The organism is Bacillus safensis, from assembly GCF_039619585.1.
Classification (GTDB): Bacteria; Bacillota; Bacilli; order Bacillales; family Bacillaceae; genus Bacillus; species Bacillus safensis.
Window position 1 is genome coordinate 1,492,405 of record NZ_CP154909.1, and the last position, 230,686, is coordinate 1,723,090.

Consider the following 230,686-nt stretch of genomic DNA (forward strand, 5'->3'; position numbering starts at 1 on the left):
GATGCAAAAGAAGTGATTGAACCGACGGATGAACCAGTGCGTGCAGTTAGACGTAAAAAGGATTCATCTATGGTGAAAATGGCGCAGGAAGTATCCGAGGGACGAGCAGATGCCTGCATCTCAGCAGGAAATACTGGCGCCCTCATGACAGCTGGACTGTTTATCGTAGGCAGAATTGACGGTATTGACAGACCGGCACTTGCCCCAACTTTGCCAACACTGGATGGCAGCGGCTTCTTGTTACTAGATGTTGGTGCCAACGTTGATGCTAAACCAGAACATCTCGTGCAATATGCCATGATGGGATCAATCTACGCAGAGCGTGTCTTCCCAAAGAGCAATCCGCGTGTTGGACTGTTAAATGTAGGAACAGAAGATAAAAAAGGCAACGATTTAACGAAAAAAACCTTTGAATTATTAAAAGCTTCCGACTTGAATTTTGTAGGAAATGTAGAGTCTCGTGACTTATTAGAAGGTGTTGCTGACGTTGTTGTCACAGATGGTTTCACTGGAAATATTGCGCTTAAAACGATTGAGGGCACAGCCCTTTCTGTCTTTAAAATGCTGAAAGAAACATTAACATCCAGTTTTACAGCAAAAATAGCAGCAGGCATGATGAAGCCGAAATTAATGCAGATGAAATCTAAAATGGATTACTCCGAATATGGCGGTGCCGCTTTATTTGGTTTAAAGGCACCTGTCATTAAAGCGCACGGCTCCTCTGACGAAAATGCCATTTTCCATGCAATTCGTCAGGCACGTGATATCGTAGAAAAAGACGTTTCAGCCATCATTCATCAAGAAGTCCAAAAAGAAACAACGAATGAGTCTTAATGGAGGTAAGCAGCATGACTAAAATTGCATTTTTATTCCCTGGCCAAGGCTCTCAAAAAATTGGCATGGGAAAAGATTTATTTGACCAAGAAGCAGTATCTAAAGCTGTTTTTGAAGAAGCAGACAAGACCCTCGGGTTTGACTTATCTTCTATGATTTTTGAAGGGGATGCAGAAGAACTGACGCTCACCTTTAACGCGCAGCCAGCTCTTTTAACGACAAGTATCGCCATCTTAAAGAAATTTGAAGAGAGCGGAATCAAAGCAGATTATACAGCAGGACACAGTCTTGGCGAATACACGGCCCTCGTTGCAGCAGGTGCACTTTCGTTTAAAGATGCTGTTTATGCAGTCAGAAAGCGCGGAGAATTAATGAATGAAGCTGTTCCAGCAGGAGAAGGCGCTATGGCAGCAATTCTTGGCTTAGACAAAGCGGCACTTGAAGAAGTGACAAAAGAAGTGACAGAGAGTGGTCACCTTGTAGAGCTCGCTAACTTAAACTGTCCTGGTCAAATCGTGATCTCTGGTACAGCAAAAGGAGTAGAACTTGCTTCAGAGAAAGCGAAAGAAAAAGGCGCAAAACGTGCAATTGCCCTTGAAGTAAGCGGACCTTTCCATTCTGCATTAATGAAACCAGCCGCTGAAAAATTTACAGATGTTTTGTCAAAGCTGGATATTGCGGATGCGAAAACACCGGTCATCTCAAATGTAACAGCAGACATCGTGACTTCCCGAGATGAAATTGAGACAAAACTGATTGAACAACTGTATTCTCCTGTTCGTTTTGAAGAAAGTGTGGAACGCCTTATTGATTTAGGCGTCACAACATTTATTGAAATTGGTCCTGGCAAAGTGCTTTCAGGTCTTGTGAAAAAAGTGAATCGCCGCCTGACGACGATTTCCGTTTCAGATCAAGAAACAATTGAAGCAGCCATTCAAACATTGAAGGGGGATTCTTGATGCTTACAAATAAAACAGCCGTTGTAACAGGAGCATCACGCGGGATTGGCCGATCCATCGCGATTGATTTAGCGAAAAGTGGTGCAAATGTTGTCGTGAACTATTCTGGAAACGAAGCAAAAGCAAATGAAGTCGTAGATGAAATCAAAGCACTCGGCCAGCAGGCATTTGCTGTGAAAGCTGATGTCTCAAATGCTGAAGAAGTACAATCCATGATGAAACAAGCAATTGATACCTTTGGTTCAATTGACATTCTTGTGAATAATGCAGGGATCACAAAGGACAACCTGCTCATGAGAATGAAAGAGAATGAATGGGATGATGTCATTAACATAAACTTAAAAGGTGTCTTTAACTGTACAAAAGCCGTGACACGTCAAATGATGAAGCAAAGAAGCGGAAGAATTATCAATTTGGCTTCAGTCGTTGGTGTGTGTGGTAACCCTGGACAAGCAAACTATGTTGCAGCAAAAGCTGGTGTCATCGGATTAACGAAAACAACAGCAAAAGAGCTGGCAACCCGTCATATTACTGTTAATGCAGTAGCACCAGGCTTTATTTCAACAGATATGACAGACAAGCTTGATGAAAATGTACAGACGGAAATGCTCAAGCAAATTCCGCTCGCACGCTTTGGTGCACCTGAAGATATTAGCAACGTCGTTGTCTTTTTAGCTTCAGAAGGAGCAGGTTATATTACAGGCCAAACCATCCAAGTAGATGGCGGAATGGTCATGTCCTAAGAAATATCAAAATTTCATTAGGTTTTCTCTAGTTTTTTAAAAACAATTCAACTATAATACTTTGAGGGGAGGTGAAAGGCAATGGCAGACGTATTAGAGCGTGTATCAAAAATTATTGTAGACCGCCTTGGCGTTGATGAGGCTGACGTGAAAATGGAAGCTTCATTTAAAGAAGATTTAGGCGCTGATTCCCTTGATGTAGTTGAGCTAGTTATGGAACTTGAAGATGAGTTCGATATGGAAATTTCTGACGAAGATGCTGAAAAAATTGCAACAGTCGGTGACGCTGTGAACTACATAAATAACCAGCAATAAGTGTAACAAAGTCCCGTCTACTTTTGACGGGACTTTGAAAATTTATGTTAGTTTCAACACATTCAGCTGATCAATTGTCAGCCTTTTTCAGATGCTGGGAGCAATGTTTCCCTGCATGTAGAAAGAGAGACTCCATATAATCAGTATCCTTAAAGGCGATTACGCCTACCTGGAGGTTGCTATGCCAAAACAATATAAAGACAAACAGAAACAGAGCAAAAAACTAGAGCAATTTAGAGAATTCCAGCAGCGCATTTCTGTACAATTTAAAAATGAAAAGCTTCTATATCAAGCCTTTACCCATTCCTCTTATGTGAATGAACACCGGAAAAAGCCATACGAGGATAATGAAAGACTTGAATTTTTAGGAGATGCTGTTTTAGAATTGACCATCTCTCAATTTTTATTTGCAAAATATCCAGCGATGAGCGAGGGAGATTTAACGAAACTAAGAGCGGCGATCGTATGTGAACCGTCACTTGTATCACTAGCACATGAGCTGTCCTTCGGAGACCTTGTTCTTTTAGGAAAAGGCGAAGAAATGACAGGCGGCAGAAAACGCCCAGCACTCTTAGCGGACGTATTCGAGGCGTTTATCGGTGCACTTTATTTAGATCAGGGGCTTGAGCCGGTTGAACGTTTCCTAGAAGCGTACGTCTATCCGAAAATTAACGATGGAGCATTCTCGCACGTCATGGACTTTAAAAGCCAGCTGCAAGAATTTGTGCAGCGCGATGGAAAAGGTGTGCTCGAATACCGTATCCTGCATGAAAAAGGGCCTGCACATAACCGGGAATTTGAAGCAAATGTATCCCTTCGAGGTGAAGTGCTCGGAATTGGAAATGGACGCTCTAAAAAAGAAGCAGAACAGCACGCTGCACAGGAAGCACTTGCTAAATTGCAGAAACATCATATGAACCAATAAAATCCCCCTCGTTATTCAGGGGGATTTCACTCTGTTTTCCATCATCTTTTTTCACTTCATATGGTAAGATGATAGTACTTTAAATACATAAGGAGGATCACTCTCATGTTCCTCAAACGTTTAGACGTGATAGGATTCAAATCATTTGCACAGCGAGTGACCGTAGACTTTGTTAAAGGGGTCACAGCTGTGGTTGGACCAAACGGGAGCGGCAAAAGTAATATTACCGATGCTATCCGCTGGGTACTTGGAGAACAATCAGCGAAAAGCCTCCGCGGAGGAAAAATGGAAGATATCATTTTTGCAGGAAGTGACTCAAGAAAAAGAGTCAATCTAGCAGAGGTGACTTTAACATTAGATAACGAAGATCACTTTTTACCGATCGATTTTCACGAAGTCAGTGTGACAAGAAGGGTCTATCGCTCAGGAGAAAGTGAATTTCTCATAAACAATCAATCTGTCCGCTTAAAGGATATTATTGATCTTTTCATGGATTCAGGTCTTGGAAAGGAAGCTTTTTCCATCATCAGCCAAGGAAAGGTAGAGGAAATTCTATCAAGTAAGGCAGAAGAGAGAAGAAGCATCTTTGAAGAAGCGGCTGGCGTTTTGAAATATAAAACAAGAAAGAAAAAAGCCGAGAATAAACTGTTTGAAACGCAGGACAACTTAAACCGAGTAGAAGATATTCTGCATGAACTAGAAGATCAAGTAGAACCATTAAGAATGCAAGCATCCATTGCAAAGGACTATTTGCAAAAAAAAGAAGAGCTTGAAAATGTCGAAATCGCCCTAACTGTCCATGACATCGAAGCACTTCATGAAAAATGGACAACACTTGGTGAAGCAGTCGAGCGCTTCAAACAAGATGAAATGAAGCAGTCTACAGATATCCAAGCAAAAGAAGCCAAAATTGAAGAGTCAAGAGACCGCATTCAAGCGCTTGACGAATCAATTAATGACCTGCAAGAAGTTCTTCTTTTCACAAGTGAGGAATTAGAAAAGCTTGAAGGAAAAAAAGAAGTGCTAAAAGAGCGGAAAAAAAATGCGGCCGCAAACCAAGGACAGCTTGAAGAAACGCTCGTTCGTTTAACTGAAAAGCAGTCGCTGTTAACCGAAAAGATTGAGCAGCAGAAAATCACGCGGGACAGCCTGCAAAAAGAAGTGCAGCAGCTAAAAGATGAAGTGAACACAAAGCAGCATCAACTGTCGCTTCATAGTGAAGATGTGGAAGGTCAAATTGAACAGCTGAAAAGCGATTATTTTGATCTGCTCAATGAACAGGCTTCCATCCGTAATGAACGTAAATTACTAGAAGAACAGCAGCGCCAAGCTGCCATGCAGCTAGAGCGGCTGACGCAAAATAACCAAAAACATATCGAAGAACGAGTGTCTGTTAAAGAAAAGAAAACAGAAGCTGAGCAGCAGCTTGCAGCACTGGAAGAAGACATTCTGGCTCAAGTAAAACGCTTTAGAGAAGCAGAACAAAAGCTTGAGCAAATGAAACGTCAATACGAGAAAAAAGAAACGGCTCTTTACCAAGCCTATCAATACGTACAGCAGGCAAAATCCAAAAAAGAAATGCTTGAATCCATGCAGGAAGACTTCTCAGGCTTTTTCCAAGGGGTGAAAGAGGTCTTAAAGGCAAAAGAACGGTTAGGCGGTATTCATGGTGCCATTGCAGAGCTGATTCAAACGGATCAGCAGTATGAGACAGCGATTGAAATTGCGCTGGGGGCAGCCACGCAGCACGTCGTTACAGAAAATGAAGCAGCTGCGAGACAAGCGATTGGATACTTGAAGCAGCATTCCTTTGGACGTGCAACCTTCCTGCCAATGAACGTGATCAAAGAAAGAACCATTCAGCTCAGAGATGTTCAAACAGCAGAGCAGCATGCTGCATTTATCGGCGTAGCGAGTCACCTTGTTTTCTTTGACGAAAAGTATCAAAAGGTGATTCAGAATTTGCTTGGAACTGTGCTGATCGTTAGAGACTTAAAAGGCGCCAATGAACTGGCGAAAATGCTTGGACATCGTTACCGTATCGTGACTCTTGATGGAGATGTCGTAAACCCCGGCGGTTCAATGACCGGTGGCGGCGTAAAGAAAAAGAACAACTCTCTTCTTTCAAGAAACCGGGAGATCGAAACGTTAACAAAGCAGCTCGTTGAAATGGAAGAGAAAACAACGATCCTTGAAAAAGAAACAAAAGAAACGAAGCAATTGATCGGAGCAAACGAAAGCCAATTAAACGAACTGCGTCAGCGCGGCGAAACGCTTCGTGAAAAGCAGCAAGATCTCAAAGGGAAGCTATACGAACTGCAAGTTGCAGAAAAAAATATCAATGCTCATCTTGAACTTTATGATCAAGAAAAAGAAGAATTGCAGCAGCGTTCTACTGAACTCGCGGAGAAGGACAAAAAGCAGGTCGCTCTTGAAGCCTCTATAGGTGAGAAACTGACGGCTCTTGATCAAGAAATCAATACATTAACAAAGCGTAAGCAGACGCAAAGCTCAACGAAAGAAACCATTTCTGCTGAATTAACAGAGCTGAAAATCTCGCTTGCCAAAAAAGAGCAGTCCTTAGCGAATGAACAAGAAAAGCTTTCGAGCTTAATGGCTGAATTAGAAGAAGCTGAACAGACGCTAATGGAAACAAAAGAAGATTTGTCACTCTTAACAAGTGAAATGTCATCTAGTTCAAGCGGAGCCGAACAACTGGAAGAAGCGGCGAAAGAGAAGCTGGAAAACAAAAACAAAACAACCGCACTCATTTCAGAGCGCCGTAAGCAGCGTCTCGCTCTTTCTGAAACATTAGAATTCGCTGAACGTGAGCTTAAAGAACAAAAACGTTTGTATAAGCAGCTCACCACAAGCTTAAAAGATGAAGAGATTAAGCTTGGCCGTATGGAAGTCGAGCTCGATAACCTGATCGCTTATTTGAACGATGAATATGCTCTTTCATTTGAAGGAGCAAAAGAGATGTATCAGTTGACGTTATCGCCAGATGAAGCAAGAAAACGAGTGAAGCTGATCAAACTAGCCATTGAAGAGCTTGGAACAGTAAACTTAGGCAGCATTGACGAGTATGAACGTGTGAATGAACGCTATCTCTTCTTAACAGAACAGCGAAATGATCTGACAGAAGCGAAAAATACATTATTCCAAGTCATCGAAGAAATGGATCAAGAGATGACAAAGCGTTTCTCTGAGACATTCTCTCAAATCCGCGGTCACTTTGAATCTGTTTTCCAAGCATTATTTGGCGGCGGAAGAGCAGATCTTAAGCTGACAGATCCAACTGATTTACTCAACTCTGGCGTTGATATTGTCGCGCAGCCGCCAGGGAAAAAACTGCAAAACTTAAGCCTTCTTTCAGGCGGAGAGAGAGCCTTAACAGCGATCGCTTTACTATTCTCTATCTTAAAAGTGAGACCTGTTCCATTCTGCGTGTTAGATGAGGTAGAAGCGGCGCTTGATGAAGCAAATGTTTTCCGTTTTGCGCAATATTTAAAGAAATACAGCCAGGAAACACAGTTCATTGTCATTACGCACCGCAAGGGAACAATGGAAGAAGCCGATGTGCTTTACGGCGTGACGATGCAGGAATCAGGTGTTTCTAAGCTTGTATCTGTCAAACTAGAAGAAACGAAAGAGCTTGTCCAGTAATTAAAGGAGGTTTTTGAACCAATGAGCTTTTTTAAGAAATTAAAAGAAAAATTTACGCAGCAAACCGATTCAGTATCAGAAAAGTTTAAAGATGGACTCGAAAAAACGAGAAACTCCTTCCAAGGAAAAGTAAATGAACTGATTTCCCGCTACCGCAAAGTCGACGAAGACTTTTTTGAAGAGCTGGAAGAGGTTCTGATCGGCGCTGATGTCGGTTTCACAACTGTGATGGAACTGATTGATGAGCTGAAAAAAGAAGTGAAATTAAGAAACATTCAAGATCCAAGTGAAGTACAAGCGGTCATTTCTGAAAAACTGGTTGACATCTACAATAGCGGAGAGGAACAAATCTCTGCGCTGAACATTGAAGACGGGCGTTTGAATATCATTTTATTTGTAGGCGTCAACGGTGTTGGGAAAACAACGACTATCGGCAAGCTTGCAAATAAGCTGAAAAATGAAGGGAAATCCGTCATTTTAGCAGCAGGTGATACGTTCCGTGCCGGTGCCATCGAGCAGCTTGAAGTGTGGGGAGAACGTTCAGGTGTTCCTGTCGTCAAACAAACGGCAGGCTCTGATCCAGCAGCGGTGATCTATGATGCCGTTCAATCAGCAAAAGCGAAAAATGCGGATGTCCTCATCTGCGATACAGCAGGAAGACTTCAAAACAAAGTCAACTTGATGAAAGAGCTGGAGAAGGTCAAGAGAGTCATTGAACGCGAGGTTCCAGATGCACCTCATGAAGTATTGCTCGCTCTTGATGCGACAACGGGTCAAAACGCAATGGCACAAGCTAAGGAATTTTCTAAAGCGACAAATGTGACAGGGATTGCTTTAACAAAGCTTGACGGTACTGCAAAAGGCGGAATTGTTCTTGCGATTCGAAATGAGCTGAACATTCCCGTGAAGCTTGTCGGTTTAGGTGAAAAGGTGGACGATCTGCAAGAGTTTGATGCAGAATCGTATGTGTATGGATTATTCTCAGACGTAATTGATCAACAAGACTAACAAAAAAATGCCGGCAAATCTGCTGGCATTTTTATTTATGCGTAGCTTCATGAAGTGACAAGATAAAAACTTGACACACAGAAGAGAACCGTGTAAACTTAGTTGATGTAAAGGGAATGAACTTAACAAAGGGGAGAGAGCCCATGACGCTTGAAAAAACAACGAGAATGAATTACTTGTTTGACTTCTATCAATCGTTGTTGACCGCAAAGCAAAAGAGCTACATGTCGCTTTACTACCTAGACGATTTTTCCCTCGGTGAAATTGCGGATGAATATGAAGTATCAAGGCAGGCTGTTTATGATAATATTAAACGGACTGAAGCGATGCTTGAACAATATGAAGAAAAGCTGCTCTTGTTTAAGAAATTTAAAGAGCGTAAAGAACTTCTCAAAAAAATGAGAGAGCTTGTAGCTGATTCTGCGCAAACAGAAGAAGCAGAAGCTTTAATTGAATCGCTTGAGAAATTAGATTAGGAGGCGGCACAGTATGGCATTTGAAGGATTAGCCGACCGACTGCAGCAGACGATTTCAAAAATCCGCGGCAAAGGAAAAGTGTCAGAACAAGATGTAAAAGAAATGATGCGCGAGGTACGCCTTGCCCTTCTTGAAGCTGACGTCAATTTTAAAGTAGTCAAAGACTTTGTGAAAAAAGTAAGTGAGCGGGCAGTTGGACAAGAGGTCATGAAAAGCCTTACCCCTGGACAGCAGGTCATTAAAGTTGTAAAAGAAGAACTCACTGAATTAATGGGCGGAGAAGAGAGTAAGATCGCTGTAGCGAAAAAATCTCCAACAGTCATTATGATGGTTGGTCTTCAAGGGGCAGGTAAAACAACCACAACAGGGAAGCTTGCCAATTTACTTCGCAAAAAACATAATCGCAAGCCGATGATGGTAGCTGCTGATATTTACCGACCAGCAGCGATCCAGCAGCTTCAAACGCTTGGGAAACAGCTTGATATGCCGGTGTTTTCATTAGGTGATCAAGTCAGCCCTGTCGAAATTGCCAAACAGGCAATTGAAAAAGCGAAAGAAGAACACCATGATTATGTCATTTTAGATACAGCAGGACGTCTTCATATCGATGAAGAATTAATGGATGAACTTCAGCAAGTAAAAGAAGTAGCAAATCCAGAAGAAATTTTCCTAGTTGTTGACTCTATGACAGGTCAAGATGCGGTCAATGTCGCGAAAAGCTTTAATGAACAGCTTGGTTTAACAGGTGTCGTTCTAACAAAACTAGACGGTGATACAAGAGGCGGTGCAGCACTTTCTATTCGAGCTGTCACCAACACGCCAATTAAATTCGCTGCGCTAGGAGAAAAGCTTGATGCGATTGAACCATTCCATCCGGAGCGGATGGCATCAAGAATTCTTGGCATGGGAGATGTGCTCACGCTGATTGAAAAAGCACAGGCAAACGTCGACCAAGATAAAGCGAAAGAGCTTGAGCAAAAAATGCGGACAATGAGCTTCACGCTCGATGATTTCCTCGAGCAGCTTGGCCAAGTTCGAAATATGGGTCCACTTGATGAACTGATCCAAATGATGCCGGGAGCCGGTAAAATGAAAGGGCTCAAAAACGTCCAAGTAGACGAAAAGCAGCTCAATCACATCGAAGCGATCATTAAATCAATGACGACCGAGGAAAAAGAACAGCCAGAGGTCATCAATGCAAGCCGGAGAAAACGGATTGCAAAAGGAAGCGGAACATCTGTACAGGAAGTCAATCGCCTTTTAAAGCAATTTGATGAAATGAAAAAGATGATGAAGCAAATGACCAACATGTCCAAAGGAAAGAAAAAGGGCTTTAAATTACCATTTATGTAATTGGTTATACATGATAAAACCGTTGTTAAGAAAAAACACTTTACAAACCCTTTTATCATTGTTAATATACTATCTTGTTGAAATATTTTCGGAGGTGCTAGTAAAATGGCAGTAAAAATTCGTTTAAAACGTATGGGAGCAAAAAAATCTCCTTTCTATCGTATTGTTGTAGCAGATTCTCGTTCACCACGTGACGGTCGTTTCATCGAAACAGTTGGAACTTACAACCCAGTGGTATCACCAGCTGAGGTGAAAATCAACGAAGAATTAGCGCTTAAATGGCTTCAAAATGGTGCGAAACCATCTGATACAGTTCGCAATCTTTTCTCAAGCCAAGGAATTCTTGAAAAATTTCATAATGCGAAAAACAGCAAATAATGAATGAGCTGTCCTTGGAAGAATTGATTGTGTCCATCGTCGAGCCACTTGTTGATTTCCCTGAAGATATTCACGTATCTTCATTAGAAAAAGATGAGCAGGTGATTTACACACTGTCTGTCAATGCTGAAGATACCGGAAAAGTGATCGGAAAGCAGGGACGTACAGCAAAAGCGATACGAACAGTCATTTTTGCAGCAAGTGCAGAGTCTTCTAAGAAAGTTCAACTTGAGATTGCTGACTAAAAAGGGAGAGGGCTTAGGACCTCCCCTTTTTTTACACGTTTAAATCTATTTTTCGTTATACTGTAGAGGACAAATGCCTTCGGATAGGGGGACAAAAAGGAAGATGCAGATCATTCAACATGTCACCGTGATGCAAGTATTAACTGAAAGCAGTAAGGACAAACTGTTAACGACTTTTTTGGAGAAAAAAGAAAGACTAGAACGTGAATGCAATCAACTATATTTTCAACTAAAAAAACATGAAAAAGAACCACATCAGCAAGAAGCCATCCCTCAATTTCAAAAAGCGATCGATAAAAGGCAAGAGAAGATCCGGCAAATTGATTTTCAAGTAGAGCAGCTGCATATTTTGCCGCTTGGAAGTGAAATGAAAGAAACAGAAGTGGATGCACTGGTTGAAGTAAAAATAGGTGATAAATGGGATGACAAGATGCAAGATAATGTCATCGTCGTGAAAGACGGCACCATTGTGGAAATACGTCAGGGGTGATTGAGAACATGGAGCTAGAATGGTTGAATGTTGGAAAGATCGTCAATACACACGGAGTGCGCGGAGAAGTACGCGTCGTGTCAAAGACGGATTTCCCAGAAGAGCGCTACAAAAAGGGAAGCGTCCTCTATATTTTTAAGCAAGGTCAAAGCGAGCCGCTGAAAGTAACTGTCGCATCGCATCGCCAGCACAAACAGTTTGATTTGCTCACATTTGAAGAAATCAACTCATTAAATGAAGCAGAGCATTTGAAAGAATCAATCTTAAAGGTAGAAAAAGAACATCTTGGGTCATTAGACGAAGGAGAATTTTATTTCCACCAAATCATTGGCTGTGAAGTATACGATGAAGAGGACAAGCTGATCGGCCAAATCAAAGAAATCCTTACGCCAGGGGCAAATGATGTGTGGGTGGTTGGAAGAAAAGGCAAAAAAGATGCCCTCATTCCATATATACCATCTATCGTCAAAAAGATCGATATCTCATCCAAAACCGTACACATTGAAGTGATGGAAGGACTTATTGACGAATGAAAATCGATTTCTTAACCCTTTTTCCTGAAATGTTCGAAGGTGTACTTCACTCATCGATCTTAAAAAAAGCACAGGAGAAAGAAGCTGTTTCATTTCAAGTCGTCAATTTTAGAGAGTATTCGGATCATAAGCATAAAACAGTGGATGACTATCCGTATGGCGGCGGTGCTGGTATGGTACTGAAAGCGCAGCCCGTATTTGATGCGGTAGAAGATTTAACGAAGAAAGCAAGCACGAAACCCCGAATCATTCTTGTCTGTCCTCAAGGGGAAAGATATACACAAAAGAAAGCAGAAGAACTTGCAAAAGAAGAGCATCTTATGTTCATTTGCGGCCACTATGAAGGCTACGATGAGCGCATCAGGGAGCATCTTGTCACAGATGAGATCTCAATCGGAGATTTCGTCCTCACAGGCGGAGAGCTGCCAGCGATGATGATTGCAGACAGTGTGGTCAGGCTTTTGCCTCATGTGCTTGGAAAAGAAGCGTCTCACATCGAAGATTCATTCAGTACAGGTCTGCTTGAGCACCCGCACTATACAAGGCCGGCGGATTATAAAGGACTAAAAGTGCCGGATGTGCTCCTCTCTGGAAACCATGCCAAAATTGAAGAGTGGCGGCGCAAAGAATCCTTGAAGCGAACCTATACAAGACGGCCAGATTTGATCGATTCTTGCAAAACATTAACGGATGAAGAAAAAAGATGGCTTTGGCAGCTTCATAATGACTAGATTGTATTGCACACGGCATAGAGGTATGATATGATACTACTTGTGACTTGGACGGCTTGCTGATCCAAGTTTGAAAACGATGTTCCGCTGCAATGAAGAAAGAGGACATGAGCATCTGTTGGAAGGAGTTGAAAACGATGCAACATTTGATTGAAGAAATCACAAAAGAACAATTACGCACTGATCTTCCTGCGTTCCGTCCTGGTGACACTTTACGTGTACATGTTAAAGTTGTCGAGGGTACTCGTGAGCGTATCCAGATCTTTGAAGGTGTTGTAATTAAGCGTCGTGGTGGTGGAATCAGCGAAACTTTCACAGTTCGTAAGATCTCTTACGGTGTAGGCGTTGAGCGTACATTCCCTGTACACACACCAAAAATCGCTAAGATCGAAGTTGTACGTCACGGTAAGGTACGTCGTGCGAAACTTTACTACCTACGTGAACTTCGCGGTAAAGCGGCTCGTATCAAAGAAATCAGACGATAATGATATCAAAGGAAAGAGCTTGTTACCTGTAACAGGCTCTTTTTTTGTACAATGTATAGAGATAACAGGTAGAAGAAAGAAGGTGCACATATGACGATTCAATGGTTTCCAGGCCATATGGCAAAAGCAAGACGTGAAGTCACAGAAAAATTAAAGCTCATCGACATCGTATTTGAATTAACCGATGCAAGAATTCCGATGTCCTCTAGAAACCCAATGATCGAAGAAATCCTTCAAAACAAACCCAAAATCATGCTCTTAAACAAAGCAGATAAAGCAGATCCTCGTATGACAAAGGAGTGGCAGGCGCATTTTGAGCAGCAAGGCGTTCGATCACTTGCTATTAACTCTGTCGATGGACAAGGGTTAAATCAGATCATCACGACTTCAAAAGAAATTTTAAAAGAAAAATTCGACCGCATGAAAGCAAAAGGCGTCAAACCACGTGCCATTCGAGCACTAATTATCGGGATTCCCAACGTCGGAAAATCGACCTTAATCAATCGTTTAGCAAAAAAGAACATTGCCAAAACAGGAGACCGGCCTGGTATTACGACATCACAGCAATGGGTGAAGGTAGGGAAAGAACTAGAACTGCTCGATACCCCTGGAATCCTCTGGCCGAAGTTTGAAGATGAGCAGGTAGGACTCAGGCTTGCGGTGACTGGAGCGATCAAAGATTCGATCATCAACTTACAGGATGTCGCTGTGTATGCACTTCGTTTTCTAGAAGAGAATTACCCAGAGCGATTAAAAAAACGCTATGATCTAGCGGAGATACCTGAAGATACGGTTGAGCTGTTTGATGCAATTGGCACTAAGCGCGGCTGTCTAATGAGCGGGGGATTCATAAACTATGACAAAACCACCGAAATCATTATTCGGGATATTCGAACAGAAAAATTTGGTCCCCTCACTTTTGAGAAGCCTGAAAGCTAAAAGACACGCAGCTCATGCGGGTCTTTATTTTTTGCGAAAAACTGCCGATATAAAGAAGGAGGCTGCGAAAAAGCCTATGTACACGGTGAAACAAATAAAAGAACTAATAGAAAAGCATGCAGGCGACGAGTCATACATTCGCGAGCTTGTGAAAGATGATACGAGAAAAAGTGTCCAAAAACTGATAGAAAAGTGGCACAAAGAGAGAGAAAAGCAGCAAGCACTTCACGCAGCATGGCATGACATGCTGCAATTTGAAAACAAAGCAAAGGCGCAGGGATACACATGTATTGCTGGAATAGATGAAGCAGGAAGAGGACCGCTTGCCGGCCCAGTTGTAGCAGCAGCCGTTATATTAAAGGAAGAGACAGTCCTGCTCGGTTTAAACGACTCAAAGCAATTATCTGAGAAAAAAAGATTGGCTTATTATGATTTAATTCAAAAAGAAGCACTTGATATCGGAATCGGCATTGTTGATGCGGCTACGATCGATGAAATCAATATTTATGAAGCATCAAGACTGGCGATGGTAAGAGCTGTAGAGCAGTTAACTCATACACCTGATTATCTACTCATAGATGCCATGACACTCCCGCTTTCTACCCACCAAGAGAATATCATCAAAGGAGATGCAAAAAGTGCATCCATTGCAGCAGGTGCATGTATTGCGAAGGTGACAAGGGATCAGATGATGGAAGAGTACGGGCGTAAATATCCTGAGTATCAATTTGAAAAACATAAAGGGTACGGAACGAAAGAGCACCTGGCTGCGATTCAAACACATGGTGCTACCCCAATCCACCGATTATCGTTTGCGCCGGTGAAATCTGTTATATCATAAATTTTAATCTAAGGAGGCTGCCTGTGATGACAAGAGTTGAGGACATACATACAGCACTGAATAGCCGGCTGAATACGGCCGAATCGGTTCCATTAAACACCGAAGGGAAGGATAATGTTCATCGGCTGATTCTCGGCAAGGTACTAAAAATGCTTGGAGATGATACAGCCCTTGTTCAAATAGGCTCAACGAAAATAAAAGCACAGCTGGCGGCTCAGCTTAAAGCAGACGCGTTTTATTGGTTCCAATTTGAACAAGAGGGTGGAGGCAGCCTCAATAAACTAAGACCCGTTCAGCAATTTGATCAAGATCCTAAGACATTAAAAGATGCAGCAGCCAAACTATTAGAAGGTCTCTCACTGAAAAATGGGATTGAAAACATGCTGACGGCTACAGCTTTTTTAAAGGAAAAGCCGGTCATCAACGAAGGAGAGTTAAAAACGGCAGTGAAGTGGATCGAACAGCTTCAAGGAGCTGATGTGAAGAAAGGGCTCCAGGCACTTCTCTTTGCTTTAAAGAAAGATTTACCGATCCAGCAAGGGGTGCTTCAATCTATTTTAGCCGTAAAATCATCCTCTGCCCTTCACCAGGATATAACAGCTCTATTAAATCAATTAACACAGCTTCCGAAGCACACAGATGCCACACAGACCCTTATACAAGCCGTTCGGTCAGTTGTAGATGCAGAGACAGCCGTCCATGCAGAAAAGCTCTTATCGATCCTTCTAGCAGCGAGAGAAGGCGTGGCGAAGCAAGACGGCAATTCACCAATAACGACTCCGCTCAATCCGTCTCAGCAAAAAGAAAATAGTCTTGCCTCAATTGTTCAAGAGCGTCAGCCGTCCCAAGTTCTTCAGACAAACGTGCAGCAGCAGTCAACAAGTCCAACAGCGCTGCAAATTCCGCTTCAGCAAATTGAGCGGATACTGACAAGCTTGATGAAACAAGGTGCAGACGGGCAGCAAGAGCCTAACTTAAAACAGCTCACAGCATTGCTTCAAGGACTCCAGCAGGCAGGATCTCAGCCTGACGCAAAAGGAGCTGTGCTTCAAAAAGAGTTTCCCTTCCTGTCAAAAAGAGAGGCAAAAGCTTTGGCCCAGGTGGTGCAGCAGACTGAACCAACATTAAGCAATAAAACTGATGTGCTCGATTTACTTATGACGATGAAAAAGGCAATTGGTGTACGTGATGAAATCGGTATGCTGAAACTGCTCGAAAAAGGCAGCCAGGATGTCAAAACTCAGGAGCTGCACCAATTAAAGCTTGTGCTGAATGATGTAAAGCAGGCGGATTTACCAGAGCCCATTAAAAAAGAAGTGGATCAATTATTTCATAGATTGAATGGGCAGTTATTTGTGCAGCAGGAGAACCAAACCGTCAGTCAAATGATGGTTTCCTATCCTCTTTTCTCAAAACATAGTGTTCAAGATTTAACCTTTATACTAAAGGGACATAAGAAAAAAGATGGCTCTATTGATATTTCTCAGTGCCGCCTGATGTTTTATCTAAACATGGAAAACCTTGAAGAAACCTTAATAGACTGTACGATTCAGCAAAAGGTCATGTCCATTACTGTCGAGACAGCCCATGAACTGCAAGGAACCATTAATCCGATGATTCCGGCTGTTCGGGAGAATTTAAATGCTCTAGGATACAGTTTAACGGGAATTACAGCGAAAAAGAGACAAGAGCCAGTAGATCCGTCTCAATTTCTAGATGAACACTTTCATAAAATCAGCGAGAAAGGGCTGGACTTACGAGTATGAAGGATTCAAAACCGCTTAGAAGAGCGGTCGCTCTGCATTATGATGAAGAAAAACAAAAGGCGCCAAAAGTCGTTGCAACAGGCAGCGGCTATGTGGCAGATCATATTATTGAAGAAGCAAAAAAGTCGGGAGTCCCAATCCAGGAAGACCGTAATTTAGTCGAACTCATGCGCCACTTAACATTAGATGAGGAGATCCCCGAAGCGTTATACGATACTGTAGCAGAAATTTTTTCGTTTATCTACAGATTAGATCAAAAAATGAAAAAATAAGGTAAAAAAAGTGATTTGGCTGAAAAATTTATATTTTTAATAAAATAAAAGTTTGAATGTTTAGAAGGATTTTACGATTTTACATAGAACCCTAGACATTCTCTTTTTTATTCTTTAAAATGAAAGCGCAGTCTATTTTATAATTTTTGTTTCTACATATGTTGGGAGGATGGGAAATGAATATCCATGAGTACCAAGGAAAAGAAATCCTAAGAAAATATGGGGTTTCAGTTCCAAATGGTAAAGTAGCATTTACACCTGATGAAGCAGTGAAAGCATCAGAAGAGCTAGGGAGCTCTGTATATGTCGTAAAAGCACAGATTCATGCAGGCGGCCGTGGTAAAGCAGGCGGGGTAAAAATTGCAAAAACGAAAGATGAAGTGAAAGGGTTTGCAGAGGAATTGCTCGGCAAGACACTTGTCACACATCAAACAGGGCCTGAAGGGCGCGAAATAAAACGCTTACTTATTGAAGAAGGCTGCGATATTCAAAAGGAATACTATGTTGGACTAGTTTTGGACAGAGCGACATCAAGAATTGTATTGATGGCATCTGAAGAAGGCGGTACTGAAATTGAAGAAGTAGCAGAAAAAACGCCAGAAAAAATCGTCAAAGTGGTCATCGACCCAGCGATTGGCCTGCAAGGCTATCAGGCGAGAGAAGTAGCATTTAAAATTAATATTCCAACAAAATTAGTTGGCCAAGCTGTTAAGTTTATGACAAGCCTTTACAATGCGTTTATTGAAAAAGATTGTTCAATTGCTGAGATTAATCCACTTGTTGTAACAGGCGATGGAAAAGTCATGGCACTTGATGCAAAATTAAACTTTGATAGCAATGCCTTATATAGACAAAAAGATATATTAGAATACCGTGACCTTGATGAAGAGGATCCAAAAGAAATTGAAGCATCTAAATATGACTTAAGCTACATTTCTTTAGATGGAAATATTGGCTGTATGGTTAATGGAGCAGGACTTGCGATGTCTACAATGGATATCATCAAGCATTACGGCGGGGACCCTGCAAACTTCCTAGATGTTGGCGGCGGTGCAACAGCTGAAAAAGTAACGGAAGCATTTAAAATCATCTTATCTGATCAAAATGTCAAAGGGATTTTCGTGAACATTTTTGGCGGCATCATGAAATGTGATGTGATTGCAGAAGGTGTTGTTGAAGCGACGAAACAGGTCGGCTTAACATTACCACTTGTTGTACGTCTTGAAGGAACAAACGTTGAATTAGGGAAGAAAATCCTGAGTGATTCAGGCTTAAATATCACTTCTGCTGAGTCTATGGCTGACGGGGCAGAAAAGATTGTATCTTTAGTCAAGTAGAGCAGAAAGGCAGGGAACCTAAATGAGTGTATTTATTAATAAAAATACGAGAGTAATTGTTCAGGGGATTACCGGTTCAACCGCATTGTTCCATACAAAACAAATGATTGAGTACGGAACAAATATCGTTGGCGGTGTCACACCTGGAAAAGGTGGAACTGAAGTAGAAGGAGTTCCTGTATTTAATACTGTATCTGAAGCAGTGCAGACAACTGGAGCGAACGCTTCTGTTATCTATGTACCAGCACCATTTGCGGCAGATGCCATTTTAGAGGCTGTTGACGCAGAAGTCGATCTCGTCATTTGTATCACTGAACATATTCCAGTGCTTGACATGGTCAAAGTGAAACGGTATATGGAAGGGAAAAAGACAAGACTAGTTGGGCCAAACTGCCCAGGTGTCATCACACCTGAAGAATGTAAAATTGGTATCATGCCTGGCTACATTCATAAAAAAGGTCATGTGGGTGTTGTTTCTCGTTCTGGAACGCTTACATATGAAGCGGTACATCAGCTTTCAGAAGCTGGTGTTGGACAATCGACAGCTGTAGGAATCGGGGGAGACCCGGTAAATGGGACAAACTTTATTGATGTTTTAAAAGCATTCAATGAAGATCCTGAAACGCATGCTGTGATTATGATCGGTGAAATCGGCGGTACGGCTGAAGAAGAAGCAGCTGAATGGGTAAAAGCAAATATGACTAAGCCAGTCGTTGGCTTTATTGGCGGTAAAACGGCGCCTCCAGGAAAACGTATGGGACATGCTGGTGCCATTATTTCTGGTGGTAAAGGAACAGCTGATGAAAAGGTAAAAACAATGCGTGAATGTGGAATTGAAGTGGCAGAAACACCATCTGTCATGGGAGAAACGTTGATTAAAGTATTAAAAGAGAAGAATCTCTTCGAAGCTTGTAAAACGCATTAATGACACAAGAAGACTTGTTCTTTGGCAAGTCTTCTTCTTTCTATTTTAAACTGGAGGAATGGTATGTACAACGTGTCCGAAAGAATGATTTTTCACCGCTTAAAAGGCCTCATCTCACCCTCATTATTAACAAAATGGTGGAAAGTCGATCCTGAGCTATATATAAATGAAGAAACACATCATTTTAAACAGGATCGAGCATTACAAACGATCGACCTTACCCGCTTAAAACAAGCTGAAGAAAATGAATTCCCCATTTTTCAACACATCGTTCAAGCCTATTTAAAGCAAAACATTCACATGATTCCCATCACATCACCCTTATATCCCAGCACACTAAAAAATATTTATGATCCTCCCCCTGTGTTATTCCTAAAAGGAAACGTATCATATTTAAATGAAGAAAAAAGTTTAGGTGTAGTCGGCACGCGAGTTCCATCGTCTTATGGAGAAGCATGTGTGAAGAAAATTGTTGGTGAGCTTGTAAAGGAAGATTGGATGATTGTCAGTGGTTTAGCTAAAGGAATTGATGGACTTGCACATAAAGAGTGCATCAGGAAAAAAGGAAAAACGATCGGCATTATAGCAGGCGGTTTTCAGCATTTATACCCAAAAGAGCATGAGCAAATGGCTCAATACATGGGCGAGCATCATTTGCTTTTGTCAGAGCACCCTCCTTATGTCAAACCAGAAAAGTGGCATTTTCCAATGAGAAATCGTTTAATTAGTGCACTGACGAAAGGAACCATCGTGATACAGTGCAAAGAAAAGAGCGGTTCTCTTATTACAGCCTATCAAGCACTTGAGCAAGGAAAAGAGGTATTTGCGGTTGCTGGATCCATCTTTGATCCTAATTCCACAGGTCCGGCAAGACTCATTCAGCAGGGAGCAAAGCTTGTTCATTCAACAAAAGATATTTTAGAGGAATTCTCCTTCCGCAGCGTTCAATATACTGAACCAACATAAAAATATCGTTTGACAAAAGACATCGGAATATTTAATAATAGTGAGGATTTAAGTTTACACTTTGTTTTTCGTGTTTATAATGATGTTCATCATAAAGAATTTTTAATGATTGCCTGTTAGATAGGTGCAATTAACATAAATATGAATTGTGAAATGTATAAAGAGAGAACACCTCTTAAGGGGGATTTTGAGTATGGCTGATTATTTAGTCATCGTTGAGTCGCCAGCAAAGGCGAAAACGATTGAGCGTTATTTAGGAAAAAAGTATAAAGTAAAAGCTTCAATGGGGCACGTAAGGGATTTACCGAAAAGTCAGCTCGGTGTTGATACTGAGCATGACTTCGAACCGAGATATATTACGATTCGCGGGAAAGGCCCGGTTTTAAAAGAATTAAAAACAGCGGCGAAAAAAGCAAAAAAAGTCTATCTCGCAGCTGACCCCGATAGAGAGGGAGAAGCGATTGCTTGGCATTTAGCACACAGCCTTGACCTTGACCTCTCTTCTGACTGCCGCGTTGTTTTTAACGAGATTACAAAAGATGCGATTAAGGATTCCTTTAAGCATCCACGTATGATCAATATGGACTTAGTTGATGCGCAGCAGGCAAGACGGATTTTAGATCGTCTCGTTGGGTATAAAATCAGTCCGATTTTATGGAAGAAAGTGAAAAAGGGCTTAAGTGCCGGACGTGTTCAATCAGTTGCACTCCGCCTGATTATTGATCGCGAGAATGAAATTAATGAATTTAAACCAGAAGAATACTGGACAATTGACGGTACATTCCTTAAAGGAAAAGAAAGCTTCGAAGCGAGTTTCTTTGGCCTCAATGGCAAAAAACATCCATTGAAAACAAAAGAAGATGTAAAAGAAATCCTTTCGAAATTAAAAGGAAGCAAATTCTCTGTAGAGAAAGTAACGAAAAAAGAGCGGAAACGTAATCCAGCCGTTCCGTTTACGACTTCTACTTTACAGCAGGAAGCTGCAAGAAAATTAAACTTCCGTGCGAAAAAAACAATGATGATTGCACAGCAATTATATGAAGGAATTGATCTTGGTAAAGAAGGTACAGTCGGTCTCATTACATATATGAGAACGGACTCAACACGTATTTCCAATACGGCGATTGAAGAAGTATCTGCTTTCATTGATCAGACGTACGGCAAGAATTTCTTAAACACAACAAAACGACCGGCCAAAAAGAATGAAAATGCACAAGATGCTCACGAAGCCATCCGCCCGACTTCTACGTTAAGAAAACCGGCAGATGTCAAGCATGTGCTAAGCCGCGATCAGCTTCGTCTGTATAAATTGATTTGGGAACGATTCGTGGCAAGCCAAATGGCGCCGGCTGTTCTTGATACAATGAGTGTGGATCTTGATCATAACGGTCTTACTTTCCGTGCGAATGGCAGTAAAGTGAAATTTCCTGGGTTTATGAAGGTTTATGTGGAAGGAAAGGACGACCAGCTAGAGGAAAAGGACAAAATGCTTCCTGATCTCAAAGAAGGGGATACAGTTCTTTCAAAAGATATCGAACCTGAACAGCACTTCACACAGCCGCCTCCGCGTTACACTGAGGCAAGATTGGTCAAAACACTTGAAGAGCTCGGTATAGGCCGTCCATCTACGTATGCACCAACATTAGATACGATTCAAAAGCGCGGCTATGTCGCACTTGATAATAAACGATTTACTCCGACAGAGCTTGGAGAGATTGTACTCAACTTAATCATTGAATTCTTCCCTGAAATCATTAACGTTGAATTTACAGCGAAAATGGAAAAGGAACTTGATAGTGTTGAAGAAGGTACGATCGAATGGGTTCGTATTATCGACAGCTTCTATCAAGACTTTGCAAAACGGGTAGAAAAAGCTGAAGCAGAGATGCAAGAAGTTGAGATTGAGCCGGAATACGCCGGAGTTGATTGTGAAGAGTGCGGACATCCGATGGTGTACAAAATGGGTCGATACGGTAAGTTCATGGCTTGCTCTAACTTTCCTGACTGCCGTAACACAAAACCAATTGTCAAAGATATCGGTGTCAAATGCCCGTCATGTCATGAAGGAAACATTGTTGAACGAAAATCGAAGAAACGCCGCATTTTTTACGGCTGTGATCGTTTTCCAGAGTGTGAATTCGTCTCTTGGGACAAACCAATTGAAAGAAAGTGTCCAAAATGCGAAAATATGCTTGTAGAGAAAAAGCTGAAAAAAGGCGTTCAAGTTCAATGTGTGAACTGTGATTATAAAGAGGAACAACAAAAATAGCGGTGAGCAGCCTTGTTCACCTGCTTTTTTATGTCATCAAACAGACCTTACGAAATAGGAGAGTTGTACAATGAGTCAATTTGTAAATGTGATCGGAGCCGGTTTAGCTGGAAGTGAAGCAGCATGGCAAATCGCTAAACGAGGCATTAAAGTCAATTTATATGAAATGAGACCTGTGAAACAAACGCCGGCTCACCACACAGATAAATTTGCGGAGCTTGTATGCAGCAACTCACTGCGTGCGAATGCTTTGACGAATGCAGTAGGTGTATTAAAGGAAGAAATGCGTCATTTAGATTCAGCTATTATCGCAGCAGCAGATGAAAGCTCAGTTCCTGCTGGCGGCGCGCTTGCAGTAGACCGTCATGAATTTGCAGCAAACGTGACAGACCGCGTGAAAAATCATCCGAATGTTACTGTCTTTCAAGAAGAGGTGCAGAGCATTCCAGAAGGTCCGACAATTATCGCGACTGGCCCGCTGACATCTGAAGCACTTTCCAAAGAATTAAAATCGTTAACAGGAGAAGAATATCTCTATTTCTACGATGCAGCAGCACCTATTCTAGAGAAAGACAGCATTGATATGGATAAGGTGTACTTGAAATCTCGCTATGACAAAGGAGAAGCTGCTTATTTAAACTGTCCAATGACAGAAGAAGAATTCGATCGTTTTTATGAGGCGCTCATTTCTGCTGAAACTGTACCATTAAAAGAATTTGAAAAAGAAATCTTCTTTGAAGGCTGTATGCCAATTGAAGTCATGGCGAAAAGAGGAAAGAAAACGATGCTGTTTGGTCCGATGAAGCCAGTAGGACTTGAAGATCCGAAAACAGGCAAAAGACCTTACGCTGTTGTTCAATTAAGACAGGATGATGCAGCAGGTACTTTATATAACATCGTTGGCTTCCAGACACATCTGAAGTGGGGCGATCAAAAGGAAGTATTCCGTTTGATTCCAGGTCTTGAAGAAGCAGAGATTGTCCGTTACGGCGTGATGCACCGTAATACATTTATTAACTCGCCAAGCCTTTTAAGACCGACTTATCAGTTTAAAAATAGAGATGATCTATTCTTTGCCGGACAAATGACAGGCGTTGAAGGGTATGTCGAGTCCGCAGCGTCGGGACTAGTGGCTGGTATTAACGCCGCTCGTTTTGTCAAAGGAGAAGAGCTTGTGACACTTCCTGAGGAAACGGCGATTGGCAGTATGGCTCACTACATCACATCGACAAACAAGAAAAGCTTCCAGCCGATGAATGCGAATTTTGGTTTGCTGAAAGATCTAGGAGTTCGAATTAAAAACAAACAAGAACGTTATGCAGAGTACGCTAAGCGTGCAATCGAAACTATTCAAACTATTTCGAAATCTCTGTAGTAAAACATTGCACGGAAAGCAAGATATGTGATACCATTTAAAAGCCTTAAAGAGGTGTAAAAATGACGAATAAACAGCGTCTTGTCCACTTATTCATTGAATATCTGCAAATTGAAAAAAACTATTCAGCTTTAACGATCTCAGGATATACAGAAGCCATTGAAGAGTTTGTCAGATTTATGAACATTCAAGGAATAGACGGTTTTGAAGAGGTATCCTATCAAGATACGAGAATTTATTTAACAGAAGCTTATGAAAAAGGCCTGACAAGAAGAACGATTAGTAAGAAAGTCTCTGCGCTTCGCAGCTTTTATAAATTTTTATTAAGAGAACAGCTTGTGAAAGAAAATCCTTTTTTACTCGTTAGCTTACCAAAGCAGGATAAGCGGATTCCTTCATTTTTGTATGAAGAGGAACTAAAAGAGCTTTTTACAGTTTCTGATGTCAGCACACCACTTGGGCAAAGAAATCAAGCCATTTTAGAACTTCTTTATGCAACAGGTATGAGGGTCAGTGAGTTATGTTCATTAAAAGAATCTGATCTTGATTTATCGATGGATACAGTGCTTGTTCATGGGAAAGGCAGCAAACAGCGGTATGTTCCTTTCGGGTCATATGCTCATGAAGCGCTCATTACTTATTTAGAGGATGGAAGGCAGAAGCTGAAAGCTAAGGGGAAAGACCGCGCTGATACTCATGTGTTTTTGAATCAGCGCGGGACGCCTCTTACAGACAGAGGTGTTCGATTCATTCTCACTGAATTAATGAAAAAGGCGTCAGGTACATTACATATCCATCCTCACATGTTGAGGCACACCTTTGCCACGCATCTCTTAAACGAGGGAGCAGATTTGAGAAGTGTTCAAGAACTTCTCGGTCATTCAAATTTATCATCTACACAGGTGTACACGCATGTATCAAAAGATTCTTTAAGAAACACGTACATGTCTCATCACCCAAGGGCTTTTAAACGATCCTAAAAGGAGGTTTTTTCATGTCATCATTTCATGCAACAACCATCTTTGCCGTTCAACATAAAGGAAAAAGTGCAATGGCTGGCGACGGTCAAGTTACTTTCGGGCAGGCTGTCGTGATGAAACACACAGCAAAAAAAGTGCGCCGTCTTTTCGGAGGCAAGGTGCTTGCAGGTTTTGCAGGTTCAGTAGCAGATGCTTTTACACTCTTTGAAAAGTTTGAAACAAAGCTTGAAGAATATGGTGGTAACTTAAAGCGGGCAGCCGTAGAACTAGCGAAGGAATGGCGAAGTGACAAGATGCTAAGGCAGCTTGAGGCTATGCTCATCGTCATGAATAAAGAAAGTATTTTGCTCGTCTCTGGAACTGGAGAGGTCATTGAACCAGATGATGGGATTTTGGCAATTGGCTCAGGCGGCAACTATGCGCTTAGCGCCGGGAGAGCACTCAAAACCCATGCAGGTGATCATCTCACAGCGAGAGAAATTGCAAAGGCCGCTCTTGAAACGGCCGGAGAAATCTGTGTCTACACGAACGATCAAATCACTTTAGAAGAGCTTGAATAGAAAGGACATGAGACGTATGGAGAAAAAGCCGTTTACCCCAAGAGAGATAGTTGAAAAGCTTGATCAATACATCATTGGTCAGCTTGATGCGAAAAAAGCAGTGGCGGTGGCTTTAAGAAACCGTTACAGAAGAAGTCTTTTACATGATAAGCTAAAGGATGAAGTCGTTCCTAAAAACATTTTAATGATCGGCCCAACAGGTGTGGGGAAAACAGAAATTGCCCGCAGAATTGCTCGAATTTCTGGTGCGCCTTTTATTAAAGTGGAAGCGACGAAGTTTACTGAAGTGGGTTATGTCGGCCGTGACGTAGAGTCCATGGTGAGAGATTTAGTTGAAACAGCGATTAGACTTGTCAAAGAAGAAAAGATGAAAGATGTTCAAGAAGAAGCAGAAAAACAAGCAAATAAACGTCTTGTTCATTTACTTGTTCCTGGTAAGAAAAAGAGCCAGTCTGTGAAAAATCCTTTTGAGATGCTGTTTGGCGGTTCTGATGAAGATGACCGTGATCGAGATCATTCAAATGAAGAAGTGGAACTCGAATCGACAAGAAAGCGAATCGATCATCAGCTGGCTATGGGAGAACTTGAAGATCATTACGTCACGATTGAAGTAGAAGAACAGCAACCTTCCATGTTTGATATGCTTCAAGGCTCGGGTATGGAGCAAATGGGTATGAACATGCAGGATGCGCTCGGCAATCTCATGCCTAAAAAGAAAAAACGCAGAAAGCTGACTGTCAGAGAAGCAAGAAAGGCGTTAACGGCTGAGGAAGCTTCAAAACTGATTGATATGGATGAAGTCAGTCAGGAAGCGGTCTACAAAGCAGAGCAGCAAGGAATTATTTTTATCGATGAAATCGACAAAATTGCCAAAAGCGGTGGTGCATCATCTGCAGATGTTTCTCGTGAAGGGGTTCAGCGTGATATTTTACCGATTGTAGAAGGTTCAACTGTGATGACGAAATATGGTGCCGTTAAAACTGATCATGTGCTGTTTGTTGCAGCAGGTGCATTTCATATGGCAAAGCCATCAGATTTGATTCCGGAGCTTCAGGGACGTTTCCCAATCCGTGTAGAATTAGATAAATTAAGTATAGAAGACTTTGTGAAAATCTTAACGGAACCAGATAATGCATTATTAAAGCAATATAAAGCTTTACTTGAAACAGAAGGTATATCTCTTGAATTTTCTGACGATGCTATTCATAAGATTGCCGAAGTGGCTTATCATGTCAATCAGGAGACAGATAACATCGGTGCAAGAAGGCTTCATACCATACTTGAGAAGCTGCTTGAAGAGCTTTCATTTGAGGCGCCTGATATTGCGATGGAGACAGTGACCATTACCCCTCAGTATGTCGAAGAGAAGCTAGGAAAGATTGCAAATAACAAAGATTTAAGTCAATTTATACTTTAACAAATGAATAAAGTAATCTAGGAGGATCATTATTATGGCGTTACTACAAAAAACAAGGATTATTAACTCAATGCTGCAAGATGCAGCGGGGAAACCAGTTAATTTTAAAGAAATGGCAGAAACACTGAGAGATGTCATTGATTCAAACATTTTCGTATTAAGCAGAAGGGGAAAGCTTCTTGGCTACTCCATTAATCAGCAGATCGAAAATGCACGTATGAAAAAAATGCTTGAAGATCGTCAGTTCCCTGAGGAATATACAAAGAGTCTATTCAATGTCCCTGAAACGTCTTCAAACCTTGATATTAACAGTGAATATACAGCTTTCCCGATTGAGAACCGTGACTTATTCCAATCAGGCTTAACAACAATTGTCCCAATTATCGGCGGAGGAGATCGTTTAGGTACGTTAATCCTGTCCCGCTTACAAGATACATTCACAGATGATGATTTAATTCTTGCTGAATACGGGGCAACAGTTGTTGGAATGGAGATTCTTCGCGAGAAAGCAGAAGAAATCGAAGAAGAAGCAAGAAGCAAAGCGGTTGTCCAAATGGCGATCAGCTCTCTTTCATATAGTGAGCTTGAAGCGATTGAGCACATTTTTGAAGAGCTGGATGGAAACGAAGGTCTTCTTGTCGCAAGTAAAATTGCAGATCGTGTAGGGATTACGCGTTCAGTGATCGTAAACGCCTTACGTAAGTTAGAAAGTGCAGGCGTAATCGAATCTCGTTCTCTTGGAATGAAGGGAACGTACATCAAAGTGTTAAACAACAAATTTTTAATTGAACTCGAAAATTTAAAATCTCATTAATCAAAAACCCTTTTTGGCCGAAATAAATGCTGAAAAGGGTTTTTTTATGTGAAAAAATGAGGATTTGTCCGAAAAATGTCACTCTTTTTTCCAAGAAACCCCTTACAAATCTGTAGTGCTTTGAATCTAGGCCTTTATACCTATTCGTAAAATAGATATATATTACGAGTTTTTTTTACATATACATCATAGACTTTAATCCTATTATTTCTTACAATGAACATATGGTTTTACAAATCTCGACATGATTAAATGGAATGAAATACATATGATTGGAGGTATATGGTTTTGGATATATTTTCTGGAACGATAAGCAACCTTGAGAATGCCTTGGGCAGAGCGAATGTTAAGCAAAAAGTCATAAGCAATAATATCGCGAATATAGATACACCGAACTACAAGTCGAAAAACGTCGCATTCCATGACATGCTAAATGATGCGTCAATCAAATTAGATGCTAAAAAAACGTACCAAGGTCACATTGATTTTTCAAAAACAGGGTCTAATTATTCAGTTGTTTCGAGCAACCGTACTTCTTATCAAGAAAACGGAAATAATGTCGATATTGATCAAGAGATGAGTGAACTCGCTAAAAACCAAATTCAGTATAATGCGCTGGTGGAAAGAATGAGCGGGAAATTCAATTCTCTTAAAACAGTTTTGACAGGAGGTAAGTGATGTCGATCTTTTCAGGAGTGAACGCTTCGGCCTCAGCATTAACGGCACAGAGGCTCAGAATGGACGTTGTATCCTCAAACCTTGCAAATATGGATACGACAAGAGCTAAACAGGTTGATGGCAACTGGGAGCCTTATAGACGTAAGCTTGTCACATTACAGCCGTCAGGTGAATCGTTTTCATCTATATTGAACTCAAGTATGAATTCGAGCGGCAAATTAGGAAACGGCGTCAAAGTAACAAAGATTACTGAAGACGAAACTCCATTCAACCTTCAATATGATCCTACAAATCCCGATGCCAATGAAAATGGATATGTTCAAACACCAAATGTCGATCCATTAAAAGAAATGGTCGACCTCATCAGCAGCTCAAGATCATATGAAGCAAACGTGACTGCTCTAAATGCGAATAAAAGCATGCTGATGAAAGCTTTAGAAATAGGAAAGTAAGGTGAAAACAATTGGTTAATGCAATATCTCCTTTCCAGCTTCAAACTGCTCAGCAAGCAAGTGAATTGACGAATGCAACGCCCATTCAGGCGGCTGCACCTAAAAGTCAAACGAATTTCTCTGATGTGCTGAAGAATTCCATTGAGGCATTAAATCAATCACAGCTGAAATCAGACCAGTATACAAATGCGCTTGCACAAGGAAAAGATGTCAATCTCGATGAAGTCATGATTGCTTCACAAAAAGCGAGTGTCACACTCACAGCTGCAACAGAGTTTCGAAATAAAGCAGTCGAAGCGTACCAAGAGATTATGAGAATGCAGATGTAGGAGGTGCTGGTGGACAAAAAAAGACTGAATGGAATGACCGGGGGTTAAGATGAATCGTACTTTAATGCAATTAAGAACAAAAACAGTTGAGTTTTGGCGAAATCGATCAAAATTACAAAAAATACTCATGATTGGCGGCGTTGCTGCCCTAGCAATCATTATTACGGTTGTTAGCATCTTTGCTTCTTCTGAAAAAATGGTTCCGCTCTTTAGAGACTTGTCTGAGGCAGAAGCTGGACAAATCAAACAGGAACTAGATGGCAAAAACGTTAAATCGGAACTTGCAAACAATGGAACAACGATTCTCGTTCCAGAAAAGCAAGCAGATTCTTTAAAAGTAACACTCGCATCCGAAGGGCTCCCTAAGACAGGCAACATTGATTATTCCTTCTTTGCAAACAATTCAGGCTTCGGTTTAACAGATAATGAATTTGATGTTCTGAAAGTAGACGCAACTCAGACAGAACTATCCAATCTGATCAACACAATTGATGGGATTAAAGATTCAAAAGTGATGATTAACCTGCCAAAAGATTCCGTTTTTGTTGGAGAAGAGCAAAGTAATGCATCAGCATCCATAGTGCTGCAAGTTGAGCCGGGCTACACGCTCACACCGCAGCAAGTAAAAGGCCTTTATCATCTTATTTCAAAAAGTGTGCCGAATTTAAAAACAGAAAACATTGTCATTATGGACCAAGATTCCAACTACTACGACTTAAACACCAGCTCCGATTCCTATGCAAGTGGAATGGATGCACAGCAGCAGAAAAAAGAGGAAATCGAAAAGAATCTTCAAAGAAAAATTCAGCAGCTGCTCGGAACAATGATGGGTCAAGATAAAGTGGCTGTATCGGTCACAACAGACATTGATTTTACTGAAGAAAAAAGAAAAGAAGACCTAGTAGAACCTGTTGATAAAGAAAACATGCAGGGGATTGCTGTCAGCGCTGAAAAGATTGCTGAAACTTATTCAGGTAACGGCGCAGCAGCTGGAGGCACCGCTGGAACAGGTGACGATGATGTCACAAATTATCAAGGTGCCGATGGAGCGAATGGAAGCGGAGATTACGAAAAGAGCGAAGATCGCATCAATTATGAAGTCAACCGCATTCATAAAGATATCAAAGAAAGCCCTTATAAAATTAGAGATGTTGGCATTCAAGCATTGGTCGAACCACCAACTGCAAACGATGTAAACTCTTTAACGGCTGAAAGACAAGATGATATCAAAAAGATTCTTTCAACGATCATTAGCACATCGATTGATAAAGAATACACAAATGGTCAAGCGCTCACTCAAGCCGACTTAGATAACAAAATCGTTTTATCTGTATCAAAATTAGACGGTAAACAGCAAACTGCGGCAGATAACCCTTCAAACAATATTCCAATTTGGGTTTATATTGTAGGCGGTGTGCTTCTACTTGCAATTATCGCTCTTATCATTCTTCTTGTACGCAAGCGTAGAAGAGATGAGGAAGAAGAGTTTGAGTTTGATGAACGTACACCAATCGATGTTCCTGATATCGACACTGAACCAGAAACAGAAGAAATGGTGAGAAAAAATCAGCTTGAAAAAATGGCAAAAGAAAAACCAGAAGACTTTGCTAAATTGCTACGCAGCTGGCTGTCCGAGGATTAGGAGGAATACACATGTCGAGAAAAGATCCAAATCGACTAACAGGCAGACAAAAAGCAGCAATCCTAATGATTTCCTTAGGGCTAGACGTGTCAGCATCTGTATACAAACATCTGTCTGAAGACGAAATAGAAAAATTAACATTAGAAATTTCCAATGTACGAAGTGTAGATACTGCTAAAAAAGATGAAGTCATCGAAGAGTTTCACAGCATTGCGATCGCGCAGGACTACATATCGCAGGGCGGTCTTATGTACGCAAGACAAGTGCTTGAAAAAGCGCTTGGTGAGGATAAAGCGGACAGCATCTTAAACAGGCTGACATCCTCTCTTCAAGTGAAACCATTTGATTTTGCTCGAAAGGCTGACCCAGAACAAATTTTAAACTTTATCCAGCATGAGCATCCACAAACGATAGCACTTATCCTTTCCTACCTGGATCCAGTGCAGGCTGGGCAAATTTTATCTGAGTTAGGCGAGGAAGTACAAACTGAGGTTGCGAGACGTATTGCCTTAATGGACCGTACATCTCCAGAGATCATCAATGAGGTGGAGCGTATTCTTGAACAAAAGCTCTCTTCAACCTTTACGCAGGACTATACGCAAACGGGCGGAGTCGAAGCGGTTGTAGAAGTGCTAAATGGTGTAGACCGTGCTACTGAGAAAACCATTTTAGACACACTTGAAATTCAAGATCCAGAGCTTGCTGATGAAATTAAGAAACGTATGTTTGTCTTTGAAGATATTGTCACTCTTGACAGCAGAGCGATTCAGCGTGTCATCAGAGATGTTGAAAATGATGACTTATTGCTCGCACTCAAAGTGGCAAGCGAAGAAGTCAAAGAAATTGTCTTCCGCAACATGTCACAGCGGATGGTCGAAACATTCAAAGAAGAAATGGAGTTTATGGGGCCTGTCCGGCTTAGAGATGTCGAGGAAGCACAAACCCGTATTGTCAGCATCGTAAGACGACTTGAGGAAGCTGGAGAAATCGTCATAGCTCGAGGCGGGGGAGACGATATCATTGTCTAGGATTATCAAACATGAAACATCTGTTACTCCTGAACAAGGGCGGCAAACGATTCCTTTACAGCAAGTAAACTTTAAAAGAGAACATCACGAAGTAGAGCTTGTCAATGAAACCGAAGCATCGCAGCTAGTACTCAGTGATGCAGAAGATCAAGCGAGCCGCATATTAGAACAAGCAAACAGTGAGCTGGAAAAAACAATGGCTGAAATCAATCAGCGCCGGACTGATTTTGAAGAGGAAAGAATGCAGCTCATTGAAGAAGCGAAACAAGCAGGTTATCAAGAAGGCTTCCAAAAGGGCGAAGCAGATGCGAATATGCAGTACCAAGCTATTCTTGATCAAGCAAATGACATCGTCAGTCTTGCAAGGCAGGATTACGAAGAAAAAATTGAAAGCTCTGCTGAGCAAATTGTAGAACTCGCTTTTGAACTCGCCAAACGCGTTTGGAATGCAGCTGAGGACACGAAAGATCCATTTTTGGCTCTTGTGAAGCAGGTCATTTCAGAAGTGAAAGAATATGATGATATTTCCATCTATGTTGACCCTGAACATTACGAGCATGTGATGGAATATAAAGACGAATTGATTAGAATCCTTCAAAAGGATACACACCTTGCCATTTACTCGGATGAAAAAGCGCCAAAAGGAACTTGTTACGTAGAAACAAGTTTTGGAAAAGTGGAAGCGAGTGTTGATACCCAAATGAATCAGTTGAAAGAAAAATTATTAGAAGTCATTGATTCAGGTGATCACAAATGAAAATGGATGTACTAAAAGAAACGATTGAAACTGCCGATCCTTATAAACGATTTGGTAAAGTCAATCGAGTGGTTGGGCTCATGATTGAATCTAAGGGGCCGGAGAGTTCGATCGGTGATGTATGTCTCATTCATAAAAAAGGGAGCAAGCACCATCCGATAAAAGCAGAGGTCGTAGGGTTTAGAGATGAAAACATTCTGCTCATGCCTTATGTAGAAGCATCCAATATTTCACCAGGAAGTCTTGTTGAAGCGACGGGTGAGTCGCTGAAGGTCAAAGTAGGGACTGGATTAATTGGTGAAGTCGTTGATGCCTTCGGTGATCCGCTTGATGGCAGTATGCTTCCAAAGGGACTTGCACCTGTTTCGACAGATCAGTCACCCCCAAATCCAATGGACAGGCCGCCTATTCGAGAAAAGATGGGTGTCGGTGTTAGAGTCATTGATAGTCTGCTCACAGTTGGCACTGGTCAAAGGATCGGGATTTTTGCCGGAAGTGGTGTTGGAAAAAGTACCTTAATGGGGATGATTGCAAAGCAGACAGAAGCAGACCTGAATGTCATTGCCCTTGTTGGAGAGCGTGGCCGTGAAGTTCGTGAGTTTATTGAAAAGGATTTAGGTTCTGAAGGACTGAAGCGATCAATTGTTGTCGTTGCTACTTCTGACCAGCCTGCACTGACGAGACTGAAAGCTGCGTATACAGCAACAGCTATTGCGGAGTATTTCAGGGACAGAGGCAAAAATGTCATGTTCATGATGGATTCTGTTACGAGGGTCGCCATGGCGCAAAGGGAAATAGGACTCGCAACTGGCGAGCCGCCAACAACAAAAGGATATACACCTTCAGTGTTCGCTATACTGCCAAAATTGCTCGAACGAACTGGGACAAATCAGCTTGGTTCCATCACAGCGTTTTACACAGTGCTTGTTGATGGAGACGATATGAACGAGCCGATCGCTGATACAGTGAGGGGGATCCTTGACGGGCACATTGTACTTGATCGTGCTTTAGCCAACAAAGGACAATTTCCCGCTGTTAACATTTTGAAAAGTATCAGCCGTGTCATGAGTAATATCGCAAGTCATGATCACAAGGAAGCGGCTAACCGGTTCCGCCAGCTTTTGTCCACTTATCAAAACGCTGAAGACCTCATTAATATTGGAGCATATAAAAAAGGCTCCTCCAAAGATATTGATGAGGCCATGCAGGCTTATCCTCATCTGATTTCATTTTTGAAGCAGGATGTAGAAGAGGCTGTATCTATTGAAGACAGTGTGAGTTTATTGCTCAGTTTGATGAATAGAGAGGATTGACAAAAACAGTGAGATATCAATACAAATTTCAAAAGCTCTTAGAACTGAAAGAAAGTGAAAAAGACAAGTCACTCGCAGCGTACCAACAATCCGTTTCGGCATTTGAGCAAGTCGCTGAAAAACTCTATGAAAATATGAGTAAAAAAGAGCTAATGGAAAAAAGCAAAGAAGAAAAGCTGAGAAGTGGAATGAGTGTTCAAGAAATGCGTCATTACCAGCAATTTGTGACCAACTTAGATAACACCATTCAGCATTATCAGCAGCTTGTGATCATGAAACGTCACCAAATGAATGAAAAACAATCTGATTTAACTGAAAAAAACATTGAGTTTAAAAAGTTTGAAAAAATGAAAGAAAAGCAATTTGAAAAGTTCTCCCTTGAACATAAGGCAATTGAAATGAAAGAAATGGATGATATCTCTATCAGCCAATTCATGTTTCAAGGACATTAGGAGTCGAGATGAATGCCTAAGAAGGAAAAAACGAAGGAATCAGGCGGCGGAAAATTTCAATGGATCTTGTTTATTGTCATCATCCCATTGATTGTGCTTGTGATTGTCACTGGCACGATCCTTTATATGGCAGGTTTTGATCTAAAAAAACCGCTCCAAAACATTCCTGGGATCAGCAGTTTGGTTGGTTCAGATGACACCTCAAAAACGTCATCTTCACCTAATGATCAAAGCGATGCAGAGTTGAAAGAACTGAAAAAGACCATTAAAGAGCAAAAAAATGAGCTCGAAATTGCACAAAAAGATTTGAAAACAAGTGATGAAGAGATTAAAAGATTGAATCAAAAAATCAACTCACTTGAAAAAACATCTGAAAATGATGCAAAGAATACGTCAGCCAATGACAGTTCATCGAATAACGGCTCATCGAATAACAGCTCATCAAATAACACGTCAGGTAATAACTCAGCAGGGGCGTCCTCTGATACAGCGGCTTCCTCTAATCAGCAGACAAAAGGAAAGGTCGCCAGCATTTATGAAAGCATGGACCCAGGGAAATCCGCCAAAATTTTATCAGAATTAAGTGATAAAGAGGCGTTAAAAATCCTTGAAGAGCTGAGCAAAAATAAACTGACAGACATATTAGCAAAACTGACACCTCAGAAGGCAGCAACGTTTACAAAAGAGCTTGCCAAAAAAGAAGAAAGTGAAAATGGGGGTGGACAATAAGTGAAGCTATTGGATATTGGAGCCTTACAGCAATCTTCTCAAGGTCTCTCAGGGCTAAAAGGAGACGGCGCTGCATCTGCACGCGGTTTGTTTAAACAATTGCTTAGCGGAGCAGGCGCTCAAAGCGGTCCTGTTCATGCTGAAACAGCCGCTCTTGCCTCTCTTTCTATCAATGATGCGATGCAAATTGTTGAAAAATGGATGCAATCACCTGAAGAAGGAATGAGCGCAGACTTACTCAGTGCGCTTCAAACACTACAAGGTCAAACGCTTGAATTATCTGATCTCAAGTCACTTGAAGAACTATTTCAAAAAATGGAATCTTCCATTTACGGTGATCAAGCTGAAAAGCCAGGTTCTGAGCATAGTGAACAGCTCATACAAGTCCACTTTTTCATCTATCAGTTGCTCAATCAACAGCCGCTCAGCTTTGATGCGAAACTTGTGCAGGATATTGAAGGGAAAGGTCAAGACTTTATCCACTTTCTTTCTAAAAACGGGGTAGATGAAAAACTCATTCAGCAAGTAAAAGAGCAGTTCTTCTCGCAGGGTTCAGCGCCAAAGCTGAATTCGATGACTCAAAGTGAGCTAAAGCACTTTAATCAGCTAATCGACCATATGATGGCGAATGCGAAAGGGTCTGACAAAGAGTGGAAAATTTCACTAGGAGAGTTGAAGGAACTAATCTCTCCAAAACAAGAATCTACACTCGCTTCTCCGGCAAAAGGGAATGCATCTCTTGAGTGGCTCATCAAAAAAGAAGTCGTTAAAGGACAAAGCGCTGCTGCACCAGCTTCTGAAAAAATAATGACCCACTCGCTTCTGCCAGGTCATAAGCAGTTTTTCCAACTGCAGTCAGCGGCTCCTGTTCAGCAGACACAAACGACTGATGAAAAGCCAGGAACGGTTGATCAGCAAATTCTAAACACGTGGAAGCAAATGAAATTCACGCCGTTTGGTAATTCAAGCGGACGCTTTACCGTTCGATTAAATCCTGAAAATCTTGGATTCATTACCATTCAGCTAACGAAGCAAAACGGTATGTATGCGAGTAAAATTACAGCCTCGACGCAAGCAGCGAAAGAGCTGTTAGAGCATCATCTGCCGCAGCTCAAGCAGGCGCTTCCAAATATGTCGGTTCAAGTGGACCGTTTCCATATACCGCTACAATCAAATGAGCAGCCGTTATTTGGACAGTTTAGTGAAGAAAACAAGCAGCAGCAGCCAAAAGGACAGAATTTCCAGCAGACTGATGAACAGGAAGCAGAATTCCAAGATGTACTGGATGCTCTTGTTGGGTCAGATGAGGAAGAGGAGGAGATTTAATGGCAACAGTTGATGCTACGAATAGAACAGCCACACAAGCAGACACTTCTTCAAAAGCAGAAAAGAAAACAGATACGCTTGGCAAAGATCAATTCTTGAAAATTTTGCTCACACAGCTTCAAAACCAAGATCCGACAAACCCGCTTGATGACCGTGAGTTTGTCACGCAGCTGGCGACATTTTCATCTTTAGAACAGCAAACCAATATGAACGATTCGATCACTAAACTAAATCAGCTCATGTCTACATTTGTTGCACACCAAGATCCGTTTACGACGTATGTAGGCTGGATTGGTAAAGAAGTATCGGGCAAATTGGATGATAAAGAGATATCGGGCACTGTGAAGTCTGTTAAAAACATAGACAATGAATACTTACTTGTTTTAGAAGATGGAACGAAAATCAGCCCTTGGGATGTTACAGCAGTTGGAGAAAAAACGAAGTAATTCGAGGAGGAAAATAAATGTTACGCTCACTTTACTCAGGAATTAGCGGAATGAAAAACTTCCAATCAAAATTAGATGTGGTAGCCAACAACGTAGCCAACGTCAATACACACGGATACAAAAAAAGCCGTATCACGTTTAAAGATATGGTCAGCCAAACCATTTCAAGCTCAGGTGGACCAACGAACAACTCTGGTTCAATCAACTCAAAACAAATTGGTTTAGGATCATCTTTATCTTCTATTGATAAAATCATGAAATCAGGTTCTTCTCAAAATACAGACGAACCATTTGATTTCTATATTAATGGAGATGGATTTTTCCGTATTCAAAAGCAAGGTGAAATCCTATTTACAAGAACAGGGAACTTCAAACCTGATTCAAATGGGGATTTGGCAACACCTGATGGAAACTATCTACTTGGCATGGATGGGCAAAGAATCAACATTCCAAGCGACAATGTGTCAAGTGTCAGTGTTGGGCCAGATGGGACCGTTTCTGTTGTTGAGAACAACGTTTCTCGTACTGTTGGGCAAGTATCACTTGTGTCATTCAGTAATGCAGGAGGATTAGACAAAGTTGGGGATAACCTATACCGCCAAACGCTCAGTTCCGGTGCGCCAAGTAATGCCATCGCTCCTGGAAGTCAAGGAACAGGTGAACTTCAAACAGGGAAACTTGAAATGTCAAACGTTGATTTAACAGACGAGTTTACCGAAATGATTATCGCGCAGCGTGGATTCCAATCGAATGCAAAGACGATTACAACATCTGATGAAATTCTGCAAGAGCTTGTGAATCTGAAACGATAGGAGGTAGGGGGAGCGGATGCTCGCTTCTCTGCTTAATATGATTGAAGTGACAAGATTAAATGGCAAAGGATTTATGCTGAACGCTCTCCATATCGAGCAAATCGAAAGTTTTCCAGACACGACCATTACTTTGGCCAATGGAAAGAAATTCGTTGTGAAAGAAGATGAGGAGCAGCTTCAAGAGAAAATCATTTCTTTCTACAGAAAAATCCAAGTCATTTCATTGAATCAAGGAATAGAGGAGTTTGAATGAAGAAGAAATTAGTCGTAGTAATGCTAATCATGATTATTGCCATCGTCGGAATTGGAGCAGGCATCTTTTTTCTGCTGAATGGGTCAGACGAAGCAAAAGCTGAAAAAGAGCCAACAGCAGATGAAGTCGTAAAAGCTTCTGTTGAAATTCCTGAGATTATCACCAATTTAAAATCTGAAGGAAATGCTGTCAAACTTGTCCTGAATATTGAAACGGACTCTGAAAAAGCAAAATCAGAGCTTGAAAAAAGAAGTTTCCAAGTAAAAGATGCTGTAATCGACATTTTATCAGACACGAATGCAGATGAACTTGATGGCAAAAAAGGCAGAGAACATTTTAAAACACAAGTCAAAAACAAAGTGAATAACTATTTGCAAGATGGCAAGGTGAAAGAAGTATATATAACCTCCTTTAATCTGCAATAGAGGCGATTAATTAACGCGATGGAGGTGAAGAAATGTCAGGAGAAGTGCTTTCCCAGAATGAGATCGACGCATTATTATCCGCCATCTCAACAGGCGAAATGGATGCAGAAGAGCTGAAAAAAGAGGAAACGACGAAAAAAGTGAAGGTGTATGACTTTAAACGTGCACTGCGCTTTTCAAAAGACCAGATTCGAAGTTTAACAAGGATTCATGATAACTTCGCTAGACTGCTCACCACGCATTTTTCAGCGCAGCTAAGATCATATATTCAAATTACTGTCAGCTCGGTTGACCAAGTACCATACGAAGAATTTATTCGTTCGATTCCTAATATGACATTATTAAACTTATTTTATGTCAGCCCGCTTGAAGGAAGAATCATGCTTGAAGTAAACCCAACAATCGGCTATGCGATGATGGACAGGCTGATGGGCGGGATTGGCATTAGTCATAATAAGACAGAATCACTTACAGAAATTGAAACAAAGATTATCTCAAACATGTTTGAGGGAGCTTTGGAAAATTACAGAGAAGCGTGGCAGTCCATAACCGACATCGAGCCTGAAATGGCAGATTTCGAGGTAAATCCCCAGTTTGTTCAAATGGTGTCACCAAACGAAACAGTTGTCGTCATTTCTCTTAATACACAGATTGGCGAGGTAAGCGGGGTTATTAACCTATGTATTCCTCACGTTGTATTAGAGCCTATTATTCCGAAGCTGTCTGTACACTACTGGATGCAGTCTGAACGAAATGAACCAAAACAGCAAGAAACAAAGGCCATTGAAAAACGGATTATGAAGGCAAAAATACCGGTAGTCGCAGAGCTGGGTCAATCGGAAATGACGGTGGAAGAGTTTTTGAATTTGGAAATTGGTGATTGTATTGCCTTGGACAAACCAGTAAATGCGCCTCTTACTGTTATGGTCGGAAATAAACCGAAATTCTTGGGACAGGCCGGCCGCGTGAATCGGAAACAGGCGATTCAAATTCTAGATCACGACATAAGAGGTGAAGAAGATGGAGAATAACGGAAGTAAATTATCACAAGACGAAATCGATGCGCTCCTTAAAGGAGGCAGCAATGACGATATAGAGCCTGATACAGTCCTTTCTGCAATGGAGCAAGATGCTATTGGAGAAATCGGAAATATTTCATTCGGCAGCTCTGCAACAGCACTTTCAACCCTATTAAATCAAAAAGTGGAGATTACAACTCCAACTGTTACAGTGATTCAAAAAAGTATGCTGAATGAGGAATTTCCTCATCCGTATGTTGCTATTGAAGTGAATTATACGGAAGGCTTCAGCGCAAGTAACCTGCTTGTCGTCCAGCAAACAGATGCAGCAGTTATTGCGGACTTAATGATGGGTGGAGACGGGACAAATGCTGACCCTTCTTTAAGCGAAATTCACTTAAGTGCAGTACAAGAAGCAATGAACCAAATGATGGGTTCTGCTGCGACATCCATGTCGACTGTCTTTAATAAAAAGATTGATATTTCTCCGCCGCGCGTCGAATTACTTGATGTGAAAGAAGGAGAAGGGACAGACCGCATTCCAGCTGAAGAAATGCTTGTCAAAGTATCCTTCAGATTAAAAATAGGTGAACTCATCGATTCAAATATTATGCAGCTTTATCCTATTACATTTGCGAAGGATTTAATCGCAGAATTAACAGATCCTGCGCAAGAAGAAGAGCCGGTTCAAGAAGAAGTGAGTGCACCTGAACCTCAGCCGGCAGCTCCGCAAACGCAGTCTGCCCCAGCGCAGCAAGCAGCACCGCCGAAAAGACAGGCGAAGCCAAAGCCGGCAGCACCTGTAAATGTGACGCCAGTTGAATTTGAATCGTTCAGTGAGCCTCAGCATACAACAAACCAGCTTGGAAACCTTGACATGCTGATGGACATTCCGCTTTCCATTACGGTGGAACTTGGAAGAACTCAGCGCAGTGTAAAAGAAGTTCTTGAGCTTTCAGCAGGAAGTATCATTGAACTGGACAAACTTGCTGGTGAGCCAGTAGACATCCTAGTTAACAAACGAATCGTCGCCAAAGGGGAAGTCGTTGTCATTGATGAGAACTTTGGTGTTCGTGTGACTGACATTTTAAGCCAGTCAGAAAGACTTTCTAATTTAAAATAAACAAACATACAGGGAGAGAATAAGTAAATGGCTACTAAGGTATTAATCGTAGATGATGCAGCATTCATGAGAATGATGATCAAGGATATTCTTGTAAAAAACGGATTTGATGTAGTAGGAGAAGCAGAAAACGGTGCACAAGCAGTTGAAAAATATAAAGAAACATCTCCTGATCTTGTCACAATGGATATCACAATGCCAGAAATGGACGGAATCACTGCACTAAAAGAAATTAAACAAATCGATGCTTCTGCAAAAATCATCATGTGTTCTGCAATGGGGCAGCAGTCAATGGTTATTGACGCGATCCAAGCAGGTGCAAAAGACTTTATCGTGAAGCCATTCCAGGCAGACCGCGTACTTGAAGCAATTAATAAAACGTTAGGCTAAAAAAGGGTGTAAGATTTGTTGAAAAAACGTTTGATATGTATAGCAATGATCAGTTTTATGCTTTTCTTGACGATGCAGCCTGCCTCACTGTTTGCCGAAACGAAAGATCCTGAGAATGGCACAGTGAATGACTGGCTCAAAGGTGAGAAAGAAAGCAAAAAGGATACAGAGAAGAAAACCACTGACAATCAAACGAATCCGGCAGAAGAAGTTCCCTCTTCTTCTGTCTCCATTATGGATTTTGTCAAAATGATTGGTGCCTTACTTTTTGTCATCCTGCTTATTTATGGTTTAGTGAGATTTGTTGGTAAGCAAAACCGCTTACTCAAACCATTTCGCTATGTTGAAAATATCGGCGGAACGACAGTCGGACAAAACCGTTCAGTCCAGCTGATCAAAGTGGGAAAACGAGTATTAGTTGTCGGCGTAGCAGACTCAATCCAGCTGCTAAAAGAAATTGATGATGAACAAGAATGTGAAGCGATCGTGAAACAATATGAAGAAGCGATGGAAAGCAAAACCGATTTACCAAAAATGGTTCAAAAATTCACATCGCAGATAAAGAAACATGATCAGCCGGCCACTTCTTCTTTTTCAGCCAATTTAAAGGCGCAGCTAGCCGAATTGAAAAAGACCCAATCAGAAGTCAGAAAGAAAGGCCCGAAATAAAATGAATGAGTTTATTGATTTATTTAATTCCAGCGGTGCAGGAAATATCAGCACATCTGTCCGTCTTCTTTTACTTTTAACAGTATTTTCGGTTGCACCGGGCATTCTCATTTTAATGACGTGTTTTACACGGATTGTGATTGTTCTTTCATTCGTCAGAACATCACTTGCAACCAACTCAATGCCGCCAAACCAAGTGCTTGTTGGACTTGCATTGTTTCTCACATTTTTTATCATGGCACCCACGTTCTCACAGATTAATAAAGAGGCGCTGACGCCGCTTTTAAATGATGACATCACGTTAAATCAGGCGTATGAAAAAGCCGAAGTGCCTATTAAAGAGTTTATGAGTAAACACACAAGACAAAAAGATTTGGCTTTATTTCTTAGCTACGCAAAAATGGATACACCTGAATCGATTAAAGATATTCCTTTAACGGCGATGGTTCCCGCTTTTGCCATTTCAGAATTAAAGACGGCATTTCAAATTGGTTTTATGATCTTTATTCCATTTTTAATTATTGACATGGTGGTCGCAAGTGTTCTGATGTCAATGGGGATGATGATGCTTCCGCCGGTTATGATATCGCTCCCTTTCAAAATATTGTTATTTGTTTTAGTCGATGGATGGTATTTGATCGTTAAATCTTTGCTGCAAAGCTTTTAGAGTAGGTGCTTAAAACATGAGTTCAGAATTTGTCATTACGATGGCTGAAAGATCAGTGTATGTGGTATTGCTTGTGAGTGGGCCGCTTCTAGCGCTCGCACTCATTGTGGGACTGATTGTCAGTGTGTTTCAGGCGACAACCCAAATTCAAGAACAGACGCTTGCGTTTATTCCTAAGATTGTTGCAGTACTCATTGGACTTGTTGTGTTTGGTCCATGGATGCTTTCAACAATCGTGTCCTTTACGACAGAGCTGTTCTCGAATTTAGATCGATTTGCAGGTTAATAAGCGATGTCAATTATAGAATTATTCCCTGCTTTTCTTTTAGTTTTTATTCGGATCACCGCTTTTTTTGTGACAGTACCGCTTTTAGCGCATAGAACGATCCCGGCTGTACACAGAGTTGGATTCTCACTGTTTTTAGCTGTCATTAGTTTTAGCACCATAAAAGAACCGCCAGCACTCGACATAGACGGTCTTTATATGATGCTTGCGGTGAAAGAAGCAATGGTCGGACTTCTGCTTGGGCTGATTGCATACATCATGGTGTCCGCTGTTCAAATTGCCGGCTCATTCATTGATTTTCAAATGGGTTTTGCGATTGCCAATATTATTGATCCGCAAACAGGGGCGCAGACGCCGCTGATGGGACAGTTTTTTTATACGGTCACATTGCTGTTGATGCTGGCAACAAACGCACATCACCTGCTGCTTGATGGAATCTATTACAGCTTTCAATACATTGCAGTTGATCAATACGCATTGAATTTCGGCAGTGAATCCTTTGCTTACTTTATCGCAAAGAGCTTCAACCAAATGTTTATCATCGCCTTTCAAATCTCGGCACCTGTCGTGGCAAGTCTGTTTTTAGTCGACTTGGCGCTAGGGATTGTGGCACGTACAGTTCCGCAAATGAACGTATTTGTGGTTGGACTTCCTATTAAAATGGGTGTGAGTTTTATTATGATCATCATCTGTATGGGCGTCATCTTCGGTGTTGTCCAAAATACATTTGAAACGATTGTACTCACCATGAGGAATTTCTTAGCATTGGTCGGTGGTTCGTCATGATGACAAGGCTTAGACTAGACTTGCAATTTTTCGCAGGTGAAAAAACAGAAAAAGCAACGCCGAAAAAAAGGCGGGATTCACGTAAAAAAGGACAGGTTGCCAAAAGCACCGACGTCAATACAGCCATCTCATTTCTATTAATCTTTTTATCATTCTTTTTTATTGGGCCTTTTATGAAAGAGCGGATTATCGCGCTCATAGAACGTTTTTATTCAACAACCATGCTAATGAAGGTTAGCACATCTAATATTCATCAATTATTCTTGGAATTGCTTCAGGAAACAGGGCTCCTCCTCATGCCAATCCTTGGTGTTGGTATGCTGGCGGGCATTATCAGTAACTATTTACAAGTCGGATTTCTCTTTTCACCAGAAGTGATCAAACCGAAATTAGAAAAGCTTGACCCAATCAAAGGGTTTAAACGGATATACAGTATTCGAGCCCTCGTAGAGCTATTAAAATCCATTTTGAAAATTGGCTTTGTAGGCTTTGCGACATTTATTGCTCTTTGGATGCACTTTGACGAAATTCTGCGGCTTCCTTTATTAACAGCAGAGGAAACCCTTCATTTCGTTGCAAATATGACCTTAATTATGGGGCTGTATGCTGCTGGTGCTCTTCTGATCTTAGCAGGGCTTGATTATATGTATCAGAAATTTGATTATGAAAAAAACTTGCGGATGTCCAAACAAGACATCAAAGATGAGTATAAAAAATCAGAGGGTGACCCGCTCATCAAATCAAAGATTAAACAGCGTCAGCGGGAAATGGCCATGAGACGGATGATGCAGGAAGTCCCAAAAGCGGACGTCATCATTACAAACCCAACCCACTATGCCATTGCTTTAAAGTATGACGAAGAAAAAATGGACGCGCCCTTTGTTGTGGCAAAGGGAACGGATATTTTGGCTTTGAAAATTAGAACGATTGCGAAAGAGCACGATATCATGACCGTAGAAAACCGGCCGCTCGCCCGCGCGCTCTATGATCAGGTCGACATCGACCAAGCGGTGCCGGAAGAATACTTTAAGGCCATCGCAGAAATTTTAGCTTACGTCTATAAAACGAAACAAAAGATTTTATGAATTTTTGGTTTTAAAAGGAGAGAACAGGCATGTCAGCAAGAGATTTATCTGTTTTATTCAGTGTTATTTTAATTGTGGCGATGCTGGTCATACCGTTTCCGCCAATGCTATTAAGTATTTTAATCATTATTAATATTTCTCTTGCGCTTATCGTGCTTCTCACCACAATGAACATGCAAGAACCACTGCAATTTTCAATTTTTCCATCATTGCTTTTGCTCTTAACGCTGTTTCGTTTAGGGCTTAACATCTCTACAACACGTTCTATTCTTTCAACAGGAGATGCTGGAAAGGTTGTAGAAACGTTCGGTTCATTTGTTGTTGGAGGAAATATCCTCGTGGGTCTCGTTGTTTTCCTTATCCTGATTATCATTCAGTTTATTGTTATCACAAAAGGGGCAGAGCGTGTATCAGAGGTTGCGGCAAGATTTACTCTCGATGCGATGCCAGGTAAACAAATGAGTATTGACGCAGATTTAAATGCAGGTATGCTGACAGAAAGTGAAGCAAGAAACCGCCGTGAAAAAGTAGCGAGAGAAGCAGACTTTTATGGAGCGATGGATGGTGCAAGTAAGTTCGTTAAAGGGGATGCCATCGCAGGTATTATCATCGTCATTATTAATATTATTTTTGGAATCATTATTGGGATGCTTCAGCAAGGAATGTCGATTCAAGAATCAGCTTCCCACTTTACGCTATTAACGGTAGGAGACGGGATTGTTTCACAAATTCCTGCACTTCTCATTTCAACAGCAACAGGGATTGTCGTCACAAGGGCTGCTTCTAATGGGAACCTTGGTTCAGATATCACTGAACAACTGTTTGCATTCCCTGCTATGCTTTACGTCACAGCAGGCACGATCTTCCTTCTTGGGCTGTTTACGCCAATCGGCGTACTTTTGACAGGACCGATCGCAGGTTTACTTGCCCTCGGCGCATACTTGATGTCGAAAAACAAACAAGACCAAGAAGAAATTGAAGAGGTACTGGAGGAACAGGCAGAGGTAGAAGAGATGAAAAGTCCAGAAAGTGTCATTCATCTCCTGCAAATGGATGCCATTGAATTTGAATTTGGCTACGGCCTCATCCCGCTCGCTGATGCAAACCAGGGCGGTGACCTGTTAGACCGGATTGTGATGATCCGAAGGCAGCTTGCCCTTGAACTTGGTCTCGTCATTCCAGTCGTCCGAATCCGGGACAATATTGCACTGAACCCAAATGAATACCGGTTGAAAATTAAAGGGAACGAAGTAGCAAAAGGAGAGCTGCTGCTTGATCATTACTTAGCGATGTCCCCAACGCCTGATGATGATCCGATTGAAGGAATTGAAACAATCGAACCATCCTTTGGCCTGCCGGCTAAATGGATATCAGAAGCAGAAAAAGATCAGGCTGAGATGCTAGGCTATACGGTTGTGGATCCAGCGTCTGTTGTGTCTACTCACATCACAGAGAAGATTAGACAAAACACACACGAGCTGCTCGGACGCCAAGAAACGAAACAATTAATCGATCATCTGAAAGAAAGTTATCCTGTCTTAGTGGATGAGGTAACGCCAAATCCGCTGGCAGTCGGTGATATTCAAAAAGTACTGGCGAAGCTGCTGAAAGAAAAGGTCTCTATCCGAAACCTTGTCACCATTTTTGAGACACTTGCAGACTACGGAAAATTAACGACTGATACAGATTTATTAACAGAGTATGTGAGACAGGCGCTGGCAAGACAGATTACCGCACAGTATGCAAGAGAAAATGAATCACTCAAAGTCGTGACATGCTCAGGCCGAGTAGAAAAGGTGATTGCAGACAGCGTTCAGCAGACAGAGCATGGCAACTACTTATCGTTAGATCCAGAATCCTCTGAAAGTGTGATTCAATCAGTGGCGAGAGAAATTGAACAGCTTTCGCTTCGTCAGGAAACGCCGGTTTTATTATGCTCACCTCCTATAAGAATGTACGTTAAGCAGTTGTTAGAAAGATATTTCCCAGATTTACCGGTACTATCTTATAACGAACTAGAAGCGAATGTGGAAGTACAGAGCATCGGAGTGGTGGATATCTAATGAAAATGAAAAAAATCACAGCAAATTCTATGCAGGAGGCAACGATTCAAATCAGGCAGCAGCTTGGGAAAGATGCCGTTATTTTAAATTCTAAAACCGTTGTCAAACGCAAACTGTTCGGTTTGAAGAAACAGCAAATGGTCGAAGTGATTGCAGTGCTGGATCAAGATTTCGAGGAAAGAGCTGGTAAAGGGTTAAACCCTGCGCCGCCTCTTCCAGTGTTGCCAAAAAAGGAAAAGCTGCCCGAAGAGCCTTCATTTGTTCCCAAGGCGGCGAAACCAGCGCCTTCTCATACTCAGCCTTTAGAATATGTGAGGAATGAACGGCATGCGGGTATTCTGCCTGATCCTCTTATAGCAATCGATCAAAAGCTAAAGGATCAAGGGCTTGATGATGCCATTCGAGACGAATGCCTGAAGGGTCTTTTAACAAAGGGTGCGGTTAAAGAAAATCACATAAAAAAAGAACTTGAACAACTGCTGACAGATATGCTGCCAGCTAAAACCTCTGATGAGCCGATGATTTCTTCAAAATACATTGTACTGTTCGGTTCAACCGGAGCTGGTAAAACGACAACGATTGCAAAGCTGGCTGCTAAAACGGCCATTCAGCAGCAAAAGAAAATCGCTTTTATTACAACCGATACGTACCGGATTGCAGCGATCGAACAGCTGAAAACATATGCTGAACTTCTGAATGCACCGCTTGAGGTTTGTTATTCGAGAGAGGATTTTGTAAAAGCCCAAGAGACCTTTAAAGAATATGATCATATTTTCATCGATACAGCAGGCCGTAACTTTAAAGAAGAAGCGTATATCAAAGAGCTGACCGACATTATTCCATTTGATGAGAGCATTCAAAGTTTTCTCGTGATGAGTGCCACATCGAAGTATCAAGACATGAAAGCCATGGTCAAACGCTTTGAGCACGTTCCAATCAATCAATTCATTTTTACAAAAGTAGATGAAACGGACACGATGGGAACCATTTTTCAAATCATTGCTGACTCTCAAATCAAACTTGGTTTTTTAACAAATGGTCAAAATGTGCCTGAGGATATTCTTGAAGGTTCTCCTCTTGAACTTACAAGGATGGTTTTACAATCATGAAGCCTGACCAAGCAGAAGGGTTAAGAAAACTAGTTCAGCAGAGTCAAATCATCACACCTTCTCCTCTTAACGCCAGCGGACAGGCAAAGACCATTGCCGTCATGAGCGGTAAAGGCGGGGTAGGTAAATCGAATTTGACCCTGAATATGGCACTGTCTATCGCAAGTACAGAGAGAAGAGTGTTAGTGATTGATCTTGATTTTGGGATGGGGAATATTGATATTTTACTAGGGAAAACATCGACTAGTTCTATATTAGATGTTCTCGTTAGAAAAAAATCCTTCCAAGCAGCCATGACAAAAGGAACGGACAACCTATATTACATTTCTGGCGGAAGCGGGCTTGAACAGCTGTTTTCTTTAGATAAAGATCAATGGTCGTTCTTTTTGGAAGAGATGGAAAGAATCATGCAGGACTTCGATTGTATCTTTTTCGATATGGGTGCCGGCTTGTCAAAAGATCAGCTGCCTTTTGTCTTATCGGCAGGAGAAGTGGTCGTTGTGACTACGCCAGAGCCAACATCCATCATGGATGCCTACAGCGCGATTAAACACTTAGCCATTCATCAGTTTGAACGGTCTGTGCAAATCATTGTCAATCGGTGCAAAACCCCGTCAGAAGGGTCTGAAACCTACCGGAAATTAGCAGGAGTGGTCACATCTTTTCTTCACAGAAAACTTGTATTTGCTGGCGCTGTGCCTGATGATCCTGCGGTTCCTAAAGCAGTATCAGAACAAATTCCATTTTATATGAAGCAGCCTCATTCAAGGCTGAGTAAAACCATTAAGATGCTGGCAGAAACACTATATCATCAGCAGATAAGAGAGGCACGGAGAGAACAGCATACGTTTATAGATAAGTTGTCCTCTTTTTTTAAAAGGAGGAAGGTGGACTCATGATTAGAGTGCTAGTAGTAGATGACTCGGCCTTTATGAGAAAGCTCATTAGTGATTTTCTAAGTGCCGAGCAAGAAATAGAAGTCGTCGGAACGGCGCGAAATGGGGAAGATGCCTTAAAACGGATCAAGGAACTGAATCCAGATGTTGTCACGTTAGATGTGGAAATGCCTGTTTTAAATGGAACAGAAGCATTAAAACAAATTCTGGCTGAACACGACCTTGCCGTGATTATGGTGTCAAGCCAGACAAAGCAAGGAAAAGATTTAACCATCCATTGCTTAGAACTCGGTGCTTTTGACTTTGTGACAAAGCCTTCGGGAAGTATTTCTCTCGATTTGCACAAAGTGAGGGGGCAAATTGTAGAGCGGGTACTTGCAGCAGGACTGTCAAGGAAACGCACTGAAGAGAAGGTGTCTCCTAAGCCGGTGATAAAGCCGCCAAGTCCAGTGGCTGCACCCCGGCTGCCATCTGTAAAAGGCAGCTCACTCCGAAAGATTATTACTATCGGAACATCTACAGGGGGACCAAGGGCACTTCAACGAGTCGTAACGAAGCTGCCTAAGGACATCGAGGCCCCTATATTGATTGTGCAGCATATGCCAGCAGGATTCACGGCATCACTTGCTACTAGGTTAGATCATTTATCACAAATTACGATTAAAGAAGCGCAAGATGGAGACATCGCGAAAAATGGAGTGGCTTACATAGCTCCTGGTGGAATGAATATGTCACTTCATGACCAAGGGGGGTCACTTGTCATCAGGCTGTCCCCTGAAGACACGGAAAGCCGGCACAAACCATCTGTTAACTATTTATTTGAATCCATCAGCAGCATAAAGGGTTACGAGAAAATCGCTGTCATTATGACAGGTATGGGCAGTGATGGTACTGAAGGTGTCAAAAAAATGGTCGCAAGCGGTCATACGAAAGTCATTGCAGAAAAAGAAGAATCATGTGTTGTTTTCGGAATGCCTAAATCAGTCATTAAAGCAGGCCTTGCACATGAAACAAGGCATGTGGATGACATCGCACATGCAATTATTAGCTCCATGAAAAAAGAGAGGGCGTGAACACGTTGGATGTAAACCAATACTTAGATATCTTTTTAGATGAAAGCAGAGAACACTTACAAACTTGTAATGAAAAACTTCTTGATTTAGAAAAGAACCCAACCGACTTGCAGCTAGTGAATGATATATTCAGAGCGGCTCATACATTGAAAGGAATGAGTGCAACGATGGGCTTTGATGATATGGCTCATTTAACGCATCATTTAGAAAACATGTTTGATGCTATCCGTAATGAACAAATGATTGTCACTCCTGAGTCAATGGATACGATGTTCGAAGCACTCGATCATCTTGAAGCAATGGTTCAATCGATTGCAGAAGGAGGAGACGGGAAACGTGATGTCACAGAGATTAGTAAAAAGCTAGATGTGACAGGAAGCCATGCTGAAGCAGCTTCTAGCGTTGAAACAGCAGATGCATCAGCTGCTGCTAATGACTTAGATTATAACGAATTTGAACGTACGGTTCTTGATGAAGCGAGAGAGCAAGGCTTCAAATGCTATGAACTTAACGTGACATTAAGCGAAGCGTGCTTACTAAAAGCTGTTCGTGTCTATATGATTTTTGAAAGACTAAATGAAGCAGGCGAGGTTGTCAAAACCGTTCCAAATGCAGAACTGTTAGAATCAGAAGATTTTGAATCTGAATTCAGCATTTCTTATCTTTCTAAACAGCCGATGGACGAAGTGCAGAAAATCGTCACGGCGATCTCAGAGGTTGAGAAGGTTGAGATCTCTGAAGTCTCCGCATTTGAAGAAGCAGCTCCGGCTGAAAAGCAAGAGGTGCAGCCTGAACAGAAAAAAGAAGAAACATCCGTTCCTGCTGTAAAAGCGCCAGCAAATGATGCGCCAAAAGCAAATGGCAATAACGGTGCAGCTGCCGGCGGAACGAAAACAATTCGTGTCAACATCGACCGTCTTGATTCTCTTATGAATCTATTTGAAGAACTTGTGATTGATAGAGGCCGATTGGAACAGATTGCTAAAGAACTAGAAAATAACGAACTCACAGACACAGTCGAAAGAATGACTCGTATTTCTGGAGACCTGCAATCAATCATCCTGAACATGAGAATGGTACCTGTGGAAACTGTCTTTAACAGATTCCCGCGTATGATTCGTCAATTGACGAAAGAGCTTAATAAGAAAATTGAACTGATTATTGAGGGTGCTGAGACGGAGCTTGATCGAACAGTGATCGACGAGATTGGAGATCCGCTGTTGCACTTACTTAGAAACAGTCTAGATCACGGGATTGAATCACCAGAAGAACGTGTGAAAAAAGGCAAGCCGGAAAAAGGTACGGTTCTATTAAAAGCGTATCATAGCGGAAACCATGTCTTCATTGAAGTAGAAGATGATGGAGGCGGGATTAACCGTAAAAAGGTGCTTGAAAAAGCGTTAGAGCGCGGGGTTATTACAGAAAGAGAAGCAGAAACGCTTGAAGATCATCAAATTGATTCATTGATCTTTGCAGCAGGATTCTCTACAGCTGATACGATTTCTGACATCTCAGGCCGCGGTGTAGGTCTTGACGTTGTGAAAAACAAGCTGGAATCACTTGGCGGATCTGTGAGCATTAACTCAACAGAAGGACAGGGTTCACTATTTTCGATCCAGCTTCCGCTTACATTATCGATTATTTCCGTTCTTCTTGTAAAACTAGAAGAGGAAACATTTGCGATTCCGATTTCTTCTATTATTGAAACGGCGGTCATTAAGAAAAGTGACATCCTGCAAACGCATGATCGTGAAGTGATTGATTTCCGCGGATTTATCGTACCGGTCGTGTACTTGAAGAAACAATTCCACGTACCAAATGCGAATGAATTAGAGGAAGAACTGCACATCATTGTTGTTCGTAAAGGAGACAAGCTGACAGCATTTGTGGTCGATTCATTTATTGGTCAGCAAGAGGTTGTATTGAAATCACTAGGAGATTATCTGCCAAACGTATTTGCGATATCCGGCGCAACGATCCTAGGTGACGGTCAAGTTGCACTCATCGTTGACTGTAATGCACTGATCAAGTAAAAAACAATAGAGGAGCGGTCTGAAATGAGTACAGATATCAAAACTGGCGAAAAGATGATTGTGTTTATCGTAAACAAAAAAGAATACGCCATTTCAGTATCAGAAGTAAAGTCCATTGAAAAATGGCAGCAGCCGACAAGAGTTCCTGGCGTTGCCCCTTATATATGCGGTGTTATTAATTTACGCGGTGTCGTGACGCCTGTCATTGACCTGAGAGTCAGACTTGGTTCTACTGACAACGAGATTACAGATGAAACAAGAATGATCATTGTACAAGTTGGTGACATTGAAGTCGGCTGGATTGTTGACGAAGCAAATGATGTTATTACCGTCCATCAGGAAGAAGTAGAATCTTCTCCTGAATCAGCTGAAAAAGAAGGACAGTCATGGGTGACAGGTATTATTAAGCATGATCAGCGTCTTTTCAATATTATTCATGCCGGTGCTGTCCTCGACAAGAGCGTTCAAGGTGCACCTGTTCATTAAGGGGGATGTGAAATGAGCATTTTCAACGAAATTAAAGATGAACAGCTAGATATTTTAGGAGAGGTTGGGAATATCGGGGCAGGCCACGCAGCGTCTGCTCTTGCCAACCTATTGGATCGCAAAATAGATATGGCTGTTCCTTTTGTCAAGGTTCTCTCGTTTGAAGATTTAATGGATTTCTTTGGCGGTGCAGACCTTCCTGTTGCAAGCATTTTCCTGCGAATGGAAGGGGATTTAACCGGCTCAATCTTTTTCATTATGCCGTTTGAGCAAGCGGAGCAATTTGTAAGAGAGCTTGTCCAGGACCCTGCATTTGATATTGATACGATTCATGAACATGAGATGGGGACGTCAGCACTTCATGAACTGGGAAATATTTTAGCGGGCTCTTATTTATCAGCCCTTGCCGATTTAACAAAATTGCAGCTTTACCCAAGTGTTCCAGATGTGACGCTCGATATGTTCGGGGCTGTCATTAGTGAAGGGTTGATGCAATTCAGTCCTCTTGGCGATCAGGCGATTGTGATTGATACATCTATTTTTGATGATCAAAATAAGCAAGAGCTGAAAGGAAATATGTTTCTATTACCAGACTTTGAATCGTTTGAAAAACTATTCAAAGCATTAGGTAACCTATAATGAACGTGCAAATTCCGGCAGTTGTAAAGGTTGGTATTGCGGATGTTCAGCTTGTTAAATCACCGGACCGCATTCGGACATCCGGTCTTGGTTCCTGCGTAGGGCTTGTCTTGTTTGATCAAGACAAAAGGCTGGCAGGCCTTGTCCATGTTATGCTTCCAGACTCCTCTCTTTCAAAAGGGGCGGTGGAGAACTTGGCTAAATATGCAGATACAGGTGTCAAGCATACAATTGATCTGCTCCTAAAAGCAGGCGCACGCAAACATGCGCTAAAGGCAAAACTTGCTGGCGGGGCGGAAATGTTTAAGTTTAAGTCAACCAATGATCTAATGAGAATTGGACCTAGAAACGTTTCAGCTGTAAAAGAACATCTGTCTCTTCATCATATCCCGATTATTAGTGAGGATACAGGCGGAAACAGTGGCCGTACGATTGAATTCGATCCGCTTACGGCAGAGCTTGAGATCCGTACTGTGAAGCAAGGCATTATGAAGATATAACTAAGGAAGTATAGGGGGATAAAGATGCAATCCTTAAATTACGAAGATCAGGCGCTATGGGCTAGATGGAAAGAGTGGAAAGACCCAGCTGCTGGAGATGATCTTATGCGCCGCTATATGCCGCTCGTCACATATCATGTTGGAAGAATTTCCATCGGTCTCCCGAAGTCAGTGCATAAAGAAGACTTGATCAGTCTAGGGATGCTCGGTTTATATGATGCCCTTGAAAAATTTGATCCCGGAAGAGATCTGAAGTTTGATACATATGCATCCTTCAGAATCCGCGGGGCCATTATCGACGGTCTTCGTAAAGAGGACTGGCTGCCTCGTACATCAAGAGAAAAAACAAAAAAAGTAGAAGCGGCTATTGAAAAGCTTGAACAGCGGTATTTGCGTAATGTGACGCCGACAGAGGTGGCTGAGGAACTCGGCATGAGTGAACAGGATGTCGTCACAACGATGAATGAAGGATTCTTTGCAAATCTGCTCTCAATTGATGAGAAGCTGCATGATCAAGAAGACGGAGAGAACGTCCAAGTCATGATTCGCGACGAGAAGTCTGTGACTCCAGAAGAGAAAATGCTGAAAGATGAATTAATTGAACAGCTTTCTGAAAAAATCACAGAGCTTTCAGAAAAAGAAAAGCTTGTGATCAGTCTTTTCTATAAAGAAGAACTGACATTAACGGAAATCGGTCAAGTGCTCAATTTATCTACCTCGCGCATTTCGCAAATTCATTCAAAGGCCTTGTTCAAGCTTAAGCATCTGCTTGATAAAGCCATTCAATCTTAAAGAGTTAGTGAGTGAAAAAATATGTTATGGCTGATTAGCTTCATGCTTCATGCTGCACTTATTTATTTTGTGATTATTTTATATACGAGAATGAATTCGCTGAAGGCAACAGAACAAAAGCAGCGAGAACTTCTAGAAGAAACGGAAAATACCCTGGCTGCATTTTTGATGGAGGTCAAAGAAGAGAATGACAAACTATCAAAAGTGGCAGCCGCTTCCCCTGATTTTTCTGCTGAAGAGCTGAAATCGGATCTTCAGACACCAAAGCAGCCACAACCACCAATTGAATCCCAGCAATCGGTCGAAAGTGAAGATCCCGTACCGGAGCACCTGTCGGCTCTCCTTAGCGAAGTTGAGGTGCAGGAAGAGAAGGTAAACGAACCCGTTCCACAACTCGAAACAGAGGCTTCTATGCCTTCTAAAAGTGAAATAGAAGAAACATTCGAGGACCAAGTGAAGACCCTATATGATGAAGGGCGGTCACTAGAAGAAATAGCGAAAGAAATGAAAACTGGCAAGACAGAAATCGAGCTTTTATTAAAATTTAGCGGAAAGCTGTAAAGGATTCTTGATTGTCAGTCCATCATGTGTTATATTATTTCTTGGTGTTAAATACACACGCTTAATGATTCGTATGAAGGTGCTGCCGTGGCGCAGTTTTATGTGAACATGACTTAAGCGGAGGAAAAAAAACCATTATATTAGGAGGCAACAAAATGTCAGTTATTTCTATGAAACAATTGCTAGAAGCTGGTGTTCACTTCGGTCACCAAACTCGCCGTTGGAACCCAAAAATGAAGCGTTACATCTTTACAGAGCGTAACGGTATCTACATCATCGACCTTCAAAAAACGGTGAAAAAAGTAGAAGAAGCTTACAACTTCACGAAAAACCTTGCTGCTGACGGAGGAAAAATCCTTTTCGTTGGTACGAAAAAGCAAGCACAAGATTCAGTGAAAGAAGAAGCAATCCGTTCTGGTATGTTCTATGTGAACCAACGCTGGCTTGGTGGAACTTTAACAAACTTTGAAACAATCCAAAAACGTATTAAACGTTTAAAAGATATTGAAAAAATGCAAGAAAACGGTACGTTCGAAGTTCTTCCTAAGAAAGAAGTCGTTCAACTGAAAAAAGAATTAGAGCGTCTTGAAAAATTCCTAGGCGGAATCAAAGACATGAAGAGTCTTCCGGATGCACTTTTCATTATCGACCCTCGTAAAGAGCGTATTGCAGTTGCAGAAGCTCGTAAATTGAATATCCCAATCATCGGTATCGTTGACACAAACTGTGATCCAGACGAAATTGATGTTGTGATCCCTGCAAACGATGATGCAATCCGTGCTGTAAAACTTCTAACTGCTAAAATGGCAGATGCGATTCTTGAGTCTAAACAAGGCGAAGAAGAAGCTGTTGTAGAAGAAACGACAGAAACTGAAACAACAACTGCGTAACCTATTCAAAAGGTGATAAGAGGGAAATGCCTTTTATCACCTTTTTTTCACCTAGTAATCCGTGTTTTAACATAGAAGGAGGAAATGTAAAATGGCAATTACTGCTCAATTAGTTAAAGAACTGCGTCAAAAAACTGGTGCAGGTATGATGGACTGTAAAAAAGCGTTAACAGAAACTGATGGTGACATCGAGAAAGCAATCGACCTTCTAAGAGAAAAAGGAATCGCAAAAGCTGCGAAAAAAGCAGACCGTATTGCGGCAGAAGGATTAACTCTTATCAAAACTGACGGCAACACAGGCGTGATCCTAGAAGTGAACTCTGAGACTGATTTCGTTGCGAAAAACGAAGGATTCCAAGCACTTCTTAACGAACTTGCTGATCATTTGCTTGCTGCTAAACCTGCAACAATTGAAGAAGCTCATGCTTCTAAAATGGAAAACGGTTCTACAGTTGAAGAGCATATCACATCTGCAATTGCTAAAATCGGAGAGAAAATCACTCTACGCCGTTTCTCTGTCATCACGAAAGAAGATAATGCTGCATTCGGTTCTTACCTGCACATGGGCGGACGTATCGGTGTGTTAGCTGTTCTTAATGGAACAACTGACGAAGAGCTTGCAAGAGACATCGCAATGCACGTTGCAGCTGTAAACCCTAAATACATTTCTCGTGACCAAGTGTCAGAAGAAGAAGCAAACCGTGAGCGTGAAGTATTAACACAGCAAGCACTTCAAGAAGGAAAGCCTGAAAACATCGTAGCTAAAATGGTAGAAGGCCGTCTAAACAAATTCTTCGAAGAAATTTGCTTACTTGACCAAGCGTTCGTTAAAAACCCAGATGAAAAAGTGAAACAAGTTGTAGCAGCGAAAAACGCAACTGTTCAAACTTATGTTCGCTATGAAGTGGGCGAAGGTATCGAAAAACGTCAAGACAACTTTGCTGAAGAAGTTATGAGCCAAGTGAAAAAATAATGTTTGAAAAGCTCTCTGGGGCTTTTTTAGGGAGCACAAGCACTGTGTTCCCTATTTTTTAGAGGATATTGATTTACAAAAGACAGTTTCTTACGCATAATAAGAGACGGTATAGTTTACACTTGGAGGTTATCATGAGCAAACCGAAATATAATCGCATTGTACTGAAGCTAAGTGGCGAAGCACTAGCGGGTGATGCTGGAAATGGAATTAACCCAACTGTCATTCAATCAATTGCAAAGCAAGTAAAAGAAATTGCAGAGCTCGATGTTGAAGTTGCAGTCGTTGTAGGCGGAGGAAACCTTTGGCGCGGAAAGACAGGCAGTGATCTAGGAATGGACCGTGCAACAGCAGACTACATGGGGATGCTGGCAACAGTGATGAACTCACTGGCGTTACAGGACAGCCTAGAAACGCTTGGCATTCAGTCTAGAGTGCAAACCTCTATCGAAATGAGACAGGTTGCAGAACCATACATAAGAAGAAAAGCGATCCGTCATCTTGAAAAGAAACGTGTCGTCATTTTTGCTGCAGGAACAGGAAACCCTTATTTCTCTACAGATACTACGGCAGCACTTCGTGCAGCAGAAATTGAAGCAGATGTCATTTTAATGGCGAAAAATAATGTAGATGGTGTCTACAGTGCTGATCCTCGTACAGATGCGGATGCAGTAAAATATGATAAGCTTTCATATCTTGATGTACTTAAAGAAGGGCTTGCTGTAATGGATTCTACTGCGTCCTCATTATGTATGGACAATGACATTCCATTAATCGTCTTCTCCATTATGGAAGAAGGAAATATTAAACGTGCCGTAAACGGCGAATCAATCGGAACGATCGTGAGGGGGAAATAACGTGTCAAAAGAAGTGTTGAACCAAACGAAAGAAAAAATGGAAAAAGCCGTACAAGCCTACGGACGTGAGCTTGCAACTGTTCGTGCTGGCCGTGCAAATGCTTCACTGCTTGATAAAGTGACAGTGGATTATTACGGTGCACAAACACCGCTTAACCAAATTGCGTCGATCACAGTGCCAGAAGCACGTATGCTGATTATCACACCTTACGATAAAACAGCAATCGGTGATATCGAAAAAGCGATCCAAAAGTCTGACCTTGGCATCACGCCAACAAGTGACGGAAATGTGATCCGCATTGCGATTCCTGCGCTGACAGAAGAAAGACGTAAAGAGCTTGTGAAAGTCGTGAAAAAATACTCAGAAGAAGCAAAAGTAGCTGTTCGTAACGTGCGTCGTGATGCAAACGATGATTTGAAAAAGCTTGAGAAAAATGGGGAGATCACTGAAGATGAATTAAGATCATCGACAGAGGATGTTCAAAAATTGACAGATGAATATGTCGCTAAAATTGATGACGTGACGAAAGATAAAGAAAAAGAAATCATGGAAGTTTAAGAAAAAACTATGTACAATAGATAATAGTGAAAAGACCCTCTTCATGTTTACAGGGGGTTTTTTTGTTAATACTGTTGATGACTATATTATTTAGCGGGAACGCAACCTTTTTGGGTGATGGAGGAATCTCATGCTCAATATACTCAAAAATTGGAAGAATCAGCAAACAGCAGCTTCCAACTTAGAAAGCCTGACAAAAGAAGACATATTAAATGGAGAAATTCCTGAACATATCGCCATTATCATGGATGGGAACGGAAGATGGGCGAAAAAACGTGCTCTTCCACGGGTAGCAGGTCATCATGAAGGAATGAAAGTCGTCAAGCGCATGACAAAGCTTGCAAATGAGCTGAATGTCAAAGTGCTGACTTTGTATGCTTTCTCTACGGAAAATTGGAAACGTCCAAAATTAGAAGTAGACTTTTTAATGAAACTTCCTGAAGAATTTTTAAACATCTACCTGCCTGAACTCATCGAAGAAAATGTCCGTGTGCGTTTAACAGGTGATCCAGACGGCCTCCCGCAGCATACGAAAAAAGCGGTAGAGAACGCAGTAAAGAGTACGGCGAACAACGACGGACTCATTTTGAACTTTGCGCTCAACTATGGTGGGCGCACAGAAATCGTCTCCGCATGCAGACAAATTTCTGAAAAGGTCAAAGAAGGTAAGCTTCGAGCAGAAGACATCACAGAAGAGATGTTTTCAGCTTATTTAATGACAGAATCTCTTCAAGATCCGGATTTGCTCATTCGCACGAGTGGAGAAATTAGATTAAGCAACTTTATGCTTTGGCAAATTGCGTACAGCGAGTTTGTCTTTACGGATGTGCTTTGGCCTGACTTTTCTGATGAGCACCTTATAGGCGCTATCGGGGAGTACCAGCGCCGCGGCCGGAGGTTCGGTGGAATTTAGAGGGTGGTGCAGATGAAACAAAGAATTTTGACGGGTGTTTTGGCAGCTGCAGTCTTTTTGCTTGCAGTTATATATGGACAGATGCCATTTACCCTGCTGATTTATTTAATGGGAAGTGTCGCTCTCTTTGAGCTTTTAAGAATGAAAAAGATCTCGATTTTCAGCTTTCCTGGTATTGTCAGCTTAATATTGCTTTGGCTTTTAATGGGCGGAGACAACAGCTTCTTCCCAAACGTGGACGCATCAAAAATGCAGATTGCTTTATTTGCAGTCTTAATACTTTTAACTTATACAGTTTTGAGCAAAAACTCTTTCACATTCGATGAGGTTGCTTTTGTTGTATTAGCCACATTATATATTGGCGTTAGTTTCTATTATTTTATCCAAATTAGAGGCTTATATGGCATGAGTGCGATCTTCTTCGCAGCAGTGATTATTTGGTCTACTGACTCAGGAGCCTATTTTATTGGGAAATCTATGGGGAAACGAAAGCTTTGGCCAGAAATCAGCCCAAACAAAACAGTAGAAGGATTTATCGGCGGAATCGTCACAGCGGTCGTGTTGTCACTTGTGTTTCAGGCGGTTACAGGATTTTTGCCATCATATCTGCTTGTGATGTTTATTACTCTTTTACTCAGTATCTTTGGACAGCTAGGCGACCTTGTGGAATCTGCTTTAAAGCGTCATTATCACGTGAAGGATTCAGGGACAATTCTCCCTGGCCATGGCGGGATTTTGGACAGGTTTGACAGCTTTTTATTCGTTCTGCCGTTTTTATACTTACTGCTCGCAACGTTTGCCAGCTAACCTCATAGAAACTTATTGAACGAGAGAAGGAGTGGCAATTTGAAATATATTTCGCTATTAGGCGCAACAGGATCAATTGGAGAACAAACGTTAGATGTGATCAGTCAGCACCCGGACAAGTTTAAGCTGAAAGCCATGACATTTGGCAGAAATATAGCAAAGGCGATTCCGATCATTGAGCGCTTTCAGCCTGAATTCGTCGGCTGTGTAGACGAAGAAACCTATCACACGCTAAAAAATCATTCATTTGCATACGATGTGAAGCTGGCTGCTGATGATGAAGCCAACATCGAGGCAGCGACCTATGATGCAGTGGACGTAGTGGTCAATGCACTTGTAGGGAGTGTTGGACTTGTTCCAACATTAAAGGCCATTGAACAAAAAAAGACGATTGCTCTCGCAAATAAGGAAACACTTGTGACAGCTGGTCATATAGTAAAAGAGTACGCTAAAACATATGATGTACCTTTACTTCCTGTCGATAGTGAGCATTCCGCTATTTTTCAATGCCTGCAAGGTGAACAAGCTAAAAATATTGAACGCTTAATCGTGACAGCTTCAGGTGGTAGTTTCCGAGATAAAAAACGAACTGAACTTGAAGGTGTTACGGTTGAAGAAGCGCTGAACCACCCGAACTGGTCGATGGGAGCGAAAATCACCATTGATTCAGCGACGATGATGAATAAAGGGCTCGAGGTGATCGAGGCACATTGGTTGTTTGATATCCCTTATGAACAAATTGATGTGCTGCTACATAAAGAGAGCATTATCCATTCGATGGTGGAATTTCACGACAAAAGCGTCATGGCTCAGTTAGGGACACCTGACATGAGAGTGCCTATTCAATATGCACTCACATACCCTGACCGGGCGCCGTTACAAGAAGCGAAATCATTGAACCTTTGGGAGATTGGACAATTGAATTTCCAGAAAGCGGATTTTGACAGGTATCGCTGCTTACATTTTGCTTATGAATCAGGTAAAATAGGAGGGACAATGCCTGCTGTACTTAATGCAGCAAATGAAATGGCAGTCGATGCATTTCTGAAAGGCAAAGTAACGTTCCTGCAAATTGAAGAATTGATTGAAAAGGCACTAATCAGACATCATGTGATTTCAACGCCTAGTTTGCAAGATATCCATGAAGTGGACAAAGATACACGAGACTTTGTTCAATCAATCCTCACATAAGGTGGTATGTTCGTGAATACAGTGATTGCGTTTATTATTATTTTTGGAACGCTCGTTTTTTTCCACGAGCTTGGCCATTTAATTATGGCGCAGCGCGCGGGGATTTTATGCCGCGAGTTCGCAATTGGTTTTGGGCCGAAGATTTTCTCCTTTAAACGAAAAGAAACCGTTTATACCATTAGACTTCTCCCTATTGGCGGATTTGTTAAAATGGCTGGAGAGGACCCTGAAGTTATCGAAATTAAACCAGGTCATACAGTGGGGCTCTTATTCAATGAGCAAAATGAAGTAGAAAAGATCATTTTAAATGATAAAGAAAAATATCCTGATGCACTTGTCATCGAAGTTGAGCAGATTGATTTAGATCATGCTATGAGAATCTCGGGATATGAAGCTGGAAATGAAGATATTCTGACTGGCTACAATGTCAGTCAAACAAGCTTCTATATTGCAGATGGTGAAGAAATTCAAATCGCACCATACAATCGTCAATTCGGTTCAAAAACGGTTTGGCAGCGAATTAAAGCTATCGCAGCTGGACCGATTATGAACTTTATTCTAGCGTATGTGATTTTGGTTGCTTTAGGTTTTATTCAAGGGGTAACCGTTGATGATCCTGTACTCGGTAAGCTGACGAAAGACGGCCGGGCGGCTGAGGCTGGACTCATGCAGGGAGATCACATCGTGTCCATTAACGGCGAGAAAATGAATTCTTGGACAGACGTCGTTCAAACAGTTCAAAAGAACCCTGAGAAAAAAATGAATGTCGTCATTGACCGAGACGGCAAGGAAAGCACTGTGCAGGTTGTACCAGAAGCTGTGAAAGCAGATGGGAAAAGCATTGGCCGTTTCGGATCATATCCGCCAACGGAAAATGGATTTTTGAAAGTTATTTCATCCTCTGGAACAACTGTCGTTTCAACGGCAGGTCTGATCTTAACGAACTTGCAAAAAATTGTCACAGGACAATTTTCACTAGACATGTTAGCAGGTCCTGTTGGAATTTATGACATGACAGGAGAAGTAGCCAAACAAGGTGTGTTAACATTAATGCAGTTTGCGGCGTTCCTCAGTATCAACCTAGGCATCGTGAATTTGTTACCGATTCCTGCATTAGACGGAGGACGTTTACTATTCTTATTTGTTGAAGCCATTCGCGGTAAACCAATTAATCGTGAGAAGGAAGCACTTGTTGTCTTTATCGGTGTTGCTTTCCTCATGCTGTTAATGTTAGTGGTAACGTGGAATGACATTCAGCGGTTATTTTTATAAAAACCATTCTCTCTTGTTTCTCATTCCGGGAAACAAGAGTTTTTGTGAGAAGTCCTATTTCATAAATGAGGTGTAACGACATGAGACAATCCCTGACTTTTATTCCAACTCTTCGAGAGGTGCCGGCAGATGCTGAGGCAAAAAGTCATCAACTCTTAGTAAGAGCTGGGTTTATTAGACAAAATACAAGTGGAATCTATCATTATCTGCCGCTTGCGCATAAAGTCATTCAGCATATTCAATCGATCGTCCGCAAGGAAATGGAAAAGGCAGGCGCGGCTGAGCTGCTAATGCCAGTGCTGCAGCAGGCAGAAATGTGGCAAGAGTCAGGAAGATGGTATACATACGGTCCAGAACTGATGCGTATGAAGGATCGCCACGGACGCGAATTTGCGCTTGGCCCAACCCACGAAGAAGTGATCACATCATTAGTACGCAGCGAAGTGAAATCGTATAAGAAGCTACCTTTAACACTATATCAAATTCAATCAAAATTCCGTGATGAACAGAGACCACGCTTTGGACTGCTGCGCGGACGTGAATTTATCATGAAGGATGCATACTCATTCCATTCTTCACCAGAAAGCCTTGATGAGACATACAACAAAATGTTTACGGCTTACTCTAATGTGTTCTCAAAAGTGGGTCTCAATTTTAGACCAGTCATTGCAGATTCAGGGGCAATGGGTGGAAAAGATACGCATGAGTTCATGGCGCTCTCAGAAGTCGGAGAGGATACCATCGCTTATTCTGATACGTCCTCATATGCCGCTAATATCGAAATGGCTGAGGCTGTATATCACGGAAAAGAAGCAAATCCTGCGGACTTCAAAGAGCTTGAAAAAGTCCATACGCCGCAAATGAAAACCATTCAAGATGTGGCTGGCTTTTTAGAAGTTGAACCTTCTGCTTGCATTAAATCTGTTTTGTTTAAAGCAGATGATGCGTATGTTCTGATCCTAACTAGAGGCGATCATGAAGTAAATGATGTGAAAGTGAAAAACTTGGTAGGAGCACAGCTTGTCGAGCTTGCTTCACGCGAAGAAGTGCTGAAAGTTATTGGAACTGAGCCTGGATTTGTTGGACCTGTTAAACTGGAAGCAGAAGTCGATATTTATGCTGACCTTGCTGTGAAGGGAATGACAAATGCTGTCGCTGGTGCAAACGAAGCGGATTATCATTATGTCAATGTCAATCCTGCACGTGACGTGTCAGTAAAAGAATTCACAGATCTTCGCTTGATTCAAGAAGGAGATGTTTCTCCAGATGGGGAAGGCACAATCCAATTTGCAAAAGGGATTGAAGTAGGACAAGTCTTTAAACTGGGCACTCGTTATTCTGAGTCGATGGATGCAACGTACCTCGATGAGAATGGTCGTGCGCAGCCAATGATTATGGGCTGCTATGGCATCGGCATCTCTAGAACGCTGTCAGCGATTGTTGAACAGCATCACGATGAGAAAGGAATCATTTGGCCGGAAACAGTGGCACCATATGACCTTCACCTCCTTGCATTAAATATGAAAAACGATGCGCAGAAAGAACTGGCTGAAACGTTGTACGAGCGCTTAGAAGATGAAGGCTTTGACGTACTTTTCGATGACCGCCAGGAGCGTGCAGGAGTAAAATTTGCAGACAGTGATTTAATTGGACTGCCAATTCGTATTAGCTGCGGAAAACGTTCAGAAGAAGGTATAGTAGAAGTGAAGTTTAGAAAATCAGGTGAATCACATGAAGTATCTGTTGATGATCTGATTTCATTTATACGCCAAGCATAAAGCGAACAAAAAAATGAAGGTACCTCCTGTAGAAAAGAGGTACCTTTCTGATTGACAAAAGGAGGGTCCTGTCTTGGATGAACAATTACCGATCACACGGCGGCAATTTCATATATTACTCAATCAGATTCAAATGACAGATGATGACCTCAGTCGTTACTTTGAAGAAGGAGAAATCGTCAAATTGACGGTGCATAAGGCGACGAAAACATGGCATTTCCTTTTTAAATTTAAAGCGCTTTTGCCTTACAAAGTATACGCCATGTTTCTCAGCAGGCTGACAAATGCATTTTCACATATTGCACAAATCACTTGTACGATTGAAGTGAGTGATCCGCACATATCTGAAGAACTCGTGCAATCGTACTGGTCACATTGTGTGGAAGAACTTCAAGGAATTTCTCCCCCAATCATCAGCTTGCTTCAGCAGCAAAAACCATCGCTGTCTGGACATAAAATCATCATTAAAACAAAAAGCGAAACAGAGGCACTCGCTATTAAGAAGAAGTACAGCCCGATGCTTCAGGCCGCATTTAAACAAGTGGGCTTTCCAGAGCTGCAATTCGATACAGAAATTTTTGTATCAGATCAAGAGATTCAGAAGTTCAGAGAACAAAAGCTTGCTGAAGATCAAGAAAGAGCCATGCAAGCCCTCACTGAGATGGAGAAGAAAGAAAGTGAGGAGCAGAATGAAGCTCCGTCAGGCCCTCTGATGATTGGCTATCAAATCAAAGACAATGAAGAAATTCGTACGCTTGATAGTATCATGGACGAGGAAAGAAGAATTACCGTTCAAGGCTACGTATTCGATGCAGAAACGCGTGAGCTGAAAAGCGGGAGAACGCTTTGTATCTTTAAGATCACAGATTATACAAACAGTATTTTGATCAAAATGTTTGCAAGAGAAAAAGAAGATGCTCAGCTGATGAAATCATTGAAAAAAGGCATGTGGGTGAAAGCAAGAGGAAGCATTCAAAATGATACGTTTGTCAGAGATCTTGTCATGATCGCCAATGATGTCAATGAAATGAAACCGCAGCTGAAAGAAGATACAGCACCTGAGGGTGAAAAGCGTGTGGAGCTTCATTTACATTCTCCTATGAGCCAAATGGATGCTGTCACTGGCATTGGCAGACTTGTTGAACAAGCAAAAAAATGGGGACATGAAGCAATTGCCCTGACAGATCATGCCGTTGTACAATCCTTCCCAGATGCGTATGCAGCAAGTAAAAAGCATGGCATCAAAATGATGTACGGTGTGGAAATCAACTTAGTAGACGACGGGGTACCGATTGCATATAACCCAGAGCACCGCTTGTTAGAGGATGCGACGTATGTCGTATTCGACGTAGAGACAACTGGACTTTCAGCCGTTTATGACACGATCATTGAGCTGGCAGCAGTGAAAATAAAAGGCGGGGAAATCATTGACCGCTTTGAGGCATTTGCTAATCCCCATCACCCGTTATCAGCGACCACCATCGAATTAACAGGTATCACCGATGATATGGTGAGAGATGCACCAGATGTCGTCGACGTCGTGCGGGATTTCAAAGAATGGATTGGACAAGATATCCTTGTTGCGCACAATGCGAGCTTTGATATGGGCTTTTTAAATGCAGCGTATAAACGCCTGCTAAAAACAGATAAAGCGTCAAACCCTGTCATTGATACACTTGAACTTGGCCGGTTCCTTTACCCAGAATTTAAAAATCACCGGCTGAACACTCTTTGTAAAAAGTTCGATATTGAACTGACGCAGCATCACCGGGCGATTTATGATGCAGAGGCGACAGGCTATCTCATGCTGAAGATGCTAAAAGATGCGGCTGAAAAAGAGATTGTCTATCACGATCAATTGAATGAAAACATGGGGCAGTCGAATGCTTACCAGCGCTCACGTCCTTACCACGCGACTTTGATCGCTCAAAATGAGACTGGCCTTAAGAATTTATTTAAGCTTGTTTCACTTTCTCATATTCATTATTTCTACCGGGTCCCGCGTATTCCGCGCTCTCAGCTTGAGAAATATCGAGAAGGTTTAATTGTTGGGTCTGCTTGTGATAAGGGTGAGGTATTTGAAGGAATGATGCAAAAGTCACCTGATGAGGTGGAAGACATTGCAGCATTTTATGACTATTTAGAAGTACATCCGCCAGAAGTGTATCAGCACCTGCTGCAGCTTGAGCTAGTTCGAGATGAGCGTGCGTTAAAAGAAATCATCACAAACATTGTCAAGCTTGGCGAAAAGCTGAATAAACCAGTTGTGGCGACTGGAAATGTACATTACCTGCATCCAGAGGACAAAATTTATCGTAAAATCTTAATTTCATCACAGGGTGGAGCGAATCCGCTGAACCGCCATGAACTGCCAAAAGTTCATTTTAGAACGACAGATGAAATGCTCGAAGCCTTCTCCTTCCTAGGAGACGAAAAAGCGAAAGAGATCGTCGTAACAAATACGCAAAAGGTATCTGAGATGGTCGAAAGCATTAAACCTATCAAAGATGATCTTTACACACCAAAAATTGAAGGTGCAGATGAAGAAATACGGGAAATGAGCTATCAAATGGCGCGCAGCATCTACGGAGATGATTTGCCGAAAATCGTAGAAGACCGCATTGAGAAAGAATTAAAAAGTATTATCGGTCATGGTTTCGCCGTTATTTACTTAATCTCTCATAAGCTCGTAAAAAAATCACTTGATGATGGATATCTTGTTGGTTCAAGGGGATCTGTCGGCTCATCTCTTGTTGCGACATTAACAGAGATTACTGAAGTAAATCCACTTGCACCTCATTATGTATGCCCAAGCTGTAAGCACTCTGAGTTCTTTAATGACGGATCTGTTGGTTCAGGCTTTGACCTTCCTGATAAGGACTGTCCAGAATGTGGAACGCCGTATAAAAAAGATGGACATGATATTCCGTTTGAAACGTTCTTAGGTTTTAAAGGAGACAAAGTACCTGATATTGACTTAAACTTCTCAGGCGAATATCAGCCGATCGCACATAACTATACGAAAGAGCTGTTCGGTGAAGATTATGTATACAGAGCAGGTACGATTGGTACCGTTGCAGAAAAAACAGCATATGGTTACGTAAAAGGCTATGCAGGAGATCATAACCTTCATATGAGAGGCGCTGAAATCGACCGGCTTGTACAAGGCTGTACAGGGGTAAAACGAACAACAGGCCAGCATCCAGGCGGGATTATCGTTGTGCCTGATTATATGGACATTTACGATTTCTCACCTATTCAATACCCAGCAGATGCGACAGGTTCCGATTGGAAGACGACACATTTTGATTTCCATTCGATCCACGATAACTTGCTCAAGCTGGATATTCTTGGGCACGATGATCCAACGGTCATTCGTATGCTTCAAGATTTAAGCGGAATCGATCCAAAAACGATTCCAACAGATGACCCTGAAGTCATGAAGATTTTCCAAGGGACAGAGCCACTAGGTGTAACAGAAGAGCAAATTGGCTGTAAAACAGGTACACTCGGTATCCCAGAATTTGGGACAAGATTTGTTCGGCAAATGCTAGAGGATACAAAACCAACGACCTTCTCAGAGCTTGTTCAGATTTCTGGACTATCACACGGTACGGATGTTTGGCTCGGAAATGCGCAAGAGCTCATTCACAATAAAACGTGTGAACTAAGTGAAGTAATTGGGTGCCGTGATGATATTATGGTCTATCTCATCTATCAAGGCTTAGAGCCGTCACTTGCCTTTAAAATCATGGAATCTGTTCGTAAAGGAAAAGGACTTCCTCCTGAATGGGAAGAAGAAATGAAGAATAATAATGTACCAAACTGGTATATTGATTCTTGTAAAAAAATCAAATACATGTTCCCTAAAGCCCACGCGGCTGCTTATGTGTTAATGGCTGTTCGGATTGCTTATTTCAAGGTGCATCATGCACTCCTGTACTATGCAGCTTACTTTACCGTTCGTGCGGATGACTTTGATATTGAAACGATGACAAAAGGATCGAATGCGATACGAGCTGTTATGGATGACATTAATTCTAAAGGTCTAGATGCATCACCGAAAGAAAAGAACCTATTAACTGTACTAGAGCTTGCACTTGAAATGTGTGAAAGAGGCTACCACTTCAAAAAAGTTGACCTCTACCGCTCAAGTGCAACGGAGTTTATCATTGATGGAGACGGTTTAATACCGCCATTCAACTCAATCCCTGGACTTGGTACAAACGTTGCGTTAAATATTGTCCGCGCGCGGCAAGATGGGGAATTCCTCTCAAAAGAAGATTTACAAAAACGCGGAAAAGTGTCGAAGACCATCCTTGAATATTTAGATCGTCAAGGCTGTTTAGAAGCACTTCCTGATCAAAACCAGCTTTCTTTATTTTAATGTATAAATAAGAGCGCCCTAAAAGGGCGTTCTTTTCTCTATATACAATAATTTTATTATGTTAACTAATAAAGATTTCTCATCAATTGGAATTATTTTCTTATTCATTCATATATCTTGATTTAGCGTGATGTTTTAAGAGAAGAGATTGTATGTCATTCTTTCTACCCAAATAGAGCTCAAAAGAGAATTTCGCCGTCTGAAATGTTCTCAAGCGACATATGATCATTCTGGGTACAGTCAGAAGGAGAATCAAGAGAAAACCTTCGATGAGCGTAAAGCTGATTGCTGTTTACTATGCTTATTTTTGAAACATATTTGATTCTTTTCAAAACTGTACAGATCACGAAATGAAGGATAGAAAGGAGGCGGTCGCGTCTATTGATCAATGTTTCACTAAAAAGAAGGGGTGAGCAATAGAGAAATGGCATCTTACAACTATGTAGAGGTTCTCCAAAAATCCATGCTGTTTTATGAAGCGCAGCGGTCAGGCCGGCTTCCGGAAAGTAATCGTCTTAACTGGCGGGGAGATTCTGGACTAGAGGACGGGAAGGATGTTGGGCATGACTTAACTGGCGGCTGGTATGATGCAGGAGATCATGTGAAATTTGGACTTCCGATGGCTTATTCAGCAGCCGTGCTTGCATGGACAGTATATGAATACCGGGAAGCTTATGAAGAAGCAGAATTGCTTGATGAGATCTTAGATCAAATCAAGTGGGCAACGGATTATTTTTTGAAAGCACATACAGGACCGAATGAATTTTGGGCGCAAGTAGGTGATGGAAACGCCGATCATGCTTGGTGGGGTCCAGCAGAAGTGATGCCGATGAACCGGCCAGCTTTTAAAATTGATGAACATTGTCCTGGCACAGAAGTAGCTGCACAAACTGCGGCGGCTTTAGCAGCAGGTTCTATCATTTTTAAAGAAACAGATGCGTCCTATGCAGCAAAGCTTTTAACACATGCCAAACAGCTATATGCATTTGCTGACAGGTATCGCGGCAAATATACAGATTGTGTCACCAATGCGCAGCCATTTTACAACTCCTGGAGCGGCTATGTTGACGAACTTATTTGGGGCGGGATCTGGCTGTACTTGGCGACAAATGAAGAAACCTATTTAAACAAAGCATTAAAAGCGGTAGAGGAATGGCCGAAGGATTGGGATTATACGTTTACCATGTCATGGGACAATACTTTTTTTGCCTCACAAATCTTACTAGCAAGAATCACGAAAGAAAACAGATTTATAGAATCGACAGAGCGCAATCTTGATTACTGGACTACAGGTCTTGTTCAAAATGGAAAAGTAGAAAGAATCACTTATACGCCTGGCGGTTTGGCATGGCTTGATCAATGGGGTTCACTTCGTTATGCCGCCAATGCAGCATTTTTAGCCTTTGTCTATGCTGATTGGGTATCTGATCAAGAAAAGAAAAATCGATACCAATCGTTTGCGATCAAGCAAACTCACTATATGCTGGGTGATAATCCGCTGAATAGAAGCTATGTCGTTGGTTTTGGCCAGAATCCGCCGAAGCACCCGCACCACCGTACTGCACATGGCTCATGGTCGAACCAGCTGACAAATCCTCCAGTTCATCGGCACACACTTTATGGAGCACTTGTTGGGGGTCCTAATGCACAGGATCAATATGACGATGATATCTCGGATTATGTGTCAAACGAAGTGGCGACTGATTATAATGCCGCCTTTACTGGAAATATCGCCAAAATGGTGCAGCTGTTTGGTCAAGGGCAATCAAAGCTGCCAAATTTCCCGCCTAAAGAACAGGTGGAGGATGAGTTTTTTGTAGAGGCAGCTGTGATGCATAACGATACAACATCTACTCAAGTGAAAGCAGTGCTATACAACCGGTCAGGCTGGCCGGCAAGAAGCAGTCAAACACTGTCCTTTAGATATTACGTCAATCTGAGTGAGGTCTTTTCAAAGGGATTCACTGAAAAGGATATTCAAGTGACAGCAGCCTACAATGAAGGCGCTTCCTTATCACCTTTAAAAGTATATGACGCATCAAGCCGCGTCTATTTTGCAGAAATCGATTTTACGGGCGTAGCTATTTCTCCTAGGGGAGAATCTGAGCATAAGAAGGAAATACAATTTCGATTATCTGCTCCAAATGGATTGAATATATGGGATGCCTCAAATGATTATTCCTATCAAGGATTAACATCCAATATGCAAAAAACAACGAAGCTTCCTGTCTTTGACGATGGTGTTTTAGTATTTGGCACACTTCCAGACAAATAAAAAAACAATGATTTTATTGAAAGGGTGAAGGACTTGTCAAACAAAGAACGGTTTTTAACGCTTTATCATCAAATCAAAAGCGATGCGAATGGATATTTTTCACCAGAAGGAATTCCGTATCATTCAATCGAGACGCTCATTTGTGAAGCACCTGATTACGGACATATGACAACTTCAGAAGCGTATAGCTATTGGCTGTGGCTTGAGGTGCTGTACGGACATTACACAGGGGACTGGAGCAAATTAGAGGCAGCTTGGGACAATATGGAGAAGTACATCATCCCAGTCAATGAAGATGGACATGATGAGCAGCCGCATATGAACGCTTATAATCCGTCCAGCCCAGCCACATACGCAGCAGAGAAACCATTTCCGGATCAATACCCAAGCCAGCTGACCGGTGCTCGTCCTGCTGGTCAAGATCCAATTGATAGTGAATTGAAATCAACCTATGGGACGAATGAAACGTATTTAATGCACTGGCTCCTTGACGTAGATAACTGGTATGGCTATGGCAACTTGCTCAACCCATCACATACAGCCGCCTATGTGAACACATTCCAGCGTGGTCCGCAAGAATCTGTATGGGAGTCCATCCCTCATCCATCACAGGACGATAAATCTTTTGGTAAGCCGAATGAAGGCTTTATGAGCTTGTTCACAAAAGAAAATCAAGCTCCAGCTGCCCAGTGGCGCTATACGAATGCAACGGATGCTGATGCGCGTGCGATACAAGCGATGTATTGGGCAAAGGAGCTCGGCTATAATCAGTCAACTTATCTTGATAAAGCGAAAAAAATGGGGGATTTCCTCCGTTACGGCATGTACGATAAATATTTTCAAACGATTGGAAGCGGGAAGCAGGGGAATCCGTATCCTGGAAACGGAAAGGGCGCCTGTCATTACTTAATGGCGTGGTATACCTCTTGGGGCGGAGGACTTGGGGAGTATGCAAACTGGTCATGGCGTATCGGAGCGAGCCATTGTCATCAGGGATATCAAAATCCTGTCGCTGCTTATGCTTTATCCTCAGATAAAGGAGGCTTAAAGCCATCTTCAGCAACAGGGGCAAGCGATTGGGAAAAAACCTTAAAGAGACAGCTTGAATTTTACGTATGGCTTCAATCGAAAGAAGGAGCCATAGCAGGAGGCGCAACCAATAGCTGGAATGGGGACTATAGCGCTTATCCAGCAGGAAGAAGTACTTTTTATGATATGGCATATGAAGATGCACCTGTTTACCTTGACCCGCCTTCAAATAACTGGTTTGGAATGCAGGCGTGGCCAATGGAGCGCGTAGCAGAGCTTTATTATATTTTTGTAAAAGATGGCGACAAAACATCTGAAAATGTCCAAATGGCCAAATCTGTCATAACAAAATGGGTCAGCTATGCCTTAGATTACATTTTTATCGGCAGCCGTCCTGTGTCGGATGAAGAGGGTTATTTCTTAGATGAGCAAGGACAGAGAATTCTAGGGGGAACGAAAGTTTCGGTTGCTACAACAAGTGCGCCTGGAGAGTTTTGGCTTCCTGGAAATATTGCTTGGAGCGGACAGCCTGATACTTGGAATGGGTTCCAGTCTGCAACAGGAAATCCAAATTTAACAGCTGTAACTAAAGATCCGACTCAGGATACGGGCGTATTAGGAAGTCTAGCCAAAGCTTTGATATTCTTTGCTGCAGCCACAAAGCAGGAAACAGGTGATTATACAGCGCTTGGTGCAAGAGCGAAAGATGCAGCCGCGCAGCTCCTAGAGGTTGCATGGAATTACAATGATGGCGTCGGCATAGTGACAGAGGAAGATAGAGAAGACTATGACCGTTTCTTTAGAAAAGAAGTGTATTTCCCAAATGGATGGAATGGGACATTTGGTCAAGGAAATCAGATTCCTGGAGCCAGCACCATTCCTTCTGACCCGCAGCGAGGAGGGAATGGGGTCTATACGAGTTTTGCTGATCTTCGTCCGAAGATTAAACAAGATCCAGCATGGTCTTCACTCGAAAGTAAATATCAGTCTTCATTTAATGAAGCTACAGGCAAATGGGAGAATGGCGCACCAGTTTTCACTTATCACCGCTTCTGGTCTCAAGTGGATATGGCCACTGCCTATGCTGAATACCATCGTCTGATCAACTAAGAGGTTAAAATCAAGCTGCCGGCTTCTAGCCGGCAGTTTGATTAGTAATATCAATCCAATGAAGATAAGGGTGATTTCACATGGTCAAAGAAAGAAGCTTTCTTCATCATTCATTCAATAGAGGCGAAAATGGGCAGGAAAATCTGATGTGGAAAAAAGAGGCGGATGATCGAATCTCAGAGCATAGACAAAGAGATCTTGTGATCAACGTGACAAACGGCGAAAAAAAGCCAATAGCAGGTATAGAGGTTGAAATAAAGCAAATCAGACATGAATTCGCCTTTGGTTCAGCGATGAATGATCAAGTGTTATTTAATCAACAATATGCTGATTTTTTCGTAAAGCATTTTAATTGGGCTGTTTTTGAAAATGAAGCAAAATGGTATGCGAATGAGCCAGAAAGAGGGAAAATCACCTACGAAAAAGCAGATGCGATGCTGAATTTTGCAGATCGACATCAGCTTCCAGTGAGGGGGCACGCTTTATTTTGGGAGGTAGAGGATGCGAATCCAAGCTGGCTAAGGTCACTGCCGAATCACGAAGTATATGAAGCCATGAAAAACCGGCTTGAGCATGCGGGCAATCACTTTAAGGGAAGGTTCCGTCATTGGGATGTAAACAATGAAATGATGCATGGTTCATTTTTTAAAGATCGCTTTGGGAAAACTATTTGGAAGTGGATGTATGAAGAAACGAAAAAAATTGACCCTCAAGCACTATTGTTTGTGAATGATTATAATGTGATCTCTTATGGAGAACACCATGCCTATAAAGCGCATATCAATGAACTGCGTCAGTTAGGTGCACCTATTGAGGCGATTGGGGTTCAAGGCCATTTTGAAGAACGGGTCGATCCAGTCATTGTCAAAGAGAGGCTCGATGTGCTGGCTGAGCTTGGTCTTCCAATATGGGTCACAGAGTACGATTCTGTTCACCCTGACCCTAATAGAAGAGCGGATAACCTGGAGGCTTTATATCGTGTCGCATTTAGTCATCCAGCCGTAAAAGGAGTGCTGATGTGGGGATTTTGGGCAGGTGCCCATTGGAGAGGTGAACATGCAGCCATCGTGAATTATGATTGGTCTTTAAATGAAGCAGGCCGACGTTATGAAAAGCTTCTAAATGAGTGGACGACCCAAAGAGTTGAAAAAACAGATGCTAATGGCCATGTGAAATGTCCAGCATTTCACGGAACATATGAGATTCGAATCGGTAAAGAAAGTAAAATGTTGAAACAGCAGACGATTGCACTTGATTCAAATGAACAAACACCGTATCAACTAGATGTGATCCTGCCTCAAGAAGGATAGAGATAGATTGTGAGGAGAATGTAAATGAAAAAGTTGGCTCAAAGAGTGTCTTGCTTCATACTTGTAGCCGCTATATGGTCTGGCTGGTTTTCGCTTACGATGAAGGCCGCCGCTTATGTGCAGACGTCTGGTACACAATTTACGCTGAACAATCAACCATTTTACTTCGCCGGCACAAATAATTACTATTTCCATTATAAATCTAAAAAAATGGTAGATGCTGTGTTCGATGATATGAAAGCAATGAATTTAAAGGTCATACGAATTTGGGGCTTTCACGACGGGGCCCCTCAAGAGAACTCAGTCTTACAATCTAGTCCAGGCGTCTATGAAGAATCTGGTTTTCAAAAACTAGATTATGCGATTTATAAAGCAGGACAGGAAGGAATAAAGCTTGTGATCCCACTAGTGAACAATTGGGATGACTTTGGCGGGATGAATCAATACGTGAAGTGGTTCGGGGCAGAATCGCATGATGCTTTTTATACAGATCCTCGTATTCAAAAAGCATACAAAAATTATGTGCGTTATGTATTAGAAAGAACCAATACGTATACAGGTGTTCAATATAAAGACGATCCAGCTATTATGACTTGGGAATTAGCCAACGAGCCGCGGATGCAGTCAGATCCCACGGGAAATGTACTAGTCAAATGGGCAGATGAAATGAGTACATGGATCAAATCGCTGGATCGTCACCATCTTGTTGCAGTAGGAGATGAAGGATTCTTTCGCATACCAGGACATGAAGATTGGTTTTACGGTGGAGGAGAAGGCGTCGATTGGGACCGTTTAACATCTCTTCCTAATATCGATTATGGAACCTATCATCTGTACCCAGATCACTGGAATAAGTCTGCTGCCTGGGGAGTGAAATGGATCGAAGACCATATCACCCGCGGGAATTCAATCGGAAAGCCAGTTGTGCTAGAAGAGTTTGGCTATCAAAATCAATCAGCTCGTCCTGACGTATACCAAAGCTGGCTGTCAGCAGTTGAGCGGCTCGGAGGGGCTGGCAGTCAATTTTGGATTTTAACAAGCATTCAGGACGATGATTCGCTCTATCCGGATTATGACGGTTTCCGTATCATAAAAGGGAGCAGGGAGGCAGCACTTATCAGTGAACATGCGAAAAGAATGAATGTAAAGAACCGATGACGAATGCCTGCTGAATAAGGAACTGTTTATATAGCTCACTCCAATTAGTAATTCTTACTTTTCAGACAGAATATTTATCACTTTTTCTATATTTAAATTTCTTGAAATATGAAGCGGTTATGAGACCAACCATGAACAAGGTTCCAGAAACGATCAAGAAGCAGATGGTATTTATGAGATTTCGTTGAAAGGAAGGGGGTGGTTATATTTATTTTAATTCATAAAAAGGTATTTCCAATAACTTGACTAAATGGAAATTTAATTCTATACTCTGTAGTACAGAGTTCTTTGTGGAAGAGGAGTTTATTTATGTCTAATGAAAAATTTAATAATTCAGAAATATTAGAGAATTTATCTCATATCAAGACGATTACAAACTATAAAACAGAGTATTGTAAACAAACCAGTATTTATTTTATCATTTGGGGCCTTATTTGGATAATGGGATATTCAATACCTTTACTTTTTGCTCATTCTATAACTGTAGCTGTCTTTTGGCTTATTTTAGGCATTGCTGGCTGGGTTATCACTTTAACTACTTATTTTAAACAAAAGAAAATGATACCGATGCCCTTGTTTTTAAGAACTCAATTGCAATACACATGGCTTGGTATTGGAATCATTTTAGGTATCTTTATTTTTTTAATATGTGTTGGTTTATTACCATATACATTAAATAATTTACCCTTCTATGTTGTTTTATTGGTTTCCATCATGTATTTACTCTTAGGTATTGTTCTGGCTAAAGAGATCTTTATTATGGGGTTCTGGCTAAGTGTTTTAGGTGTAACTACATTTTTATTATTTCCTAGTTTAATGAACATTATCTTCGCTTTTATAGGTGGAGGAAGTTTGTTATTAACTGGTGTGATTTTAAAAAGAAAAGGACAAGGAAATGAGTAATGTCAATAGTTTAAATGATTTAATCCATCCAAAAGTTCGGTTAGGGATTATGAGTTTATTAATGATTTATGAAAAATGTGATTTTAGCTTCTTAAAAGGTTCTTTATCTGTAACAGATGGTAATTTGGGCTCGCATTTAAAAAAATTAGAGGAAGCAGGCTATGTGCTAATTACAAAGACCTTTGTGGATAAAAAACCAAAAACAATCGTTAGTATAACAGATTTGGGAGAGCAAGCCTACAAAGAATATTTGAGTGTTATTGAAGCCATTTTAAAAAATAAATGAGATGAAAGGAAAGGGTGCCGAATGTTGCAAATAGAAAACGTCAGTAAAAAATATGGAACTTCCCAAGCGTTAAGAAGTGTTACATTAACGATTCCAGAAGGAGTTTGTTATGGATTAATAGGTCCAAATGGGTCTGGTAAATCAACCTTGATGAAAATTATATCTCACATCATTAAATCATATGAAGGCAAAGTTGAGCATGTTGGTGAATCTAAAAGTGCGCTCGGCTACATACCGCAAGACATCAGCTTAGAGGAAAAATTAACAGCGAAAGTAAATATGGAGTTTTTTGGACAAATTTATGGTTTAAAAGGGAAAACATTAGATGAAAGAGTAGAAAAAACACTAAAAGATGTAGGATTGTGGGAAAGAGCAAATGATATCGTTGAAAGCTTTTCAGGAGGAATGAAACGCCGTTTGAATATTGGCTGCGCTTTAATGCATGCTCCTAAGTTAATTCTTTTAGATGAACCGACAGTGGGGGTAGATCCTCAATCAAGACGTTATATTTTCGACATCATTAACAAATTGAAGGAAGAGGGAAGAACTATTATCTATGTTAGTCATTATATGGAGGAAATAGAGAGTTTATGTGATTATGTGGCTTTCATTGATAAAGGGAACATTGTTGAAGAAGGCAAAATAGATGAGCTTTTGAATCGTTACGCAGAAACATCAGTCTTTTTTGAATCTAAGATTCCTAATAAAACATTAACTAATCTCGGGTATGATTTTGTAACTTATCAAGGTGGAGTGTTAGTTAAAACTACAAAACCATTAGATACTTTAGAAGATTTGGCTAAACTGAGTAAGAAGGAATCATTGGTTCCCCAACAATTATCTTTGTACAGACCGAGACTTGAAGATGTCTTTTTTCAATTAACAGGAACAGATTTACGTGATCAATTACAATAAAAATGCCCTTTATGAATGAAAACCACTCTCGTATTTCAATGAAAATAACTTAAAAGAGTGACTGATGTAGAAAGAACATAAATCTAACGAACAGAATTAATTTGTGTGTACCGTAGATTTAAAATCATAAGTAATTAGTCAACATTATTTGACTAATTCTAATTCGCCACATCCGCAAATGGTAAAATAAATAAAAAATGTGATTATTTAAGAGTTGTATAGAAGGGAATCAAATGAATATAACGGGAGTGATTTTTATGTGGCCACTAGTCCGCATCGAATCTATAAAACAGGTGAAAGATCGATCATTGTTGTTCTGGACCATTTTATTACCAGTTGCTTCAATTATTCTTTTAATAGAATTATTTACATCAGGTAGTTCTCAAGTACAAAAAACATTGGTTGCTTCTCAATCAGTGACAGGGATGAGCGTGTTTTTCTCCACATTTGTCATTATTTCAATTGTCATTAGTTTTGTAAAAGATCGTGAGAAAGGAATTGTGGCAAGGCTGGCAAGTACTCCTTTACAGCCGCATCATTTTTTTCTTGGAAAGTGCGTTCCGTTTTTTATTATTATCTTATTTCAAGTTTTGCTGTTAACCATTTTAGGGGTTTATTTATATGGTATTGAAATAACACAATACAGCTCGTATTTCTTAGTAGTTGTCCTATTATCAATGCAAGTGACTTCATGGGGAGTTGCCATCGCTGCATTTGCTAAAACTGAGAATACAGGCTTAGTGATGACAAACATGATTGCTTTAGGGACAGCGGTTGCTTGTGGTTTATGGACTCCATTTGATCAATTACCTAGTTATCTCAAAATAATTGGTATGCTCTTCCCGCAGTATTGGGCACATCAAGGCTTAGTGCAATCAGTATCAACACTACCAGGAGGAGAGAATTTGATCTTAGTAACAGCAGTCCTTATAGGCTATACACTGTTAGGGTTTATTCTTTCGTTGGTTGGCTATAAAAAATATATAAAGAGAGCCAGAGGCTAGTCACTAAAAATTTCAGCTAAATGTTATGCACCGCCAAATCAATGCATGTATGCTGTCTGTAGAAAAAGGAGTGAGGCAATGTTAAGTGAAGAGTTAGAACTGTATGTTGAAAGTTGTTTTCGCCCATATAAAAAAGACAAAACATATGAAGAAAAGAAAAAAGAATTATTAGAGCTGCTTGGAAATGTTAAATTAAAACTCGAAAATGATGGATTAAAAGATGCAGAGGTTCAGGATATGCTTATTGAAAAGCTGAAATCAGGCGAAATAAGCATTGATAACCATACATTAGTAATTGATGATCATAACCGCGTAGAGCACGTGAAAAAAATATTTGTTAATGCTGATTTAGAATGGTTAACATTTATAAATGTTAAATATAAGTTGTGCGATTTTAAGGGACTATCGATTGTACAAAAAGTAATGAGTCATTCAGATTTTAATGGGTGTTATCTGAGAAAAGTTAATATTAGCCATTCTAAAATTTCCTCAACTACCTTTGAAAAGAGTGATTTGACTCAATCTCATTTTGAACATTGTGAGATAACGAATTCATCCTTATATGGCTGTCATTTACCCAACATTAGTATTGATGAATCATCTTTAATCAATGTTTTATTTGAAAATTGTTATTTTAAAAACATTTCTTTTGAGAATTCTAAATTAATCAATGTTAATTTTAAATCATGTACGATTAAAAAATTAAACTTTATTGGAGTGACAATGGATAAAATGACTTATCATATTTTAGAAGGAGAAGGGGCAGATTTAAGGGGTGTGGAAGTAATCGATATTTAATACAGCAGGGGCTATTGAGAAAAATCTCAATAGCCTTTTATTTTTGTTTTATTCACTATCTCTTGCTGCCCCATTAACATGATATGAAAGTTTAATGCAAGGTTTTCGTTAAGCAAAATAAATGTGGAGAACTTCTATTTTCAAATAAAAGATGCCCACCCACCCAGCTAAGTCTTCTTTGCTAGGTGGGGGAGCGATCTTTTCAATGATATGTCGAAAAACTAAAGTTGATTAGAAAGTTGAAGAACTTGAGATGATTGTTGTGCAAGTGCAGCGCGCAGCCATTGGTTCGAATAAATGTTGACCTTCCCCATGTACCTTAGCGGCCAAAGCAGTTGGGATTGTAATTTTAGTCATCTTTAGACCTCCTTATTTAAAATTTATCAACATAGATATGTAGTTGATATATTACATATGATGGTTCATAAGTCTTTATTTGTCAATGATTAAGTGTGAAAGTTTTATATTTTCTGAAAAGTTCGTTGATAACCCTGAAAAAGTGTGGTTTAATATGACTATGGAAAATAATACTATATTTAAAATTTTATGTATTTAAAGGGTTTATATGGTCTTAATGTTGTTTTTTTGATTGAAGGGCGGCGTTATTTTGGATCAAATATTTTGGGTATTTAGATATTAAGTTAATTAAATGTATGAAAAAAGTTGAGGTTACTATGTTATGAAGAACTCGAATAGAAGATTACTTTTTCTATTATAAGTTGATTCAATTAGATTTTAACCATTTTATCCCAATGTGATCGGGAAAGAGGGGGCTCTTTATGAGTATTCATTATGTCGGTATTAGAGAACCAATCAAAGCCTATTTAGAGAAGATGAAAGTTGAGTATGAAGACTATCCTGCTCAAATAATCGATTTGGGCGGGGCTGTTAGTTATGACAAAGAATACTTTATAAATAATACTGATTTTCAAACGGAAACGATTATTTTATCTAATAGAAGGCATACTGTTGAGGATGAACTAGGTTCTCTTGAAAGTGAATTATTGAAAATCTATCAGAATAGCATACTTTATAGGACTTCACCGCTTGATATCAATATAGAACTTTATAGAGGATGGGCAGGTGCTACTGGTAAATTAATAACTGCATTTTCTCCCGAGGGAGTTAATTGGATCAATACAAAAGATGTTGTAAAGGCATGTTTAATCCCTAAAAAAGATGTTAGGAATCGTGCTGGAAAGGCATATGATTTAACAGGACCAGAGTTAGTAAGTATGAGTAGGCTGAAGGATATTTTTGAAGAGGATTTAAATATGAAAATTGAATTATATTGTAAAAGTAAAGAAGAGGTCATATCAATATTGTCCCAGAACAATATGCCTTTAGACGTATTAGAATGGTTAGTCGGATTTCAAGAAGCTTCTTCTTCAAAACATTTACAGCCATTTACGAACACGCTTGAACAAATAATTGGTCACCCCCCAACTCGGGCCCAATTATCTAAAATACAAATTAATTATTCTTAAAGGAGGAATAATATATGTTTGTCAAAGACCAAGAAATGACGAGGTATAAATTAGCACCACACATTACGCTAGGTAAACTAGAAGACAGTTTGATTGGTTTAAAAGCGCAAACTGTCACCAAAATTGAAGGTGACGGAATTATTGAATTTATTCAAGAAATTTCTAATTATCTCACGGAAGATAATGGGGTTTCGATTAAAGAGCTAGAGGAGAATTTCGAAGTAGAGAGTGATCAATTAAAACATGTCCTCGAATTTTTAGTTACAAACGGAATGTGTGTTAAGACGGATATGAACTTTGATTTGACGGCGCTTTTGTCTTATGAAAGAGCCGGTGGACAAGTATTGGTTGAAGATATACTAGATCGTTTAAAAACAGGAATTGTTGAAGTTATTACGCGAGATCATAATCCAGTTGCTGCTGAATTTATTCGTCATTTGCAAGAGGCAGGGCTACATGTAGTGCTTAAAGGAGAATTAAATAAGCAGCCGGATATCAGGGTTGCTATTGGCAACTCTCATTTAGACCCGATTTTTGAAGAAATAAATGATCTAGCATTAGAAGACCACATACCTTGGTTGAGCATTGTGCCATATGATGGACAGACATCTTGGGTAGGTCCATTTTTCATACCACATCAATCAGCTTGTTTACATTGCTATAACCTTCGAAAGTCAGCAAACTTTTCTGACGAAGTATTGCGTTCAGACTTAATGAAAATAAAGCCTATAAATCCTGAAAAGAAACCGGTTTATCATATGCCGATTCATTTAGTTCAAATCGGAATTGCAAGTAATTTAATTTTAGAATGGCTCACACTAAAAGATTACGCACCAAGTGCAATACCAGGTGGATTTACAACAATTAATTTAGATGATAAAGGTGTCTCATTTAATCATCATCGTGTCTATAGAGTACCTAGATGCCCGAAGTGTTCCCCAGCTGCAGATACAGGTTTTCCTCAAGTTTGGTTTCATGGTGAGGTGAATAATTAATTATGGCTAATAAATGGACAACGTTAGAAGAGTCATGGGAAATACTCGACCAATTGGCAGATCCGTATGTTGGGATAGTCCGTAGAGAGTATAGAAAACTCAGAGACGTTGATGATATATGGGGTCATTCATATGGAGCGCATGGTACAGACAGCAATATTTTATTTGGGGTACCGTCTAATTCATATAATGGGGGAGGATCTGCTAATCCAGCTGCAGCCAGATTAGCAGCTATAGGTGAAACGGTGGAAAGATATAGTGCCGCTTATTTACCTTTAAACTCTGATGTTGTATGTTTTGGTACTCAAAAGGACTTAATCAATGAAGGCAAATCAGTAATTGGCTTTGATAAGTGGGAGATGTATGCTGTCACTCAATATGAAGACCCGAATTTTCCTCATGATAGATGGAATGAAGATACAAAATTATGGTGGAGAAAAGGTCATATTGCTGAAAATAATGAAGAAGTTTGGACGCCTGCTCAATTAATTCATATTGCAAACTATACTGAGTGGCCAGGAGACCCCAATATTGGTCATGCAACTAGTAATGGACTAGCTTGTGGTATTACATATCAAGAAGCGGCAATCTCAGGTTTATTTGAAACAATTGAAAGAGATGCATTTATGCTTACTTGGTACAATAAGTTAAGTTTACCGCAGATCGATATTAATACCTCACCTAGATTAAAACACTTCTATGAAAGATATATTAAACCTACTTCTCTTGATTTGCATTTAGTAGACATGAGCATTTTTTCTGGTGTTCCTACTATTTTGGCAGTGATAAGAAATCCTCATACAGATTTAGCTCCATTTGCTATTGGCGCGGCCTCTGCTCATTCAATTGAAAGAGCATGTGAGAAAGCTGCAATAGAGGGAATGTATACAAGAACTTGGGTAAAAACAGAACAACGATTAGGGAACGCCTTAGTGGATGTAGATTATCATCGAGATATTAACAGTTTTGAAGATCATATTAAACTCTATGCGGGAACAGCTATCGTGAAAGAAGCTGATTTTTTAACAGCGAGTGAGAAATTAGTGGACGTTAAAGACTATGCACCGTTTGATGATCGTTCTCCAGACATTCTATGGACTAACCTTGTCAGTCATTTATCAAAACAAGGATATCATGTGGCAACTTTTGATTTAACCAGCCCTGATATAAAAGATGCTGGTGCCTATGTCGTAAAATCAATTATTCCTGGATATAAACCGATTGACGTTCTTTATAGAGGTAGAATGTTGGGCGGAGAACGAATTTTAAAACATTCTTATCATTTAGGTTTAGTAGATAAACCTTTTAAGTTAGAAGAACTGAATCCAATTCCGCATCCATTTCCTTAATATCGTAGAAAGGTGATTAAATATATGAATAGTATTGAAAGACATGCTACTAATTTGGCTGATGTTGTGTATGGAAACGAAGCATTACGGTTTGATGATCCTTCTGAAAATTGGTTTGAGGCAACAAAAATCTATAGGGGCTCAATGGCATGGGACGCACCTGGTGTTGCAGGGCTGCTGCGATCTCAAACTTTGCAAAAGATTGCTACACATGCAAGTAAAAGATTTGATGACCTGCCTTTAATTTTACTACCTAAACCATTAAATACAAATATATCTTTAGACGATGTCATTCAGGAACGAAGAAGTGCAGATTATTTTAGCGGGGGGAGTGTTTCATTAGAACAACTCTCAACAGTTTTACAGAAGAGTTATGGATTGGTAGAGCGTAAAGAAGGACCTAGACGCCCTATACCATCTGGCGGGGCACTTTATCCTCTAGATCTATTTATTGTAGCCAACAAAGTGGATTCTTTAGACAAAGGTATTTATCATTTCGATCCGTATAGAAAAGGATTGACTAAAATGGGTGATTACTCTGAAAAAGAATTTGAGAAAATAATGTTACAAGAAGAATCCGTTCAAGATTTTGCATTTGCTGTAGTCATTTCAGCGAATTTTTGGCGTTCTCGATTTAAGTATGGACATCGTTCTTATCGCTTCGTTTTTATGGAGGCAGGACATGTCATGCAAAATATGATTTTGCTATCTACTGCACAGAAGATTAATAGCCGACCATTCGGAGGGTTTATCGATGATGAGTTAATGGAACTGATCGGTGGATTTAATGGAGTAGATGACGCTCCAATTTATACATTGATTGCGGGTACTTAAATAGATGATTTCAATGGTAGCAGCTTTAGGGATCCTCCTTCACTTTTTGGGTCCCTTAAGCTCTAAAATGGTTATCAAAATCAAGAGAGATAAACCAATATCCGATCGAAAGTTAATAACATATATCACTCCTCAGAGGAGCTATGATGGATTCACGATAATCGGAGCATCTATATGCTGTGGAGCATTTTCTCAAGAGCTCTTAGTTGAAATGTCTAATAATAAAAATGTGTATGGTATTTTATTCTTCTTTTTATTAGGTGTCCTATTACCGTCAGTTCTATGGAAATTAAAAAACAAAGTTGTTGCATTTAGAGGCAGATATGCTGTCAATGTTGATTCAATCTTTTTTCTTCCATTAACTGCTCTATCAGAAGAATTGATTTGGCGGTTCTTTCTTCCGTTATTATTACTAACAAATTCTGTGGAATCTGTGGCGGTATCGATTTGTATCAGTTCAATAGGATTTATCTTGCTGCATATACCAATAGGCGGTGTTAAGTCTATTGCTTATATGTCGCTTTTTACATTCATCACAGTTATTTCATACTTAACATTTGGTATTCTAGCAGCGATAGCATTTCATATTTCACATAATCTGTTCATTCATTTTTTTCAACCTCTCAAAATAAACAACTTCAAAACGAAACCTCCCGTATTATCTGAAACTGATTGGTGAGGCTTTTATAAAGGTGGTAAACCCTGTGATAATACTAGAAAAGATGAAAGAGCTTAAAGGAAAAAGAGCGCTGGCTCAGTCATGGTTTTTGGATCCAGAAAAAAGAAAAATAAGTTCAAATTATGATAATCGAGAAACGCCATTTACTCGATGTCTATCAGCTGAAACTTTCATTTCTTATTATCAACTAACATTCAAAAAAAAGCCTGCCTCTATTTTAGATATAGGATGTGGACAAGGGCAGATGCTTGAGTATTTATCTAAGCAATTACCTCTAGCTGATTTGACAGGAATTGATTCATCAGAGGAAGCCATACATTGTGCAAATCAATTGAATATAAAAGCTAATTTTATTTGTACAGATATCGAAAATTTTTCATCACATGCGAAAAGTTATGATGCGATTTTAATACATCTGTGTTTTGGGCTATTTGAAGATCCTGTAGCATTATTAGAACAGTTCCTTCCTTATTTATCAAATGAATCTATTATTTATATAGTTGATTTAAATCGAGATAGTATAGAAAGTGGAATGAGTTCAGTTCAGAACAAAGAAGAAGAACTGTATTTATATGATCAATATCACGCCTCATTGACATTATCTGAGTTCGAGCAGTTACTCACCTATATTACCCAACCTAGAAAAGATGTAAAGTATAAGATTGGTACTTCTATAATTGGAGGATTCAGCCCATTTAGTATGGAATTTTTATCGTTAATAGGAAATGAAAATTTACAGCACACCTTAAGGCAGGTTCCAGATGAATATAGCAGTTCAGCACAGAAGACACCTTTACTTTTACATGCATGGCTGATTAAACAGTCTGGATACATTCATTCCATATAAACATGATTCTTTCTCTATGTATAATATGAAGGTTATCCGTTTAGTCTCTGCCTGCTTTTCGGGGAGTTCAATATGAATGATTTTTAAATTGCGATTCCCTAAAAATGAGAACGCGTTTCTCTGAAGTGAAGGAGAATGGCAGTGTGATTAAAATTGAACTGCTTATTTCTTTAACGTTGAAGTACTTATCCATTAGGGGGTTTTGAGAAAGTGGAAAGTGAAGGCTGTTTACTGATACACTCTTTGCTTCTATATGAATAACCATACTGTGTCATACAAAGTTTTTTGGAATTAGAGATGACTTAGTGTAGATGTTACTTTCTTTCATAGGGAGCTCTGTTGTTCGCTCATTGTATTCAGGTGCATTATTATCAGTCCGCTCTGTTCATAGTAGCTTTCCGTTTATATATAAAGGAAGAGAGAGGTATTAATGGTACTGAACATGCTGCATTAATCGATAAGCGAGTACCTATTATAAGGAGGAACTTCATTTGCATAAAAAAATTGGATATGGTATAGTTTTTATGGAAATGCTAACGATTACCGAGACAAGAGTGGGGAAACCCGCTCTTTTGTATTGAACAGGCAATTTTTGTCTCGACATTATTCATCCGTTTTCTGCTCCCCCTGCTCACATAAAGCAGGGTTTTTATGCAGAATGATTGATAAGAGCGTTTATCGAAAGCACAAGGAGGAAGAGAATGAGCAAAAAAGTAGTGGATGTCGTAAGCGAAATGGTGCAGCCAATTTTAGATGGCTTACAGCTTGAACTCGTTGATGTTGAATTTGTCAAAGAGGGTCAAAACTGGTTCCTTCGCGTGTTTATTGACTCTGATAAAGGTGTCGATATCGAAGAGTGTGCCAAAGTGAGCGAAGCCTTGAGCGAAAAGCTTGATGAGGCAGATCCGATTAGCCAAAACTACTTTCTTGAAGTGTCCTCTCCTGGAGCGGAGCGCCCATTAAAGAAAAAAGCTGATTTTGAAAAAGCACTTGGAAAAAATGTTTTCATGAAAACATATGAACCAATTGATGGTGAAAAAGCATTTGAAGGTGAGCTTACAAGCTTTGATGGTGAGATTGCAACAGTGACAGTGAAGATCAAGACAAGAAAGAAAGAGATCAATATTCCATACGAGAAAATAGCTAACGCAAGATTAGCAGTTTCGTTCAATTAACCTTTTCATTGATATAAGGGGGAACCATAAAAATGAGTAGTGAGTTGTTAGATGCCCTGACTGTTCTTGAGAAAGAGAAGGGTATTAGTAAAGAAATTATAATTGAAGCGATAGAAGCTGCACTCATTTCTGCATATAAGCGTAATTTTAATCAAGCACAAAATGTTCGTGTTGATTTAAACCGCGAAACGGGAACGATTCGTGTGTTCGCAAGAAAAGATGTTGTAGATGAAGTGTATGATTCTCGCCTTGAAATCTCTGTAGATGATGCAGCCAATATTAACCCGAATTACATGGTTGGTGACGTCGTTGAGATTGAAGTCACACCAAAAGACTTTGGACGTATTGCAGCTCAGACAGCGAAACAAGTTGTGACGCAGCGTGTGAGAGAAGCAGAGCGTGGTGTGATCTACACTGAGTTCATCGACCGCGAGGAAGACATTATGACGGGAATCGTTCAGCGGATTGACAGTAAATTTATTTACGTGTCACTTGGCAAAATTGAAGCCCTTCTTCCTGTCAATGAACAAATGCCAAATGAAGAATACAAACCGCATGACCGCATTAAAGTGTTCATTACAAAAGTAGAAAAAACAACAAAAGGACCACAAATTTATGTGTCTAGAACACATCCAGGTCTTTTAAAGCGTTTATTTGAAATTGAAGTGCCAGAAATTTATGATGGTACTGTAGAGCTTAAATCGGTTGCTAGAGAAGCTGGGGACCGTTCTAAAATATCTGTTCGTACAGATGATCCTGATGTTGATCCAGTTGGCTCCTGTGTTGGTCCAAAGGGCCAGCGTGTACAAGCAATTGTCAACGAGCTAAAAGGCGAAAAGATTGACATTGTTCATTGGTCTAATGACCCGGTTGAATTTGTTGCCAATGCGCTGAGTCCATCAAAAGTACTTGATGTCATTGTGAATGAAGAAGACAAGGCGACAACAGTTATTGTCCCTGATTATCAGCTGTCATTAGCGATTGGTAAAAGAGGTCAAAATGCCCGCCTTGCAGCGAAGCTGACCAGCTGGAAAATCGACATTAAAAGCGAAACAGATGCAAGGGAACTCGGTATTTTCCCAAGAACTGAAGACTCTGAATCTCTTTTCTTAGAGGCTGAACCAGTAGCTGAGGAATCTGACGAATAAGAGGTGATATTAAAGGTGAAAAGCCGAAAAAAAATCCCGCTTAGAAAATGCGTCGTGACGGGAGAAATGAAACCAAAGAAAGAACTGATCCGTGTTGTTCGTTCTAAAGAAGGAGAAGTGTCTGTTGACGCTACCGGAAAAATGAACGGACGCGGAGCTTACCTTTCTCTCGATAAAGAAACTATTCTTGCGGCAAAGAACAAACGCAGTTTACAGCAGCAATTTCAGACACAGATTGACGAACACATATTTGAAGAATTACTAGAACTAGCTGAAAAGGTGAAAAAACCTAATGAATGAATCTGAATGGTATCCTTTGCTTGGTCTAGCAAATCGAGCTCGTAAAGTCGTGTCAGGAGAAGATCTGGTGATCAAAGAAATTAGACATGCGCGTGCTAAGCTGGTTCTTCTTGCAGCAGATGCCTCATCTAACACAGAGAAAAAGGTATCTGACAAATGCAAATTTTATAATGTTCCGGTTAGAAAAGTTGAAGACCGTTCCGTTCTCGGACGTTCTATTGGGAAAGAAGCTCGCGTAGTTGTCGCTGTCACTGACCAAGGCTTCGCTAAGAAGCTCATAAGCTTGCTCGATTAATTTATTTGGGGGTGAACGAATGGCTAAAGTGAGAGTATATGAATACGCAAAAGCCATAGATGTTTCAAGTAAAGATATTATAGCAGCGCTTAAGGATATGAACGTGGAAGTGAACAACCACATGGCGACGCTTGAAGACGACACTGTGAAAAAGCTAGACGCTATCTATAAAAAAGCCAAAGCAAAAGAGACAGCTAACGAGAAACCCGCAGAACAAAAAAAACAATCATCTAACAAAAACAATGATAGAAAGAAGAATGACGTGCAGAATAATCAATTTAATAAAAACAAAAAAAACAACAACCAAAATAAAAACAAAAACAAACGCGGTGGAAATAACAAACCGCAGCATCAGCAAGCTAGACCTGTAAAGCCTAAAAAAGAGCTTCCTGAAAAAATTGAATTTACAAATTCAATGACTGTCGGTCAGCTGGCTGATGAGCTTGGAAAAGAATCAGCTGAAATCATTAAAAAGCTGATGATGCTTGGTGTCATGGCAACAATCAACCAAGAACTTGATAAAGATACAGTTGAATTAATCGCTTCTGAATATGGTGTTCCAGTTGAGGAAGTCATCATTTTAGAAGAAACTGAACTTGAAAAGTATGAAGTAGAAGATAAAGAAGAAGATATGCAAGTACGCCCTCCAGTTGTAACGATCATGGGACACGTTGACCACGGGAAAACAACTCTTCTTGACAGCATTCGTAAGACAAAAGTCGTCGAAGGCGAAGCAGGTGGAATCACGCAGCATATCGGTGCATACCAAATTGAAGAAAATGGCAAAAAAATTACGTTCCTTGATACACCTGGACACGCAGCATTTACAACGATGCGTGCACGTGGTGCCGAAGTAACGGATACGACAATTCTAGTCGTTGCAGCAGATGATGGTGTCATGCCGCAAACAATTGAAGCGATTAACCATGCGAAAGCGGCAGAAGTGCCAATCATTGTCGCTGTGAACAAAATTGACAAACCAACAGCGAACCCTGACCGTGTGATGCAGGAGTTAACTGAGCATGGTCTTGTACCAGAAGCTTGGGGCGGCGAAACGATTTTCGTTCCACTATCTGCGAAAACAGGTGAAGGTATTGATGAATTGATCGAAATGATCCTTCTTGTCAGTGAAGTAGCAGAACTGAAAGCCAACCCAAATCGTGCGGCAAAAGGGACTGTCATCGAGGCTGAGCTTGATAAAGGAAGAGGTTCTGTTGCAACCCTTCTTGTTCAAACAGGTACACTTCAAGTAGGTGACCCAATCGTTGTCGGAAATACATTTGGCCGTGTACGTGCAATGGTCAATGACATCGGCCGCCGCGTGAAAACAGCAGGACCATCTACACCTGTTGAAATCACTGGTTTAAACGATGTACCGAATGCAGGGGATCAGTTCCTCGTATTCAAAGATGAAAAAACAGCTCGTCAAGTCGGTGAGGCGCGTGCTTCTAAACAGCTGGACGAACAGCGTTCAGATAAAGCAAAATTATCTCTAGACGACCTATTTGAGCAAATCAAACAAGGTGACGTAAAAGATATCAACTTGATCGTGAAAGCAGACGTACAAGGCTCTGCTGAAGCATTAACAGCAGCTCTTCAAAAAATAGAAGTCGAAGGCGTAAAAGTGAAAATCATCCATACGGGTGTTGGAGCGATTACAGAATCAGACATCATTTTAGCAAGTGCTTCTAATGCCATCGTGATTGGCTTTAACGTACGTCCTGATGGAAATGCGAAGAGCACAGCTGAGACTGAGAACGTTGATATCCGCTTGCACCGCATTATCTATAAAGTCATCGATGAAATTGAAGCTGCGATGAAAGGAATGCTTGACCCTGAATATGAAGAAAAAGTCATCGGTCAAGTTGAAGTTCGTCAAACGTTCAAAGTATCTAAAATCGGTACAATTGCTGGCGGCTATGTAACTGAAGGAACGATTACAAGAGATAGCGGAATCCGCTTAATCCGTGACGGCGTCGTTATTTTTGAAGGCGAAGTTGACGTGTTAAAACGATTTAAAGATGATGTGAAAGAAGTTTCACAAGGCTATGAATGTGGTATTACCATTAAGAAATACAATGATATCCGTGAAGGTGATGTCATGGAATCATTCGTTATGCAAGAAATCGAAAGAAAATGATCGGTTATACCGAATGTGAGTGCATGATCTATGATGCATCCTCACTGAAGGAAAAACGTGCGGTTCTTCAGCGTATATTGACAAGAACGCGTCATAAATTCAATGTAACCATTGCTGAAATGGATTACCAGGATACATGGCAGCGTACATCAATTGGAATCGCCGTGATTTCCTCATCTCGGGTTCAAGTGGAAAAGGAGCTTCAGCGTGTATTAAGCTTTATCGATTCTTTTCCTGAAATTGAACGAACGATCACGAAAACTGAGTGGTTTTAATTAGAGGTGATAAGATCATGAGTATGAGAGCAACCCGTGTGGGTGAGCAAATGAAAAAAGAATTGGGCGACATCTTAGGAAGAAAGCTAAAAGATCCAAGAATCGGCTTTTTGACTGTAACCGATGTCGAAGTATCCGGTGATTTGCAAATTGCCAAAGTCTACATTTCTGTTCTTGGCGACGAGAAGAAAAGAGAGGAAACCTTAAAAGGCCTTGCAAAGGCTAAAGGGTATATCCGCTCTGAAATTGGCAATCGAATCAGACTTCGCAAAACACCAGAACTGCATTTTGAATTCGACGAATCCGTAGACTACGGAAACCGAATTGAAAGCCTGATTGCTGAGTTAAACACAAAAGATCACGAATAAGACGTTGAAATAAGGATAGGCGAAGATCGTCTGTCCTTTTTCATCGTTTATGAAAGGAGAGAACGCAGATGATAAATGGTGTTCTTTTATTACATAAAGAAAGAGGCATGACCTCACACGACTGTGTGTTTAAAGTAAGAAAAATTTTACACACAAAAAAAGTCGGCCATACAGGCACCCTCGACCCAGAGGTTTCAGGTGTTCTGCCTATTTGTATCGGAAGAGCAACGAAGATTGTAGAATACTTAACAGATAAATCGAAAACATACGATGCAGAAATCACGATTGGCTTTTCTACAACAACAGAAGACCAAACAGGTGAGATCGTAGAAGAAAAAAAGGTGGAAAAACCGATCTCAGAAAAAGAAATTGATGCGGCGCTGAAGCAGTTTGAAGGAACCATTGAACAAATTCCTCCCATGTTTTCTGCTGTGAAAATTGGCGGGAAAAAGCTCTATGAGTATGCAAGAGAGGGCATCGAAATTGAGCGGCCAAGCCGAGAAATTACTATTCACCGTATCGAGCGGACTACACCTGTCACATATGAGGATGGCAGCGTGTCATTTAGGTTTACTGTTCTATGCTCAAAGGGAACGTATGTGAGGACCTTAGCGGTTGATATCGGGAAGAAACTAGGGTTTCCAGCCCACATGTCACATCTTATTCGTACAGGGTCTGGTGATTTTACACTTGATGAATGTATTACTCTGGATGAACTGCGAGATATAAGCGAGGAAGGAACTGTAGAAGAGCACCTTGTCCCGATCGAGCGTGCGCTCAATCATTTGCCGAAATGGGAGATAAATGATACATTAGCAAGTAAAGTGGAAAACGGTGCAGTCCTGCCAATGCCTGATGAATTTGCTCATTTCGCAGAGGCGGATCGTGTCGCTGTTTTTGCTCCTTCAGGTCGTTGTCTGGCAATATATATGAAGCACCCGACCAAACAGAACCTGATGAAGCCGGCGAAGATCTTATCTCAGGACAAGCAATCTTAAAGAAAAGGTGACATCTCGTGAAGACTATACATATTTCACACCCACATACATTGAATCAAAAGGATCAAGTCCCGTCTGTCATGGCTTTAGGGTACTTTGACGGTGTTCACCTCGGGCATCAAAAAGTCATTGACGAAGCGAAAAGCATTGCGAAAAAAGAAGGATTGGCCTTAGCAGTCATGACCTTTCATCCGCATCCATCACATGTTTTGCAAAAGGCACGGGAACCAAAAGACTTAATTACACCGCTTGAGGATAAAATTGATTTTATCGAACAGCTGGGCGCTGACTATTTATACATCGTACAATTCAGCGAGAGCTTTGCAGCTCTATCTCCTCAAGAGTTTGTGGATCAATATTTGGATGAATTGAATGTGAAGCACGCAGTAGCGGGGTTTGATTTTACGTTTGGCCGTTTTGGTGCAGGCACAATGGAAACGTTCGATGAATACGGAAAAGGCCGTATCACGGCAACCATCGTACCTAAGCTGTCCAATCAAGACCGAAAAGTCAGTTCCACTCTCATCCGTTCCGCATTAAAAAATGGGGATGTTGAATATGTGAGCGAGCTTTTAGGAAAACCTTATCAGCTTCGCGGCATTGTCATCCATGGAGACAAACGCGGACGGACGATCGGATTTCCGACAGCTAATGTCGGCTTATCTGCTGAATACATTATTCCGCCAACAGGGGTATATGCAGTAAGAGCAGAAGTAAAAGGTAAAGTATATGACGGTGTTTGTAATGTCGGCTATAAACCAACATTTTATGAAAAACGTCCTGATCAGCCTGCCATTGAAGTAAACCTTTTTGATTTTAACGAAGAAATATATGGCCAGCCGATTAAATTACAATGGTTCAAGCGCATTCGCAGTGAACGAAAATTTAACGGAATCCAGGAGCTGACGGCTCAAATCAGTCAAGATAAAGAAGAAGCGATTCAGTTTTTTCAAGATCAGCTCAAGCAAACAAAAAAATCTTAGAAAAACTGCTCTACCATTTGCAAATTCAGCATATTTTTAGTATGATTATTCCTGTAGCTTTAAAACCACTTACTTGGCAGGCCGACTTCACCGACGGTTGCGAGGTAGATGGGGCTAACATGATTTGGAGGTGAAACAGGATGGCTATTACTCAAGAGCGTAAAACGCAATTAATTAATGAGTTCAAAACACACGAATCTGATACTGGATCTCCAGAAGTTCAGATCGCTGTCCTAACAGAATCAATTAACAACTTGAACGAGCATTTACGTACTCATAAGAAAGATCACCACTCACGTCGCGGTCTTTTGAAAATGGTAGGTAGACGTCGTAATCTTCTTACGTATCTACGTAATAAAGACGTAACTCGTTACCGTGAGTTAATTAACAAACTAGGCTTACGTCGATAATCGTAAAAAGCGGGAGGATTCCCGCTTTTTTATCGTATAATCACTAATATTTTATGGTTAAAATGTTGAAAGAATGGCAAAAACCCTTCTACATACAGCTTTCACATTGATATGTGAAAATCATTTTGTTCATAATAAGAACTAACTAAAACTTTACGATAAGAGAGGAGTTTATCTCAGAATGGGACAAGAGAAACATGTCTTCACCATAGACTGGGCTGGACGTCAACTGACAGTTGAAACTGGCCAGCTTGCAAAGCAAGCAAACGGAGCGGTCCTCGTACGCTACGGAGATACGGCTGTGCTTAGCTCAGCAACAGCTTCTAAAGAACCAAAACCACTTGATTTCTTCCCGCTCACTGTGAACTACGAAGAAAGACTATACGCAGTAGGTAAAATTCCTGGCGGCTTCATTAAAAGAGAAGGCCGTCCAAGTGAAAAGGCGATCCTTGCCAGCCGCTTAATTGACAGACCAATTCGTCCGCTGTTTGCAGATGGATTTAGAAACGAAGTACAAGTCATTAGTATCGTCATGAGTGTGGATCAAGATTGCTCATCTGAAATGGCTGCAATGTTTGGCTCATCTTTAGCTTTATGTGTGTCTGACATTCCATTTGAGGGACCAATCGCCGGCGTTACAGTAGGACGAGTGGATGGAAAGCTGATCATTAACCCGAATGTGGAGCAGCTTGAACAAAGTGACATCAATCTTGTGGTTGCCGGAACAAAAGATGCGATCAACATGGTAGAAGCTGGTGCTGATGAAGTACCGGAAGAAACAATGCTTGAAGCGATCATGTACGGTCACCAAGAGATCAAACGCTTAATCGAATTCCAAGAAGAAATTGTGAAGGCAGTCGGTAAGGAAAAAATCGATATTCCTTTATATGAAGTAGATCAAACGTTAGCAGACGAAGTAAAAGCACTTGCTGAAGCTGACCTGCTGAAAGCGATTCAAGTACATGAGAAGCATGCGCGTGAGGATGCAATCAGTGCTGTGAAAAAAGCTGTAGTTGAGAAGTTTGAAGCAGAAGAACGTGACGAAGCAACGATTAAACAAGCGAAAGATGTATTAAACAAGCTTGTCAAAAACGAAGTTCGCCGTCTGATCACTGAAGAGAAAGTACGTCCAGATGGACGCGGCGTAGATCAAATCCGTCCACTTTCTTCAGAAGTAGGACTTCTGCCAAGAACGCACGGTTCAGGCCTATTTACAAGAGGACAAACACAGGCGCTCAGTATTTGTACATTAGGTGCACTTGGTGATGTGCAAATTCTTGATGGTTTAGGTGTTGAAGAATCAAAACGCTTCATGCACCATTACAACTTCCCGCAATTCAGTGTTGGCGAGACAGGTCCAATGCGCGGTCCAGGCCGTCGTGAGATCGGACATGGTGCACTAGGTGAACGTGCACTAGAACCAGTCATTCCATCCGAAAAAGATTTCCCTTATACGGTTCGCCTCGTTTCAGAGGTATTAGAATCTAACGGATCTACTTCACAAGCAAGTATTTGCGCAAGCACACTTGCGATGATGGATGCCGGTGTTCCAATTAAAGCACCAGTTGCAGGGATTGCAATGGGACTTGTGAAATCTGGTGAATACTACACAGTGCTGACAGACATTCAAGGAATGGAAGATGCACTTGGAGATATGGACTTTAAAGTTGCAGGTACATCAAAAGGTGTAACAGCCCTTCAAATGGACATCAAAATCGATGGTCTATCAAAAGACATCTTAGAAGAGGCTCTTCAACAAGCGAAAAAAGGAAGAATGGAAATTTTAGACAGTATGCTGTCGACAATTCCTGCTTCTAGAGGAGAATTGTCTCGTTATGCACCTAAAATCTTAACGATGACAATCAATCCGGATAAAATTCGCGATGTCATTGGACCAAGCGGTAAACAAATCAATAAAATCATTGAAGATACCGGTGTGAAAATCGATATTGAACAAGATGGTACAATCTTTATTTCTTCTACAGAAGAAGATATGAACCAAAAAGCGAAGAAAATCATTGAAGATCTTGTGAGAGAAGTTGAAGTAGGACAGCTTTACCTAGGTAAAGTCAAACGCATTGAAAAATTCGGTGCCTTCCTTGAAATCTTCAGTGGAAAAGATGGACTTGTTCATATTTCTGAGCTTGCGCTTGAGCGTGTGGGCAAAGTAGAAGATGTCGTGAAACTTGGCGATGAATTACTTGTCAAAGTCACTGAAATCGATAAACAAGGCCGTGTGAACCTTTCTCGGAAAGCTGTTTTACGTGAAGAGAAGGAAAAAGAAGAAAAGCAGTCTTAATGAGATCAAATAAAATGTGTTAGAAGCCAGGTATCCGTGCCAGGCTTCTTTCTTTTCTTGCGCTAACAATAGTTCTAGCTTGTTTCTCCCCATCATAATTTGTGGTAAAGGGGAGGGACAACCATTGAAAAAAACGTTACCATTCATTGTGTTTGTATTTTTACTGCTCGTGTCTTATCAAACGATGAAGCAGCCGGCTGCTGTTACATATATTGAATCAATGAAAGAGCATGCCGAGGTTGCATCTGTGTCAAAAGATATTTTATATCAGGAGATTGAATCGAAGTCTTCTGACTATGAAGTAAAGGCGCAAAATGCTAAGATTGATAAAGTGTGGAAAAAGATGCCTGGCTTAAATGGACAGACAGTTGATATCGATGCCTCTTATGAAAAAATGAAGAAACAGGGGTCATTCGATGAAAAGCTGCTTGTTTTCAATGAAACAAAACCATCTACTCATTTACATGAGCTTGGGGCAGAGCCCATTTATAAGGGACATCCAGATAAAAAAATGAATGCATTCCTCATCAACGTAGCTTGGGGTGATGAGCATTTAATCAACATGTTAAAGACGCTGGAAAAGCATCAAGTCAAGGCGACCTTTTTCTTAGAAGGCAAATGGGTGAAAAAAAGCACAGAGCTTGCTAAAAAAATCGCGGCAGATGGTCATGAAATTGGAAATCATTCATACAATCACCCAGATATGCGCACACTGACAAGAGAACGAGCATTAGAGCAGATAACGAAAACAAATCGCCAAATTGAAGAATCCCTTGGGAAGAAACCAAAATGGTTTGCGCCTCCAAGCGGCAGCTTTAAAGAAGAAACAGTCAAGCTTGCCAAACAAGAAGGCATGGAAACCATTATGTGGACAGTAGACACCATCGACTGGCAAAAACCATCCCCGGCTATTTTACAAAAGCGGGTGCTTGGGAAAATTCACAATGGGGCGATGATATTAATGCATCCAACAGATGCAACAGCGAAAAGTCTTGACGCACTTATCACTCAAATTAAAGAAAGAGGATATGAATTAGGGACGGTTTCTGACCTCCTAAGTGAAAAAAGACATCCGTGATGCGATCTGTTTGTTGAATAGGAGGAGCAAAACTTGGTCAAAACGTATACATGCCAAAACGGAGTAAGAATTGTACTCGAAAACAATCCCACTGTAAGGTCTGTCGCAATTGGCGTCTGGATTGGAACAGGCTCTAGACATGAGACACCTGAAATTAATGGAATCTCACACTTTTTAGAGCATATGTTCTTTAAAGGAACAAAGACAAGATCTGCACGTGATATCGCAGAATCCTTTGACCGCATTGGTGGTCAGGTGAATGCCTTTACATCAAAAGAATACACTTGCTACTATGCGAAGGTGCTTGATTCACATGCTGGCTACGCCCTCGATGTATTAAGCGACATGTTCTTTCACTCAGCTTTTGATGAAGAAGAGCTGAAAAAAGAAAAAAATGTGGTGTACGAAGAAATTAAAATGTATGAGGATACTCCTGATGACATCGTTCATGATTTATTAAGCAAAGCCATTTATGGTGATCATTCATTAGGATATCCGATTTTAGGAACAGAGGAAACACTCTCAACCTTTAACGGAGACTCACTTAGAAAATACATGGATGAATTCTATACCCCGGACCGCGTCGTGATCTCAGTTGCAGGGAACGTAGATGAGACCTTTATTCGCGAGGTTGAAAAGCTGTTCGGTTCTTATGAAGGAAAAGGGAAAAAGCAGCCTGTAGAAGCTCCAGCATTTCATTATGGCAAGCTCACACGCAAAAAGGAAACGGAACAAGCGCACCTATGCCTGGGCTTTAATGGCCTCCCAGCTGGAGATAAGGGCATCTATGACTTAATCGTCTTAAATAATGTTCTTGGCGGAAGCATGAGCAGCCGATTATTCCAAGATGTAAGAGAGGACAAAGGACTTGCTTATTCCGTCTTCAGCTATCACAGTTCATTTGCAGATAATGGAATGCTGACGATTTATGGCGGAACTGGAGCGAAACAGCTAAACCTGCTCTCTGAGACCATCTTACAAACATTAGACGTCTTAAAACGTGAGGGAATCACGCAGAAAGAACTAGAGAACTCTAAGGAGCAAATGAAAGGCAACCTTATGCTCAGCCTTGAAAGCACAAACAGCAAAATGAGCCGAAACGGTAAAAATGAACTGCTCCTTGGCAAACATCGGACACTCGATGAAATTATTGATGAAATCAACAGCGTCACATTAGACGGCGTGAATAACTTATCTAAACGCATCTTTACAGAAGATTATGCGCTCTCGCTTATTAGTCCGACGGGTGATGTACCTTCTGCTTAAACAAAAAAGGCATGTCTTTTAAAGAGATGCCTTTTTTTGATACAAAAAAGATTAATCAGCTAACTTGTTTTGCAGCTGATGAACAATTTTATTGATTGTTGAAAAGTGCTCTGTCAGTAATTCCTCATCTGCAAATTGAATATCAAAAACCTCTTCTAATTCCAAAATGAGTGAAACTGCTTTAATCGAATCGAGACCGTGATTTGTTAATTCCTCATCTGCACCAATAGAAACCTTGCTGCTATCATCCAAAGAACGCAGAACCAAATCTTTTACTTGACTTGAAAGTGAAAGGACATCTGTCGTTTCATTCATCTGCAACGCTCCCTTTTACAAATTTTCTATCATTTACATAAATTAACTATATTAGAATGGAAAAACATTGTAAAGCAGTTTCGACATAAATAGGAATTGTTGATCATTCTATTCAAATGAAATATTTGGTAGAGTGAGAAGAAAAGAGACTGGAAGGATGAATCAATCCATGAATAAAACAGACCTTATGCAGCACATTCCCTTATTAAAAGAAGCGGTCAGCATAGACCACATTGATAAAGGATATTCTCGGGATGAAAAATGGGTCATGACTACGGTGTCAGGTGAAAAATATGTCCTTCGATTCACAGATCAAGACCAGTATGACAAAATAAAGATGCAGTTTGAGCTGCTTTCCGAATTAAGACGTCATGGTGTTCAGTGTGCTGATCCAGTGAATATCGGTGTTCTAGAAGCAAAACAGCAAGTGTACTATATTTTATCGTTTATAGAAGGCCAGGAAGCAAAAGAAATCATGAGTCAGTTAACTGAAGAACAGCAGTATGCTATCGGGGTAAGTGCAGGTCAGGATTTACGAAATATGCATAAATATCCGGCACCTTCACACATCGAACCTTGGGAAGATCGTGTCATTAAAAAGCATCATCGATATTTAACTGCTTACCGGGAAAGCGGTTTCTCCCTTAAAGGGGATGAAAAAGTAGCTCAGTTTATAGCAAAGCACATAGATATAGTGAAAGGCAGACCTAATCAATTTCAGCACGATGATTTTCATTTAGGGAACATTATTGTAAACAATCATAAATATGCAGGTGTTATTGATTTTAACAATTTTGACTGGGGAGATCCCATTCACGATTTTTATAAAGTAGCTCTTTTCAGCAGAGAAACAAGTGAAGCTTTTTCAGCTGGTCAAATCAATGGATATTTTGATGGGAACATTCCAGATGATTTTTGGCTGCTTTACTCTGTTTATGTCGCAATGAGTATCTTTTCATCGATTATGTGGGTTATTAAATTCGATCCGGGTCAAATGGATGAGATGATTGAAAGACTAGAAAATGTGCTAAAAGAACATGATTATTTTAATCAAATAGAGCCTCAGTGGTATGCGCGTATCACTAGATAACAGTGAAATATAGGACGATTGGGCAGTGATGGAAGTCACTGCCTTTTTTGTTATAATGATGCAAATTACACATTGTCATGACTAAAAACATTTTATATAATCCAAACAAGGATCGAAAAAGATGTAAAAAAATTCCGTTTTTTGTTGAAAAAGAGCAAAAGGCTGGTGATGGATTGAAACAAATCGACAAGGATTCAAAGCAGTTATGGCGTGTTTATCTATGGACACTTTCATTCTTAAAGCCTTATACAGGTAAAGTGATTCTAGTTATTATGAGTGGTTTCGTTATTACCTTGAGCGAGCTCATCATACCTAAATTTATTCAATATTTTATTGAGACCATTTTGCCAGCAAAAGACTTTTCAAAAATGAATGGTTTATTGTTAGGACTGACTGGCTTAATTGTACTCGGTATTATACTGACAGCCGCACGAAATTTATGGCAAAGAAAATTAATTGAACAAGCCTCAAGAGATTCACAATTTGCTGCCTTCCAGCAAATCCGTCAACTTGGTTTCTCATACTACGAACAACATTCTGTTAGTGAAACACTCTCCTTTGTTAACACACAGACACGAGCTGTACAAGAAATTTACAGACGATACTTCCCACAATTTATCAATCAGATATTATTTATCGCCATCTCACTTTACTTTATGATAAACATTTCTATTTTTCTCACACTAATCATCATTCCAAGTTTTATTCTCTACTATGTCTTTGGGCCATGGCTTGAAAAAAAGGCCACGATCTACGGTAGACAAAGTGCAGAAGGTTTTCGCACGCTGCAAACAAAATTATACGAAAGTCTTGCTTCGATGGAAGAGCTTAGAATTTTAGGCTATATGAAATGGGATATGGAACGAATTCAAAAACTCCATGAAAAAGTGCGCCAAGATCATGAGAAAAATGTTTTTTTCGCCTATTTACGAGGAAGCAACCGCAGGCTGACTTATTATATTGGCGCTCTTGCCACTTTTGGTATTGGTATCCACCTTGTAAAGACTGGACAGCTAACGACAGGTGGTTTTGTGGCATATATATTATATTATTTTTCAGCGATGCATATGCTTACTTCCATTGTCACACTTTTAACAGAACAACGAATATTAACATTTCAAATTGAACCTTTATATCATTTTATGAAAAAAATACCTGATATTAGAGAGCCTCAGCAGCCGGTGTACCTTGATCATGTAGAAGGCGATATCGTGTTTCATGACGTCAGTTTTCATTATCCAAATCATCCTCCTTTATTAAAAGAGATGAATCTACATATTCGGAAGGGTGAAAAAGTAGCGCTTGTCGGTACAAGCGGCGGAGGGAAAACATCGCTTCTTAAGTTAATTGGACGCTTTTATGATCCCTCATCCGGGATGATTACAATGAATGGAGTTGATTTGCGCCGTTTACCTACTAGTCAAATAAGAGGTGCGATGGGATTTGTTTTTCAAGAAACGTTCTTATTTAATATGAGTGTAAAGGACAATATTCGTTTTGGAGATACAAGTCTTTCAGATCAACAGATCATTGAAGCCGCAAAAAAAGCAGACTGTGATTCATTTATAAGAGAGTTAGAAAATGGATACGATACCATACTCGGGGAAAGGGGATTAAAACTTTCCGGAGGGCAAAAGCAAAAAATAGCGATTGCCAGGCTATTTGCTAAAAATCCAAGGGTTGTATTACTCGACGAAGCCACAGCATCTCTTGACAATGTCAGTGAGCAAAAAGTCCAGCATGCATTACACCAAACATTTAAGGAATCTACTGTCATTGCCGTTGCGCATCGTTTATCAACGGTCAGTCATTTTGACAGAATTATTTTTATAAAAGATGGTTGTGTGTTAGAAACTGGACCATTTCATGAATTGATGAGGAAAAAAGGGCATTTTTATCAATTGGCGTCTGACCGCTCAGAAAAGGAGGCAGGTGTAACATGAGAAAAAATTGGCTGTTTCTTTTGATCACAAGGCAAAAATGGATGCTCATCCTTGCTCTTTTACTCGTTTTGATTGAAGCAGCAGCTAATTTAGCCATGATAGGACTGCAAAAGTGGCTCATTGATGATGTTCTTTTGAATAGTGGTATCAGTCATCATTTCTCCCAGATCTTGATGCTGTTTGCCATTATATTTCTTGTATATGTTGTGATGTTTGTTGCCAGCCCATATGTGATGCATAAAAACTATCTGACCATCCATCATTCATTGCAGAAAATGATGTTAGATCAGCTTCAGCAAGTATCCATGAGATCATATAAAACTCACCCAGTTAGTTTTTATTTACACAAACTTAATCAAGATGTAAAGACAGTTGCTGTTACGGCTGCTTTACATATACCGAAAATTGTACAAACGATTTTTATGGCCATTGTTTTATCTATCATTTTGCTATCTGTGAGTTCTGTCTTATTTTTCTTGCTTCTCTTTGCAAGCGCTTGTTATTTTATTGTCGGTAAAAAAATGGCGAAAACGGCAACAAACATAGCAAAAGATGTGCAGGAGAGAAGATCAGACCTATTCGTGCATGTAGAAGAAGGCATTTCTTCTACAAGGGAAGTTGTCGCATTCGATCGACGCAAGTGGGAAATCGGTTTGTATGAAAAGCTGTTTAACAAAATGATGGATCGTGTCATGAAGGAAGGTAAGTTTCAAAACAAGCTTCTTTTTTTAACAGAGCCATTGAAATGGTTTGGGATACTATCAGTTCTAGTGTTTGGCACATATCAAGTAGCAGCAGGAAACATGTCCATCGGTTTATTTGTCGTCATTTACCAATATGCATCTCAATTAATGAAGAGTTATCAAGAGTTATTCCAGTATGTATTTGAATTTTTCCAGCAGCGTGCATCTGTTCACCGAATCGCAGAAGTGCTGCAAATGGAAAACGAAGAAAATGGAACAAAACGAATAGATGCTGTAGAAGACGTGGTGTTTGAAGATGTTTGCTTTTCTTATGAACAAACATCTAAAGGCGCTTTAGACGGCTTGAATCTTCATATTCCAAAGGGAAGGAAAGTGGCGATTGTTGGAGCGAGCGGCAGCGGGAAATCAACAATTTCAAAGCTTACACTTGGACTTTACCGGCCAGACAGCGGGGGAATTTTAGTGAATGGGGTTGATCTATCAGAGATCAATCCATCTCATTTATTAAAGCGAATAGCCGTTGTCCCGCAAGAGCCCTATTTTTTCCCAGACACGATACGCCTGAATTTAATCATGGGATTACATGATGTGACCGAAGAACAACTTGAACAGGCTTGTGAAGTTGCACAAATTCTTTCCTTCATCAAAGGGCTTGAAAAAGGTTTTGACACAGTCATTGGAGAGAGGGGAATTTCCTTATCAGGAGGACAAAGACAGCGTTTAGCTATCGCCAGAGCGCTTTTAAAACAGGCTGATTTACTTATATTAGATGAGGCGACCTCCGCGCTAGATCGGCAGACAGAAAGGAAGGTTCAAAAAGGGATAGACGATGCCAAAGGAGGCGGCACCTTGCTTGTAATTGCACACAGATTATCGACCATACAAAATGCAGATTTAATCTATGTACTTGAAGGCGGTGCTGTTCAAAGCTGCGGTACTCATGAGGAGCTGATGGAAGCCTCCTCGCATTACCGCTCTTTATTTATGGCCCAGGTAATTACAGCGTCTTAGTCAGTTTGTTTTTAACTAAAGTGAAGAGTCGTTCTAAGGTGCGGAAGTGGTCAGGGTGTAATTCTTCGTCTTCAAAGGCAATATGAAAGGTGTCTTCTAATGAAATAACAAAAGAGACGATTTGGACAGAATTTAATCCTAAAGCTTTTAAACTATCATCTTGGCTTGGCTGCTCATTGAGAGACAACTTATTCATGACAAGCTGTACAATTTTTTCTTCAACTTCAGTTATTGTCAGTTCATTCATGTCGCGGCTCCTTTCTAAGAGATTGATATATGTTACATTTTGGTTGATTAAGGAAAAAAATGCAATTGTTTTTATAAATCTATCATAAGGGGTGGCATTCATTGTCATATGTAAGCTATCAAAAAAATGATGTTCGTGTCGTATTAGGTGCAGATGAATCAGTTCAGAATTTAGTGATAAGTAAAGTGCATCCATATATTGACTGCAGCAAAATAACAGAAAAACATGAAGGTGACGTTTGGACGATTTTAACCAGTAAATATGCACAAGAAATTCAAAAAGAAATACCTCTTGAAGAAGTCTTTTACCAAACGAAGATGGAGCCCCGCTGCCGCTACTTGTATGACGGAGAGAAAAAAATCATTGTGATAGATGAACCAAAAGATATCAGATGGACAGCCCAGCATGCGCTTCGGTTAATAAGAGTTTTGCTTCGCCTTTTGTGTTATCAGGATGGACTCATCTATTTGCATGGGGGCATGATGGAGATGAATCAAAAGGGAATTGCCCTAGTGGGCGGATCAAGGGCAGGGAAAACGTCCACCATCTTATCCTTATTATCATTAACCCATGCTCGATATATCACAAACGATGATATAGGTGTTTCATATACGAACACCGAGTACACAGGAACTGGCTGGCCGAGATCTATGAGTATTCGGAAAGATTCGTTTGAAGCCATTGAAAAGCTAGGTACCCCATACAGACTCCAAACATCGAGTCATCCATTTAACGAGGATGATAAAAGCTATCATTTTGTATATCCAGAGGAGCTAGAAAAATGGTTTTCACGTGAAGTCAAAACAATGGGGAAAATCGATGTGATTGTATTTCCTGAATTTTTACCACACGGGCAAACTGGGGCAGAACTTTCGAAAATGACTCCGCAGGAAGCAGCGGAACGTTTGAAGCAGCATGCAGTCATTAATCCTGGAAGACATAATGAATTCTTATTACCATATTTCACATTGCCAACACCCGAAGAGCTAGAACCATTCCTTAACGCACTAGCGGAAAAGGTGCCCTGTTACTCATTAAAACAGGCATTTACTTCTTTAGAGAAAGGCACTGCCCTCATTCAAGAGCTTCTTGAGCAATCCGACATTGTCGTGTAAGACTTTTTGGAGGTGAATTATGGTTGAGCAGGAGTACAAATATTTGTTGTCACAAACAGATTTTCAGCACATATATGACATGTTCATTCAATATCATACACCTACTTATGTTCTTAATTTCAATTACTATTACGACACACCAGATTTTTTATTAAAACGATTTGGTTATACCGTACGTATCCGTCAAATCAGCGGCAAACTAACACTTGAAATCAAATGCCCCAGTCAAACGTCTGGCTATAAAAGAGTAAGAGAAGAAACGTCATTACCTATTGAGGAGTTACCGCAAAAACTAGATGTACAGAACATCATGACGTCTTTACCAATTACAATCACTCAACAGCCAGAATTGTTAGGGCTATTGGTCACTGAGCGAACAACCTTTTACATTGAGAAAGGCATTAAAATCGATTTGGATCAAAGCAGCTATCTTGGCATCACAGATTATGAACTGGAAATTGAATATGACAGTGAAAAAGCATATGAGGCAGATCAATTGTTTCATACATTAACTGATGATTTGGACATGCCAGCCAATCGAAAAGGAAAGCGCTCTCGATTTATCACTAGATTTCAATCGTTTTACGGGAAGGAGTAGTCAAACATGCAGGCTGTTTTGGATCAATCCACTCTCTCAAATGAGCAGAGGCTGTTATTACTTAGCTCACGTATTCAATTAAATGAACAAGAAGAAGAGTCTATTAGAGCTCTATTGAAAGATGGCATCGATATGCCTAAATTAATTGGACTGGCATCAAGACATAAGGTGCTTCAGCTGATGACGCCTCATTTAATTCGCCTTGATGATGAAAAAAACATTACGACGACATACAAATTTTTGCTTCACTATCACTATATAGGGAATCGTCAAAAAAATGTGGAGAGATTCAAGGAATTCAAACGTCTTTTACAAACATTCCGAAATGCAAAGCTAAAAGCGGTCCCCCTTAAAGGCGCCATTTTAACCCCGCTTGTGTACAAAGATTATGGACTGCGAATGATGTCAGACCTTGATTTCTTAATTCATCCAGATGACCGGAAGAATGCCTCTTCATTGCTCAAGAAGGAAGGGTTTATCATCGGGAAATATGACTGGGCTGCCGATCAGGAAATACCGATTGAAAGAGAAGAAGAAATGATGTGGAGAATAAATGCCGGGAATCTTTATTCACATATTAAACGAAGCGGAGAAGATTTTTTGAAGGTACACCGGGTCGATTTCTCTTATGATGTTGAGCTGAAAAAAAACTACGAAGCAACAAATGCCTTGCTGGATGCTGCTGAAGAAAAGCCCTTTTTTCAAACAGATGTCTATTTGCTTCAGCCGTTAGATTTTCTTATCCATCTTGCCTTCCATCTATATAAGGAGGCAACAAACGTACAGTATGTCTACTTACATGCAGATCTTAATTTGATTAAGTTTTGTGATGTAAGGGAGTACGTCATGTTTGCTGAAGAGCATAATCAGCTTGATTGGCATGCTTTGCAAGAAAGAGCGAAGGAATTAGGGGCCGAGAAAGCACTTTTTTACACGTTTACGTTTTTAGATTTACTGTACCAAACGAACTATATTGACGAATTGAAGCAGCTAGACATGAGTGACCAATCATTCTTAGAAGCCTATGGAGAGAATGATTTCGGTTCTTCGAAAATATGGAAAAAATCCTTTATTGAACGTTTTTTCAGCTTGGATAATCGCAATGAGCTTGAAGAGGAACCAGCCATACAGCTATTTCCTGAAAGGCAATAGCAAATTGAAGGGGAGGATTCTATATGGATATAAAAGCGTTTTTTGAAAAGCCGAAGACCGATTTTCCTTATGAAAAATCATTTGTGTTTGCAGGTATTCATTTTCATATTCTATCTATGGAATTGCTGGCGATTGAAGATATTGAACATTATATCCCAAAAGAATTGGATCGCCGCGAGGGGGATATCCCATCACAGATTGAAATACGGTTTATCATTGATCAGGAGCTTGAACAGTCTATTCGCAGTGCTTGCTTTCAAAAGGGTGAAACCATTACTGCAAAAAGGAAGTTTACTTACAAACGATTAACATTAGACGATCAAGTATTATTTGCCTCACATGAAGGTGACGAACCGCACAGTGTGGCGGTCAATAACGGGCGTTATGCTGTGATTGGAAAAAACAATAATGAGTCTGCGATACGCTGTCCACTGCGAATTGTTCGAGAGATTGCCCTTAGAACATTAGAAAATCAAGGCGGATGCTTTACGCATGCAGCAGCTGTCTCTTTTGAAGATGGCCAAAAAGGAGCGCTCATTATCGGCGATAAAGGTGCCGGGAAGTCAACCACTATGTGGCAGTTTTTGCATCATGGAGGAGCAGATTTTATCACAAACGATCGTTCCATTTCAGTGCTTGAAGATCAGGAACTTATTGTGTATGGATGGCCGATGTGCTTGGCGCTTGGAGTAGGAACTGTCCAAGCCACCACAAATATACAGGAACTGAAAAACAAAAAATTCAGCCGGTCTCAAGATAAAAGAATATGGGATGAAACCATATCAACAGAGGAAGAGGCAAGAGAAAAATGGGCGAGCGGCTGTAAGTTTGAAATTACACCAAAAGAAGCTGCTGAAATGACAGGAACAACGATTAGAAGCTCTACGAAAGTAGATATGGTGATTTTTCCTTCACTTAAAATAGGTTCGGGTGAGATTAGGCTTGTGCCGGTAAAAAAAGATGATCAAAGAGCAAAAGAAATTATGGCAGCAAATATAAGAGAACCGGAAGATCCCGACTATTTAAAAGGCTGGCTCGGACTTCGACAAGTGTCAGATACCTTTCTGGAGCAAAAGGCATCTGAGCTTATCCATCACTTGTTTAACATGCCATGCTTTTATTTAGAGGGTGATCCGCGTTATCTGCAAGAAGCAATTCCAGATCTGTTAAACAAAAAAGTCAGTTCGATTTAAAGAGACGATTGTCTAAACATTCGTTTGAGCCGGTCTTCACGTTTTTTCATTTGCTTGTGATCTGCTGGCAGCAAAATTTGAAAGAGCATTTCGGCAATTGGCCGTGCGAGCCTTTCGTCAGAGTTCATTAGAATGCAAACACCTAATTTTGTCTTTGGAATGAATCCAATATAGGAGGTGAACCCTTTAATTTCTCCGCTATGTTCAGCTAAGGTGCATCCGTTAAAAGGTCTCAAAAACCATGAAAGACCGGCACCTCTGCTGAAATCTTCTTCAACCATAACGGGGCTTTGCATTTCTTTTAGCGAATGCTGTTGAAGCACGCTGTTTGCACCGTATTGAGCTTGAATGAATTGAATCAGATCTTCTGCTGTGGAGATTAGTCCGCTTGAACCGTCCTCCCAAGATGGTGTTTCAGCACTTGGATAGGATACGCCGGACAGGCCTGAGGAAGAAACTGTATACCCTTTGGCTGTGGATGCTGTTTCAATAAAACCAGTTTGCTTCAAGTCGAGCGGTTTTAGTATGTGGGTATGCACTAATTCTCTATATGGCTGATGACTCACTTTTTCTAGCACTTTACTTAATATAGAGTAGCCAAGACTGGAATAATTGATGATAGACCAAGGCGGTGTGAAAATAGTGAGTATTTCAATACACTGAGCTAGTGTCATATCTCGTAAATGAGCTGCTTTGTCAAGTGCTTTGGGCAGTCCTGAGATATGAGAGGCAATCATTCGGAAAGTGAGTGGAATTGGTTCAGACAAGTGACTTTTTATGAAAGAAAGTAGTGGTTCGTAAGTATGAATGGGTTCATCGAGTTGAATGAATCCTTCCTCTCGCAATTTCATCATAACCATTGCAGTAAAAGGCTTAGTCACAGAACCAATTCGAAAGGTTGTGTCTTTTGTAACAGGGGTGCCGCTTTCAATATCAGCGAGGCCTTCATGCCACGACCAAATGTGCTCATCTTTATGAGAAATACAAATGGAACAGCCGGGAATTTGATGTTGTTCCAATAATTCCCTAATATTAGTGGTTGTATCTTGCAGACGCTGCAGGATCGATTCATTGATCAAAATAGACACCTCTTTCATACAGAATATATATATATTACCAAATGTTTCATGTTGTTTTAAGATGAACGATCAATATTTTTATATTTTAAAAGAGAGCGGGCGATAGATGATGAAAACAATTCAAAAAACCATTCTTGATATTTTAAAAGGTGATGGCCAAGATATAGAACAAATTCCATATGAGCTTGTGGAACGTAAAGGTGTAGGACATCCAGATACGATGTGTGATGCTATAGCAGAAAGAGCTTCTCAATATTATTCTCAATATTGCATGGAGCATTTTGGCAGAGTGGCACACCACTGGTTTGACAAAGTCATGCTTCTTGGCGGAGATGCTGATGTCACGTATGGGAAAGGGACAATGGTCAAACCGTATCAAGTTGTGTTTGCAGGAAAAGGGGCATACGCATACGGCGATGAGCCCATTCCTCTTAAAAAGATTCTTTTCGATGCGGCAAAGGATGTGTTATTAGAGGTGACAACAGGATTTGATCCTGAAGAACATCTCGTCATCGACTGCCGAATCGTTGATCATCAGGGGGCAGGCCGCAAAAACTCACGATATCGTCCGATGGTTGAAACGGACATGATTGAAATCGGTGATCCAAAGCTTGTGTCAAACGACTGTAACTTACTGCATGCTCATGCGCCATTAAGCCGTCTTGAGAAGCTGGTTCTTTATACAGAGCGTTATGTGAATGGTCCAGAATTTAAAAAGGTCAATCCAGATACCGGCTGGGATGTAAAAATATTTGGAAGCAGACGTCATGAAGATTTCAAACTCATTGTGAACATGCCATTTCTAGCTAAAGATATTCATAGTCTTGAGGAATATTTTGCCCGCAAAAAAGAATGCCAAGATCAAATTGCTCGCTATATTCATGAAACGTTAGGCCTCACGCCTGATCTCATGCTGAACGCAACAGATCGCAATGGCCGTCCGTACTTAACAGCGCTAGGTTCTGTAGCAGATACCGGCGATGTAGGAGTTGTTGGAAGAGGAAATAGATTAAATGGCCTGATCACCCCAATGCGGTCTATGAGTATTGAAGCGCCGGCTGGGAAAAACCCGCTTGATCATACAGGAAAATTATATGGGGTGCTCGCACAACGGCTGGCAGATCAAATTTTTGAGACGATTCAAAAGCCAACAGAAGTGCATATCTTTACTTCAAAAGAGGCACCGCTCCACAATCCTGATGAAATTTCCGTTCGTATTCAGCAGTGGGATGGAAATGAAGTGGATAGAAAAAGAATTGAAGACCTCGTCATGAATGCGGTTCATTCAATGGGCGATGTGACAACAGATTTAATTTTTAAAGGCGTGACAATGTGGTAAAAAGGATGAAAAAAAGAGTCATTGAAGCCGTACATGCATGTATTCATACAAAAGAACCTATGGCAGTGACCATTCATCCCTATGAAATTGAAAAACAACAACAATTGAAACAACACCATCTTCTGTTGATGCTAAAGCCTGAATTAACAAGCATCAATAAAGGTGTACAGCTTGATCTCATACTAGATGAACTTCTCCACCGATTAGATGATCGTGATGTAGAAATAGGAGCCGTGCGTGTTATATCATCCTTATATTTGAAAGAAAAGAAAATAATTGAAAATCAATATGGGATGCTAAATAAAATTTCTAAAAATGGTCTGAGTGAAGTGTCAGATGCAGCAAAAAAGATACTGGCTTTGAAATACCCAGAGTTTAAAAAGAAGGAACATTTCATATATGGAGGCCATCAATTTTTACAAAAGTACAAAGAGCTCACGCCGTATGGTTTAGAGCTTTTAACCCGAAACGTCAAGGTAGACAAGCTGGGTGCGGGCACATACGCCATAGCGGCCGAGGTGGATGGAGAAAAAATGCTTCTGCTCAATTCATTCCACCCTTGTCAAATAGAGTGGTTCACTGCACCTGCAAAGTCTATTATCGTCATTGAATGTTTTTCAAAGCAGCCAATGAGGATGTTGAGAGAAGATTTCATCGGTGCAACGGACCCTAAAGAGGCTAAAGCGGGTTCTTTTAAACACATGCTGCTGTCGGAGCAAAAACGGTTTGGTTTATCTAACGTGTGTACTCGGTTTAATGGCATTCACCTGTCACCGGGTCCTGTAGAAGCGATGGCGGGAATGATTCACTATTTTAGTACACCTGATACAAGACTGACTCCCGCGCATACACTTTTTGGCCAGCTGTTAAAGGAAAATGACTTTTCGGCGGAAGCATTAGATCTATTATGTAAAGATGTGTCCATTCATTCAAGCGAAACGCCCGTATTTGAATTAACAGAAAACCTAAATTGGGATGAAGCACTTGATCTGCTAGTAAAAGTGAGAGACGACATTCAAAAGCATCAACGTGTTCTGTAACGGAGGGAACAACTTGAACAATAAAGGAGCTAGCCAGCGAATTTGGATTGTCGGTCCGCCTGGATCTGGAAAAACAACCCTTGCGCATCAATTGAAGCAGGAGTTAGCGTTGCCTCACTATGAGCTCGATGCCCTATTCTGGCAAGCGAACTGGAAAAAAACAGATAGGACGCTGTTTATCGATAACGTCCATGAAATTGTTAAACAAAAGAAATGGGTCGTTGATGGTCAATATTCATCTGTTCACCACATATTGGCTGAATATGCTGATACGATCATTTGGCTTGATGTCAAGAGAAGACAGACATTCCCCCGTCTCATGAAAAGGACATTCAAACGGCTCATCACAAGGGAGAAACTTTGGAATGGAAATAAGGAGCGAATGGGTAACGCGCTCCAATTTTTCTCATATGCTTTTCAAGTCTATCCAGAGGTGATTCATCAAAACGAAAAGCTTTTTCACAAATTAAAAGAAGAATCTCATGTGAAATGCCTGCGCATAGACAAACGGGACGATGCAGACCAGGTGCTGATGAAAATCAAAAACCTTGAGAAAAAGGGGTGAGGACATGACGACACTAGATGATGCTAATAATGTCCTGAAATATTGGTTTTCGGAACAGCCGATTCGTTTAACACCTTTAAACGGAAGAAGCCCTAATGAAGGATGGCTTGTCGAAACGATCAAAAACCGTTTTGTCTTAAAAAAATGTGCAAGAAATCATGATGCAAAGTGGCTTCAATATTTAGAGGAATTAACAGATGCTCTGCTTGATCATGGCTTCCCGATTCAACCTATGATGGAGGCAGAAGACCGTCGTAAGACTATTTTATTCAAAGAACACTTTTGGCAGCTGCGGCCCTATTTCAAAGGAAGACCATATGAAATGGGAAATCGTTCAGATGAACAAGAAGCCATCCGGGTATTAAAACAGCTCCATTCATTGAAGAACTTACCGAAAGGACCTGTGAATCCAAACTGCGAATTGAAGAACTGGATTACTTCTCCGGACGAAACGCTCGGCAAGACGGCTTACGCCCTGAAAAAGGTTGTTTCTTCTAAAAAGGCTGCTGCTTTGCTCAAAGTGTATGAACGGGAACTAAGGAATATCATCACGCTGCTAAACCCTAATATATATGAAGCATTACCTCATGCTGTTACACATGGTGACTTTCATTCTGGCAACCTGTTAATTCGTAACAAAAAGCTTGCCATGGTTCTTGATTTTGATACAGCAGGCTTTAGACCGCGCATATATGATGCAGCCATATCTGCTTTTTTGTTAACGAGAATCAAGAGAGGAACGTTTCAACTAGATATTGTGAAAACGATTCAATTTTTAAAGGCATATGCAGATGACTTATCCGAATATGAATGGCGCTCTATATCTGCGTTTATCAGACTTTTATATATTCCGACAGAGCGGTATTTAACACTGCTGCACACCTATACACCTCACTTACTAAACTGGTATATTGATTGGTCTTTCGAAGCACTAGAATCTGCATCGAACCAGCTGAAGGAAGATTGGTATCTCCAAAAGGAGATGAGAATATGAAGGTCGCTGTTGTCACAGGTGGAAACAGGGGCATAGGCAAAGAGGTATGCAGACAGCTTGCGCAGTGTGGAATGCTTGTTATTTTAACTGCACGGCAGCTTGAGAGTGCCGAAATAGCTGCGTCTGAAATGACTGAGCATGTTGTGCCATTTCAGCTGGATGTAACAAATGATGAATCGGTTGAACGTTTCTCGGCATTTATGAAGAATTCGTTCGGGAAAGTGGATGTGCTAATTAATAATGCCGGTGTCTTTCATGACAACATAAAGGGTCACACATTTCCATCTTTTCTAGATCTTCCTGTATCGACACTCCAAGAAACGATGAATGTGAATGTGTATGGTGCAGTCAGAATGACCAAGGCCGTTTTCCCTTACATGAAAGAGGCGGGATATGGACGGATTGTCAATGTATCCAGCGGTATGGGAAGGCTCTCTGCGATCTACGCTTCAGGCGATGTCAGGCGTGATGGAAAAAGCGGTCCTTACTACCGGATGTCAAAAGCGGCGCTGCATGTTCTCACAAAAGTCACAGCTTTAGAGGGGGCACCCTATTCTATCCTTGCGAATGCAGTGTGTCCTGGCTGGGTACAAACGGACATGGGGTCATCAGAGGCTGTTAAAACCATACAGGAAGGTGCATCAGGAATCGTGTGGGCGGCACAGCTGCCCCGAGATGGACCAACAGGAGAATTGTTGAGGGACGGGCAAAGACTTCAGTGGTAAGAGGAGGCAGCTACATGCGAGGTATGAAAGGAAAGACGGTTATTGTGACAGGCGGAGCTCAGGGGATTGGATATGCGGTCGCAGAACGAGCCGCACAAGAAGGTGCACAAGTCGCCATTGCTGATCATCATGTAGATTACGGAATTGCAGCAGAAAAACAGCTCAAAGCAAATGGATATGATGTTTTGTTTATAGAGGCTGATATTGCTGATGAAGCATCCATTGTTTCAATGATCGAAAAAACAGCCAATCATTTTGGGAAAATAGACATGCTGGTGAATTGTGCAGCCGTTTTTATCATGCGGGGACTTGAAGCAACCGTTGAAGAATGGCGGCGCATCATGGATTTGAATATTATGGGACAAGCGCTTTGTGTCAAACACACTGCGCCTTACATGGAGAAAATAGGAAAAGGATCGATTGTAAATATTGCCTCTATTTCAGGCCACATTGCCCAGCCAAAATATTTAACATATAACGCGACAAAAGCAGCTGTTGTCAATATGACGCGGTGCATGGCAATGGATTTGGCGGATGCAGGTATTCGTGTAAACGCAGTGAATCCAGGCACGGTATGGAACAAAAATAACGAGCGGTTCCATTTAGAAGAGCTTGGATTGACAAGAGAGCAAGCAAATCAGCATCCTGATATTGGCGGGATGCATATGTTGAAACGAACCGCTGATCCAGAAGAGATCGCATCTGCTGTCATCTTCCTTCTTTCAGATGAAGCGAGTTTTATTACAGGAGAAAATTTGATGGTTGACGGCGGCTATACTGCCATGTAGAGGAGTAAAAATTGCATGAAATTTGATCTGCACACACATCATCAACGCTGTGGTCATGCGGAAGGGAACATCAGAGAATATATCGATGAGGCTGTCAAATTAGGTCTGGATTTTATTGGGATATCAGATCACTCTCCGTTCTTTGGTGAAGAGGATGACCACTTTAAACCATGGGTAGCGATGGCTAAAAGTGAATTTCAATCATATATAGAGGAAGTCCTGCAGTTGAAAAAGGAATATGACGGAAAAATTCACGTGCTGTTAGGTGTCGAATCTGACTATTTTCCAGAACACGAGACCCTTTACCGAGACGTGTATCGACATTATCCATTTGATTATATCATTGGCTCGGTTCATGTCAGTAATGGATATGACCTATTTAACCGGAAACGGTGGGAACAAATCACAGAGCAGAAAGCCATCATTGAAAAAGAAACGTATTATCAGTTAATTAAAATGTCTGCTGAGAGTCAAATGTTCGACGTTTTAGGCCATATTGACGCCTTAAAAGGTTTTTATCCAGAGATTGCTCATCTCAAAACAGAAGCTGTCGATGATGCATTGCAAGCAATTGCGGAGAGTGGTTCTGTCATTGAAGTGAATACCTCTGGCAAAACAAAAGACTGCGGCGGCTGGTATCCATCAATGGATCTATTAGAGCGAGCCAAATTTTATGGTGTGGATGTCACGTTTGGCTCAGATGCACATCAGCCAGCCCGCGTAGCAGATGATTGGCTGAAAGTAAAACAGACACTGAAGGAATTAGGTTACAAGGAATGGTATATCTTTCAATCTCGTCAAAAGCGAAAATTGGCTCTATAAATTCTAAAAAAAGGGGTTATGAAAATGACAAAAGTTCGCGTAGCAATTGCAGGAGTAGGATCATGCGCTTCAAGTATCGTTCAATTTGTAGAATTGGCAAAGGAAAAGATGGATACGCTCTCCGGTGTTATGCATGATGTCATTGGAGGTTATCACTTGTCTGATGTGGAATTTGTTGCAGCTTTTGAAGTAGATCAAAATAAAGTAGGAAAAGACTTATCAGAGGCTATTTTTACTAAACCAACGGCTGCAGTTAAACATATTGATGTTCCGTTTTTCCAAGTACCTGTTGAAGCAGGTCCTTTATGTGATGGTCTTGAAGGAGATTTGTCCAACTGCATTCAGCCGCATGAACATTCTTTAAAAATGAACACACATGATGTGACGCAAAGATTAAAGGACGTTCAGGCAGATGTTCTAGTCTGCTTCTTACCGACTGGTTCGTTTGAAGCAGTTCGAGTATACGCAGAGGCGTGTGCACACGCGCAAACTGCCTTTATTAATGCGACACCTGAACCAGTGGCAAATGATCCTGAATTTGTCAAAATGTTTGAAGAGTCGAATACCCCGCTCCTTGGAGATGATTTAAGAAGTCATTTAGGTGCCACAACACTGCATACAGCGTTAATTGAGCTATTAAAATCCCGAGGGATTGATATTACCAATACGTACCAATTGAATGTTGGAGGCAATACAGACTTTTTAAATCTTGCCAACCCAATGAGATCAACGAGTAAACAAAAATCGAAGCGGAAAGCATTATTTGCCTCTGGTATTGATGCCAGCGAAGTGGCAGCAGGTCCAAATGGCTATGTCAGTTACTTAGGGGATCATAAAGTCTGCTTCCTGCGATTGGAAGGAAATTCTGTTTTAGATTCAGACATTTCGCTTGAAATCCGATTACAAGTAGAAGATTCTCCGAATTCAGCTGGTGTTATTGCTAACGCAATGCGCGTAGCAAAAGCAGCTAAAGATATGAATCACAGCGGTGTCATACATGACGTCTGCCCATTCTTATTCAAAAGTCCTCCAATTGGACAAGTAGATTCAGAATCATTGCGTTTATTCAATGAATATGTAGCAAATGCTGAGCTGAAAAAGGTGTGATCAGTGGAAGCAGAACTAAATCTTTGCGAGATAAAATTTGCCGCTTTTGACTTGGATGGAACATTAATTGATGATCGAGGCGAGCTTATTGGTGATGTCTATGGCGCAGTGAATATGCTGCGCCAAAGAGGCATTATTTCAATAATTGTCACAGGCAGAACCTATGATTCTTTCTTCTCTCTGAACTTAGATCCTTCTTTACTCAATTTATTTCATCATGATGTTTTGCTGAATGATGGAAATGTGATTTGCCATCATCAAAAGAAAACATTTGACGTTAAACAATATCTAGATGCTGCTATATGCCGGCAGGTTATCTCATCACTTGATGGTCAAGCTGAATTTGTCATGGAATCACACGGGAAGCATGTGGCATCAAGTAAAAGCGCTAAGTTGAAATATTGCATGCTTTACACATTTCCACGAGAAAAAATAGAGGTTGGTCATCAGAAAGAATTCACATTTGACCGTGTGACAAAACTATTTATTTTACCGAAAGAAAAAATAGATATCGCTCATCTATTAAGAGATTGTCATTGTGATGTTGCGGATGCCCAGTTTTTAAATGCACAAGTGGTATCCCCGAAAGGAATTTGTAAGGCGGATATGCTTGAACGCCATTTATTAGATTGTTTTGGAGAAAGTGATTTAAATCGTGTGATTGCTTTTGGAAATGGTCATAATGACAGACTGCTGCTCAAGAAGGCGAGGTGGGGGCTGGCAGTTCAAGATAGCCATCCATCGGCGATTGAGTTATGTGATGTTCATCTGGGGGAGTCTATTTATGACTATCTTGATAAAGTTTCACAACCATTAGAAGCACCAAAAGTGATCAATGAAAAGGGAGGAATTTAGTTGAGTACCCTTCAGCTGCCTTTACCAGATGCAATAGAAGATACAATGATACCAGATTTTGTGGAAAGAGTTTCTTTTCTATCAGCCCATATTTTGCACGTTGATCTTCTTGAAGAGGAATCTGTTATTGAAGTAACAGTCGATCATACAGGAGATGCAGAGGCAATATCAGCTGCGTTTTTAAAGTTATCGTCAAATGTAGCTCAACTGCGGAGGTTTCGTGAAAAGGAAATGAAATCAAATATTCATTTAAAAAGTGAGCCTGTTCATTCGAAACTAAGCGGGGATGACCAAAAGAGAACTTTCTATGACGAAATTGAAATGGAACTCGCACACTATTTTGATCAATTATTCTTAAATATGGGGGCTTCACTTGGGGCCAAATTAAGAAAATACCCTTCTACGATGAGTAAAGAATTAATGGAAAAGTGTAAATACCATACAAATTTTCCGCAAAATATTTATTCTGTTTTTGAAATACCTCATGATTACCAGGTTATTGATGACATTCGAGAAAAGCATCATGGTTTTCTGCCTGAACACTTCCAGCAAGCAGGTCGATTTTTACAGCCGTGCATTTGTTATCACTGCTACGAGGAATGGGAAGGCAAGACCTATACAGACAATCAAATGATGACAGCAGCGGGGCAGTGTTTTAGACATGAAATTTCTTGGAAAGTAGATCCTCTAAGGAAACTAGAATTTAGTATGCGTGAAATTGTCTTTATCGGTGATAACGAATACATTAACGAAACAAGAAAAACACTTCTTGAACACACATGGCAATGTTTTCATCAGCTTGGCCTTAGTGGTAAGGTCACCACCGCAAATGACCCCTTTTTCTTTTATGATGATATGGATAAAGCGAATTATCAATTAATGGCAAACAGCAAATATGAGTTAGTAGCTGTGACAGAAAAGAAAGACGTTTCGATCGCTTCATTTAACGACTGTGGAGAGATGCTTTGTGAAAGGTTCCAAATCAAGGGAGAAAATGATAAGCCGCTTTATTCGGGTTGTGCCGCATTTGGTATCGATCGATGGGTTCAAGTATTTTTACAAACATACGGTCGAAATAAAACGAATTGGCCGGATGAGATGCTTCATATAAAGGAGGGTCACTATGCTGCAAAGTAATCTGACTCAAGAAGAGCACACAGCCCTCATTTTATCTACTCCTTTTTTAGAAGACAGCCAGATAGAAGAGATGCAGGAGCTTCTGTATCAGCAGCAAGACTGGAATGTCATTCTTGGAATGCTGCATGTTCATCGGACAGCTGGTATTGCATGGAAAAATATTAAACGTTACGCCATTCATTTAAGAAAAGATTTTAAAGCAACTTATTTTTTAAAGTCATTAGAGATTATGTATAAGGGGCAATTAGAAACGGCACGAGACAATATCAAGTTAAACGATCAGTTATTTCAAGCACTTGATCAAAAAGGAATTGAATATGCCATTGTAAAAGGGAGTGTGATTGGCCAGTGGGCATACGGCGATGTAGGGCTTCGCTTATTTGGGGACAACGATCTCTTTATCTCACAAGATCAGCTGCAAGAAACTGGACATGTATTAAAAGAATTAGGCTATATTCAAGGTTCTTGGAATTATGAAACGGAGACAGTCACACCTGCGAAACGAAAGGACATTCTTTACCTCATCATGAACTCACATCAAACCTACACCTACATGAAACCTACACCAGAATGCCGCTTTATTGACTGTCATAAAATTGATGTTCAGTTTTCAGTTGACCTCATGACAGGAAACCGGACAGATTCAATTGTCCAAGAAATGCTGTCTAGACGAATTCAAACGTCTGTTGACGAGCACCTTGTATGGTCATTAAAAGAAGAGGATATGCTGATTTTCTTATGTATTCATTTTTACAAAGAGGCGATTTATTTAAATGAAGTGGAGTCAATGAAAGATTTACTGCTTTATAAGCTGCTTGATATATATGGCATGTTTATGAGAGAAGACCTATTGGATGTGGAGTTGTTTGTCCGTCGAACGAAAGCGTATGGCTTTGGAAAGATGGTCTATTTTGCTTTGCATTATGTGAATGAAGTCTTTCCTCATACGATTCCTGATCTTGTCATGGAAGCACTTCAGCCTGAATCACTTTCTTATTTATCCGAAGTGCTGGATGCAAATGATGTCGTTCATACATGGAATCAGCCTATTCGTAAACGATTCTTTCACATTAATCGGTCTTTAGAAATTAAAAAGCATTCTGTTCATAAGGAGTAGTGTGATGAAAGATCCGGCAGCTCTATTTGATTTTAAGGGAAGAAACGACGTGATATGGTTTGGGAATATGAATCAAGAACAAATCTGGGATCAAACAAAGGCTTTACCTGTTATGACAGACCATGTTCAAAATGAACTCGTTCTTCAGCAAGAACAACAACTGCTTTTGATTGCTTCTATGGATCATCATGTCATCATGCATCATCAGCCAGAACCTGCTTTTTTAGCCTATTTGGAAAAGCAGGGTATCAAGCTTCCACATATGATTCAAAAAGAAGATGCGTTCAATTTAAAGGGACTCATTGTACCCTATCTTTTAGATGAATCGGTTGATCAAGATTCGCCACTTGAAAAAAGAAAGATTTATGGTTCAAATCCAACACTCGTAAAGCGATTTAATCATAAGATTTCGACTAGAAAGTGGGCAGAAGAACATCAGTTTAATGTTACGTGTGGTGCTGTTTGTCAAAATGCTGACGAGTTAAAACAGACGTATGAAGAATTAAGGGCGAATCATTTCTCAAAAATGGTTCTGAAATTACCTTATGGATCATCTGGTAAGGGACTTCGTATTTTAAAAAACGAGAGAGAATTCATGCAGTTAGTGACTTTTATTGAAAGAAGAAAAATTCAAACAGACCTCCTCTTAGAGGGATGGCATCCAATTAAGCGATCTTTAAATGCCCAATTGCTCATTCAAGAGGAAGATTCACACTTACTTTCAATTACAGAACAGAAAATCAATGAGGACGGCATCTACTTAGGGACGAATTTTGCCCCTATTTATGAACAGGACAAAAAACGTGAATATGAAGTAAGCATGCATCGAATCATAGAGCTTCTATATGCAGAAGGGTATCGAGGCGTGGTTGGCGTTGATTCGATCATTGATATAAATGAACAGCTCATACCGATCATTGAAATAAATGCACGGTTTACGCAGGTTACTTATTTACTCCCAATCATTTGCCGTTTTTTTTCAACCTACGAATATATTGAAAGCCGTTTTAAAAGATTCTCAAGCAGTGCCGACCTGCCGTTTGAAGATGTGTTAACGGAGGTAACAGAAGCACTCGATCCCGGAGAAGATGGTGGGTTTTTTATTTATACTTTCGGTAAAACGAGAGCGGATGATATGTGGCACTATCGACTGTTTATATTGTTTTACCATATGAAGAAGGACAAGCAGATTCATATGCTGACAAAGTTTGATGATATGGAATTTTCAGCTGAAAGGGGGAGAGAATTTGCCGAAAAATGACGCTACGCTCTTAGAGAAAGCGAATGGTTATGGGACGCCGATGTATGTATACGATGGAGATGCATTAAAAGATCACTATGATCACATTACAGCATGGCTCCATCAATCAGCTGAGGTGTTCTTTTCATTTAAGTCCAATGGAAATGCCTCAATTGCGTCACTGTTACGGTCTTTTGGGGCTGGTATAGAAGTGGCTTCTGCAGGAGAGCTCCTTATGGCTGTAAAAGCAGGTTATTCCCCGGAGCATATCATTTTTTCTGGCCCTGGTAAGCAGAAGCAAGAGATCGATGCCGCTATTCAGCATGAGATCTATTGTATTATCGCCGAATCAAAGGAAGAGCTCATTTATATCGCTGAGTCTGCAAAGCATCAGGATAAACAGGCATCAGTAGGCATTCGGATTAATCCTGAATCCATTGAGTCACGGGCAAAAATCAAAATGGGCGGAGTTCCAAGTCCATTTGGGATAGATGAATCCAAACTGAAAGACGTATTTGACCTATTTCAGAAGTATGATCATTCGCTCTTATTTAAAGGGATTCATATGTATTTGGGAACGCAGGTTCTTGATGAAACATCGCTTTTATCATCGTTTGAATACACGCTCAACACAGCTGTTCGAATCAAGAATGAATTTGGACTAACATGCCAGATGGTTGATTTAGGCGGCGGGTTTGGCATTCCGTATTTTCAGCATGAGACACCTCTTCATGCTGAACGTTTATTTCAAAACGTAGCGGAATTGATTCGAACGTACGAAACTGAGCTGGAATTTCCGAGGTTTATTATTGAGATGGGGAGATTCCTTTTAGCGGAATGTGGGGTTTATTTAACCACTATACAATATGTAAAAGAATCAAAAGGACAGACGTTTTTAATTGCAGATGGAGGAATGCATCATCATCAAGCGATGACGTTTAGAGGCAGGCTGCTCCGCAATAATTATCCAATGCGGCTCATTAAACCTTCCAGCAAGCCCTCAGCTGTAGTGAAACAATCGATTGTAGGTCCACTATGTACTCCGGAAGACTTAATTGGCCGGCAGGTGGAGCTTCCGCAAGGCGATGTAGGTGATCTTCTTTGTATTGAGAAATCTGGGGCATATGGACTTTGCTACAGTCCTACCTTATTTTTAGGTCATTCTTCTCCGCTAGAGCTGCTTTTGTTTGAAGGAAACGATTATGTCATTCGAGAGAGAGGGACCCCGGATGATCTTTTATTAAAACAAAATAGATTATTCTTTACACAAAGGAGGGATGAATATGACACTGACAGAGCTACGTCAAGAAACGATTGATCGTCTTATTTTGCAATTTTCGGAAAGGGCGAGTCAGCTTGATGACAAATTTCAGTTCCCGCATCAAAATCTAGACGAACTGATTGATTGTGGATTACATGTCGCCAATATGCCGAAACAAGACGGGGGTCTTGGTTATGGATTTGAAGAAACGGTGACTCTTTTGTCACACATATCTAAAGGATGCGCGTCGACAGGACTCATTATGGCGATGCATTACTATTCGCTCGGCGCATTTTCTGAAGTGCTTACAAGTGAGCAGCAGGCCATGGTTTTTGACGATATTCGGCGTTCAGGAGAACTAATCGCTTCTGTTAGCGATCCGAATGTGATTTTTATTTATCAGCGTAAGCAAATGGACGGAATTCCGACCATTACCGCAGAAAAAACAGATGGCGGATATCTTGTAAGCGGAACTAAATTTACAGTAACTGGTGCACCGCGCATTAAATATTTACCGATTTATTGTCAGTATGCTCCGTCGTCATGCACATCTCAATATGGAATGACGGCTCTATTAATGACATTACCTACTGAAGGCGCTGCGATTGAAGAATCGTGGAATTATTCGGGCATGAGGGCATCGATGAGTCATCACATTCATTTTGACCAAGTGTTTATACCCGATCATCAGCTAATCGGACGGGAAGGCTACGCGATAGAAGATACTGAAAATTTAATTTACTGGTTTCGTCTAGCTGTTACAGCTGTTTATTATGGCATTGCAAAAGCAGCATATGAACATGCCCTCGGTATGGCATATAAAAGAAATGATCGAATTTCCAAGAAAAAATCAGCCTTTTTACCAGGTCCACAATTTCGTATTGCAGATATGAAAATTAAATTAGATGTTGCACATTCTCAGCTTATGGCTTGCGCTCAGCAAGCAGATCAAGAAAAGAAACAAAATCATTACTCAAGTGATTTGTATACGAAGACACTGATTACAAAACATTTTGTGACGCAAGCAGCAGAAGAAATCGTGCAGCTAGCTTCTCAGGTCGAGGGTTTTTCTTCATTACAGCAAGGATCTTTGCTCGAGCGTTTAAGCCGAGATGTGAAAGCGGCAAAATTTCATCCGCCTTCTGAAGATTTATTAAAAGAAGTGATTGCGAAAAAAGAGCTGGGCATTATCCCGTTAAAAAATCGATGGGTATGATGGCAAGAAAAAGGAGGAGACATAAGTGGCTACTGCAGCACCTATTTACCGGAACAATTACTTAAACTGTTCTCAATTAACGATTGCAGCCATGCTTCTTAGAAAAGGGATTGAAATTGATAGGATTTGGAGGCAGGCAGGCCTTGTTTATAGACCCCAAGACAAAGGGTTTGTTTTGATCGGTTCCTTTAAACATTTTCGTGAGGATATTCTTCATCATAATGGCATTCATTTAGAAGAAATTTTTTACACGGAAGAGGAATTAGACCTCTATATCAATCGTGTGTTTAAACAGCATCCAAGCGGAGGGACTGTGTCTGTTTCCCTAGATATATTTGAATTACCGTACTGTCCATTTTACGAAAGAGAACATGGGTATCACACATTGGAAGTACTTGAGGTGAATGATGATCATGCAGTGGTCAGTGATCATGCATACTCCTATCATGGCACATTGAGTAAAGACCATTTGATGAAAGCTGCGCGCTCTGTATATGAACATACACCTCGAACCGAAAATCGTTATAAGTGGATTAAACATGTGGAACTTCAGAAAGAACCGGATGTGCTGGTGATATTAAAAGAGCATGCGGCCATATTAGAAGGAGCACCGCCGCATTTTGATTTGCCTGGAGCAGTCACAGGGCTGGGCGCTATTTCAGTCATTCAAAGGGATTATATTGATAGTATCAAAGACAATGAAACTGGAAATTTATTAGACAATGTTTACTTTGAAGGACTAAAGGATGTGGCTAATTCCAGAAAACATATGGTGACATTCCTATCTTCTTATGAAAATGAGCTTTTACATCCCCTTATTCAAGCGTTTGAAGATGCTTATCAAAGCTGGACAGTACTCGCCAATTTTACGGCTAGAGTAGGCCTCAGTAAAAATCCTCGCAGTATGATAGAAAGAACGGCGAATCGGTTTCAAAAAACATTAGAAGTGGAGACCAGCCTGCTCACAGAACTAAAAGAGGTGATTCAAAATGAAGACTTATCAAACTCTTTCTCTTCATGATTATGTCAATAACAGAGGCATCACATATCAAAATGAATATGAAAAAGGCCAATTAACAATTGGCGGAGCTTCTTTGCCGGCTGAGTTAATTATGAACGTGCAAGATCCTTTTATCGAAGGGATTCCATTTCAGTTCATATATCAAGATCAAGGAGACAATATTGAATTAGAGGGACAGTCTCTTCATTTTCCGCCACTTGAAGCAGAAGCGCTTCATGTCGTTGGCTGTTCATCCAATGGCAATCTTTACGAAGAGATTTCATTATTACGAGAGGGGAACGTTGTCTGTGAGACTCGGCTTTCATTAACGGATGTGATTGAACGTGAACCTGCATTTCATGATCGAGCGGCATATGCATTTGATTATATTCATACGGTATCCGGCATTAATCATCATATGACATCAAACCTATGGCTTGATTCGCTCACCTTCTCGAAAAAAGTAGTTTTTGATGAAATTCGCTTTCAAGATAATCCATTTATGCATATTTTTGCAATGACGATTCAGCAGTCAAATCATTAATGGAAGGGAGCCATGTCTATGTGCGGCATTGCAGGTTATTGTCATTTTAACCAAGCACCACTAGATCCTCACATCTTACTGAAGATGAAAAACGCACTTGCTGTGCGTGGACCTGATGATAGTGGTGTATATCAAGATGACTCAGTTGGTTTGGTTCATACGCGGCTTTCCATTATTGATATTCAATCTGGACCGCAGCCAATAACAAATGAAGATGATTCTATCTGTGTGATTCTAAATGGTGAGATTTATAATTTCAAAGATTTAAGAGAGAAATTATGGAATAAAGGCCATTTGTTTCGTACGCAGACAGATACAGAAGTACTTGTTCATGGTTATGAAGAATACGGAATTTCCTTTGTTGAGCAATTAAACGGAATGTTTGCAGCTGCGATATGGGATAAAAAGAAGAAAGCACTTTATTTGTTTAGAGACCGGTCTGGGATCAAACCGCTGTATGTTTCAGAATGCCGGGGAGGGCTTATTTTTGGATCGGAAATGAAGGCTCTTTTTCAGCATCCTGACATAAAAACTGCTATTGAGCCGGAGGCTGTTCTTAGTTATTTATCCTTCCGTTATTCGATCGGAGAGCAGACTTTTTTTCAAGGAATTCAAAAATTACCCCCAGGTGTTATCTTGAGAATAGATGAAACAGGCATAACAAAAGAGGCCTACTGGCAATATCCGCTTCCGGCTGATGGGATCGATCGGGGAGAACGTTATTATCAAAAGGAATTGTTTGAATTAATTCAAGATAGTGTGCAAAAACAGATGATGTCTGATGTGCCTGTGGGAGCTTTTTTGAGCGGGGGAGTGGATTCGACTTCGATTGTCGCTTTGATGTCCAAATACAAAAACGAGAATATTCATTGTTTTTCGACCAGCTTTGAAGAAGAAGGCTTTTCTGAAGAAAGTTATGCCAAACTCGCGGCAGATCAATACAATGTCAAGCTTCACTCACATCGAATGAGTGAAGAAGAGTACTTTCAATTACTGCCTGAAGTTGTGAAGCGAAGAGATCATCCTCTTTCTATTCCTCATGAAGTCGCTTTTTACCATATGTCACGGGAAGCAAAAAAGTACGTGACAGTTGTTTTATGTGGTGAAGGAGCGGATGAATTGTTTGCAGGTTATGGACGTGTCTTTAGGAGTCCAGCAGATTGGAGGAAAATTTTATGGCTTCAAAAAAACCGAAAACTGTCCTCCATCCTTTCTAAGGTATTATTTGAACCATCCTTTCAGCACGAGGTGCATCAAATGATCCACCTTGAAGGTGAGATGGATCATTACAAAAAAAGGTATGCATGGTTTACTGCTGGCGAAAAAGAGCTGCTTTTAAGGCGTCACGCTGATTCAATTGATCCTCCTGACTCTCACATGAACCAGTTTATTGCCCATTGTTTTCAAAAGATGGAGGGGGAGTCGTATGAAAATAAACTGCTCTATTTATTTCAGCAGATTCATTTACCCAATCTGTTAGACCGGCTGGATATGATGACGATGTCACATGGACTAGAAGCGCGTGTTCCATTTCTTGATCATCGCATCATCCAATTTGTCAATGACATGCCCTTTAAATATAAGCTTCCTTATAAAGGACTGCCTAGCAGGCTGCAAGCCTTTTTTCAGTCGAGTCTCAAAACAAGTGAGGTACAAGACATTCCGAAATATATGTTAAAAAAGACAATGGAGCAAACGGTGGATAAGCGTATATTATATAGAAGAAAAATGGGTTTTCCGGTTCCTGTGTATCATTGGATGAGCAAAAGGATGAAAGAAATCGAAGAGAAGCTTCTTGACCAACAAAGCTTTGCAACAGAACTGTTTCAAAGAAAGCCGCTAGAGCAATTTTTACGAAATCATTCGAATCAGAAAAACAAAAATGGAGCGGATCAAAAAGTCTGGATGCTTTACAACTTGGAATTATGGCATGATCACTACATGAAAGAGGCGCGGCTTCCTCTCCAAACTAGTCATTAAAGAGATCCGGTCTATTCCTCTTGCCTGCTGCATATATGATACGGAAGGGAAGTGATGCGATTTTGAGGCTGAGTGAACTGTCGGGAAAAGAGATTGTCGATATTAAAAGAGCGGAGCGGCTTGGCGTGCTTGGACAAACCGACCTTGAAATCAATGAACAGGACGGTCAAATCACAGCACTCATTATACCTTCCGTGAAGTGGTTTGGCTTTCGAAAACAAGGAAATGACATCCGCGTCCCGTGGAATCACATTCAAAAAATAGGATCAGATATGATCATTCTCGATGTGCCTGAAGAACTTCAGCTGCACGGAGAAAAAGAGCACCCGCAATAATGGGTGCTCTTTTTCTTTTCTCTCTCTGATTTGTTCACAGGCTGAATCCTCTCCTCATATGCTGAAAGGGAGATTCAGAAAATATTACAGACTTTTTTAAATAAAGAAGGTGAACGGTCAGTATGTTGAGCGGTTTAACGGTTGCGGTGATCGGGGGAGATGCAAGGCAGCTTGAAATTATTCGCAAGTTGTCACAGCAGCATGCCAAAGTATTTTTGGTTGGATTTGACCAGCTGGATCATGGATTTATCGGTGCTGAAAAGCTGAAAATGTCTGAACTTCCATTCGAACAAGTAGACAGTATGATCCTGCCAGTATCTGGGACAACGGATGAAGGCGCTGTTGCTACAGTTTTTTCAAACGAGCAGGTCTTGCTGGAAGCTAAATATTTAGAAAGAACCCCTGCCCATTGTACCTTGTACTCAGGTATTTCAAATACGTACTTAGACAATCTGGCAAAGCAGGTGAACCGGAAGCTTGTGAAGCTGTTTGAGCGAGATGATATTGCCATATATAACTCTATTCCAACAGTTGAAGGAATTATCATGATGGCCATTCAGCAAACGGACTATACGATTCACGGGTCTCATGTCGCAGTCCTCGGACTTGGAAGAACAGGACTCACCATTGCCCGCACATTTCGGGCACTAGGGGCAGACGTAAAAGTAGGGGCGGCAGACACAGCACATTTAGCGCGGGCCTTTGAGATGGGACTTCATCCATTTTCAATGGACCAGTTAAAAGAGGAAGTAACGGATGTTGATATTATCATCAATACCATTCCAAGTCTTGTATTAGATTCATCTGTCATTGTCAGCATGACACCAAAGACACTCATTTTGGATATCGCCTCACGCCCAGGCGGAACAGACTTTGACTTTGCACAAAAGCACGGAGTGAAGGCACTTCTTGCACCAGGACTCCCGGGGATTGTTGCACCAAAAACAGCAGGACAAATCATTGCAAAAGTGCTTTCCGGGCTTTTATGTGAACTTGCGGAGGAAAAAAGGGGGATGGAATCATGACAACATTAAAAGGGAAAAGAATCGGCTTTGGTTTAACAGGTTCCCACTGTACGTATGAAGCTGTTTTTCCGCAAATCGAAGCGCTTGTAAAAGAAGGGGCAGAGGTGCGTCCAGTGGTGTCGTACACGGTGCAGAGCACGAATACGAGATTTGGAGATGGAGCCGAGTGGATCGAACGGATTGAGAAGCTGACTGGATTTCAAGCGATTGACTCAATCGTGAAAGCAGAGCCGCTCGGGCCTAAGCTGCCGCTTGATTGTATGGTCATTGCTCCTTTAACTGGAAACTCGATGGCGAAATTTGCAAATGCCATGACAGACAGTCCTGTTTTAATGGCTGCTAAAGCAACCATACGGAATCATCGACCTGTCGTTTTAGGAATCTCAACAAATGATGCGTTAGGTTTAAATGGTACAAATCTGATGAGGCTCATGTCGACAAAGAATATTTTCTTTATTCCGTTTGGTCAGGATGATCCATTCAAAAAACCGACCTCTATGGTCGCGAACATGGATCTGCTATCTCAAACAGTAGAAGAGGCACTCCAGCATAGACAAATTCAGCCAATTTTAATTGGACCAAACGAATAATAGATTCACTAGAAAATCATGAAAGATTCAAAAAAGATGCTTCAAGCCTTGCTTTTCTATGGTAAAATAAAATGTAAAAAGTCATAGGATGGCCATCCGAAAGAAAAGAATCATGGATGGGTCGGAAGGAGTTTTACTGATGGGAAGAGGATTGCATGTAGCTGTAGTTGGAGCGACTGGAGCTGTCGGTCAACAAATGTTAAAAACACTAGCTGACAGAGATTTTGAAATGGATACACTTACTCTACTATCCTCAAAACGTTCTGCTGGAACAAAAGTGACATTCAGAGGTCAAGAGTACACTGTTCAGGAAGCAACACCTGAAAGCTTTGAAGGAGTGAACATTGCATTATTCAGTGCTGGAGGAAATGTTTCAAAAGCGCTGGCTCCTGAAGCAGTCAAACGAGGTGCGATTGTTGTTGACAACACAAGTGCTTTTCGTATGGACGAAAACATCCCTCTTGTCGTACCAGAGGTAAACGAAAAAGATTTGCATGATCATCAAGGGATCATTGCAAACCCTAACTGTTCAACGATTCAAATGGTAGCGGCATTAGAACCGCTTCGTCAGGCATATGGAATGAAAAAAGTCATTGTCTCTACGTATCAAGCAGTATCAGGTGCGGGACATGAAGCCATTGACGAACTATACAGCCAATCACAAGCCATTTTAAATAAAGAGAATGTAACACCAGAGGTCATGCCTTATCAAATTGCATTTAATGCGATTCCGCAAATTGATAAATTCCAAGACAACGGTTATACATTCGAAGAAATGAAAATGATCAACGAAACGAAAAAAATCATGCATATGCCTGAGCTGGAAGTAGCGGCAACATGCGTAAGGCTTCCAATTGAAACAGGTCATTCAGAATCTGTCTACGTCGAACTAGAATCAAATGATGCAACAGTGGAAGACCTCAAATCAATTCTAAAAGATGCACCAGGAATTACGCTGCAAGATGATCCGTCTCAGCAAATTTATCCAATGCCAGCAGATGCTGTTGGGAAAAACGACGTATTTGTCGGCCGCATTCGGAAAGATTTGGACCGTCCAAACGGGTTCCATATGTGGATTGTATCTGATAACCTGCTTAAAGGCGCTGCATGGAACTCTGTTCAAATTGCAGAAAGCTTAAAAGCATTAAAATTAGTTTAACATTCAATGGATGATGAGGACGAACAGAAGAGAGTTAGGCATCTTTCGCCTGCTCTCTTCTGTTACGTCAGAATGAACTTGGAGTGAAAACAGTGAAAATAATTGTCCAAAAATTTGGCGGTACATCTGTCAAAGATGATCAAGGTAGAAAAAGGGCACTTGCACATATCTTATCTGCAAAAGAGAAAGGCTATAAGTCGGTTGTTGTCGTTTCTGCAATGGGACGAAAAGGCGATCCCTATGCGACAGATACGCTGCTCGGTCTGCTTTACGGCAGCGCGCAGCATATGACAAACAGAGAAAAAGACTTGCTTGTTTCCTGCGGAGAGAATATCTCAGCTGTTGTGTTTTCAAGTATGCTGAATGAAAACGGTCTAAAGGCTGTAGCGATGACTGGAGCTCAGGCGGGCTTTGTGACTGATAAGGAGCATACAAGTGCGAAAATTATTGACATGAAGTGCGAACGTCTGGAAGCAGCACTGTCTGAACATGATGTTGTCGTTGTCGCTGGGTTCCAGGGAGCGGCGAAAAATGGAGACGTGACAACAATCGGACGAGGTGGCAGTGATACGTCCGCAGCAGCTTTAGGCGCTGCATTGCAGGCAGACTTTATTGATATTTTTACAGATGTAGAAGGCGTTATGACAGCAGATCCCCGCATTGTTGAAAATGCAAAACCGCTGAGAGTCGTGACATATACGGAAATTTGCAACCTCGCATATCAAGGGGCAAAAGTCATTCACCCGCGAGCTGTTGAAATTGCGATGCAGGCAAAAGTACCAATGAGGGTCCGTTCAACATACTCTGATGATGAGGGCACGCTCGTTACATCACACTACTCAGATAAAATGAGCCATGATGTGTATGACCGCCTCATTACGGGTATTGCACATGTCAATGATGTGACACAAATCAAAGTCCCTGCAAAAGAAGGTCAGTACAGCGTACAAACAGAGGTCTTCAAAGCAATGGCAAACGCACAAATCAGTGTCGACTTCTTCAATATCACACCGAGTGAAATTGTGTATACAGTGACAGGTGCAATGACTGAAAAGGCAACGTCGATCCTAAAAGATCTTGGTTATACACCAATTGTGACAACAAATTGTGCGAAAGTATCAGCTGTTGGCGCAGGCATTATGGGTGTACCAGGTGTCACATCTAAAATTGTAACGGCTCTATCCGAGCAAAACATTCCGATTTTACAATCGGCTGACAGTCATACGACCATTTGGGTGTTAGTGAACGAAGAAAACATGAGAGCGGCTGTCAATGCCCTGCATGAAGTGTTTGAACTTTCAAGATAAATGTGATTGAATCATGATGAGGTGAAAAAAATGAATTTCGGAAATATCGCAACAGCTATGATTACACCTTTTGATAAAAAGGGCAACATCGATTTCCAAAAGCTATCAATTCTCATTGATTACTTGTTAAAAAACGGCAGTGACTCCTTAGTCGTTGCAGGGACAACAGGCGAATCGCCAACTTTATCGAATGAAGAAAAAGTCGCTCTTTTTCAGCAATCGGTCAAATTAGCAAATGGTCGTTGTAAAATCATTGCAGGAACAGGCAGTAATAATACAAATGCGTCTATCAAACTAACGAAAAAAGCAGAAGAAGCGGGCGTTGATGCAGTGATGCTTGTCGTACCTTATTACAACAAGCCATCACAGGAAGGCATGTATGCACACTTTAAAGCCATTGCCGAGTCTACATCTCTTCCTGTCATGCTTTACAATGTACCAGGAAGAACGGCTGCGTCATTAGCACCAGAAACAACGATTAAGCTTGCGCAAATACCTAACATTGTTGCCATCAAAGAAGCAAGCGGCGATCTTGATGCCATGACAAAAATCATTGCAGAGACGCCAGAAGATTTCGACGTATATTCAGGGGACGACAGTTTAACACTTCCGGCTGTATCTGTTGGTGCAAAAGGAGTTGTCTCGGTTGCGTCTCATATCGTAGGGCTGGATATGCAGCAAATGCTGAAAAGCTATGCTTCAGGCCAGACAGCGAATGCAGCATTGATCCATCAAAAGCTGCTTCCAATCATGAAACAGCTTTTCTCAGCGCCAAATCCAACACCTGTCAAAACAGCCCTTCAGCTGAAAGGACTAGATGTCGGATCTGTTCGTCTTCCGCTTTTGCCTTTGTCAGAAGAAGAGAGACTGGATTTAAGCAGCGTTTTAAACAGCTGATCAAAACAAAAGATTTCGTAAGCGGTCATTCTCAGATGTCCCTGAGTATGACCGTTTTTTATACATAAACACTTTCTTAAAATGTGACTTCATCTTGTTTTCTAAAATTAGATTCAGTTATAATAGCATTAAGCGATGATGGACGGGCTTGAGACTAGGAGGATAAGAATTTTGAAAAAGAAAAATACAGAGAACGTAAGAATTATTGCACTCGGAGGCGTTGGAGAAATCGGAAAAAACCTATATGTCATTGAGATTGATTCGGACATATATGTAGTAGATGCAGGTTTAATGCATCCAGAAAATGAAATGCTGGGCATTGACGTCGTCATTCCTGATATCTCTTATTTAACAGAGCGTGCTGATCGGGTGAAAGCAATTTTTCTTACCCACGGACATGATGAAGCAATCGGAGGCGTATTCCATTGCTTGAGCAAATTGTCTGTACCAGTCTACGGAACGAAGCTGACCCTTGCGTTACTTCGAGAAAAATTAAAGCAGTATGGCTTCAATCAAAAAGCTGATTTGCGTGAGGTACATGCAAAATCAGTTATTACTTTTGAAACAACAAAAGTATCGTTCTTTAGAACGAATCACAGCATTCCTGATTCAGTTGGGATCAGCTTCAAAACCTCTCTTGGTTCAATCGTATGCACAGGTGATTTTAAATTTGATCAAACCCCAGCGCTTAACCAAGCCTGTGACATCGGAGAGATTGCGAAAATTGGAAACAACGGCGTTTTAGCACTACTTTCAGACAGTGCAAATGCGGAAAAACCAGGCTATACACCTTCTGAGGCGCTCGTCCAAGACGAAATCTCAAATGCGATGTACAATGCTGAAAATCGTGTGATTGTTGCTGTGTCTTCATCTAATATTAACCGCGTGCAGCAAATCATTAATGCAACAAATCAAAATGGCCGTAAGCTTGCCGTTGCAGGGAAAAATATGATGACAACCCTTCAGCTGGCGATCAAGCTGGGTTATGTTACAGCAGACGAAGAATTATTTGTACCCGTTCAAGAAGTGAAGAAAATGGCGAAAAACGACGTGGTCATCCTGACCGCTGGAAGCCACGGAGAGCCGCTTGCTGCTTTAACAAAAATGGCGAAGCAAAATCACAAACAGCTTCATATTGAAAAAGATGATACAGTTGTGATTGCATCTACACCTCTTCCTGGACAAGAACTCACATACTCTAAAACAGTGGATTTCCTTACAAGGAGCGGAGCACAAGTCATTTTTGCGCAAAAACGTGTACATGTATCTGGACATGGGTGCCAAGAAGAGTTAAAGCTGATGCTGAACTTACTAAAACCGAAGTATTTAATTCCGGTGAATGGCGAATATCGTATGCAAAAAGCACATTCTCGTATTGCTGAAGAAGTAGGTATGAAACGAAGTGACATTTTCTTGATTGATAAAGGAGATGTTGTTGAGTTTAGAGGACAGAACGTCAAAATCGGTGAAAAAGTTCACCAAGGAAACATTTTGATCGATGGTCTTGGCGTTGGTGATATCGGAAACATCGTGTTACGCGATAGACGTCTATTGTCTCAAGACGGTATCTTGATTGTTGTCATTACGCTCGATAAACAAAAGAAACAATTAATTTCTGGACCTGAAATCATCACAAGAGGATTTGTCTATGTAAGAGAATCCGAAGAGCTGATTGTGAAAGCAACAGAAATGGTCAAAGAGATTGTCAAAGAGCAAACGGAAAACTCAATTGTTGAATGGTCAACATTGAAACAATCCATGCGCGATGTGCTAAATCAATTCCTATATGAAAAAACAAAACGTAAGCCGATGATCATTCCAATTATTATGGAAGTGTGATGATAAAGCCCAAGGAGCATAAGCTCTTTGGGCTTTTTAGATGTGGCATGAGGAATGCGGATGGAATATGCCCTATTTGTTCATAATAGGAGAAGAGTTTGAGGAAAGGATGGAGACAAATGGACGAAAAGAATGAACAGCAGCCTGAGCGAAAGCCAGAAGAAAAAGACAGCATTATGAGCAAAATACAGCAGCTTGGTGAAACAGCCGTTCCGCAGCTGCCACAAGATACAAATATCCATTGCCTCACCATTATTGGACAAATTGAAGGCCACATGCAGCTTCCACCGCAAAATAAAACAACCAAATACGAACATGTCATTCCACAAATCGTAGCTGTTGAACAAAACCCGAAAATAGAAGGTCTTCTGATCATCTTAAATACAGTAGGAGGAGATGTTGAAGCGGGACTCGCGATTGCAGAAATGCTTGCTTCTTTATCGAAACCAACTGTCTCGATTGTGCTTGGCGGCGGTCACTCGATAGGTGTCCCGATTGCTGTATCATGTGACTATTCGTATATTGCAGAAACAGCCACAATGACCATTCATCCTGTGCGATTAACAGGTCTTGTGATTGGCGTTCCGCAAACCTTTGAATACTTAGATAAAATGCAGGAAAGAGTCATTAACTTTGTTACAAGCCACTCCAACATTACAGAAGAGAAGTTTAAAGAGCTCATGTTCTCAAAAGGCAATTTGACGAGAGACATCGGAACAAATGTCGTTGGTCATGAGGCAGCAGAATACGGACTCATGAATGAAGTGGGCGGCGTAGGACAAGCGATTAAAAAGTTGAACGAACTTATCGGAGACAGGGCATCTCAAAACGAGGGGCTGATCCAATGATTTTATATACGCCTATGCCATATGAAGCCATTTACGCTGAGGAACAGGGAGAACGCAAGCTCCAGCAGGTAAACATTCAAGGTGTGCCAGTGATGGTTGAAATGAAAGAAGATGAAGCAGAAATCGTTCAAGTCATGAGCACCAATCCAATGGATTTTCTCAATCAAGAGCTTGCACCAGGCAAGCGATTGAAGTTACATTTAGGCACCAATCAAACCGACTCATATGAATGATTCTATGCTATAATAAAGGGAAAACTTACAACAAGATGCAGCCAAAACCAGGCTGCTTTCTTTCTGATCTTTCGGTAGGTTATATTTTCTTTCGTAGTAAGGTGATGAGTATGGCTAAAAAGAGAAAACGGAAAACGAGAAAAAAACAAAATAAACAGCTAAAACTGAAATATGAATTAAATGGGTTAGTCTGTATTGCCATAGCGATCATTGCCATTTTACAGCTGGGCGTTGTTGGACAAACCTTTGTACATCTATTCCGATTTTTTGCAGGTGAATGGTTCATTCTCTGCCTTATCGGATTATTTCTTTTTGGTGTGACGATTTTCTGGAAAAAACAAATCCCAGATATTTTAACAAGAAGAAAAGCAGGTCTCTACTGCATCATTGCGAGTATCTTGCTTTTGTCACATGTGAAGCTCTTTCAGCATCTTTCATCTGCTGGTGTCATTGGCTCTCAAAGTGTGATTAGAAATACATTTGAGCTCTTCTTGATGGATATGAAAGGTGAAACAGGATCGCCTGATTTAGGGGGCGGCATGATTGGCGCCGTATTGTTTGCTGCTTCTTATTTCTTATTTGCACAAGCAGGCTCGCAAATCATGGCGATTGTTCTGATGCTGATTGGAATTGTCCTGATTACAAACCGATCCCTTCAGGAAATGGTGAAAAAAGTGACGATTCCTCTATCACAATTTATGGTGAAGCAGTGGAAAGCGTTTGTTGAAGATATGAAAGGAATCAGGCAGGCGAAAAAGAGCGCGTCCTCTCAGAAAACAGGTGAAAAGAAAAAACGTTCACGCATTCAAGAAGAAGAAGACGATGATGATCTGATCTTGATCGAAGAGGAAACCTCGTCTTCTGATAATAGCCAGCCGATTATTTCAAGCTTTGCAGACAGAGATGACATTCTCACCCCGACGGATCAAAAAAAGCAGGCGGCAAAAGAGACAGCGCCTCTTCAGGACTCTGTGCAAAGTGCACCAGTTCAATCAGATACAGCCGATGAACCAAAAGAGGCACCGCCGATGACATTTACAGAACTTGAAAACAAAGATTACGAATTGCCGTCACTTGATATTTTGGCAGAGCCCCAGCATTCAGGTCAGCAAACAGATAAGAAAAATATTTATGAAAATGCAAGAAAGCTTGAAAAAACATTTCAAAGCTTTGGTGTGAAAGCAAAAGTCACACAGGTTCATTTAGGGCCAGCTGTGACCAAATATGAAGTATATCCAGATGTCGGTGTGAAGGTCAGCAAAATCGTCAATCTAAGTGATGATTTAGCCCTCGCGCTCGCAGCAAAGGACATTCGAATTGAGGCGCCGATTCCTGGCAAATCAGCCATCGGCATCGAAGTTCCGAATGCAGAAATTGCTATGGTTTCATTAAAAGAGGTATTAGAATCGAAGCAAAATGACCGTCCAAATGCCAAGCTCCTCATTGGACTAGGCCGCAATATTTCGGGTGAAGCCGTGCTTGCTGAAATGAACAAAATGCCGCATTTGCTTGTAGCAGGTTCGACTGGAAGCGGAAAAAGTGTGTGTATCAATGGTATTATCACAAGCATTCTCATGAGAGCGAAGCCTCATGAAGTGAAAATGATGATGATTGATCCGAAAATGGTTGAATTAAATGTGTATAACGGTATTCCGCACCTTTTGGCTCCTGTCGTAACAGACCCTAAGAAAGCCTCGCAGGCCCTTAAAAAAGTAGTCAGCGAAATGGAACGCCGCTATGAATTGTTTTCGCATACGGGGACAAGAAATATTGAAGGATACAATGATTACATTAAACGGATGAATCAAACAGAAGATGCTAAACAGCCAGAGCTTCCTTATATTGTTGTCATAGTAGACGAGCTTGCAGATTTAATGATGGTCGCTTCCTCTGATGTGGAAGATTCCATTACAAGACTTTCTCAAATGGCTCGTGCTGCGGGAATTCATTTGATTATCGCCACCCAAAGACCTTCTGTCGATGTCATTACAGGTGTCATTAAAGCCAACATCCCGTCCCGCATTGCCTTTAGCGTATCCTCTCAAACCGATTCAAGGACGATCCTTGATATGGGAGGTGCAGAAAAGCTGCTGGGCAGAGGGGACATGCTGTTTTTACCTGTTGGTGCAAACAAGCCGGTTCGTGTGCAAGGCGCCTTTTTATCAGATGAAGAAGTGGAGCATGTTGTGGATCACGTGATCACACAGCAAAAAGCTCAATACCAAGAGGAAATGATTCCGAGCGAAGAAACGCAGGATCAGCTTGCGGCTGTGGAAGATGATCTGTATGATGAAGCAGTTGAATTGATTATCGGCATGCAGACGGCTTCTGTTTCTATGCTGCAAAGAAGATTCCGTATCGGTTATACCCGGGCGGCACGTCTCATTGACGCAATGGAAGAGCGGGGCGTGGTAGGCCCATATGAAGGAAGTAAACCGAGAGAAGTTCTTCTCTCAAAAGAACAATATGACGAGCTCTCTTCATAATTGAAGAGAGCTTTCCTGAAAAATAGTAAACGATAGTATGATTATGTTAACTGGATGTCAGACTATTTATTTATTTGCAAAAACATGATATAGTTATGTTCAACTTATCTCGGAATAGAGATTTCTCATCTTATCATTTGCATTGATTAGACGGAGGGAAAACATGTCGACCAAAACAGACAATCGCCATTTATATTTGAAAGTGATTGACCGTATTAAAGAAGATATTCAAACAGGTGTATATGCCGAAAAAGAAAAGCTGCCTTCTGAGTTTGAGCTCTCAAAACTTTTAGGTGTGAGCAGAGCGACACTGCGTGAGGCCCTTCGTATATTAGAAGAAGAGAAGTATTTAATTAGAAGGCATGGGGTAGGGACTTTCGTCAATTCAAGACCACTTTTTTCGACAGGCATAGAACAGCTGACAAGTGTCACGAAAATGATTGAGCAGGTCAATATGACGCCTGGCACCATCTTTTTATCCTCGCAAGAAGGGGAGCCAACAGAGAATGATGTCATTCGTTTTCAGTGTGATAAATCTGATGGGATTTTTTCAATGGAACGCGTTCGAACGGCAGATGGGCAGCCAGTTGTTTATTGTTTAGATAAAATTCCGGTCAAACATCTTCCCGCTTCTTTTACACATGAAGAAGAGTCTCTTTTTGAGCTGTTTGGAAGAGAACCGCACAGCGGGATTAAATATGCAGTTGCTGACATTGAACCAATTGGCTACCACGATCAGGTCTCACCGATTCTAGATTGTGACCCTGAAACGGCGTTATTATTACTGAAACAAATGCACTATGATCAGGATGATCAGCCGGTCTTATACTCCCTCAATTATTTTCGAGCGGATAAATTCAGCTTTCATGTCATACGCAAACGATTTTAACAAGCAGTCGCTTCCATAGGCGTCTGCTTTTTGTTTGCCCATACATAATACTCGTCAAACTTGCCACACTAATACGTAACAGTATATAGAATTGGGTGAATGATGTTGGGCGAGAAAACAGTCAGTAAAAAGAATATCATTGCATTATCATCAGTCCCTCTAATCATGACACTAGGGAACTCGATGTTAATACCAGTATTGCCAGAGATAGAAAAGAAACTCTCGATTACTTCCTTTCAAGTCTCTCTCATTATTACGGTATATTCGGTTGTAGCCATCTTATGTATTCCAATCGCCGGTTACTTATCAGACCGGATTGGGCGGAAAAAGGTACTGCTGCCGTGTCTTTTAATCGCCGGACTTGGAGGAGCTGTGGCAGCAGTCGCCTCAACGATCATGAAAGAACCTTATATGTGGATTCTGTTTGGAAGGGTCCTTCAAGGTATTGGTTCAGCTGGAGCCGCACCTGTCGTTATGCCGTTTATTGGAGATTTGTTTCATGATGATGAAGAGGTCAGTGCAGGACTTGGCGCCATTGAAACCTCTAATACAGCAGGTAAGGTACTAAGCCCTATTATTGGGGCACTTCTTGCTTCATGGTTTTGGTTTGTGCCGTTTTGGTTCATCCCGTTCTTTTCGATCATCAGCTTTCTCATGGTACTGTTCATGGTAGAGTCGGCGAAAAAAGAGGAGGACCCGCCTACATTTAAAGAATTTTTAAAATCAACAAAGACCATTTTTAAGCATGAGGGACGCTGGCTTTATGCCATTTTTGCTATTGGCGGTTTTATTATGTTTCTTCTTTTTGGTGTGCTTTTTTACCTATCCGATAACCTAGAGGCGGCTTATCAAATAAAGGGCGTCAAGAAAGGGCTCTTGCTGAGTATTCCGCTCCTTTTTCTATCAATCAGTTCCTACATTGCTGGAAAAACGATTGGAAAAGAAAAAGGAAAAATGAGAATCTTTTTAATTGTAGGGATGGCTTTGTTATCACTTTCTTATATTTTTTTATGGTGGAATCACAGCTTTTACGTATTGTTTATCTGTTTAAGCATTGGCGGAGTGGGCATCGGTATTGTGCTGCCTGCACTTGATGCGCTGATTACAGAAGGAATTGAAAAAGAGCAGTGCGGTACCATTACGTCATTTTATAGCAGTATGCGTTTTATCGGTGTTGCTTTAGGACCTCCGATTTTTGCCTATCTAATGGATAAAGGGGACTCCATTGTTTTTATTCTCTCGACCATTTGCAGTCTCATCTCACTATTTTTGGTCCTCTTTTTCATCCAGCCAGATGAAGAGGATGAGAGTGAACAATTAAAAACGGTTTAAATATAGAAAAAAGATGGTATTTTGCCATCTTTTTTCTTTTTTATAAATTGACATGTAAAATTTTGATAGTTAAACTAATGTATAGTAATATCTTTTAAATTATCCCAAATTGGAGGTGTTCAAAAACATTCATTTTCTGTCTTTCTTTAGGCAGAAATTGAGCACGCGTGCTGATGATGGAGATATGCTTCTTTAACACGAAAGGACAATTGAATAGGTCATCCTGCCATTTGAAGGAGACGCAGTCAGCACTTCAGACACGCTCAAATACAGCAAATTGATTGAAGAAGTAGAAGGAGCTTGAAGCAGCTATGTTGCAAATAATTAAAGCAAGATGGATTGTATTAGTGGTGTGGATGATAACAGCTGTGATTCTGTTTATTACTGCGCCCGATTTAGAGGAATTAACAAGAGAAAAAGGGCAATTAAAGGTTCCGGAGGGGACACCAACAGCTGAGGCACTTCACCTATTGGATAAGCTGTCAGATAAGAACGGGAAGAAAGATACAGGTGTGCTTGTATTCTCCGAACAACATCTGTTCCCTGAGAAAGAGCAGGAATTAAAAAAGGCTTTAGCTGCACTCATGTCAAATGCCCCAGAACTCCACATTGACGGAATTACTTCGTATTTTCATGTAGATCCGGACATTCAAAAACAACTTTTATCAAAGGATAAAAGTACACTTCTTGTTCCATTCAAATTCGACCACTACGAAACAAAAGCTGTGAAGATTAAAGAACAAATTGAGGAAGTTTTAAAGCCCTATCATGTCTCATATGAAATAACGGGTCAAAAGTTTGTGGATTCAGATGTCATTCAAAGCTCTCAACAAGGTCTGAAGAAAACCGAACTTATCACGATGATTTTTATTTTCTTTATTTTAATTATTGTTTTCAGATCGATATTGGCACCTGTTGTTCCGCTCATTACGATAGGCATTTCTTACGCTGTCAGCCGGTGTATTGTGGCTTTTCTCGTAGAATATACACAATTTCCTCTATCTAATTTTACTCAGATTTTTATGGTAGCCATTATGTTCGGTATCGGAACGGATTATTGCATCCTGCTGTTAAGCCGTTTTAAAGAGGAGATCGGTCAAGGCCGTGATGTCAAAGAGTCGATTATCGTCACATATCAATGTGCAGGGAAAACGGTATTTTTCAGCGGCTTAGCCGTGTTAGTCGGCTTCTCAAGTATTGGATTTGCTAAATTCCAATTGTATCAATCAGCCGTTAGTGTTGCCGTTGGAGTGGGCATTCTTCTGATTGCCCTTGTCACCATCGTTCCCTTTTTTATGTCTGTTTTCGGAAAATCTCTTTTCTGGCCATCTAAAAGAGAAAACATTCGGCACCCGCAAAGTAAAATGTGGGAATGGGCTGGGCGTTTTTCATTTAAAAGGCCGCTCATCAGCTTAGGGTTAGTCGCTCTTATTACGGTACCTCCTATTCTGATGTACGACGGCACCCTGTCTTATAACAGTTTAAATGAAATTGGGAATAAGTATGAGTCGGTGTCTGCATTTAATACGATATCAGAGCAATTTGGCTTTGGTGAAGCGCTGCCGCTGAATGTGCTTGTCGAAAATGATGATAAGCTAGATAATCAAGAAAAGATTGTCATGATTGAAAAACTGACTCGTAAATTAAATGACATTGACGAAGTCAAAACAGTCCGCAGTGTCACGCGTCCTGTTGGGGACGGGCTGAGCCAGCTTTATGTCACCTCTCAAGCGAAAGAGCTGGGAGGAGAACTTGGCAAAGGCCATGAAGGAATCGGGAAAATTTCAGATGGCTTGACCGAAACAAATCTCGCTCTTCTCAAACAAAAACCAAAAATTGAAGAATCCGCTCAAGGCATTGACCAGCTGATTGATGGAACAAAAGCAATCAAAAGCGGTGTCGGAGAAGTCAGGGAATCCCTAATCTCTTTAGAAGATGGGGTGAGACGCAGTAAGGAAGGCGTCGGCACCATTCGAAGTAAAATCAAAAAAGCGAAAAAAGAATTAGAGCAAGAATATCGCAGCAGCGAAACGATGATTCAAGAGTTAGAGCGTGTGGTGAATACACTTGAACGCCATGCGAAATCAAATCAGCAGCTGATGACAACCATTAAGAAAGTAAAAGCATCCTATGAAAATCTATCATTTGAAGCACTAGAAAATCGTCTTCCAGAAGTAAAAGACATGGATGAATATAAAGAAATCAAGAAAGTATTCAAAGAAACAAAAGGAATGCTTGATCAAGCAGGGGATCAAATGAGTGTATATGAAGAGGAAGCCGCTCACTTTAAGCAAAAGATCAAGCAGGCAGATCAAGTGATTCAAACCTTATCAAGCAAGCAAAAAGAAGTAAGACGCCAAGTGCAAGCGCTCATGGACGGGCTTGATCAAATTTATGACGGCCTTGACCAAACAAATGAGGGCCAAAAACAATTGATTAAAGAAATGCCTAAAATCGAAGATGGTGCAGATCAGCTGACAGAAGGCCAAAAAGCCATCAAAAAAGGATTTAGCCAGCTTTCATCGAAACTTACGTTATTAACAGATGGATTAGATGAAAGTATTGAAGGGCTTGAGCAGGTCAAAAGCGGCTTCACCGAGGCTGACGGCTACTTAAAGCAGCTTCAGCAAGCGCCAGATGAAGAAGTAACGGGCTGGTTTATTCCAGAAGAAGTGCTGAAACGCCAAGAATTTAAGCAAATCTTTCATACGTATATGTCTCCAGATCGTAAATTAACGACTTTTGAAGTCATCTTAAATGTGAATCCATACAGCAATGAAGCGATGAAAGGTGTCGCGAAAATTGAGGAAACCCTTGATCAATATTTACCTGTAAGTGGACTCAAAAATGCCAAATACGGGGTATCTGGTATCTCAAGCTTAAATGTGGACTTAAAAGAAACGTCTGACGGTGACTTTATTCGAACTGTTATCTTCATGTTAATTGGTATTTTTATTATTTTAATTATTTTATTACGGTCAATCGTCATGCCGATATACTTAACACTTTCACTGATTTTAACGTATTTTACATCAATCGGTTTAACAGAATGGATCTTTAAAACATTTTTTGGCTACGATGGTGTCAGCTGGGCTGTCCCATTTTTCAGCTTTGTCATTCTTGTGACGCTCGGGATCGATTATTCCATCTTCCTCATGGATCGTTTTAATGAATGGAAGGGAGAGCATGTACAAGCATCGATGATATCAGCGATGAGAAATATGGGTTCTGTCATTATTTCTGCAGTGGCCATTTTAGCAGGTACGTTCGCTGCTATGCTGCCATCAGGAGTATTATCGCTTGTTGAAATTGCAACGGTCGTACTCATTGGACTTTTATTATATGCTTTTGTTGTATTGCCCCTCTTTATTCCGGTCATGGTTCGTATTTTTGGTAAATGGAATTGGTGGCCGTTTAGAATGAAATAACGACTGGCGTCTCTGCTATGAGCAGAGGCGTTTTTATTTCCTATCCTTTCCTCTGATTGATATAATGTCTATTAAATGGCTGTTTCACGTATATATCAGCCATGTTCTAATACATAATAAATAGGATGAACAAAGGAGGTTTCTCATGACGTACTTACAAGAGAAGACACTGGACACACCCGGTCTTCATACTCATATTGTCAAAACAGAAAAATTCAAAACCGTGACAATTCTTTTTAAAATGCTTGCACCGCTATCCAAAGATGACGTCACCATGCGTTCTCTTTTCCCGCATGTGCTGTTAAGAGGAACAGAAAAGATGCCCAAAACAGGAGCACTGCGTGCCTATTTTGATGAGCTCTATGGAGCAACCGTTTCGGCAGACATGGCAAAAAAAGGTGAGAATCACATCATTACCTTCCGCCTAGAAATGGCGAATGAAAAATATTTAAAGGATCAAACTCCTTTACTAGAAAAAGGGATTTCCTTACTATCCGACCTATTATTCCACCCGTATGTTGAAGATGGGGTGTTTAGTCAATTATATGTGGATCAAGAAAAACGCACTTTAAAACAGCGAATTCAGGCAGTTTATGATGACAAAATGCGTTATTCGAACTTAAGACTCGTGCAGGAAATGTGTAAAGGAGAACCATATGCACTGCACGTCAATGGTGAAATGGAAGACATTGACGCCATCACAGCTCACTCGCTCTTTGAAGCTTATGAGCATGCGCTTCAATCAAACCAGCTTGATCTTTATGTTGTCGGAGATGTTGACGAAGAAGACATCAGCCGAATGGTCTCCCAGTACTTTAAAACAAGTGAAAGAGAACCAGTCAAAAAGCAGACTGAATCAGCAAGAGCTCAAAATGGACCAAAAGAAGTCATTGATGAAGAGGACGTAAAACAAGGCAAGCTGAATATCGGCTTTCGCACACATACAACGATTGCAGATAAAGATTATCCGGCACTGCATTTGTTTAATGGCATATTCGGCGGTTTCTCGCATTCTAAGCTTTTCATTAATGTTCGGGAAAAAGCAAGTCTTGCTTACTACGCTGTGTCTAGACTTGAGAGCTTTAAAGGCTTGATGATGGTGATGTCAGGAATTGAAGTCGGCAACTACCAGCAGGCAGTGGACATCATCAAAGAACAATTTGAAGCGATGCAAAAAGGTGATTTTTCAGATGAAGCAATTGATCAAACAAAAGCAGTCGTCAAAAACCAGCTGCTTGAAACGATCGATACGTCTTATGGAACAGCAGAATATTTGTATCAGCATGCCGTTGTGCCAACTGGGGAAACCCTTGATTCCTTTTTAGAAGCATTAGACCGAGTGACAAAAGAGGACATCATCAAAGTGGGTCAGAAAATCGAATGGGATACGACCTATTTTCTTAAAGGAACGGAGGGTGCTTCATGACAGTGAAAACAATTCAATTCGATCAGCTGCAAGAAACGGTCTATCACGAAAAAATGGAAAGCGGACTTGACGTCTATGTGCTGCCAAAGCAAGGGTTTAACAAAACCTATGCGACCTTTACAACAAAATATGGCTCTGTCGATAACGAATTTGTGCCGCTTGGAAAAGAAGACATGATTCGAGTGCCTGACGGAATTGCCCATTTCTTAGAGCATAAGCTGTTTGAAAAAGAAGATGGAGACGTGTTTCATACTTTTAGTAAACAAGGAGCATCCGCAAACGCTTTTACAACGTTTACAAGAACGGCTTATTTGTTCTCAAGCACTTCAAATGTCGAACAAAACCTTGAGACACTCATTGATTTTGTTCAAGAGCCTTATTTTACTGAAAAAACAGTCGAAAAAGAAAAGGGCATCATTGGTCAAGAGATTAACATGTATGATGACAATCCGGACTGGCGTTTATTCTTTGGTCTGATTGAAAATTTATATCAAGAGCATCCTGTGAGAATAGATATTGCTGGAACAGTAGAGAGCATTGCCCCTATTACAAAAGATCATTTATATGAATGCTATGAAACGTTCTATCACCCGAGCAATATGCTTCTATTCGTTGTCGGTCCGGTTGATCCGAAGCAAATTTTAGATCAAGTCAGAGCGAATCAGGCGAAAAAGCCATTTACAGACCAGCCGGAGATCAAACGAAAAGACATCAATGAGCCTGAAGGTGTATACCGGAAAGAATACGAACTTCCAATGAACGTACAAGGCTCTAAATGTATGTTCGGTTTGAAAACAAAGAATCCGCATAAAAAAGGAAATCAGCTGCTAAAGCATGAGCTTGGGATGAATCTCATTTTAGAGACGCTGTTTGGCAAAAGCTCCTTACAATATGAACAGATGTATGAAAAGGGCTTAATTGATGAAACATTCAGCTACGATTATACCGAAGAAGGCGGTTTTGGCTTCACTTCAGTTGGCGGGGATACAAATGATCCTGATCAACTCGCAAAGGTATTAAAAGAAACCCTTCTTCAAGCAAAAAGCCTCATGACAGAAGAGAAAATTGAGCTTGCACGCAAGAAAAAAATCGGCAGCTTTTTAAAAGCCATGAATTCTCCAGAATATATCGCGAACCAATTTACTCGATATGCATTCTTAGACATGAGCTTATTTGATGTCGTCACAATGCTGGAACAAATTCAATTAGCTGATATTCAGCAAATTTTAGATGAAGAAATTGATGAAGAACGGATGTCTGTTTTCAAAGTCGTCCCAAAAACAAAATAAATTTAAAAAGACAAACTCATATCGGCAGAGTTTGTCTTTTTTATGTTCATTGAAAAAGCCGCTTTATTTACGAGGATATTCATTGACATTTGTTTTGGATATTAGTTAAACTCTTTAATAGTTAAACACTTAAACTAAAAAGGAGCAGCGTATGGAACAAAATAAAATTGCCCAGCTCATCCAGAGGTATGCAGATGTCTATCTCTGGATGGAGAAAAAAGTCTCGAGTATGATCACTGAAAAGCTTGATAAAGAGCTGACACTTGATCAATATTACTCGCTTCGATACATCAATTTACATCCAGGGTGTACATCTACGGACCTTGCTTATGTATGTAATGTAAACAAAAGTGCTGTAACATCCATGACCAACCGTCTTTTTACGAAAAACTATATTTTTCGTGAACATGATCAAGCTGACAGAAGGAATGTTCACCTGTACGTCACGCCAGAGGGCAAAGAAGTGGTCAGCCGAATGGAAAAGCAGCTTCAAGACCTAGTTCGGTCTTATTTTGAAAAGCTTGAAGAAAAAGAAATGGAATCATTTATTCAAACATATGAAAAGATCTATCAAGTGATCATCGAAGAGGAGGCACAAAGTTCTAATGAGAGCAATCATAAAGGGTAGATGGCTGATCACGATCCTGTGGGTCGTATTAGCGGCAGTGTTACTCATCACCGCTCCTAATATGGCGCAATTAACAAAAGAAAAGGGGCAAATTTCTGTACCAGACGGCTATCCGTCCTCATATGCCAATCAGTTATTAAAGAAAATGTCTGAAAACGGCGATACAGAAAAATCAATCGTCATTGTCTTTCAAGAAAAGAACATTGTGAAAGAAAGAGAAACATCTTTAAAAAAGGCAATGGATATTTTAGAAAAGGATCAAGATCTCCACATAGAGGACATTACTTCTTACTTTGAAGCCAATAAAGATATCAAAAAACAAATGCTCTCTAAAGATCAAACGACACTCCTTGTTCCAGTTACATATGACTCAAACAAAATCAAAGCGTCCGATTTTAAAGAAAGAGTCAATGAAAAGCTGAAAAGCTTAAATCTGAAATTTGAAATGACAGGGCAGCCGTTAATTGATGATGATGTTATTACAAGTTCGCAGGAAGGCCTGAAGAAAACAGAATTCATTACGATTGGGTTTATTCTCGTTGTCCTTATTCTTGTCTTTAGGTCAGCTGTGGCGCCTTTCGTTCCGTTAGTCGCAGTGGCACTGTCTTACTTGGTGAGTCAATCAATCGTAGCTTATTTAGTGAAATATGTAGACTTTCCGCTCTCGACCTTTACTCAGATCTTTATGGTCGCGATCATGTTTGGAATTGGAACGGACTACTGCATACTGCTTCTCAGCCGCTTTAAGGAAGAGATCGCACACGGTAAAGATAAAATTGAGGCGATTCTGATTACGTATAAAACAGCAGGAAAGACCGTCTTATTCAGCGGAATTGCGGTTCTGATCGGTTTTACATGTATTGGCTTGGCACAATTCCAGCTTTATAAATCAGCAGTAGCAGTAGCAGTTGGGGTTGCTGTGCTCATTGTGGCTCTTCTCACGATTGTGCCGTTCTTTATGGCAGTTTTAGGAAAGGTGTTATTTTGGCCGATTAAAGGCGATATTGCCCACCCGCAGTCAAAAATGTGGGAAACAGCAGGCCGTTTTTCATTTAAGAAACCGCTTTTCAGTTTATTAATTGTAGGAATCATTACGCTTCCGCCAATTCTCATGTATAAAGGAACTCTTTCTTATAACAGCTTAGATGAAATTGGTAATAAATACGAATCAGTTAACGCATTCAATACTATTTCTGAAAAGTTTGGACCGGGTGAAGCACTCCCGGCAACAGTGGTCGTGAAATCATCTGATGTTTTAGACAATAATGAAGGGCTGATTGCCATTGAAAAACTCAGCCGTGCAATTGAACAAACAGATGGCGTCAGCAAAGTCAGAAGTGCCACCCGTCCTGTCGGTAAAGGGCTGAGTGATCTGTACGTAAAATCACAAGCCAAAGAACTGAACACAGGACTTGATAAAAGCAATGAAGGCTTGAAAAACATCCAAGATGCACTGACGACAATGAGTCAATCCATTGAGGATCAAACGCCGCAAATCAAATCATCAGGAAAAGGCATTAACAAATTGATTTCTGGTACAGAATCTGTGCAAACAGGGATTCAAAATGTTGAAAAATCCTTAAGAAAATTGCAAAACGGCATCGACCAAAATAAAAAAGGTGTAGCAGCCATTAAAGATGAAATCAAAGGTGCAAAAAAGGAATTAATGGCTCAAGTCGCACAAGTGAATCAGCAAGTTTCACTGTATAAAAGCATTTCCAAAGAATTAAAGGCAGCATTAGCGCAAGTGGATACGTCATCCTCTGCCGCAGCAGATGTAAAAGCGTTAATCAAACAAGCAAATACACAATTTAGTACCCTTGAAAAGCAAATCCCGCAGGTAAAAGAAAATCAATCGTATCAAGCGATTAAAGCTTCGTACAATGAACTTTCTGCGACTTTGCAAGAAGGGGCGAAACAGGCAGACAGCTATGCCAAACAAGCGAAAGAAGCTAGAAAGCAGCTTGAAGCAGTTGATGCCTTTATCGCAAAAGCTTCTGAGCAGCAAAAAGTCTTGACAAATCAAATCGATGAACTCATTGCTGGCTTAGATGCAGTTGAAAATGGACTGGATCAAACGTCTAAAGGTCAAGGACAATTAGCTGATAATATGCCAAAGCTTGCAAATGGAGCGGGCGACATCATGAATGGCCAAAAGCAAATGAAAGAAAAGATTGGCGGCTTTGGGGATAACCTGACCAAGCTGACAGACGGTCTGAACAAAAGTGTGAAAGGACTGGAGAAAATTTCAAGCGGCTTAATGGGTGCAGGTGACTACTTAGACGAACTGAAAAATGCACCAGATCAAGATATGGCCGGCTGGTTTATTCCAAAAGACGTCTTAAAAAATAAAGCATTCAAGCAAGTATTTGATTCATACATGTCAGATGATCGCAAGATGACAAAGCTTGATGTCATTTTAGAGAAAAATCCATATGGAAATGACGCTTTGTCGACGATTAAACAAGTGGAAGCTTCTGTTGAGCGGGCACTTCCTGAAACAAACCTAAAAGATGCGTCATTTGGCGTCTCAGGTGTATCAAGTATGAACGCTGATCTAAAACAGCTGTCAGACCAAGATTTCAATAAGACAGTTCTTTACATGATGATTGGTATTTTCCTTATTTTGGTGATTTTGTTCCGTTCGCTTGTCATGCCGCTTTACTTGGTAGGTTCACTCATATTGACTTACTTTACCGCAATCGGTGTAACTGAATTTATTTTCACCCATTTCTTCGGGTATCCAGGCATTAACTGGGCTGTGCCATTCTTTGGATTTGTCATACTAATGGCGCTCGGAGTCGATTATTCGATTTTCTTAATGGAGCGGTTCAATGAATATAAAACAAAAGACATTCAGTTTGCCATGACTGAATCAATGAAAAATATGGGATCTGTCATTATGTCTGCTGCTGTTATTTTGGCAGGAACATTTGCCGCCATGCTTCCATCCGGTGTGCTGTCTCTCTTGCAGATTGCAACACTTGTCCTCACAGGACTTTTACTGTACGCACTCGTTGTGCTACCATTATTCGTACCTGTGATGGTGAAATTGTTCGGATCAGCCAACTGGTTCCCATTTAAACGAAAAGAATAGGTATTCTATATAGAAAGAAGGAATCAATGTGACGAGTCGTTGGGCGCTGATAACAGGTGCCAGTGGCGGGATTGGGCAGGCAGCAGCGAAAAAGCTTGCCCAAGTAGGCTGCCATGTGATGCTCCATTATTATAAAAATGAACAGGCAGCTGTGCGCCTCGCCGCTCATTTGGATGAGGTATATTCCATTCAAACGCATGTCGTTCAAGCAGATTTATCTAAAACGGGCGGAGCAGATGAGCTTGTCAGCCGTCTGCCGCTCTGTCCAGATATTCTTGTTTTAAATAGCGGCAGGAGCCATGTCGGATTGGTGACAGACACAGAAAAAGACGTATTAGCCAGTATGGTGCAGCTTCATGTCACAAGTCCATATGAGCTTACCCAATCCCTTTTACCCGCTATGATTCAAAAGAAAGCAGGCCATATCATTGCGGTCAGCTCGATATGGGGAGAAACGGGAGCATCGTGTGAAGTGCTGTACAGCATGGTCAAAGGTGCGCAAAATGCATTTATAAAAGGATTAGCAAAAGAGCTTGCTCCAAGTGGAATTAGAGCAAATGCTGTCTCGCCAGGTGCTGTCAAAACTGACATGATGAATCGTTTTACGCAGGAAGACATCACAATGCTGGAAGAAGAAATTCCGCTTGGCCGGCTTGCATCCCCTGAGGAGGTTGCAGATGTCATTTGGTTTCTCGCCTCAAAACAGTCAAGTTATATCACAGGTCAAATTTTATCTGTCAATGGCGGCTGGTACTGTTAAAAAACGTGTATAATTCGTCTCTCCATGACAAAAGCTATGGCTGTAATTCATCTTTTCGAATGGAGGAATCGACATGTCTGTACTTGAGAACTGGGACCATTGGAAAAACTTTTTAGGTGATCGCTTAAATCATGCGCAGGATAAAGGTTTAGAAGGTGAGACCATCAATAACCTTGCGTATGAAATTGGCGGATATCTAGCTAACGAAGTTGAGGCAAAGAACGAGCAGGAAAGAGTACTTGCTGACCTTTGGAGCGTTGCATCAGAAGATGAGCAGCGTGCCATTGCAAATATGATGGTCAAGCTGGTTGAAAATAATAGCTCGCACTAAACAAAAAGAGAGGTCGTTTGTGCCTCTCTTTTTATTTTAACCGTTTCACAACATTGTGCTTTCTAAAAATGTGAAAATGCTTTATGATAAAGGAAGGTAAAAATTTGCCACAATGAAGGGGGTAATATCATTTGGCAAAGCTCGAATGGTATTTTGAATATGAGATACAGGTAAACCGTCCCGGACTTTTAGGAGACATTTCTTCTCTAATGGGGATGCTTTCAATTAATATTGTGACAATCAATGGTGTTGATGTATCAAGACGCGGAATGCTTTTACGCTGTGACCACACAGATCAAATTAAGCGGCTTGAATCAATTTTAAATACAATGGAAACGATAAAAGTAACGAAATTAAGACAGCCGAAGCTTCGTGACCGCTTAGCTGTTCGTCATGGGAGATACATACAGCGTGATGCGGATGACAAAAAGACGTTCCGTTTTGAAAGAGACGAGCTCGGTCTTCTTGTTGATTTTATGGCTGAACTCTTTAAAAAAGAAGGACATAAATTGATTGGGATTCGCGGAATGCCGCGTGTCGGAAAAACAGAATCAATTGTGGCTTCAAGTGTTTGTGCAAGCAAGAGATGGCTGTTTGTATCATCAACTCTTTTGAAACAGACGATCCGAAGTCAGCTGATCGCAGATGAATACAGCCCAGATAACGTCTTTATTATTGATGGGATTGTGTCGACAAGAAGAGGTTCTGAGAAGCATTTGCAGCTTTTAAGGGAAATTATGAGACTGCCGGCAACGAAGGTGGTCGAGCATCCAGACATCTTTATTCAAAATTCAGAATATACAATGGATGATTTCGACTATATCATTGAATTGCGGAATAGCGCAGACGAAGAGATTACATATGAACACGCTGAAGAACCACAAGTGTTTGATCATTCTGGTTTTTCCGGCTTCGATTTTTAATATGGTAATGGTAGGTGTTTGTTTTGACTGAATTGGGAAAACGGCTCGTTGAGGCCAGAGAGGAAAAAGGGATGTCGCTGGAGGATCTGATGGCGGCTACCAAGATCCAAAAGCGCTATTTGCTAGCAATCGAACAAGGAAACTATGATATTATTCCAGGTAAATTTTACGTCAGAGCGTTTATTAAACAATATGCCGAAGCCGTTGGACTGAATCCTGAACAATTGTTCGAAGAATTTCGTAAAGATGTTCCAAGCACGTATAACGATGAAGTATCTGATAAATTATCGAATATTAAGCCGCAAAGAGAGCTGCCAAAGCCTGCCTCGAAAGTGCTTGAACTATTGCCGACAATTTTAATTATTGGAGGCATCATTGTGGTCATCGCCATCATTTATGTGATCGTGCAGGCGGTCAATCATGATAGCGGACAGAAGAATAATCAGGCGGCCCCTCAGCAATCAGAATCTAAATATGAAGTATCTGAGGATTCATCTCTTGCAAAAGATCAAAAGAAAAAAGAAAAAGCTTCGTCAGATGATAAAGAAAAATCATCTAAAAAAGATGATTCATCAAAAGACGATGAAACTGTATCTTTAAAGGCGACGAATACAGAAGGCTCGACAACAACGTATGAAGTATCAGGTGCAGACGAAATGGAGTTAAAAATTTCTGCCTCGCAAGCTTCATGGCTGCGCGTAAGAGACGAATCTGGAAAAGTGCTGAAGATGGGTGAACTAAAAGATGGCGAATCGTTTAAAACAGACCTGTCTGATCTTTCTCAGGTCGATATCCGTCTAGGCAATGCGTCTGGAATTAATATCAAGGTAAATGACGAGACACTTAAGTACGAATTAGACCCTAAGAACACCATGACACAAAACATTGTGATTGTGAATAAAGGAAAGGAAAAGTCATCTTAAGCAAGTAGATGACTTTTCTTTTGTTCCTACTATTATATACATAAAAAATTGCATTATTGGAGGATTGGATTTCATGTTTAACTTACCGAATAAAATAACCCTTTCTAGGATCGCCTTGATCCCTGTTTTTATGATCATTATGCTTGCACCGCTAGATTGGGGTGTTGCACGCTTTGGCGACGTCAGCATCGAAGTGACGCACCTTGTTGGAGCGATCTTGTTTATCGTCGCTTCAACAACTGACTGGATTGATGGATACTACGCACGTAAGCTTAATTTGGTGACGAACTTTGGTAAATTTTTAGATCCGCTTGCAGATAAATTGCTTGTTTCAGCTGCTTTAATTATACTTGTTCAATACAACCTCACACCGGCATGGATGGCGATTGTGATCATCAGCCGTGAATTTGCTGTAACTGGTCTAAGGCTTGTATTAGCCGGAGGCGGTGAAGTAGTGGCAGCGAATATGCTTGGAAAGGTGAAGACATGGGCGCAGATCATTGCGATTTCAGCACTTTTACTGCATAACCTGCCGTTTGAACTTGTGTCATTCCCGTTTGGTGATCTAGCGATGTGGGTAGCGGTGTTCTTCACTGTTGTCTCAGGCTGGGATTACTTTGCAAAAAACTGGGAAGCTTTAAAGAATTCTAACTAAAAAGGACGTGTACGCTTTGAAGTCAGAGAGAAAAGCAGAAATTATTGCAGTCGGTTCCGAACTATTGCTTGGGCAAATTACGAATACGAATGCACAATTCATCAGCAAACAACTAGCCGAAATTGGTGTGAATGTTTATTACCATACAGCAGTTGGTGACAATCCAGAGCGTTTAAAACAGGCCATTCAGGTGGCGCAGGAAAGATCTAATTTTATTATCTTCTCAGGTGGTCTTGGACCAACCAAAGATGACTTAACAAAAGAAACCATTGCGAGCTCGCTTGGGAAAGAGCTTGTACTAAATGAAGAAGCATTTGAATCGATTCAAGACTACTTTCTAAAGACCGGACGCGTTATGTCACCGAACAACCGTAAGCAGGCACTCGTTCTAGAAGGGTCTGATGTGCTCGTGAACCGTTTCGGGATGGCCCCGGGTATGTTTGTTCAAGAAGACGATACGTTTTATATGCTTCTTCCTGGACCGCCAAGTGAATTGCACCCGATGTTTGAAAACGAGGCAAAGCCGCTGATTTCTGAGAAGCTTGGCTTAAAGGAAAAGATCGTGTCTGTTGTTCTGCGCTTCTTCGGAATCGGTGAATCGCAGCTTGAAACAGACCTAGAAGATTTAATTGACGCTCAAACGAATCCGACAATTGCACCACTCGCATCTGACGGTGAAGTGACGCTAAGGCTGACTGCTAAGCATGAGGATGAAAAAGAAACAGAGCGTCTGTTAAAAGAAACAGAAGCGCAAATTTTGGCGCGGGTAGGTGAGTACTTCTACGGATATGGGGATACATCACTTGTCCGCGAAGCATCCAAAGCCTTGCACGAGCACGGAAAAACAGTAGCAGCAGCAGAAAGCCTGACTGGCGGAATGTTCTCCGAATGGCTGACAGATCTCGAAGGAGCATCATCCATTTTGAACGGAAGTGTGGTTTGTTATACAAACCAAGTCAAGCAGCAGGTACTTGGCTGCCGGGAGGAAACATTGTCTTCTCATGGTGCTGTCAGCAAAGAGTGTGCTTTAGAGCTTGCTGAAGGAGTTAGAAAGCTGACCGGAAGTGATATTGGCATTAGCTTTACGGGTGTAGCAGGGCCTGATACCCAAGAGGGTCAGCCTGTTGGAAAAGTGTTCATTGGACTATCTACGAAAGACCAGACGGACGTGTTTGAATGGATGTTTACAGGCAGCCGGTCGGGCATTCGAAAGCGTGCTGTGAAATATGGTCTGCATCACTTACTCAACTTATTAAAAGAGAGTTAATTTTGTTTTTTGTTAGGTTTACTCCTTTATAAAAGAGCGTTTTTTCTAATAGAAAATACTCTTTTCTTAAAAAATCTGCCAAGAAAAAATCGAATATGTGTTCGTTTTTTTCTTGGCAAATGACGTAAAACAAGGTATAGTATAGATAGTGGAATTGATAAAGGAGGAAACAATAGAATGAGTGATCGTCAAGCAGCCTTAGATATGGCTCTTAAACAAATAGAAAAACAGTTTGGTAAAGGCTCTATTATGAAACTAGGAGAGCAAACAGATACACGTATTTCAACAGTACCTAGTGGTTCGTTAGCACTTGATACTGCGCTTGGAATAGGCGGATATCCCCGCGGCCGTATTATCGAAGTATATGGTCCAGAGAGTTCTGGTAAAACGACAGTAGCCCTTCATGCCATTGCTGAAGTTCAGCAGCAGGGAGGACAAGCTGCATTTATTGATGCAGAGCATGCACTCGATCCAGTTTACGCTCAAAAACTAGGTGTCAACATTGATGAACTGTTACTTTCTCAGCCGGATACAGGAGAGCAAGCACTTGAAATTGCAGAAGCTCTTGTCCGAAGCGGGGCAGTTGATATTGTTGTTATTGACTCTGTAGCTGCTCTTGTACCAAAAGCAGAGATTGAAGGAGACATGGGTGATTCACACGTTGGTCTTCAAGCACGTTTGATGTCCCAAGCGCTCCGTAAACTATCAGGTGCCATCAACAAATCAAAAACAATTGCCATCTTTATCAACCAAATTCGTGAAAAAGTTGGTGTCATGTTTGGTAACCCTGAAACAACGCCTGGTGGACGTGCGCTGAAGTTCTATTCGTCTGTTCGTTTAGAAGTGCGCCGTGCTGAACAGCTGAAACAAGGCAATGACATTATGGGGAATAAAACGAGAATTAAAGTGGTCAAAAACAAAGTAGCACCTCCATTCCGTATTGCCGAAGTAGATATTATGTACGGTGAAGGGATCTCAAAAGAGGGAGAAATCATCGACCTTGGAAGCGAGCTGGATATCGTACAAAAGAGCGGTGCCTGGTATTCTTACCAAGAGGAACGTCTTGGACAAGGCCGTGAAAATGCGAAACAGTTCCTAAAAGAAAATAAAGATATCATGCTGATGATCCAGGAGCAAATTCGCGAACACTACGGTTTGGATACAAACGGAGTGAAAGCAGCTGAAGAAGAAGGACAAGAAGAATTGGAATTTAATGACTAAAAAGACTAAAAGACGCTGAAAAGCGTCTTTTTTTTACATTTACATGACAGCTGGCAGGTCAAAAGTTCTGTCTTTGCTTGAAATAACGACTTACGCCTCAGTCTGACTAGCTTGACAAGTATTTCCGACACAATTACAATGGGAATGTATCACTTGTTTTTCTTAACATGATTGATAACTAATTTAAACTTGACAAGGGCAGTGAGGATCTCATTCCCTGTGAAGGCCCTGTATGTTGAGACACAAAACAATGTACATGCCGACACTTTATTTGTAAAACCAAGTTCATAGCAAGAGGAGGTGAAAATATGTCGCCTACGATGTTTACGATCATCTCCATTTTGCTGAGCCTAATCTGTTTAGTTGTTGGCTACTTTGTTCGTAAAACCATTGCAGAAGCAAAAATATCCGGCGCAAGAAACATGGCCGAACAAATTGTTGAGGATGCAAAGCGTGATGCGGAAGCATTGAAGAAAGAAGCGCTCTTGGAAGCGAAAGATGAAATTCATTCGTTTCGTGTAGAGGCGGAGCAAGAAGTTCGTGAAAGACGAAATGAGCTTCAAAGACAAGAAAACCGTTTACTTCAAAAAGAGGAAAATCTTGATCGCAAAGACGAATCTTTAGATAAACGGGAGTCCCTGTTGGAGAAGAGAGATCATTCTCTGAATGAACGACAACAACATATTGAAGAGATGGAAAGCAAAGTGGATGATATGATTCGTTTGCAGAAAGCCGAGTTGGAACGTATTTCAAGTCTAACTCGAGATGAAGCGAAACAAATCATTCTGGATCAAGTTGAAAATGAGCTTTCCCACGACATTGCAGTCATGACGAAAGAATCTGAAAACCGAGCGAAAGAAGAGGCTGACAAAAAGGCGAAAAACATTCTTTCACTTGCGTTACAGCGTTGTGCAGCTGATCATGTGGCTGAAACAACGGTATCTGTAGTCAATCTTCCAAATGATGAGATGAAAGGTCGTATTATCGGACGTGAAGGACGAAATATCCGTACGTTAGAAACGTTAACAGGTATTGACTTGATCATAGATGATACACCTGAAGCTGTTATACTATCGGGCTTTGATCCGATTAGACGTGAAACAGCGAGGATAGCTCTGGACAAGCTAGTCCAGGATGGCCGCATTCATCCTGCACGAATTGAAGAAATGGTGGAAAAATCACGCCGTGAAGTCGATGATTATATCCGTGAGATGGGTGAACAAACGACATTCGAAGTCGGAGTTCACGGTCTGCATCCGGATCTGATCAAAATTCTCGGCCGCTTAAAATTCCGTACAAGTTATGGACAAAATGTCCTGAAGCATTCAATTGAGGTTGCACATCTTGCAGGTCTCATGGCTTCAGAGCTTGGAGAAGATGCAAAGCTTGCAAAACGAGCAGGTCTTCTGCATGACATTGGAAAAGCCATTGATCATGAAGTAGAAGGAAGCCACGTAGAAATTGGCGTTGAGCTTGCGACGAAATATAAAGAGCATCCTGTTGTCATCAACAGTATTGCCTCTCACCACGGTGACCAAGAACCGACATCTATTATCGCTGTTCTTGTTGCGGCAGCTGATGCATTATCTGCAGCACGCCCTGGTGCAAGAAGTGAGACACTTGAAAATTACATTCGGAGACTTGAGAAATTAGAAGATATCTCTGAATCTTATGAAGGTGTTGAAAAATCGTTTGCGATACAGGCTGGACGTGAAGTACGTATTATGGTGAAGCCAGATTCAATTAATGATCTTGAAGCTCACCGTCTAGCAAGGGATATTCGTAAGCGAATTGAGGACGAGCTCGATTACCCTGGTCACATTAAAGTGACAGTCATTCGAGAAACTCGCGCAGTAGAGTATGCAAAATAGAGCGGTGCGCTTAGCGCCGCTTTATTTTTTTGTGTAAATATGCAACACTGATAAGAAGATCATTCTAAAAGAGAAAGGGTTCAAAGCGCATGAAAATATTATTTGTTGGAGATATCGTCGGTTCACCTGGCAGAGACACACTGAAAGAATACTTGCCAAAGCTGAAGAAAAAATATCAGCCGCACTTTACTATTGTCAACGGAGAAAATGCTGCTCACGGGAAAGGTCTGACTGAAAAAATCTATCATGAGCTGCTGCAAGCAGGAGCTGATGTGCTTACAATGGGCAACCATACATGGGATAAAAGAGACATTTTCGATTTCATCGATGACGCAGCCAATATGGTCCGTCCTGCTAACTTCCCGGAAGGCACACCTGGAAAAGGTCTCACGTTTATTAAAAAACAAGGAAAAGAACTGGCTGTCATCAACCTGCAAGGACGTACGTTTTTACCGCCAATTGACTGCCCATTTCAAAAAATAGATGAATTAATTGCGGAAGCATCCAAACGGACACCGTTTATTTTTATTGATTTTCATGGTGAAGCCACAAGTGAAAAGCAGGCGATGGGCTGGTATACAGACGGCCGTGCATCATGTGTCGTTGGAACGCATACACATGTTCAAACAGCAGATAACCGCGTATTGCCTAAAGGAACTGCGTATATTTCAGATGTCGGGATGACAGGACCTTATGATGGCATTTTAGGTGTTGACCGAGAAACGATCATTAAACGATTCAAAACAAGTCTCCCAGTTCGTTTTGAAATTGCAGAAGGCCGCACGACGTTAAGTGCAGTGATCGTAGAAATTGACGAACAGTCGAAAAAAGCTGTCAAAATTGATCGAATTTTGATAAATGATGACCATATTTTCTTTGAATAAATGTTCACATATTTATTTCAGAAAAATATTAATCAGAAAGAAGGAATATGCGACCTCTATCGTGAATATAGTAAAAATGGTAGGTAGCCTGCTATTTTTGAAAAACATTTTGGGGATGGATTTTCAAAAAAATAGCATCATCTAACAAAGATTGTTCTAATGAACACTCACTTATCCATTGTAAATTTAAGGGGGAGCAGAAATGGAAATTTTAAAAGTTTCAGCAAAGTCAAATCCGAATTCAGTAGCAGGAGCATTAGCCGGCGTTTTACGTGAACGCGGTGCAGCGGAAATACAAGCAATCGGCGCTGGAGCACTGAATCAGGCGGTTAAGGCTGTCGCCATTGCAAGGGGATTTGTCGCGCCAAGCGGAGTGGATTTGATATGCATTCCAGCCTTTACTGACATTCTGATCGATGGAGAAGAAAGAACAGCCATCAAATTGATTGTTGAGCCACGATAATTCTAATTTTATTATTTTCAACCTGCTTACATCATGTAAGCAGGTTGTTTTTGTTTACCGCTATACATTTCTTATATAACATATTCAGTTCGTGAAATAGATAAAAATGACATATTAGAGCTTGCATTTTTTCACCATGATGATAAATTAAGATTAAGTTGAATTTACTTCATCAAAAATAAATATTTAAGTAGGTGAAATAATGTTCGAAGCTTTTTTGAAAAGAGGAAAGCTAGTTTTTATTTTATTTTTTATCGTTCTCATTGCTGGCGGCTATTTATTCGCGCAGCTTCCTAAACGAGAACTGCCAGAATTCGAGGCGAATCTCGTCACGATTTCTACCGTTTTTCCTGGTGCAGATGCAAAACAGGTGGAAAGAGATGTCACCAATAAGCTGGAATCAGCTCTATCAGATATCAATGGTGTAGAGAAAACGAGCTCGGTTTCAGCCATTGGTTTCTCAAATATTGTGATTGAAATTGAGTACCAAGCCGACTTTCAAAAGACGGCAAGTCAAATTAAGAATGAAACCACAAGTGCTGCGTCGTCTTTTCCTGATGGGGTGATGGAGCCGGAAGTAAAGGATGAATTTGGCAGCGTGCCGGTTGGTTCTTATATGATTGTGTCGAGTGAATCATCGGACTTAGCAAAGAGTCAGAAATCGCTGCGTGCATTGAAGGAAAAAGTGGAGGACATCAAAGGGGTAGACAGTGTCGTTATCAAAGGCTTCAATGACAAACAAGCGATATTAAACTTAGATTCAAACAAGCTGGAGGGTGAAGGGCTCAATGTAACTGATGTCACAAATGCCATCAATCAGGAATTTGACACATCTCCACTAGGCGATATTCGGGCAGGCAAAGAGAAGGTGAAGCTGTCCATCGATACATATGACCGCTTAGATCAGGTTAAAAAGATTGAGCTTTTTTCTAAAACGAAAAGAGAGCCGGTCACAATTAGTCAGCTTGGCAGTTTAAAAGAAGTTGAAAAACAGAAAAGTGATATTGTGTCGTATAACGGAAAGCCCGCTTATTCATTTACTGTGAATATTAAACCAGGGCTTGATATTCCTAAAATGTATGACAAAGTCAGTGATGTCATTGAGAAAGAAAAGCAGCTGCCAAATGGGGTGGAGTGGGTAGACTACTATTCACAAAAAAGTGAAGTGGATACCATTTTCAATGATTTAATAAAAGAAGCCATTGTTGCGGTCATTGCTGTCATAATTGTTACCACACTTGGACTCACGATTGGCGGGGCGTTTATCGTTTCACTAGCCATTCCGCTATCGATTACAATTGGAACGATTCCGCTGCCATTTTTACAAGTGGACCTCAATCAAATTTCGATCATCGGCTTTATTATTGCCTTAGGGATACTTGTCGATGATGCCATTGTCGTCAATGATAATATTTTAAGACAAATGAAAAAATACGAAAGTCCGCTTAAAGGAACAATTGCAGGAGTGAAAGAAGTCGCAGGATCCATTTTGACATCAACACTAGCTGTTGTATTTGCCTTCCTGCCGCTTGTTTTCCTATCAGGTGCAAACGGTTCATTTATTCGGGCATTACCGTCTGTTCTAGTTACGACTGTGCTTGCATCCATGGTGATTTCTCTGACACTTGTACCGGTCTATCAATATACTGTGAACAACCGGAAAAGAAAGAACAAAAACAGTCAAAAAGAGCCGGGATTCCTAGGGAAACCATTAAAAAGGCTGGCTGATTTCTATGCAGACCGTGTGCTGACAAACATTGTGAAGCGGCCGCTCGTTATTGGACTAAGTGGTTTGCTCGTTGCAACGCTTGCTTTTTTACTTATTTTCGTCACACCATTTGAATTTTTCCCTGCGGCGAATAAGAAAGAAGTGGTCGTCACTGTCACACTTCCAAGTGAAACAACACTAGACAAAACAAATGAAACACTAAAGAAAATAGAACAAGAGATCAAACGGCAAAAAGGCATTGAAGAAACGGCGATTTTTGCAGGCGGCGGTGTGCCGAACCTGTTTAATGAAAGTATTTCAAATGCAAGTGACCACACCGGTCAAGTTGTTGTGAGAGTAGACAATGATCAGATAACTAGTAAGGCATTGATAGATCGTATGACTGAGCCTTTGCGAGAGAAATTCAATGAGGCAGAAATCTTTATGAAAACCATTGTTCAAGGGCCGCCAGCTGGAGCACCAGTGACAGTAACGGTTGCGGGTGAATCTTTTTCAAAGCTCATTGATGTCAAAGAAACGCTGACAAATGAAATGAAAGACAAAGGGGCAAGCTTGATTACGGACGATGTCAATCAGCCGGTGAAAACGATCTCCTTTGAATTAAACCGCGAGCGAATGGCAGAGGATGGGCTCAGTGCTCAATTTGTCAGCAGACAGCTTGGTCTTGTGACAGAAGGGATTCCATTAGGTACCTTTCAACAAGGAACAAATGATATCGATTTAGTGGTGAAACAGGATACAGGCACACATCAAAATGGTTTAAAGCTAAAAGAAATGAATGTGCCTGTGAAGACAAATGAAGGCGGTATGCCTCAACTTGAGCCGCTTAGCCGATATGTAAAAGAAAAAGAAACAGAGCAGTACGAAAGCATTCCACATGAAAATGGAGTGCCGACCATTACGCTGAAGGCGTATCCCGGTGCATCAGATTCGTTTAAAGACGATATGAAAGAAGTCGTCAATCAAGTAGGAAAAAGTTCTGCAGCGAAGGATTTGACCATTTCACAAGGTGGAGAAAATGAAAATCAGACCCAGTTCTTTATTGAAATTAGCCTCTTATTTGCAGTTGTCTTGCTGCTCATTTATGTGACCATCGCATTCCAGTTCAATTCATTGATGCTTCCGCTGTTAGTTCTAGGAACGGTTTACTTAGCCGTATCAGGAGCCATTATCGGACTATTTGTTACACAAACACCATTCAGCTTTATGGCAACAATGGGAATTGTCTCATTGGCTGGTATTGTCGTCCGAAATGCGGTCGTCCTCTTCGAATTTATTGAGCAGCGGCGCAAGCAAGGGTTTGATCAACAGACAGCTGTCATTGAAGCAGGAAGAGCAAGGATGAAGCCGATTCTCTTAACAGCATTTACGGCACTTGTTGCACTAATGCCTGTTGCATTAAGTCATGATCCACTCTTTAAGCCGCTGGCAATCTGCATTGTATCAGGTGTGTTTTTCTCAACAATTCTGACATTATTCATTGTGCCAGCCCTATATGTTGCCGTTTCAAAGAAACGCTGACGAGGAAAGCAAATCTCCGATCGAAAGGAGATTTGCTTTTTTTTTTAGAAAAATATCCAAAAAAATATGTGGGGTGTTCATTTGTATTTATCTAGTGGACAGTGGTATTTACGACTAAAATAAGTCGTGTTAAAATCTGATTGGGAGAAGTTTTTTAACAAAGGGGTTGTACGTCATGTGTGGAACGATGAAAGCAATTGTTAAAAAAGAAAGCGCTTACGGAGCGGCGTTGATGGAGATGCCGATTCCAGAAATCAAAAATCATGAAGTTTTGATCCAAGTGAAAGCCACTTCGATATGCGGAACAGACGTGCATATTTATAATTGGGACGACTGGGCTAAGGGAAGAGTCAAAGCGCCCTACATTTTTGGACATGAATTTACAGGGGAAGTTGTTAAAGTGGGGAAGCAAGTCTCACGAGCAAAGGTAGGGGACTTTGTATCGGCTGAGACGCATGTTGTATGTAATCAATGTTATATGTGCTTAACAGGGCAGCAGCATTTGTGCAGTGAAACGAAAATTTTAGGGGTAGACATTGATGGCTGTTTTGCTGAATATGTCAAAGTACCTGAACAAAATGTGTGGCACAATCCAGCCCAAATGCCGGTTGAGCTTGCCTCTATACAAGAGCCGCTAGGAAATGCTGTTCATACTGTACTGCACACACCTGTTTCAGGTAAGTCAGTGGCGATTTTTGGCTGCGGACCAATCGGTTTAATGGCAATTGCTGTCGCAAAAGCCTCCGGGGCTGTTCAAGTGTTCGCTGTTGATAAAAATGAATACAGGCTCGATCTTGCCCGAAAAATGGGTGCAGATCATATTGTAGATATTGGAAAAGATGATCCAGTCGCGATGATTAAGCAGCTCACGCGGATGGAAGGGGCAGACGTGATGTGTGAGATGTCAGGTCATCCAGCTGCCATTAATCAAGCACTCGAAGCTTGTGCAAATGGAGGAAAAGTCAATATACTAAGCTTGCCAGAACGGCCAGTGACAATTGATATTACGAATCAAATTGTTTTTAGGGGATTAACCGTGCAAGGGATCACGGGGAGAAAAATGTTTGAGACGTGGCGTCAAGTATCTGAGCTGTTAAGAACGAATACCATTGATGTAAAGCCAGTTGTCACTCATACACTGCCATTTGAAGAGTTCCAAAAGGGATTTGAACTTATGCAAAGCGGTACGTGCGGAAAAGTCGTACTGATGATGCCATCATATCAAAGGGGGAAGAAATGATGAAAGAATTCACGTATTTACAAGATGAATTGGACACAATGAAGCAGCAAGGCACCCACCAAACTTTGAAAGAGATCGACTCAAAACAATCATCCACTGTTACATTAAATGAACAATCTGTCATACAACTCTCCTCAAATAACTACTTAGGCCTCACCTCGCACCCAAGGCTGATGAAAGCAGCAAAAGAGGCGATTGATGAATTCGGTGCGGGTACAGGATCTGTACGAACCATCGCCGGCACAATGACAATGCATGAACGCCTTGAAAAAAAGCTTGCTTCATTTAAAAAGACAGAAGCTGCTCTTGTGTTCCAATCAGGCTTTACGACCAACCAAGGGGTCTTATCCAGTATCCTGACAAAAGATGATATTGTCATTTCAGATGAACTGAATCATGCCTCCATTATTGATGGAATCCGATTAACCAAAGCAGATAAGAAAGTATACAGTCATTCTAATATGGAAGAGCTGGAGAAGATTTTGAAGAAATCAATGAATTACCGCGTCCGCCTCATCGTTACAGATGGTGTGTTCTCGATGGATGGAGATATCGCGCCACTTCCTGAGATCGTCAGGCTCGCAGAAGCATATGATGCATTTGTGATGGTAGACGATGCGCATGCCTCGGGCGTGCTTGGCGAGAATGGCCGCGGGACGGTCAACCATTTTAAACTCGACGGCAGAGTGCACATTCAGGTCGGGACACTTAGCAAGGCTGTCGGAGTGCTCGGCGGCTATGTGGCTGGTTCAGCGGTTTTAATTGATTATTTAAAGCATAAAGCAAGACCGTTTTTATTCAGCACCTCTCATCCGCCAGCTGTAACTAGAGCGTGTGAAGAAGCGATTGAAGTGCTGTTAGATGAACCGGAGCGAATCGATACACTTTGGGAGAACGCCGCTTATTTTAAAGAAAAGGTCATCAGCCTAGGATTTCAAGTCGCCCCAACAGAGACACCGATTATCCCAATCATGATTGGAGACGAAGCACTTACTTTTCGATTCTCAAAGGCTTTAATAGAACGAGGCGTGTTTGCCCAAGGCATCGCCTTCCCAACTGTAGCAAAAGGCAAGGCAAGAATTAGAGCCATCATCACAGCCGAGCACACAAAAGAAGAACTAGACCGGGCACTGACAATCATTGAAGAAGAAGCAAAAAAACTAAACATACTTGATTGAGAGAGCGCAGGCTCTCTTTTTTCTTTTTGTGAAAAATGGTTATGACTAATAGGCAATTTTCATAGAAGAACCGTATATGATTTATTTTCAATTCATCACAAAATAGTCTATACTGTAGGGTGGAACTTGGTTTGAAAGGAGTACAAATTCATGAATGAAGAGCAGAGAAAAGCGAGCGGACAAGTAAGTTCTTCGGACAAAAAATCCGAGAAGGACTACAGCAAATATTTTGAAGCTGTGTACATTCCGCCTTCCTTAAAAGATGCAAAAAAACGGGGTAAAGAAGAAGTCGAATACAATCAATTTCAAATTGACGAGCAGTTTCAAGGGTTAGGAAACGGCCGCAAGTTTTATATTCGCACATATGGCTGTCAAATGAATGAGCATGATACAGAAGTGATGGCTGGTATTTTTATGGCGCTTGGCTATGAACCAACAAACTCAACGGAAGATGCAAATGTTATCTTATTAAACACTTGTGCGATTCGTGAGAATGCAGAAAATAAAGTGTTTGGAGAGCTTGGACATTTAAAAGCATTAAAGCGTGAAAAGCCAGATTTAATTTTAGGTGTCTGCGGATGTATGTCACAAGAAGAATCTGTCGTGAACCGTATTTTGAAAAAACACCCATTTGTTGACTTGATTTTTGGCACGCACAACATTCACCGCCTGCCAGAGCTGTTATCTGAATGCTACCTTTCAAAAGAAATGGTCATTGAGGTTTGGTCAAAAGAAGGCGACGTGATTGAGAACCTTCCAAGAGCCCGACAAGGTAAAATCAAGGGCTGGGTGAACATTATGTACGGCTGTGATAAATTCTGTACATACTGTATCGTGCCTTACACGCGCGGCAAGGAAAGAAGCCGCCGCCCAGATGAAATTATTCAAGAGGTCAGACGTTTAGCGGCAGAAGGATATAAGGAAATTACCCTTCTTGGTCAAAACGTGAATGCATATGGAAAAGATTTTGAAGATATGGAATATGGTCTTGGCCACCTGATGGATGAGCTGCGAAAAATTGATATTCCGCGTATCCGTTTTACAACAAGCCACCCGCGTGATTTTGATGATCACTTAATTGAAGTGCTTGCCAAGGGCGGAAACCTTCTCGATCATATTCACCTGCCAGTTCAATCCGGAAGTTCTTCTGTGCTGAAACTTATGGCGAGAAAATATGACCGTGAGCGTTACCTTGATCTTGTGCGCAAAATCAAAGAAGCTATGCCGAATGCTTCATTAACAACGGACATTATTGTTGGGTTCCCAAATGAAACAGATGAGCAGTTTGAAGAAACACTTTCCCTCTATCGTGAGGTTGAGTTTGATGCTGCTTATACATTCATTTATTCTCCAAGAGAAGGAACGCCTGCAGCGAAAATGAAAGACAACGTGCCAATGCGTGTGAAAAAAGAACGTCTGCAGCGCCTAAATGCACTTGTGAATGAAATTTCTGCGAAAAAAATGAAGGAATATGAAGGGCAGATTGTCGAAGTATTAGTAGAGGGTGAAAGTAAGAACAACCCTGAGATCCTAGCCGGATATACAAGTAAAAGCAAGCTTGTGAATTTTAAAGCACCAAAAGAAGCGATTGGCAACATCGTCAAAGTGAAAATCACACAAGCCAAAACTTGGTCTCTTGACGGAGAAATGGTTGGAGAAGCTATCGAGGTGAATTAAAATGACACTTTATTCAAAGAAAGAGATTGTCGAGCGTGCAAGAGAGCTCGCTAAAATGATTTCTGAAACGGAAGAAGTTGATTTCTTCAAAAAAGCAGAAGCGCAAATCAATGAAAATACAAAAATTTCAACGATTATTAATCAAATTAAGGCGCTTCAAAAACAAGCTGTGAACTTAAAGCATTACGGCAAACATGAAGCCTTAAAACAAGTCGAAGAAAAAATCGATGCCCTGCAAGAAGAACTGGATGACATCCCAGTGATTCAAGAATTCAAAGAATCACAAATGGAAGTCAATTCCCTGCTTCAACTTGTAGCGCACACGATTTCGAATCAAGTAACAGATGAAATCATTCTTTCAACCGGCGGTGATCTCTTATTAGGAGAAACCGGTTCAAAAGTGAAAAACTCATCACCAAGTTGCTCCATTAAATGAGAAAACCCCGCAGATGCGGGGTTTTTTGTTTGTGGACTCTTATTTATTTGTAATTTGTAGTTTAGTATTTAAAATCCCTTGGCATTATAGGTTTATAACGCTTAAATGTTGCTATAAGTCATGTATAACAGAAATAGATGAGATTTCTTGCGTTCTAAAATTAAGGAAAACTAATACGGAATAGTAGAAAACCGCATAATACCTCATTAAAGGTGAGATCTTTGTGGTCACTAAAAACTCACTTCACCTTATATGTAATTTATATTTTATAGGCTGTGACATCAACAATTTGTTGATGTCACAGCCCCTTTTTTATTTTCTATGGTTACCTTATTTCTTCATAAAACACGTAATACAAACTAAAAAAAGTGGATATATTTTTTAATGATATTCTTTATTATTTTTAAATCTAATTTTAAATATAAAGAAAATCGAATGTTGATTTTTATAAATAGCCCCTCCTAAAGGGACTGTGACTTCATCATTAAACCACAACCTTCTATTCCAATCAACCTCCAAACCTCTCACTCTCCAACTTTTCCAATTTTCAAGGCAAGTTTATGGGCGACCATGCATACACTGAAACAGAAATGAATTTAATTGAACATGAAGTTCAAAATCGTGACACACTAGACGAATGCCCAGCATAAGATAAAACGATCAAGAACAAGGAGGCATGCCGGAATGTCTGAATACAGAGAAATTATTACAAAAGCGGTGGTTGCAAAAGGGAGGAAATTCACCCAAAGCACACACACCATTTCTCCATCGCAAAAACCAACCAGCATCCTAGGTGGTTGGATCATTAATCATAAGTATGATGCTGAAAAGGTCGGTAAAACCGTTGAGATCGAAGGAACATTTGATATTAACGTATGGTACTCTTACGCCGACAACACGAAAACAGAAGTCGTCACAGAGCGTGTGAAGTATGTAGACATCATTAAACTGAGATATAAAGATAAAAATTTCCTTGATGATGAGCACGAAGTAATTGCGAAAGTATTGCAGCAGCCCAATTGCTTAGAAGTGACCATTTCTCCAAATGGCAATAAAATTATCGTTCAGGCAGAGCGTGAATTCATTGCTGAGGTAGTCGGTGAAACAAAAATTGTCGTAGAGGTCGATTCAAGCTGGAAAGAAAAAGATGATCACGAGTGGGAAGAAGAAGTGGATGAGGAGTTAGAGGATATTCATCCAGAATTCCTAGCAGGTGAGACAGAAGAGTAAGGAATGACTAGGGCGCATATCCCCCTAGTTTTTTTGTGCCTGATCTAGGAGAAAAAAGGTGATTTTTTATGCTATAATTAGAGATGGTATGAATTCGAAAGTAATATAGTGAGGGATTAGAAATATGGCAAGTTATACGCCCATGATACAGCAATATTTAAAGATCAAGGCAGATTATCAAGATGCCTTTTTATTTTTTCGCCTAGGCGATTTTTATGAGATGTTTTTTGATGATGCAAAGGAAGCGGCGCAAGAACTAGAAATTACGTTAACAAGCAGAGACGGCGGCACAATTCCAATGTGCGGCGTTCCTTATCATTCTGCTTCTGCATACATAGAACAGTTGATTTCAAAAGGCTACAAGGTCGCCATTTGTGAGCAGGTGGAAGACCCTAAAACAGCAAAAGGTGTAGTCAAAAGGGAAGTCGTTCAACTGATTACACCAGGAACCGTCATGGATGGTAAAGGTTTAAGTGAAAACGAGAACAACTTTATTGCGTCTGTTACCAGCTTTCAAAATGGGTACGGTCTTGCGCTGTCTGATTTATCAACAGGTGAAAACATGGCAGCTTTCATCGATCGATTAGATGAAGTCGTATCAGAAATTTATTCTGTCGGTGCAAAAGAAATTGTGGTGTCAAAGCAGCTGGATGAGGAAACAATCAAAACCCTTAAAGAACGCTGCCAAGCAACTATTTCATACGAAGATAGTGATGAATTATTAGATGAAGCTGAACGGCTCGTTTCCCATCTAGACGAAAAGTTAAAAACGTCATTTTTAACACTTTATGCCTATTTAAGAAGAACGCAAAAAAGAAGCTTGGATCATCTTCAGAAGGTTCAAGTGTTTGAGCTTGAACAAACGATGAAAATCGATCTTTACTCAAAACGAAACCTTGAATTAACAGAAACGATTCGTTCAAAAAGCAAAAAAGGCTCTTTATTATGGCTGTTAGATGAAACAAAAACAGCGATGGGCGGCAGACTGCTCAAGCAATGGATCGACCGGCCGCTTATTCGCCTTTCGCAAATTAATGAGCGTCAGGAAATGGTGCAAATCTTGATGGATCATTTCTTTGAGCGAGAGGATCTGCGCGAACGATTAAAGCAAGTATATGATCTTGAGCGTTTAGCGGGCCGCGTGGCATTTGGCAACGTGAATGCCCGTGATCTCATCCAGCTCAAAGAATCCTTAAAACAAGTACCGGATATTAAACAACTCGTTCATTCATTACCAGAAGAAATGGCAAAATCAAGAGCGAATGAGATTGATCCTTGTGGTGATTTGCTTGATTTATTAGAAGATGCACTTCATGAAAATCCGCCGATGACGATAAAAGAAGGCAATTTGATTAAAGATGGCTACAATGCAAAATTAGATGAATACCGTGATGCCAGCCGAAACGGAAAGGACTGGATTGCACGGCTTGAACAGCAGGAAAGAGAATATACCGGCATTCGCTCCTTAAAAGTCGGGTTTAATAAAGTGTTTGGTTATTATATCGAAGTGACACGCGCAAATACACATCTGCTGGAGGAAGGGCGTTACGAAAGAAAACAAACGCTTGCCAATGCAGAGCGGTATATCACACCTGAATTAAAAGAAAAAGAAGCACTGATTCTTGAAGCAGAATCAAATATTAACGAATTGGAATATGAACTATTTACAGCTCTCAGGGAGCAAGTAAAAGGCTATATTCCTAGATTACAGCTGCTTGCAAAACAAATGAGCGAGCTTGATGCGCTTCAATGCTTTGCGACTGTCAGTGAAAAGCGCCGTTATATCCGGCCGGAATTCTCAGAGGATGACGTGGATGTCAAAGATGGCCGTCACCCTGTCGTTGAAAAAGTGCTGGATCACCAGGAATATGTACCGAATGACTGCCATATGGGAAAAGGCAGACAAACCTTACTCATCACTGGACCGAATATGTCAGGGAAAAGTACGTATATGAGACAAATGGCGCTCATCTCAATTCTTGCGCAAATTGGCTGCTTCGTTCCTGCGTCAAAGGCGACGCTTCCAATCTTCGATCAAATCTTTACACGTATTGGTGCAGCAGATGATTTGATTTCTGGTCAAAGTACTTTTATGGTAGAGATGCTCGAAGCAAAAAATGCGATGGTGCATGCAACGAAAAACAGCTTGATTTTATTTGATGAAATTGGACGCGGGACAAGCACCTATGATGGAATGGCTCTTGCGCAGGCGATCATTGAATTTGTTCATGATCATATTGGGGCCAAAACCCTATTTTCTACACATTACCATGAGCTCACTGTCCTTGAATCCCAATTAAGCGAGCTGAAAAATGTTCATGTGCGAGCTGAAGAGCATGAAGGCACGGTCGTTTTCTTACATCAAATCAAAGAAGGTGCAGCTGATAAAAGCTATGGTATTCATGTAGCGCAGCTTGCTGAATTGCCTGATGCCATCATTAATAGAGCCCAGACTATTTTAACGGAGCTTGAGAGCGGATCACATGACGTGACTCCAACCGTATCTGCGGCACCAAAAGCAGAAAAGACTGTAGAAAAACAGCAGCTTTCTTTCTTTGAAGTAGAAGAAAAACCGCAGCCGAAAGCTGCGCTAAAACAGAAGGATCAAGCGGTCATCGACGAATTAAAGTCTTACAACCTAATGGATATGACGCCGCTTGAAGCAATGACAAAGCTGTATGAATTGCAAAAGAAATTATAATGTAAGGTGAGGTGAGCAGAAATGGCAAAGATTATTCAGTTATCCGATGACCTATCCAATAAAATTGCTGCAGGTGAAGTGGTCGAGCGTCCGGCTTCTGTTGTAAAGGAGCTTGTGGAAAATGCGATCGATGCAAAAAGTACAGTCATTGAAATCGATGTAGAAGAAGCAGGTCTTTCTTCTATCAGGATTATTGATAATGGTGTTGGAATCGATGCTGAAGATTGTAAGCTCGCCTTCCAGCGCCATGCAACGAGTAAAATCAAAGACGAAAATGATCTGTTTCGTGTCAGAACCCTCGGATTCAGGGGAGAGGCGCTGCCAAGTATTGCATCCGTCTCTCACCTAGAAATGAAAACAAGTACTGGTGAAGGAGCTGGGACACACTTAGCTTTGCAAGGCGGGAAGATTATTTCAGAGAAAAAAACCTCTGGCCGCCGCGGCACCGAGATTGTGGTCACCAATTTATTTTACAATACGCCAGCCCGCCTAAAATACATGAAAACCGTTCATACGGAACTTGGCAATATATCGGATGTTGTCAATCGAATTGCGCTAGCTCATCCCGAAGTATCGATCCGTTTGCGTCATCAGGGGAAAGTTCTGCTACAGACGAATGGAAACGGAGATGTGCGTCATGTACTTGCGGCCATTTACGGGACAGCTGTGGCTAAAAAAATGCTGCCGCTTCACGTACAATCACTTGATTTTGAAGTGAAAGGATATATTTCCTTACCAGAAGTGACGAGGGCATCACGGAATTATATGTCTTCTGTTGTAAACGGCCGATATGTCAAACATTTTCCGCTCGTGAAAGCAATCCATGAAGGGTATCACACGCTGCTTCCGATTGGCCGTCATCCAATTACATTCATTGAGATGAAGATGGATCCCATTCTAGTGGACGTGAACGTTCATCCATCGAAGCTAGAGGTGAGGCTAAGTAAAGAACAGGAACTTCATGATCTGATTAAACAAGGAATTAAGGAAGTATTTCAAAAGCAGCAGCTCATTCCAAGTGCTTCAGTACCAAAAAAAGCACCAATGCCAGCTGTGAAAAATGAGCAGCAATCCTTAACCTTTGATGCGAAACAAAGGAACTCAAGCCCAGCGGAAACACCGCTAACCTATCAGCCGGAGCCGCACGAGTCGGTCGTATACGAGACAAGTCATACCGATGCATACGGAATGCCTAAACAAGAGAAGGCAGAAGCATCATCACCAGTATTTTATGAAGAAGCCTCATCTGAGCGTGTTCATTTAGAGGAATCCGCAGCTTCACTTGAATATGAAGAGACGGTACTGCATGAAGATGTGACAGAAACGATTCCTGAAAACGAACGCGTCCCTGTGATGTATCCAATTGGGCAAATGCATGGCACATATATTTTGGCTCAAAATGAACGAGGGCTTTATATCATCGACCAGCATGCGGCTCAAGAGCGAATCAAGTATGAGTATTATCGTGAGAAGGTGGGAGAGATCGAACAGGAAGTGCAAGAAATGCTCGTCCCCTTAACATTTCACTACTCTAAAAACGATATGCTGATCATTGAAGAGCATAAGGATATTTTAGCGAAAGTGGGGGTCTTCTTAGAGCCCTTTGGTTCAGGTAGCTACATCGTTCGGTCGCATCCGCAGTGGTTTCCAAAAGGTGAAGAGGCTGAACTGATCGAAGAGATTATAGAGCAAGTGCTTGATGAAAAACGTGTTGATATCAAGAAACTAAGAGAAGAAGCGGCGATTATGATGAGCTGTAAAGGCTCAATCAAAGCAAATCGTCATTTGCGTCATGATGAAATCAAAGCCTTATTAGATGAACTTCGGCAAACGAAGGACCCATTCACCTGTCCGCACGGCCGGCCGATCATCATTCATCACTCGACATATGAGATGGAGAAGATGTTTAAACGGGTGATGTGATATAAAAAAAGCGCTCTAATCAGAGCGCTTTTTTATTTAGCATCCGCAAGGATCTGGCGGTGTGACCACAACTGGCCGTGTATTAATATCAATCGTATCTTCTGCATAAAATGTGGAACCGATGCTGATGGCTCGATTTTCTGCACGGAACGTGTATGTACCTGCAGCAGGGAGTACTTTATGTGAAAGCTTTAATGTATATTTGGAAATTCCAAGTAAATCCAGTCTGAGCGGAATACGAACGGTTTGTCCGTTGTTCAAAATGTAGCTGTCTTTTAATGCTTTACCGTTCATAATGTCTTTCGTCGTTGCTTGGAAACCCTTTGGCAGAGTGAACTCAACCGCACCAAGACTTAGAACAGAATTTGGGCTGTACGTCAGCTCAATGTCAGAAAAAGACCATTCCTGCTTACTTGCTCCTGTAATTTTTGCGTAAAGTGCAGCTGGTTTTGCATTGGTTGTTGCTTTGCCGGCTTCCTCAGCAGATGCAGAAAGCGGTACAGACAGCGCCATAACCAATGTGAGCATCCCCATCATAAGAATCGTCCACGTTTTTTTCATTTTTTCCTTCCCCCTTGTTGAATATAGGTAAATAATAGATGATTACACCCATTATTTACCTATAATGTTACCATATTACCATATGGTATTAAATGGGATATTATACCCTTATTTTGTCATTCTTTAGTAATAGCGGGGAAAAAGCGCATTTGGTTGATTCATTCCGTAATAATGGCCTGGCATTTGCTGGTTTGTTGGCATCATCATATGCATATCTTGATAACCATATGGATGGTGTGGCATCATTCCATATCCACCATAATGGCCTAGATGATGGTGATCCTTCATTGGAACATGCTTTGAAAAGGTATCATGCTGGTTTGGGAACGGTGAATAAACTGAATGATGATGTGGATGGTGCGCGTTATACATATCTTTTTTGCCGCTATGATAATGGTTTGGCATATTCATATGATCATGCATGTTTGGCGCGACCATATGCTCATGATTGGCTGTATACACATTTTCAAATGTGTGATAGGGATTTTCTTGGTGATAATGATTCATTTGGCTGTTCATATCGTTCATGTATATCTCATCCTTTATGTCAGGTTGCCATATCCTATGAGACAGATCTGCTTCATGAGCCTATCCATATGAAAGAAAAAAACCGGCTTTTCAGCCGGGAAAAGGAAAAGCAGGTAAAGCGTCAAGCGTTAAATTGTATAGCTGTGTCTTCTTCTGCGACGCTTTTTACATCTGCTGCAGACACTTTTAGGAAAATAACAGGGATCGTAGCTTCGAGAGGTATCCCAAAAATCGCTCTCAAACCATTTATCTTTTTTATGACAAAACTTTTTTTCTTTACATGGATCCTCATGGCAATGATCGTCATGCTTTTTATGGCAGTGTGAGTGGGAATGTTTGCACTTGCATTTGCACATTGTCATCCCTCCTAAATGTGACTCAATGCTAGTATATGCAAGAAAGAGTCATGAGGACTGGATGCTCATGCTTCTTTTATAAAAAAAGGCTTTTTCTAAAAAAACTCAAATAAAAAGAATTGACTAGTGCTAAATTAACATGATAAAATATAAATTTTTATCCTCTGACGAAATGTGTTATAATGATATTGTGAATACTTTCGGAGGTGGCGGATTTGTTTCAAATAGGTGATAAAATTGTTTATCCAATGCATGGAGCCGGTGTGATTGAAGGAATGGAAGAAAAAGAGATTTTAGGTAAGACACAGGAATATTTCCTGATTCAAATGCCGAATATGCAGATGATGGTCCCAAAAGGCAGAATCAATCAACTAGGTATACGTCCGGTAGCAGATCAAGCAACGCTGAAAGTTGTGATGAACAATTTTGCAGAAGAAACAAACGACGACACGCTTACTTGGAAGCAAAGATATGATGAAAATCTGAAAAAGCTAAAAACAGGTGCGATCGAAGATGGTGCAGACGTTGTCAAAGATCTAATGAGACGAAATCAGAAGAAAGCGTTAAATTCAAGTGAAAAGAAGATGCTTGAAGATGCAAGAGGCATGTTAGTGAGTGAGATTTCACTTGCACAGGGACTGACGCAAGATGAAGTGATGACAGCTTTAGAGAATGAATTAAGAATGTAATGATGATATACAGAGACTAGCTGTAAACTGAAGGGGACTACTTCTTTTGTTTACAGCTTTTTTGTTTGAAAAAAAGAGTAATATTGCCATTTTTGTAGGTGGTTTTAACTAAAATTGAAATGAGGTCATACGATTTAGTTTTTACGTTCACAACAAAAATTTAAAGACCTCTGAAATACCTAGATCATATGAAAAACAGGTAACTTCTCCTGATTCATTCAAATGAGCCGGACAACCTTTGAATTTTCTAAGCCATTGATAGTAAAATATTGCGGTAAGATGACACCTAAGAGAAAAAAGGAGCGGTGAAATGAAAAGGTTACTAATATGTGGATTCATCTTTCTTATTCTGTGTACTCTTTTAATGGTGAAATGCAGCCATTCTGTTCAAGAAAAAAAAGAGCAAAAGCAGCATCATCAAGAGGTAGAAAAGTATCGAAAAGAGCGAAAACAAGGCGATCAATATGAAAGCTTTAAACAGCTCATGCGATATGAAAGAGACGGTTATGAGATAGAATTTCACGAAAAGGGCGGAAGTGATTTACTTGTATTTTCTCCTCATGGAGGTGACATTGAACCAGGAACAAGTGAAATTGTAGAAGCCTTTCAAGAAAGCTACTCTACGTATTTGTTTGAAGGTACAAAGCAAGACAATAACCGGGACCTGCATATCACGAGTACCAATTTTGATGAACCCATTTTGGTTCAAATGATTAAAACGTATCCTTTTTCAATTTCCATCCACGGCTATAAAAGTGATAAAAGACACACGCTCGTTGGCGGCACAAATGAAAAAATGCAAAGAGCAGTTGTACGAGAACTAAAAGATCGGGGATTTTCCGCAGAAATGGTACAAAAAGGCGAACGGCTTTCTGGTACAGATCCCAAAAATATAAATAATCGAAATGCGAGTGGTGAAAGTGTTCAGCTCGAAATTAGTACAGCGCAAAGAGAAGCTTTTTTTGATAATTTTGAGACGAGAAAAGAAAAGAAAAAAGCATTTAGACGCTATATTAATGCATTAAAAGAAGTACTAAGAGAATTCGATCCGTCTGCGTAAAAAAGTTTGATGGGCAAAAGTACTCTATTTAAACTTGGTAAAAAAGATAGGAATATGCGATTTGAACATAAAATATGTAATAACTTACAATTTGCCTTGAAAACATAAATTATGTAAAATAATAGTTATCAGTTTGATATGATAGAATGGGGCTGAAGTGGATGGCACACAAAATACCATCTTCCGAAGTAGGTGTAAAGATCAATCAATGGTACACGCATATTTGCAAATTTGAAGTTGAACAGGCAAACGGCATGAAGCGCCTTGTTGAAGAAGAAATTCATGATATGGAAGAGGATCAAGATTTACTCCTATACTATTCTCTAATGGATTTTCGCCATCAAATGATGCTTCAGCACTTAGCGCCAGTCCATGCAGGGAGTGAAACGCTTCAAGCAGTGTCCTTTCCTAAAGAAATTGACGATGCAGAAGATGAAATGACAGGCTTACTCGGCTATTATTTTCATTTTTTTCATGGAATGTATGCGTTTATCCAGCGCCGGTATATCGAGGCCATTTCATATTACAAGCATGCTGAACATCAACTGATTTTAGTGACAGATGAGATCGAAAAAGCAGAATTTTACTATAAAATTGCAGAAGTATACTATCATATGAAACAAACCTATTTCTCCATGCACTACGCTAAAAAGGCAAGAGACATCTACAAGAAACATCAGCTTTATGGAAAAAGAAGCATTCAATGTGATTTTGTCATGGCAGGTAATTGGATTGATGTTAATCAGTATCAAAAAGCGCTTCCTTATTTAGAAAAAGCGTTAAAGGTCTGTGAAGCGATGGAACAAAAAGAATGCACATCTTACTTTAAAGCAATGGCGCTTAATAACTTAGGCACTTGTCATTATAGTATGGGAACGTACCATACAGCGACTGTCTTTTTTGAACAAGCCATTTCACTTTATCAGAAAGATCAAGCATCCACGATGATCAAATCGTTGTTTTCACTTGCCCTTACTTGTTTTAAACTCGGAGATATCAAGCGGGCAGGCGAGGCCATATCTACAGGAATGAAAGAGGCTTGTGTATTGGAAGATGAAATTTATCAGTTGAAATTCCAATTTTTGCAGGCGCTCTATATAGAGAAAGACGGCTGTGAGCAATTGAGGTCGGCCCTTTTTGGTCTAAGAAATAAAAAAATGTTTGCTGATTTAGAGGAATTAGCACTTGATGCGGCTAATTATTATAAGGAACGCGACATGTACAAGGAATCCTCCACTTTTTTTGAGATTGTGATCGAAGCGCGTACGCACATTCAAAAAGGAGATGAGATGTATGAGAACGAAGCATAACATGTCAGCTGCTCAAGTAGATGAAAGACTTCACACTTAAAAATGAGACAAACAACACCCTTTACGCAAAACGTAAAGGGCTTTTTTCTTTATTCTTTGATTGCTTTTTCTGCGTCAATTGCACCTGCTCCATAAACCATCGGGTCATCCCCAGACCACTTGCTTGTATTTTCTTTTAACAGGGTTTTGACTTCATCCGGTGTTAAATTTGGTGAATGCTCTAGTAGTAGAGCGCAAATACCAGCACAAATCGGTGTTGCCATCGATGTGCCAGATAACGTTGTATAATCATGATCAACTCTGCTTGATTTATCAAGTTTATCCAAAAAGGATCGTGGTGATCTGAGAGAAACGATGTTTACTCCTGGTGCGAGGATATCAGGCTTTGCCTCCCCGTAAACCGTCGGTCCTCTGCTTGAAAACGGTGCCACGACATCGTCACTTGATTCTGGTGTATTCCTGTCATCGTAGGCTCCGACCGTAATGACTTTTTGACTGACAGCAGGGCTTGCAATCGTCTGGCTGTTAGGGCCAGAGTTTCCGGCAGCGACGCATACAACAATCCCTTGATCCCAAGCCGCATTGACAGCACGCACCATTGGATCGTCCTGTTCGTCATCATAACGCTGCGCAGCTCCGCCCAGCGACATACTGATAATATGAATCGGATCATCGGGGTTGTCTTCGTTGAATTGTATGCACCATTCAACACCTTCTATAATAGTAGAAAGTGATCCAGCCCCTTGTTTATTTAACACTTTCACGCCAATCAGATTTGCTTTTGGGGCAGGTCCTTTGTATAAGCCGTCTGAGGCGGCTCCATCTCCAGCGACATCTCCCGCGCAGTGAGTACCGTGGCCATTATCATCATAAGGCTTTGTTTTTTGTTTGACTAAATCCACAAAATCTCGAATTCTTCCATCTAAATCTTCATGTGGATAAATTCCCGTGTCAATGACAGCGACCGTAATGCCTTCTCCTGTTAAAGTTGTCCCGTTTCGGATGACTTCTTCAGCATGGCTTGCTTGTGTGGCTACATCCAGCAGCGCATGAACTTTCCGGTCTAAATAAATTTTACGAATATGCTCACCGTTTGCTAATAGCTCCTCTAAAGCAGCAGGCGTTAAATCAGCAGCACAGCAGTCGATATGTGAAAAATGCCGTTTTATATTTGTTTTTCTGCTTTTTTTCATGAGCCGCTTTGTGCTTTGAATCCCTGCCTCGGCTGCACCTTCCTTAAATTCAATGATCACACGAAGCTTCTTTTTCTTCTTCAGTCTGCCTTCGAAAAAACGATGAAGAAAGCATGGCGTCCATTTAAAAGGTTTATAAAGGTGAAGAACGGTCTCTCTTAAAGGCTGATCTAGTTTACTAGCATGTGTTCTGACCATCTGCACCATAGAAAATCCAAACATGTGATGCCCTCCATTCCAGCTATCCATTCTCGTACACTCATACGTTATGAGAATGAGAACTGCTTGGTTCGGATTCTTGTCCCTCCTTTTCTTTATATTGGCGGCTTGCTTATGTCTTTCAAAAAAGAAAAGCGCTTACATTTTGTAAAATAATAGAAAAAGGTGGAATTCACGTAGAATCTGCCGATGATAGGTGGGAGAGTTCTTCTGAGAGAACCAGTGAAACAAAGGATTTTGCAGAAAAAGGAGGGCTGTGGACAGGGTCAATGCTCATATAAATGTGATGCGTGACAGATGGAAAACATCAAATCCTTATCAAAAAAAGCCGAATTAAAGAAAACAGACTGGATAGGACTAGGTCATATTAAACATAACGTCATTTTTTTGTCATACTATTCTAACTCTGTTTTCAAAGAGGAGAGGCGTTTCTGTGTATATAAATGCAATTATCTTATTTTTGAGGAATCTCATGATCTAGAGTGTTATGATCAAACGTGAAGAGAAAATGTGGAAAAAATGATAAGAAATGATGATTCAATATAAATCATAGAAACGGCTTAGAAATCTGTTAAAGGAGAACGGGAATGAAGAAGTTTTTTGCTTTGCTTCTCCTGCTTGCGATCGGATGGGGCGTTTATTATACTATGCAAGCACAGGAACATGATGAGCCAGTGTCATCAGGTGGGGAAGACGAAAGCGGTTCAAATGATATTTATCGAAATTTTAAAGAACTTGAAGAAAACGAATCAACAAGCAGCTATAACATTACAGCCAACCCAGTGCCTGGCAGCCGCCTTCTTGTGATGTCACCTCATGGCGGGAGGATCGAAGGCGGCGTGAGCGAGATCGTCCATTTTTTTGACAACGATTTTTCGACGTATTTATTTGAAGGTCTAAGAGAGAATGCATCAGAACTTCATATTACAAGTACAAACTTTGATGAGCCAATCGGCGTCGCGCAGGCAAAAGCACATGATTACATCTTAGCAGTGCATGGATACAAAGGCGAGGAAGGAATTGACCATACTCTCGTCGGCGGAACAGATTACGATCGTGCAGAGAAAATTGTGAGCTCATTAGAGCGGAACGGATTTTCTGCTGAACTAGCTGTCGCACACGCAACCCTGAGCGGGACAAGCAATCATAATATTAATAATCTTACAAAAACAGGGCAAAGTGTGCAGCTTGAGATTAGTAGAAGTCAGCGTGAAGCTTTATTTGATAGTTTCGATTTTCGGAGGCGATCAAGTACAAAAAACGAGACATTCTATCGTTATGTCAGGGCGATTCGGACAGTGCTGGATGAAGAATATACGTAAGGGCTGTGCACATGTTAAGACAAGGAGTGGAATTCTTGTTACACTATGAACAGTGATAACAAAAGGAGAGACGGATATGGCGCGTCATCATTTTCATCTTCAGGCAAGCTGGCCCGGTCTGCGTAACGATGTGGGTACAATCGCATGTGAACAATTAAAAACAAAGATTTCGATTCCAAAGGAAATGGACGGTCCAGGTATTGGAACCAATCCAGATGAGATGCTCTTAGGTGCAGCGGCTACGTGTTATATCATTACACTTGCAGCCATGATGGAGCGGAGTCAATTAGAGAAAGAGGATCTATCGATGAGCTCTGAAGCCGTCGTAGATGTGACAAATGGCGTGTTTACTTATGAGGAAATCATTCATCGGCCTGTCATCACCCTCAAAGAGTCCGCTTCCGCACATGATATTGAGCTGGCCCGAAAGCTTGCGCATAAAGCCGAAAGCTCATGTATGATTTCAAGAGCTGTTCAGGGGAATGTGAATATTTCCTTAGAAGAAACCATTCAAGTCGGCCGTTAAAACAAAAAAGTCATTTTCTCTAGAAATATGGAGAAAATGACTTTTTTTATGACGTCCATTCGGTTTGATCGAGTTGTGCTTTGGTTTCGTTCTTTTGCTTCTTGGATTGATTTAAGACAATCACGCCGCAGATGACAAGTGCAAGGCCGATGTAGCCTTTCGTGCTGATCGTTTCGTTAAACAGCACAAGTCCTACAAGAGCAGTGAGAGCTGTTCCAACGCCAGACCAGGTTGCATAGGCAGACGAGAGCTCGATGGTTTTAAGTGCCAAGCTCAGGAAAGTAAAGGCACATCCAAATCCGATCAGTACCCCGATACTCGGCAGCAGCTGCGAAAAGCCTTGAGAAAGCTTCAGCATTGTACTGCCAAAAACCTCCGTCAAAATGGCTCCTGTTAAGTAGAGTATTCCTTTCATCATCTCTCACATCCTTTATGACATATTTAATAGTACGACCCCTGAGACAAGCATCGCCATGCCAATGACTGCTTTTTGGTTCAAGGTTTCTTTGAAAAAGAGCACGCCAAAAATAGCCGTGAGGACCGTACCAACCCCAGACCATGTTGCGTAAGACATGCTTAGCGGAATGATATTGAGCGTCAATGACAGCATATAAAAAGCAAGTGTATAGCCAGCCACAACAACCGCGCTAGGCTTCCAGCGCGTAAAGCCATGAGATAATTTTAACATCGCGGCGCCAATGGCTTCTGAAAAAATGGCCACAGCCAAAAAAAGATATCCGAGGATCATGATCATCCCTCCTCTAATAGGTGTAAAATCCGATGAAGTAAAAGGTTTTTTTCCTCTCTTTTCAGCGGTTCTAGCTGAAACATTTCTGAAAACCATATCCCCTCACATGCAAGGCGGATCAGCTGACTCAGTACAGGATCGCTTATTTCCTCAGCTGCTTTTTCTTTGAACTCCGCATAAAAAGCACGCCAAGGGTGCAGCAGCGCATCATCAAATGACATGGTAGCCAGCATACTTGTACATAGCTGGGTCGTATGCTGCATATTTAAATCATGTCATGTGGCCAATAGATATGCGCGTACATAAGGCGCTTTTTCGTGTTTGTATGTTTCGTAATACGTCTCGAGCTGCTGACGAAAGCAAAGAATCGCATGCTCATTCATTTGTTGGATGAGCTCTTCCTTGCTTGAAAAATGATAAAGCAGACCGGCTTTGGTCATATTTGCATGCTCTGCCACCTGCTGAAGGGTGAGCTGGCTTAACCTTTCTTTTAAAATCGTACTGGCAGCTGCATCAAAAATTTGCTTTTTTTGGTTTTAGACATAAAAAAACACCTACTTTACTGAACAGTCGGTAAAGTAAATGTTAACCCATGAAAAAAGAGTGTGTCAATCGATTCATTTTATGAACGGATGTTTTCACTTAAACGTCATATTTAATACCAAGGGTATGGTCCATATGGCGGGAATGGCGGATAAGGATATCCAAATCCTGGAGCAAGCAAAGATCCAGCAAGCAGGCCGCCAGCAAAACCACCTAAAAATGGAGGTCCAAAGAATCCAGGTCTTCCAAAGCCAAAGCCTGGGCGGCCAAATCCGAAACCAGGTCTCCCAAAGCCAAAACCAGGTCGGCCAAACCCAAATCCAAAAGGTCTTCTCATGTCTTCTTGAATAAACGGAGGGGCGTCAAAATAATTCATAATAAAAGGCTCCTTTCTCATAAAATCACTGTAACTGACATCAGTGTATTCCAGCAGCCTACAGATGTTTGGGTGAACGCCTAATATAAGGAGGAATGTTAGAAATGGGCCTGTATCCATCTGATTGGGCAAAATGTCCGCCGCATGCTCATGCATATAAAGCACGTACAGATGTAACGGAGGGGCATTATCATTTAATAGAGGGTATTTCTCAGCCTGTAAATGGAAGCAGTACCGACCGGCATACTCATTTTTATCGGGGGATCACCTCCTTTGAAAGAGGGCACTTCCACAGGTACTACGGCATCACAGGGCCTGCAATTCCGAGAGTGGATGGAACGCATTATCACGAGATTGAGGAAGTCACCTATTCTGCCTATCTCGATTCTGTTCCCATCCCATATGGAGGTGTCGTCTATAGTCCAGATGAGAATCGGCCAACCCATAAGCATCGTTTAAAAGGAAAAACATATGAAGTGGTTGGAAACGAACCGCTTGGCTGGTGATGGGCAGCATATAGGAGAGTAAGAAAAGTTATGCTATACTGTAGGCAGTTTTGTAAAAGTGAGTGATGTTATGAATAAAGCGAAGCAGCCAGTAATCGTGTTAGTAGGGCCGACGGCTGTCGGCAAAACCAAATTGAGCATTGATATAGCCAAAGCATTTAATGGAGAGATTATCAGCGGGGATTCTATGCAGATTTATAAAGGGATGGATATCGGAACAGCTAAAATCACTCCTGAAGAAATGAATGGCATCCCGCACCATTTAATTGATATTAAACAGCCGGACGAATCTTTTTCGACAGCTGAATTTCAGCAGCTGGTTCGTTCGAAAATCAAAGAGATTGCCGCTAGAGGGAAAACGCCAATGATTGTCGGCGGAACAGGCCTCTATATCCAATCTGTTTTATATGATTACACATTTACGGATGAGAAAAGTGATCCTGCTTTTAGAGAAGAAATGACGCTCTTTGAACAGCAGCACGGCGCGCTTTTGCTGCACGAAAAGCTAAAGGCAGTAGATCCTGATGCGGCAAACGCTATTCATCCAAATAACGTCCGCCGCGTGATCCGGGCGCTGGAAGTGATTCATACAACAGGTCAGAAAATGTCGGAGATGCAAAACGGGCATCAAGAAGTTCCTCTTTATGATACAGCCTTCATTGGGCTGAAAATGGATCGAGAGGTTTTGTACGAGCGCATTCATCAAAGAATTGATATGATGATAGATGAGGGCTTGATTGAAGAAGTGAGAGCACTTTATCAATCTGGCTTGAAGGATTGTCAGTCTGTTCAAGCCATTGGTTATAAAGAGCTGTATGCCTATTTTCAAGGTGACTGCTCACTTGATGAAGCCATCGGGCAATTAAAGCAAAATTCCCGTAGATATGCGAAGCGTCAGTTCACGTGGTTCCGTAATAAAATGGCGGTCACTTGGTTTGATATGACACCGCCTTGCCACTTTTCAGACAAAAAAGAGGAAATTTTCGCATATATAGCAGGAAAGCTTGGACTTAAAGCGAAACTGTAGTTATCAGAATCAAGGAGGACGAAACATGAAACCGATTAATATTCAGGAGCAGTTTTTGAATCAGATCCGCAAAGACAATACATTTGTCACAGTATTCTTGCTGAATGGCTTTCAGCTTCGCGGTCAAGTGAAAGGGTTTGACAATTTCACGGTGCTGCTTGAAACAGAAGGGAAGCAGCAGCTTATTTATAAACACGCCATTTCTACATTTGCACCTCAAAAGAATGTAAATCTAGAATTAGAATAGGATATGTTGTATTTAAAATAGCCCCATGCCTCTGCGAATAAACCGGCCGGAACCCGCTACGTTTTTTGTCAGTGCAGAGGGGCTATTTTGTATGCAATGAAACTTTTCTGCCAATTTTCCGTATAATTCCTTATTGGATATTAGAAGGGTGAGGGGATTCATATGGAAAATGCAGAGCTTGAATTAAGAAGGATTAGAGTGATCCTCCTTTTGATTGGAATTGTTGTCTTGTTTGGATCGTGCGCTATCTCAAACATTGAAACGAGACAAGAAAGTTGGAATAACCATTCTCATGAAAATGCAGATGGAATTTTACCATCATCTGCTGCACTAAAAAATAATCATTTTGCTGTTGTGAAAGATGATCAAGTACATGTGTACCGGTTTGATGAAAAAGAAGGAGAGCTGACTCTCGTTACAACGAAATACATAGATGAATGGGACGACGAAGAATATGATGATGGCTCTGATGAAGAAGAGTAAGCACGTAAATTTACAAATGAATGTGAAGCCGCTACACTATAATCATGCATCAGACATCTAGACAGAAAAGGATGAGTTCATGACACATAAAATTAAAATTAATCATTGGGAACAAACTTGTGAAGACGATTCCTGTTTCGAATATGGAACGAGTGTTTCTGTAAATGGGAAAGAATTAGTGAGAGAAGCTTCAATCGTCTCTGCGCTTGAAGCGGTGCTAAAAGAATTAGGTGTTGAAGTAGAAATTACAGAAGTGTCAGAAGATTTACAGTGCGATGCCTACAAAAAATAAAACAAAAAGTCTAGTCTACTAAGCGATTTTTTTTCGTGTTATGATAGATTTCGGTTTCAGTTGAATAGGGAGTAGAGCAGTCTATTTTTAGATCCTGTTCTGCTCTATTTATTTGAACGTACGAGTTCGGCTATGAAGGTTCGGCCGGGTTGGTTGATTTTTTTCGTTTCGAACATCTATATGTTGTGTTTTGAAAAAACATAGTATACTATATATAGTGAATGGCGAAATGATCAACAATACTAAAAACTAGGTCGTGATGGAATTGATTCAAATCGTATTTGATTCAAAAACAGGAAATGTTCAACGCTTTTTGGACAAGACCCCTTTTACAGACAAACGAAAATTGACTGGAGAAGAGTTTTTGGATACGCCGTTTATTCTCGTCACCTTTACGACAGGATTTGGACAAGTCCCTAGTACCACTCAGTCTTTTTTAGAGAAAAATGCTCACCTTTTACTAGGTGTTGCGGTGAGTGGCAACAAAGTGTGGGGAGATAATTTTGCAAAAAGCGCCGATACGATTTCTAAACAATATCAAGTTCCTATTTTGCACACCTTTGAACTAAGCGGAACAAAAAGGGATGTTGAATTGTTTACACAGGAGGTAGAAAGAATTGTCACAAAATCAGGTTCCAAAGTGGATACAATTAAATAACGAGATTATGATTCAAAAAGAAGGAAAGTTTCAGTTCGATAAGGACAAAGAAGCTGTACATAGTTATTTCGTAGATTACATTAATCAAAACACGGTCTTTTTTCACAATCTAGAAGAGAAGATTGATTACTTAATAGAAAACGACTACTATGAGGAAGAATTCTTAAGACAATACAGCATGGCAGACATTAAAGAAGTCTTTGAAGCTGCATATGCCAAAAAGTTTAGATTCCCATCATTTATGAGTGCATTTAAGTTTTACAATGACTATGCACTGAAAACAAATGATAAAAAGAAAATCCTTGAACGCTATGAAGACCGCATTTCAGTTGTAGCACTTTTCTTTGCGGGTGGAGATAAAGAAAAAGCACTTGAGTTTGTAGAACTGATGATCAATCAAGAGTACCAGCCAAGTACACCAACCTTCTTGAACGCTGGACGTAAAAGACGCGGTGAGCTTGTGAGCTGCTTCTTGCTTGAAGTAAATGACTCACTAAACGATATTTCAAGAGCGATTGATATTTCCATGCAGCTGTCAAAATTAGGCGGCGGTGTCAGTTTGAACCTGTCAAAACTTCGTGCAAAAGGCGAAGCAATCAAAGATGTAGAAAACGCGACAAAAGGTGTCGTCGGCGTGATGAAGCTTCTTGATAATGCATTCAGATATGCAGATCAAATGGGGCAAAGACAAGGATCAGGCAGTGCCTACCTGAATATTTTCCACAGAGATATCAATGATTTCTTAGATACGAAAAAAATCTCTGCCGATGAAGATGTTCGCGTGAAAACTCTGTCTATTGGAGTCGTCATCCCGGATAAATTTATCGAGCTTGCTAGAGAAGATAAAACAGCTTACACTTTCTATCCGCATACAGTCTATAAAGAATATGGACAGCATCTTGATGAGATGGACATGGAAGAAATGTATGACGAGCTTGTAGAAAACCCGAAAGTCAAAAAAGAAAAAGTCAATCCGAGAAAGCTTCTTGAAAAATTGGCTGTTCTACGCTCAGAATCAGGCTATCCATATATCATGTTCCAAGATAATGTAAACAGAGAGCATGCCTTGAACCATATTTCACGAGTGAAATTCTCAAACCTTTGCTCAGAAGTTCTTCAGGCTTCAGAGGTTTCTTCTTACACGGACTATGATCAAGAAGATGAAATCGGTCTTGATATTTCTTGTAACCTTGGTTCATTAAATATCATGAATGTCATGAAAAACAAATCGATCGAAAAAACAGTCAAGCTTGCAACAGACTCACTAACGCTTGTGTCTGAAACAACGGACATTCGCAATGCACCGGCTGTTCGAAAAGCGAACAAAGCGATGAAGTCAATTGGACTTGGCGCGATGAATCTTCACGGGTATTTAGCTCAAAACCAAATTGCCTATGAAAGTGAAGAAGCAAGAGATTTTGCAAATACGTTCTTTATGATGGTGAACTATTATTCAATTAAACGCTCAAGTGAGCTTGCGAAAGAAAAAGGAGAAACATTCCATCGTTATGAAGGCTCTGGCTATGCAACTGGTGAGTACTTCAATAAATACGTGGAAAATGATTTCACACCAAAAACAGAAAAAGCAGCAGCACTATTTGAAGGCATGCACATTCCAACAAAAGAAGACTGGGCCGCACTCAAAGAATTTGTAGCGGAACATGGCATGTATCACAGCTATCGCTTATGTATTGCACCAACAGGTTCCATTTCTTATGTTCAATCGGCAACAGCCTCTGTTATGCCAATTATGGAACGTATCGAAGAAAGAACATACGGCAACAGCAAAACCTATTACCCAATGCCAGGTCTTTCAGCGCAAAACTGGTTCTTCTATAAAGAAGCGTACGATATGGACATGTTTAAAGTGGTCGATATGATCGCAACAATTCAGCAGCACGTCGATCAAGGAATCAGCTTTACACTATTCTTAAAAGATACGATGACAACGCGTGATTTAAACCGCATCGATCTTTATGCACACCATAAAGGCATTAAGACACTTTATTATGCAAGAACGAAGGATACAGGGCAGGAAGGCTGTCTTTCTTGTGTTGTTTGATTAAAGGAGAGTTTAACGTGACAAAAATTTATGATGCAGCCAACTGGTCAAAACACGAAGACGATTTTACACAAATGTTTTACAACCAAAATGTAAAGCAGTTCTGGCTTCCAGAAGAGATTTCCTTAAACGGAGATCTCTTAACATGGAAATATTTAGGTGAAAAAGAGCGAGATACGTATATGAAGGTACTTGCTGGACTGACTTTACTTGATACAGAACAAGGAAATACAGGGATGCCGATTGTTGCTGAACATGTGGACGGCCATCAGCGTAAAGCTGTACTCAACTTTATGGCAATGATGGAAAATGCGGTGCATGCGAAATCATACTCCAATATCTTCATGACACTCGCACCAACTGAAACGATCAGTGAAGTGTTTGAATGGGTCAAGAAGAATAAATTCCTGCAAAAGAAAGCAGATATGATTGTCAGTTTATACCGTTCGATTCAAAAGGACGATCCTATTTCTCTCTTTAAAGCAATGGTTGCTTCTGTTTATTTAGAAAGCTTCCTATTTTATAGTGGTTTTTACTACCCGCTATATTTCTATGGGCAAGGAAAGCTCATGCAAAGCGGTGAAATCATCAACTTAATTTTGCGTGATGAAGCGATTCATGGTGTGTACGTTGGATTATTAGCACAAGAAATTTACAACAAACAAACACCTGACGTGCAAAAAGAGCTGTATGATTTCTCTATTGACCTTTTAAACGAGCTTTATGAAAATGAACTTCATTACACTGAAGATATTTATGACCAAGTCAATTTATCGCATGATGTGAAAAAGTTCATTCGTTACAATGCCAATAAAGCGTTAATGAACCTTGGATTTGCCCCTTACTTTGAAGAAGAAGAGATCAACCCTATTGTATTGAATGGACTCAATACAAAAACAAAGTCGCATGACTTCTTCTCAATGAAAGGGAACGGCTACAAAAAAGCAACAGTTGAGCCGTTAAAAGATGACGATTTCTTCTTTGGAGATGAATCATAAGGAAAGCGTAAAAGTCAAAACGCATCACTCGTTTTGGCTTTTTGCCATTTCTAACAATGTGATAGTTACATACTGGAGGTTACCGAACATGGGAAAAATGGACGAAATCATTTTAGTAGCACCACGCGCACGCGTGTTTCAAAACGAAACACTTGCGTTTAATGGTGTGAACAGTGAAGAGAAAACAATCAGCACCATTATGAAAGAAATCGAAGAGCACTTCGAGCAAATGCGAAGAGGCGATGCAGAAGAAAATCCTGACTTCAAGCAGCCGATTCCTTATGTCGTGATTAAGCGTGAGGACGAAGTGTATGTATACGAAAGACTTCAAGGCGGAGGAGAGACTCGCTTACATCATAAGTTATCTCTTGGCTTTGGGGGGCATATGAACTTCATCGAAGGAAAAAACTTTGCTGAGATTCTAAAAGAAAATACAGATCGTGAGCTGGACGAAGAACTTTCAATTCAAGAAGAAGACAAACTTGAAATGAAAACCCTTGGGTTAATCAATGACGATGACAACAGTGTCGGCCGTGTGCACATCGGACTGTTATCAGCGCTTGAACTATCTCCAGGTGCTCATGTAGAGGTAAAAGAAACAGATCAAATCTCAGGAAAATGGATGAAAGCAGCCGATTTGAAAAAGCCTGAATACTTCGATCGTCTTGAAACATGGTCTCAATTTGTCGTTAACATCTTAGCGTAAATGAATACACAACAAACCGGCTCAGCAGAAGACTTGAGCCGGTTTGTTTCGTTACAACAGCTTCAACTTATTGGAAAACGAATGCGTCGTGACCGGCCTGTTTCAATCTTGCGACGAGATCATCTGCATTTTGCTTTGTACGGAAAGCCCCGGCTTGCACTCGGAACATGCCGCCGTCTAATACAACAAACGCGTCAAAGCCTTTGGATTTAAGTGTTGCTGCTAATTCATCTGCATTGGCTTTCACTTTGAAAGCTCCTGCCTGCACTTTATAAAGATTACTTGCTTTTTTTTTCAATTGAAAGGCTTCTTCTAGACCAGTCGCATGAGCGCGAGCGATGCCTTGAAGGAAGGTTGCGTTGCGGAGCTTATTAGCATCAGCTGCCGTATCGATGAAACCATTCTCTGTTAAAATAGCGGGCATAGAAGTTTCTCGAAGAACGTGGAAGTTCGCAGTTTTCTTGCCGCGGTTCGCAAAATCAACCGAGCGGACAATTTCATCATGAAGGGCATTGCGATACGTGGTGGTCGGTGCTGAAACGCCAGGATACACATAGCTTTCAAACCCTGTGCCCCCGCCAGCATTAATATGAATAGACACGAAATAGTTTGCCCCCCAGCTGTTTGCCGCATTCGTACGCTGGGACAAAGTGACGGATTGGTCAGTTGAACGACTTAAGCGGACGGAAACCCCATCATATTCACTAATCAAAATGTCTCTTAATAAAAGCGCGATTTGAAGTGTTATATTTTTCTCCAAAAGTCCATTAGCACTAGCTCCAGAATCTGTTCCTCCGTGGCCAGGATCAATAAAAATTTTCACCATCTATTCATCACCTCGTCTTTATTTTATGAGAAAATAGAAGAATTGCCTGTACAAAATGCGGAAATCATTGAGACTCTTTTCTGCATCATTTGTGATTAAAAAGCTACATTTTTCTAAGAAAAAGCAAATTGTTGGTTTGTCCGCCCAAACGGGATGAATACAATGGAAATAGCACATCATTTCCTGGGAAACCGCAGAAATCCCTACAATATTCGGTATCTCGGGTCATTTTGACAGCAAACTTGGGCTTAAGCGGGCGATTGTCACGATTACAGCTCCACCCGAATAGAATAAAGAGAGAAGAGCGAGAGGTGAATACGTTGGAGCGAGCTGTCACATATAAAAACAACGGCCAAATCAATATTATACTTAACGGACAAAAGCAAGTATTGGTTGATGCAGACTCAGAGGCAGAATACCTAGAAGCCTTGCAGAAAAATGAGGCAAAACACAGCATCTTACGGGAAATAGAGCGTGAAATGAACAGCCTTGTCGGTATGGATGAAATGAAACGAAACATAAAAGAGATTTATGCTTGGATTTTTGTTAATCAAAAACGGCAGGAACAAGGGTTAAAGGTAGGAAAACAAGCGCTTCATATGATGTTCAAAGGAAATCCTGGCACAGGAAAAACCACAGTTGCAAGACTTGTCGGGAAGCTTTTCTTTGAAATGAATGTGCTCTCAAAGGGTCACTTAATTGAAGCAGAACGAGGTGATCTTGTTGGAGAGTACATTGGTCATACAGCGCAAAAAACAAGGGATTTAATTAAAAAATCATTAGGTGGTATTTTGTTCATTGACGAAGCCTATTCTCTTGCACGCGGAGGAGAAAAGGATTTTGGAAAAGAAGCGATTGATACCCTTGTAAAACATATGGAGGACAAACAGCACGAATTCATTCTCATTCTTGCTGGCTACTCCAAGGAAATGGATCATTTTCTTTCTTTAAACCCCGGCCTGCAATCAAGATTTCCAATCAACATCAGCTTTCCTGATTATACAGTCGATCAGCTCATGGATATTGCAAAACGAATGATGGCAGACAGAGAATATGTATTTACACAAGAAGCCGAATGGAAGCTGCGGGATTATTTAATGCACATTAAAAGTACCACAAGCCCGGCAAAATTCAGCAACGGCCGGTTTGTGCGAAACACCATTGAAAAAGCCATACGAACCCAGGCGATGAGACTGCTTCTTGTGGATCATTATGATAAAAAAGATCTGCTGACCATTAAAAGTCACGATCTTCAAATGAAAGAGGATACGCCTTCTTGAAATGGCGTATCCTTTTTATAAAGAGTCACTAAAATAAACCATCCGAATAGTGGTATACGTGTGATGTGTTTGGTATGATGGTACTACTGAAAACTTAAGTACAGAAAGGAAACAACTAACGTTGAATGAACATGAAATGACTGAAAAAGCGATCCTTGTCGGCTGCCAATTGCCGCATGTAACGGATGAACGCTTTCAATACTCAATGGAAGAATTAGCTTCCTTAACTAAAACCGCTGGCGGTGAAGCTGTCAGCGTGATGACGCAGAAGAGAAATAGACAAGACAGTGCAACGTATATCGGGAAAGGGAAAGTAGAAGAACTTGAAGTGCTTTGCGAGGAACTCGAATGTGATGTCATTATTTTTAATGACGAGCTTTCTCCAAGCCAGCTAAAAGCTTTGGCGACTGCTTTAGATGTAAAAATTATTGATCGTACGCAACTGATTTTAGATATCTTTGCAAAAAGAGCCCGTACAAGAGAGGGGAAGCTGCAAATAGAGCTTGCCCAGCTTCAGTATGCCTTGCCGAGACTAAGTGGACAAGGGATCAGCCTTTCAAGACAAGGGGGCGGAATTGGCGCAAGAGGTCCAGGTGAAACAAAACTTGAAACAGACAGACGCCATATTCGAAACCGCATTCATGAAATTAACGGGCAGTTATCTGCAGTCAAAGAACACCGAACAAGATACCGGGAGCGCCGAAAGAAAAATGGTGTGTTCCAAATTGCCATTGTCGGGTATACGAATGCCGGAAAATCAACTTTGTTTAACCAATTAACAGAAGCGGATAGTCATGAAGAGGACCTGCTGTTTGCGACACTTGATCCAATGACACGTAAGATGACATTAGAATCTGGCTACAGTGTGCTGATTTCAGATACAGTTGGCTTTATCCAAGACCTTCCGACCACACTGATTGCCGCATTTCGTTCCACCCTTGAAGAAGTGAAGGAAGCCGATTACTTGCTTCATGTCATCGACTCTTCTAATGAGGATTATGAAGGGCACGAACGAACGGTTCATGAGCTTTTAGAAGAATTAGAAGCGGACCGAATTCCGATGCTGACTGTTTATAACAAGGAAGATCAAATTAGACCAGATTTCATCCCATCTTCAAAGCATCGCCACATCTTAATCAGTGCTAAGCGCAAGGAAGATGTAAAAAGGTTAAAAGCGGATATTATGGCTGAGCTGAAAAAAGCCTTTTTAAAGCCATATCATGTAAAGATTCCAGCGCATGAAGGCAAGCTCATCTCCGCATTAAAATCAGAAACGCTTGTGGAGTCACTAGAATTTCAAAAAGAAGCAGAGATATATGACATCACCGGATTTAGTGGTGAGGATCAGACCATTTTAGGTCAAATCAAGAAGTATATGTTGGAAAGGAATTAAATCAAGATGTTTCACACATTAAAACACGGCAGTATTTTAGAAAAAGTAGCAGCAGAAACAGAACAAGAGATTTTACACGTGCATCAGCAAATTGATCAAAAGAGTGAACTAAATGAGTGGCGGGTGCTTGAAAACTATCGAAAGCACAAAGTCAGTGACACTCACTTTAATCTGACGACTGGATATGGCTACGATGATATGGGAAGAGACACATTAGAAAAGATTTATGCGGATGTCTTCGGCGGAGAAAGCGGGCTTGTGCGTCCGCAAATCATTTCCGGCACACACGCGATTTCCATTGCCTTATTTGGTGTGCTGAGACCTGGCGATGAATTGATCTATATGACGGGAAAACCATACGATACGCTAGAAGAAATTGTCGGGATTCGCGGGAAAGAAGGGACAGGCTCATTAAAAGACTTCCAGATTGACTACAAAGCCATTGATTTACGACAAGATGGATCCGTCGATTATGAGAAAGTAAAAGAGTCGATTTCCTCTAAAACAAAAGTCATCGGCATTCAGCGTTCGAAAGGCTATGCGTCAAGACCCTCCTTTACTATAGAAGAAATTGAGCAAATGATTTCATTTGTGAAAGAGATGAATGAAGAAATCATTGTGTTTGTAGATAACTGTTATGGTGAATTTACTGAATTAAAAGAGCCATGTCATGTCGGAGCTGACCTCATGGCCGGTTCACTCATTAAAAACCCAGGCGGAGGCCTTGCCAAAACAGGCGGCTACATCGTTGGAAAAGAAAAATGGGTAGAAGCCTGCTCTTATCGGATGACATCTCCAGGCATCGGCAGTGAAGCGGGTGCATCGCTGTATGCGCTTCAGGAAATGTATCAAGGCTTTTTCTTGGCGCCGCATGTTGTCGCTCAAAGCTTAAAAGGCGCAGTGTTTACGGCTCGTTTTCTTGAGAAGCTCGGATTCCAAACAAACCCAGCGTGGAATGCGAAAAGAACGGATTTGATTCAATCAGTCGAATTTGGAGATCCTAAAAAAATGATTGCATTCTGTCAGGCAATCCAGTATGCATCTCCGATTAACAGTCACGTCACACCACATGCAAGCTATATGCCGGGCTACGAGGACGATGTCATTATGGCAGCGGGCACCTTTGTACAAGGGGCCAGTATCGAATTATCAGCCGATGGTCCGATCAGACCGCCTTATACTGCCTATGTTCAAGGCGGACTCACGTATGCCCATGTGAAAAATGCGATTTGCAGTGCTGTCGATGCCTTATTGGAACAAGGTTTTATTGAAGTACCTGCTCAATAAAAAAATCCATGTTAATATTCCTAACATATTGTTGACACATAATATAACATGACATATAATAAATTTAAGCAAAGAGGAGGAGACAGTTGAGATGAGTGATAACATTCGCCGCTCAATGCCTTTATTCCCAATTGGGATTGTCATGCAGCTAACAGAATTATCTGCAAGACAAATTCGCTATTATGAGGAAAATGGTTTAGTATTTCCAGCAAGAAGTGATGGAAATCGCCGATTATTTTCTTTTCATGATGTTGATAAATTACTAGAAATTAAAAACCTCATCGAACAAGGTGTAAACATGGCAGGAATCAAAAAGCTTTTTGCCAAAGCTGAGGCAGAAAATCCATCGTCTGATACAAAGACGGATGAAAAAGCTACAGCTAAGCACAACTTGACAGATGATGAACTCAGGAAGCTACTGAAGAAGGAACTCATTCAGGCTGGACGTTTCCAACAAGGAACGACCTTTAGGCAGGGGGATATGTCAAGGTTCTTCCGTTAACCAATTAGCAAAAGCATTGCTATACACATTTTACCTTTTGTAGGGGAGGAGTTTTACGAAATGGCAAAGTACACAAGAGAAGATATCGTAAAATTAGTAAATGAGGAAAACGTAAAGTACATCCGTCTGCAATTTACAGACATTCTCGGAACGATTAAAAATGTTGAGATTCCTGTGAGCCAGTTAGAAAAAGCTCTCGATAACAAATGTATGTTTGACGGTTCATCTATTGAAGGATTCGTACGTATCGAAGAATCAGATATGTACCTATACCCAGATCTAAACACATTTGTTATTTTCCCTTGGACAGCAGAAAAAGGTAAAGTTGCACGCTTTATTTGTGACATTTATAAGCCAGACGGGACACCATTTGATGGAGACCCGCGTAACAACTTAAAGCGTATCTTGAAGGAAATGGAAGAACTAGGATTTAGTGATTTCAACCTTGGACCTGAGCCAGAATTCTTCTTATTTAAATTAGATGAAAAAGGCGAGCCAACGCTTGAACTAAACGATAAAGGCGGATACTTTGACCTAGCACCAACAGATCTAGGCGAAAACTGCCGCCGTGACATCGTACTAGAGCTTGAAGAAATGGGCTTTGAAATTGAAGCATCTCACCACGAAGTAGCACCAGGGCAGCACGAAATTGATTTCAAATATGCAGGCGCGATCCGTTCTTGTGATGACATTCAAACGTTCAAACTCGTTGTCAAAACCATTGCGAGAAAGCATGGTCTTCATGCGACATTCATGCCAAAACCATTGTTCGGTGTAAACGGATCTGGTATGCACTGTAACCTATCATTATTCAAAAATGGTAAAAACGCATTCTTTGATGAAAAAGCAGATTTACAATTAAGCGAGACGGCTAGACACTTTATCGCAGGTATCGTCAAGCACGCAACAAGCTTTACAGCGGTCACAAACCCAACTGTAAACTCTTACAAGCGTCTTGTACCTGGCTATGAAGCACCTTGCTATGTGGCATGGAGTGCACAAAACCGCAGCCCATTGATCCGTATCCCGGCATCACGCGGCATCAGTACACGCGTAGAAGTGCGCAGCGTAGACCCATCTGCAAACCCATACCTTGCACTAAGCGTATTACTTGCAGCAGGTCTAGACGGAATCAAAAACAAACTAGAAGCACCAGCACCAATCGACAGAAACATCTATGTCATGGACAAAGAAGAGCGTCTTGAAAATGGCATCTCTGACCTTCCTGCAACACTTGCAGAAGCACTCGAGCTGCTGAAATCAAACGAAGTCATGATCAACGCACTAGGCGATCACCTATTCGAGCACTTCATCGAATCAAAAGAAATTGAATGGGATATGTTCCGCACCCAAGTACACCCATGGGAACGCGATCAGTATATGTCTCAGTATTAATAAAAAACCCCTTGGAGCCATTGGCTTCAGGGGGTTTTTGTTTTTTGGGGTATAACGAAGGGCATAGATGAGCATTTTCGGTGTGGCTGCTTGTTTAAGCATACGTTCATATGCATTGAATAAAAATGATTTCGGTAGGGGATATCCATCTTTCAATTAGAGTTACTAAATTCAACTCATACAGGTAAACGTCATTAAGAACGAGTCTAGCGTCATGTTATGAGCCGTATTGATGTAAAGGTTTTGGGTCTCAATAGATCATTTGATTTTTTGCTCTAAAATCAAGAGTTTTAATTATCAGTAAAAGACTCTGGTTGCTGTATACTTCTATCCGGGATATTAAAACAAATGTACCCCATCTTGAACCGGATGGGGTAGCTGTATCAATAAATTCAATTTTTGTCTTGTGTAATAAAGTTTGTTTTATTTTAATATTTAATAATTGTTCTTCCTAAATGTTGGCCATTTTTAATGGCTTCAATTTTTTCAGGTAACGTATCGAGAGTAATCTCATTGACTAGAGTCGTTTGGGAGATATTCCATTCGTTTGCTATCTCGTTCCAAATTACTTTGCGTTTATTGATTGGCACATTTACAGAATCGATCCCCAGAAGGTTGATCCCTCTTAAAATAAAAGGTAACACAGTTGTTGTTAATTTAATTCCACCTGCATTTCCGCACATGCTCATGCTTCCACCGTAAGAAATTTGAGGGATTAATACAGAAGCTACATCTCCTCCAACAGTATCTAATACGAAGTCAAATTTTTGCTTGTTTAATGGTTTTTTTAACTCTCCTAACTGGTTTGCAAAAATGACATCATTTGCTCCTAAAGATTTTGCTATGTCAACTTGATTATCTTTACGCACTAAAGCAAAGATATTTTTGTACCCAATTTTAGATAATAATTGTATAGAGATGCTACCAACTCCACCAGTTGAGCCCGTAACGAGTATATTAGGTTGATTTTTTGTATTCATACCATTTTCCTGTAAAGCCATGATCGAAAGAGCAGCAGTAAAGCCTGCTGTTCCAAAAATCATTGCTTCTTTTAAAGTCAAGTTATTTGGCAAAGGAACAATCCAATCCGCAGGTACTCTAGCATATTCTGAAAAACCTCCAGTGTGGCTCATGCCCAATGCGAAACCTGTGACAATAACTTGTTGACCCTCTACGAAACGATTATCTGTTGTATGAACGATAGTTCCACTTAGATCAATTCCGGGAATCATTGGATAGTTACGAATAACACCTCCATTTTTTTGAACGGCCAGCATATCTTTATAATTGATTGAAGAATATGCAACTTTAATTAATACTTCTCCCTCAGATAAATCATTAACACTTACATTTTGAAGATCGTAACTAACTTGATCATTTTTTTCTGTAACTAGAATCGCTTTAAATGAATCCATTATTTATCTTCCTCTCTAAAAATATATTATGACAAAACATTTCCGGTGCAAAAGTATTTCAATTAAAAAACTACCATGATATTATAGGTAAAGTCAATGTGGGGGAGATACGATGGAATTATCAGAGTGCATAAATTTTTTACTAAGTGTTAGTCAAAATAAAGTGTTTAAGTACTTTAGTAAGCTTTTAGAGGAATGTGATTTGACACCCGCTCAATATGGTGTGTTGAACTGTTTGTGGAGAGAGGGCCAGCTATCTCCCAAACAAATTGGAGAACTTGTGTATTTAGAAGCCTCAACAGTTTCTGGAATTTTAGATAAAATGCAAAAAGCTGACTTAATTGAACGCACAATAGATCCAAAAAATCGAAGAAATATTTTAGTAGATGCTACTCAAAAATCTTTAGTCATTAGAGATAAAGTTGAAGCAGCAACAATTGAGCTGAACAAAACAGCGCTTCAAAACTTGTCAAAACATGATAAGGTTGTGCTAAAGAAAGCATTGAATACAATTATAAATAATTTTCAATGATGTATTTTTATAAACAAGCTTCATATTAAATCCATAACCGCAAAAAAGCTCTTTTACTGGAGCCTTTTTGCGGTTTCTGTTCGATGATTTGTAAATTTCTGCAAGTCATAATAAATGTCACATAAGGAGATTTGGTGGAAGGAGAGTGAGGCATGGAGACAGTTCTTTCACATGTTGGTGTGAAAATAAATGAATGGTATAAAATGATCCGGCAATTCAGTGTTCCAGACGCAGAGATTTTGAAAGCTGAGGTAGAACAAAAGATTGAATAAATAGAAGAAGACCAGGATTTACTGATCTACTATCAATTAATTTGCTTCCGCCATCAGCTTATGCTTGTTAATATAAAATCCTCACAGCAGCGGTCTTTATCTATTGCAGACTTCGTTGATAAAATCGAAAAGTCGAATCATCAACTTTCTGGTATGCTGCAATACTAAAAATTATCCAGAGACAGTTAACCATCTTCGGTAGCAAAAAGCCTAAGAGCTGTTTGAATAAAGGCATCTGTTGCTTTGGATATATCTTTCATATCAAGCACTGCAATATTGATATCTCTGAACGTATCTGGTGTTAATTCACGAAAAACGACTTGGTCTGGCAGTGACCAAATATTTTTTTTAGTTGTAATGGTTATTCCTAAACCTTCTTGTATCATACTTAATCCTGTCTCTATATACTCCATTTCAAACCGAACGTGAGGAGTTACGTTATACTTTTTAAATAAATCATGAACTTGTACCTCATAACCCCCTTTCCCCAATAGTATATCTTCACCTTGTAAGTCGGGAATACTTATTATTTCTTTCTGATATAAAGGATGGCTTGAATGCATCAGTACAATCAGTTGATCTTTCATTAAATGTACGGTATCAAAATCTTTATCAGGAGGAATAATAATGCCCACATCAATGTATTTAGAACGTAACCACTCTTTAACTTGATCTACACTCCCTTCTGAAAGTTTGATTTCTAGGCCTGGATATTGATTCTCCATTGCACGTATGATTTTAGGAATAAATCTAGTACAAGCAGTTCGGTAAGCTCCTATATGTATCTTCCCAATCTCTAACCCTTGTTCAGCTGCAACTAATTCATCTACTTTTTGTAATTCACTTAGAACCTTCCTGAAAATAACTAATATACGTTCTCCTATATCTGTGAAAAATAAGCCATTTTTCTTATCTCTTTCAATTAACTTTGTTCCTAGTTGCGATTCAATTGTAGCTACGGCTCGACTTACAGCCGGCTGTGTCATATGTAATTCCTCACCGGCTTTTGTAAAACTTCCTGTTTCAGAAATTTGGACAATTAGTTGAATTTGCGATCTATTCATAGCGTTTTTGTTATCTCCTGTATGATTAATATGCATTTCATTTATATTGGAACTTAATGTACCATAAAAGAAAATAGAACTTCAAGATATAATCCGAGACAATAAGTGAGGCTAATCATACTCATTAAGGTGATGATCATCATAACCTTATCATTTTGGGTTTGAATTTTATAGGAGGATTAACGTGAAAAATATTTTAATCATTAACGCACATGAGTACCATGAGATGGCCAAAGGCCAATTAAACCAGACATTAGTAGAAAGAATGGTAGACAAGCTAAGCCCACTTTATCATGTTAAAACCACAATTGTTGCAAATCACTATGATGTAAAAGAAGAACAGGAAAAATTCAAATGGGCTGATTTTGTGATTATTCAAACACCAGTTTATTGGTATCACTATCCTGCTGCATTTAAGAAGTACATGGATACTGTATATGAGCACGGAATTTTTTATAGAGGGACAGATATTTATGGTGAAGGAGGTTTATTAGAAGGACGTCATTACATGCTTTCTGTTACTTGGGGTGCAGGTGAATGGGTGTTCGATAATCCGATAGAGCAGCCTTTCTTTGAGGGGAAGGAAGTAGACGAGGTCCTAGTTGCAATGCACAAAGCACAGCAATTCATAGGGATGAAACCATTAAAAACACTCTCAAATCATTCGGCGCTCAAGCCTGACATGGAGAAAGTATTTGAAAAGACGGATCAGCATTTAGAAGAGATATTTTCTTTATCTTAAAATGACAGAAATCCGTATTTGAGATGTATGCTTCACCATTCACCCGAAAAAATTCCTAGTTTTTGACCAATGACTTCAATCTTAAAAAGGAGAGAAGGATGATGAGTACTAGTGAAAAAAGAAGAGCGGGATTTTGTTCGCAATGCGTTTCAAAATGTGGAGTGATATCCGTTACACAAAATGATCAGTTAGTAAAGGTGCTCCCGGATAAAAATCATCCGAATGGGGGAATCTGTCCAAAAGGAGCAGCAGCACCTCAAATCGTCAATCATCCTGATCGCATCGTTTTTCCTTTAAAGAGAACTAACCCAAAGGGGCAAGATCCACTATGGGAGAAAATCACATGGGAAGAAGCCATCCAAACCATTGCAAGTAAACTAAAACAGATTCGTTCTGAAACAGGGGCAGAAACAGTTTCTTACACTTTTCCAACAGTTGGTGCAAGCGGAAGTTTTAGCTGGGGGCCATATTTACAGCGCTTGATGAATCTATACGGCACCCCCAACTATATTTCTCATACCAATGTCTGCCAGTGGACAAGGGACGAGGGATCAAAATACACATATGGTGTTGGATTGCCTCAACCCGACTTTGAACGTGCTAGCTTGATATTGATATGGGGGCACAATCCAGCAGATACGAATCTTCAGACTTGGAAAAGGCTCATGGCAGCTAGAAAAAGAGGCAGTAAACTAGTAGTCATCGATCCACGCCGAACAACGACAGCTGCCGCAGCAGATTTATGGATTTCTCCGAATCATGGAACTGATATCGCTTTAATATTAGGGTGTCTTCAATTTTTGATTGAGAACCATTCGTATGATGAGCAATTTCTTCTCCAATGGACCAATGCCCCTTTCTTAGTGGATAAGCGAACAGGAAAATTCCTTCGACCAGCACATCATCAGCCATATGAATTTTTAGTTCTTGATCAAAAACAGAAGCCATTTAAAATCGATACTCGGGCAGATCCTGAGACATGGTCAGAACATATTTTACTTTCAGGCGAATACGAAAATGAGGACGTATCTTCAGAAACCGTTTTTTCTCAATTATTGAAACAAGTATCTTCATTTAGAATGGAACATGTGGAAAAAATAACGGGTATTCCAGCTGAGAAATTAACGGAACTTGGGGAATTATTAAGCCAAGAAAATCCGATAACCTATTATTCATGGAATGGATTAGAACAGCATGTAAATAGTTCATCTACCAATCGAGCATTATGTATCCTTTATAGTCTGACCGGTTGTTTTGATAAGCAAGGGGGGAATATTATCCTCCCGTCTTTACCAGTAAACTTAATAAAAGGTCAAGATTTACTGCCAACTTCACAAGAGCAGAAGCGTTTAGGATTAGATCAGAGACCTTTAGGTGCTCCCAAAATATCTGCTTCAGGGTATGATTTTGTTCATGCTGTATTAAACGAATCTCCGTATTATATGAGAGGCTTGTTAAGTTTTGGGGGTAATATGGTCACTCAAAACCCTGGAACCAAGAATATGATAGAAGCCTTGAAAAAATTAGAATTTCATGTACACGTTGACATGTTTCATAGTCCAATGACGAAGTTTGCAGACATTGTATTACCAGCTGCACATGCATGGGAGTCCCCAAGTTTGTTGGCAGGCTTTGAAGGGAATTTACAAACGGATCAACATATTCAATACAAACCTGCAATGTCAAAGGCTCCTGGGGAAGCTCGTCCTGATCTACAAATAATCATGGAAATAGCGGTTGAAATGGGTTATCAAGAAGAGTTTTGGAATGGAAATATTGAGAAAGCGTTTAATGACTATCTTAAACCAGTGAATGTCACATTAGACCAACTTCGATCTCACCCTGAAGGTCTGTCTGTGCCCTTAAAAATAAAATATTGTAAATATAGAGAAAAAATGAATGAAAGAGTCAAAGGTTTTTCTACTCCGACAAGAAAGCTGGAGATTTATTCCGAGTTTTTGTTAGAGCATGGATATGCTCCACTGCCTCAATTTGAAAAACCATTAACTGTTCCGCAATATCAGAATCAATCGAATGATTTTCCGTTAGTTCTTTCTTCTTTTAAATTAAAAAGTTTTTGTCATAGCCAGCATCGTAATATTGCTAGACTAAGAAAACTGCATCCCGATCCTTTTGCTGAAATCCATCCCCAAACAGCTCAAATGTATAGGCTAAATGAAGGTGAATGGATTTATTTAGCCTCTCCTTTCGGCAGGATGAAGGCAGTCGCTCGACTGACAGAAAGTATACCCGTGGGGACAATATATACTCAAGCGGGCTGGTGGGATGAGTGTGATGAACTTGAATTAGCTGGATTTGATCCATTTTCAGTAGAAGGTGCAAATGTCAATCAATTAATAGGTACCGATGAGATTGACCCCATATCAGGTTCCGAACCATTAAAATCTTATCGATGCCAGATTTATAAGATAGGATAGATCCTTTGCCCTAATTAAAGCAAAAAAGCTGATGACTCCCAGCGGTGGAGGCTTCAGCTTTTTGCTTTTATACTAAAAATGTCATATCAATTTGTTTATGTGTTGCATGATTAATATGCATTTTATTTATGTTGTGGCTTCATGTACCATTAAATAGGATTACACATCAAGAAAAGTATCGGAGGTAACAAATTTGATCAGTCGTCATATATTATTTCTATTTGCACTTATATTAGCTGCATTTAATCTTAGGCCTGGTATAACTTCAGTTAGTCCAGTTTTGCACGGAATATCAAATGAATTAGGCATGAGTTCTGCTTCAGCTAGTCTACTTACATCTATTCCTTTATTATGTTTTGGCTTTTGCTCGTTATTCGCTGGTCGTTTAGCAAATCGCTATCAATCAGAGAAAACCATCACATTTTTTATCGCTTTTATAGGTATTGTAACGCTTTCGCGTGTCTTTACAAATTCGTCTATCTATCTATTGATAACGGCTTTATTCATTGGTGCGGGAATTGGGATTGTAAGTCCTTTGCTCTCTGGTTTCATCAAAAGTTACTTTCCGGAGAAGGCAGCCTCCATGATAGGCGTATATTCTACTTCAATGGTAGTTGGAGCATCCATTTCTATTGGGCTGACGACACCACTTCAACACTGGCTCAATAATTCATGGAAAAACGGATTAGCGTTCTGGAGTATTCTTGCTCTAATGGCTGTTCCACTTTGGCTTATGGTCATTAAACATTCTCATACACATACAGCATCACAAAAGAGAAGTGCCTCCTTGCCATTAAAAAATAAAAAGGCGTGGTTATTAACCTCTTTTGTAGGGCTTGTCACTCTTATGTTTTATTGTTTTGCAGCTTGGCTACCAGCCATCGTAGAGGAAAAAGGATGGACGTCAGCATTTGGTGGTCTTGTAGGTACAATAGCTATGATTGCACAATTGCCAGCTACTCTTTTATTGCCTAGTCTCTTGAAGAAGCTGCCAAGTAGAAGACTTTGGATTTTAGTCTTTACCCTTAGTGTAATGACTGGATTATCTCTTTTATGTTTTACAAACGTGACACCTATTGTTTCAAGTATATGTCTAGGGATTGGCAGTGGCGGTCTTGTCTCACTCACTTTATTATTACCGATAGATAAGGCATCGTCCCCTATGGAAGCAAGTACTTGGTCAGCAATGACTCAAGCAATTGGATACATGATTGGTGCAACGGGCCCGTTTATCATCGGTTTTCTCCATGATTTTCTAGGCAGTTTCGTTCCAACATTATATCTTCTTATACTTTTAGGTTTCATTGTTATGTTATTGGGATGGAAAATCACTAAGTCAGCTCATGCTAATGAAGAGGGGTTATCTGTGAAATAAATCTATTCTTATAACTGTAAGGTTAGCTAGTACTCATTTGAAGTATTTATTCAGGAAAGGGGGTGATAATGATGGAGAATAACTCGAAGTTACAGCAGGCGACAAAAATATATAAAGCACTCGGTGAACCAACCCGATTAAAAATTGCTCGTTTGCTTGCTAATGAAGCAAATTTATGTTGTTCAGATATAGGAATAAAACTTGAATCAATTGCTGGATCAACTTTATCCCATCACTTAAAACAATTAACTGATTGCGGGCTAATGAGTACTTATAAAGAAGGCACATATATATACTACAGCCTAGACCGTGAGTTGATTGGAAAGTATGCTCCATATGTGATGGAGTAATTTTTCTTATTTCTATACTTAAGGAAATATAGAAATAAGAGGTATGATTTTTCTTGTCCGGATTATGGCTAAATTACTCGATAGGTATCCTCATCTAAATTTTGAGTAGATCCATTACTAGTACTTTATATAAAAAAGCTAAAGCGAACCATCTATCTTTATCATAAGTGCGTTAAATTCAAGGGTGTCACCTTTATAAAACATTTTTAAAGAAACTGTAAAGATCACTTTTTCTACATGCAAAAATCAGCTCTTTACAGCTAATTTTTCAAACGTTCGGTTAATTTATGAAATTAAATCTAAATTTCTAGAAATACCGAAATAAAACCAAAAGGAGAAAGATAATGAGAAAAAATATTGGAGCAAAATCTTACGTGTTACCACAACCAGTTTTTATTATTGCAGCGTATGACGAAAATGGAATTCCGAATGCCATGGCTTCTACATGGGGCGGTATTAGTAATGAAAATGAAATTTCAATCTGCATTAGTTCAGAACGAAAGACGTTAAAGAATATTATGCTGCATGGTGCATTTACCGTAAGCATGTCAGATGCGTCTTTTCTTGAGGCATGTGATTATCTTGGAAATGAAACTGGAAATGAGGTTCCAGATAAATTTGCAAGAGCTGGATTTCATGCAGTTAAGGCGGACTTTGTTGATGCACCACTGATTGAGGAACTTCCATTTGCGTTAGAGTGTAAAGTGAAAAGTTATAATGAAAAAGAATGGCGCATGATTGCTGAAATCGTGAACATCAGTGTTGAGGAGGATATACTAGATGAGAAAGGTAAAATCAATCTGGATAAATTCAGCCCACTTGTATTTGATAGGGGAAGTAGGAATTACCATAAAATAGGAGAAAAAGCAGGGGATGCTTTTGAGGATGGACTGTATCTTAAGAACAAGTAAAAATCTGCAAAAAAGTGGCTTTTCTCTACCGAGGAAGGCGCCCATAGCTTTTACTTATCTTGTTTGAGAGTTACATTTTCAACTACCACTGCTTTTTCAGAACCTGTAACTGAATTGGAACTTGTTCCTGTCTACATTGTAAAAGCCAGTATAACAACGGCTGTCAAAGCAAGTTCTCCAAAAGTATAAGAAGCGTAACACTTTAAGCTCTTTACAGTTAATTTTTCAAGCGCTCGGTTAATTTATGAAAATAAATCTGTATTTCTAGAAATATCGAAATATAAAACAAATAGGTGTGAATTATTTTGTCAAATATGTGGAAAATTTATTTATTAGCTGCCATTAGTTTTCTTAATGGTACATCAGAATATGTTATTGCGGGAATCTTAGACAAAATTGCTGAGGCTAATCACATTTCAGTTTCATCTGCAGGACAGTTAATCACTGTGTTTTCAGTAGCTTTTGGTGCAGGGACACCCTTTCTAATTGCTATGTTTGCTCGAATGGACCGAAAAAAACTTCTTGTCTATGCTTTAACCGTTTTCTCTGTCATTAATATTCTTATTGCGATAATAACAGGGTATGAAATGCTAATGTCAGCTAGAATAATCTCTGCCCTTAGTGCTGGTGTTATGCAAGTCACAGTTCTAACCCTTGCTGCAGTTTTAGCAGCTCCAGGAAAGCAAGGAGGTGCGATTGCTACAGTTATTATGGGACAAAGTTCTGCTTTGGTTGCAGGTGTACCTATAGGAAGAGTTGTGGCTTCACATTATGATTGGAATGTCATATTCATTGGAATTGGGGCAGTAGGATTACTTTTCTCTGTCTTAACTTTGTTTGCTATACCAAAAACAGTTGCTGAAAAACCCGTACCTTTACGTGAGCAGTTTAAATTTTTTATGAGACCACGTATCGCAGCATACTTGCTTATAACTTTTCTATGGTTAGGTGCATATTCCGTTGTATTTACGTATATTTCACCATATTTCCTAGATATATTCGGCATGAGCAATCATGGGGTAACGACAGCACTCTTTATTTTTGGGATTGCTAGTGCTATTGGAGCTCAATTAGGAGGCTTTAGTACAGATAAGTGGGGGGCATTTCGTACATTAACTGGAGGAATGTTACTCCATGCTATTGCACTATTGCTCTTCCCGTTTATCGGTCAGTTTGCTTTTCTTTTCTATGTATTACTTATTTTCTGGGCGCTTGCAGCTTGGTCTTCCGGCTCGCCAATACAATTTCAGTTAATAAGCCTTGCCCCTGCTGCGGCAAGCATTGTGCTTAGTTTGCACAGTGCTTTGGGACAACTTGGAATGGCAGGTGGAGCTGGTATCGGCGGTATTGCTGTCAAAAATGGTTTGTTGAATTATCTTCCTTGGATTGGGGCTTTTACTCTTGCTATTGCTGTCGGAGTCACAGTTCTTGACAAGGTTCTATCTAAACGAAAAACAGTTTAAAGAAACTCAGAGCACTCTTTTTATAAAATAAAAAGTGGTTTCATTCAACCTCAACATGATGATGTCCAAACCGTCGCATCAAGAAGGAGCTCTGGAGGATAATTGGTTAAAAAACGATAAAGTGGATTAAAGTGTAAGACTCCTTATGGTATTCTAGTAAAAGAATACGCCATAAAAGGAGTCTTTTTTATATGAAAATATTAGATGCTCCATCTTTACTGTCAGCTGTCGAACAAAGGTCAAAAGTCTATCAGGAGCTTCGAGACGAAATGCAGCATGTGAAAAAAGCATTAAAAAGTGTGTCGGGATTAGGTAATGAATTTACTGGAAAAGGTGCAGACAATATCAAAGCCTTTTATGAGGATCTTGCGCTTTACACAGACACTTATCTTGACTTTATCGATATGCAAAAAGCGTTTTTAGATGGGGTAAAAGGAAAGCTTGATGATGAATCGTTAGGCGGGAGTACATTTATTGATGAGCATTTCTTAGACGCTCAACTGAAACAAGGGATTCAGAATAATAAAGATATGGTCAAGGAACAAAAAGAAGCCCTATCCACTATTTTTGATGACATCAGTGATCTCATAGAACTGAATGTATTTTCAAGTAAAGAGGTCAATGAACATTTAGATGATGCGAACAAAAAAAGAAAAGAGGCAATTGATGCTTTACATAAAATAGACCATGAGCTAAAAACAGAATACGCAAAATCAGAAGCGATTGAAAAACACCTCTCAACTTTTTATGCAAAAATGATGGCTGCTACAGGAAAAGGGAAAAATGCGCAGCCAATGTATTACGATGCAAAAGCATTTCATGAGACAGATGTGTACAAGAATCATGATAAAATCGATGCACAGGTGAAAGCATATTTAAAGGTGAAAAAAGAAGAAAAAGAGAAACGAAGAATCAAAGAATTGAAAGAAAAACTCAACGATCCTTCGTGTATATCAGAAGAGAAATACTTTGAGATTGTAGACGAAATTGGATATGAAAATCTTTCTTACGATCAAAAAATGTATTACAGCCAGCTTCTCCAGATCAAAGCGCAGGAAGAAGCATCAGAGGGGTTCGTTGATGTTGTAAAAGGAGCAGCAGTTGGTCTGTATGATGTGGCCAAAGATACAGTAGTTGGCATCTACGATCTTGTGACAGATCCTGGAGGTGCCGTTGAATCGGTCGTAACGGCTGTTTCTCATCCAATTGAAACGTCGAAAGCGATTGGAAAGTCGATTTCAGACTCATTCCAAAAAGAAGTTATCGATGGTGATGCATATTCTCGATCACACTGGTTTGCCTATGCGACCGGTTCTCTAGCAGAAATCGTCTTTGGTTCTAAAGGGGCAGGTGCCATAACAAAAACGGGAACAACAGCAGCCAAAACGACGGTGAAGAAAGGCCTTGAGCAAGGAGCAAAATCATTAGACAGAGTTTCTATTCCGAATCTATTGCCATACTCACCAAAATTTCAAATGGCTGGCGGCCCGAAGCTGCCGTATAACGTGTTTGACGGAGAAAATCTCAAAAATAAACTCCTCTCTATGGCGAAGCGTCTAGACAACAATTCAGGATACGGCATCTCTAAGACAGGCAGACGCTTACCAGCACCAAAATCACCACCAACCGTTGTCAGTTACGGAGATCACTATGTGAGATGGAAACGTAAAAAAGTGTTAAAACCAAATGTTGTTTATTCAACAAAGCAAGGCTACACCTACACAACCGACCACTACGGACGTATTGTCAAAGTCGAAGCAAGTGATTTAAAATACGGAGAGGTTAAAAGAAACCAATATGCCCAATCCAATTCAGGGAAGCCGGATCGATTAATGGATGATGATGGAGGTCATTTGATAGCGTCTATTTTTAAAGGTTCCGGGGATATTGATAACCTTGTTCCGATGAGTTCACAGATTAATCGTAGTGGTGGGAAATGGTATCAGTTGGAGCAGGAATGGTTGGCAGCCTTGAGGAAAGATCCACCTCAGACAGTATCAGTTTCCATAGAAAGCATTAGATATGAAGGAGATTCTATGCGACCAACTTTATTTAAAATTAAGTATAAAATTGGAGCTAGGAGAGTTAAAAAGGTATCGATTGAAAATAAGCCAGGAGGTTAATTCAATGGAAATGGAACCATCGAATGAAGTTTATCAAGAAATTTTGAATACAATAAATGAAATAATACCTGTTGATTGGGAGAATGTTTTGCTATATGCGGAAATTCTGGATGACTCTCGTGAAGTTTATTTTTTCTTTAATACAAACAAACAACAAGAATATATTTATTCTCATGATATTCCTGATATATTTGAGGTCAGTGAAAATATATATGATGACTTATTAATTAATTTACAGGATTCTTTTAAGAAACTCAGAGATGAATTTAAAATTAATGAGCAAAAAACTTGGACAAATTTAACGCTGAAAATCAAGAATAGGAATCGATTTACCATTGATTTTAATTATGATGATGTATTGAACTCTCATTACAATACCTATCAACGAATGGCTATTTGGGAATATGAAAATTTGGGATATCTCCCTGAAGATGAGGAAGATAAAGAAGCCGTATTAAATTATATAAAAAATAAAGACGATAACTAACGCACAATACCCTCCAATTTAAGGAGGGTATTTCTCATATATGTTTCATAAAATCTCATTTCCATTATCTAAACCGATAAACCGTCACTTCACAATCACCCAGCACCTCTTCAATCATCTCTTCCACAATCGTCCAATCGCCGCCTGCTAATCCGCAGCCGATCCCGTATGGAATGGCGATGGACGTTTGGTTTTTCTCTTCAGGTGATTGTGTCACTGTATCCTTTAGGTGTTGAAAGCAGCTGCGTAAGGCATCGTAGTCTGTTTGCTTTCTTGTTCTTCCGTATCCAGCTTGGGCAAATAAGTTGGCAATTGTTTTTCCGTCTTTTGTTGTGATGAGTTGAACGGAGCTTAACAAGTCATCTCCTTGTTCTGTACATAACTGTTTATAATCTTTGTACACATTCGGATATTTGCTTTTGATCTGTTTTGCTAATCCAGCGCCCATGACTCCTTTACAGTTCACCTGGTGACAGATGATGTCTTCGCTTGCCTCTAAAATGTTGCCATCCACCGTTTTGATCATATGATGTAACCCCTTTTTGATAAAATGCAAACCTATGTTCTATTATAACAGTTTTGTTCCTGTGATTTAATAGCTTTTGATGAGTTTTTAGTTAGTACACGATGTTCAGGTGACAGCAAAGTGACAAACATGTCATATGATTCCATAGTTTGTTCGTTCGATCGATGGAGGCAGACATCTCATTTCAATTATCTTTATCATAAATCAAGTAAAAAGGGATGAAATGAGATGCAGGGACTTAATGAAGATTTATTTAGGCGGGTGAATCAGTTCAGTATCGATCATGGTTACTTGAATCCGATATTTATTGGACTAGCTGAATATACAGTGCTGCTGGCAGCGCTCATGTGTCTGTTCGTATGGTTTCAAAATCGCAGCAGGTACAATAGGGCGATGGTCGTATCTGCCGGAGTGACCTTCATATTGGCAGAGTTACTTGGGAAAATCGCAGGGCTCCTTTATTTCAATCAGCAGCCCTTTGCAGAAATGAGCCACGTCAATCTTTTGATTCAAAAGGAAGTGAATAACTCGTTTCCAAGTGATCATACCATCTTTATTTTTTCGATTTGCGTGATCTTTTGGCTGTTTCACAAACGCCATATTTATTGGCTGATCATTGCGTGTGCTGTTGGTTTTTCAAGGATTTGGGTAGGTGTTCATTATCCATTAGATGTCTTGGCAGGAGCTGCTATAGCGTGTTTAACAGCCGCCGCCGTTGTATATGTGCCGCTATGCCAAAAGAGCGTAGATGCCCTCTTGTCATGCTATGAATGGCTTGAACAAAAATTGGTAGGGAAGAGAACAAAATAACATTGTTGCAGCAAAATACCCCGATCTGTTAACGCTGAGATCGGGGTACTGTTTATTTTCGCCAAAACGTTGAACAATCCGCTTTGTCTTCAATATTAAATTCGATGATTTTTTTTAGGAGAGGATAATCAACTGGCAAGCTTTCTTTCATGCGAAACAGATTTTTCCCATGATCGTACCCAGCTTGTACAATGTCAGCTGAAAATTGATTAATTCCTTTAGCTTCTGGTGCGACAGAAATGTGATGTTTTGCCACGCTAAACCCAATAATAAATGTGCCGTGATCTGTGAACATGGGCTGATTCCAAGCAATTCTTGGCTCTAATTGAGGGAATGTGTCTTCTACCCATTGTAAGATGTCTTGAGTGCGCTGCTTCAGCTCTGGGTTACCGATTTTGCTGATATATTCTTCAAACACATGCATGATATTTTATCCTCCCAATCCATCTACCTCATAAGCCTCAGACGGGATTCGAACCCGCACTCCTTTCGTAAGCATAGGCTAGGGGCAACACGCTTCCCTACGGAATTTCACCGACAGGAATTTCACCTGTCTCAGCTCATGTGCTTTTCGGTGCTTCTGAAACCCTTGCCTTGCGACCCGCCAGCTACAATTTGTTTTACGGCGCTCTTCCCTTCTAGAGCTACTGAGGCGTGTAAGTGATTGATCATATTATATAAAGAAATTGGATAAATGAAAAGCTGCTATGAACCATCATAAGATTAGAAAACCTCGACATTGGGCTTTTTTCATTTCATCTCGAGATGTTTATTTTAAAAAAAGGCGGAATTTTTTCGCAAATATCGTTGACTAGGAGAAAGAAACGCACTTTCAATGGAAACGGTTGTTGAAGATTCAAGTGATTCATATTAAAATGATGTCAAATGGACTAATTAGCAATTGCTAATAGAAGTTCCATATTTAGTGAATTCATGTGTTTTAGCTGAAGGTGATTGGGGGTGTAGAATGAGCAAAGTTCCTGTTGCGGAATTGGCATCACTATTAAATGACTGGAACATGGAAATCAAAAAAGATCATGCAGATGAGGCAGAACGGTTATTTGCCAAAGCGAAACAAGCGGTAGAGGAAATTGACGATGCGGATATCCTCATATACTATTCTCTTCTTGAGAAGAGACATCACATTCTGATGTACAATTTAAGAGGGCAAAAGGGCAATGTTTCAACGAAAAGCATAGAGGGTCATTATGGAAAAAAAGAAGATGACCTGTCTAACCGTCTTGCCTATTATTTTGATTTTTATGAGGGTGTGTATGAGCAGCATCAAGGTAATTATGAGGTTGCATTGCAGATGTATCAAAGTGCTGAAAAACTCTTAGATAAAATTCCAAGTGAGATCGAACGTGCTGATTTCGATTTTAAAGTGGCATGGCTTTATTACCGGCTCAGTCATATTATGCTCTCACTAAGCTATATCCGCAGAGCGCTCTACGTCTATAAGCGGCACAAGCAGTATGAAAGAAGAACGGCCCTTTCATACTCTCTTATAGCAGCGAATCTAACAGAGATCGGCCGGTATGAAGAGGCGCTTGAGAATTATCGTCTGGCAGAAAAAGTTTTGACAAGCGAGCAGGATGATTTTATGCTGGCTCAGCTTCATCACAATGTGGCCATTTTATATTCATTTTGGAATAAACCGAAGGAATCGATACGTCATCTTGAAAAAGCACTGTCCCATCAAGAGTATTATGATTCAGATTTCTTTTTCCATTCTACGTATCTGATCAGCCGGGAACTCTGTGTGATTGGTGAAAAGCAGCGTGCAAGCCAATATATAGAGGCTGCATATGCCAGAATGAAAGATGCTTCTCATGAAGTGTTTCAGCTAAAAATAGGCATCGTACATGATCTTTACTTAACGCATGCACAGCAAAGATTTCAGCAAATTGATGAGAAATTAAGAAAGTTAGAAGAGAAGAATGAATATCATGAAGTAAAAGAGCTATCACAATTTGCAGCAAAATATTGTGAAAAGCAAGCACTTTATGAGCAGTCTGTTTTTTACTTGAACAAAAGTTTAGAAGCGGATTTACATATGAAAAGAATGGGGTTGATTTAAGATGAAAACAGGATTAAAAGTATTATTCGTTGTTGGTTTAGCGGTCGCTGCGACTGTTCTGACGCAAAACGTTGCAGGTTCATTCGAAGTTGCAGAAAAAATCATTGGTGGTTAATACCATTTATCTCTCGCCCTTGTTGATATCGTCAGCAAGGGTTTTTTGTGTTTTAATAGGCTCTTCTTATTAAACGCTGCAAGAACGTTTAATAAGAAGAATTCGCAACAAAGGGGGTGTGCAAATTTATTACCTGCTCCATTATTCTAAATAAACATAGGGCAGAGCAACAAGTTAAAAAGGTCACTTTTCTTTGCTTAATTTAATTTTTTGCAGGACTTTTCATTCAAATTTTATCAAATTGGTCTAATATACATAGAAGGAAAAGAAAAAGCAGGGGCACCGCCCCATTTGTCATGCATATGATGAGATAAGGTCTGATTCGAAGGCAGGTGATTGTATGTATCCACGGGTTTATGGTGGTTTTCATGGAGGCGGATTTACAGGAGGCGGGGCTCATATTGGGCCGGTTGGTTCCCATATCGGCTTTGGCGGGTCTTATTTGAGCCCTGGTGTGTTCTCTGGCTTGGGAGGTTTTCCTGGGTACGGGGGATTCGGGACATTTTCTGGATATCCGTATGGCTCTACGTTCATCATGGGACGCCCTCCTGGTTTTTATGTGAGGAGTTATTAGTTTAAGAGCACAATAATTGAAATAGCCAGAGAGGCTATTTCAATTGGTGAAAGTGCTTTAATGCAGCAGTTATCACAATGACCCCTAGGATGATGATAGGCAGCCAGATGATGATAAATGGATCGTAACGATCTGTATATGCAGCAATAGCTGCACCTAGGCAGTAGAAGACAATAGAGCCTATTCGCATCAAGCTTACAAGCTGGATAGGGGCCTTTCTTTTTTCCCGGTATGATATACGCTGAGCTGCATCTTCAAATAGGTTAGCAAGTGTACTCGTGAGAACGGTTGTGGAAATGCCAGCAACATTCAATTTACGAGCGGCTGCTGTCTGCATACCCATAGCCATACTTAAAAGGATGATCAGCATAAAGTAAGCACCTTGTGTATAATGGAAAACGGTCATGAGAGCAAATAGAAGCAAAATCATCAATTCGATGATAAAAATGCGTGTAACGGCTTTTGGCCAAAACGTTTTCTCATGCTTTCCGCCTATCACAACTGCAAGTAAAACCCCTAAAACGAACCCACTTAGAGCAATGATGGAATGAAGGGCTGTTAGCTGCAAGGAGCTTCCTGCTGCAATGCCAAGCAGCACAATATTACCTGTCATATTGGCTGTAAACACATGCCCTAGGCTTAAATAGCCAATCACATCCACAATTCCTGCGGAAAGACATAAGAAAACCAAAGCTGTATTTCGAAATGAATGTGCGGTCAAAATAGTCATTCCTTTCTTCCTCTCTAATGAATAAGTGTAACGCTTTATGACCGCGAATGTCCATCTGATGAGATGGTCACATGTGTGCAAGCTGATGTAAGACTTGTCTAAAAGTATCATCATTCACAAGGTGCCTCATGCGGCGGAACGGATCGCCCTTTTCCTTTAAACGCTCTATAACAGCCGGCATCGTAAAAAGAGAAGGATGAAGCTCATCATGATAGAGTTCGTCCCATTCAAGCGGTGTCGCAACAAGTCCAAGCTCATTTCCTCTTGGGGAATATGGAGCGATGATTGTTTTCCCAGCATCATGCTGAATGTAGTCTAAATACAAGCGATTGCCGCGGTTTTTCTTAAGACGTTCCAGAGTAAAAAGATCCGGTGCTTGCTCACATAAAAATTGGCATATAAACGCGGTGAATTGTCTTGTTTCTTCGTATGTGAAGGCGTTTTTCTTTAAAGGAATATAGACTTGAAGCCCTTTACCTCCGCTTGTTTTAATAAAGGCTGTGAGGAAAAGCCCGTCTAAAAGCGCTTTTATGCGTTTAGCCGCTTCTATGGCTAGATGAAACTCATTTACAGATGGCGGGTCCAGATCAAAGACGATTTCTGTCGGCCGATTCGTATCTCTTGTTTCAAAAGGGATATGAAATTCCATTGCCAGCTGGTTGCCAAGCCAAAGAAGCGTACGAGGATCATTACAGACCGTATAAGAAATATCATCAACTTCATCTGTCAAAACAAAATCCGGCGCATAATCAGGTGTCGACTTTTGATAAAAGAATTCATCTCCAGTGCCGTGTGGATACCGAATTAAAGTAAGACGCCTTTCACGTAAAAAGGGCAAAAGGTAGGGAGCCGCTTGTCTTAAATAAAGTAAGTAATCTGCCTTGTTTAGTTGAAGAGCCGGGACAATCGGTTTCTCAGGGTGAGTGACGTCTATAGCAGCAGGGAGTGGATACAGCTGTTTGAGCATTTGCTGAAATGTACATGCTGCTGGATCAGCATCTAGTAAAAAGGAAGAAAAACGCGGCTCTCTTAACGCCGATCCATCAAAGGATATACAAGCAATGCTGGCAACGATAGAAGGAGGGATTTCGTATAATGATCCTCCTGTTAACTGGCCTTTTGTCTGAAATAGCGTACGCAGCGTTTGTTCTTCTTCTTTAGAAAATCCATGCTTGAATTGTACAACCTCGATGAGAGCCGCATCTTGATAAATGGAACCTTGGAAATAGCCATTTTCTTTGTCAAAACGGGTGACAATGACAGAGACATACCGCCAGTTTTTCATTTTCAGCCATTCTTTTGAACGAGTATTGTCATGCCATTTACTCATCTTTTTTTTCGCTACTAGTCCTTCTGCTAAATACATCGTCATCACGTTTTTCATGTATTCAGAGTCTGGATCTGTATGAATGACCTGCAAAAGGGAAGGGTGCTCAAGTCGAACTGATGAGGGGAGCTTTGCTTCTTGGAATAATTGCTGCAGCTGATTTTTTCTTTCCATCAACGGTGAATCAACGATAGGTTTCCCTTTGCAGCTTAATAGATCGAATGCAATAAAATGACATGGAAATCGTTCAGCCTGTCTTTGGATGGCTTCTTTGTTTTTCAGCCTGCCTCTTTGCTGAACCTTCGCAAACTCACTTTGCTGTTCACTTAGTAAAAAGACCAATTCTCCGTCAAGTGTCAGCGGTAAAAAAGGAGCAAATTGGTCTCTTAATTGTTCGCACTGATCCATCACTTCAGGAAATTGCTTATTCAGCTGTTTTCCGGTCCTGCTTTCTAAACGAATCTCGTCTTCTTCCCATACAAGAATAGCCCGAAATCCATCATATTTTAATTCATACACCCAGTCTGCACCGGCAGGTATATCATGTGCAGGTGTTAATCGCATAGGTTTCATTGTGCATGTCACTTCCTTATATCATGTGTTCTTAGAGTGGGATGAAATTTTCAATCACATACATAAGTCTGATGAAAACATTACATAGTAAGGAGAAAAGAACGGAGGAAGCGCGATGCATACAGTATGGAAAGGCGGCATTAGTTTCGGATTGGTCAATATTCCAGTCAAGCTGTTTACCGCTACAGAGAACAAAGACATTAAATTAAGACAGCTGCATAAAGAGTGTCACACGCCCATTAACTACAAGAAAGTATGTGCCAATTGCGGTGAAGAGGTAGCGCCGGAACAAATCGTCAAGGCGTATGAATATGCGAAAAATAAATTTATTGAATTGGACGATGAAGAGCTGGAAAAACTGCGAAAAGAAAATGAAGAAAAAGCCGTTGAAATCATTGATTTTGTGAAGATTGAAGAGATTGATCCCATCTATTATGAAAGAAGTTACTTCTTATCACCGGATACTGGCGGAGCAAAGGCTTATTCATTATTAAGAAAAGCTTTAGAGGAATCGGGAAAAATTGGTGTCGCAAAAATTATGATCCGCTCAAAGGAGCAATTAGCGATCGTTAGGTGCTATGAACATATTTTGCTGATGGAAACCATTCATTTCCCTGACGAAATTAGACAAGTATCAGATGTACCGAATATCCCCCAAGAGGAGAACATTGTAAAGAAAGAGTTAGATACAGCGCTCCTTTTAATCGAGCAGCTGACCACGACATTCGATCCAGCGGCATATCAAGATGAATACAGAGAACAGCTGATGAATTTAATTGGCGATAAAATATCTGGAGAACATACCGTTCAACCAGAAACGACAGGCAAAAAAGATCCTGCATCCAATGTGACTGATTTAATGGCCGCACTACAGGCTTCGATCGACCGATCAAAACCAGCCAAAGCGAAAAAAGCAGCACCTAAGAAAAGAAAAACACCAGCGAAAAAAGAAAGGAATGCATAAAAAAGACCGCTGACTAGCGGTCTTATTGCGGCTTTAACACATCCTGGATCGTCCCATCTTTTCGGTGAATGACAACGGAAGTTCCTTTATTAGCTGAAATCTCCTTTGCCCGGTCAATTGCTTCTTGTTTTGTTTCTTTGACCTCACTTGCTCGTTTCGCTTTCTCTGTTTGAACCGCCCAGCCTTCCTCGTGTTTCACAACATGCTGCGCCTGATCCATGAGCTCTGGTCTTGCGGAGCTGCTGTTCTCAGAAGGTTTGACAGAACCATGAGAGGAGAAATTTTCTACCTCTTTCTCCGTTGCGTTCTTTTTCCACTCTTTCGCTTGACTGATTGCAATTGGAATGGCTCTATTTTCCTCATAGCCTTCCTGAATCATTTTATTAGCAATCTCAAGCGCTTTTTTTCGAATGACGTTGTCTAATGATTGAAATGAAGCTGGATAATCGTTCATTGTCCAAGGCATAAGAAACGCTCCTTTCTTTTATTTGAACACCTTCCCCCATCTGTAATGGATCAAACATTCAAGTTCTCTCAATCCAATGTTGGGGATAAAATACATCGTTTTGCTGAGGCAGAATCTCATCAATTCCCGCAGAATAGAAGGTAGAAAAGGAGTGATTTTGATGATGATGAAAGGTTTGTATGAAGCACATTTACCTGTGAGTGATTTGAAGGCATCGATTGCGTTTTATGAAAAATTGGAATTGACACTTGCTCATGAAAATGAACGAGTTGCTTTTTTATGGATTGAGAAAGGAAAAAGCTGGCTTGGCCTGTGGAAAGTAGATATAAACAATTTTCCATACCATCCCTCGACTCGGCACGTTGCCTTTCAAATTACAACGTCCAGTATCGAACAGATTAAGACTTGGCTGATTGAAAGAGACATCAGCATTCACCCAATGTTTGGTTTTTCAGAAGAAAAGCAGCCTTTAGTTCTCGATAATCCGCCGCAATTTCATGCAGCGATCTATTTTCTTGACCCAGATGAGAATCTGCTTGAATGCATTGCGCCGCTTGAACTTGATACAGCAGACAACTACGATATCATGACATATGAGAACTGGGATCGAAAGAAAAATCCGTTTATTGATTGACAAAATCACTCATTGTAACTATATTGATTACAACGGTGGTGAAAGATTGTGAAACAAATTAGCAGCAGGTATCCGATTGCTGTTCATATTGTGTCATTTATTGCAGGTGTTCCAAAAGAGTGTACAGGTGATTTTATTGCAGAGAGCGTGAATTCAAATCCAGCCATTGTTCGAAAAATGATGGCAATGCTCAAACGGGCGGGTCTTATTGAAATTCGCCGCGGAGTAGGCGGTGCTTATTTAAAAAGACCGGCTGAGGACATCACGCTCTTAGATGTGTACCGTGCTGTGGATGTAAGCGAGGATGAAGAATTATTTAACTTTCATCAGCCCGTCATCGCATGCCCGATTGGTCAAGCGATGGATACGAGACTGCGGCATGAACTAAAAGAAGCACAAGCTGCACTTGAGAATCACCTAAAGCAAGTGACAATTCAGCAATTATTAACAGAGGCGGAATAAAAAAGCTCGTACTTTGGAGCTTTTTTTACACCTTTGTTGTAACCATTTTGATTATAACGTATGCACATCACCGTTGAACGAAAAATGAGGAGGTCAAACAAATGAAATTATTAGTAACAGGTGCAACAGGACAACTTGGGACGCTCGTCGTCAAGCATTTGCTCACAAAAGTACCGGCTGAACAAATTGCAGTCAGTGTTCGAAATCCGCAAAAAGCAGCACATTTGAAGGATGCTGGGGTGGATGTACGCCGTGGAGATTTTACTCAGCCAGACACTCTGACATCAGCATTTAAGGGCATTGATCGTCTGTTGATCATTTCAACAGCGGATGGTGACCGCGTCGAGCAGCATAAAGCGGCAATCGAAGCGGCAAAAGCAGCAAATGTGGCATTTATTGCTTATACAAGTGTTGTCAATGCAAGAGAGAGTCAGCTTATCCTTGCAAATGACCATGCTAAAACAGAAGAAGCCATTGTGGCCTCTGGCATTCCTCATGTATTTTTAAGAAACAACTGGTATGTTGAAAACGAAAAAGATACGATTCTGGCGTCAGTCAGCGGCGCACCATTTTTAAGCCCTATTGGCGAAGGAAAGGTTGGCTGGGCAACAAGAAATGACTACGCAGAAGCGGCAGCAAATGCGTTAACACTTGCCGTACATGATCAGGAGATATATGAACTGTCAGGACCGCTTCGGACGCATAGTGAACTTGCACAAATTGTTAGTAAGGTGAGTGGAAAAGAAATCAAAGTAGAAAAAATAGATGTAGACACATTTGGAGACTTTTTAGCTTCAAATGGTGTACCAAAAGAAGCAGTGCCATTTGTCAAAGCCATTCAAAGCGGCATACGCGATGGTGCTTTAGCCATCGAAAGCCAAGATTTCGAAACATTACTAGGCCGGCCGTTAACACCTATTGAAGAAAGAATTCGTGAATTGATTTTAAAATAAACATTGAAAACGCTCTTAAAAGGGCGTTTTCTCATGTGGATTATGCTTCAAGCATCATTAAGTTCCTCTCCAACTGTAGCCCTGTCAATATAACGTTTTTTTATATAAACAGATCAACTCAATGGTTAATCTCCCTCTTATTTTTTCTACTCTTACATCAGCTTTATACCCGTAGGAGTTAACAATCTTTTAACCAACAAAAAATAGTAAAAAAGTATCTTTTTTTCATATGATAATGTTGAACTCTAATTTTATTTATTGTGGGAAAAATTAATAGTAAACATTCTAAAATCCTAGCCGCTTTTGGGATGGTCTTTTTATCTATTTTAGTGATGTTTGGAACTATTGGGTCACCAGTGAAGTATAATCAAAACGAATTTAGTAATTCTAATATTCAGACTTTAGAAAAATCATCATTAGAAGTGAACCTTGCCAAAATCATTAATAAATATAGTAAAAAGACTACTTGGAACCAGGCTCAAAAAAAGGCATCCAAAATTGTCAACATGGTGATGACGGGGTCTGACGTTGCTTCGGCAATATCTATAGTGTTAGGTGCCTTTTCATTTGGAACCGTAACGGCTATCGCTTGGGCAGCAAGGATGTCATTAAAGTGGTATATCAAACGAAAAGGTAAAAAAGCAGCTGTTACATGGTAAGTAATGAAGAGTAGTTATGATTCTCATAACTACTTCTTCTTTACTAATTACGTATAAGGGGAGCCGTGTGGTGAAAGGAATTGTAGAGGGCGTCAAATCATTCGTATCTGTATTATTTGAACCAATATCTTTATTTAATAAATTAATTGAAAAACCTAAGAATTTTTATCCGTTCATTTTAATTATGCTAATAGGAATATTTTTAGTGCTATCCACCTCACAATTTTTAATACAGGAAATTTCTCACCTGTTTGAATTAGAAGAAAAGTTGTCTAATTCAGCTATTATAATTGGTATTTTCACTTTTATTATAAGTGGGGGATTACTTATAGAGTGGTTGATTCAAGCAATTGTCATCTATTTTATGGTATCACTGTTTTCTACTGAAAACCGGGAATTCAGAGCGGTATCCAGTATTATCGGTTATAGTTGGGTTCCTATAGCCATTAAGGTGTTTTCTTTCTCGTTATTAGTTATGTTTTCTGGAGAATTGTACGAGATTAAAGGATTTTCTGGTATATTAAAAGATACCGATAATTCTCTTTTAAGCAGCTTTTTAAAAAATATAGATTTTTTTGTTATTTGGCAGTACATAATCATGTATTTAGGTGTGAAAATTTTGTTAAGGGGTTCTAGTAAGTGGATGTCCATAATGATTATCGCTTTCACCTTCTTACTAAACACAATTTTAAAAATAATTCCAGAGATTTTCACTTCATTTATGTAATTGTTTTAACCCTATAATCAGTTAGTAGGATGTGATAAAATGTTACGAAAAGCCTCACTTTCTTATTTTATTGCAAGCATTATTACAATAATAGTCATTTTGATTGAAGTTGGTATCCGTTCAGCAGTTGTTTCTCCATTTGTTCTACTTGATTCGAACAAAGATAACAATCCAAAAGTATTAATCTCCCATTCCCTTTATCAAGGTGATTTTTTATTAACTTATCAAGAAGGTCACTCCAAAGATCGATCAGAAGCAGCCTTTCAATTGGGGGGAAAGCACATACATTTCACGGAGATTCCATCTAGGGATGGAATTAGCACAATTGAAACTGACAAATTAATGAAAGATAAGGCAACAGTTTTTCTAAGAAGAGGTTTTGTACCTATTCATGATGATAAAATCAAGATGGAACAGGTATCGCAAAATCCTTTTTTCTCTAAATACAATCTAACGAATTTAACAGAAACTACTAAGGTCAAAACAGGTTTTAAGCATAATACCACATATATTATATTAATTACGTTAATGGGAATTCTTTTTCCAGCTATGTTATTTTTATTTTTTAATCTTCATGAATCTATGAAAAACCTATTCACATTATTTATTCCCTTTGTTTTAGCCATTTTTCTTCCCTTGGGATTAAATTATTATTTCTTAATGGGATATGTGCTATCAATAACAGGATCTTATGTATTAAGCATTATTTTCTCTATACTTGTACCTAGTTTCCTGTCAATTTTATTGACAGCTTATTCATTTGAGTATACTACAAAAGATACGCCTGAAGATTTAGAAGAAAATGAAGGCGCGTCAGGAAATTCGTTCTTAATGAATGTTAGGGAGCAAGTTGTTTTGTTTGGTGCTGCCACCTTATCTTTGTTATATTTCGGATCATATTTATTACTTCCTTTGTCGTTTCAAGCGAAGATGATGGATAACCTTTTTCTATTTTGTGGCTGGTACTTCGCCCTAATCCTATTATTTATTTTTGGTTACTCAATCATTCAAAAAATAATAAACAAATATGAACTTTTAAATACGGAAGCATTCATGAATATTCGCAAGGATATTGAGAATAAGACAAACCAAAAGGTAAATATTTGGGTGAAAAAAGACTCTCAACAGGATGTGAATGCATGGATATATTCTTTTAAACTTCCATTTAAAAGAAGAGTCGATGTGTATGTGACAGAAGGGTTGTTAGATAAGTTTGATAAAGATGAAATTCGTGCTATCTTATACCATGAAATGGGGCATGCGAAGTTAAAACATGCGCATTATACCATGTTTCTAACTTTGATCGTAACATTATTTATGGGCATCAGTATGTATTATGCCAGACAGGTTATGCTTGCTAACGGATGGTGGCAATATGTTCTTATTTTCCCAGTAGGAGTAATTCTCATGATTTTCATTACGGAATGGTTGCCAAAGAAAATCAGCCGGTTATTTGAGATTCAGGCTGATAACTTTGCTGTTTCCCATCTTGAGAATAAAACACTGTATCTCAATACTTTGATTAAATTAAGTAGTCTTATTGAAGAAGAAGAAGGAGATTATGGAAGAAAGTCTGAATGGCGTGAAAGTCACCCCTCTTTTGAAAAACGAATTGAGAACATAAAGAAAACCAATTGATTCAACAAGGTGATTATATGAAGGCTAAACTGAACCATTCCAAATATAATTGGCTAAAACTATTTATAAAGAGAAATTTCCGGGTGTTGAAGTTGGCTTTATTAGTTGTTTTTATTAGCTTTTTCGGTACTATATTATTCTTATCGATTAACAATGATATCAACGTGACTACCATTCCCCTTAGTTATTTGGAGGAAGGGGTTAGTGATAGTGAGAATGATGGATTTGCTGTTTTCTCAATTTTTTCGCATAATTTCATTATCTTGCTGCCAGCGTTAATTGGAGTTTTTTCGCTCGGTTTTTTATCAATAATATATGTTTCCTTACAAGGATATTTACTTGGAGTATCCATCTATAGCATCTCTCAAACAATGTCAATTTCAACTGTAATTACATTCACAATATTTCATGGGATTTTTGAGATGATTGCTATAGCTCTAGTCACTGCATTTGCTATAAAACCTGGTGAAATAACGATTGAATCCATTCGTGGAAATCGGAAATTTATACAGAAGCAGGACTTAATAGATATGGTTGTCCTACTTATTATGTATATTATTTTTTTATTCACAGCGTCATTGATTGAGGGAATAATACTCCTAAGTATATGATGTTAGTTTTAAATATCATTTTGATGTTTAGAGGTAGATGGATATGAGAGAAATTTATTTGATTAACAAATATAAATTTAGAAGCATCTTAAACAGATTTTTGTATATCCATAAAAATGGGGGAATGCATAGTGTTTATCTCCCATTTCTTGTAGGAAGTATCATCATCACTGTTACTTTGACTATTATTAATTTTTTTACTTCTTATACAGTTGAATTTATGCTTGAAAATTTAGAACCATTAACTAGAAAAGAGCAAAGTGAATGGGCCTATAGACTATTTTTATTAATAATATTGTTCATTCTGACTAGCAATGTTTATTCTAATGTGTACCGTATGCTAGAACTTAAAGACTTTAAGTTACTATCTTCTATTGTTCCATCTGTTAATAAAATAATACTCAGTAAGTTAATTGGGCGTGAATTATTTAAAAGTTTACTACTATTCGTAATATTCGTGCTCTTTTTCATTCATATAGCCACAAAGCTGAACTTTAGTTTAGCAACTGGGATGTTTTTATTTCTTTTTATAACTCCTATAATATTAATTGTAGCGACGTTAAAAATCTATATAGTGATGAAAATAATTTCGGCTAAAGTAAGTAAAAGAATTGGATTGAATTATAGCCTGTTTCTTTTATTCACAAAAATAATAATAACTATACTCTTTTTTTCTATTCTTTTTCCTTTTATTGAATATATACCTAGTAGCTTGGTGAGGGAAAATTACTTATTAATTTACAACCATTATATTATCCAGTCTTTACTAGTGTTCTTTAACCCATTTCATTTTATAAGTGATGAATGGACAATTCTCTCTATCTCCTTTTTTATAGGGATTTGTATTTGTTGGTTAATGGGTAAATCTTTAAAACATTTAGAAGTCTATACATATATTGTTTTTTTTCAGCGGAATAATTCCAATGTCACTGGAACAGAGATAAGAAACAGTTTATTTAATTTGTATTTGTCCAGATTGTCCATGGTTCTAAAATACCTTAAATTTATTCCAATTTTAACAAGGAAAATTGTTGAAAAAGATTATAAACATTTTCAAAGAATCCAGATGTATAGATTTAATCAAACATTTTTATTAATTATCTTTCAATACATATTGATATTTATACCTTATTATCTTTTAGCCTCCAAAAATATTTCTTTTATAGAGGGAAATCATTTATCGATCTTTGCTATTCTCCATCTTTCAGGAGCCGTCATGGTAATCCATAGACTCTTTAATAGATTTTCGCCTGACTTTGAAGGAAAAAGTTTCGTTTACCTTTTACTTACTCCTGTGAGAGTAGAAGAAATTTGCTTAGCGAAGGTGCTTAGTTTGTTAGGAGTTGCACTGCCTTTTTCAATTATTGTTAGTTCAGCAACCTGTTTAGTATTTGACGTCAATTTCTTATTAATTCTTCCTTTAAATCTATTTACTACGGTTGTTACAATACTAATTGCTCTAGTCTCCAGTATTACCTTCCCGAATTATGAAAGAGAAACCTATCTGGATTTGCCTAGTACAAGGTCCAGTATCATGAGTAAATTTTTGTCGAGTTTGTTTATTATCATTGGGAGTTTAATCATCATGCTCTCCAAAAATTCTTTGTTAACCGTAATATTATTTTCGTCCATGGCATTTATGATTAGCTCAATACTCTTCCATTTGTGCTGTAAAAAATTAACTAATTCAGAATTTAAAAACTTCTCATCTTTAAGTGAATTTAGTGAGTAAGGATGATTATATGTTAAATGTAGTGAATATTTCCAAGTCATATGGCAGTATACCTGCGATAAAAGAAATAAGCTTCCACATACGTTCCGGTGAAATTTTAGGCTTATTGGGTTCAAACGGTGCGGGTAAAACAACAACTTTATCTATATTATCGGGATTAATGAAACCTGACAGCGGATTTGTAAGTTTATATGAGGTTGAGGATCCCAATGAATATAAGTCACAGATTGGCTGTGTATTCGATGACTTAAGTCCATATGATTATTTAACAGGTAGAGAATACGTAACCTTCATGGGTGAATTAAGAGGAGTTCCTTCCAATCAAATTGATCTTTTTATATCCGATCTATCCCAACTACTCTTTCTTGAAAGAAAAATTGATGTCTTAATCAAAACCTATTCAAAAGGTATGCGTCAAAAAATTATATTAATGGGTGCCTTAGTTCATAATCCGGTTCTCTTGATTATGGATGAACCATTTACAGGATTAGATCCAGAAAGCATAAAGGCAATTAAAGATTATTTAAAAGCCTTTACTCATAAAGGAAACTCCATCATCTTCAGTACTCATATACTTGAAGTAGCAGAAAAATTATGTGACAGACTAGTAATAATTGAAAAAGGAAATTGTATTGCCACCGGTAGCTTAGAGGAAATAAGATTGCAAGACAGTCAAATGAATGGAAATACTCTTAGTTTAGAAGAAGTTTTTCATATGTTGACACATTCTTATAGTAATTTTAAAAAGTGATTGGTTTGAAAAATCACATAATAACATTGATTACAACACTAGTAAACAAAGATACATTCTTCATAAAAGGGAACATAAGGATTTAAAAGCGCTTTTTCATTAACACCTATAATTAATTCCAAAAAATAAACATCAAAAACGCCCTATGAAAAGGGCGTTTTTTCATTTAGTCACACGAATCATAAGGACAAATTTTAGACAAATCACTTCGTTGAAATTTCAGAAATTTGGGATTAAAATGAAATTAGGGTCTGTTATTTAGTCATCAGATGACCAGAATGATGAATCAAAATGCAGCAATAGAAGGGAAGTTCGCCGATGAAAGCCCATTTATTCGTTACTTGTTTAATTGACACGATGCAGCCAAATGTAGGAAAGGCGACAGTGGAAGTATTGGAAAGACTCGGTGTTGAAGTGGAATTTCCAGAAACACAAGTGTGCTGCGGGCAGCCAGCCTTTAACAGCGGCTATACAAAAGAGGCAATCAAAGCAGCGAAAAACATGATCAAAGCCTTTGAATCAGCTGAATATGTTGTGACACCATCAGGTTCGTGCAAGGCGATGTTTTTAGAATACCCTCATCTTTTAAGAGAAGACCGAGTGTGGTCGGCCAAGGCTGAGGCACTTGCCGCAAAAACATATGAATTAACAGAGTTTATTGTTGATATATTACACATGACAGATGTAGGCGCGAGCCTGAAAGGAAACGCAACCTATCACACCTCTTGTCATATGACGAGACTGCTGCGCATTAAGGAGGCACCTTTTACCCTATTGTCAAATGTCAAAGATTTGACGATGAAACCATTGCCCCGCGCAGAAAATTGCTGCGGATTTGGAGGAACCTTTTCAGTGAAAATGACCCCTATTTCTGAGCAGATGGTTGATGAAAAAGTACAAAGCATAGAGGAGACAGGCGCCGAATATATCATTGGTGCTGACTGCGGGTGTCTGCTGAACATTGGCGGGAGGCTGAACCGTCTTGATAAACCCATTCAGGTCATGCACATCGCAGAAGTATTAAACAGCCGCGGACTTTAAGAGGAGGAACGGCACATGAGTATGAAAATTGGAGAAAAGGCCTTTAAAGAACGGATCGGGGATGGCTTAGAAGACGCTGTCATGAGAGGTGCTGTCTCCTCAGCACAGGAACGCCTGTATAAAAGAAGGCTGACTGCAAGCGAGGAGCTTGGCAATTGGGAAAAGTGGCGTGAGCTTGGCGAGGAAATCAGGCAGCATACGCTGACGCATCTTGATGATTACTTATATCAATTAAGTGAAAGTGTAAGTGCACGCGGAGGTCATGTCTTTTTTGCGAAAACAAAGGAAGAGGCATCAGCATATATTCAAAACGTGGCACAGAAGAAAGCAGGCAAAAAGGTCGTCAAATCAAAATCAATGGTCACAGAAGAAATCGAGATGAATCAAGCGCTTGAAGAGATCGGCTGTGAGGTGGTCGAAAGCGATCTTGGCGAATATATTCTGCAAGTGGATGACCATGAACCGCCTTCACATATTGTGGCACCCGCCCTTCATATGACGAAAGAACAAATACGGGAAGTATTTCATGAAAGGCTTGGGTATGAGATGTCAGACACACCTGAAGAAATGACGAGTTTTGTGAGAGCCCTCTTGCGTGAAAAATTCCTCGAAGCTGATATTGGTGTGACCGGCTGTAATTTTGCAGTGGCCAACACAGGGTCCATCTGCCTTGTGACAAATGAAGGGAATGCGGATCTTGTCACGGCTATACCGAAGACGCATATTGCCGTTATGGGAATGGAGCGGCTTGTTCCAACAATGGAGGAACTGGATGTCCTTGTGGGTCTTTTGTGCAGGAGCGCAGTCGGTCAAAAATTAACTAGTTATATTTCTGTCGTGGGACCAAAAGGAGAAGGAGAACTAGATGGACCAGAAGAATTTCACTTGGTCATTGTGGACAATGGGCGGTCAAATATATTAGGAACGGCCTTTCAGCCTGTTCTCCAATGTATCCGGTGCGCAGCCTGCATCAATGTATGCCCGGTTTACCGGCATGTTGGCGGACATTCGTACGGTTCGATTTATCCGGGGCCAATCGGAGCTGTTCTTTCGCCGCTTCTTGGCGGCTATGATGACTATAAAGAGCTCCCCTTTGCATCAAGTCTGTGCGCAGCCTGCACGGATGCTTGTCCAGTGAAGATTCCGCTTCACGAGTTATTGATTAAACATAGACAGGTGATCGTAGAAAAAGAGGGCAGAGCGCCTAAAGCTGAAATGATGGCGATGAAAATGTTTGGTATGGGGGCATCGTCTCCCGGAATGTATCAATTTGGAACAAAAGCAGCCCCTGCGCTCTTGAATCGTATGGCTTCAAACGGACAAATTTCAAAAGGGATAGGCCCTTTAAAGAATTGGACAGATATTCGTGACCTGCCAGTTCCAAGTAAAGAAAGATTCAGGGATTGGTTTAAAAAGAGACAAAGGGAGGAGAAGTGATGAAGGGGACCATATCTCACCGAGAGTCGTTTCTATCTCATATCCAGCAGCAATTAGGCAAAAACTCCTCCCCAACTGCAGCAATTCAGCGTCCGGAATGGAGGCATCAAGTCCAGTGGGAAACAAACGGAAGTTTGTCTAAAGAAGAGCTAGTCGAGCAATTGAAAAAGCAATGTCAGCAAATTCACACAAGAGTGGTCGAAACAACACCGGAGGAAGCGCCCTCTGTATTACGATTATTGATAACAGAATATGGTGAGGGTGCTGTGATGACATCGCGTGATCGGCGTTTTGAACAATATGGTTTCCTCCCTATGTTTGACAGCTTGCAACAGGAAGGAATCTCCATCACCAGCTGGAATACAGATGCATCAAGAGAAGAAAAATTAAGGCAGGCAGAACAAGCGAAATATGCAGTTGTGTTCAGTGATTATACCCTTGCAGAATCAGGTACAGTTGTCCTTTCATCCCACCAAGGTCAAGGAAGAGCGCTGCATTTTTTACCGATGATGTATATCGTGTGTATAGAGAAAAGCTCAATTGTTCCGCGGATGATTCAGGCTGTTTCGGCTCTCAATCGCTCAGTAGAAGAGGGGGAGCAGGCGAAAGGCGCCATCCATTTTATATCAGGTCCAAGTAATTCTGCCGATATTGAAATGAATTTAGTGGTGGGGGTTCATGGCCCAGTTCAGGCCGTTTATCTGTTAATAGATGATGAATGAAGGCTTTCGTCATGAAAGCTTTTTTTCATCCAGAAAGCTCGCGCCAGTTTTAAAAAATCATCTTGCCACTAGGTGAATGGACATAGTAAGATGACGACATACAAGATGAACTGCTCATCTACTGCTGATGTAAAGGAAGCTGCTAATGGAAATGAAGACAACTGCTCAAACGAAATCAATTGCACTACCGCTTGTGATTTCAATTATTGCCATTTCGTTTTCTGCAATTATTGTGAAATGGTCAAATGCACCTGCTGCTATTTTAAGTATGTATCGAATGATCTTTGCGGCGGCTCTCATGCTGCCGTTTATCCTACCTAGAAAAAAAGAATTTCTCTCGATAAAGCGAAGAGACTGGTTTTTCTTATGTATGTCAGGCTTCTTTTTAGGGCTCCATTTTGTGTTGTGGTTTGGCTCACTGAAACTGACGACAGTGGCAAGCTCTACCATTATTATCGCCCTTCAGCCGATGGTCTCCTTATTAGGCGGATTCCTCATTTTCCGTGAACGAACAACAATGTCTGCTCTATTGACGATGTGTGCAGCGATTGTTGGTGCCCTCATGATAGGCTGGGGAGATATTGGTCATAGCAAGGAAGCCATCTTAGGAGATATTTTATCCTTTTTGAGTGTGATTGCTGTTGTTTGTTATTTGTTAATAGGCCAACAGGCTGTAAGAAAAATATCTCATTGGATTTATAGTTTTTGTGTATTTGGTTTTGCCGGTCTTTTTTTAATTTTATTCAACCTGCTTCAGCAAACCCCTTTCACAGGCTATCCGGGTAAAGAGTGGGGAATCTTTTTATTGCTCGCCATCATTCCCACCATGTCTCATGTCATTAATAATTGGCTTTTAACCTATGTGAATGCGACAACCATTTCAATGAGTATTCTTGGTGAACCTGTTGGGGCAACGATCCTTGCTGTATGGCTGCTTGGAGAGAAAGTCACTCTGCTTCAAATGCTTGGCGGCCTGCTTGTTCTTTTAGGCGTCTTTTTCTTTTTGATGCAGCAGCGTCAAGGAATCGTGATGAAAACAAAAAAATCCGGTTAACTTCCGGATTTTTTACTCTTTTAAATCGTTTTTTTCAATCACTTTGTTTAATCTTGCCTCGATTTTTTTCAATTCCATTCGTTTTCTTCTGATCATGCGAAACGCGATGACAATGATTGTCACAATAAAGGCAATGAATAGAAGAGAGAACATTTGAAATAGAAGATCTCCCATGTTGAATGCCATATCCTCTCTATTAGACATACGTAAAACCTCCTTTTCTATCTATATATTACCATAATCATTAAAAGATTGAGATTTATCCATAATTTATCTATAATAGGTAAAATATCACTCATTAAAGGAGAACCAATATGAGAACTTTAGTCCTTTTACGAGGTCTCCCAGGCGTAGGTAAATCAACATGGATCAAAGAACAAGGCTTAGAGCCTTACACTTTATCAGCGGATCAAATCCGGCTGTTAACGCAGCCGCCGCAGCTATCAGTCAATGGGAAACTAGAAATTTCAAGCAAGCATGACCACAAAGTTTGGTCTTTATTATTCGATCTACTCACGGCCCGTATGGAACGCGGAGACTTTACTGTGATTGATGCGACACATATTTCAAGTAAATCGATTTCTCAATATAAGTCTTTAGCGACTTCGTATCGTTACAGGGTATATGTCGTCGATTTCACGCAGGTGCCCCTTGAAACAGCTCTTTTGCAAAATCGCTCACGTGAATCTCACAAAGTGGTGCGGGAATCTGTTTTGTATCAAATGAACGAGCGGTTAAAAACAGAAAAGGTCCCGTCATGGGTGACTGTTTTGCAGCCGGAGGAATATCCGCAAGTGATGACCTATCAGCCTCGATCCTTTGATCAATATGAGGCCATTCATGTTTTCGGAGATATTCACGGTTGTTACACCGCACTTACCACCTATTTGCAAGGAGACATCAAAGAAAACGAACTTTATATCTTTACAGGGGATTTGCTTGATAGGGGAATAGAAAACAAAGAAGTATTAGAATGGATGCTCGCCCATAGAGAATGCCGGAATGTCATCGTCATTGAAGGCAATCATGATCAGCATTTATACCGGTTTGCACATGGTGAAAAAGTCAGAAGCAATATGTTTAACCGGCATACTGCGCCTGAAATCGAAGCAGCAGACTTTGATTTGAAGGAAGTACGAAAGTTTGTCAGAACCTTTCATCAGCTGACTTATTTTACGTACCATGATCAGACATTTCTTGTTACCCATGGCGGACTTGCTCATTTGCCGGAAGAGCTTCTTCATGTCTCAACACAGCAGCTCATTCACGGCGTAGGAGAATATTCAGATGACATTGATCACTTATTTGTTCAAAACACAGCTGGGCTGGATATCATCCAAATTCACGGGCATCGCAATTTATACAGACTGCCTATTCACGCAGCGGAAAGATCTTATAACCTAGAAGGCCAGGTTGAATTTGGGGGGCAGCTGCGGGTGTTAAAAATCACAGCTGAGGGGATTGAGACTCATGAAATTGACAATCCAGTCTACAGAGCCTCTGAGAAAAAACAATTGGCTGCTGTTCAATCAGATATTTCACTGGATGATTTTTTAGCTCATTTAGATCAGCATGAATACGTTCAGGAATTAAAGCTTCCACACCATATTTCATCTTTTAATTTTACGAAAAAGGCTTTTAGTGAACGTCAGTGGGATGATGTGAATGTGAAGGCAAGAGGTTTGTTTGTCAATATGGTTTCAAAGCAGATTGTGTCTAGAAGCTATAATAAATTTTTTAACATTGATGAGCGTCCGGAGACAAGAATGCAGCATTTAGTGAACCATCTTCAATTCCCTGTCGCCGTATATGATAAAGCAAATGGATACTTAGGAACTGTTGGGTATAACGAAATGGAAGATGAATTGGTGTTTACGTCCAAATCGTATACATCACATGTGAAACAAAATCAGCATGCTTCCTGGGTCGAAGAGCTATTTTATAAAACCTTCAGTGATGTCCAGGCTGACTACATCAAATCATACGTCCGTGACCACCATGTATCTCTTGTGTTTGAAGTCATTTTGCCAGAAAAAGATCCGCATATTATCACATATGAACAAGATCAACTCATTTTACTCGATATAGTGAAGCGGCAGTTAAGCTATGAAAAAGCACCATTCGCTGAAGTGAAAAGATTAAGTGAACAGCTGG

At 40.4% G+C, this 230,686-nt stretch carries 225 protein-coding genes and 2 pseudogenes (2 of these 227 running past the window's edge); 205 read left to right on the forward strand and 22 right to left on the reverse strand.

What is annotated here, in order from left to right:
- The 79 genes from plsX to AAYR28_RS07995 form a co-directional block, all read left to right on the forward strand.
- A protein-coding gene (gene plsX, locus AAYR28_RS07605) for a phosphate acyltransferase PlsX (RefSeq protein WP_034281756.1) crosses the window boundary here: on the forward strand, positions 1 to 834 show its 3' portion. Its footprint begins 165 nt before the window's first position; 834 of the gene's 999 nt are visible here — the last part of the coding sequence; its start codon lies off the left edge, out of view; its stop codon occupies positions 832 to 834.
- A 14-nt stretch (positions 835 to 848) separates the two neighbouring features.
- Positions 849 to 1,793: an ACP S-malonyltransferase gene (gene fabD / locus AAYR28_RS07610; RefSeq protein ID WP_061109833.1), complete on the forward strand. Its 945-nt coding sequence runs from the start codon at positions 849 to 851 to the stop codon at positions 1,791 to 1,793.
- Entirely contained in the window at positions 1,793 to 2,536 is a 744-nt protein-coding gene (fabG, locus tag AAYR28_RS07615; RefSeq protein ID WP_025092570.1) for a 3-oxoacyl-[acyl-carrier-protein] reductase, read from the forward strand. Before fabD ends, fabG begins: the two co-directional genes overlap by 1 nt.
- Positions 2,537 to 2,617: 81 nt before the next feature.
- Positions 2,618 to 2,851 (forward strand): acyl carrier protein, encoded by a 234-nt coding sequence (acpP, locus tag AAYR28_RS07620; protein WP_008344853.1) that lies wholly within the window; start codon positions 2,618 to 2,620, stop codon positions 2,849 to 2,851.
- 181 nt (positions 2,852 to 3,032) lie between these two features.
- The gene (gene rnc, locus AAYR28_RS07625; RefSeq protein ID WP_034281759.1) at positions 3,033 to 3,776 is read left to right on the forward strand and encodes a ribonuclease III; all 744 of its coding nucleotides are present in this window, start codon (positions 3,033 to 3,035) and stop codon (positions 3,774 to 3,776) included.
- A gap of 105 nt (positions 3,777 to 3,881) precedes the next feature.
- Complete coding sequence (smc, locus tag AAYR28_RS07630) at positions 3,882 to 7,442, forward strand: chromosome segregation protein SMC (protein WP_120207060.1); 3,561 nt, start codon at positions 3,882 to 3,884, stop codon at positions 7,440 to 7,442.
- A gap of 21 nt (positions 7,443 to 7,463) precedes the next feature.
- Entirely contained in the window at positions 7,464 to 8,450 is a 987-nt protein-coding gene (ftsY, locus tag AAYR28_RS07635; RefSeq protein ID WP_024424194.1) for a signal recognition particle-docking protein FtsY, read from the forward strand.
- A gap of 143 nt (positions 8,451 to 8,593) precedes the next feature.
- Positions 8,594 to 8,926, forward strand: a complete 333-nt coding sequence (locus AAYR28_RS07640) for a putative DNA-binding protein (RefSeq protein ID WP_012009935.1) — start codon at positions 8,594 to 8,596, stop codon at positions 8,924 to 8,926.
- A gap of 13 nt (positions 8,927 to 8,939) precedes the next feature.
- Complete coding sequence (gene ffh, locus AAYR28_RS07645; protein ID WP_034281763.1) at positions 8,940 to 10,280, forward strand: signal recognition particle protein; 1,341 nt, start codon at positions 8,940 to 8,942, stop codon at positions 10,278 to 10,280.
- A gap of 105 nt (positions 10,281 to 10,385) precedes the next feature.
- On the forward strand, positions 10,386 to 10,658 hold the full coding sequence (gene rpsP / locus AAYR28_RS07650) for a 30S ribosomal protein S16 (RefSeq protein ID WP_008344841.1): 273 nt from the start codon (positions 10,386 to 10,388) through the stop codon (positions 10,656 to 10,658).
- Positions 10,658 to 10,903 (forward strand): KH domain-containing protein, encoded by a 246-nt coding sequence (locus AAYR28_RS07655; RefSeq protein WP_024424192.1) that lies wholly within the window; start codon positions 10,658 to 10,660, stop codon positions 10,901 to 10,903. Before rpsP ends, AAYR28_RS07655 begins: the two co-directional genes overlap by 1 nt.
- Positions 10,904 to 11,006: 103 nt before the next feature.
- Positions 11,007 to 11,393 (forward strand): YlqD family protein, encoded by a 387-nt coding sequence (locus tag AAYR28_RS07660; protein ID WP_024424191.1) that lies wholly within the window; start codon positions 11,007 to 11,009, stop codon positions 11,391 to 11,393.
- An 8-nt stretch (positions 11,394 to 11,401) separates the two neighbouring features.
- On the forward strand, positions 11,402 to 11,926 hold the full coding sequence (gene rimM / locus AAYR28_RS07665) for a ribosome maturation factor RimM (protein ID WP_120207058.1): 525 nt from the start codon (positions 11,402 to 11,404) through the stop codon (positions 11,924 to 11,926).
- Positions 11,923 to 12,657, forward strand: a complete 735-nt coding sequence (gene trmD, locus AAYR28_RS07670) for a tRNA (guanosine(37)-N1)-methyltransferase TrmD (RefSeq protein ID WP_024424189.1) — start codon at positions 11,923 to 11,925, stop codon at positions 12,655 to 12,657. Before rimM ends, trmD begins: the two co-directional genes overlap by 4 nt.
- 137 nt (positions 12,658 to 12,794) lie before the next feature.
- Entirely contained in the window at positions 12,795 to 13,142 is a 348-nt protein-coding gene (rplS, locus tag AAYR28_RS07675; RefSeq protein WP_008354510.1) for a 50S ribosomal protein L19, read from the forward strand.
- A 90-nt stretch (positions 13,143 to 13,232) separates the two neighbouring features.
- A complete protein-coding gene (gene ylqF, locus AAYR28_RS07680) occupies positions 13,233 to 14,081 on the forward strand; it encodes a ribosome biogenesis GTPase YlqF (protein ID WP_024424188.1) in 849 nt (282 codons plus the stop codon).
- Between the two features lie 76 nt (positions 14,082 to 14,157).
- Positions 14,158 to 14,922, forward strand: coding sequence for a ribonuclease HII (locus tag AAYR28_RS07685; protein ID WP_061109836.1), 765 nt, complete (start codon positions 14,158 to 14,160; stop codon positions 14,920 to 14,922).
- Positions 14,923 to 14,948: 26 nt separating this feature from the next.
- Positions 14,949 to 16,688 carry a glycosyltransferase gene (locus AAYR28_RS07690; RefSeq protein WP_120207056.1) on the forward strand — a complete coding sequence of 580 codons (1,740 nt, stop codon included), beginning with the start codon at positions 14,949 to 14,951 and terminating at the stop codon, positions 16,686 to 16,688.
- Complete coding sequence (locus AAYR28_RS07695; RefSeq protein ID WP_003211418.1) at positions 16,685 to 16,960, forward strand: FlhB-like flagellar biosynthesis protein; 276 nt, start codon at positions 16,685 to 16,687, stop codon at positions 16,958 to 16,960. Before AAYR28_RS07690 ends, AAYR28_RS07695 begins: the two co-directional genes overlap by 4 nt.
- Positions 16,961 to 17,136: 176 nt before the next feature.
- A complete protein-coding gene (gene sucC / locus AAYR28_RS07700; RefSeq protein ID WP_024426972.1) occupies positions 17,137 to 18,297 on the forward strand; it encodes an ADP-forming succinate--CoA ligase subunit beta in 1,161 nt (386 codons plus the stop codon).
- A gap of 22 nt (positions 18,298 to 18,319) precedes the next feature.
- Positions 18,320 to 19,222 carry a succinate--CoA ligase subunit alpha gene (gene sucD, locus AAYR28_RS07705; RefSeq protein WP_007499624.1) on the forward strand — a complete coding sequence of 301 codons (903 nt, stop codon included), beginning with the start codon at positions 18,320 to 18,322 and terminating at the stop codon, positions 19,220 to 19,222.
- A 63-nt stretch (positions 19,223 to 19,285) separates the two neighbouring features.
- A complete protein-coding gene (dprA, locus tag AAYR28_RS07710; RefSeq protein WP_061109838.1) occupies positions 19,286 to 20,188 on the forward strand; it encodes a DNA-processing protein DprA in 903 nt (300 codons plus the stop codon).
- Between the two features lie 193 nt (positions 20,189 to 20,381).
- Positions 20,382 to 22,457: a type I DNA topoisomerase gene (topA, locus tag AAYR28_RS07715; protein ID WP_041108973.1), complete on the forward strand. Its 2,076-nt coding sequence runs from the start codon at positions 20,382 to 20,384 to the stop codon at positions 22,455 to 22,457.
- A gap of 70 nt (positions 22,458 to 22,527) precedes the next feature.
- Positions 22,528 to 23,832 (forward strand): FADH(2)-oxidizing methylenetetrahydrofolate--tRNA-(uracil(54)-C(5))-methyltransferase TrmFO, encoded by a 1,305-nt coding sequence (gene trmFO, locus AAYR28_RS07720; protein ID WP_024424183.1) that lies wholly within the window; start codon positions 22,528 to 22,530, stop codon positions 23,830 to 23,832.
- 62 nt (positions 23,833 to 23,894) lie between these two features.
- The gene (xerC, locus tag AAYR28_RS07725) at positions 23,895 to 24,812 is read left to right on the forward strand and encodes a tyrosine recombinase XerC (protein ID WP_034281771.1); all 918 of its coding nucleotides are present in this window, start codon (positions 23,895 to 23,897) and stop codon (positions 24,810 to 24,812) included.
- 14 nt (positions 24,813 to 24,826) lie between these two features.
- Positions 24,827 to 25,372, forward strand: a complete 546-nt coding sequence (hslV, locus tag AAYR28_RS07730; protein ID WP_034281773.1) for an ATP-dependent protease subunit HslV — start codon at positions 24,827 to 24,829, stop codon at positions 25,370 to 25,372.
- 16 nt (positions 25,373 to 25,388) lie between these two features.
- On the forward strand, positions 25,389 to 26,789 hold the full coding sequence (gene hslU, locus AAYR28_RS07735; protein ID WP_120207054.1) for an HslU--HslV peptidase ATPase subunit: 1,401 nt from the start codon (positions 25,389 to 25,391) through the stop codon (positions 26,787 to 26,789).
- Positions 26,790 to 26,823: 34 nt separating this feature from the next.
- Positions 26,824 to 27,603: a GTP-sensing pleiotropic transcriptional regulator CodY gene (codY, locus tag AAYR28_RS07740; protein ID WP_007499612.1), complete on the forward strand. Its 780-nt coding sequence runs from the start codon at positions 26,824 to 26,826 to the stop codon at positions 27,601 to 27,603.
- A 288-nt stretch (positions 27,604 to 27,891) separates the two neighbouring features.
- The gene (gene flgB, locus AAYR28_RS07745; protein ID WP_012009952.1) at positions 27,892 to 28,281 is read left to right on the forward strand and encodes a flagellar basal body rod protein FlgB; all 390 of its coding nucleotides are present in this window, start codon (positions 27,892 to 27,894) and stop codon (positions 28,279 to 28,281) included.
- Positions 28,281 to 28,733 (forward strand): flagellar basal body rod protein FlgC, encoded by a 453-nt coding sequence (gene flgC / locus AAYR28_RS07750; protein WP_024424179.1) that lies wholly within the window; start codon positions 28,281 to 28,283, stop codon positions 28,731 to 28,733. Before flgB ends, flgC begins: the two co-directional genes overlap by 1 nt.
- 11 nt (positions 28,734 to 28,744) lie before the next feature.
- Positions 28,745 to 29,062 (forward strand): flagellar hook-basal body complex protein FliE, encoded by a 318-nt coding sequence (gene fliE, locus AAYR28_RS07755; protein WP_034281774.1) that lies wholly within the window; start codon positions 28,745 to 28,747, stop codon positions 29,060 to 29,062.
- A 49-nt stretch (positions 29,063 to 29,111) separates the two neighbouring features.
- Positions 29,112 to 30,704, forward strand: coding sequence for a flagellar basal-body MS-ring/collar protein FliF (gene fliF, locus AAYR28_RS07760; RefSeq protein WP_024424177.1), 1,593 nt, complete (start codon positions 29,112 to 29,114; stop codon positions 30,702 to 30,704).
- 11 nt (positions 30,705 to 30,715) lie between these two features.
- Positions 30,716 to 31,732: a flagellar motor switch protein FliG gene (gene fliG / locus AAYR28_RS07765; RefSeq protein ID WP_034281776.1), complete on the forward strand. Its 1,017-nt coding sequence runs from the start codon at positions 30,716 to 30,718 to the stop codon at positions 31,730 to 31,732.
- A complete protein-coding gene (gene fliH, locus AAYR28_RS07770; RefSeq protein WP_120207052.1) occupies positions 31,725 to 32,489 on the forward strand; it encodes a flagellar assembly protein FliH in 765 nt (254 codons plus the stop codon). Before fliG ends, fliH begins: the two co-directional genes overlap by 8 nt.
- Complete coding sequence (fliI, locus tag AAYR28_RS07775) at positions 32,486 to 33,802, forward strand: flagellar protein export ATPase FliI (protein WP_034281781.1); 1,317 nt, start codon at positions 32,486 to 32,488, stop codon at positions 33,800 to 33,802. Before fliH ends, fliI begins: the two co-directional genes overlap by 4 nt.
- Positions 33,803 to 33,810: 8 nt before the next feature.
- Positions 33,811 to 34,254, forward strand: coding sequence for a flagellar export protein FliJ (fliJ, locus tag AAYR28_RS07780; protein WP_024424173.1), 444 nt, complete (start codon positions 33,811 to 33,813; stop codon positions 34,252 to 34,254).
- A gap of 12 nt (positions 34,255 to 34,266) precedes the next feature.
- Positions 34,267 to 34,983 carry a MotE family protein gene (locus AAYR28_RS07785; protein ID WP_120207050.1) on the forward strand — a complete coding sequence of 239 codons (717 nt, stop codon included), beginning with the start codon at positions 34,267 to 34,269 and terminating at the stop codon, positions 34,981 to 34,983.
- Complete coding sequence (locus tag AAYR28_RS07790) at positions 34,984 to 36,309, forward strand: flagellar hook-length control protein FliK (RefSeq protein WP_120207049.1); 1,326 nt, start codon at positions 34,984 to 34,986, stop codon at positions 36,307 to 36,309.
- Complete coding sequence (gene flgD, locus AAYR28_RS07795; protein ID WP_120207047.1) at positions 36,309 to 36,755, forward strand: flagellar hook assembly protein FlgD; 447 nt, start codon at positions 36,309 to 36,311, stop codon at positions 36,753 to 36,755. The genes AAYR28_RS07790 and flgD overlap by 1 nt, the downstream gene beginning before the upstream one ends.
- Positions 36,756 to 36,772: 17 nt before the next feature.
- Positions 36,773 to 37,567, forward strand: coding sequence for a flagellar basal body rod protein FlgG (gene flgG / locus AAYR28_RS07800; protein ID WP_034281786.1), 795 nt, complete (start codon positions 36,773 to 36,775; stop codon positions 37,565 to 37,567).
- 37 nt (positions 37,568 to 37,604) lie between these two features.
- Entirely contained in the window at positions 37,605 to 37,820 is a 216-nt protein-coding gene (locus AAYR28_RS07805) for a flagellar FlbD family protein (RefSeq protein ID WP_008344794.1), read from the forward strand.
- Positions 37,817 to 38,245, forward strand: a complete 429-nt coding sequence (gene fliL / locus AAYR28_RS07810) for a flagellar basal body-associated protein FliL (protein WP_024424168.1) — start codon at positions 37,817 to 37,819, stop codon at positions 38,243 to 38,245. Before AAYR28_RS07805 ends, fliL begins: the two co-directional genes overlap by 4 nt.
- A gap of 32 nt (positions 38,246 to 38,277) precedes the next feature.
- On the forward strand, positions 38,278 to 39,276 hold the full coding sequence (gene fliM, locus AAYR28_RS07815; RefSeq protein ID WP_024424167.1) for a flagellar motor switch protein FliM: 999 nt from the start codon (positions 38,278 to 38,280) through the stop codon (positions 39,274 to 39,276).
- Positions 39,266 to 40,387 carry a flagellar motor switch phosphatase FliY gene (gene fliY / locus AAYR28_RS07820; protein ID WP_034281787.1) on the forward strand — a complete coding sequence of 374 codons (1,122 nt, stop codon included), beginning with the start codon at positions 39,266 to 39,268 and terminating at the stop codon, positions 40,385 to 40,387. The genes fliM and fliY overlap by 11 nt, the downstream gene beginning before the upstream one ends.
- A gap of 27 nt (positions 40,388 to 40,414) precedes the next feature.
- On the forward strand, positions 40,415 to 40,777 hold the full coding sequence (locus AAYR28_RS07825; protein ID WP_007499584.1) for a response regulator: 363 nt from the start codon (positions 40,415 to 40,417) through the stop codon (positions 40,775 to 40,777).
- Positions 40,778 to 40,795: 18 nt separating this feature from the next.
- On the forward strand, positions 40,796 to 41,446 hold the full coding sequence (fliZ, locus tag AAYR28_RS07830; protein ID WP_120207045.1) for a flagella biosynthesis regulatory protein FliZ: 651 nt from the start codon (positions 40,796 to 40,798) through the stop codon (positions 41,444 to 41,446).
- A gap of 1 nt (position 41,447) precedes the next feature.
- Positions 41,448 to 42,113 carry a flagellar type III secretion system pore protein FliP gene (gene fliP / locus AAYR28_RS07835; protein WP_008354479.1) on the forward strand — a complete coding sequence of 222 codons (666 nt, stop codon included), beginning with the start codon at positions 41,448 to 41,450 and terminating at the stop codon, positions 42,111 to 42,113.
- A gap of 16 nt (positions 42,114 to 42,129) precedes the next feature.
- Positions 42,130 to 42,399 carry a flagellar biosynthesis protein FliQ gene (gene fliQ / locus AAYR28_RS07840; protein ID WP_003211206.1) on the forward strand — a complete coding sequence of 90 codons (270 nt, stop codon included), beginning with the start codon at positions 42,130 to 42,132 and terminating at the stop codon, positions 42,397 to 42,399.
- Positions 42,400 to 42,405: 6 nt separating this feature from the next.
- On the forward strand, positions 42,406 to 43,185 hold the full coding sequence (gene fliR, locus AAYR28_RS07845) for a flagellar biosynthetic protein FliR (protein WP_024426982.1): 780 nt from the start codon (positions 42,406 to 42,408) through the stop codon (positions 43,183 to 43,185).
- The gene (gene flhB / locus AAYR28_RS07850; RefSeq protein WP_029707677.1) at positions 43,182 to 44,270 is read left to right on the forward strand and encodes a flagellar biosynthesis protein FlhB; all 1,089 of its coding nucleotides are present in this window, start codon (positions 43,182 to 43,184) and stop codon (positions 44,268 to 44,270) included. Before fliR ends, flhB begins: the two co-directional genes overlap by 4 nt.
- A 29-nt stretch (positions 44,271 to 44,299) precedes the next feature.
- Entirely contained in the window at positions 44,300 to 46,333 is a 2,034-nt protein-coding gene (gene flhA / locus AAYR28_RS07855) for a flagellar biosynthesis protein FlhA (protein WP_034281791.1), read from the forward strand.
- Positions 46,333 to 47,442, forward strand: coding sequence for a flagellar biosynthesis protein FlhF (flhF, locus tag AAYR28_RS07860; RefSeq protein WP_041117390.1), 1,110 nt, complete (start codon positions 46,333 to 46,335; stop codon positions 47,440 to 47,442). The genes flhA and flhF overlap by 1 nt, the downstream gene beginning before the upstream one ends.
- Positions 47,436 to 48,341, forward strand: a complete 906-nt coding sequence (locus AAYR28_RS07865) for a MinD/ParA family protein (protein WP_051627337.1) — start codon at positions 47,436 to 47,438, stop codon at positions 48,339 to 48,341. Before flhF ends, AAYR28_RS07865 begins: the two co-directional genes overlap by 7 nt.
- Positions 48,338 to 49,411 (forward strand): protein-glutamate methylesterase/protein-glutamine glutaminase, encoded by a 1,074-nt coding sequence (locus AAYR28_RS07870; RefSeq protein ID WP_034281797.1) that lies wholly within the window; start codon positions 48,338 to 48,340, stop codon positions 49,409 to 49,411. Before AAYR28_RS07865 ends, AAYR28_RS07870 begins: the two co-directional genes overlap by 4 nt.
- A 5-nt stretch (positions 49,412 to 49,416) precedes the next feature.
- Positions 49,417 to 51,444, forward strand: a complete 2,028-nt coding sequence (locus tag AAYR28_RS07875; RefSeq protein WP_041117392.1) for a chemotaxis protein CheA — start codon at positions 49,417 to 49,419, stop codon at positions 51,442 to 51,444.
- 24 nt (positions 51,445 to 51,468) lie between these two features.
- Positions 51,469 to 51,930: a chemotaxis protein CheW gene (locus AAYR28_RS07880; RefSeq protein ID WP_024424157.1), complete on the forward strand. Its 462-nt coding sequence runs from the start codon at positions 51,469 to 51,471 to the stop codon at positions 51,928 to 51,930.
- Positions 51,931 to 51,942: 12 nt separating this feature from the next.
- On the forward strand, positions 51,943 to 52,569 hold the full coding sequence (locus AAYR28_RS07885) for a chemotaxis protein CheC (protein WP_024424156.1): 627 nt from the start codon (positions 51,943 to 51,945) through the stop codon (positions 52,567 to 52,569).
- Positions 52,569 to 53,069 (forward strand): chemotaxis protein CheD, encoded by a 501-nt coding sequence (locus AAYR28_RS07890; RefSeq protein ID WP_024426989.1) that lies wholly within the window; start codon positions 52,569 to 52,571, stop codon positions 53,067 to 53,069. Before AAYR28_RS07885 ends, AAYR28_RS07890 begins: the two co-directional genes overlap by 1 nt.
- 24 nt (positions 53,070 to 53,093) lie before the next feature.
- Positions 53,094 to 53,861: a FliA/WhiG family RNA polymerase sigma factor gene (locus AAYR28_RS07895; RefSeq protein WP_024424154.1), complete on the forward strand. Its 768-nt coding sequence runs from the start codon at positions 53,094 to 53,096 to the stop codon at positions 53,859 to 53,861.
- A 21-nt stretch (positions 53,862 to 53,882) separates the two neighbouring features.
- On the forward strand, positions 53,883 to 54,422 hold the full coding sequence (locus tag AAYR28_RS07900) for a hypothetical protein (protein ID WP_024426990.1): 540 nt from the start codon (positions 53,883 to 53,885) through the stop codon (positions 54,420 to 54,422).
- Between the two features lie 155 nt (positions 54,423 to 54,577).
- Positions 54,578 to 55,312: a 30S ribosomal protein S2 gene (rpsB, locus tag AAYR28_RS07905; RefSeq protein WP_024426991.1), complete on the forward strand. Its 735-nt coding sequence runs from the start codon at positions 54,578 to 54,580 to the stop codon at positions 55,310 to 55,312.
- Positions 55,313 to 55,403: 91 nt separating this feature from the next.
- Positions 55,404 to 56,285 (forward strand): translation elongation factor Ts, encoded by an 882-nt coding sequence (gene tsf / locus AAYR28_RS07910; RefSeq protein WP_034281801.1) that lies wholly within the window; start codon positions 55,404 to 55,406, stop codon positions 56,283 to 56,285.
- Between the two features lie 134 nt (positions 56,286 to 56,419).
- Positions 56,420 to 57,142: a UMP kinase gene (gene pyrH / locus AAYR28_RS07915; protein ID WP_008344767.1), complete on the forward strand. Its 723-nt coding sequence runs from the start codon at positions 56,420 to 56,422 to the stop codon at positions 57,140 to 57,142.
- A 1-nt stretch (position 57,143) separates the two neighbouring features.
- Positions 57,144 to 57,701 (forward strand): ribosome recycling factor, encoded by a 558-nt coding sequence (frr, locus tag AAYR28_RS07920; protein ID WP_024424150.1) that lies wholly within the window; start codon positions 57,144 to 57,146, stop codon positions 57,699 to 57,701.
- Between the two features lie 130 nt (positions 57,702 to 57,831).
- Positions 57,832 to 58,614 carry an isoprenyl transferase gene (locus AAYR28_RS07925; RefSeq protein ID WP_034281803.1) on the forward strand — a complete coding sequence of 261 codons (783 nt, stop codon included), beginning with the start codon at positions 57,832 to 57,834 and terminating at the stop codon, positions 58,612 to 58,614.
- A gap of 12 nt (positions 58,615 to 58,626) precedes the next feature.
- On the forward strand, positions 58,627 to 59,421 hold the full coding sequence (locus tag AAYR28_RS07930) for a phosphatidate cytidylyltransferase (protein WP_024424148.1): 795 nt from the start codon (positions 58,627 to 58,629) through the stop codon (positions 59,419 to 59,421).
- 39 nt (positions 59,422 to 59,460) lie between these two features.
- Entirely contained in the window at positions 59,461 to 60,612 is a 1,152-nt protein-coding gene (dxr, locus tag AAYR28_RS07935) for a 1-deoxy-D-xylulose-5-phosphate reductoisomerase (RefSeq protein ID WP_120207043.1), read from the forward strand.
- 6 nt (positions 60,613 to 60,618) lie between these two features.
- Positions 60,619 to 61,884, forward strand: a complete 1,266-nt coding sequence (gene rseP / locus AAYR28_RS07940) for an RIP metalloprotease RseP (RefSeq protein WP_101677204.1) — start codon at positions 60,619 to 60,621, stop codon at positions 61,882 to 61,884.
- 80 nt (positions 61,885 to 61,964) lie between these two features.
- Entirely contained in the window at positions 61,965 to 63,662 is a 1,698-nt protein-coding gene (locus AAYR28_RS07945) for a proline--tRNA ligase (RefSeq protein ID WP_061109848.1), read from the forward strand.
- Between the two features lie 73 nt (positions 63,663 to 63,735).
- Positions 63,736 to 68,049 carry a PolC-type DNA polymerase III gene (locus AAYR28_RS07950; RefSeq protein WP_120207041.1) on the forward strand — a complete coding sequence of 1,438 codons (4,314 nt, stop codon included), beginning with the start codon at positions 63,736 to 63,738 and terminating at the stop codon, positions 68,047 to 68,049.
- Between the two features lie 424 nt (positions 68,050 to 68,473).
- Entirely contained in the window at positions 68,474 to 70,324 is a 1,851-nt protein-coding gene (locus tag AAYR28_RS07955; RefSeq protein WP_120207039.1) for a glycoside hydrolase family 9 protein, read from the forward strand.
- Positions 70,325 to 70,357: 33 nt separating this feature from the next.
- Positions 70,358 to 72,463, forward strand: a complete 2,106-nt coding sequence (locus tag AAYR28_RS07960) for a glycoside hydrolase family 48 protein (RefSeq protein ID WP_120207037.1) — start codon at positions 70,358 to 70,360, stop codon at positions 72,461 to 72,463.
- An 80-nt stretch (positions 72,464 to 72,543) separates the two neighbouring features.
- Positions 72,544 to 73,773, forward strand: coding sequence for an endo-1,4-beta-xylanase (locus tag AAYR28_RS07965; protein ID WP_034281819.1), 1,230 nt, complete (start codon positions 72,544 to 72,546; stop codon positions 73,771 to 73,773).
- Positions 73,774 to 73,797: 24 nt separating this feature from the next.
- Positions 73,798 to 74,931, forward strand: coding sequence for a glycoside hydrolase 5 family protein (locus AAYR28_RS07970; RefSeq protein WP_120207036.1), 1,134 nt, complete (start codon positions 73,798 to 73,800; stop codon positions 74,929 to 74,931).
- 309 nt (positions 74,932 to 75,240) lie between these two features.
- Positions 75,241 to 75,834: a hypothetical protein gene (locus tag AAYR28_RS07975; RefSeq protein ID WP_120207034.1), complete on the forward strand. Its 594-nt coding sequence runs from the start codon at positions 75,241 to 75,243 to the stop codon at positions 75,832 to 75,834.
- The gene (locus AAYR28_RS07980; protein ID WP_041117404.1) at positions 75,827 to 76,120 is read left to right on the forward strand and encodes a winged helix-turn-helix domain-containing protein; all 294 of its coding nucleotides are present in this window, start codon (positions 75,827 to 75,829) and stop codon (positions 76,118 to 76,120) included. The genes AAYR28_RS07975 and AAYR28_RS07980 overlap by 8 nt, the downstream gene beginning before the upstream one ends.
- Positions 76,121 to 76,141: 21 nt before the next feature.
- Entirely contained in the window at positions 76,142 to 77,035 is an 894-nt protein-coding gene (locus AAYR28_RS07985; RefSeq protein WP_034281828.1) for an ABC transporter ATP-binding protein, read from the forward strand.
- 233 nt (positions 77,036 to 77,268) lie between these two features.
- Complete coding sequence (locus tag AAYR28_RS07990; RefSeq protein WP_252050432.1) at positions 77,269 to 78,039, forward strand: ABC transporter permease; 771 nt, start codon at positions 77,269 to 77,271, stop codon at positions 78,037 to 78,039.
- A 78-nt stretch (positions 78,040 to 78,117) separates the two neighbouring features.
- Positions 78,118 to 78,837 (forward strand): pentapeptide repeat-containing protein, encoded by a 720-nt coding sequence (locus AAYR28_RS07995; RefSeq protein WP_183002002.1) that lies wholly within the window; start codon positions 78,118 to 78,120, stop codon positions 78,835 to 78,837.
- Between the two features lie 231 nt (positions 78,838 to 79,068).
- Here the strand turns inward: AAYR28_RS07995 and AAYR28_RS19050 are convergent, their stop codons facing one another.
- Positions 79,069 to 79,194, reverse strand: a complete 126-nt coding sequence (locus tag AAYR28_RS19050; RefSeq protein ID WP_080701195.1) for a plantazolicin family TOMM peptide — start codon at positions 79,192 to 79,194, stop codon at positions 79,069 to 79,071.
- Between the two features lie 422 nt (positions 79,195 to 79,616).
- On the opposite strand from AAYR28_RS19050, the gene AAYR28_RS08000 reads away from it, so the two are divergent.
- The 19 genes from AAYR28_RS08000 to AAYR28_RS08090 all read left to right on the forward strand — a co-directional run bounded on the left by AAYR28_RS08000 (position 79,617) and on the right by AAYR28_RS08090 (position 97,763).
- Positions 79,617 to 80,324, forward strand: a complete 708-nt coding sequence (locus AAYR28_RS08000) for a protein involved in maturation (RefSeq protein WP_041117408.1) — start codon at positions 79,617 to 79,619, stop codon at positions 80,322 to 80,324.
- A 14-nt stretch (positions 80,325 to 80,338) separates the two neighbouring features.
- On the forward strand, positions 80,339 to 81,319 hold the full coding sequence (locus AAYR28_RS08005) for a TOMM precursor leader peptide-binding protein (RefSeq protein ID WP_034281831.1): 981 nt from the start codon (positions 80,339 to 80,341) through the stop codon (positions 81,317 to 81,319).
- A gap of 2 nt (positions 81,320 to 81,321) precedes the next feature.
- Complete coding sequence (locus AAYR28_RS08010) at positions 81,322 to 82,668, forward strand: YcaO-like family protein (protein ID WP_034623592.1); 1,347 nt, start codon at positions 81,322 to 81,324, stop codon at positions 82,666 to 82,668.
- A gap of 24 nt (positions 82,669 to 82,692) precedes the next feature.
- Positions 82,693 to 83,502, forward strand: a complete 810-nt coding sequence (locus AAYR28_RS08015) for a SagB/ThcOx family dehydrogenase (RefSeq protein ID WP_034281835.1) — start codon at positions 82,693 to 82,695, stop codon at positions 83,500 to 83,502.
- A 13-nt stretch (positions 83,503 to 83,515) separates the two neighbouring features.
- Entirely contained in the window at positions 83,516 to 84,181 is a 666-nt protein-coding gene (locus AAYR28_RS08020) for a CPBP family intramembrane glutamic endopeptidase (protein WP_170825839.1), read from the forward strand.
- A gap of 25 nt (positions 84,182 to 84,206) precedes the next feature.
- Positions 84,207 to 85,028, forward strand: coding sequence for a class I SAM-dependent methyltransferase (locus tag AAYR28_RS08025; RefSeq protein ID WP_131631251.1), 822 nt, complete (start codon positions 84,207 to 84,209; stop codon positions 85,026 to 85,028).
- Positions 85,029 to 85,729: 701 nt separating this feature from the next.
- Positions 85,730 to 86,203 (forward strand): ribosome maturation factor RimP, encoded by a 474-nt coding sequence (gene rimP / locus AAYR28_RS08030; protein ID WP_003211398.1) that lies wholly within the window; start codon positions 85,730 to 85,732, stop codon positions 86,201 to 86,203.
- 32 nt (positions 86,204 to 86,235) lie between these two features.
- Positions 86,236 to 87,351 (forward strand): transcription termination factor NusA, encoded by a 1,116-nt coding sequence (nusA, locus tag AAYR28_RS08035; RefSeq protein ID WP_024424140.1) that lies wholly within the window; start codon positions 86,236 to 86,238, stop codon positions 87,349 to 87,351.
- A 15-nt stretch (positions 87,352 to 87,366) separates the two neighbouring features.
- Positions 87,367 to 87,651 carry an RNase P modulator RnpM gene (gene rnpM / locus AAYR28_RS08040; protein ID WP_024424139.1) on the forward strand — a complete coding sequence of 95 codons (285 nt, stop codon included), beginning with the start codon at positions 87,367 to 87,369 and terminating at the stop codon, positions 87,649 to 87,651.
- Positions 87,644 to 87,946 carry a YlxQ family RNA-binding protein gene (locus AAYR28_RS08045; RefSeq protein ID WP_024424138.1) on the forward strand — a complete coding sequence of 101 codons (303 nt, stop codon included), beginning with the start codon at positions 87,644 to 87,646 and terminating at the stop codon, positions 87,944 to 87,946. The genes rnpM and AAYR28_RS08045 overlap by 8 nt, the downstream gene beginning before the upstream one ends.
- Positions 87,947 to 87,965: 19 nt before the next feature.
- Positions 87,966 to 90,086 (forward strand): translation initiation factor IF-2, encoded by a 2,121-nt coding sequence (gene infB, locus AAYR28_RS08050; RefSeq protein ID WP_034281840.1) that lies wholly within the window; start codon positions 87,966 to 87,968, stop codon positions 90,084 to 90,086.
- Entirely contained in the window at positions 90,083 to 90,361 is a 279-nt protein-coding gene (locus AAYR28_RS08055) for a DUF503 domain-containing protein (protein ID WP_024424137.1), read from the forward strand. Before infB ends, AAYR28_RS08055 begins: the two co-directional genes overlap by 4 nt.
- A 17-nt stretch (positions 90,362 to 90,378) precedes the next feature.
- On the forward strand, positions 90,379 to 90,729 hold the full coding sequence (gene rbfA / locus AAYR28_RS08060) for a 30S ribosome-binding factor RbfA (RefSeq protein WP_007499525.1): 351 nt from the start codon (positions 90,379 to 90,381) through the stop codon (positions 90,727 to 90,729).
- 68 nt (positions 90,730 to 90,797) lie between these two features.
- Positions 90,798 to 91,727: a tRNA pseudouridine(55) synthase TruB gene (truB, locus tag AAYR28_RS08065; RefSeq protein WP_120207030.1), complete on the forward strand. Its 930-nt coding sequence runs from the start codon at positions 90,798 to 90,800 to the stop codon at positions 91,725 to 91,727.
- 17 nt (positions 91,728 to 91,744) lie between these two features.
- The gene (gene ribF, locus AAYR28_RS08070; RefSeq protein ID WP_098676888.1) at positions 91,745 to 92,710 is read left to right on the forward strand and encodes a bifunctional riboflavin kinase/FAD synthetase; all 966 of its coding nucleotides are present in this window, start codon (positions 91,745 to 91,747) and stop codon (positions 92,708 to 92,710) included.
- A gap of 140 nt (positions 92,711 to 92,850) precedes the next feature.
- A complete protein-coding gene (rpsO, locus tag AAYR28_RS08075; protein WP_008354438.1) occupies positions 92,851 to 93,120 on the forward strand; it encodes a 30S ribosomal protein S15 in 270 nt (89 codons plus the stop codon).
- A 181-nt stretch (positions 93,121 to 93,301) separates the two neighbouring features.
- Positions 93,302 to 95,419: a polyribonucleotide nucleotidyltransferase gene (gene pnp / locus AAYR28_RS08080; protein ID WP_024424134.1), complete on the forward strand. Its 2,118-nt coding sequence runs from the start codon at positions 93,302 to 93,304 to the stop codon at positions 95,417 to 95,419.
- Between the two features lie 124 nt (positions 95,420 to 95,543).
- The gene (locus tag AAYR28_RS08085) at positions 95,544 to 96,497 is read left to right on the forward strand and encodes a polysaccharide deacetylase family protein (protein WP_081124383.1); all 954 of its coding nucleotides are present in this window, start codon (positions 95,544 to 95,546) and stop codon (positions 96,495 to 96,497) included.
- A gap of 33 nt (positions 96,498 to 96,530) precedes the next feature.
- Entirely contained in the window at positions 96,531 to 97,763 is a 1,233-nt protein-coding gene (locus AAYR28_RS08090; protein WP_034281847.1) for a M16 family metallopeptidase, read from the forward strand.
- A gap of 51 nt (positions 97,764 to 97,814) precedes the next feature.
- Here AAYR28_RS08090 and AAYR28_RS08095 read toward each other — a convergent pair whose 3' ends face one another.
- Entirely contained in the window at positions 97,815 to 98,078 is a 264-nt protein-coding gene (locus AAYR28_RS08095; protein WP_051627339.1) for an acyl carrier protein, read from the reverse strand.
- Positions 98,079 to 98,247: 169 nt separating this feature from the next.
- Between AAYR28_RS08095 and AAYR28_RS08100 the strand changes: the two genes are divergently transcribed.
- The 3 genes from AAYR28_RS08100 (at position 98,248) to AAYR28_RS08110 (ending at position 102,826) form a co-directional block, all read left to right on the forward strand.
- Positions 98,248 to 99,168: an aminoglycoside phosphotransferase family protein gene (locus AAYR28_RS08100; protein WP_183002001.1), complete on the forward strand. Its 921-nt coding sequence runs from the start codon at positions 98,248 to 98,250 to the stop codon at positions 99,166 to 99,168.
- Positions 99,169 to 99,341: 173 nt separating this feature from the next.
- Positions 99,342 to 101,111 carry an ABC transporter ATP-binding protein gene (locus tag AAYR28_RS08105; RefSeq protein ID WP_183002000.1) on the forward strand — a complete coding sequence of 590 codons (1,770 nt, stop codon included), beginning with the start codon at positions 99,342 to 99,344 and terminating at the stop codon, positions 101,109 to 101,111.
- Positions 101,108 to 102,826 (forward strand): ABC transporter ATP-binding protein, encoded by a 1,719-nt coding sequence (locus tag AAYR28_RS08110; RefSeq protein WP_120207026.1) that lies wholly within the window; start codon positions 101,108 to 101,110, stop codon positions 102,824 to 102,826. Before AAYR28_RS08105 ends, AAYR28_RS08110 begins: the two co-directional genes overlap by 4 nt.
- On the opposite strand, the gene AAYR28_RS08115 is transcribed toward AAYR28_RS08110, so the two are convergent.
- Positions 102,813 to 103,073 carry an acyl carrier protein gene (locus AAYR28_RS08115; protein WP_183001999.1) on the reverse strand — a complete coding sequence of 87 codons (261 nt, stop codon included), beginning with the start codon at positions 103,071 to 103,073 and terminating at the stop codon, positions 102,813 to 102,815. The genes AAYR28_RS08110 and AAYR28_RS08115 overlap by 14 nt on opposite strands.
- A gap of 101 nt (positions 103,074 to 103,174) precedes the next feature.
- Between AAYR28_RS08115 and AAYR28_RS08120 the strand changes: the two genes are divergently transcribed.
- From AAYR28_RS08120 to AAYR28_RS08135, 4 genes are read left to right on the forward strand one after another with little or no spacing between them, the layout of a single operon-like run.
- Complete coding sequence (locus AAYR28_RS08120) at positions 103,175 to 104,188, forward strand: hypothetical protein (protein WP_183001998.1); 1,014 nt, start codon at positions 103,175 to 103,177, stop codon at positions 104,186 to 104,188.
- A 19-nt stretch (positions 104,189 to 104,207) separates the two neighbouring features.
- Positions 104,208 to 104,786, forward strand: coding sequence for a CYTH domain-containing protein (locus tag AAYR28_RS08125; RefSeq protein ID WP_034281854.1), 579 nt, complete (start codon positions 104,208 to 104,210; stop codon positions 104,784 to 104,786).
- A gap of 6 nt (positions 104,787 to 104,792) precedes the next feature.
- Positions 104,793 to 105,938 carry a nucleotidyltransferase domain-containing protein gene (locus AAYR28_RS08130; RefSeq protein ID WP_120207020.1) on the forward strand — a complete coding sequence of 382 codons (1,146 nt, stop codon included), beginning with the start codon at positions 104,793 to 104,795 and terminating at the stop codon, positions 105,936 to 105,938.
- A 23-nt stretch (positions 105,939 to 105,961) separates the two neighbouring features.
- A complete protein-coding gene (locus AAYR28_RS08135) occupies positions 105,962 to 107,131 on the forward strand; it encodes a hypothetical protein (protein ID WP_120207019.1) in 1,170 nt (389 codons plus the stop codon).
- Here AAYR28_RS08135 and AAYR28_RS08140 read toward each other — a convergent pair.
- Positions 107,128 to 108,210: a serine hydrolase domain-containing protein gene (locus tag AAYR28_RS08140; protein WP_183001997.1), complete on the reverse strand. Its 1,083-nt coding sequence runs from the start codon at positions 108,208 to 108,210 to the stop codon at positions 107,128 to 107,130. The genes AAYR28_RS08135 and AAYR28_RS08140 overlap by 4 nt on opposite strands.
- A gap of 109 nt (positions 108,211 to 108,319) precedes the next feature.
- Here AAYR28_RS08140 and AAYR28_RS08145 point away from each other — a divergent pair, with 109 nt between their 5' ends.
- The 52 genes from AAYR28_RS08145 (at position 108,320) to mutL (ending at position 171,681) form a co-directional block, all read left to right on the forward strand.
- On the forward strand, positions 108,320 to 109,549 hold the full coding sequence (locus tag AAYR28_RS08145; protein ID WP_081125265.1) for a methionine adenosyltransferase: 1,230 nt from the start codon (positions 108,320 to 108,322) through the stop codon (positions 109,547 to 109,549).
- A 5-nt stretch (positions 109,550 to 109,554) separates the two neighbouring features.
- Positions 109,555 to 110,589: a hypothetical protein gene (locus AAYR28_RS08150; RefSeq protein ID WP_120207015.1), complete on the forward strand. Its 1,035-nt coding sequence runs from the start codon at positions 109,555 to 109,557 to the stop codon at positions 110,587 to 110,589.
- 13 nt (positions 110,590 to 110,602) lie between these two features.
- Positions 110,603 to 111,154, forward strand: a complete 552-nt coding sequence (locus AAYR28_RS08155; RefSeq protein WP_183001996.1) for an AAA family ATPase — start codon at positions 110,603 to 110,605, stop codon at positions 111,152 to 111,154.
- 4 nt (positions 111,155 to 111,158) lie between these two features.
- The gene (locus AAYR28_RS08160) at positions 111,159 to 112,148 is read left to right on the forward strand and encodes a phosphotransferase enzyme family protein (RefSeq protein WP_101677187.1); all 990 of its coding nucleotides are present in this window, start codon (positions 111,159 to 111,161) and stop codon (positions 112,146 to 112,148) included.
- Positions 112,145 to 112,873, forward strand: coding sequence for an SDR family NAD(P)-dependent oxidoreductase (locus AAYR28_RS08165; protein WP_101677186.1), 729 nt, complete (start codon positions 112,145 to 112,147; stop codon positions 112,871 to 112,873). The genes AAYR28_RS08160 and AAYR28_RS08165 overlap by 4 nt, the downstream gene beginning before the upstream one ends.
- Before the next feature lie 14 nt (positions 112,874 to 112,887).
- Entirely contained in the window at positions 112,888 to 113,661 is a 774-nt protein-coding gene (locus AAYR28_RS08170) for an SDR family NAD(P)-dependent oxidoreductase (protein WP_046310991.1), read from the forward strand.
- 15 nt (positions 113,662 to 113,676) lie between these two features.
- Complete coding sequence (locus AAYR28_RS08175) at positions 113,677 to 114,483, forward strand: histidinol-phosphatase (RefSeq protein WP_081124396.1); 807 nt, start codon at positions 113,677 to 113,679, stop codon at positions 114,481 to 114,483.
- Positions 114,484 to 114,507: 24 nt separating this feature from the next.
- Positions 114,508 to 115,590: an inositol-3-phosphate synthase gene (locus AAYR28_RS08180; RefSeq protein WP_034281869.1), complete on the forward strand. Its 1,083-nt coding sequence runs from the start codon at positions 114,508 to 114,510 to the stop codon at positions 115,588 to 115,590.
- Positions 115,591 to 115,593: 3 nt separating this feature from the next.
- Positions 115,594 to 116,445: an HAD hydrolase family protein gene (locus AAYR28_RS08185; RefSeq protein ID WP_061109872.1), complete on the forward strand. Its 852-nt coding sequence runs from the start codon at positions 115,594 to 115,596 to the stop codon at positions 116,443 to 116,445.
- Positions 116,446 to 117,582 (forward strand): aminoacyl--tRNA ligase-related protein, encoded by a 1,137-nt coding sequence (locus AAYR28_RS08190; RefSeq protein WP_120207009.1) that lies wholly within the window; start codon positions 116,446 to 116,448, stop codon positions 117,580 to 117,582.
- Positions 117,569 to 118,699, forward strand: a complete 1,131-nt coding sequence (locus AAYR28_RS08195) for a nucleotidyltransferase family protein (protein ID WP_120207007.1) — start codon at positions 117,569 to 117,571, stop codon at positions 118,697 to 118,699. The genes AAYR28_RS08190 and AAYR28_RS08195 overlap by 14 nt, the downstream gene beginning before the upstream one ends.
- 4 nt (positions 118,700 to 118,703) lie before the next feature.
- Positions 118,704 to 119,960 (forward strand): ATP-grasp domain-containing protein, encoded by a 1,257-nt coding sequence (locus tag AAYR28_RS08200; protein WP_120207005.1) that lies wholly within the window; start codon positions 118,704 to 118,706, stop codon positions 119,958 to 119,960.
- Complete coding sequence (locus AAYR28_RS08205) at positions 119,947 to 121,257, forward strand: hypothetical protein (RefSeq protein WP_180951427.1); 1,311 nt, start codon at positions 119,947 to 119,949, stop codon at positions 121,255 to 121,257. Before AAYR28_RS08200 ends, AAYR28_RS08205 begins: the two co-directional genes overlap by 14 nt.
- The gene (locus AAYR28_RS08210; protein ID WP_034281872.1) at positions 121,223 to 122,416 is read left to right on the forward strand and encodes an acyl-CoA dehydrogenase family protein; all 1,194 of its coding nucleotides are present in this window, start codon (positions 121,223 to 121,225) and stop codon (positions 122,414 to 122,416) included. The genes AAYR28_RS08205 and AAYR28_RS08210 overlap by 35 nt, the downstream gene beginning before the upstream one ends.
- Before the next feature lie 25 nt (positions 122,417 to 122,441).
- Entirely contained in the window at positions 122,442 to 123,437 is a 996-nt protein-coding gene (locus AAYR28_RS08215) for a hypothetical protein (RefSeq protein ID WP_034281875.1), read from the forward strand.
- The gene (locus AAYR28_RS08220; protein ID WP_034281877.1) at positions 123,406 to 123,960 is read left to right on the forward strand and encodes a hypothetical protein; all 555 of its coding nucleotides are present in this window, start codon (positions 123,406 to 123,408) and stop codon (positions 123,958 to 123,960) included. The genes AAYR28_RS08215 and AAYR28_RS08220 overlap by 32 nt, the downstream gene beginning before the upstream one ends.
- Before the next feature lie 12 nt (positions 123,961 to 123,972).
- Positions 123,973 to 125,940, forward strand: coding sequence for an asparagine synthase (glutamine-hydrolyzing) (gene asnB / locus AAYR28_RS08225; RefSeq protein ID WP_120207001.1), 1,968 nt, complete (start codon positions 123,973 to 123,975; stop codon positions 125,938 to 125,940).
- Between the two features lie 62 nt (positions 125,941 to 126,002).
- Positions 126,003 to 126,275 carry a YlmC/YmxH family sporulation protein gene (locus tag AAYR28_RS08230; protein WP_034281978.1) on the forward strand — a complete coding sequence of 91 codons (273 nt, stop codon included), beginning with the start codon at positions 126,003 to 126,005 and terminating at the stop codon, positions 126,273 to 126,275.
- A gap of 122 nt (positions 126,276 to 126,397) precedes the next feature.
- Positions 126,398 to 127,300, forward strand: coding sequence for a dipicolinic acid synthetase subunit A (gene dpaA / locus AAYR28_RS08235; RefSeq protein WP_046311005.1), 903 nt, complete (start codon positions 126,398 to 126,400; stop codon positions 127,298 to 127,300).
- Positions 127,297 to 127,890, forward strand: coding sequence for a dipicolinate synthase subunit B (gene dpaB / locus AAYR28_RS08240; protein WP_024427009.1), 594 nt, complete (start codon positions 127,297 to 127,299; stop codon positions 127,888 to 127,890). Before dpaA ends, dpaB begins: the two co-directional genes overlap by 4 nt.
- A 139-nt stretch (positions 127,891 to 128,029) precedes the next feature.
- Positions 128,030 to 129,049, forward strand: a complete 1,020-nt coding sequence (gene asd / locus AAYR28_RS08245; RefSeq protein WP_120206999.1) for an aspartate-semialdehyde dehydrogenase — start codon at positions 128,030 to 128,032, stop codon at positions 129,047 to 129,049.
- 92 nt (positions 129,050 to 129,141) lie between these two features.
- Positions 129,142 to 130,356, forward strand: a complete 1,215-nt coding sequence (gene dapG, locus AAYR28_RS08250; protein WP_034281880.1) for an aspartate kinase — start codon at positions 129,142 to 129,144, stop codon at positions 130,354 to 130,356.
- Positions 130,357 to 130,386: 30 nt separating this feature from the next.
- The gene (dapA, locus tag AAYR28_RS08255) at positions 130,387 to 131,253 is read left to right on the forward strand and encodes a 4-hydroxy-tetrahydrodipicolinate synthase (RefSeq protein WP_024427012.1); all 867 of its coding nucleotides are present in this window, start codon (positions 130,387 to 130,389) and stop codon (positions 131,251 to 131,253) included.
- Between the two features lie 171 nt (positions 131,254 to 131,424).
- On the forward strand, positions 131,425 to 133,092 hold the full coding sequence (rnjB, locus tag AAYR28_RS08260) for a ribonuclease J2 (RefSeq protein WP_034281883.1): 1,668 nt from the start codon (positions 131,425 to 131,427) through the stop codon (positions 133,090 to 133,092).
- A 119-nt stretch (positions 133,093 to 133,211) separates the two neighbouring features.
- Positions 133,212 to 133,940 carry a ClpP family protease gene (locus AAYR28_RS08265; RefSeq protein ID WP_024424124.1) on the forward strand — a complete coding sequence of 243 codons (729 nt, stop codon included), beginning with the start codon at positions 133,212 to 133,214 and terminating at the stop codon, positions 133,938 to 133,940.
- Positions 133,937 to 134,173, forward strand: coding sequence for a YlzJ-like family protein (locus AAYR28_RS08270; protein WP_008344712.1), 237 nt, complete (start codon positions 133,937 to 133,939; stop codon positions 134,171 to 134,173). Before AAYR28_RS08265 ends, AAYR28_RS08270 begins: the two co-directional genes overlap by 4 nt.
- Before the next feature lie 110 nt (positions 134,174 to 134,283).
- Positions 134,284 to 136,659 (forward strand): FtsK/SpoIIIE family DNA translocase, encoded by a 2,376-nt coding sequence (locus AAYR28_RS08275; RefSeq protein WP_065214368.1) that lies wholly within the window; start codon positions 134,284 to 134,286, stop codon positions 136,657 to 136,659.
- A 163-nt stretch (positions 136,660 to 136,822) separates the two neighbouring features.
- A complete protein-coding gene (locus tag AAYR28_RS08280; RefSeq protein WP_024424122.1) occupies positions 136,823 to 137,548 on the forward strand; it encodes a GntR family transcriptional regulator in 726 nt (241 codons plus the stop codon).
- Between the two features lie 102 nt (positions 137,549 to 137,650).
- Positions 137,651 to 138,880: an MFS transporter gene (locus AAYR28_RS08285; protein WP_227001732.1), complete on the forward strand. Its 1,230-nt coding sequence runs from the start codon at positions 137,651 to 137,653 to the stop codon at positions 138,878 to 138,880.
- Between the two features lie 311 nt (positions 138,881 to 139,191).
- Entirely contained in the window at positions 139,192 to 142,308 is a 3,117-nt protein-coding gene (locus tag AAYR28_RS08290; RefSeq protein ID WP_120206997.1) for an MMPL family transporter, read from the forward strand.
- A 145-nt stretch (positions 142,309 to 142,453) separates the two neighbouring features.
- Positions 142,454 to 143,734, forward strand: a complete 1,281-nt coding sequence (gene yfmF / locus AAYR28_RS08295) for an EF-P 5-aminopentanol modification-associated protein YfmF (protein WP_120206995.1) — start codon at positions 142,454 to 142,456, stop codon at positions 143,732 to 143,734.
- Positions 143,731 to 145,023, forward strand: coding sequence for an EF-P 5-aminopentanol modification-associated protein YfmH (gene yfmH / locus AAYR28_RS08300; protein ID WP_025092606.1), 1,293 nt, complete (start codon positions 143,731 to 143,733; stop codon positions 145,021 to 145,023). The genes yfmF and yfmH overlap by 4 nt, the downstream gene beginning before the upstream one ends.
- A 151-nt stretch (positions 145,024 to 145,174) precedes the next feature.
- A complete protein-coding gene (locus AAYR28_RS08305) occupies positions 145,175 to 145,651 on the forward strand; it encodes a MarR family winged helix-turn-helix transcriptional regulator (protein ID WP_046311014.1) in 477 nt (158 codons plus the stop codon).
- Complete coding sequence (locus AAYR28_RS08310) at positions 145,629 to 148,748, forward strand: MMPL family transporter (RefSeq protein ID WP_345808967.1); 3,120 nt, start codon at positions 145,629 to 145,631, stop codon at positions 148,746 to 148,748. The genes AAYR28_RS08305 and AAYR28_RS08310 overlap by 23 nt, the downstream gene beginning before the upstream one ends.
- Before the next feature lie 28 nt (positions 148,749 to 148,776).
- Positions 148,777 to 149,508 carry an elongation factor P 5-aminopentanone reductase gene (ymfI, locus tag AAYR28_RS08315; protein ID WP_345808968.1) on the forward strand — a complete coding sequence of 244 codons (732 nt, stop codon included), beginning with the start codon at positions 148,777 to 148,779 and terminating at the stop codon, positions 149,506 to 149,508.
- 73 nt (positions 149,509 to 149,581) lie between these two features.
- Positions 149,582 to 149,839 (forward strand): DUF3243 domain-containing protein, encoded by a 258-nt coding sequence (locus AAYR28_RS08320; RefSeq protein WP_041109118.1) that lies wholly within the window; start codon positions 149,582 to 149,584, stop codon positions 149,837 to 149,839.
- A 131-nt stretch (positions 149,840 to 149,970) separates the two neighbouring features.
- Positions 149,971 to 150,762 (forward strand): DUF3388 domain-containing protein, encoded by a 792-nt coding sequence (locus AAYR28_RS08325; RefSeq protein ID WP_003211480.1) that lies wholly within the window; start codon positions 149,971 to 149,973, stop codon positions 150,760 to 150,762.
- Positions 150,763 to 150,785: 23 nt separating this feature from the next.
- Entirely contained in the window at positions 150,786 to 151,685 is a 900-nt protein-coding gene (locus AAYR28_RS08330; RefSeq protein WP_120206993.1) for a helix-turn-helix domain-containing protein, read from the forward strand.
- A gap of 73 nt (positions 151,686 to 151,758) precedes the next feature.
- Complete coding sequence (gene pgsA / locus AAYR28_RS08335) at positions 151,759 to 152,340, forward strand: CDP-diacylglycerol--glycerol-3-phosphate 3-phosphatidyltransferase (RefSeq protein ID WP_008358030.1); 582 nt, start codon at positions 151,759 to 151,761, stop codon at positions 152,338 to 152,340.
- Positions 152,341 to 152,356: 16 nt separating this feature from the next.
- Positions 152,357 to 153,607: a competence/damage-inducible protein A gene (locus AAYR28_RS08340; protein ID WP_041117442.1), complete on the forward strand. Its 1,251-nt coding sequence runs from the start codon at positions 152,357 to 152,359 to the stop codon at positions 153,605 to 153,607.
- Positions 153,608 to 153,784: 177 nt separating this feature from the next.
- The gene (gene recA, locus AAYR28_RS08345) at positions 153,785 to 154,828 is read left to right on the forward strand and encodes a recombinase RecA (protein WP_034281901.1); all 1,044 of its coding nucleotides are present in this window, start codon (positions 153,785 to 153,787) and stop codon (positions 154,826 to 154,828) included.
- A 308-nt stretch (positions 154,829 to 155,136) separates the two neighbouring features.
- The gene (gene rny / locus AAYR28_RS08350) at positions 155,137 to 156,699 is read left to right on the forward strand and encodes a ribonuclease Y (protein WP_003211958.1); all 1,563 of its coding nucleotides are present in this window, start codon (positions 155,137 to 155,139) and stop codon (positions 156,697 to 156,699) included.
- Between the two features lie 89 nt (positions 156,700 to 156,788).
- A complete protein-coding gene (locus AAYR28_RS08355) occupies positions 156,789 to 157,583 on the forward strand; it encodes a TIGR00282 family metallophosphoesterase (RefSeq protein WP_098676894.1) in 795 nt (264 codons plus the stop codon).
- A gap of 202 nt (positions 157,584 to 157,785) precedes the next feature.
- Positions 157,786 to 158,046 carry a stage V sporulation protein SpoVS gene (gene spoVS / locus AAYR28_RS08360; protein WP_003211281.1) on the forward strand — a complete coding sequence of 87 codons (261 nt, stop codon included), beginning with the start codon at positions 157,786 to 157,788 and terminating at the stop codon, positions 158,044 to 158,046.
- A 202-nt stretch (positions 158,047 to 158,248) separates the two neighbouring features.
- Positions 158,249 to 161,296: an efflux RND transporter permease subunit gene (locus AAYR28_RS08365; protein WP_345808969.1), complete on the forward strand. Its 3,048-nt coding sequence runs from the start codon at positions 158,249 to 158,251 to the stop codon at positions 161,294 to 161,296.
- A gap of 175 nt (positions 161,297 to 161,471) precedes the next feature.
- On the forward strand, positions 161,472 to 162,536 hold the full coding sequence (gene tdh / locus AAYR28_RS08370) for an L-threonine 3-dehydrogenase (protein ID WP_034281903.1): 1,065 nt from the start codon (positions 161,472 to 161,474) through the stop codon (positions 162,534 to 162,536).
- Positions 162,536 to 163,714 (forward strand): glycine C-acetyltransferase, encoded by a 1,179-nt coding sequence (locus tag AAYR28_RS08375; RefSeq protein WP_111927410.1) that lies wholly within the window; start codon positions 162,536 to 162,538, stop codon positions 163,712 to 163,714. Before tdh ends, AAYR28_RS08375 begins: the two co-directional genes overlap by 1 nt.
- A gap of 150 nt (positions 163,715 to 163,864) precedes the next feature.
- Entirely contained in the window at positions 163,865 to 165,391 is a 1,527-nt protein-coding gene (miaB, locus tag AAYR28_RS08380; RefSeq protein ID WP_024427027.1) for a tRNA (N6-isopentenyl adenosine(37)-C2)-methylthiotransferase MiaB, read from the forward strand.
- Position 165,392: 1 nt separating this feature from the next.
- Complete coding sequence (locus AAYR28_RS08385; protein ID WP_008358013.1) at positions 165,393 to 165,827, forward strand: RicAFT regulatory complex protein RicA family protein; 435 nt, start codon at positions 165,393 to 165,395, stop codon at positions 165,825 to 165,827.
- 684 nt (positions 165,828 to 166,511) lie between these two features.
- On the forward strand, positions 166,512 to 167,057 hold the full coding sequence (cotE, locus tag AAYR28_RS08390) for an outer spore coat protein CotE (RefSeq protein WP_024424105.1): 546 nt from the start codon (positions 166,512 to 166,514) through the stop codon (positions 167,055 to 167,057).
- Positions 167,058 to 167,181: 124 nt separating this feature from the next.
- Positions 167,182 to 169,758, forward strand: a complete 2,577-nt coding sequence (mutS, locus tag AAYR28_RS08395) for a DNA mismatch repair protein MutS (RefSeq protein WP_224426514.1) — start codon at positions 167,182 to 167,184, stop codon at positions 169,756 to 169,758.
- Between the two features lie 21 nt (positions 169,759 to 169,779).
- Complete coding sequence (gene mutL / locus AAYR28_RS08400) at positions 169,780 to 171,681, forward strand: DNA mismatch repair endonuclease MutL (RefSeq protein WP_345808970.1); 1,902 nt, start codon at positions 169,780 to 169,782, stop codon at positions 171,679 to 171,681.
- Between the two features lie 36 nt (positions 171,682 to 171,717).
- Here the strand turns inward: mutL and bslA are convergent, their stop codons facing one another.
- Positions 171,718 to 172,242 (reverse strand): biofilm surface layer hydrophobin BslA, encoded by a 525-nt coding sequence (bslA, locus tag AAYR28_RS08405; RefSeq protein WP_024424102.1) that lies wholly within the window; start codon positions 172,240 to 172,242, stop codon positions 171,718 to 171,720.
- 123 nt (positions 172,243 to 172,365) lie between these two features.
- Complete coding sequence (locus tag AAYR28_RS08410; RefSeq protein ID WP_024427030.1) at positions 172,366 to 172,770, reverse strand: hypothetical protein; 405 nt, start codon at positions 172,768 to 172,770, stop codon at positions 172,366 to 172,368.
- 68 nt (positions 172,771 to 172,838) lie between these two features.
- Here AAYR28_RS08410 and AAYR28_RS08415 point away from each other — a divergent pair, with 68 nt between their 5' ends.
- From AAYR28_RS08415 to AAYR28_RS08430, 4 genes are all read left to right on the forward strand, one after another.
- Positions 172,839 to 173,096 carry a hypothetical protein gene (locus AAYR28_RS08415; protein WP_024427031.1) on the forward strand — a complete coding sequence of 86 codons (258 nt, stop codon included), beginning with the start codon at positions 172,839 to 172,841 and terminating at the stop codon, positions 173,094 to 173,096.
- Between the two features lie 245 nt (positions 173,097 to 173,341).
- Positions 173,342 to 173,815 (forward strand): CarD family transcriptional regulator, encoded by a 474-nt coding sequence (locus tag AAYR28_RS08420; protein WP_024424099.1) that lies wholly within the window; start codon positions 173,342 to 173,344, stop codon positions 173,813 to 173,815.
- 310 nt (positions 173,816 to 174,125) lie between these two features.
- Positions 174,126 to 174,875 carry a poly-gamma-glutamate hydrolase family protein gene (locus tag AAYR28_RS08425; protein WP_120206985.1) on the forward strand — a complete coding sequence of 250 codons (750 nt, stop codon included), beginning with the start codon at positions 174,126 to 174,128 and terminating at the stop codon, positions 174,873 to 174,875.
- A 161-nt stretch (positions 174,876 to 175,036) separates the two neighbouring features.
- Positions 175,037 to 176,185, forward strand: coding sequence for a Rap family tetratricopeptide repeat protein (locus AAYR28_RS08430; protein WP_024427032.1), 1,149 nt, complete (start codon positions 175,037 to 175,039; stop codon positions 176,183 to 176,185).
- An 89-nt stretch (positions 176,186 to 176,274) separates the two neighbouring features.
- Here AAYR28_RS08430 and AAYR28_RS08435 read toward each other — a convergent pair whose 3' ends face one another.
- A complete protein-coding gene (locus AAYR28_RS08435) occupies positions 176,275 to 177,600 on the reverse strand; it encodes a S8 family peptidase (RefSeq protein WP_098676900.1) in 1,326 nt (441 codons plus the stop codon).
- Positions 177,601 to 178,184: 584 nt separating this feature from the next.
- Between AAYR28_RS08435 and AAYR28_RS08440 the strand changes: the two genes are divergently transcribed.
- Together AAYR28_RS08440 and AAYR28_RS08445 are read left to right on the forward strand one after the other, a co-directional pair.
- Positions 178,185 to 178,919, forward strand: coding sequence for a poly-gamma-glutamate hydrolase family protein (locus tag AAYR28_RS08440; RefSeq protein WP_025093280.1), 735 nt, complete (start codon positions 178,185 to 178,187; stop codon positions 178,917 to 178,919).
- A gap of 76 nt (positions 178,920 to 178,995) precedes the next feature.
- The gene (locus AAYR28_RS08445; RefSeq protein ID WP_024427036.1) at positions 178,996 to 179,445 is read left to right on the forward strand and encodes an OsmC family protein; all 450 of its coding nucleotides are present in this window, start codon (positions 178,996 to 178,998) and stop codon (positions 179,443 to 179,445) included.
- Between the two features lie 46 nt (positions 179,446 to 179,491).
- Here AAYR28_RS08445 and AAYR28_RS08450 read toward each other — a convergent pair whose 3' ends face one another.
- The 6 genes and pseudogenes from AAYR28_RS08450 to AAYR28_RS08470 form a co-directional block, all read right to left on the reverse strand.
- On the reverse strand, positions 179,492 to 179,860 hold the full coding sequence (locus tag AAYR28_RS08450; RefSeq protein WP_024424093.1) for a DMT family transporter: 369 nt from the start codon (positions 179,858 to 179,860) through the stop codon (positions 179,492 to 179,494).
- Positions 179,861 to 179,875: 15 nt separating this feature from the next.
- Entirely contained in the window at positions 179,876 to 180,193 is a 318-nt protein-coding gene (locus tag AAYR28_RS08455) for a DMT family transporter (protein ID WP_024424092.1), read from the reverse strand.
- Between the two features lie 2 nt (positions 180,194 to 180,195).
- Positions 180,196 to 180,456 (reverse strand): hypothetical protein, encoded by a 261-nt coding sequence (locus tag AAYR28_RS08460; protein ID WP_224426513.1) that lies wholly within the window; start codon positions 180,454 to 180,456, stop codon positions 180,196 to 180,198.
- 12 nt (positions 180,457 to 180,468) lie between these two features.
- Complete coding sequence (locus AAYR28_RS08465) at positions 180,469 to 180,633, reverse strand: hypothetical protein (protein ID WP_235183638.1); 165 nt, start codon at positions 180,631 to 180,633, stop codon at positions 180,469 to 180,471.
- Positions 180,634 to 180,636: 3 nt separating this feature from the next.
- A pseudogene (locus AAYR28_RS19055) lies at positions 180,637 to 180,714 on the reverse strand (TetR/AcrR family transcriptional regulator); the annotation flags it as partial.
- 134 nt (positions 180,715 to 180,848) lie between these two features.
- Positions 180,849 to 181,112: a hypothetical protein gene (locus AAYR28_RS08470; protein ID WP_025093279.1), complete on the reverse strand. Its 264-nt coding sequence runs from the start codon at positions 181,110 to 181,112 to the stop codon at positions 180,849 to 180,851.
- Between the two features lie 104 nt (positions 181,113 to 181,216).
- Between AAYR28_RS08470 and AAYR28_RS08475 the strand changes: the two genes are divergently transcribed.
- The 9 genes from AAYR28_RS08475 (at position 181,217) to AAYR28_RS08515 (ending at position 188,091) form a co-directional block, all read left to right on the forward strand.
- Complete coding sequence (locus tag AAYR28_RS08475) at positions 181,217 to 181,618, forward strand: YmaF family protein (RefSeq protein WP_041084774.1); 402 nt, start codon at positions 181,217 to 181,219, stop codon at positions 181,616 to 181,618.
- Between the two features lie 70 nt (positions 181,619 to 181,688).
- Positions 181,689 to 182,645: a tRNA (adenosine(37)-N6)-dimethylallyltransferase MiaA gene (miaA, locus tag AAYR28_RS08480; RefSeq protein ID WP_041109148.1), complete on the forward strand. Its 957-nt coding sequence runs from the start codon at positions 181,689 to 181,691 to the stop codon at positions 182,643 to 182,645.
- A gap of 25 nt (positions 182,646 to 182,670) precedes the next feature.
- Complete coding sequence (hfq, locus tag AAYR28_RS08485; protein WP_024424088.1) at positions 182,671 to 182,892, forward strand: RNA chaperone Hfq; 222 nt, start codon at positions 182,671 to 182,673, stop codon at positions 182,890 to 182,892.
- Positions 182,893 to 183,054: 162 nt separating this feature from the next.
- Positions 183,055 to 183,375: a YmzC family protein gene (locus AAYR28_RS08490; RefSeq protein ID WP_120206983.1), complete on the forward strand. Its 321-nt coding sequence runs from the start codon at positions 183,055 to 183,057 to the stop codon at positions 183,373 to 183,375.
- A gap of 79 nt (positions 183,376 to 183,454) precedes the next feature.
- Positions 183,455 to 183,667, forward strand: a complete 213-nt coding sequence (locus tag AAYR28_RS08495; protein WP_003212415.1) for a hypothetical protein — start codon at positions 183,455 to 183,457, stop codon at positions 183,665 to 183,667.
- Between the two features lie 265 nt (positions 183,668 to 183,932).
- Entirely contained in the window at positions 183,933 to 184,325 is a 393-nt protein-coding gene (gene nrdI / locus AAYR28_RS08500) for a class Ib ribonucleoside-diphosphate reductase assembly flavoprotein NrdI (RefSeq protein ID WP_008360380.1), read from the forward strand.
- Entirely contained in the window at positions 184,285 to 186,387 is a 2,103-nt protein-coding gene (nrdE, locus tag AAYR28_RS08505; RefSeq protein ID WP_024424086.1) for a class 1b ribonucleoside-diphosphate reductase subunit alpha, read from the forward strand. Before nrdI ends, nrdE begins: the two co-directional genes overlap by 41 nt.
- A gap of 17 nt (positions 186,388 to 186,404) precedes the next feature.
- Positions 186,405 to 187,385: a class 1b ribonucleoside-diphosphate reductase subunit beta gene (gene nrdF / locus AAYR28_RS08510; RefSeq protein WP_024424085.1), complete on the forward strand. Its 981-nt coding sequence runs from the start codon at positions 186,405 to 186,407 to the stop codon at positions 187,383 to 187,385.
- A gap of 88 nt (positions 187,386 to 187,473) precedes the next feature.
- The gene (locus AAYR28_RS08515; protein ID WP_024424084.1) at positions 187,474 to 188,091 is read left to right on the forward strand and encodes a hypothetical protein; all 618 of its coding nucleotides are present in this window, start codon (positions 187,474 to 187,476) and stop codon (positions 188,089 to 188,091) included.
- 67 nt (positions 188,092 to 188,158) lie between these two features.
- Here AAYR28_RS08515 and AAYR28_RS08520 read toward each other — a convergent pair whose 3' ends face one another.
- Entirely contained in the window at positions 188,159 to 188,917 is a 759-nt protein-coding gene (locus AAYR28_RS08520) for an N-acetylmuramoyl-L-alanine amidase (protein WP_061109893.1), read from the reverse strand.
- Between the two features lie 320 nt (positions 188,918 to 189,237).
- On the opposite strand from AAYR28_RS08520, the gene spoVK reads away from it, so the two are divergent.
- The 5 genes from spoVK to glnA all read left to right on the forward strand — a co-directional run bounded on the left by spoVK (position 189,238) and on the right by glnA (position 194,774).
- Positions 189,238 to 190,197, forward strand: a complete 960-nt coding sequence (spoVK, locus tag AAYR28_RS08525) for a stage V sporulation protein K (protein ID WP_024424083.1) — start codon at positions 189,238 to 189,240, stop codon at positions 190,195 to 190,197.
- A gap of 121 nt (positions 190,198 to 190,318) precedes the next feature.
- On the forward strand, positions 190,319 to 191,590 hold the full coding sequence (gene hflX, locus AAYR28_RS08530) for a GTPase HflX (RefSeq protein ID WP_120206981.1): 1,272 nt from the start codon (positions 190,319 to 190,321) through the stop codon (positions 191,588 to 191,590).
- Between the two features lie 6 nt (positions 191,591 to 191,596).
- Complete coding sequence (locus AAYR28_RS08535) at positions 191,597 to 192,877, forward strand: aminotransferase class I/II-fold pyridoxal phosphate-dependent enzyme (protein ID WP_120206979.1); 1,281 nt, start codon at positions 191,597 to 191,599, stop codon at positions 192,875 to 192,877.
- Positions 192,878 to 192,968: 91 nt separating this feature from the next.
- Positions 192,969 to 193,379 (forward strand): MerR family transcriptional regulator, encoded by a 411-nt coding sequence (locus AAYR28_RS08540; RefSeq protein ID WP_041109160.1) that lies wholly within the window; start codon positions 192,969 to 192,971, stop codon positions 193,377 to 193,379.
- Positions 193,380 to 193,439: 60 nt separating this feature from the next.
- A complete protein-coding gene (gene glnA, locus AAYR28_RS08545; RefSeq protein ID WP_024427046.1) occupies positions 193,440 to 194,774 on the forward strand; it encodes a type I glutamate--ammonia ligase in 1,335 nt (444 codons plus the stop codon).
- Positions 194,775 to 195,202: 428 nt separating this feature from the next.
- On the opposite strand, the gene AAYR28_RS08550 is transcribed toward glnA, so the two are convergent.
- Positions 195,203 to 196,189, reverse strand: coding sequence for a YhdH/YhfP family quinone oxidoreductase (locus AAYR28_RS08550; RefSeq protein WP_098676905.1), 987 nt, complete (start codon positions 196,187 to 196,189; stop codon positions 195,203 to 195,205).
- A gap of 112 nt (positions 196,190 to 196,301) precedes the next feature.
- Here AAYR28_RS08550 and AAYR28_RS08555 point away from each other — a divergent pair, with 112 nt between their 5' ends.
- Complete coding sequence (locus AAYR28_RS08555; protein WP_024427048.1) at positions 196,302 to 196,721, forward strand: MarR family winged helix-turn-helix transcriptional regulator; 420 nt, start codon at positions 196,302 to 196,304, stop codon at positions 196,719 to 196,721.
- Between the two features lie 152 nt (positions 196,722 to 196,873).
- Positions 196,874 to 197,063, forward strand: a pseudogene (locus AAYR28_RS08560) (aspartate phosphatase); the annotation flags it as partial.
- A 115-nt stretch (positions 197,064 to 197,178) separates the two neighbouring features.
- On the opposite strand, the gene AAYR28_RS08565 reads toward AAYR28_RS08560, so the two are convergent.
- Positions 197,179 to 198,057 carry a LysR family transcriptional regulator gene (locus tag AAYR28_RS08565; RefSeq protein ID WP_024427049.1) on the reverse strand — a complete coding sequence of 293 codons (879 nt, stop codon included), beginning with the start codon at positions 198,055 to 198,057 and terminating at the stop codon, positions 197,179 to 197,181.
- A gap of 184 nt (positions 198,058 to 198,241) precedes the next feature.
- On the opposite strand from AAYR28_RS08565, the gene AAYR28_RS08570 reads away from it, so the two are divergent.
- From AAYR28_RS08570 to AAYR28_RS08605, 8 genes are all read left to right on the forward strand, one after another.
- Positions 198,242 to 198,799 carry an NAD(P)H-dependent oxidoreductase gene (locus AAYR28_RS08570; protein ID WP_024427050.1) on the forward strand — a complete coding sequence of 186 codons (558 nt, stop codon included), beginning with the start codon at positions 198,242 to 198,244 and terminating at the stop codon, positions 198,797 to 198,799.
- A gap of 101 nt (positions 198,800 to 198,900) precedes the next feature.
- On the forward strand, positions 198,901 to 201,237 hold the full coding sequence (locus AAYR28_RS08575) for a molybdopterin-containing oxidoreductase family protein (RefSeq protein ID WP_024427051.1): 2,337 nt from the start codon (positions 198,901 to 198,903) through the stop codon (positions 201,235 to 201,237).
- Between the two features lie 193 nt (positions 201,238 to 201,430).
- Positions 201,431 to 202,612 (forward strand): CynX/NimT family MFS transporter, encoded by a 1,182-nt coding sequence (locus AAYR28_RS08580; protein WP_051149976.1) that lies wholly within the window; start codon positions 201,431 to 201,433, stop codon positions 202,610 to 202,612.
- 71 nt (positions 202,613 to 202,683) lie between these two features.
- Complete coding sequence (locus AAYR28_RS08585) at positions 202,684 to 202,962, forward strand: ArsR/SmtB family transcription factor (RefSeq protein ID WP_369877178.1); 279 nt, start codon at positions 202,684 to 202,686, stop codon at positions 202,960 to 202,962.
- Between the two features lie 344 nt (positions 202,963 to 203,306).
- Positions 203,307 to 203,873 (forward strand): flavin reductase family protein, encoded by a 567-nt coding sequence (locus tag AAYR28_RS08590; protein WP_024427054.1) that lies wholly within the window; start codon positions 203,307 to 203,309, stop codon positions 203,871 to 203,873.
- A gap of 314 nt (positions 203,874 to 204,187) precedes the next feature.
- Positions 204,188 to 205,336, forward strand: coding sequence for an MFS transporter (locus tag AAYR28_RS08595; protein WP_051149977.1), 1,149 nt, complete (start codon positions 204,188 to 204,190; stop codon positions 205,334 to 205,336).
- Between the two features lie 191 nt (positions 205,337 to 205,527).
- Positions 205,528 to 207,459, forward strand: coding sequence for a T7SS effector LXG polymorphic toxin (locus AAYR28_RS08600; RefSeq protein ID WP_061109899.1), 1,932 nt, complete (start codon positions 205,528 to 205,530; stop codon positions 207,457 to 207,459).
- Between the two features lie 4 nt (positions 207,460 to 207,463).
- The gene (locus AAYR28_RS08605) at positions 207,464 to 207,946 is read left to right on the forward strand and encodes an antitoxin YezG family protein (protein ID WP_024427057.1); all 483 of its coding nucleotides are present in this window, start codon (positions 207,464 to 207,466) and stop codon (positions 207,944 to 207,946) included.
- Positions 207,947 to 208,010: 64 nt separating this feature from the next.
- Here the strand turns inward: AAYR28_RS08605 and AAYR28_RS08610 are convergent, their stop codons facing one another.
- Positions 208,011 to 208,472, reverse strand: a complete 462-nt coding sequence (locus AAYR28_RS08610; RefSeq protein WP_046311173.1) for a macro domain-containing protein — start codon at positions 208,470 to 208,472, stop codon at positions 208,011 to 208,013.
- 228 nt (positions 208,473 to 208,700) lie between these two features.
- Between AAYR28_RS08610 and AAYR28_RS08615 the strand changes: the two genes are divergently transcribed.
- Positions 208,701 to 209,282, forward strand: coding sequence for an undecaprenyl-diphosphatase (locus AAYR28_RS08615; protein ID WP_120206974.1), 582 nt, complete (start codon positions 208,701 to 208,703; stop codon positions 209,280 to 209,282).
- A 52-nt stretch (positions 209,283 to 209,334) separates the two neighbouring features.
- Here the strand turns inward: AAYR28_RS08615 and AAYR28_RS08620 are convergent, their stop codons facing one another.
- Complete coding sequence (locus AAYR28_RS08620) at positions 209,335 to 209,706, reverse strand: iron chaperone (RefSeq protein WP_046311177.1); 372 nt, start codon at positions 209,704 to 209,706, stop codon at positions 209,335 to 209,337.
- A 543-nt stretch (positions 209,707 to 210,249) separates the two neighbouring features.
- Here AAYR28_RS08620 and AAYR28_RS08625 point away from each other — a divergent pair.
- Both AAYR28_RS08625 and AAYR28_RS08630 read left to right on the forward strand, forming a co-directional pair.
- Positions 210,250 to 211,362, forward strand: coding sequence for a tetratricopeptide repeat protein (locus tag AAYR28_RS08625; protein WP_120206972.1), 1,113 nt, complete (start codon positions 210,250 to 210,252; stop codon positions 211,360 to 211,362).
- Positions 211,363 to 211,817: 455 nt separating this feature from the next.
- A complete protein-coding gene (locus AAYR28_RS08630) occupies positions 211,818 to 212,051 on the forward strand; it encodes a hypothetical protein (protein ID WP_041117487.1) in 234 nt (77 codons plus the stop codon).
- A gap of 34 nt (positions 212,052 to 212,085) precedes the next feature.
- Here AAYR28_RS08630 and AAYR28_RS08635 read toward each other — a convergent pair whose 3' ends face one another.
- Together AAYR28_RS08635 and AAYR28_RS08640 are read right to left on the reverse strand one after the other, a co-directional pair.
- Positions 212,086 to 212,781: a YoaK family protein gene (locus AAYR28_RS08635; RefSeq protein WP_327827752.1), complete on the reverse strand. Its 696-nt coding sequence runs from the start codon at positions 212,779 to 212,781 to the stop codon at positions 212,086 to 212,088.
- A 67-nt stretch (positions 212,782 to 212,848) separates the two neighbouring features.
- Positions 212,849 to 214,681 carry a DNA ligase D gene (locus AAYR28_RS08640; protein WP_345808971.1) on the reverse strand — a complete coding sequence of 611 codons (1,833 nt, stop codon included), beginning with the start codon at positions 214,679 to 214,681 and terminating at the stop codon, positions 212,849 to 212,851.
- A 115-nt stretch (positions 214,682 to 214,796) separates the two neighbouring features.
- On the opposite strand from AAYR28_RS08640, the gene AAYR28_RS08645 reads away from it, so the two are divergent.
- Positions 214,797 to 215,645, forward strand: a complete 849-nt coding sequence (locus tag AAYR28_RS08645; RefSeq protein WP_176967416.1) for a Ku protein — start codon at positions 214,797 to 214,799, stop codon at positions 215,643 to 215,645.
- Positions 215,646 to 215,667: 22 nt separating this feature from the next.
- Here the strand turns inward: AAYR28_RS08645 and AAYR28_RS08650 are convergent, their stop codons facing one another.
- On the reverse strand, positions 215,668 to 216,111 hold the full coding sequence (locus tag AAYR28_RS08650) for a DUF2188 domain-containing protein (RefSeq protein WP_041117496.1): 444 nt from the start codon (positions 216,109 to 216,111) through the stop codon (positions 215,668 to 215,670).
- A 160-nt stretch (positions 216,112 to 216,271) separates the two neighbouring features.
- Here AAYR28_RS08650 and AAYR28_RS08655 point away from each other — a divergent pair, with 160 nt between their 5' ends.
- The 13 genes from AAYR28_RS08655 to AAYR28_RS08715 all read left to right on the forward strand — a co-directional run bounded on the left by AAYR28_RS08655 (position 216,272) and on the right by AAYR28_RS08715 (position 228,532).
- A complete protein-coding gene (locus AAYR28_RS08655; RefSeq protein ID WP_342496173.1) occupies positions 216,272 to 216,745 on the forward strand; it encodes a VOC family protein in 474 nt (157 codons plus the stop codon).
- 48 nt (positions 216,746 to 216,793) lie between these two features.
- Positions 216,794 to 217,207, forward strand: coding sequence for an Rrf2 family transcriptional regulator (locus AAYR28_RS08660; RefSeq protein WP_034283385.1), 414 nt, complete (start codon positions 216,794 to 216,796; stop codon positions 217,205 to 217,207).
- 101 nt (positions 217,208 to 217,308) lie between these two features.
- Positions 217,309 to 218,160: an SDR family oxidoreductase gene (locus tag AAYR28_RS08665; protein WP_176967414.1), complete on the forward strand. Its 852-nt coding sequence runs from the start codon at positions 217,309 to 217,311 to the stop codon at positions 218,158 to 218,160.
- Positions 218,161 to 218,420: 260 nt separating this feature from the next.
- Positions 218,421 to 218,819, forward strand: coding sequence for an uberolysin/carnocyclin family circular bacteriocin (locus AAYR28_RS08670; protein ID WP_065214393.1), 399 nt, complete (start codon positions 218,421 to 218,423; stop codon positions 218,817 to 218,819).
- A gap of 70 nt (positions 218,820 to 218,889) precedes the next feature.
- Complete coding sequence (locus tag AAYR28_RS08675) at positions 218,890 to 219,546, forward strand: YIP1 family protein (protein WP_065214394.1); 657 nt, start codon at positions 218,890 to 218,892, stop codon at positions 219,544 to 219,546.
- 39 nt (positions 219,547 to 219,585) lie between these two features.
- Positions 219,586 to 221,184: a M48 family metallopeptidase gene (locus tag AAYR28_RS08680; protein ID WP_176967413.1), complete on the forward strand. Its 1,599-nt coding sequence runs from the start codon at positions 219,586 to 219,588 to the stop codon at positions 221,182 to 221,184.
- A 92-nt stretch (positions 221,185 to 221,276) separates the two neighbouring features.
- Positions 221,277 to 221,795 (forward strand): stage II sporulation protein M, encoded by a 519-nt coding sequence (locus tag AAYR28_RS08685; protein ID WP_176967412.1) that lies wholly within the window; start codon positions 221,277 to 221,279, stop codon positions 221,793 to 221,795.
- A 43-nt stretch (positions 221,796 to 221,838) separates the two neighbouring features.
- Positions 221,839 to 223,527: a hypothetical protein gene (locus AAYR28_RS08690; protein WP_176967411.1), complete on the forward strand. Its 1,689-nt coding sequence runs from the start codon at positions 221,839 to 221,841 to the stop codon at positions 223,525 to 223,527.
- A gap of 10 nt (positions 223,528 to 223,537) precedes the next feature.
- Complete coding sequence (locus AAYR28_RS08695; protein ID WP_065214398.1) at positions 223,538 to 224,278, forward strand: ABC transporter ATP-binding protein; 741 nt, start codon at positions 223,538 to 223,540, stop codon at positions 224,276 to 224,278.
- Between the two features lie 318 nt (positions 224,279 to 224,596).
- Positions 224,597 to 225,319: a (Fe-S)-binding protein gene (locus tag AAYR28_RS08700; protein ID WP_176967409.1), complete on the forward strand. Its 723-nt coding sequence runs from the start codon at positions 224,597 to 224,599 to the stop codon at positions 225,317 to 225,319.
- 15 nt (positions 225,320 to 225,334) lie between these two features.
- Positions 225,335 to 226,756 (forward strand): LutB/LldF family L-lactate oxidation iron-sulfur protein, encoded by a 1,422-nt coding sequence (locus tag AAYR28_RS08705; protein ID WP_061109906.1) that lies wholly within the window; start codon positions 225,335 to 225,337, stop codon positions 226,754 to 226,756.
- Positions 226,756 to 227,478, forward strand: coding sequence for a LutC/YkgG family protein (locus tag AAYR28_RS08710; protein ID WP_061109907.1), 723 nt, complete (start codon positions 226,756 to 226,758; stop codon positions 227,476 to 227,478). Before AAYR28_RS08705 ends, AAYR28_RS08710 begins: the two co-directional genes overlap by 1 nt.
- A gap of 145 nt (positions 227,479 to 227,623) precedes the next feature.
- Positions 227,624 to 228,532: a DMT family transporter gene (locus AAYR28_RS08715; protein WP_034283398.1), complete on the forward strand. Its 909-nt coding sequence runs from the start codon at positions 227,624 to 227,626 to the stop codon at positions 228,530 to 228,532.
- A gap of 12 nt (positions 228,533 to 228,544) precedes the next feature.
- Here the strand turns inward: AAYR28_RS08715 and AAYR28_RS08720 are convergent, their stop codons facing one another.
- On the reverse strand, positions 228,545 to 228,736 hold the full coding sequence (locus AAYR28_RS08720; RefSeq protein ID WP_034283400.1) for a hypothetical protein: 192 nt from the start codon (positions 228,734 to 228,736) through the stop codon (positions 228,545 to 228,547).
- A 110-nt stretch (positions 228,737 to 228,846) separates the two neighbouring features.
- On the opposite strand from AAYR28_RS08720, the gene AAYR28_RS08725 reads away from it, so the two are divergent.
- Positions 228,847 to 230,686, forward strand: partial view of an RNA ligase gene (locus tag AAYR28_RS08725; protein ID WP_345808972.1) — the 5' portion only. Its footprint extends 377 nt past the window's final position; the window shows 1,840 of its 2,217 coding nt (coding positions 1–1,840); it begins with the start codon at positions 228,847 to 228,849; its stop codon lies beyond the right edge, outside the window.

What these genes read in the sequence shown, in the direction of transcription:
- fabD (WP_061109833.1), top strand. Translation starts at nt 849, where the DNA reads ATGACTAAAATTGCATTTTTATTCCCTGGCCAAGGCTCTCAAAAAATT.
- fabG (WP_025092570.1), top strand. Translation starts at nt 1,793, where the DNA reads ATGCTTACAAATAAAACAGCCGTTGTAACAGGAGCATCACGCGGGATT.
- acpP (WP_008344853.1), top strand. Translation starts at nt 2,618, where the DNA reads ATGGCAGACGTATTAGAGCGTGTATCAAAAATTATTGTAGACCGCCTT.
- rnc (WP_034281759.1), top strand. Translation starts at nt 3,033, where the DNA reads ATGCCAAAACAATATAAAGACAAACAGAAACAGAGCAAAAAACTAGAG.
- smc (WP_120207060.1), top strand. Translation starts at nt 3,882, where the DNA reads ATGTTCCTCAAACGTTTAGACGTGATAGGATTCAAATCATTTGCACAG.
- ftsY (WP_024424194.1), top strand. Translation starts at nt 7,464, where the DNA reads ATGAGCTTTTTTAAGAAATTAAAAGAAAAATTTACGCAGCAAACCGAT.
- AAYR28_RS07640 (WP_012009935.1), top strand. Translation starts at nt 8,594, where the DNA reads ATGACGCTTGAAAAAACAACGAGAATGAATTACTTGTTTGACTTCTAT.
- ffh (WP_034281763.1), top strand. Translation starts at nt 8,940, where the DNA reads ATGGCATTTGAAGGATTAGCCGACCGACTGCAGCAGACGATTTCAAAA.
- rpsP (WP_008344841.1), top strand. Translation starts at nt 10,386, where the DNA reads ATGGCAGTAAAAATTCGTTTAAAACGTATGGGAGCAAAAAAATCTCCT.
- AAYR28_RS07655 (WP_024424192.1), top strand. Translation starts at nt 10,658, where the DNA reads ATGAATGAGCTGTCCTTGGAAGAATTGATTGTGTCCATCGTCGAGCCA.
- AAYR28_RS07660 (WP_024424191.1), top strand. Translation starts at nt 11,007, where the DNA reads ATGCAGATCATTCAACATGTCACCGTGATGCAAGTATTAACTGAAAGC.
- rimM (WP_120207058.1), top strand. Translation starts at nt 11,402, where the DNA reads ATGGAGCTAGAATGGTTGAATGTTGGAAAGATCGTCAATACACACGGA.
- trmD (WP_024424189.1), top strand. Translation starts at nt 11,923, where the DNA reads ATGAAAATCGATTTCTTAACCCTTTTTCCTGAAATGTTCGAAGGTGTA.
- rplS (WP_008354510.1), top strand. Translation starts at nt 12,795, where the DNA reads ATGCAACATTTGATTGAAGAAATCACAAAAGAACAATTACGCACTGAT.
- ylqF (WP_024424188.1), top strand. Translation starts at nt 13,233, where the DNA reads ATGACGATTCAATGGTTTCCAGGCCATATGGCAAAAGCAAGACGTGAA.
- AAYR28_RS07685 (WP_061109836.1), top strand. Translation starts at nt 14,158, where the DNA reads ATGTACACGGTGAAACAAATAAAAGAACTAATAGAAAAGCATGCAGGC.
- AAYR28_RS07690 (WP_120207056.1), top strand. Translation starts at nt 14,949, where the DNA reads ATGACAAGAGTTGAGGACATACATACAGCACTGAATAGCCGGCTGAAT.
- AAYR28_RS07695 (WP_003211418.1), top strand. Translation starts at nt 16,685, where the DNA reads ATGAAGGATTCAAAACCGCTTAGAAGAGCGGTCGCTCTGCATTATGAT.
- sucC (WP_024426972.1), top strand. Translation starts at nt 17,137, where the DNA reads ATGAATATCCATGAGTACCAAGGAAAAGAAATCCTAAGAAAATATGGG.
- sucD (WP_007499624.1), top strand. Translation starts at nt 18,320, where the DNA reads ATGAGTGTATTTATTAATAAAAATACGAGAGTAATTGTTCAGGGGATT.
- dprA (WP_061109838.1), top strand. Translation starts at nt 19,286, where the DNA reads ATGTACAACGTGTCCGAAAGAATGATTTTTCACCGCTTAAAAGGCCTC.
- topA (WP_041108973.1), top strand. Translation starts at nt 20,382, where the DNA reads ATGGCTGATTATTTAGTCATCGTTGAGTCGCCAGCAAAGGCGAAAACG.
- trmFO (WP_024424183.1), top strand. Translation starts at nt 22,528, where the DNA reads ATGAGTCAATTTGTAAATGTGATCGGAGCCGGTTTAGCTGGAAGTGAA.
- xerC (WP_034281771.1), top strand. Translation starts at nt 23,895, where the DNA reads ATGACGAATAAACAGCGTCTTGTCCACTTATTCATTGAATATCTGCAA.
- hslV (WP_034281773.1), top strand. Translation starts at nt 24,827, where the DNA reads ATGTCATCATTTCATGCAACAACCATCTTTGCCGTTCAACATAAAGGA.
- hslU (WP_120207054.1), top strand. Translation starts at nt 25,389, where the DNA reads ATGGAGAAAAAGCCGTTTACCCCAAGAGAGATAGTTGAAAAGCTTGAT.
- codY (WP_007499612.1), top strand. Translation starts at nt 26,824, where the DNA reads ATGGCGTTACTACAAAAAACAAGGATTATTAACTCAATGCTGCAAGAT.
- flgC (WP_024424179.1), top strand. Translation starts at nt 28,281, where the DNA reads ATGTCGATCTTTTCAGGAGTGAACGCTTCGGCCTCAGCATTAACGGCA.
- fliF (WP_024424177.1), top strand. Translation starts at nt 29,112, where the DNA reads ATGAATCGTACTTTAATGCAATTAAGAACAAAAACAGTTGAGTTTTGG.
- fliG (WP_034281776.1), top strand. Translation starts at nt 30,716, where the DNA reads ATGTCGAGAAAAGATCCAAATCGACTAACAGGCAGACAAAAAGCAGCA.
- fliI (WP_034281781.1), top strand. Translation starts at nt 32,486, where the DNA reads ATGAAAATGGATGTACTAAAAGAAACGATTGAAACTGCCGATCCTTAT.
- AAYR28_RS07785 (WP_120207050.1), top strand. Translation starts at nt 34,267, where the DNA reads ATGCCTAAGAAGGAAAAAACGAAGGAATCAGGCGGCGGAAAATTTCAA.
- flgD (WP_120207047.1), top strand. Translation starts at nt 36,309, where the DNA reads ATGGCAACAGTTGATGCTACGAATAGAACAGCCACACAAGCAGACACT.
- flgG (WP_034281786.1), top strand. Translation starts at nt 36,773, where the DNA reads ATGTTACGCTCACTTTACTCAGGAATTAGCGGAATGAAAAACTTCCAA.
- AAYR28_RS07805 (WP_008344794.1), top strand. Translation starts at nt 37,605, where the DNA reads ATGATTGAAGTGACAAGATTAAATGGCAAAGGATTTATGCTGAACGCT.
- fliL (WP_024424168.1), top strand. Translation starts at nt 37,817, where the DNA reads ATGAAGAAGAAATTAGTCGTAGTAATGCTAATCATGATTATTGCCATC.
- fliM (WP_024424167.1), top strand. Translation starts at nt 38,278, where the DNA reads ATGTCAGGAGAAGTGCTTTCCCAGAATGAGATCGACGCATTATTATCC.
- fliY (WP_034281787.1), top strand. Translation starts at nt 39,266, where the DNA reads ATGGAGAATAACGGAAGTAAATTATCACAAGACGAAATCGATGCGCTC.
- AAYR28_RS07825 (WP_007499584.1), top strand. Translation starts at nt 40,415, where the DNA reads ATGGCTACTAAGGTATTAATCGTAGATGATGCAGCATTCATGAGAATG.
- fliP (WP_008354479.1), top strand. Translation starts at nt 41,448, where the DNA reads ATGAATGAGTTTATTGATTTATTTAATTCCAGCGGTGCAGGAAATATC.
- fliQ (WP_003211206.1), top strand. Translation starts at nt 42,130, where the DNA reads ATGAGTTCAGAATTTGTCATTACGATGGCTGAAAGATCAGTGTATGTG.
- fliR (WP_024426982.1), top strand. Translation starts at nt 42,406, where the DNA reads ATGTCAATTATAGAATTATTCCCTGCTTTTCTTTTAGTTTTTATTCGG.
- flhB (WP_029707677.1), top strand. Translation starts at nt 43,182, where the DNA reads ATGATGACAAGGCTTAGACTAGACTTGCAATTTTTCGCAGGTGAAAAA.
- flhA (WP_034281791.1), top strand. Translation starts at nt 44,300, where the DNA reads ATGTCAGCAAGAGATTTATCTGTTTTATTCAGTGTTATTTTAATTGTG.
- flhF (WP_041117390.1), top strand. Translation starts at nt 46,333, where the DNA reads ATGAAAATGAAAAAAATCACAGCAAATTCTATGCAGGAGGCAACGATT.
- AAYR28_RS07870 (WP_034281797.1), top strand. Translation starts at nt 48,338, where the DNA reads ATGATTAGAGTGCTAGTAGTAGATGACTCGGCCTTTATGAGAAAGCTC.
- AAYR28_RS07880 (WP_024424157.1), top strand. Translation starts at nt 51,469, where the DNA reads ATGAGTACAGATATCAAAACTGGCGAAAAGATGATTGTGTTTATCGTA.
- AAYR28_RS07885 (WP_024424156.1), top strand. Translation starts at nt 51,943, where the DNA reads ATGAGCATTTTCAACGAAATTAAAGATGAACAGCTAGATATTTTAGGA.
- AAYR28_RS07890 (WP_024426989.1), top strand. Translation starts at nt 52,569, where the DNA reads ATGAACGTGCAAATTCCGGCAGTTGTAAAGGTTGGTATTGCGGATGTT.
- AAYR28_RS07895 (WP_024424154.1), top strand. Translation starts at nt 53,094, where the DNA reads ATGCAATCCTTAAATTACGAAGATCAGGCGCTATGGGCTAGATGGAAA.
- AAYR28_RS07900 (WP_024426990.1), top strand. Translation starts at nt 53,883, where the DNA reads ATGTTATGGCTGATTAGCTTCATGCTTCATGCTGCACTTATTTATTTT.
- rpsB (WP_024426991.1), top strand. Translation starts at nt 54,578, where the DNA reads ATGTCAGTTATTTCTATGAAACAATTGCTAGAAGCTGGTGTTCACTTC.
- tsf (WP_034281801.1), top strand. Translation starts at nt 55,404, where the DNA reads ATGGCAATTACTGCTCAATTAGTTAAAGAACTGCGTCAAAAAACTGGT.
- pyrH (WP_008344767.1), top strand. Translation starts at nt 56,420, where the DNA reads ATGAGCAAACCGAAATATAATCGCATTGTACTGAAGCTAAGTGGCGAA.
- AAYR28_RS07925 (WP_034281803.1), top strand. Translation starts at nt 57,832, where the DNA reads ATGCTCAATATACTCAAAAATTGGAAGAATCAGCAAACAGCAGCTTCC.
- AAYR28_RS07930 (WP_024424148.1), top strand. Translation starts at nt 58,627, where the DNA reads ATGAAACAAAGAATTTTGACGGGTGTTTTGGCAGCTGCAGTCTTTTTG.
- rseP (WP_101677204.1), top strand. Translation starts at nt 60,619, where the DNA reads ATGTTCGTGAATACAGTGATTGCGTTTATTATTATTTTTGGAACGCTC.
- AAYR28_RS07945 (WP_061109848.1), top strand. Translation starts at nt 61,965, where the DNA reads ATGAGACAATCCCTGACTTTTATTCCAACTCTTCGAGAGGTGCCGGCA.
- AAYR28_RS07955 (WP_120207039.1), top strand. Translation starts at nt 68,474, where the DNA reads ATGGCATCTTACAACTATGTAGAGGTTCTCCAAAAATCCATGCTGTTT.
- AAYR28_RS07965 (WP_034281819.1), top strand. Translation starts at nt 72,544, where the DNA reads ATGGTCAAAGAAAGAAGCTTTCTTCATCATTCATTCAATAGAGGCGAA.
- AAYR28_RS07970 (WP_120207036.1), top strand. Translation starts at nt 73,798, where the DNA reads ATGAAAAAGTTGGCTCAAAGAGTGTCTTGCTTCATACTTGTAGCCGCT.
- AAYR28_RS07975 (WP_120207034.1), top strand. Translation starts at nt 75,241, where the DNA reads ATGTCTAATGAAAAATTTAATAATTCAGAAATATTAGAGAATTTATCT.
- AAYR28_RS07980 (WP_041117404.1), top strand. Translation starts at nt 75,827, where the DNA reads ATGAGTAATGTCAATAGTTTAAATGATTTAATCCATCCAAAAGTTCGG.
- AAYR28_RS07985 (WP_034281828.1), top strand. Translation starts at nt 76,142, where the DNA reads ATGTTGCAAATAGAAAACGTCAGTAAAAAATATGGAACTTCCCAAGCG.
- AAYR28_RS07990 (WP_252050432.1), top strand. Translation starts at nt 77,269, where the DNA reads ATGAATATAACGGGAGTGATTTTTATGTGGCCACTAGTCCGCATCGAA.
- AAYR28_RS07995 (WP_183002002.1), top strand. Translation starts at nt 78,118, where the DNA reads ATGTTAAGTGAAGAGTTAGAACTGTATGTTGAAAGTTGTTTTCGCCCA.
- AAYR28_RS19050 (WP_080701195.1), bottom strand. Translation starts at nt 79,194, where the DNA reads ATGACTAAAATTACAATCCCAACTGCTTTGGCCGCTAAGGTACATGGG.
- AAYR28_RS08000 (WP_041117408.1), top strand. Translation starts at nt 79,617, where the DNA reads ATGAGTATTCATTATGTCGGTATTAGAGAACCAATCAAAGCCTATTTA.
- AAYR28_RS08005 (WP_034281831.1), top strand. Translation starts at nt 80,339, where the DNA reads ATGTTTGTCAAAGACCAAGAAATGACGAGGTATAAATTAGCACCACAC.
- AAYR28_RS08010 (WP_034623592.1), top strand. Translation starts at nt 81,322, where the DNA reads ATGGCTAATAAATGGACAACGTTAGAAGAGTCATGGGAAATACTCGAC.
- AAYR28_RS08015 (WP_034281835.1), top strand. Translation starts at nt 82,693, where the DNA reads ATGAATAGTATTGAAAGACATGCTACTAATTTGGCTGATGTTGTGTAT.
- AAYR28_RS08020 (WP_170825839.1), top strand. Translation starts at nt 83,516, where the DNA reads ATGGTAGCAGCTTTAGGGATCCTCCTTCACTTTTTGGGTCCCTTAAGC.
- rimP (WP_003211398.1), top strand. Translation starts at nt 85,730, where the DNA reads ATGAGCAAAAAAGTAGTGGATGTCGTAAGCGAAATGGTGCAGCCAATT.
- nusA (WP_024424140.1), top strand. Translation starts at nt 86,236, where the DNA reads ATGAGTAGTGAGTTGTTAGATGCCCTGACTGTTCTTGAGAAAGAGAAG.
- AAYR28_RS08045 (WP_024424138.1), top strand. Translation starts at nt 87,644, where the DNA reads ATGAATGAATCTGAATGGTATCCTTTGCTTGGTCTAGCAAATCGAGCT.
- infB (WP_034281840.1), top strand. Translation starts at nt 87,966, where the DNA reads ATGGCTAAAGTGAGAGTATATGAATACGCAAAAGCCATAGATGTTTCA.
- AAYR28_RS08055 (WP_024424137.1), top strand. Translation starts at nt 90,083, where the DNA reads ATGATCGGTTATACCGAATGTGAGTGCATGATCTATGATGCATCCTCA.
- rbfA (WP_007499525.1), top strand. Translation starts at nt 90,379, where the DNA reads ATGAGTATGAGAGCAACCCGTGTGGGTGAGCAAATGAAAAAAGAATTG.
- truB (WP_120207030.1), top strand. Translation starts at nt 90,798, where the DNA reads ATGATAAATGGTGTTCTTTTATTACATAAAGAAAGAGGCATGACCTCA.
- rpsO (WP_008354438.1), top strand. Translation starts at nt 92,851, where the DNA reads ATGGCTATTACTCAAGAGCGTAAAACGCAATTAATTAATGAGTTCAAA.
- pnp (WP_024424134.1), top strand. Translation starts at nt 93,302, where the DNA reads ATGGGACAAGAGAAACATGTCTTCACCATAGACTGGGCTGGACGTCAA.
- AAYR28_RS08095 (WP_051627339.1), bottom strand. Translation starts at nt 98,078, where the DNA reads ATGAATGAAACGACAGATGTCCTTTCACTTTCAAGTCAAGTAAAAGAT.
- AAYR28_RS08100 (WP_183002001.1), top strand. Translation starts at nt 98,248, where the DNA reads ATGAATAAAACAGACCTTATGCAGCACATTCCCTTATTAAAAGAAGCG.
- AAYR28_RS08110 (WP_120207026.1), top strand. Translation starts at nt 101,108, where the DNA reads ATGAGAAAAAATTGGCTGTTTCTTTTGATCACAAGGCAAAAATGGATG.
- AAYR28_RS08115 (WP_183001999.1), bottom strand. Translation starts at nt 103,073, where the DNA reads ATGAATGAACTGACAATAACTGAAGTTGAAGAAAAAATTGTACAGCTT.
- AAYR28_RS08125 (WP_034281854.1), top strand. Translation starts at nt 104,208, where the DNA reads ATGGTTGAGCAGGAGTACAAATATTTGTTGTCACAAACAGATTTTCAG.
- AAYR28_RS08130 (WP_120207020.1), top strand. Translation starts at nt 104,793, where the DNA reads ATGCAGGCTGTTTTGGATCAATCCACTCTCTCAAATGAGCAGAGGCTG.
- AAYR28_RS08135 (WP_120207019.1), top strand. Translation starts at nt 105,962, where the DNA reads ATGGATATAAAAGCGTTTTTTGAAAAGCCGAAGACCGATTTTCCTTAT.
- AAYR28_RS08145 (WP_081125265.1), top strand. Translation starts at nt 108,320, where the DNA reads ATGAAAACAATTCAAAAAACCATTCTTGATATTTTAAAAGGTGATGGC.
- AAYR28_RS08150 (WP_120207015.1), top strand. Translation starts at nt 109,555, where the DNA reads ATGAAAAAAAGAGTCATTGAAGCCGTACATGCATGTATTCATACAAAA.
- AAYR28_RS08160 (WP_101677187.1), top strand. Translation starts at nt 111,159, where the DNA reads ATGACGACACTAGATGATGCTAATAATGTCCTGAAATATTGGTTTTCG.
- AAYR28_RS08165 (WP_101677186.1), top strand. Translation starts at nt 112,145, where the DNA reads ATGAAGGTCGCTGTTGTCACAGGTGGAAACAGGGGCATAGGCAAAGAG.
- AAYR28_RS08170 (WP_046310991.1), top strand. Translation starts at nt 112,888, where the DNA reads ATGCGAGGTATGAAAGGAAAGACGGTTATTGTGACAGGCGGAGCTCAG.
- AAYR28_RS08175 (WP_081124396.1), top strand. Translation starts at nt 113,677, where the DNA reads ATGAAATTTGATCTGCACACACATCATCAACGCTGTGGTCATGCGGAA.
- AAYR28_RS08180 (WP_034281869.1), top strand. Translation starts at nt 114,508, where the DNA reads ATGACAAAAGTTCGCGTAGCAATTGCAGGAGTAGGATCATGCGCTTCA.
- AAYR28_RS08195 (WP_120207007.1), top strand. Translation starts at nt 117,569, where the DNA reads ATGCTGCAAAGTAATCTGACTCAAGAAGAGCACACAGCCCTCATTTTA.
- AAYR28_RS08200 (WP_120207005.1), top strand. Translation starts at nt 118,704, where the DNA reads ATGAAAGATCCGGCAGCTCTATTTGATTTTAAGGGAAGAAACGACGTG.
- AAYR28_RS08210 (WP_034281872.1), top strand. Translation starts at nt 121,223, where the DNA reads ATGACACTGACAGAGCTACGTCAAGAAACGATTGATCGTCTTATTTTG.
- AAYR28_RS08220 (WP_034281877.1), top strand. Translation starts at nt 123,406, where the DNA reads ATGAAGACTTATCAAACTCTTTCTCTTCATGATTATGTCAATAACAGA.
- asnB (WP_120207001.1), top strand. Translation starts at nt 123,973, where the DNA reads ATGTCTATGTGCGGCATTGCAGGTTATTGTCATTTTAACCAAGCACCA.
- dpaA (WP_046311005.1), top strand. Translation starts at nt 126,398, where the DNA reads ATGTTGAGCGGTTTAACGGTTGCGGTGATCGGGGGAGATGCAAGGCAG.
- dpaB (WP_024427009.1), top strand. Translation starts at nt 127,297, where the DNA reads ATGACAACATTAAAAGGGAAAAGAATCGGCTTTGGTTTAACAGGTTCC.
- asd (WP_120206999.1), top strand. Translation starts at nt 128,030, where the DNA reads ATGGGAAGAGGATTGCATGTAGCTGTAGTTGGAGCGACTGGAGCTGTC.
- dapA (WP_024427012.1), top strand. Translation starts at nt 130,387, where the DNA reads ATGAATTTCGGAAATATCGCAACAGCTATGATTACACCTTTTGATAAA.
- AAYR28_RS08265 (WP_024424124.1), top strand. Translation starts at nt 133,212, where the DNA reads ATGGACGAAAAGAATGAACAGCAGCCTGAGCGAAAGCCAGAAGAAAAA.
- AAYR28_RS08270 (WP_008344712.1), top strand. Translation starts at nt 133,937, where the DNA reads ATGATTTTATATACGCCTATGCCATATGAAGCCATTTACGCTGAGGAA.
- AAYR28_RS08275 (WP_065214368.1), top strand. Translation starts at nt 134,284, where the DNA reads ATGGCTAAAAAGAGAAAACGGAAAACGAGAAAAAAACAAAATAAACAG.
- AAYR28_RS08280 (WP_024424122.1), top strand. Translation starts at nt 136,823, where the DNA reads ATGTCGACCAAAACAGACAATCGCCATTTATATTTGAAAGTGATTGAC.
- AAYR28_RS08285 (WP_227001732.1), top strand. Translation starts at nt 137,651, where the DNA reads ATGTTGGGCGAGAAAACAGTCAGTAAAAAGAATATCATTGCATTATCA.
- AAYR28_RS08290 (WP_120206997.1), top strand. Translation starts at nt 139,192, where the DNA reads ATGTTGCAAATAATTAAAGCAAGATGGATTGTATTAGTGGTGTGGATG.
- yfmF (WP_120206995.1), top strand. Translation starts at nt 142,454, where the DNA reads ATGACGTACTTACAAGAGAAGACACTGGACACACCCGGTCTTCATACT.
- yfmH (WP_025092606.1), top strand. Translation starts at nt 143,731, where the DNA reads ATGACAGTGAAAACAATTCAATTCGATCAGCTGCAAGAAACGGTCTAT.
- AAYR28_RS08305 (WP_046311014.1), top strand. Translation starts at nt 145,175, where the DNA reads ATGGAACAAAATAAAATTGCCCAGCTCATCCAGAGGTATGCAGATGTC.
- AAYR28_RS08310 (WP_345808967.1), top strand. Translation starts at nt 145,629, where the DNA reads ATGAGAGCAATCATAAAGGGTAGATGGCTGATCACGATCCTGTGGGTC.
- AAYR28_RS08320 (WP_041109118.1), top strand. Translation starts at nt 149,582, where the DNA reads ATGTCTGTACTTGAGAACTGGGACCATTGGAAAAACTTTTTAGGTGAT.
- pgsA (WP_008358030.1), top strand. Translation starts at nt 151,759, where the DNA reads ATGTTTAACTTACCGAATAAAATAACCCTTTCTAGGATCGCCTTGATC.
- recA (WP_034281901.1), top strand. Translation starts at nt 153,785, where the DNA reads ATGAGTGATCGTCAAGCAGCCTTAGATATGGCTCTTAAACAAATAGAA.
- rny (WP_003211958.1), top strand. Translation starts at nt 155,137, where the DNA reads ATGTCGCCTACGATGTTTACGATCATCTCCATTTTGCTGAGCCTAATC.
- AAYR28_RS08355 (WP_098676894.1), top strand. Translation starts at nt 156,789, where the DNA reads ATGAAAATATTATTTGTTGGAGATATCGTCGGTTCACCTGGCAGAGAC.
- spoVS (WP_003211281.1), top strand. Translation starts at nt 157,786, where the DNA reads ATGGAAATTTTAAAAGTTTCAGCAAAGTCAAATCCGAATTCAGTAGCA.
- AAYR28_RS08365 (WP_345808969.1), top strand. Translation starts at nt 158,249, where the DNA reads ATGTTCGAAGCTTTTTTGAAAAGAGGAAAGCTAGTTTTTATTTTATTT.
- tdh (WP_034281903.1), top strand. Translation starts at nt 161,472, where the DNA reads ATGTGTGGAACGATGAAAGCAATTGTTAAAAAAGAAAGCGCTTACGGA.
- AAYR28_RS08375 (WP_111927410.1), top strand. Translation starts at nt 162,536, where the DNA reads ATGAAAGAATTCACGTATTTACAAGATGAATTGGACACAATGAAGCAG.
- miaB (WP_024427027.1), top strand. Translation starts at nt 163,865, where the DNA reads ATGAATGAAGAGCAGAGAAAAGCGAGCGGACAAGTAAGTTCTTCGGAC.
- AAYR28_RS08385 (WP_008358013.1), top strand. Translation starts at nt 165,393, where the DNA reads ATGACACTTTATTCAAAGAAAGAGATTGTCGAGCGTGCAAGAGAGCTC.
- cotE (WP_024424105.1), top strand. Translation starts at nt 166,512, where the DNA reads ATGTCTGAATACAGAGAAATTATTACAAAAGCGGTGGTTGCAAAAGGG.
- mutS (WP_224426514.1), top strand. Translation starts at nt 167,182, where the DNA reads ATGGCAAGTTATACGCCCATGATACAGCAATATTTAAAGATCAAGGCA.
- mutL (WP_345808970.1), top strand. Translation starts at nt 169,780, where the DNA reads ATGGCAAAGATTATTCAGTTATCCGATGACCTATCCAATAAAATTGCT.
- bslA (WP_024424102.1), bottom strand. Translation starts at nt 172,242, where the DNA reads ATGAAAAAAACGTGGACGATTCTTATGATGGGGATGCTCACATTGGTT.
- AAYR28_RS08410 (WP_024427030.1), bottom strand. Translation starts at nt 172,770, where the DNA reads ATGAACGATATGAACAGCCAAATGAATCATTATCACCAAGAAAATCCC.
- AAYR28_RS08415 (WP_024427031.1), top strand. Translation starts at nt 172,839, where the DNA reads ATGAAAGAAAAAAACCGGCTTTTCAGCCGGGAAAAGGAAAAGCAGGTA.
- AAYR28_RS08425 (WP_120206985.1), top strand. Translation starts at nt 174,126, where the DNA reads ATGAAAAGGTTACTAATATGTGGATTCATCTTTCTTATTCTGTGTACT.
- AAYR28_RS08430 (WP_024427032.1), top strand. Translation starts at nt 175,037, where the DNA reads ATGGCACACAAAATACCATCTTCCGAAGTAGGTGTAAAGATCAATCAA.
- AAYR28_RS08435 (WP_098676900.1), bottom strand. Translation starts at nt 177,600, where the DNA reads ATGTTTGGATTTTCTATGGTGCAGATGGTCAGAACACATGCTAGTAAA.
- AAYR28_RS08440 (WP_025093280.1), top strand. Translation starts at nt 178,185, where the DNA reads ATGAAGAAGTTTTTTGCTTTGCTTCTCCTGCTTGCGATCGGATGGGGC.
- AAYR28_RS08445 (WP_024427036.1), top strand. Translation starts at nt 178,996, where the DNA reads ATGGCGCGTCATCATTTTCATCTTCAGGCAAGCTGGCCCGGTCTGCGT.
- AAYR28_RS08450 (WP_024424093.1), bottom strand. Translation starts at nt 179,860, where the DNA reads ATGAAAGGAATACTCTACTTAACAGGAGCCATTTTGACGGAGGTTTTT.
- AAYR28_RS08455 (WP_024424092.1), bottom strand. Translation starts at nt 180,193, where the DNA reads ATGATCCTCGGATATCTTTTTTTGGCTGTGGCCATTTTTTCAGAAGCC.
- AAYR28_RS08460 (WP_224426513.1), bottom strand. Translation starts at nt 180,456, where the DNA reads ATGCAGCATACGACCCAGCTATGTACAAGTATGCTGGCTACCATGTCA.
- AAYR28_RS08465 (WP_235183638.1), bottom strand. Translation starts at nt 180,633, where the DNA reads ATGACCAAAGCCGGTCTGCTTTATCATTTTTCAAGCAAGGAAGAGCTC.
- AAYR28_RS08470 (WP_025093279.1), bottom strand. Translation starts at nt 181,112, where the DNA reads ATGAATTATTTTGACGCCCCTCCGTTTATTCAAGAAGACATGAGAAGA.
- AAYR28_RS08475 (WP_041084774.1), top strand. Translation starts at nt 181,217, where the DNA reads ATGGGCCTGTATCCATCTGATTGGGCAAAATGTCCGCCGCATGCTCAT.
- miaA (WP_041109148.1), top strand. Translation starts at nt 181,689, where the DNA reads ATGAATAAAGCGAAGCAGCCAGTAATCGTGTTAGTAGGGCCGACGGCT.
- hfq (WP_024424088.1), top strand. Translation starts at nt 182,671, where the DNA reads ATGAAACCGATTAATATTCAGGAGCAGTTTTTGAATCAGATCCGCAAA.
- AAYR28_RS08490 (WP_120206983.1), top strand. Translation starts at nt 183,055, where the DNA reads ATGGAAAATGCAGAGCTTGAATTAAGAAGGATTAGAGTGATCCTCCTT.
- AAYR28_RS08495 (WP_003212415.1), top strand. Translation starts at nt 183,455, where the DNA reads ATGACACATAAAATTAAAATTAATCATTGGGAACAAACTTGTGAAGAC.
- AAYR28_RS08515 (WP_024424084.1), top strand. Translation starts at nt 187,474, where the DNA reads ATGGGAAAAATGGACGAAATCATTTTAGTAGCACCACGCGCACGCGTG.
- AAYR28_RS08520 (WP_061109893.1), bottom strand. Translation starts at nt 188,917, where the DNA reads ATGGTGAAAATTTTTATTGATCCTGGCCACGGAGGAACAGATTCTGGA.
- AAYR28_RS08535 (WP_120206979.1), top strand. Translation starts at nt 191,597, where the DNA reads ATGTTTCACACATTAAAACACGGCAGTATTTTAGAAAAAGTAGCAGCA.
- AAYR28_RS08540 (WP_041109160.1), top strand. Translation starts at nt 192,969, where the DNA reads ATGAGTGATAACATTCGCCGCTCAATGCCTTTATTCCCAATTGGGATT.
- glnA (WP_024427046.1), top strand. Translation starts at nt 193,440, where the DNA reads ATGGCAAAGTACACAAGAGAAGATATCGTAAAATTAGTAAATGAGGAA.
- AAYR28_RS08550 (WP_098676905.1), bottom strand. Translation starts at nt 196,189, where the DNA reads ATGGATTCATTTAAAGCGATTCTAGTTACAGAAAAAAATGATCAAGTT.
- AAYR28_RS08555 (WP_024427048.1), top strand. Translation starts at nt 196,302, where the DNA reads ATGGAATTATCAGAGTGCATAAATTTTTTACTAAGTGTTAGTCAAAAT.
- AAYR28_RS08565 (WP_024427049.1), bottom strand. Translation starts at nt 198,057, where the DNA reads ATGAATAGATCGCAAATTCAACTAATTGTCCAAATTTCTGAAACAGGA.
- AAYR28_RS08575 (WP_024427051.1), top strand. Translation starts at nt 198,901, where the DNA reads ATGAGTACTAGTGAAAAAAGAAGAGCGGGATTTTGTTCGCAATGCGTT.
- AAYR28_RS08585 (WP_369877178.1), top strand. Translation starts at nt 202,684, where the DNA reads ATGGAGAATAACTCGAAGTTACAGCAGGCGACAAAAATATATAAAGCA.
- AAYR28_RS08590 (WP_024427054.1), top strand. Translation starts at nt 203,307, where the DNA reads ATGAGAAAAAATATTGGAGCAAAATCTTACGTGTTACCACAACCAGTT.
- AAYR28_RS08595 (WP_051149977.1), top strand. Translation starts at nt 204,188, where the DNA reads ATGTGGAAAATTTATTTATTAGCTGCCATTAGTTTTCTTAATGGTACA.
- AAYR28_RS08600 (WP_061109899.1), top strand. Translation starts at nt 205,528, where the DNA reads ATGAAAATATTAGATGCTCCATCTTTACTGTCAGCTGTCGAACAAAGG.
- AAYR28_RS08605 (WP_024427057.1), top strand. Translation starts at nt 207,464, where the DNA reads ATGGAAATGGAACCATCGAATGAAGTTTATCAAGAAATTTTGAATACA.
- AAYR28_RS08610 (WP_046311173.1), bottom strand. Translation starts at nt 208,472, where the DNA reads ATGATCAAAACGGTGGATGGCAACATTTTAGAGGCAAGCGAAGACATC.
- AAYR28_RS08615 (WP_120206974.1), top strand. Translation starts at nt 208,701, where the DNA reads ATGCAGGGACTTAATGAAGATTTATTTAGGCGGGTGAATCAGTTCAGT.
- AAYR28_RS08620 (WP_046311177.1), bottom strand. Translation starts at nt 209,706, where the DNA reads ATGCATGTGTTTGAAGAATATATCAGCAAAATCGGTAACCCAGAGCTG.
- AAYR28_RS08625 (WP_120206972.1), top strand. Translation starts at nt 210,250, where the DNA reads ATGAGCAAAGTTCCTGTTGCGGAATTGGCATCACTATTAAATGACTGG.
- AAYR28_RS08630 (WP_041117487.1), top strand. Translation starts at nt 211,818, where the DNA reads ATGTATCCACGGGTTTATGGTGGTTTTCATGGAGGCGGATTTACAGGA.
- AAYR28_RS08635 (WP_327827752.1), bottom strand. Translation starts at nt 212,781, where the DNA reads ATGACTATTTTGACCGCACATTCATTTCGAAATACAGCTTTGGTTTTC.
- AAYR28_RS08640 (WP_345808971.1), bottom strand. Translation starts at nt 214,681, where the DNA reads ATGAAACCTATGCGATTAACACCTGCACATGATATACCTGCCGGTGCA.
- AAYR28_RS08645 (WP_176967416.1), top strand. Translation starts at nt 214,797, where the DNA reads ATGCATACAGTATGGAAAGGCGGCATTAGTTTCGGATTGGTCAATATT.
- AAYR28_RS08650 (WP_041117496.1), bottom strand. Translation starts at nt 216,111, where the DNA reads ATGCCTTGGACAATGAACGATTATCCAGCTTCATTTCAATCATTAGAC.
- AAYR28_RS08655 (WP_342496173.1), top strand. Translation starts at nt 216,272, where the DNA reads ATGATGATGAAAGGTTTGTATGAAGCACATTTACCTGTGAGTGATTTG.
- AAYR28_RS08665 (WP_176967414.1), top strand. Translation starts at nt 217,309, where the DNA reads ATGAAATTATTAGTAACAGGTGCAACAGGACAACTTGGGACGCTCGTC.
- AAYR28_RS08680 (WP_176967413.1), top strand. Translation starts at nt 219,586, where the DNA reads ATGTTACGAAAAGCCTCACTTTCTTATTTTATTGCAAGCATTATTACA.
- AAYR28_RS08690 (WP_176967411.1), top strand. Translation starts at nt 221,839, where the DNA reads ATGAGAGAAATTTATTTGATTAACAAATATAAATTTAGAAGCATCTTA.
- AAYR28_RS08695 (WP_065214398.1), top strand. Translation starts at nt 223,538, where the DNA reads ATGTTAAATGTAGTGAATATTTCCAAGTCATATGGCAGTATACCTGCG.
- AAYR28_RS08700 (WP_176967409.1), top strand. Translation starts at nt 224,597, where the DNA reads ATGAAAGCCCATTTATTCGTTACTTGTTTAATTGACACGATGCAGCCA.
- AAYR28_RS08705 (WP_061109906.1), top strand. Translation starts at nt 225,335, where the DNA reads ATGAGTATGAAAATTGGAGAAAAGGCCTTTAAAGAACGGATCGGGGAT.
- AAYR28_RS08710 (WP_061109907.1), top strand. Translation starts at nt 226,756, where the DNA reads ATGAAGGGGACCATATCTCACCGAGAGTCGTTTCTATCTCATATCCAG.
- AAYR28_RS08715 (WP_034283398.1), top strand. Translation starts at nt 227,624, where the DNA reads ATGGAAATGAAGACAACTGCTCAAACGAAATCAATTGCACTACCGCTT.
- AAYR28_RS08720 (WP_034283400.1), bottom strand. Translation starts at nt 228,736, where the DNA reads ATGTCTAATAGAGAGGATATGGCATTCAACATGGGAGATCTTCTATTT.